The following is a 230,111-nucleotide window of genomic DNA, read 5'->3' on the forward strand; positions in this document are numbered from 1 at the left end:
GGCAAGATCATGCGCCGCATCCTCCGCAAGATCGCCGAGGGCGACGTCTCCTCATTGGGCGACACCTCGACCCTCGCCGATCCGGCGGTGGTGGACGATCTGGTTGCGAACCGGATCAAAAGCTGATTCTATCGGGGCATGGACGGCCGATCCGGCCATGCCCCGCATAGGATGACGCGATGACCGAGGCCCTGATCCACTACAACCGCGTCGCCCGCACGCTCCACTGGACGATCGGGACGCTGGTGATCGTCAACCTGGTCCTCGGCATCCTCCACGATCCGCTGGGCGAGCTGTTCCCGGCGATGCCGATCCACAAGTCGATCGGCTTCCTGGTGCTGGCGCTCAGCCTGGGCCGCCTCGCCTGGCGCCTCACCCACCCCGCCCCGCCGCTGCCGGACACGATGCCGGGCTGGGAGAAGGCGGCGGCGCACGGGCTGCACTGGATCTTCTACGCGCTGATGATCGCGATGCCGCTGACCGGGTGGATCTTCAGCTCGGCCGGCAAATATCCGCTGAGCTTCTTCTTCCTGTTCGACATCCCGAAGCTCGCGGTCGAGAAGGGATCGCCGATCGTCGCGGGGGCGCACAGCGCGCATGTCGTGCTCGGCTTCCTGTGGGCGGCGCTGCTGGTCGGCCATGTCGGCGCGGCGTTGCGCCACCACTTCATCCTCCGGGACGGGGTGCTGACGCGGATGTGGCGCTCGGCCCCGGAGGCCTAGCCTCTCCGGACTCGACAGCGCGGTCCCGATCCTGTAGGGGCGCGCCTTCATATTCCGAATCCGCTTGAAGCGGGCGCGGGATTGTACCGTCCGAGACAGCAGGTGCGGGGAATATGCCCCGCTTAATCTCCTGCCTAGACGGGGAAAAGTTTACCGGCCGCGCCTTCAAGGTTCAGGCCGGGTCTGCCGTGCTCCTTCCAGGGCCCCGGCCAGGCGACCGACCCCTCGGACGGGTCAACGGACGGCGTATCTGTCCTTTGACTCAACAGCCCCTGCGGATGTGCTGCAGGGGTGGTTCTAAGGAGTAAGGCATGGATCGAGCTCAAAAAGCCGAGCTGGTCGCCGAACTGAAGAGCACCTTCGAGGGCACGAGCGTGGTGATCGTCACCCGCAATCTCGGCCTCACCGTTGCGCAGTCCACTGCGCTCCGCACGAAGATGCGCGAAGCCGGTGCCAGCTACAAGGTATCGAAGAACAAGCTCGCCCGCATTGCCCTCGAGGGCACGACCTATCAGGCGATCAACGATCTCCTGGTCGGTCCGACCGCGCTCGCCACCTCCGCCGATCCCGTCGCCCCCGCAAAGGTGATCGTGGATTTCGCGAAGTCCAACGACAAGTTGGAAATCGTCGGCGGCGCGATGGGCGAGACCGTCCTCGACGTGGCCGGCGTGAAGGCGCTGGCCGAGCTGCCGTCGCTCGACGAGCTGCGCGCCAAGATCGTGGGCCTCATCCAGGCGCCCGCGACCAAGGTCGTCCAGATCGTCCAGGCCCCGGCCGGCCAGCTGGCCCGGGTGTTCGGCGCTTATGCGGCGAAAGAAGACGCCTGATCTTTCGATATCATCGACTGAAACATATTGGGCCGATGGCCCGCATGGAGACTTAAAATGGCAGACCTGCAGAAGCTTGTTGACGATCTTTCGGCCCTCACCGTCCTCGAGGCCGCTGAGCTTTCGAAGCTCCTCGAAGAGAAGTGGGGCGTTTCGGCCGCTGCGGCGGTCGCGGTTGCGGCTCCGGCCGCCGGCGGCGGCGCCGGTGGCGCCCCGGCCGCGGAAGCCAAGGACGAGTTCGACGTCATCCTGACCGGCGACGGCGGCAAGAAGATCAACGTGATCAAGGAAGTCCGCGCGATCACCGGCCTCGGCCTGACCGAAGCCAAGACCCTGGTCGAGTCGGCTCCGAAGGCCGTCAAGGAAGGCGTCAACAAGGACGAGGCCGAGAAGATCAAGAAGCAGCTCGAGGAAGCCGGCGCGACCGTCGAACTCAAGTAAGCTTCTCGCTTCTTGCGATTTCAGGAAGGGCGGTCTCCCCGACGGGAGGCCGCCCTTTCCTTTTGCGGTCGTGCGGGCGCGCCTCGTCCGATCGCCGGCGATCCGCAGGCCCCTGCGAAGCCGTCCACAGGGTTTCCCTTTCATTTTGCCGGTCGAGCGCCTATATCGAAGGGGCTGACGTCGCATGCGACGGATATCGGGCCGCTTTGGCTCCCCCTTTGTCCCTTTCTAGCCTCGAAGCCGGGTGCGCCGCTGTGGCGCAGCCCGTCCTGCATTGGGACAAGGATATCCCCATGATCACCGGTACCGTAAAATTCTTCAACGCCGACAAGGGCTATGGCTTCATCGCGGCCGAGGACGGAAGCGGCGACGCCTTCGTCCACATATCGGCCGTCGAGCGCGCCGGCCTGGGCACGCTCGATCGCGATCAGCGCGTCTCCTACGAACTGGAGATGAACAGCCGCGGCAAGTCGAGCGCGGTCAACCTCCAGCAGGCATGACGGCAGAGACGGACGGGCGCGAGCGTGCGCCCGACCTCTCCCGCCTTCCCATCATGAAGGAGAAATCATGTCGAGAGCCGTCAACATACAAGCCACGCCCGACCATATCGAGCAGACCTGCGAGAAGATCGGCGCCCGCATCACCGCACTCGAGGTGCTCGCCTCCGGCGGCTCCCGCGTCGTCCTCAGCAATTCCGTCGAGAGCGCCGCGATTGCACGCCACTATGGCACCAAGGTCATCCAGGGCACCATCGTGCGGCAGCCGCTCCGGTTGCGTCAGGGATAACCGCATCAAGGAAAAACCCATGGACCTCAACTATCTCCACTCCAGGCACCAGATTTCGCTGATCAATGCGGCGGCGGCCAAGTCGATCGAGGCGCGGATCGCGCACAGGCGCCTTGCGAATCTCTACGCGGACCGCATCAACCTGCAGCGCCGCGACCTCCCTGCGGGCAGCGCCGGAATGCTGTAACCCGCATGAAGCTCGGCATCCGCCACCGGACCCGGTATCGCTATCGCCGGCCGGTGACCGTGCATCCGCATCGACTGCTCGCGGTGCCGCGCGACGGAGCAGGGCTTCGGCTCCTGGAGTTCGTCCTCGACACCGGGCCGGATACCGCCATCGGCTGGAGCGACGATGTGTTCGGCAACCGCGTCGCCACGATCGGCTTCACCGGCGACCGGCGCGAGGTTGCGATCGACGCTTCGATGGTGGTGGAACTCGACGCTCCGGCCTGGCCGCTGTTCGCCATCGCCGTCCAGGCCCACCGATATCCCTTTTCCTACGAGGAGGACGATCGGACGGACCTCGGCGCACTGGCGATTCCGATAGCTGACGCGGCCGGCGACGTCACCGGCTTCGCACGCGGGTTCGTCGCCGCCGAGCCGACCGACACGCTCGCGCTGCTCAAGGATCTCAACGCCGGAATGCTGCCGCGCATCACCTATCGCCCGCGCGACGAGGAGGGCACGCAGTCGCCGGCCGAGACGCTCGCGCTTGGCAGCGGCTCCTGCCGGGACATCGCCGCATTGTTCATCGCCTGCGCCCGAAGCCTCCGCTTCGGCGCACGTGCCGTATCGGGCTATCTCCACGATCCAGGCCAGACGGCCGGGGGACATGGATCGACCCACGCATGGGCCGAGGTCTTCCTGCCCGGCGCCGGATGGATCGCGTTCGACCCGACGCATGGACGCGTCGGCGACGCCCATCTGATACCCGTCGCGGTCGCACGCGAGAACCGCCAGATCATGCCGCTGACCGGACGATATGCAGGTTCGGCCGACGACATGCTGGACATGGACGTCGACGTGATGGTGACGGCGATGGCTGCCCCCAGATGATTTTCCGCCAGCCCTTATAAATCCCGGCGTCACCCCCATATGGAATCCACTGCGCCCGCCTCCCGAGCATGGACGCGGCTGAGAGATGACCGCGCTCCCGCTCGCAAAGGAGCGAAGCCATGCCTCCCATCCCCGAATTCGCCACGCTCGCCGAAATGCGGGAGCAGGCATGGGCGAGCGCTCGCGCCGCCACCGATCCGCTGACGGCGCAGCAATATCGCGATCTCGCCAAATGTTACGACGCGGCGCTCATCGAACTCCGCGAAACCGGCATGACGATCGTGCCGACGCATGACGCAGCCACGATTCCGTGGCGATCGGTACAATTGCGGACCTCCAACGACGGCTGAGGCAACGGAGCCGACCTTGTTCGGCGCCCTTGCCGGCTTCGACATCTTCACAGGCGCGGTGGGCGGGATTCGAGTCCGTTGTTCATCGGCCCGACGCTCCCGCGCGGACCACCGCCTCGCCCGTTTGCTGACGAAGCCGCCTGAACGATCCTCCCCGTCCCCGCGCCGAAAACGGGGCAGCATCAGAGGCAGAGAAGCCGGACGGCCGCATCATGATCGCTCGGCCCCGGGGACATTGCTGCGCCGGACCAATGCGCGCAGGTCGGCCGACCTGATATGCTGTCCATCATCGGTCACGATGATGAAACGCCATATGTCCTCGGGATCCTCGGCGGCGATCTGACGGACCATCCGGACGAGCGGGCCGGCGGCGATCTGTTCAGGCTGCCGTGCGCCCTTCCAGATCGCGCCGCTGTAGTGCACGCGCATCAGCCGGGCGGGTTGTTCCCAAAAGGCGGCGCTCATCCGACATTCTCGACTTCGGCATAGTCGATCCGGATCGAAGATGCGGGCCGCGCCGCATATTCCCTGTCGATCAGTTCCATGATCCTCGCCGAAAAGCGCTCGAACAGCGCCCACGCCATGCCCGCCGACAGTTCGCAGCGATCCCGACCGACCAGTGCGGCGAGGCCCGCCCGCGTGATCAGGGCGATCAAAGGACCTTCGGCCGAGCGGCCGTGAAGGCGAATGCCGTCCTCATCCATCGCCCAGCTCGCGGTGGCCGGAAACATCTCGATCCTCCCCGCAGGCCTGTGATTCATTCGATGATGTTCCTTCGAAGGGAGGCGACACCGCGGCGTCGCCAAAGCGCTAAAGGGGAAGGAAGCCCGATCCGGCACCGAGACCCCTACGAACACCATTGATCTCGGTCGCATATAGTCTCGCCAGCCTCAAATGCATGGCACTCGACGCGGAACATTTTGCATTTCCAGCATTAATCAGTGAAATCTGATGGCGTGAATAGAGATAATTGAGATCCATGACACTCTCCCATGACATAAGCGGGAGCACGGCGGTCTCTCAGCCATCGGCGCTCGAAAATTCTTTCCGATGATGCAAATCTTCTATCAGGATAGAGGCCAAACCGATAGCCGAATTCGATATATATTTTTGAGGCGGGATGGATTTTGGTACTGCATTTGGCATATTTCCCGTAAAGGGCTTACATCGGCGCCACGAACGCCCATGCTCCCTGGGCCGGGAGACATTACGCTCCCTACCGAGGGAAAGGATGCCGCGCTGGATTTCCATCTTTCATGCTGGCTGGCCGGCCATGTGCCCGATCCCCGCTACACCCGTAGCGACAATGGCGAATTCATCAGCAATTGCGCCCGGTGCGCCACGCTGATCCTGAAGCCGCCGAGGCGACGCTGGATCAAATATCCCTCGCGATGATTCCGATCGGCGCCTGCCGCCGCAGGCCGGTCGGGAGAACAGACAGGTTCCCAACACCGATGGCCGCCGAAAGCGCATTGGAGGCCCTCACGAGCTGCCCAGGCGATGCCGGTCCCGGCCTCCGCGCCTGACGATCACGTCGCCCGCGCGCCATATGTGCATTAATCGACATAACCTGGATCAATATTCGGAACCTGGGCCGTCCTTCGCTGTTGGCCCCGACAGTCGAGAAGGCGAACTCGCGGACATCACGGCACACTGCGAGCGGGCGGACCATCAGGCAGGCAGATCGATCCGGCCAGCTCATCAATGAGAGGCCGGTCGATGCTCGCTTGGGCATCCGGTCCGTCCGCAGGGCGATCGGTTTGCACGCGGTAGGAGCTCGCAGCGTGGATATCGGCGCTGATCGGTTCAGGGAACGCGAATCATGGGGCCAACGATGCCGAATGCGACAGTGCTCCTCGTGGAAGACGAGCTCTTCATATCGATGCTGACGCAAGATGTTCTCGAGAGTGCGGGCCTCACGGTGATCGTCGCATATGACGGGCTGGAGGCGCTGGAGCTTCTACGAGCGCATCCGGAGATCGATCTCCTGTTCACCGACGTCAACCTGCCGAGCCTCGACGGCCGTGTGCTGGCCCAGCGCGCGATGGTGGAACGTCCCGAGCTGCAGCTGATTCTCACCTCGGGCCGGCACCGGCTCTCAGCCGAGGAAATTCCCGACGACGGCAAGTTCCTCCCAAAGCCCTACTCGCCTCGCGAGTTGATGGATCTGGTGCAATCGGAGCTCGATCAGCGTCCGGCATGACCGCTCCTCGTCTCCCTGCTTCCGACACCCCTTCCCTCCATGCTCCTCCCCATCTTCCCATCCCCCGCCCGCTCGATCCCTCCCGCGGGACCTGTGGTCGTTTCGCGCGTTGTCGACGGTGGCCTGGGCCTCGATCGACGGGAAGGCCGTGTCGCGTGGAGCCACAGGAACAGAAAGGGCGTGAGCCGACATGGCCGATCAGGATGAATTTGCGAGGCGCCAGCGCGTCCTTTCCGAATTCGGGGACTTCGTCCTCGACCATGACGATCTCGACGATATCCTCAACGAGGCCTGCCGGCTGATCGCGCTGGCGCTGGACGCCGACCTGGCGAAGGTCATCGAGATCGACCGCGACAGCGACACCGGCCTGGTCCGCGCCGGGGTGGGCTGGCGCGCCGACATCGTCGGCCGCGAGCGCGTCAGCCTGTCCGATCGGTCGTCGGAGGCGTTCGCGATCGAGCGGACCGAACCCGTCATCACCAACGACATCATGCACGAGGAGCGGTTCACCTTCCCCTCCTTCCTGCTCGATCACGGCGTCGTCGCGCTGGTGAACGTACCGATCCTGCTGCCCGGACGCATCCCCTATGGCATCCTGCAGGTGGATGCCCGCATACCCCGCGCATTCGACCAGGAGGACGTCGAGTTCCTCAAGACCTATGCGATGGTGCTGGGCCCGGTCATCGACCGGCTGAAGACCGCCGCCGCCCTCAAGGAGACCGACGAGCGCCTGCGCCTCATCGTGGAGAATGCGCGTGCCTATGTGATGGTGGTGAGCGACGCCGACGACCGGATCACGGACTGGCTCGCCGGTTCCGAGAAGATCCTCGGATGGTCCCCGGCGGAGGCGATCGGCAAGACCACCGACATGATCTTCACCAACGAAGACCGCAGCGAAGGCATACCCGCGCGCGAGCTTTCCGGCGCGCGCGAACGCGGGACGGCGCCGAACGTCCGCTGGCACCAGCGCCAGGACGGGACGCCGGTATTCCTCGACGGGCAGACCATCGCCCTGAAGGACCGGGCCGGGCGGCTGCGCGGCTATCTGAAGATCGGTCAGGACGTCACCGACCGGGTGCGTGCGGAGACCGCGCTGCGCGAAAGCGAGGAGCGGTTCCGCCAGTTCGGCGAGGCGTCGCGGGACATCCTCTGGATGCGCGATGCCGAAACGCTGCAATGGCAATATCTGACCCCCGCCTTCGAGACCGTCTATGGCCTGAGCCGGGACGAGGCGCTGAGCGGCGACAATTTCCGCGCCTGGCTCGACCTGATCGTGCCCGAGGATCGTGACCGCGCGATCGAGGCGATAGAGCAGGTCCGCGCGGGCAGCCATGTCGTCTTCGACTATCGCATCCGGCGGCCGCTGGACGGCGCGATCCGCTGGCTGCGGAACACCGACTTCCCGATCGCCGACGCCAGCGGCAAGGTCTCCGTCATCGGCGGGGTGGGCCACGACCTGACCGAACTGCGCGAGGCCGAGCAGCGCCTCCAGGTGCTGCTGGAGGGCATCCCCCAGCTCGTCTGGCGCGCGGTCGGCGCGGGCGAGTGGACCTGGTCGAGCCCGCAATGGACCGCCTATACGGGCCTCTCCTCCGGCGAAAGCGCGGGGCTGGGCTGGCTGGAGGCGTTTCATCCCCACGACCGCGACGCCGTGCGGCGCGCCTGGGAGGGCGCGCACCGGACGGGCGGCCTCGACGTCGAAGCGCGCATCTGCCATGCGGAAAACCGCGACTATCGCTGGTTCCAGACCCGCGCCTCGCCGGTCCGCGACGCCGGAGGCACGATCGTCGAGTGGCTCGGCACGTCGACCGACATCGACGACATCCGCGACCTGCAGGAGCGGCAGCGGATCCTGGTCGCCGAGCTGCAGCATCGCACCCGCAACCTGATGGGCGTGGTGCGGTCGATGGCCGACAAGACCGCGCGGGCCAGCGCCGACCTGCCCGACTTCCGGGCGCGCTTCCGCGACCGGCTGGAATCGCTGTCGCGCGTCCAGAGCCTGCTGTCGCGGCTGAACGAACATGATCGCGTGAGCTTCGACGAGCTGGTCGGCGCCGAACTGGCGGCGCTGGACGGTACCGCCGACCGGGTCAGCCTGGAGGGGCCAGGCGGCGTGCGCCTGCGGTCCTCGACGGTGCAGACGCTGGCGATGGCCCTCCACGAGCTCGCGACCAATGCCGTCAAATATGGCGCCCTCGGCCAGCCCCAGGGCCAGCTGCGAATCCGCTGGTCGCTGGAGCCGAACGGGCCGGGCGATCGCCCCTGGCTGCACATCGACTGGCGCGAGCGCGGCGTCGTCATGCCGCCCGCCGGTTCGGCGCCGGCGGGCGGCGGGCAGGGGCGCGAGCTGATCGAGCGTGCGCTGCCCTACCAGCTCAAGGCCAGGACCAGCTTTGAGCTCGGCGCCGACGGCGTCCATTGCACCATCGGGCTTCCCGTGTCCGCGACCCGGAATGCGAAGGAGACCGAGCATGGCTGAGTGCGCGCTAAGCGGCTGCCGGATACTCGTCGTCGAGGACGAGTATCTGCTCGCGGACGAGCTCCAGGCCGAGCTCGAGGATGCGGGGGCGGTGGTGATCGGGCCGGTCGGCGACCTGGCCGGCGCGACCGCGCTGATCCGGGCCGAGCGGCGCATCGACGGCGCGATCCTCGACGCCAACCTGACGGGCGAGATGGTCTTCCCGGCCGCCGACCTCCTGATCGAGCGGGGCATCCCGATCGTCTTCACGACCGGCTATGACGCATCGATCCTGCCCAGCCGCTTCGAGGGCGCGTCGCTGTGCGAGAAGCCGATCAACATGAAGCGGATCATCGACGCCATCGGCCAGGCGCTGCACCGCTAGAAGCGGTCCACGATCGCGCCGCATCGCTCCCAGGGGCAGGCGGATGCTTCCATCGCCTCCAAATCGCGCGGCACCCGTCGCGCCCTCACCGGCATGGGAACAACGCCGCGATGGAGCGTTATGCCGGAGATGGCCGAAGGATCACGACGTCCGGCGCAAGAGGCGCAACGCGAGCTCGCCGACAGCGCGGAGAAGCTCGAGGAAAGCGCCGATCGTCAGACCGACAGCGCCGACCGCCGCACCGAGCTCGCCGCCGACCGCACCATCCTTGCCGCCGAGCGCACCTATGCCGCCTGGGTGCGGACCGGGCTGGCCGCGCTCGCCTCCGGCGTCGGCGCCCGCGCGCTGCTGACCGACGTCGTGCCCGATGCGCTGATGTGGGCGACCGGCAGCGTCCTCGTCCTGTTCAGCGCCTTCTGCTTCGTCGCGGCAGTGTGGCGGCAGATGCTGCGCGTGGCGCCGCCGCGGCCGGACACGCCGCGGCTGCCGCCCTGGCTGCTGATCCTGGTCAACGCCCTGCTGCTGGTCACCGCCGTCGCCGCCCTGATCGGGATCTGGCTGTCGCGATGACCTCCCCCGCACCACAGGAGCGCGCGTGACCACGCCGCAATGGCTCTCGATAGCCACCCTCGTCGGGATGATGGGCCTCTTCCTCTGGGGCCGGTTCCGCTACGACGTGACCGCGATCATCGCGCTGCTGGCGGCGCTGGCGCTGGGCATCGTCAGCCCCAAGCAGGCGTTCAGCGGCTTTTCCGACGACATCGTCATCATCGTCGGATCGGCGCTGGTGCTGTCGGCGGCGATGCAGCGATCGGGCCTGATCGAGCGCGCGCTGGGCTTGGTCGGCGGGCATGTGAAGCGGGTGCGCAGCCAGCTCCTGGTGCTGACCGCCTCGGTCGGCCTCGTCTCCGCGCTGGTCAAGAATGTCGGCGCGCTGGCGATGCTGATGCCCGCCGCCTTCCAGATGGCGAAGAAGAACGACGCCAGCCCGTCGGTCTTCCTGATGCCGATGGCGTTCGCGTCGCTGCTCGGCGGGCTGATGACGCTGGTCGGCACGTCGCCCAACATCATCGTCAGCCGGGTGCGCGAGGAGATGACGGGCGAGCCGTTCGGCATGTTCGACTATCTGCCGACCGGCCTCGGCCTGCTGGTGGTCGGGCTGCTCTTCCTGCGCTTCGGCTATCGCCTGCTCCCGCGCGAGCGCCGGGCGACGGCGACGCTGGGGGAGGCGCTCGACATCTCCAGCTACGTCACCGAGGCGACGATCGCCCCGGGATCACCGGCCGAGGGCGAGACCGTCCGCGAATTCGTCGAGCGGCACGATCGCGAGATCGGCATCGCCCGCGTGCTGCGCGCCGGCATCCGCACCGTGCCGTCGGCCGGGCTGGTCCTGCACGAGGACGACACGCTGATCCTGACCGGCGCGCCCGACGCGCTGGAGCGCGCGATTGCGGGCGACGGGCTGGCGCTGGTCGGCGACGATCGCGAGCGGCCGAAGGGCAGCGAGGGCGACGAGATCGGCGTGATCGAGGGAGTGATCGGCGCCTCGTCGGTGCTGATCGACCAGACGGCGGGGCGGATGCGGATGCAGGAGCGCTACGGCGTCAACCTGATCGCGGTGTCGCGCGCGGCCGAGCGGCTGACGCGCCAGCTGGGCGAGACCAAGCTGAGCGCCGGCGACGTGATCGTCCTGCAGGGCCCGCTCCCGCTGCTGCCCGACCGGCTCCGCGACCTCGGCGTGCTGCCGCTGGCGCAGCGCCCACTGCGGCTGGGCGCGTCGGGGCGGAGCTGGCTGCCGCTGATCGTGCTGGCGGTGGCGATGGCGGCGACGGCGGCGGGGCTGGTGCCGGTGGCGGTCGCCTTCTTCGCGGCGGCGGGGATCGTGATGGCGACGGGGGCGCTGCCGCTGCGCGAGGCCTATGACGCGGTCGAATGGCCGATCCTGATCATGCTCGGCGCGCTGATCCCGGTGAGCGATTCGCTGCGCACGACGGGCGCGTCGGACCTGATCGCGACCCGGCTGGCCGACATCGCGGCGACGCTGCCGCCGTGGGGCGCGGTCGCGCTGATCCTGGTGGCGGCGATGGCGGTGACGCCGTTCCTCAACAATGCGGCGACGGTGCTGGTGATGGCCCCGATCGCCGCGGTCTTCGCGCACGACCTCGGCTACCGCCCCGAAGCCTTCCTGATCGCCACCGCGATCGGCGCCGGCTGCGACTTCCTCACGCCGATCGGCCACCAGTGCAACACGCTGGTGCTGGGCCCGGGCGGCTACCGGTTCGGCGATTACGCCCGGCTGGGCGCGCCGCTGTCGCTGCTCGTCGTGCTGGTGGGGACGCCGCTGGTGATGTGGGCGTGGCCGTTGCGGTGAGGGGGTGTATGCGCCTCATCTCGACCGTTCGGACGCTCGGGGGGTGGTCCTGAAAGCGGTGATTCGTTAGGGAGGCGTTCTCCGCTGCCCCCGTGCCGGCGGCAGGTGGCTTGCATACCAACGTCATAGCCCGTTGCAATGGACATCAGGCGTCCGTGAGGCCGATGGTTTGGCTGGCTCGCGCTCCATTGGCCGTTTCGTGGAACGCGCGATGATCACTTAGGGAGATCTGAAATATGCGTATTGCCCGCTTTCGCATTGCTGACGGACGCATTCTGCACGGACTGGTCGAAGGCGATGTCGTCAAGCTACTGGCCGACCCACCTGCGGGAGGGATCGAGACCTGGCTGCAAGCGGGAGCATTCGACGAGGCGATAAGCCGGACCGAGGGGGAAATTCCCCTATCGGCCATTCGGCTGCTGGCCCCGATAGCGGAGCCTCCCAAATTCCTGGGGCTTGGCGGGAACTATCGTTCGCATCTCGACGAGATCGCACATCTCGGTATCGCCGAGCCCACGACGCAGATATGGTTCAATAAACAGCGCACATGCGTCGCCGGCCCGTTCGACGAGGTCGTCATCCCGCGCCTTTCCAAGGCTGTCGACTATGAAGTCGAGCTGGCCGTCGTGATCGGTCGGCGCTGCCGAAACGTGCCGGCATCCCATGCCCATGACGTCATCGCCGGTTATATGGTGTGCAACGACGTCAGCGCACGGGATATCCAGATGCGGGCGCAGACGATGACATTGGGCAAATCTTTCGACACGCATGGGCCGATCGGCCCATGGCTGGTAACCGCCGACGAGATTGCCGATTGCCAAAGCCTGCGTCTTCGGACCTGGGTGAATGGCGAGTTGCGCCAGGATGGCAACACCAGCGAGATGAAATATACGGTTGCCCAGCAAATCGAAGAGCTGAGCGCCGTTTTTACGCTCGAACCGGGGGACATCCTGGCGACCGGAACCCCGGCCGGCGTGGGAGCGGCGTTTCAGCCGCCGAAGTTCCTCCGGCATGGCGATGTGGTCCGCCTCGAGATCGACCAGATCGGCGTCATCGAGAATATATTCGTCGATGGCACCTGAACCGCCGGGCCGGTCGACGGCCCCACCCTCCTGCCTTGAAGCGTCCGCCTGCCGGTTTTATCGTGCCGCCATCCGGTGGCGGAGAGGCAGCTATTCCGCCGATCCTCATCGGCTCACCCTAGTAGCAACTGAGCGACGGCATGGATGCGATCTCCGCTTATATGGATGGGATGCGGATCACGCATTTCGAGGCTGGAGATGCGGAAAGCCGTACGCCGTGGAGCGTCTATTGCCCGAAGGGAAGGTGGCAGGTGACCTTCTACCTGCTGGACGGCGAGCCCTGTCGCCTGTCCGTGCCGGAGATCGGCTACAGCGCGGTGATCGAGCCTCCGTCGATGTGCATCCTGTTGGGTGCCTTGGCCCACCAGGTGGAGGACCTCAGCGGCACCGGCGAGCTGGTGCTCGCCGAAATGCGGGTGCCGACCAGCATGGCCACCTTCCGGACGCTCAGGCTCGGTGCGGAGAGCGGCCAGCCCACCACCACCTTTTACATGGGTTTCGACATCGACAATTGCCTGGACAATCCCCTGCTCGAGGCCCTGCCTCCCGTCCTCGTGCAGCATTTCGACCGGGTGCCCGCATGGCTGGAGGTGACGTCGCGTTGGTTGCGCGAGGAACTCCTCCAGCAGAAGTCCGGGCGGCGTTCGATGGCGGTCCGCCTCGGCGAATTGCTGATGATCGAGGGCATAAGGAGCGTCGTCGCCGAGCATCCCGAACGCCTGCCCAAATGGCTGCGGGAGCCGGGTGATCGCCGTCTCGAACGCGCGCTGACCGCGATCCACCGTGATATCACCCGCAACTGGACGCTCGACGATCTCGCCGCGCACGTCGCTACATCCCGCGCCCGGCTATGCGCCCTGGCAAACGCCGAACTTGGCGAGGGACTGGGCAAGTATATCCAGCGTCTCAGAATGTTCGAAGCGCGCCGACTGCTCGCCGATTCCGAAAGCGACCTGACGGCGATTGCGCGCAAGACCGGTTACCAGGGGGCGGCAAGCTTCATAACCGCCTTCCGCCGGCATTTCGGCGAGACGCCCAACGCATTCCGCAAGGTGGCCCGGCGCCCCGCATAGGGGACAAAACGAGACGATCGATAAACTTTCCGAGAACCCAACGAAGCACCATCCCTCTACCCATGACCCCAACGCAAGCCGTGCGACGGCAAGGGAGGGGACATTGCTCAAAGAGGTACGCAACCATCATCTGTTCGTGACGGCATCGGCGGCAGCGATCCTGATCGCATGCTTCCAGTCGGGCGCAGCACAAGCGACCGCAACGCCGCCGCCAGCCGACGAGCAGACGGCCGACCGGATCGAGGAGATCGTGGTGACCGCGCAGAAGCGGTCCGAGAATCTGCAGCGCGTGCCAATCTCGGCACAAGTCATGACCGGCGCCTCGCTGAACCGGTCGAACATCGCGTCCCTTACCGACATCGCGGAGATCGCGCCGTCGGTGCATGTCGCCACGGGCGGCCGTTCCAACAACATCTATGTCCGGGGTACCGGATCGGCGGAGAGCCAGTCGCTCGATCAGTCCGTCGCGATCTTCATCGACGATGTCTACCATGGCCGATCGCGCGGCTCGAGCGCGACCTTCCTGGACCTGGAGCGCGTCGAGGTCCTGAAGGGACCACAAAGCACCTATTTCGGCAACAACGCCATCGCCGGCGCGTTCAACATCGTCACCCACAGGCCGGACCAGAGCTTCAACGGCTGGATCCGCGGCCTGATCTCGCCCCGCGGCGGCACCAACGGCGGCCAATATGCGCTGGAGGGGGCGGTGAACGTTCCGCTCACGGATGCGCTTGCCCTGCGCGTGGCCGGCACGTTCAACGGCCAGAGAGGCTGGCTGAAGAACGTCAACACCGGCAAGCGCGCGCCCGATGAGGAAAACACGGCGTTCCGCGCCACGCTTCGCTACCAACCATCGGACGATCTCGACATCGCGCTCAAGGGTGAAATCGGCCGCAACCTGAACAAGAGCGGACTGCTCACGCAGAATGCGAGCTGCCCGCCACCGGCGCCCTTCGTGGCCGCGGGCTTCTGCGCCCTGAACCTGTCGCTCGGATTGCCCATCGGCCTCAAGCGCAACACGCTCGTCCTGAGCGATGGCCAGCAGATCCGGCTGAACACCAAGGAGACGGTCCTCTCGATCCGGAAGGACCTCGGCGCCTCGACGCTGTCGAGCGTGACCGCCTACAACCAGTATCGCTATCGCTACAATCTGGACGCGGACGGCACGCCGCTGACCCTGCTGAACGTCCAGGCACCCGAGAAATATCGCCAGTTCAGCCAGGAGCTGCGGCTCGCTTCGCCCACCGGTCAGCCGATCGAGTGGCTCGCGGGCCTCTATTTCCAATATGACAAGCTCGACATCGAGCAGTCGACATCCTTCAACTTCCTGTCGCCGGTGATCGCGGCGACACCACCCTTCGCGCCGCTGGTCGCCCGTCTGCCGCTCGGCCAGTTCGTCGCCGCAACGCAGAAGGAGCGGGTCTATTCGGCGTTCGGCGCCATCACATGGAACGCCAGCGACCGGCTCAAGCTCACGGCCGGATTGCGCGGGTCGATCACGACCAAGGACTTCGACTGGAGCCTGCTCTTCGGAACCGCCACGCGGGATTATGGTGGGATCGTCGCCCTGCCGTCGGCGCTCCAGCCATTGCCGGGGCTGCTCGGCCTCGGGACGTCGGGGCAGGTCGCCTTGTCCCGCAACGACAAGGCGCTGATGCCGTCCGCCCGTGCGCAATATCAGATCACGCCGGAGGCGATGGTCTACGCATCCTATTCGCGCGGCTTCAAGGCGGGCGGCTTCAGCGTGGCCGACACCACCGCGCTTCCCGCGAACTTCCCCTTCGCCCCGGAACGGGTGGACGCCTATGAAATCGGGCTCAAGAGCGAGCTCTTCGACCGGCATGTGCTGCTCAACGTCGCGCTGTTTCGCAACGACTTCAACAAGCTCCAGGTTTCCATCACCACCGCCGCCGCGTCCGGCGCCTTCCTGAACTTCATCCGCAACGCCGGTTCGGCGCGATCGCAGGGCGTGGAGGTCGAAACCCAATGGCTCGTCAGCCGGGCCTTCAGGATCGCCGCCTCGGGCAGCTATCTCGACTCGAAATATCTCCGCTATCGCAATGCCGGCCCGACCTCGGCCCAGCAGCTCGCTGGAATCGCGTCGCAGGATCTGTCGGGTCGGAGGACGCCCTTCGCGCCCCGCTGGAGCGGCACGACCAGCGCGACGCTGACCCTCCCGCTCGGCAGCCAATGGCGGTTCGTGGCGGAGGCGACCGGGATATTCTCCTCGTCCTACCAGACCTATTCGACCCTCGATCCCCTGACGCTGCAGCCAAGCTATGCCCGTCTTGACGGCCGGCTCTCGCTCGAATCGGACGACGGGCGGTGGGCGGTCGACCTGATCGGCAAGAATTTGGGAAATGCCACGGTGCGCGCCTTCTCGGTGGCGCAGCCGCTCTCGCTGGGAAGTCTGGCGCAAACCAAGGAGCAGTTGAGGAACCTCGCGCTCCAGCTTCGGTACAAATTCTAAGCAAGGTCGCCATGACACAGATTTTGAGTCCGAACGCCAACGAACGCTGGAACGTCTATGGCGACTGGCGCCGCGCGGCATCGGCGGTTCCCGTCGTCCTCGATGGCGAGACGAACCATATCGTCACGCGCTATCGGGACGTCGCCAAGCTCCTCAACGCGACCATTTCGACCGTGCAACCCCGGGCCGGCGAGTTTCCGGCCCATATCGGGTCGGGGCCGGCTTCGATATTCTATCGGGAATCCCTGCCCCATATGGACCGGCCCGAACATTCGCGCCTCCGGTCCGTGGTCATGAAGGCGCTCAATCCCCGCACCGTCGCCGGCATGGCGAGCTGGGTCGCAGACATCATCTCGCGGGCGCTGGACCAGATCGATGCGACGGGCGAGGTCGATGTCGCGAGGGTCCTGTCCGCCGGCATTCCCGCCGAGGTCGCATGCCGGATGCTGCACATAAGCGGGGCCGATACGGCGTTGTTGTTCAGCAAGGTCGACGATCTCAGCGCGATCGTGAGCCATGAACCGCTGACGCCCGAAAAGCTGCAAAAGGCCGACGAGGCTGCCCGCTTCTACGCCGACTTCTTCGCCCGGCACATAGCCGCGCTCGACCTTGGCGGCGACGACCTCGTCAGTTCGCTGGTGCAGGCGAGCCGGGCAGGCGCCATGTCGGAAAGCGAACTGCACACGACGCTGATGGGCCTGTTCATCGCGAGCTATCATACGACGCGGGTGAGCATCTCGAATGCCATCTTCGCCATCGGCACGCATGGCGACCAGCGCGACCTGCTCATCGCCAGGCCCGACCTGTCCGAAAAGGCGTGGGACGAGACGCTTCGTTTCATGAGCCCGGTGCATTTCGTGCATCGTTATGTCAGCGAGCGGCTGAATCTGGACGGCGTGACGATCGAACCGGGCCAGCGGCTGTTGCTCGGTCTGGCATCCGCGAACCGCGATCCAGAGGAATTCGATCAGCCCGACAGATTCCTGGTTGAGCGCGGCGCGAACCGCCATCTCGCCTTCGCGCTCGGCGCCCACTTCTGTCTCGGCGCCGGGCTGTCGCGGCTTGAGGGCCGCGTCCTGATCCACGACCTCGTCACGCGTTTTCCGCAGTTCGAGATCGCCGCGGACCCCGTCTGGACCGGGGATCTCAGCTTCCCGTTCATCCGGGAGCTGCACGTCAGGGCGCGGCCATGACGCCGATCGATGACGGCCGGCACGATCCGCCGAGAGCGACGATCTGCCTGACGTTCGACAATCTCGGCGAAGCCGCGGACGTGGAAATGGGCCGCTGGCCGGAGGGCCGACCTTTCGGGCAGCATTATACGGCAACGAAGACGGTTCCTCGGCTGATCGAGGAACTCGATGGCCTTCCCGCCACCTTCTTCGTCGAAGGGTGGAATGCCGAAGTCTATCCCGATCTGTTGAGAACGATGGCGGCCACGGGCCATGAGATCGCCTGCCATGGCTGGCGGCATGAGCTATGGTCGACGCTGGACGATACGACGCGTCGCCGGTGCCTGCGTCAGGCGATCGATGCCTTCGCACGGATCGGCGTCGCGGTTCAGGGGTTGCGTCCGCCTGGCGGGTTCCTCCCCGACGGAGTGCTCGCGCTAGTCGGGGAAGCGGACCTCGCTTATGTCAGTGCCGCCGGTGATACGCCCTCCATCGAAAGCGGAGTCGTTTCCCTACCGTTCCGTTGGATCGATCTCGACGGCTTCTATCTGGACCCAGCCGCCGCAAAGACGGTCGGCCTCGAAGTCCCGTCGGGCGTGGAACCGACCCTGCACGGATTCTTCTCCCATCTCGATGACGTCATCGCCGACCTCACGATGCGCGGTGGTCAGGCGGTTGTCGTCATGCACCCTTATATTATCGAGACGACGGAAGGATATTGGGCAGCGTTGCAATCCTTCCTGGGCCGGCTCAGGGCCAATCAGGATATCGCGCTTTCGACGTGCGGACGATCGGTTCGGAGGGTGAGGGAGGCAAGATAAGGATCGCCGCTTATCGCCGGCCCGGAAATGGACAGCCGGCTTTTTCCCCACGATCGCCTTTCAGTTGACGTACCGCCCCCTCACTTCCCCGCCGTCATCACCGTCATCTTCTTGCCGGCGCCGCCGGTCTGGAGGGTGTCGGGGGTGACCACCACGGTCGTGCCCGGCGCGACGACGGCGGCCATCGCCACGCGAATGTCCTCCGGCACGGTCAGGCGGGCGCGTTCGTCGGGGGTGACCTCGACCGGGGCGTTGAGCGCCTCGCCCGGCATCGGCAGCTTCATCCACCTGTAATTGTCGCCCTCGATCGCGCCGAGCGTGTAGGCGGTGGTGCCGGTCACCTCGCCCGCGATCTTGACCGGGGCCGAGCCGATCGGAACGCCGTTGCGCAGCACCAGCATCCGCTTGTCGGCGCTGCTGATCACGATCGAGACCGGCCCGGTCGTCGATCGCTCCGGCTGCCACAACGAACCGCCGAACAGATCGCTCTCGGCCTTCGACGCGGTGTTGCTGAGCACGGCGGGGCTCGGCGCGAAGCGCGGCACATCGGCGCCCGCCGTGACGATCACCGTCAGCCCGAGCTTGGTCACCCCGTAGAGCAGCTTGGCGAAGCCCATCGGCAGGCGGACGCAGCCGTGCGAGGCGGGATAGCCCGGCAGGTTGCCCGCGTGCAGCGCGATCCCGTCCCAGGTCAGCCGCTGCATATAGGGCATCGGCGCGTTGTTGTAGAGGTTCGACTTGTGGTCGACATTCTTCTGGAGGAGCGTGAACACGCCGGTCGGCGTCTCATGCCCCTTCTTGCCGGTCGACACGGTCGAGATGCCGATCGGCACGCCGTTGCGATAGGCATAGGCGCGCTGCTGCGCGATCGACACGACGATCACCACCGGCCCCTCCGGCGCGACCTGCGGCGCCCAGAGGAAGTCGCCCGGCTTCATCGCCGCCACCGTCTCCCCGACCGTCGCGCCCTGGAGCGAGGGGGCGGTCGCGGCGAACGCCGGAGCGGCGAGAAGGGCGGCGATACCAAGGAAGGTGCGGATCATCGGTGACCTCATTGCCTGTCGTCCTGTCGACCTTGTTTCAGCATCGACCCGGCCGCAAGGGCTGTAATGGGGATCACAGGCGATCGACGAAATATCCGGGAGGCGCGGAACCCGCCTCCCGGCGATGCCGAAACGAGGCCGGGATGCCGGCGGCGGGGGATGCCCCCTTCCCAAAGCCCATGGCCGGGACTATATAGCGCGTCCTACTTACATCGGCAGATGCCCGACGCGCAGAGCGCGGGTGCCGCCCTTGGCCCTCCGGGACACGGACCGTCCAGCGAACGGTCCGCGACGAATTGGAGAAGGATTTCAAGGGTTTCCAGAACGCTGGCAGTGCGGTTCCGATCAGCCCGGACCCGCACTTTTTGTCGTGGGGTCTCCCCTGCGAATCGGGCTGCGATCCGCTGCGAGGCGGAAAAAATTTTGACGCGAGGGAAGATACGCATGGCCACCCAGGCAGTTCCGGCGACCGCCAAGAAGCGCATCCGCAAGGTCTTCGGGAACATCCACGAAGTCGTCCAGATGCCGAACCTGATCGAGGTTCAGCGCGAATCCTACGAGCAGTTCCTGCGCTCCCGCCCGGCCGACGGCTATGTCTCGGGCCTGGAGAAGACGCTCCGCTCGGTCTTCCCGATCCGCGACTTCGCCGGCACCGCCGAGCTCGACTTCGTCCAGTACGAGCTGGAGGACCCGAAGTACGACACCGACGAGTGCCGCCAGCGCGGCATGACCTATGCGGCGCCGATGCGCGTCACGCTGCGCCTGATCGTGTTCGAGGTCGATCCCGACACGGAGACCCGCTCGGTCCTCGATATCAAGGAGCAGGACGTCTACATGGGCGACATGCCGCTCATGACCGAGAACGGCACCTTCCTGATCAACGGCACCGAACGCGTCATCGTGTCGCAGATGCACCGCTCGCCGGGCGTGCTGTTCGACCATGACCGCGGCAAGACCCACGCCTCGGGCAAATATCTGTTCGCCGCGCGCGTCATCCCCTATCGCGGCTCGTGGCTCGACTTCGAGTTCGACGCCAAGGACATCGTCAACGTCCGCATCGACCGCAAGCGCAAGCTGCCGGTCACCTCGCTGCTGCGCGCGCTGGGCGACGCCGTCATCGAGATCAACCCCGACAAGGGCACGTTCGAGGCGGGCGACCTGGTCGCCATCTCGGGCGTCAACCGTCCGTGCCGGGTCAAGGCGGTCGCCGGCAACCTCGTCACCGTCGAGGACCCGACCGGCGCGATCATCCCGGGCGGCCTGATCCAGACCGCCGAGGGCGAGAAGGTCGGCCATGTCGCGCGCATCCGCATGCAGGGCATGACCGGCGAGGACATCCTCAACTATTTCTACCGCACGCAGCGCTTCGTGCGCGGCGAGAACGGCTGGAAGGTCCCCTTCGTCGCCGAGAACTGGCGCGGCCAGAAGCCGGCGTTCGACGTCGTCAACGCCGACACCGGCGAGGTCGTCTTCCCGGCCGGCACCAAGATCAGCCCGCGCGCCGCCAACAAGGCCGGCAAGGACGGGCTGGAGACGCTGCTGATCCCGACCGACCAGATCTTCGGCCGCTACTCGGCCTATGACCTGATCGACGAGTCGACCGGCCGCATCTACATCGAGGCCGGCGACGAGGTGACGCCGGAGAATCTGGAAGCGCTCGACAAGGCCGGGTTCGACCATGTCGACCTGCTCGACATCGACCATGTCTCGACCGGTCCCTGGATCCGCAACACGCTGAAGGCCGACAAGGTCGAGGATCGCGACCATGCGCTGAGCGAGATCTATCGCGTCATGCGCCCCGGCGAGCCGCCGACGAAGGAGACCGCCGAGGCGCTGTTCGCCGGGCTGTTCTTCGACGCCGAGCGCTACGACCTGTCGGCCGTCGGCCGCGTCAAGCTCAACATGCGCCTCGAACTCGACGCCGAGGACACCGTCACGACGCTCCGCTCGGAGGACATCCTGGCGGTGGTCAAGACGCTGGTCGACCTGAAGGACGGCAAGGGCGAGATCGACGACATCGACAATCTCGGCAACCGCCGCGTCCGTTCGGTCGGCGAACTGCTGGAGAACCAGTATCGCGTCGGCCTGCTCCGCATGGAGCGCGCGGTGAAGGAGCGGATGTCGTCGGTCGACGTGTCGACGGCGATGCCGAACGACCTGATCAACGCCAAGCCGGCGGTCGCCGCGGTGCGCGAATTCTTCGGCTCGTCGCAGCTGTCGCAGTTCATGGACCAGACCAACCCGCTGTCGGAAGTCACCCACAAGCGCCGCGTCTCGGCGCTCGGGCCGGGCGGCCTCACCCGCGAGCGCGCGGGCTTCGAGGTCCGCGACGTCCACCCGACGCATTATGGCCGCATCTGCCCGATCGAGACGCCGGAAGGCCCGAACATCGGCCTGATCAACTCGCTGGCGAGCTTCAGCCGGGTCAACAAGTACGGCTTCATCGAGACGCCGTACCGCAAGATCGTCGACGGCAAGGTGACCAACGAGGTCGTCTACCTGTCGGCGATGGAAGAGGCCAAGCACACCATCGCGCAGGCGAACGCCGAGCTCGATAGCGAAGGCCGCTTCGTCGAGGACCTGATCTCCGCCCGCGAGGCCGGCGAGTTCCTGATGGCGCCGCGCGACCATGTGACGCTGATGGACGTCAGCCCGAAGCAGCTCGTCTCGGTCGCCGCGTCGCTGATCCCGTTCCTGGAGAACGACGACGCGAACCGCGCGCTGATGGGGTCGAACATGCAGCGCCAGGCGGTGCCGCTGGTCCGTGCCGAGGCGCCGTTCGTCGGCACCGGCATGGAAGAGACGGTCGCCCGCGATTCGGGCGCCGCGATCGCGGCCAAGCGTTCCGGCATCGTCGACCAGGTCGACGCGACCCGCATCGTGATCCGCGCCACCGGCGCGGTCGACGCGGGCAAGTCGGGCGTCGACATCTACACGCTGATGAAGTTCCAGCGCTCGAACCAGTCGACCTGCATCAACCAGCGCCCGCTGGTGAAGGTGGGCGACGTGGTCAACGCCGGCGACATCATCGCCGACGGCCCGTCGACCGAGTTCGGCGAGCTGGCGCTGGGCCGCAACGTCCTCGTCGCGTTCATGCCGTGGAACGGCTACAACTATGAGGACTCGATCCTGATCTCCGAGCGGATCGTGAAGGACGACGTCTTCACCTCGATCCACATCGACGAGTTCGAGGTGATGGCCCGCGACACCAAGCTCGGGCCGGAGGACATCACCCGCGACATCCCGAACGTCGGCGAGGAAGCGCTGCGCAACCTCGACGAGGCGGGCATCGTCTACATCGGCGCCGAGGTCGAGCCGGGCGACATCCTGTGCGGCAAGATCACGCCGAAGGGCGAGAGCCCGATGACGCCGGAGGAGAAGCTCCTCCGCGCCATCTTCGGCGAGAAGGCCTCCGACGTCCGCGACACCTCGCTCCGCCTGCCGCCGGGCGTGTCGGGCACCGTCGTCGACGTGCGCGTGTTCAACCGCCACGGCATCGACAAGGACGAGCGCGCGATGGCGATCGAGCGCGAGGAGATCGACCGTCTGACCAAGGACCGCGAGGACGAGCGCGCCATCCTGAACCGCGCCAATTACGCGCGACTCAAGGAGATGCTGCTCGGCCAGGTCGCGACCGCGGCGCCGAAGGGCATCAAGAAGGGCTCGGAGATCACCGAGGAGCTGCTCGACGAGGTCGAGAAGCGCGAATGGTGGAAGTTCGCCGTGCAGGACGATGCCCGCCAGGCGGACCTCGAGGCGGTCAAGGCCCAGTATGACGATGCCGTCGGCCTGATCGTCAAGAAGTTCGAGGACCGGGTCGAGAAGCTGCAGCGCGGCGACGAGCTGCCCCCGGGCGTGCTCAAGATGGTCAAGGTGTTCGTCGCGGTGAAGCGCAAGCTGCAGCCGGGCGACAAGATGGCCGGCCGCCACGGCAACAAGGGTGTGATCAGCCGCATCCTGCCGCAGGAGGACATGCCGTTCCTGGAGGACGGCACCCCCGTCGACATCGTGCTCAACCCGCTCGGCGTGCCGAGCCGCATGAACGTCGGCCAGATCTTCGAGACGCACCTCGGCTGGGCCGCCCGCGGCCTGGGCAAGCAGGTGACCAACGCACTCGAAGCCTGGCGCGAGGCCAATCCCGACGCGCAGGGCGCGACGCCGCCGGCGGCGGTCGTCGACCGGCTCAAGGAGGTGTACGGCAAGGAATATCATGCCGACATCGAGAGCCGCTCGACCGACCAGATCGTCGAGATGGCGGGCCTGCTGAAGAACGGCGTGCCGATGGCGACGCCGGTGTTCGACGGCGCCCGCGAAGCGGACGTGGCGGAGATGCTGCGCCGCGCCGGGCTCGACGAGAGCGGCCAGGTGGAACTGTTCGACGGCCGCACCGGCGACCAGTTCGACCGCAAGGTGACCGTGGGCTACATCTACATGCTGAAGCTCCACCACCTCGTCGACGACAAGATCCACGCACGCTCGATCGGCCCGTACAGCCTGGTCACCCAGCAGCCGCTGGGCGGCAAGGCGCAGTTCGGCGGCCAGCGCTTCGGCGAGATGGAGGTGTGGGCGCTCCAGGCCTATGGCGCCGCCTACACGCTGCAGGAGATGCTGACGGTGAAGTCGGACGACGTGGTCGGCCGCACCAAGGTCTACGAGGCGATCGTCAAGGGCGACGACACCTTCGAGGCCGGCATTCCGGAGAGCTTCAACGTGCTCGTCAAGGAAATGCGGTCGCTCGGCCTCAACGTCGAGCTGTCCTCGATCGAGGACCAGCAGGACGGCGACGGCCTGGCCGAAGCAGCGGAGTGAGACCAGCGACCCCTGTGTTCACACCGCAGGGGTCGCCCGCTCCGCCCGAGAGATCGACCCTTCAGAGGGACTGAGAAATGAACGAACTGACCAATTTCGCCAATCCGATCGCGAAGCCCGAGACCTTCGACCAGATCCAGATCGGCATCGCCAGCCCGGAGCGCATCCGCAGCTGGTCCTTCGGCGAGATCAAGAAGCCGGAGACGATCAACTACCGCACGTTCAAGCCCGAGCGTGACGGCCTGTTCTGCGCGCGCATCTTCGGTCCGATCAAGGATTACGAGTGCCTGTGCGGCAAGTACAAGCGCATGAAGTACAAGGGCATCGTCTGCGAGAAGTGCGGCGTCGAGGTCACCGTCTCGAAGGTCCGCCGCGAGCGGATGGGCCATATCGAGCTGGCCGCCCCGGTCGCGCACATCTGGTTCCTCAAGTCGCTGCCGTCGCGCATCGGCCTGCTGCTCGACATGCAGCTCAAGCAGCTCGAGCGCGTGCTCTACTTCGAGAGCTACATCGTCATCGAGCCGGGCCTGACCCCGCTGGAGAAGTATCAGCTCCTCACCGAGGACGAGCTGCTCGAGGCGCAGGACGAATATGGCGAGGACGCCTTCTCGGCCGGGATCGGCGCCGAGGCGGTCCGCCGCATGCTGGAGGAGCTCGACCTCGAAGGCGAGAAGGAGGACCTCCTCAAGGAGCTCGCCGAGACCAAGTCCGAGCTCAAGCCCAAGAAGATCATCAAGCGGCTCAAGGTCGTCGAGAGCTTCCTGGAGTCGGGCAACCGTCCTGAATGGATGATCCTGGAAGTGATCCCGGTCATCCCGCCGGATCTCCGCCCGCTCGTCCCCCTCGACGGCGGCCGCTTCGCGACGTCGGACCTCAACGACCTCTATCGTCGCGTGATCAACCGCAACAACCGCCTCAAGCGGCTGATGGAGCTGCGTGCGCCGGACATCATCGTCCGCAACGAGAAGCGCATGCTGCAGGAGTCGGTCGACGCGCTGTTCGACAACGGCCGCCGCGGCCGCACCATCACGGGCGCCAACAAGCGCCCGCTGAAGTCGCTCAGCGACATGCTGAAGGGCAAGCAGGGCCGCTTCCGCCAGAACCTGCTCGGCAAGCGCGTCGACTATTCGGGCCGTTCGGTCATCGTCACCGGCCCGGAGCTGAAGCTCCACCAGTGCGGCCTGCCGAAGAAGATGGCGCTCGAGCTGTTCAAGCCGTTCATCTACGCCCGGCTCGACGCCAAGGGCCTGTCGATGACGCTCAAGCAGGCCAAGAAGTGGGTCGAGAAGGAGCGCAAGGAGGTCTGGGACATCCTCGACGAGGTGATCCGCGAGCATCCGGTGCTGCTCAACCGCGCGCCGACGCTCCACCGCCTCGGCATCCAGGCGTTCGAGCCGGTGCTGATCGAGGGCAAGGCGATCCAGCTCCACCCGCTGGTCTGCTCGGCCTTCAACGCCGACTTCGACGGTGACCAGATGGCGGTCCACGTGCCGCTGTCGCTGGAGGCGCAGCTCGAAGCGCGCGTGCTGATGATGTCGACCAACAACATCCTGTCGCCCGCGAACGGCAAGCCGATCATCGTGCCGTCGCAGGACATGGTGCTGGGCCTTTATTATCTGTCGATGATGAAGGAAGGCGAGCCGGGCGAAGGGTCGCTGATCGCCGACATGCAGGAGGTGCACCAGGCGCTCGCCGCCAAGGCGGTGACGCTGCACACCAAGATCATCAGCCGCGTTCCGCAGACCGACGAGGACGGCAAGCAGTACATGAAGCGCGTCGAGACGACGCCGGGCCGCATGCTGCTGGGCGAGACGCTGCCGAAGAGCCACAAGGTGCCGTTCGAGACGGTCAACCGCCTGCTGACCAAGAAGGAGATCGGCGACGTCATCGACATCGTCTATCGCCACACCGGCCAGAAGGAGACGGTGCTGTTCGCCGACGCGATCATGGCGCTGGGCTTCCGCCACGCCTTCCAGGCCGGCATCTCGTTCGGCAAGGACGACATGATCATCCCCGAAGCCAAGGAGAAGGAGGTCGAGGAGACCCGTCTTCTGGTGAAGGACTTCGAGCAGCAGTATCAGGACGGCCTGATCACGCAGCAGGAGAAGTACAACAAGGTGATCGACGCCTGGTCGCGTTGCGGCGACCGCGTGGCGGCCGAGATGATGAAGGAGATCTCGGCGGTCAAGAAGGGCGACGACGGCCGCGAGAAGCCGATCAACGCGATCTACATGATGGCGCACTCCGGTGCCCGTGGTAGCGCCGCGCAGATCAAGCAGCTCGCCGGCATGCGCGGCCTGATGGCCAAGCCGTCGGGCGAGATCATCGAGACGCCGATCATCTCGAACTTCAAGGAAGGCCTGACCGTCCTCGAGTACTTCAACTCGACCCACGGCGCCCGCAAGGGCCTGGCCGACACCGCGCTCAAGACGGCGAACTCGGGCTACCTGACCCGCCGTCTGGTCGACGTGTCGCAGGACTGCGTCGTCGTCGAGGTCGATTGCGGCACCGATCGCGCGCTCGACATGAAGGCGATCGTCCAGGGCGGCGCCACCATCGCGTCGCTCGGTGAGCGCATCCTGGGCCGCACCGCGGCCGAGGACATCGTCGACTCGAAGACCAACGAGGTCCTGATCGCCGAGGGCACGCTGCTCGACGAGGCGATGGTCGCTGCGGTCGAGGCGATCGGCATCCAGTCGGTCAAGATCCGCAGCCCGCTGGTCTGCGAATCCAAGGGCGGCGTCTGCGCGGCCTGCTACGGCCGTGACCTCGCCCGCGGTACGCCGGTGAACATCGGCGAAGCGGTCGGCGTCATCGCGGCGCAGTCGATCGGCGAGCCGGGCACCCAGCTGACGATGCGGACCTTCCACATCGGCGGCGCGGCGCAGCTCAACGAGCAGTCGAACCTGGAATCGGTCGCCGACGGCACCATCGAGTATCGCGAGCTCCGCACGATCACCGATCCGCGCGGACGCCGCGTCTCGCTGAGCCGCAGCGGCGAGGTGGCGATCATCGACAGCGAGGGCCGCGAGCGCGCGACCCATCGCCTGCCCTATGGCGCGCACCTGCTGCTCGACGACGGCGCGACCGTCGCCAAGGGCGACCGCATCGCCGAATGGGACCCCTTCACCATGCCGGTGATCACCGAGACCGGCGGCGTCGTGAAGTATCAGGACCTGATCGACAACCAGACGCTCACCGAGCAGACCGACGAAGCCACCGGCATCAGCCAGAAGGTCGTCATCGAGTATCGCGCCACCAGCCGGAAGGAGGACCTCCGCCCGCGCCTGACGCTGCTCGACGACAGCTCGGGCGAGACCGCGCGCTACATGCTGGCGCCGGGCGCGATGCTCTCGGTCGAGGACGGCCAGGAGGTGAAGGCCGGCGAGGTGCTCGCCCGCGTCAGCCGCGAGTCCGCCAAGACCCGCGACATCACCGGCGGTCTGCCGCGCGTCGCCGAGCTGTTCGAGGCGCGCAAGCCCAAGGAGAACGCGATCATCGCCAAGGTCTCGGGCCGCGTCGAATTCGGCAAGGACTACAAGGCCAAGCGCAAGATCATCATCCGTCCGGATGACGGTTCGGAGCCGGTCGAGTATCTGGTGCCGAAGTCGAAGGTCATCGACGTGCAGGAAGGCGACTATGTCAAGCGCGGCGACAACCTGATCGGCGGCTCGCCCGATCCGCACGACATTCTCGAGGTGCTCGGCATCGAGCCGCTCGCGGAATATCTCGTGTCGGAAATCCAGGAGGTCTATCGCCTCCAGGGCGTGAAGATCAACGACAAGCACATCGAGACGATCGTCCGTCAGATGCTGCAGAAGGTCGAGATCACCGACGGCGGCGACACCACCCTGCTCCCCGGCGAGCAGGTGGACCGCGAGGAGATGGACGAGATCAACGCCAAGGCGGAAGCCGAGGGTCGTGCGATCGCGCAGGGCAAGCCCGTCCTGCTCGGCATCACCAAGGCCTCGCTCCAGACGCGCTCGTTCATCTCGGCGGCCTCGTTCCAGGAAACCACCCGCGTCCTCACCGACGCCTCGGTCCAGGGCAAGGTCGACACGCTGAACGGCCTCAAGGAGAATGTCATCGTCGGCCGCCTGATCCCGGCGGGCACCGGCGCCGGCATGAGCCGCCTGCGCGTCACCGCCAGCAGCCGCGACGCCGCGCTCCGCGCCGCGCAGCGCAACTGGCAGGAGTCGCTGATCGCGCCGCAGACCGCCGCCGAGGAGCATGCCGCAGAGCTGCGCCAGCCGGTCCAGGCCGACACCGGCGACGATCCGCTCGGCACGGTCGTCGGTGAATCGCACGGCACCGACGCCGATGCGGGCGATTACCTGACCGAGGAGTGATCGCCGGCCTGACGGCCCGATCGTCCAGGAGAAAGGCCCCGCCGGAGCGATCCGGCGGGGTTTTTCCTTGGGGGCGGACGAGAGCCGGCGATCCGTAGCATCGAGCGCTTCACCTGACCCGCTCGTCCTGAGGAGGGACTGAGCCTTGGCGAAGGCCCGTCTCGAAGGATCCTTCGAGACGCCATTTCGCCTGCGCTCAATGGCTCCTCAGGATGAGCGGAGACGGGAGCGGGGCGTAGGTCGACGGTTTTCACCGCGATGAAATGCCGACACTCTGGGCCAGTAGAACGACCGTCGTAGACCGCCTCTACTGACACTGTTCATTGATCGATCTCGATTCTCAAGAAGAGCGTTCCAATCGATTTTATCCTTCGAAAGCGTCATAAAAGTGTAACAACAAAATTCTTCCGAATTCCGCCGATTCTGTCATCATGATGCAACAAACAGCGATTTCGAATCGGAGGGATGCCATGAAGTTCAATTGCGTTCTCGTCGGTGCGGCCCTAGCCATTGCGGCTCCGGCTCTTGCCCAGCCGACCGAGGTCGCCGATCCCTATGGCGCGGGATCGATCTCGAAAGGCCATTACAGCACGATCGAGCGCAAGCTCGAGGCCGCCTACCAGAAGGGCGACCGTTCGCCGGAAGTGCTGCTCAACCTCGCGGCGATCCGGCTGGGCGAGAAGCGCGGCGCCGAGGCGCGCGACCTGTACAAGGCCGTGCTCGACCAGCCCAATGTCGACATGGCGACGCTGAGCGGCAACGCGACCTCGCACGAGGTCGCCCAACGCGGCATGGCCGGCGCCCTGGCGATGATCGACTGATCCCTTCGCCGACGCTTTCGGAGCCCGCAGGAGCGATCCTGCGGGCTTTATTCATGGGCTCTCCGCCGTCATCCCGGCGGCAGAGGAGGAGGGGTCAGCCCGCGCCGGGCTCGCGACCCCAGCGGGTGCCGTCATAGGCGGCGACGCCGGTCGCGGCGCGCTTGCTGCCCGCAAGAGCCCGCTCGGCGCCGTGCAGCAGCCGTTCGAGGTCGGCGCCGTGCTGCAGGTCGATGGCATAGCCGATATTGGCGGTGATGATGATATCCTCGCCGGCCACCGCATAGCTCTTGTCGAGCGTGGCGACGATCTGGTGGGCAAGCCCCTCCGCCTCGGCCGCGTCGGTCATGCCAGGCTGGATCACGACGAAATCGTCGCCGTTGAGGTGGATGACCAGGTTGTCGCCCTTCACGACGCGGCGCAGGCGCTGCGAGACCGCCTTGAGCAGCGCGTCGCCGGCCATGTGGCCATACATCTCGTTGACCGGTTCGAGCTGATTGATGTCGAGGCAGTGGACGGCGATCAGCTCCGATTCGTCGGCGCGGGCGATCAGCCGCTCGAACCGCTCGCGCAGGACGAGGCGATTGGGCAGACCGGTCAGGTCGTCCTGCCGGGCGAGCGTCTCCATCAATCGGCGCATCGATATCTGCGCCGCTGTCTCGTGATAGCGCTGGATCATCGACATGACACCGCCGACCAGGAACAGCGTGGTGAGCAGCGCGGCGCCCCAATGCGCCTCCCCCGGCATCAGCAGCGCGGCGAAGATCATCGGCGTGGTCGCGATCACCACCGCCGGGACGCTGACCCACAGGCGCAGCGCGACGGTCGCCGCGACGCCGGCGCCATAGCCATAGACGAGCGCGACCAGCGGCACGTGCAGGTCCGGATCAATCACCACATAGGCACGCCCCGCGAAGGCGCCGAAGGCCGCCGCGAAGCCGACATAGGCGAAGCCGAAGCTGCGCTCGATCGCGCGGGCGACGTGGATGCCGATCCCCGGCGCCATCACCCGGCGGCGCATGCCGAACAGGACGAACAGCCGAATCGCCGAGGCGATCAGCCCGAGGCCGTAGAACAGCAGCATCAACGCATCGTCGGTGCGCGCCGTCAGATAGGCGCCGGTGCCCGCAAAGCACAGCGTCATGATCATCGCCGGGAAGGTGTAGCCGAACAGCGACTGGACGAGTTCGATATAGGTGCCTTCGGGCAGGCGTTCCCTGCCGGGCCGGATCACGCGACGGCGACCGCGGATAAGGGCACGCAAAAGCTTCAAACCAGGGCTCCTTCCAGGCCGCGCCCCGCGGCCGATCCCAGCCAGGCTGATAGCAGAAAACGGCCGACAAGGGTACAAGGCATCGCCGCCATTTCTCGGCAATTGGTTTAAGAAAGGCTGAAGTCCGCGGTGAAGCACCAGCGGCGGCGCGGGGAATGGCGCAGGATATCGACCGGGGATCCTTCTCGCGTCACCGGCGCAAACCGCGCGGGACGGGCGGACGACGCGCCGTCCGCTCGGTCGCAAAGCCACTTTATCAGGAGAAGTGGCGCGAGTGACGGGGCTCGAACCCGCGACCTCCGGCGTGACAGGCCGGCGCTCTAACCAACTGAGCTACACCCGCGAACTGTGTCGGTGGAGGGGGCACCTAGTGGAGCCCCGCCCCCCTGTCAACATGGCTCGGCATCATTTTCTGAACTCGGGCGGGAAAGCCGCTTCCTCGTCCTGATGCGCGTTGGTGAAGGTGCCGTCCGCGAACAGGAAACCGGCGATGTCGGGCCAGCCCGCGGCATCGAGGATCGTCTTGAGGATGATCAGCAGCGGAACCGCGAGCAGCGCCCCCGCCGTCCCCCACACCCAGCTCCAGAAGCTGAGCGCCACGAGGATCAGCAGCGGGTTGATCGTCAGCCGCCGGCCGACCAGCATCGGCGTCAGCACATTGGCCTCGACCAGGTGGACCGCGACGAACAGCAGCGCCGGCACCAGCGCATAGCCGAGGTCGGAAAAGGTCATCAGCCCGCCGACCCCGAGCAGCCCCGCGGCCACGATCGGTCCGAAATAGGGGACGTAGTTGAGGATCGCGACGAGACCGCCCCACATGATCGGGCTGGGCATGCCGGCGAACCACAGCATCAGCGAGACAAGGATGCCCATGCCGATGTTCACCGCGGTGATCGTCGCCAGATAGGCCGAGGTGCGGTCGACCATGTCCTGGATCACCCGCGCGGTCGTCATCGCGCTGGAGAAGCTGCCCCGGCTGGTGATCGTGCGGCGGCGCATCCGCGTCCAGCTCGACAGGAAGAAATAGACCACCAGCGTCGCGAAGACGAGCTGGACCAGCGCGTGCGGCGCCGAGCTGGCGACATAGTCGAACAGCGAGTTGGGCGACTGGACGGTCACCGTCCGCCCGTGCGCGGAGTTTCGCAGCAGCGATCCCATCGTCTCGTCGACGAAGCGTTCGAACGACGAATAGATGTCGATCAGCGGCGACAGGTTCTTGCGGATCAGCCGGATGCGCGACGGCAGCCGCGCGAACCATTCGGTCGCCGGGATGATCACCGAGGCGATCGCGGCATTGGCGAGGCCGAGGAAGATGATGACGCACAGCAGCGCCGCGAGCGGCGACGGCAGGCCGCGCCGCTCCAGCCATTCGAGCAGCGGCACCATCGCCACCGCGATCACCAGCGCGATCGTCACCGGCAGGAAGAATTCCGAGCCCGAACGCAGCGCGAAGGGGATGGCGAGGATGATGCCGGCGCCGGCGGTGAGCGCCAGCCAAGCGAGCAGACGGTCGCGGCGATACGCCATCTCCGCCTGACCGGCCATCGATTCGCGCAGCGCGTCGACCACCGGGCGCGAGCTTGCCACCACCGGCTGCTCCTGCCTGTCGCCGACCTCCTCCTGCATCGATTCGCTCCGCCGTTTCCCTCCCGATTCCGACTACCGTCCTCCTCGGCCGCTGTCGCCAGCGGATTGTTTTCGGGCCGCGAAGCGCTGCTTGCGGATTATTGCGACAACACAACAGCTTCATGGCAAAGATATGGCCGGTTGCGTTAGCAACTGCACAAAAACACCATATGTTGGGGTTCCTCGGTCCATCTTGGCGACGAAACGATTCGTCGTGCCTTTCTTGACTCCGTGGGGGCCCTGCCGCATTGCGCGGCGAAATCAGGTCGCCTGGGGCACGACGTACTTACCGCCCCCTGCCGACAAGACGTGAAAGAGCACCTCGCCCTCATGTTTGAGGTTCTGGGCGAGCGTGGGCTTTTGCGCATGATGTGGAGTACTGAATGCCCGCCAAACTGGCTCAACACCCGCTCATGCTGGCTGCGATGTTCGTCGTCGCCGCCACGGGCGCGATGGGCTTAGCGGCCATTCCGGCGTCGCAGCCGACGCTGGCATATGAAGTTACCCCCCAACTCGTCGCGGACGATGTCGTCGCCGACGATGGGATCGACCAGGTCCTCTTCAAGGAGGCGGTCGCCACCACCAAGATCGACAAGCAGCTCGAATGCATGGCCAAGGTCGTCCTGCACGAAGCCGCCAACCAGTCGCGCAGCGGCCAGCTCGCCGTCGCGCAGCTCATCATGAACCGCGTCGGCCAGGACCGCTTCGGCGAGACCGTGTGCGAGGTGGTCAACCAGCCGGGCCAGTTCTTCCGCACCGCCTCCTACAATCCGCGCCGCGACACCGATCGCTGGGCCACCGCGGTCGAGGTTTCGCGGCAGGCGATGGCCGGCAATGGCGACCAGGTCGTCCCCGGCGCCGTCTTCTACCATTCGGCGCACCAGTCGCCGAACCGCTTCTTCCGGACGCGCGAGCGCCTGACCATGGTCGGCGACCACGTCTTCTACCGTTAACCGACACCAGATCGGAGAGGGTGCGGAGGGCCCGGCGGAAGCGCCGGGCCCTTTGCTTATACGCAACCTGCGGTTAAGCGGGCGCCATGTCCCGTTCCACCCGCGCCACCCAGTTCCTGACCCAGGCCAAGGTCGCCCACGACGTCCGCAGCTACGACTATGATCCCGGCGGCGAACGGGTCGGCCTGCAGGCGGCCGAGGCACTGGGCGAGGATCCGTGCCGGGTGCTCAAGACGCTGATGATCGAGATCGACGGCCGCCCCGCCTGCGCGGTGATCCCGTCCGACCGCGAACTGTCGATGAAGAAGGCCGCGGCCGCGCTCGGCGCCAAGGCCGCGCAGATGATGAAGCCGGCCGATGCCGAGCGGATCACCGGCTATCATGTCGGCGGGATCAGCCCGTTCGGCCAGAAGAAGCGCGTCCCCGTCGCGATCGAGCGAGCCGCGATGGCCGAGGCGCTGGTCTACATCAACGGCGGCCAACGGGGATTGCAGGTGCGGCTCGCGCCCGGCGATGCGGCGAAGGCGCTGGGGGCCGTGGTGGCGGAGCTGGTGGCGGAATAGGGGCCGGGCGGCCGCGCCTACTGCGTTCCGCCGGGGGCCTCGTCGCCGAAGCGGGCGGCCTGGAGTTGCTTCCAACGGGCGTGGAGCGCCTCGCGCGGGGCGGTGAGGCCGGCGGCGGCCATCATGTCCTTCCAGCCGGCGGCCAGCCCCGAGGCCTGCTGCTGCGCCTGGGTCACCGGCTTCTCGTCGACCCAGGCCGACAGCGTGCCGGCATTGGCGAACAGCAGGACAAGCGCCGCGACGATGATCGTCACCGCCGTCCAGGCGAGCGGATCGCCACGCTCGACCGGCTCGCCCGGCAGGTCGACCGGGGAAGCCAGCTCATGATCCTTCATCTCGCGCGCCATCGGACCGGTCCCTCTAGAACTGATAGTAGATGAAGGGCGCGACCCCTTCATAGCGCATCGCGTCGATCAGGATGATCGCGGCGGCGACGAGCAGGCCGAGCAGCGGCGCGGGCAGCAGCCGCAGGCGCAGCGCGATCCCCTGCGCGAGCAGCGGCGGGGTGAAGTGGAAGCCCATGCCGAGCAGCATCAGCCCGGCGAGCAGCGGCGTCGTCAGCCCGTTGCTCCAGTCACCACCGGCCAGGCCGCCGAGGAAGGCGATCGCCGCGTCGAAGCTCTCCGCGCGGAAGAATATCCAGCCGAGCGTCACGACATGGAAGGTGACGAGGATGGCGAGCACCCGCGGCAGGCCCGGCAGCCCTGCCTTGCGCCACAGCGTCTCGATCACCTGCACGCCGCCATGGAGGCCGCCCCAGATCAGGAAGGTCCATTTCGCGCCGTGCCAGAAGCCGCCGAGCAGCATGGTGAGCATGATGTTGCGGCACTGCATGGCGAGGCCGCCACGGTTGCCGCCCAGCCCGATATAGAGATAGTCGCGCAGCCAGCTCGACAGGCTGATGTGCCAGCGCCGCCAGAAATCCTGAAGCGAGGCGGCGCGATAGGGCTGGTTGAAGTTGCGCGGGAAGCGATAGCCGAACAGCGCTGCGATGCCGATCGCCATGTCGCTATAGGCCGAGAAGTCGCAATAGATCTGCACCGCATAGCCATAGGCGGCGAGCAGCAGATCGAGGCTCGAATGCGCCGAGGGGTCGAAGAACACCGGGTCTACCAGGTTGACCGAGAGCTCGGACGCGACGACCGCCTTCTTGAACAGGCCCCAGACGATCAGCAGCAGCCCCATCGCCACCATCTCGCGGTTGAGGCGGGGCGTCCTCTCGAACTGCGGCAGCAGGTCGGCGCCGCGCACGATCGGCCCGGCGACGAGATGCGGGAAGAAGGACATCAGCAGGGTGATGTCGAGCAGCGACGCCGCGCGCAGCCGGCCGCGATAGACGTCGATCAGGTAGGACATGCCCTGGAAGGTGAAGAAGGACACGCCGACCGGCAGCACGATCTGCATCAGCGGCAGATCGCGCGCCATGCCCCAGCCGGCGAGCAGCGCGCCGAGCTGTTCCAGGAAGAAGTCGTAATATTTGAAGAAGCCGAGGATACCGAGATTGGCGACCACGCCGACGGTGACGATCGCCTTCTGCGCGGACCGCGAGCGCGCCTCGTAGATCAGCCGCGCCGATCCCCAGTTGAGGAAGGCCGAGGCGATCAGCAGCGCGACGAAGCGCCAGTCCCACGCACCGTAGAACACCCAGCTCGCGACGAGCAGAAGTATCTTGCGCCACTCATTGCTCGCCGACACCGCCCAGACGAGCACGAAGGCGACGAGGAAGAAGAGACCGAAGTCGAGGGTGGGGAACAGCATCTAGCGGATCATCCCCACCTCCGCCGTCATTCCCGCGAAAGCGGGAATCCATGGACGGCGGAACACAAGAGACGAAATGCTCCGTGACCGTGGATTCCCGCTTTCGCGGGAATGACGGTCGTGGGTCGAACCCCTCACCAGCGGCCCCCGGCATTGGCGGCGGCGTCGAGGTCGGCCTGGAGGCGGGTGGCGATCTCCTGGCCGCCGGCGGTGTTGAAATGGACATAGTCGGGCCGCATCCGGGTCGGCTGCAGCTTGACCCAGCTCACCGCGGTGCAGCGGCCGCCCATCCGCGCCTCCCAGTCCCAGAAGCCGAGGCGGAGCTGGCGCGCGACCTTGCGCTGGACCTCGCGGACAACCTTCAGCCCCGCCGGCGGGAAGAGCGGGCGGGCGGTGATCGCCCAGCCGGTCCGCGGCTGGCTCGCGACGGCGGCGGGAGCCGGCAGCAGGGGCGGGGTCGGCTTCGCGACGGCCGCCTGCTCGCCCAGCGCCTCCAGCACGTCGTCGATCGCGTCGGCCGCACGCGGCTGTTCGGGCGGGCGCCCCTGCGCGCCCGGCTCGGCGGCGAGCGGCGGCAGCGTCACCGGCTCGATGCACGGCGCCGGCGTCGCCGTCGGCGCATTGTTGAGCATCTCGCTGCGCCGGCTGAGCGCATCGGGCGCGCCGAGCAGCAGGATCGGCACCCGGCCGGCGAGACGGCGGAGGCGGCCGATCTGGCTGCGCAGCGCGATCTCATATTCCTGCGGGTTGACGCGCGGTGCGAAGCCTTCGTTGGTGCCGAAGGCGACGACGATCAGGTCGGGGTCGTAGCTCCGCAGCTCCTCCGCGACGACGGCGTCGTCGTTGCGGCTGAAATGGATGAACTGCGACCCGACCACGCCGACGTTGGAGAGGGCGACCCCGCCCGCGTCGCGGAAGGTGGCCCAGCTGGTGATCGTCACCGGTCCGCCCTCGGTCACCACCGAGACCGCAGGCTGCAACCGATCGAAGCGCATCTCCTTGCATTCGGGCCGGGTGATCAGCGAGCCGAGTTCCATCCGCTCGATCTCCCCGCCGACGCTGATCGCCAGGGTACCGGCGCCCGGCTCGGCGATCGCGCAGATCACGAAGCGGTTGAAGGTCTCCAGCGCCGAGGCGGTTAGTCCGATCCGCGCGCCCGCGGCGGTCGAGGTAATGCTGAACCCCGACAGGCCGCGCGCGCCGCGCGGGTTCTGCGATCCGGGGCCGAAGATCGAGGAGATGGTCCAGCCGCCGGACATGTCGACGCTGACGCCGCGCGGATTATAGCCCTGGAAGGGTTTGCCCGGCGGCATCACGCCGCGCCCGCCGCTGCCGTAGCGGGCCTGGAGCATGTCGCGCCAGGCGCCGGTGATCGCGTCGCCGGCGGTGTGGCTGTCGCCGATCTGGAGGATGTGGACCGGCTTGCCACCGCTGCCGCGTGCCGCCGCCAGCTTGTCGAAATAGGGCCGGAGCACCGCATAGTTGCACAGGCCGCCGGCGCAATCGGCAGTGACGGCGGGCGCCGCAGCGGCCGCAGCGGCCAGGGCGAACAGGCCGATCATCGGCGATCGGCGTCGGGGCGGGTCGCCTCGTCGCGCATCTCGGGGGGCAGCAGGTCGGCCGGCGCGCCCTTGGCGGGTGCCATCGCCGGTTCGGGCGGCGGCGCCTTGGCAGCCTTGGGAGGCTCGGGGAGGTTGGCCAGCGGGTCCTCCATCCGGGGCGGCCTGGGCGCGGGCGCAGGCTTGACCGGCGGCGGGACGACCAGTGGCGCGGGCGCCACCGTCGGCGGCGGCGGTGCGCCCTCCCCAGCCTGGCCGCGCGCCTTGTCGACATAGGAACGGATGCGTCCGGCCAGCCCGCGGGTGATGCGGATATAGCCGTTCATCGACATGTGGATGCCGTCATTGGCGCGCATCAGCTGCGGCTTGCCGGTCGCCGGATCAGGCAGATAGGCGGCGTAGCGCCCCTCGGCGTCGACCGAATAGGGGGCCGTCTCGATGAAGGCGACGCCGAGCTTGCCCATCAGGTCGCGATAGAAGGCGTTCATGCGGACGACGTCGGCGTCATAGGCCGCCTCGCGCATCTTCGGCAGGCCGACCCAGTAGACGATCGCACCCTGCGACCGGAGCATGGCGACATAGGAGGTCACCCGCCGCGCGATCGCCGCCTTCCAGTTAGGGGTGAGCAGCGCATAGACATGGCCGCCGTCGGCGACGCCCATCATGTCGTTGGCGCCGAACGAGATCACCGCGATGTCGACCGGCGCGTCGGCGAGGCGGGCGCGGTCGTGCTGTTCGAGGTTGAGCGTCTTGTAGCGGGTGAAGCCGGTCGCCTGCTGGCTGTACTTGATCACCTGGTAGCCCGCCTTGCGGCTGAGCTGGTTGTAGAGCGCCGACCAGATGCCGTCGCCGAAGCTGTCGCCGAACACGCCGACACGGACCGGGCGGCCGGCCGCGATCGCGTTGACGATGCCGGGCTGGATCGGCCGGGTCTCGGCGACCACCGGCGGCTGGGGAAGCTGGCCGGGCACCACGGGCGCGGGTTTCCCATCCGGCACGGTCGCGGGCGTGGCGCCAGGGGCGACACCTTCCGGCCCGACCGCCGCCAGCTCGGACGGGGCTGCGACGGGCGCCTCGACCTGCTGCCGGACGCCGAAGGCGTAACCGATCGCGGCGCCCGCCGCGACACCCAGGAACAATACCGCCGTCCGATCGAACAGAAACAGCGCCGACTTCATCGACCCACCCGCACACACTCCCGAAACGAACCGACGCGGCTGGAGGAACTCAGCGGAACGCGATCGCCGCCCCGTCCTTAATATGGCGCGCGCGGACCTGTCGAGCCGCTTCGGGCGGCTCGGCGCGGCAGGGTCACGGCTGGGCAGGTATGGCGAACGCGGACCGCCGCCCCTTCTTCGTCATGCTGCACTTGTTTCAGCATCCACCGCGCCACAAGCCTGGACAGTGCGGATGATGGGTGGATGCTGAAACAAGTTCAGCATGACGGGGGTAAGGCGTCAGGCGTTCGCCGGCTGGGTTCCGAACAGGTTGCGGCGGCGTTCCTCCTCGCTCGGTTCCGGGAGGTCGCGGAAGCGATCGGGGATGGCGTAGGCGCGGATCGTCGCCGGCCGCGCGGCGATCGCGTCGAACCAGCGCTTGAGGTTGGGGAAGGCGTTCAGGTCCTGACCCTGGCGCTCATAGGGCACGATCCAGGGATAGCTGGCCATGTCGGCGATCGAATAATCGTCGCCGGCCACGAAGGCGCGATCGACGAGCCGCTTGTCGAGCACGCCGTAGAGCCGGGCGGTCTCCTTCACATAGCGGTCGATCGCATAGGGTATCTTTTCGGGCGCGTAGACGTTGAAGTGATGGTTCTGCCCCGCCATCGGGCCGAGTCCGCCCATCTGCCAGAACAGCCATTGCAGCACCTCGGCCCGGCCGCGCAGGTCGGCGGGGATGAAGCGGCCGGTCTTTTCCGCGAGATAGAGCAGGATCGCGCCCGATTCGAACAGCGACACCGGCGCCCCGCCGCCCGCCGGATCGGTGTCGACGATCGCGGGGATGCGGTTGTTGGGGGCGATCTTCAGGAAGTCGGGGGCGAACTGGTCGCCCTTGCCGATGTTGACCGGGTGGACCCGGTAGTCGAGCCCGGCTTCCTCGAGGAACAGCGTGACCTTGTGGCCGTTCGGCGTGCCCCAATAATAGACGTCGATCATCGCAAGCTCCTCATGGCGTCGAGGATGTTACAGATCGGTACGCCGGAGGCGGGAGTCAAGAAAAATCCCTCTCCCCCTGGGGAGAGGGAGGGGCCCGCGGCCGCAGGCCGTGGGAGGGAGAGGGGCCGCTGGAGCCCTGGCGGATCACTTGCGAGAGGGGCGGGACGCTCGGGCTTTGCCCTCGCGCCCCCTCTCCCTCGATCCCTCTCCCCGAGGGGAGAGGGAGGTTAGGCCCTCGCCCGTGCCTCGGTGACCTGTTCGAGGATGGTCAGCGGCAGCGCGCCTTCGAGCAGCACCTCATGGAACTGGCGCAGGTCGAAGGCGGCGCCCTTGATCGCCTTCGCCTTCTCGCGCGCCTTGACCCAGCTCATATGGCCGACCTTGTAGCTGCACGCCTGGCCCGGCCAGATGCAGTAGCGGTCGATCTCGCGCTGGGTGCGCGGGCGGGCGAAGCCGCTCGCCTCGACCATATAGTCGGTCGCCTGCTCGCGGCTCCAGCGCTTGAAGTGGATGCCGGTGTCGGTGACCAGCCGGACCGCACGGAACAGGAAGCTCTGCAGGAAGCCAGCGCGGCCGATCGGGTCCGTCGCATAGACGCCCATCTCGTCGGCAAGCTGCTCCGCATAGAGCGCCCAGCCCTCGACATAGGCGCCGAACGGCGCGACCTTGCGCAGCATCGGCAGGTCCTTCGCCTCCTGGGCGAGGCTGATCTGCAGGTGATGGCCCGGCGTGCCCTCATGATAGGTCAGGCTCGGCAGCCCGTAGCGCGGCCAGTCGGCCGTGTCCTTCAGGTTGATGTAGTAGATCGCCCCGCGCGAGCCATCGAGCGCGGCCGAGTTGTAATAGCCGTTGGGCGCGCCATCCTGGATGAAGGGCGGCACCCGCTTCACCTCGAGCGGCGCCTTGGGCAGGGTCGCGAAGGCTTCGGGCAGCTTCGCCTCCATCGCCTTCACCAGCCCGTTGATATAGTCGATCAGCTCGGCCCGGCCGGCGTCGGTGTTGGCGAAGAGCTGCTTCGGGTCGTTGTTGAGCGCGGTCAGGCGCTCGCCGACGGTGCCCTTGGTCATGCCCTCCTTCTTGAGGATCGCATCGATCTGGCCGCTGATCTCGGCGACCTGCTCGCGGCCCATCTGGTGGACCTCCTCGGGCGACAGCGTCGTCGTCGTCGCGTTCATCAGCGCATCGGCATAATATTCGTCGCCCTTGGGCAGGCGCCAGCAGCCCGCATCATGGCTGGCCGCCCTGCGCAAGCCGGTGACGAGCGCGATCTGCCGGTCGAGCGCGGGGAATATCTCGGCGGTGACGATCTTCTCGGCGCGGGCGCCCCAGTCGCCGGCGATCTTCTTCTCAGCCGTCCGGCGGACGACCGAGTCGACGAGGACGGTCTTGGCGGCCGGCTGGTCGCGCAACGCGCGGAGCTGCCCGAGCGCGAGATCGAGGCAGAAGTCAGGGGCGAAGGCGCCGTAGCGGACGTCGTCCTGCTGGAAGCGCGTGCTCTCGTCGAGGACGCGGGCGAATTCGCGGAGGCGCGCGACATAGGCGTCGGCGTCGTCCTTCGTCTCGATCACATGCTGCGAATCGAGGAAGTCCGGGACCGAAGAATAGGGCCCGCTCAGCTGGCTGATCGCATAGGGGACATAATAGCCGCTGGTGCTGCCATAGGGATATTTGGAGCCGCCCTTGGTGGTCTGCTCGACCATGTAGACGACGATGTCGTAGTTGAGCTGCGCGGCAGGCGACAGCGCGGCGCGATCGAGCTTGCGGAGCGCGGCGAGCGAGGCCTTGTCCTCGGCGAGGGTCCTGGCCTGACCGGCCTTGGTATAATCGTCGAGCTTGCTCTTCTGGCCGGCCCGCGCGCCCTTGTCGAGGCCGAGGCTGGTCGCGGTCTCGGGACTGTCGTCGAGCTGCTTCTCGAACATCGCCTCGACCATCGCCGCAAGCTGCTTGTCGGCCGCATTGCCGGCCGCCGCCGCCTCGGCCAGGCGCGGCATCATGCCGGCGAGAAGGGCGAGACCGGCCGAGCCGATGAATTGACGTCTATCCATGAAATGCTTCTCCCAGAGCGGGTTATGGCGCGGGAGACTATCGGCGGAATCACCCGAGGCAAGAGTGTATTACCGTATAAAGACAGTATCTGTTTGGCCTCAGGCGCCGGCGTGCGCATCCGCGCACTTGGCTATCCTCGCAGTAGCTCGGGCGCGCGTTCGCGCTTGCGGAGCCCTGTCGGGCTCCGATGATCATCTCATGCGATGAAACGGGACGCCTCAGCGTCCCGCAAGGCCGAACGGCCGCCCGAGCTACGGCGAGGATAGCCAAGGTCGCGGATGCGACCGCCGGCGCCTGAGGCCACTCGAAAGAGTGGGGAGCTTCTGTTGCCCGGTGCTCCCCGAACCGCTGGATTCCGCTTCTGTTGCCCGGTGCGGACCGAACCGCGCTTAAGCCTTGTAACGTCGTCCGTTAGGACTCAGTTACGCGGCAATCGCGAGCGCCTCGTTATCGTTGGCACTTGTAGGTTCGAACGGTTTAACGGCGCATTCAGGCCGGGCAAAAACATCGTCTTTGAATACACGTCGATCCTGGTTCGGCCCCGTCACGAGTCCCGGGAGACCGGGATTTGTGGTGGAGCCGCCGGGTACTGCCCCCGGGTCCGCTGCATCTATTCCACGACATCATTTATCGCCATAGCCGGGCGAACCCGGCACCCCCGATATAGGAGGGCGCGCAGCGGATTTGAAGGGCCTTGTCGCCTGTCAGCCCTTCTTCTTGAGCTCGGCCAGGATCTCGCGGAGCAGGACGACGTCCTCGGCGGGCTCGGCCGGCTTGGCTTCCTCGGCCTTGTTGAAGCGCTGGACCGCGCGGACGAGGAGGAACACCACGAAGGCGACGAGCAGGAAGTTGACGGCGACGGTGATGAACTGGCCGAAGCCGATCAGCGGGACGCCGGCATTCTTCAGGTCGGCATAGCTGGTGACAGAGCCGGTGAAGTTGGCGGGGATTTCCCCGAGCCGGATGAAGTGGCTCGAAAAGTCGAGCCCACCCGTCAGATAGCCGATCAACGGCATGATCAGGTCGTCGGTCAGCGACGAGACGATCTTGCCGAAGGCCGCGCCGATGATCACCGCGACGGCGAGATCGACGACATTACCCTTGTTGATGAAGGCCTTGAAATCCTGAAGCATGTTTTCGATCCCCATTTGCTTGGCCGTGGCGCGATCATCACCGCCATGCCATAAAGGTCAAGCAGGCCATTGAAGTTCGTTACGCTGCGCCTACCTAGCCGGCTAATACAGTCGATATCAGGGAAGATCCGCATATGACCATCGACCGCCGTTTTTCCGCCGCCCTGCTCGCCCCCGTCGCCGCGATCGCGGTCAGCGGCTGCGGCATCAACAGCGTGCCGACCGCGCAGGAGGAGGCGAAGGCGAAATGGGCCGACGTCCAGGCGCAATATCAGCGCCGCGCGGACCTGATCCCCAACCTGGTCAACACGGTGAAGGGCTATGCCGCCCAGGAGAAGACCGTGCTGACCGACGTCACCAACGCCCGCGCCCGCGCGACCGGCATCCAGCTTTCGGGCGCCGACCTGCAGGACCCGGCCAAGGTCAAGGCCTTCGCCGACGCGCAGGCGCAGCTCAGCGGATCGCTGGGCCGGCTGCTGGCGGTCTCCGAAAACTATCCCGAGCTCAAGTCGAGCGACCAGTTCCTGGCGCTGCAGAGCCAGATCGAGGGCACCGAGAACCGCATCGCCGTCGCCCGGCGCGACTATAACGAGTCGGTGCGCGCCTATAACACGCTGATCCGCACCTTCCCGACCGCGATCGGCGCCAAGGTCTTCCATGGCGCGCAGCCGATGCAGCCGTTCGAGGCGAGCGCCGGTTCGGACAAGGCGCCGACGGTGCAGTTCTGAGGGTAGGTGAATGCCCTCCTATAATATCCCCCTCCCTTTCAAGGGAGGGGCTAGGGGTGGGTTGCGGAGCCGGAGGCTCGATGCCTCCGGCGCAGCCTTGCGCCACGATGGAGGAGGGCTCGCTACGCTCGCCACCCACCCCCTGACCCCTCCCTTGAAAGGGAGGGGGGTTTTGTTTTTCCTCCTCCTCGCCCTCCTCTTCCTCGCCGTCCCCGCTTTCGCGCAGACATTCCCGCCGTTGACCGGGCGGGTCGTCGATGCGGCCAAGCTGCTCTCGCCCGAGCAGGAGGCCGGGCTGACCGCCAAGCTCGAGCAGCTCGAAAAGCAGAGCGGGCGGCAGATGGTGGTGGCGACGGTCCCCAGCCTCGAGGATCAGCCGATCGAGGATTATGGCTATCGGCTCGGCCGCGCCTGGGGGATCGGCGACAAGAAGGCCAATGACGGGCTGCTGCTGCTCATCGCCCCCAATGAGCGCAAGGTGCGGATCGAGGTCGGCTACGGGCTGGAGCCGATCGTCACCGACGCGCTGTCGAGCGTGATCATCCAGCGCCAGATCCTGCCGCGCTTCCGCGACGGCGACATGGCGGGCGGCATCGCCGCCGGCGCCGACGCGCTGGTCGAGCTCCTCCAGCTTCCCCCCGACCAGGCCGAGGCGCGCGCGCAGAAGATCGTCGCCGACGACCGCAAGCAGCAGGAGGGCGGCGTGCCCGTCGCGCTGATCTTCTGGATCGTCGTGCTGCTGTTCATCGTCGGGTCGAGCATCGCCAGCCGCTTCGGCGGCGGCCGGCGCTATCGCGGCGGCAGCGGGCCGATCGTGCTGTGGGGCCCCGGCTGGGGCGGCGGCGGCGACGATCATTGGGGCGGCGGTTCCGGCGGCGGCTGGGGCGGTGGCGGCGGCGGCTTCTCGGGCGGCGGCGGGTCGTTCGGCGGCGGCGGATCCTCGGGGAGCTGGTGATGGCGCAGACCGTGCGTATCGACGAGGCCGATATCCGGCGCGTGACCGACGCCGTGACCGCGGCCGAGGCGCGCTCCGACGCGGAGATCGCGACGATCGTCTCGGAACGATCGGACAGCTACAACGACGTGCCGCTGATCTGGGCGGCGCTGGTCGCGCTGCTCGCGCTCGCCGTCTACGCGGCCTTTCCGGGATTCTACATCGGCCTGCTCGATCGCGTCACCGGCGGCTGGCACGTCTGGACGATGCGCGAGTGGATGACCGTGCTGGTGTTCGCGACGACGATCAAGTTCCTTGCCACCCGCTATATCGTCGGCTGGTGGCCGCTGCGCATGGCGTTCACGCCGGGCCGGACCAAGACCCGGCGGGTGCGCGCCCGCGCGGTCGCGCTGTTCAAGGCCTCGACCGAGCAGCGCACGCTGAGCCGCACCGGGGTGCTGCTCTACCTGTCGCTGGCCGAACATCGCGCCGAGATCGTCGCCGACGAGGCGATCGTCGCGAAGGTGTCGCCCGACGCCTGGGGCGCGGCAATGGCGCTGCTGATCGACGGCTGCAAGGCGGGCCGCCCGGCCGACGGCATGGTCGCGGCGGTGGGCGCGATCGGCGAGGTGCTGGCCGTGCATTTCCCCCGCACCGGCACCGACCCCGACGAGATTCCCAACCGGATGATCTATCTGTGACCGCCGACCCCGTGGAGATCATGTGGCAGGGCCGCTTCATCACGGCCAAGCGCGAAGGCAAATGGGAATATGTCGGGCGCGCGCGCAACATCCGCGCGGCGGTGATCCTGGCGATCGACGACGGCCATGTCCTGCTGGTGGAGCAATATCGCGTGCCGCTGAAGCGCGCCTGCATCGAGCTTCCGGCCGGACTGATCGGCGACGAGACCGAGGGCGAGGCGGTCGAGATCGCCGCCGCCCGCGAGCTGGAGGAGGAGACCGGCTATCGCGCCGCGCGGATCGACGAGATCGGCGAATTCTCCTCCTCGCCCGGCATGGTGTCGGAGACCTTCACGCTGGTCCGGGCGACCGGGCTGGACCGGGTGCATGACGGCGGCGGGGTCGAGGGCGAGGACATCATCGTCCATCGCGTACCGCTCGACGGCGTCACGGAGTTCGTCGCGGCGCAGCGGGCGCTGGGCAAGATGGTCGACGTCAAGCTGCTGCTGCTGCTCGGCGGCGGGATCGTGGCGGACGGACGATAGACGTCATTCCGGCGAAAGCCGGAATCTCACCTCTTCAGCGCGGAAAAGGCAGGGAGATCCCGGCTTTCGCCGGGATGACGCGAGGTATTCAGAGGTTGATCGGGCCGACCATGAAATTGTCGGCATAGGCCTGGAGCTTGAGCTTCTTCTCCGGCCCCGCGACGACATGAGCGGTGAGGCCCTCGCGCTCGGCATAGGCCTTCGCGGCCTCCAGCGACGGGAAGGACAGGCGGACCTGGCCGCGGGTGTCGCCCGATCCGGCCCAGCCGGTCAGCGGGTCGGGGCGCTTCGGCTCGGTCGGCTCATATTCGAGCACCCAGCTATTGGTGCGCGCGCGGCCCGACTGCATCGCGTTCTTGATCCGCTGATAGATACGTGCGTGCGCCATGTGACCGTTTCCGAGAGTCCGTGTTGACCGCGCCATGCCGCAGCCCGGCGGGGCCCGTCAAGGACGCTGCGCCGCTTTCTTGGTCCGCAGGGTCGGATCGGCGGCAGCGGGATCGTCGGGCCAGGGATGGCGGGGGTAGCGGCCGCGCATCTCCTTGGCGACCGCGGCCCAGCTTCCCGCCCAGAAACCGGGCAGGTCCTTCGTCGTCTGGATCGGCCGGCCGGCCGGCGAGGTCAGCCGCAGGGTGAGCGGCACGCGCCCGCCGGCGACCATCGGATGCGCCGACAGCCCGAACAGCGCCTGCGGCCGCACCTCGACCGCCGGACCGCCGTCGGCCGCATAGTCAATCGGGTGGCGGCTGCCCGCCGGCGACTGGAGATGCTCGGGCGCGAGCCGGTCGAGCGCCTGCCGCCCGTCCCAGCCGAGCAGGCCGTGGAGCGCGTTGGACAGCTCGGCCGCCGATATGTCCGACAGCCGCCGCTTGCCCTCGACCAGCGGCGCGAACCAGTCGTCGAGGGTAAGCATCAGCGTCGCGTCGGACAGGTCGGGCAGCTCGCCGCCCTGCTCGGCCGCGAAGGCGGCGCGGGCGCGCAATGCCGCCACCCCGTCGGGCCAGTCGATCAGGTCGAGCCCGCGGGTGCGAACCGCATCGATCAGCGCGGCGCTGATCATCGCCGGCGAGGCGGTCTCGTCGCGCCCGGCAGCGAGCAGGATCGCGCCCAACCGGCGCTCGCGCCGCGCCTCGACCGCGCCGGTCGCCGGATCGAAGCGGGCGGTGCGGCGGACCTCGATATGATCGGCGAACAATCGCTCGACCTCGTCGGGGTCGATCGCCGCCGCCGACAGGATGCGCGCGCCCGAGGCGGCGCCCTGGATCTCGGCCACCGCAAGCCATTCGTTCCGCGCCAGCGGCGAGGCGGGATCGAGCCGGAAGCCGCGCCCGCCGCGCGAGATCCAGTCCTCGCCCGAGGCCGAGCGCCGCCGCGCGACCCGGTCGGGATAGGCGAGCGCGACGCAATCGGCGATCATCGCGTCGTCGCGGCCGCCCTTCCCCGCCAGCCGCGCCCAGCGCCCCGCGAGCTGGCGCCCGGCCTCGGCCCGCTTGCCCCGCTCGCCGCGCCAGCGCCGCAACCGCAGTTCGAGGTCGGCGTCCGAGCCGCCGAGGCCGCGTTCGGACAGGAGCACCGCGACCTCGGCGGCGGTTTCGGCGAAGCCGCCCTCGGCGGCGCGGATCAGCATATGGCCGAGGCGCGGCGGCAGCGGCAGCGCGGCGATCGCCCGGCCATGCGCGGTCGGGCGGCCGTCCTCGTCGATCGCCTCGAGCCGCGCGAGCCGCTGGCGCGCCTCGCCGATCGCGGCCTCGGGCGGCGGGTCGAGCCAGCGCAGCGTGCCCGGATCGGCGACGCCCCACAGCGCGCAATCGAGCGTCAGCGCCGACAGGTCAGTCTCCAATATCTCGGGTGGATCATATCTGGGCAGGCCGGCGGTCGCCGCCGCCTCCCACAGGCGATAGACGACACCCGGCTGCTGGCGACCGGCGCGGCCGGCGCGCTGGGCGACCGCCGCCTGGCTGGCCCGTTCGGTGACGAGCCGGGTCATCCCCGCCGCGCGGTCGTAGCGCGGACGGCGAGCGAGCCCCGAATCGACGACGATGCGCAGCCCGTCGATGGTGATGCTGGTCTCCGCGATCGAGGTGGCGAGCACCAGCTTGCGCCTTCCCGGCGGCGCGGGCGCGATCGCCGCGCGCTGGTCGGCGGGTTCGAGCGCGCCGTGCAGGCGATGGAGCACGACATCACCGGGCAGCCCGGCTTCGAGGCGCTCGGCGGTGCGCTCGATCTCGGCGACGCCGGGGAGGAAGGCGAGCAGGCTGCCCGTCTCCTCGGCCAGCGCGCGGCGGATCGCCGCGGCCATGTCGTCCTCGATCCGCTTCTCCGCCGAGCGCGGGGCATGGCGGATCTCGATCGGATGGCTGCGCCCCTCGCTCTCGACCAGCGGCGCGCGCACATCCGGCGTCGTGGCCATCAGCGCGGCGAAGCGTTCGCCGTCGAGCGTCGCCGACATCGCGACGAGACGCAGATCGGGCCGCAGCGCCGCCTGCGTGTCGAGCGCGAGGGCCAAGCCGAAATCGCTGTCGAGGCTGCGTTCATGGACCTCGTCGAACAGCACCGCCGAGACGCCGGGCAGGTCGGGGTCGGCCTGGATGCGGTTGACGAAGATGCCCTCTGTGACGACGAGGATGCGGGTGGCGGCCGACTGCTTCGCGTCGAGCCGGGTCGCATAGCCGATCGTCCGGCCGACCGGCTCGCCCGCCAGCTCGGCCATCCGCTCGGCCGCGGCGCGCGCGGCGAGGCGGCGGGGGGAGAGCAGCAATATCTGCCCTTCGCACCAGGGCTGCCCGAGCAGCGCCGGCGCGACAGCCGTCGTCTTGCCCGCGCCTGGCGGCGCGACGAGCACGGCGTTCGGCCCGTCGCGAAGCGCGGCGATCAGATCGGGCAGGACGGCGTCGATCGGCAGCATGGGGAGGGGTTTGCCCTTATCTCCCCCTCCCTTTCAAGGGAGGGGCGTAGGGGGTGGGTAACGGAGCCAAGGGGCTCGACGCCCCTTGGCGGAGTTCTACGCGACGATCAGCGCAAGCTCGCTACGCTCGCGCCCACCCCCGGCCCTTCCCTTGAAAGGGAGGGGGAAGGCGGTCAATAGGCCCGCGCGACCGCGAACTGGGCGGCTTCGATCAGGGCGGACTTGGCCTGGCCGCTGGGAAAGCCGGCGAGCGCGTCGATCGCGCGCTGGGCGTAGAGACGGGCGCGGGCGGCGGTGTCGGCGAGGGCGCCGGTGCCGCGCAGGATGCCAGTCGCGCGGACGAGATCCTCGTCCTCGTTGCGCAGCCCCTCGATCGCCTCGCGCAGGAAATCGCGGTCGGCAGCCTCGGCGCGGGCATAAGCGAGGATCACCGGCAGGGTGACCTTGCCGTCGCGGAAGTCGTCTCCCGCGTCCTTGCCCATCGTCGCGCCGTCCGAGACATAGTCGATCACGTCGTCGACCAGCTGGAAGGCGATGCCGAGATAGCGGCCATATTGATCGAGCGCATCCTCGACCGCCGCCTCGCGCTCGGCGACGACCGCGGCGATGCGGCAGGCGGCGGCGAACAGCACCGCCGTCTTGGCGGTGATGATCTCCAGATAGCGTTCCTCGCTGGTCTCGATACGCCGCTGCGCGGTGAGCTGGTTGACCTCGCCCTCCGCGATCACCGCCGAGGCGTTCGACAGGATGCGCAGCACGCGCAGCGAGCCGTCCTCGACCATCAGCTCGAACGAGCGGCTGAACAGGAAATCGCCGACCAGCACGCTGGCGGCGTTGCCCCAGATCATGTTGGCGGTGCTGCGGCCGCGGCGCAGGCCCGACTGGTCGACGACATCGTCGTGGAGCAGCGTCGCGGTGTGGATGAACTCGACCGTGGCGGCGAGCTTGTGGTGCCGTTCCCCGGCATAGTCGAGCAGCTTGGCGCAGGCGAGCGTCAGCATCGGCCGCATCCGCTTGCCGCCGCCGGCGATCAGATGGCCGGCCAGCTCGGGAATCAGCGGCACGTCCGACTGCATCCGCGCCAGGATCACGCTATTGACCGCGTTCATGTCGGCGGCGACGAGCGCCATGATCGGATCGAGCGAAGGCTGCGCCTCGCGGCGGATCGGGGTGACGGTCGCGGTCATGGGCGTGCCCATGGGCCGCACCGCCGCGAAACGCAAGACCGGAAACGGCCGCATTCCGGCACGATCGGCGAACTCGGCGCTTGCCAAGCGCGGAGTCGATCCCCGATAGGCCCCATAGAAGATGCCGCCAAGGAAAAGGGAACGCCGCCGCATGGCCGATGAGATCCTGAATCGCTACCGCGAGAGCATCGACAATATCGATGCCGCGCTGATCTTCATGCTGGCCGAGCGATTCAAGATCACCAAGGCGGTGGGCGAGCACAAGGCCGCCACCGGCCTGCCCCCCGCCGATCCGGGCCGCGAGCAGATCCAGATCGACCGTCTCCGCGCGCTGGCGAAGAGCGCCAATCTCGATCCCGACTTCTCGGAGAAATTCCTGCGCTTCGTGATCGATGAAGTCATCCACCACCATCGCCGTGCCGGCGCTGATGGTTGATTTGGTTTAGCCTCAGGCGCCGGCGCGGGCATCCGCCCGCTTGGCTATCCTCGCATGAGCTCGGGCGCGCGTGCGCGCTTGCGGAGCCCTGACGGGCTCCGGCGATCAGCTCGGCGTCGGGATGCGCCACTTCATTCCCCCATGCCCAGCATGGGGAGGAATGATCAGGAGAGGCTCTCGGCCATTTCGGCGAGTTCGAGCCAGCGCAGCTCGGCTTCCTCCTTCTTCGCCTTCGCGGCGTCGATCGCCTTCATCAGCGCGTCGAACCTCTTCGGGTCCTTCGCGTAGAGGTCGGGGTCGGCCAGTGCCGCCTCGTCGCGCGCGATCGCGGCTTCGAGCTTCTCGATCTCGGCCGGCAGCAGGTCCAGGTCGCGCTGGTCCTTGTAGCTGAGCTTGGTCCTGGCCTTCGGCGCGGCGGCCGGTTCGACCTTGGGCGCGGCAGGCTTCTTCGCCTCGACGCGGACGGTGCGCTGCCTTTCCCAATCCTCATAGCCGCCCGCGACGATGTCGACCTTGCCCGACCCGTCGAGGCCGAGCGTCACCGTCACGGTGCGGTCGAGGAAGTCGCGGTCGTGGCTGACGATCAGGACGGTGCCCTCATAGTCGGCGATCACCTCCTGCAGCAGGTCGAGCGTCTCGAGGTCGAGGTCGTTGGTCGGCTCGTCGAGCACCAGCAGGTTCGACGGCCGCGCGAACTCGCGTGCGAGCAGCACGCGGGATCGTTCGCCGCCCGACAGCGTTCCGATTCGGGCGTCGGCGATCGCCGGCTCGAACAGGAACTCCTTGAGATAGCCATGGACATGCTTCTTGACGCCCTGCACCTCGATCCAGTCGCCGCCGTCGGCGAGCACGTCGCGCACCCGCTTCTCGGGCGCCATCAGCTTGCGCTGCTGGTCGATGACGATGCCGTCGAGGGTCCTGGCCAGCTTCACCGTGCCCGAATCGGGCGCGATCTCGCCGGTCAGCAGCTTGAGCAGGGTCGACTTGCCCGCGCCATTCGCGCCGACCACGCCGATCCGGTCCCCGCGCGTCACCCGGAAGGTGAAGTCCTTGATGATGACGCGATCCCCGAACGCCTTGGTGACATGCTCGGCGTCGATCACCACCTTGGTCTTGACGTCGTCGGCGGCGACGGCGAGCCGGGCGGTGCCCTGCGGACCGAGCATCGCCTTGCGCTGCGCCCGCATCTCGTGGAGCTTGGCGAGACGGCCCTGGTTGCGCCGCCGCCGCGCGGTGACGCCGCGCAGCATCCAATGCTCCTCGATCTTCAGCCGGGCGTCGAGCTTCTCGGCGGCACGCGCCTCCTCCTCATAGACCTTCTCGGTCCACGCCTCGAACCCGCCGAAGCCGACCTCGGCGCGGCGGATGCCGCCACGGTCGAGCCACAGCGTCTGGCGGGTGAGCCGGGTCAGGAAGGTGCGATCGTGGCTGATCACGACGAAGGCGCCGGTGTAACGGCCGAGCCAGGATTCGAGCCATTCGATCGCCGCGAGGTCGAGATGGTTGGTCGGCTCGTCGAGCAGCAGCACCTCGGGCTCCATCGCCAGCGCGCGGGCGATCGCGGCGCGGCGCCGCTCGCCACCGCTGGCGCTCGCCGCATCGCGCGACAGGTCGATGCCGATCTGGCTGGCGATCGCCTCCACCTCATGCGCGGGCGGGGCGTCCGCCCCGGCCAGCGCGAAGTCGAGCAGGGTGGCGTGGCCCGCCATCGACGGCTCCTGCTCCAGCAGCACGACGCGGGTGCCGGGGACGATGGTGCGCAGCCCTTCGTCGGAATCGATCCGGCCGGCGAGCAACTTGAGCAACGTGGTCTTGCCGGCGCCGTTGCGGCCGATCAGCGCCAGCCGGTCGCGCGGGGCGATGTTGATGTCGAGGCCGCGGAACAGCCAACCGCTGCCCTGGACGAGACCGAGGTTCTGATAGCTTAGGATCGGGGCGGACATGTGTCTTAGCGCTGCAACATCTGTGGAGATTCTGTGGAGACACGAACATTCATGCCCTATTCAAGCCCCTGACCCTATGCCAATAGCCCATGTCAATGCGTAAACCTCTTGCCGCCCTGTCGCTGGCGTTGCTCGTCGTTGCCGCCTCCCCCGCCTCGGCGGACCGGAATCGCGTGCCGGAGCAGGACGCGCTGCGCGCCGGCGTCCGGTCCGGACAATATCTTCCCTATCAGGAAATGCGCGCCCGCGCGCAGGGCCGGGTCGACGGCCAGATGATCGGGTCCGAATTCGATCCCGGAACCGGCCGCTATCGATTCAAGTTTCAGCGTGGCGGTTCGGTGATATGGATGGACATGGACGGCCGCACCGGGCGTGAGCTGGGCCGCGTCGGACAATAAGCGCCCCGCCAGGGGACCGAAGAAGGGAAATGCATGCGCGTCCTGATCGTCGAGGATGAACCTAATCTTGGCCGCCAGCTCCGCGCCACGCTCGAAGGCGCCGGCTATGCGGTCGACCTGGCCACCGACGGGGAGGACGGGCATTTCCTCGGATCGACCGAGAGCTACGACGCGATCATCCTCGACCTGGGCCTGCCCGAGGTCGACGGGCTCACCGTGCTCGACCGCTGGCGGCGCGAGGGCAAGGACACGCCCGTGCTGGTGCTGACCGCGCGCGACAGCTGGTCGGACAAGGTCGCCGGGCTCGATGCCGGCGCCGACGACTATCTCGCCAAACCGTTCCAGACCGAGGAACTGATCGCCCGGCTGCGCGCACTGATCCGCCGCGCCTCGGGCAACGCCTCGTCCGAGTTGACCGCCGGCGACGTTCGGCTCGACACGCGCAGCGGCAAGGTGACGCTGGCCGGCGAGCCGGTGAAGCTGACCGCGCAGGAATATAAGCTGCTCAGCTACCTGCTCCACCACAAGGGCAAGGTGGTCAGCCGCACCGAACTGATCGAGCATATCTACGACCAGGATTTCGATCGCGATTCGAACACGATCGAAGTGTTCGTGACCCGCATCCGCAAGAAGCTGGGCCAGGATGTCATCACCACGATCCGCGGGCTGGGCTATTCGCTGGATGATCCGTCTTAAGCGGAGCCTCACGGCAGCGCGCGCCTGGGTCCTCGGCGGCAGGGCATCCACCGGGTCGCTGACCCGGCGGATGATCTCGATCGCGGCGCTGTGGATCGGCGTGCTGCTGGTCGGCGGCGGCTTCGCGCTCGATCGGGTGCTGAGCGAGGCGATCACCCGCAATTTCGACGCGCAGCTCGAATATGTGCTCAACGCGATGATCGCCTCGGCGGAGATCGGCCCCGACGGCGAGGTCCGCTTCAACCGGCCGCTCGGCGACCAGCGCTTCCTGGAACCCTATTCGGGACTCTACTGGCAGGTGTCGGGCCGCGCGCACGAGCCGTTCCGGTCGCGCTCGCTGTGGGACCGGGCGCTGCGCCAGGGCGATCCGCACCATGGCCGCACCCTCCATGTCGCCGACAGCGACGAGTTCGACGGCGAGCCGCTGCGCGTGCTGGACCGCGAGGTGCGGCTGCCGGGCTCCGCGACCGAATGGCGCTTCCAGGTCGCAGCCAGCCGCGCCGGGCTCAATGACCAGATCGCGGTGCTGCGGCGGACGCTGGTGCGCTCCTTCGCGATCCTCGGCCTCGGCCTGCTGATTCTCGCCGCGCTCCAGGCGACCTACGGGCTGTGGCCACTCCGGACGCTGCGCCGGGCGGTGGCGGCGGTCAGCTCGGGGGTCAGCGCGCGGATCGACGCCAAATTCCCCAACGAGGTCCGCCCGCTGGTCGAGGAGCTCAACGAGCTGCTCGCCCATAACGAACGCCAGGCCGAGGAGGCGCGGCGCCATGCCGGCAACCTCGCCCATGCGCTCAAGACGCCGCTGACCGTGCTGATGAACGAGGCGACCGCGAACAATCCCGGCCTGGCCGACACGGTGGTGCGGACGACGGTGACGATGCGCCGCCAGGTCGACCACCACCTCGCCCGCGCCCGCGCGGTCGGCCGCCGCGCCAATGCCCAGGCGCGCGCCGAGATCTGGCCGTCGCTCAAGGCGGTCGAGCGGGCGATGGCGCGGATGCACCGCCACGTCACGGTCGACCTGGCCGGCGACCAGAAGGCGGTCGCCCATGTCGAGCGACAGGACCTCGACGAGATCCTCGGCAACCTGATCGAGAATGCCGCCAAATATGGCCAGGGCCGCGTCTTCGTCACCGTCGCGCGGGTCGCGACCGACCTTCCCAACGGCCGCAAGGCGGACTGGGTCGAGCTGCTGATCGAGGACGATGGCCCCGGCATCCCCGAGACCGAGCGCGGCAAGCTGTTCGAGCGCGGCGCGCGTCTCGACACCGGCAAGCCCGGTACCGGCCTCGGCCTCGCCATCGTCCGCGACGTGATCGGCATCTATGGCGGCACGATCGCCTTGGAGGAGAGCGAGGATCTCGGCGGGTTGCAGATCAGGGTGCGGTTGCCGGCGGCTGTTTAGTTTTTTGCCCTCAGACGCCGGGCGCCGGGCCTCCGCCCGGCCCACGGCTCGCTATGCGAGCCGATCTCCGCCTACGGACTGCCCCGGCAGTCCGCGGACCGGCTTCGATCCTCGCATAAGCTCGGGCGGCCGTTCGGCCTTGCGGACCCTGCGGGTCCGTTAAATCCCCTTACCGGCCCGCCCCGCCAGCTCGACGACATATTGCCAGGCGACGCGGCCGGAGCGGCTGCCGCGCTGGGTGGCCCAGGCGATCGCGTCGAGGGGCTCGAAGGCGAGGCCATAGCGATCGGCATAGCCCTTCACCATCGCGACATAGGTGTCCTGGTCGCAGACGTGGAAGCCGAGCGACAGGCCGAAGCGGTCGGCGAGCGCGAGCTTGTCGTCGACCACGTCGCGCGGGTTGATCGGGCTGTCCTGCTCGCGCAGGTCGCGCGAGACGATGTGGCGGCGGTTGGCGGTGACGTGGAGCCGGGCGTTGGCCGGCCGCGCCTCGGCGCCGCCCTCGAGCATCGAACGCAGCAGGCGCGGGCCCTGCCCGCCGGCTGCGTCGTCGAAGCCCAAGTCATCAAGGAACAGGACGAAGGCGCGCGGCACGTCGGCGATCAGCGCGAACAGGCGCGGCAGCTCCTCGATCCGCTCGCCGGCGATCTCGATCAGCGCGACGTCGTGGCCCTGCCCGCGCAACTCGCCGACAGTCGCCTTGACCAGCGCCGACTTGCCCGCGCCGCGCGCGCCCCACAGCAGCACGTCGTGCGCGGCCGCGCCGGTCGCCAGCCGTCGCGCGTTGTCGAGTAGCGCCGCCTTCTGGGAGTCGACCCCGGTCAGCAGGTCGAGCGGCAGCGGCGAAAAGACGCGGGCCGCGGCAAGACCATGGTCGCGCCAGACATAAGCGGGATGCGCCGCCGGATCGGCATGCGGCGCGGGCGGCGGCGCGATCCGTTCGAGGGCGTCGGCGATGCGGGCGAGGATGGCGGCGTCGGTCATGGTCGGGCCGATACCTCCCGCGTCATTCCGGCGAAAGCCGGAATCTCATTTCTTCAGCGCGGAGAAGGCAGGGAGATCCCGGCTTTCGCCGGGATGACGAGGTTGCCTCACGCCTCGATCCCGTACTGACGCAGCAGGTCGTACAAGGTCGGCCGGCTGATGCCGAGCATCTTGGCGGCGCTGGAGATATTGCCTTCGCTGCGGGCGAGGGCGCGGGTGATGGCGGCGCGGTCGGCGGTTTCGCGGACGGCCTTCAGGTTGAGATAGCCACCATCCTCCCGGTCCGGGGTCAGGTCGAGATCGTCGGCGGTCACCAGCTTGCCGTCGGCCATGATCACCGCGCGCTTGAGCTTGTTCTCCAGCTCCCGGACGTTGCCGGGCCAGCGCCAGCCGTCGATCGCGGCGAGCGCGTCGGGGGCGAAGCCCTTGACCGGCGAGTCCATCTCGCGCGCCAGCTTCCTGAGCAGCGCCCGGGCGATCAGCAGCGCGTCGCCGGGCCGCTGCGCAAGCGGCGGGATGCGGACCACGATCTCGGCAAGGCGGTAATAGAGGTCCTCGCGGAAGCGCGTCTCGGCGATCATCGCGTCGAGGTCCTGGTGGGTCGCGCAGACGATCCGCGTATCGACCGCGATCGCCTTGCGGCTGCCGATCCGTTCGATCACCCGTTCCTGGAGGAAGCGCAGCAGCTTGACCTGGAGCGGCAGCGGGATGTCGCCGACCTCGTCGAGGAACAGCGTACCGCCCTGCGCCTGCTCGATCTTGCCCTCGGTGGTCTTGATCGCGCCGGTGAAGGCGCCCTTCTCATAGCCGAACAGTTCGGCCTCGAGCAGATTCTCGGGAATGGCGGCGCAGTTGATCGCGACGAACGCGCCGCCGCTGCGCTTGCTCGTCTTGTGAAGCAGCCGGGCGAGCACCTCCTTGCCGGTGCCGCTCGCCCCCAGCAGCATCACCGAGACGTCGGTGTTGGCGACCCGCTCGATCGTGCGGACGACCTTGAGCATCGCAGGATCGTTGGTGAGCAGGTCGTCCTCGGCATCGCCGCCGCCCTGCGCCTGGAGCCGGGCATTCTCCTGCTCCAGCCCGTGGAGATGGAAGGCGCGGGCGACGATCAGCCCCAGCTCGTCGATGTCGATGGGCTTGTGGTAATAGTCATAGGCGCCGGCGGCCACGGCCCGGAGAGCCCCCTCATGCGCGCCATGGCCCGAGGCGACGATCACCTTGGTATCGGGCTTGAGCGACAGGATCGCGTCGAGCGTGGCGAAGCCCTCGGTCGTGCCGTCAGGATCGGGCGGCAGGCCGAGATCGAGGGTGACGACCGCCGGCTCATAATGGCGCAGCGCGTCGATCGCGGCCTGGCGGTTGGTGGCGGAGATCACCTCATAATCCTCATAGGCCCAGCGGAGCTGCTTCTGCAGCCCTTCGTCATCCTCGACGATCAGGAGGCGGGGCTTGGCGGTGCTCATGCGGTTCCCTTCGACAGGTCTCCGCCGAGCAGCGCGGTCAGCGGCAGGACGATGGTGAAACGGCTTCCCTCCCCGGGACGGCTCTGCACTTCCAGCCGGCCGCCCATGCCGGTGACGAGCGCGCGCGCTTCATAGGCGCCGATGCCGAAGCCGCCATCCTTGGTCGAGGAGAAGGGATGGAACAGGCGGGTGCGGACGAACTCGGCGGACATGCCGCAGCCGCGATCGACGACCTCGACCACCGCCTCCAGCCCACGGCGGCCGATCACGATCTCGACCGGCGCGGCCGGGTCGCTCGCGTCGATCGCGTTCTGGACGAGGTGGCCGAGCGCCTGTTCGAATCGGTCGGGATCGACCGTCGCCATCACGTCGTCGCGGCCGACGATGCGGAGGCCATGGCCGCCCGAGCGATCGCGGACCACCTCCTCCACCAGCGTGCGCAGCGAATGCGGGGCGGGTTCGTCGGGTCGGGCGCGGTGGTGCTGCGACAGGCGCGCGAGCAGGTCGTTCATCTTGCCGACCGAATTCTGCAGCGTGTCGATCATGTCCGCGCGGAACTCGGGCTTGTCGGCATGGCGCTCGGCGTTGCGGGCGAGCAGGCTGAGCTGGCTCACCAGATTCTTGATGTCGTGCATGATGAAGGCGAAGCGCCGGTTGAACTCGTCGAAGCGGCGCGCGTCCGACAACGCCTCCTGCCCCCGCGCCTCGGCGAGGTAGCTGGCGACCTGCCGCCCGGCCACGCGGAGCAGGTCGTGATCCTCGTCGTCGAGCAGACGCGGCTCGCGCGGGCGTTCGAGCAGCACCGCGCCGACCAGCCGGTCGAAATGGATCAGCGGCACCAGCGCCCAGGCCTCCTCCTCCTCGACCATCCAGGCGGGAACCAGCGCCGCCGCCTCGGGTTCCTCGCCCCGGCGCAGCCGCTCGACCTCGACGACGCCATCGGCCTGGAGGTGCTGCGCAAGGCCGGTGCCCGCGGCGGCAAGCGGCGGATCGAGCGACGGCCAGTTCCATCGCGCCGAGGCCTCCAGCCCGCCATCCGGGCCGCACAGCATCAGCAGGCCGCCGGGGCAATCGAAGATGTCGGCGATCGCCTTCACCGTCCGCTCGGCGAGCGGCGGCGCGTCCTCGCCGGGCTGACCGACCGTCTCGGTGAAGCGGCGCCATTCGAGCCGATAGTCGTAGCGATGCTGGAAGAGCTGGCGGCCGAGCGTCTTCTTGAGCCGCTGGCGGTAGCGGCTCGACGGAAAGAGCGACAGGGCGAAGGCGACGAAGACCGCAGCCACCGTGAGCTGCGGCAGCAGCGCGAGCTTGCCGACCACGGCGAGCAGCCGGGCGGCAAGCACCATTGCCGCGAGATAGGCGCCGCTCAGCACCAGCGTCAGCGTCTGGAAGCCGGTGGCGCGCGATACCCGCATCCTATCGAGCGTGGCGAGACGGCTGACCGTCACCAGCAGCGGCGCGATCAGCACCATCACGATCCCGCGCAGCCCGAACAGCCCGGTCGGCCAGCCGTTGATCAGATAGGCGACCGTCGCGAGGTTGAGATCGAAGGTCCACATCACCGCCAGCGCCAGCATCGGCGAGCCGAGCCCGAAGCGCGCCTCCGGCGAGGCGGCGGTGTAGAGATTATGGAGCAGGCAGAGGCCGCCGATCGCACTGGCGACGCGTAGCGACTGGCCGGTCAGGAACAGTCCGGCCTGGATGCGCGGGCTCCCGGCGAAGCCGAGCGGCAGCAGCTTGATCACGATCGCCGCGACGAGCAGCACCCCGAGCAAGCCGTAGATGGCGAGGATCGCCGGCCGCCGCCGTCCCGCCGCGAGCGGCGGCTGGAGGGCGAAGAGGAAGCCAAGCCAGGCGATGTCGGCGAGGCTCTTCGCCACGCTCGACGATATGCCGCCCGCGCCGTAGCGCGCGACGAGCACGCACCACAGCGCGGTGAGCGCACAGGCGAGGGTCAGCGCCACGCGGCGCGGCCCGCCGCTGCGCACCGTCGCCTGCCAGCAGACCAGCGCCGCGAACATGAAGGCGGCAAGGCCATGGCCCCATTGGGTCGCGGCGAGGATCACCGGTTCGGGCAGGCTGGCGGCGTAGACGGGCGGAAGCTCCGTCTGCTGCGCCAGCATCGCGGCTTCCAGCCCCCGCGCCATGGGAGCTACCGGGCGCCTTCGGCCCAGAGCAGGACGCGCATCGTCTGGAGGATGATCAGCAGGTCGAGGAAGGGGCTGTAGTTCTTGGTGTAGTAGAGGTCATATTCGAGCTTGTGCCGCGCATCGTCGAGGCTGGCGCCATAGGGATAGTTGATCTGCGCCCAGCCGGTGATGCCGGGCTTCACCATGTGGCGCTCGGCATAGAAGGGAATCTGCCGTTCGAGCTCGGCGACGAATTCGGGGCGCTCGGGGCGCGGCCCGACGAAGCTCATCTGCCCCTTCAGCACGGTCCAGAGCTGGGGCAGCTCGTCGACGCGGATCAGGCGGATGATCCGGCCGATACGGGTGACGCGGGGGTCGCCCTGCTGCGCCCAGATCGCGGCGCCGCCGGCCTCCGCGTCCTGCCGCATCGAGCGGAGCTTGAGGATTTCGAAGGTCTCGCCGAAGCGGCCGACACGGACCTGACGGTAGAAAGCCGGGCCGGGGCTGTCGAGCTTCACGAGCATCGCGGTGACGAGGATGATCGGCGCGGCGAGGATCAGCAGGAAGGCACTGAGCAGCAGATCGAAGCCGCGCTTGAGCACCATCGACAGCTCGCGACCCGAGGAGAAGCCATCGGAGAAGATCAGCGAGGAGGGCCGCACCGTGTCGAGGTCGATCCGCCCGGTCTCGCGTTCGAGGAAGTCGGAGATGTCGGTGACGTGGACGCCGGTGGTCTTGAGCCGCAGCAGCGCATCGACCGGCACGGTGTTGCGGCGTTCGTCGAGGGCGAGGACGACCTCGTTCGCCTGGGTCTTCTCGACCAGGCCGGCGAGGCTGTCGACGTCGGTGCGGGAGATCGCCGTCTCGATCTGCGGCGGCGCGTCCTTCATGTCGACGCAGCCGGCGATCAGGAAGCTCGAGCCAGCACGATTCTCGAGGTTCGCGACCCGCTTGGCGCGGTGCCCGGCGCCGAGCAGCAGGATACGACGCTTGAACCTGTCGCCGCTGACGAAGCCGCCGAGCAGGACGCGCACCATCAGCAGCAGCACGACGGCGAGCACCATCGAGTAGAGCGAGTTGGACCGCCACAGGGTGATGCCGGGCGAGATGAAGTGGAGCACCGAGATGAGGATGACGCCGAGCGAGATCGCGACCAGCAGCCGCGCCGCGGCGAAGCGGAAGGTCTGCATCGACTCCGCGGCATAGACGCCGACCCCGATCATCGGCGCCTGGATCGCGAGCGCGAAGGTCAGCAGCTGGGGCAGCCGGTTCCACACCGGTCCCGGATCGGCACCGATCTGCCGCAGGCGCAACACCCAGCCCGCCTCGGCGACCAGCAGCAGCACCGCGAAATCGACCACGCAGAGAAGCAGCACTGGATAGGCGATATAATGTTTGAAGACCCTCAGCATTGCCCAGGCGTCTGTCCGGAAGGGCGCGGAAGGGCGCGTTGCGAAGCGGCGCCGGCCCGGCGCGTCGACAGGCGCGTCCCCAAACAGCCCTTCATTCGCGCAGCCATGAAACCCCCTTGCCGCTCGACCATTTGCTATCTGATAACGACCTGCCCCTTCTGGACCATGGAGCCCGCCATTTCCACCACCTTGATAACCCCCGTCATCCTGTCGGGTGGGTCCGGAACCCGATTGTGGCCGCTGTCGCGGTCACGCAAACCCAAGCAGCTCCTGGCGCTGACCGGCGAGCGGACGATGCTGCAGATGACCGCCGAACGCTGCGCCGACCGGGCGCGCTTCGGGCCATCGATCATCGTCACCAACGCGCTCCACGCCGCCGAGATCGCGGCCCAGCTCCGGCACGACCGGCCGGCCGCGATCATCCTGGAGCCGGCGGGTCGCAACACCGCGCCCGCGATCGCGCTGGCCGCGCTGGAATCGGCGCCCGATGCGCCGCTGCTGGTGATGCCGAGCGACCATGTGATCGAGGACGTCGCCGCCTTCCACGCGGCGATCGCCGCGGCGATGCCGCTGGTCCGCGACGGCTGGCTCGTCACCTTCGGCATCACCCCCGACACGCCCGAGACGGGCTATGGCTATATCCGCCGCGGCGCGGCGATCGCGCCGGGCGTCCAGAAGGTCGACGCCTTCGTCGAGAAGCCCGACCTGGACCGCGCCCGCGCCTATCTGGCCGAGGGGAATTACAGCTGGAACGGCGGCATCTTCCTGTTCCGCGCCGATGCCTATCTCGCCGCGCTCGACCGGTTCGAGCCCGAGATGCTGGCGGCGGTGCGCGCGTCGCTGGCGGAGGCCGCGCGCGACGGCAGCATGGTCATTCCGGCCGCCGAGGCCTTCCTGTCGGCGCGGTCGGAATCGATCGACTATGCGGTGATGGAGAAGGCCGACCGGGTCGCCGTGGTGCCGGTCGAGATGGGCTGGTCCGACGTCGGCAGCTGGGACGCGCTGCACCTGCTCGGCCTTCCCGACGAGCAGGGCAACGTCGTGCAGGGCGACGTCGTGTCGATCGACACGAGCGGCTGCCTGATCCGCAGCGAGGGGCCGGTGGTCACTACCGCCGGCATCAGCGACCTGATCGTGGTGGCGACGCGCGACGCGGTGATGATCCTGCCGCGCGGCAGCAGCCAGGAGGTCAAGAAGATCGTCGAAGCGCTCAAGGCCAGGGGGCACGAGACGCTCGACACCCCCTTCTGACCCGCAATCGAGGAGAAGCACCCCATGTTCGAGAAACGCGCGCTGGGCGCCACCGGCCTGTCGGTGTCGCCGCTGGTCGTCGGCGGCAACGTGTTCGGCTGGACCGCCGACGAGGCGACGAGCTTCGCGATCCTCGACGCCTTCGCGGCGGCGGGCATCACCACGATCGACACCGCCGACGTCTATTCGGCCTTCGCCGGCAAGGCGGGCGGCGAGTCCGAGACGGTGATCGGCGCCTGGATGAAGGCGCGCGGCAACCGCGACCGCATCCAGGTCGCGACCAAGGTCGGCCTGCTGCCGATCGACGGGCGGACCGGACTCGATCCGACGGTGATCGCGGCGGGGGTCGAGGCGTCGCTGCGCCGGCTGCAGACCGATTATATCGACCTCGAATATGCGCATGTCGACGATGAGACGGTGCCGCAGGAAGCGGTCGCCGAGGCATTCGACAGGCTGGTGAGGGCAGGCAAGGTCCGTGCGATCGGCGCATCGAACTTCCCGCAGGAGCGGCTGGCTTCCGCACTCGACATCGCCGCGCGCGAGGGCTTCGTCGGCTATGGCGCGATCCAGCCCAATTTCAACCTGATGACCGCGGACCGCTTCCCCGCCGCCTATCGGCAATTCTGCCTGGATCGCGGAATCGGCGTGCTGTCCTATTATGCGCTGGCCGGGGGCTTCCTGACCGGCAAATATCGCAGGCCCGAGGACATCAGGGGCGGCGCCCGCGCGCAATGGCTGGGCGATTATTTCAACCCGCGCGGCGACGCCGTGCTTGCGGCGCTCGACCAGGTGGCGGCCGAGACCGGCGCCACCATGGCGCAGATCGCGATCGCCTGGATCCTCGCCACCCCCGGCATCACCGCACCGATCGCCAGCGCCACCAGCGTCGCGCAGGTCGAGAGCCTGCTGCCGGCGCTGACGCTCAAGCTGTCGCCCGACCAGAAGGCCGCGCTCGACGCGGCGGCGACGCCGGCCTGACGGGAAAGATGCCCCTCAATCCCCCACGAAGGAGAAGGGGGCGAGGCCCCGTTCGCGCTCGTTGATGGTGAGCGCGCGGCCGAGCGGTGGCGCGGCGCGCTGGACGCAGTCGGCGCGCTGGCAATGGGTGCAGCCGAGGCCGATCGGATCGGCCGGGCCGCCGAGGTCGATCCCACGCGCGATCGCCAGCGCCGCGGCATGTTCGGCGGCGAGGCCGAGCGCGACAACATGCTCGGCCGCCGGCACGCCCGCGGCGCCACCATGGTGGCGGACGCTGCGCGCGACGGTGAACCAGCGCGATCCGTCCTCGAGTTCGGCGAGCTGACGGATCAGCCGGCCGGGCTGGTCGAAGGCGTGGTGGATCGCCCAGAGCGGGCAACGGTGCACCGCGTCGATCAGCGCCGAACCGCTGGCGCCGGCATAGCCTTTCGACAATTGCCCGGCACGGTCGATCCGCAGCATGAAGAAGGGCAGCCCCCGCGCGCCGACCCGTTGCAAGGTGGTCAGACGATGGGCGACCTGCTCGAACCCCGCGCCGAAGCGGCGCTGGAGGAGCTGGATGTCGTAGCCGGTCGTCTCGCAGGCGCGCAGGAAGCGGCCATAAGGCATCATCAGCGCGGCGGCGAAATAGGAGGTGACGTGGCGGCGGTAGAGCCGCTCGGCCGGGCGATCGCCGAACGCCGCTCCGGCGACCAGCGCGTCGATCCCCGCCCGCGCCTCGATCTGGGCGAGCTGGAACGCCGCCTGGAAAGTGCGCGCGGCGGGATCGAGCAGCTCGGAGAGCTGGAGCTGGCGGGCGTGGAGATCGAGCCTGCGCAACCGGTCGGGCATCACGTCGAACGGCAGGATGCGGATGGTGAGCTGGTGCTTGACCCGCAGCCGTTCGGCGATCGCGCCGTAGAGGTCGCCCGCACCGATCCGCAGCTCGTCGGCCAGCTCCTCGGCCTGGGCGTCGAGATCGGCGAAATGGTTGCGCCACCGCTCGATCTCGCGCCGCGCCGCCATCACCGGATTGGGCCCCTCGCCCGCCATGCCGGCGCCGCCGCCCTCGCGCCAGCGGTCGAACAGCCGGGCGAAGGCCTCGATCCCGCCGGGCGCGTTGTCGATCCACGCCTCGAGCTCGGCGCGGTCGATCGACAGGTCGGCGAACAGCGGATCGGACAATCGCCGCCGCATCGCCGCCGATCCGCCGCCGGGCTCCTCCTGGCTGAGGCTGCGGATATCGAAGTCGAACAGCTCGGCCAGCTTGAGAATCAGTCCGGCGGTCAACGGCCGGCGATTGCCCTCGATCAGCGCGAGATAGCTGTCGGAGATACCAAGCATCTCGGCCATCGCCTGCTGGGTGTGGCCATGGTCGCGCCGCAGCCGCTTGATCCGCGGCCCTGCCAATATGCCCTGCTTGGCCATGCCGATCGTCCCTCCGGGAAGAAGTAAGGTTCTTACAAGATTACATATAAACTAGCAGTTCGGGCGACATCCGGACATCAAAATCGTCATCGCCGCGATGGCAGCCGGCCGATCGATCGGGCAGGAGAATGGAGGAGATTCGAACAGCGCCGCGCCTTGCAAGGCCTCCAGCTTGTAAGCGCGGCACCCCGCTCTTTTCCTGGGGAGGAAGAGAAACGCCCGCCGGACCCAGCGTCCGGCGGGCGTCATCCATCATCGGCGACGCCCATTATACCCGTAATTGTATCCGTAAAGTCACGGCATCGGCGAACGACAATTGCGTCTTACGCAAATATCCGCCATCAAGGCCATCCTGGGGCGTTGACGAGGATATGTGATTGTGAGCCAGCCCCCCGTGGGGACGAGGGTCCTGATCGTCGAAGACGATACGATCATCGCGATGACCGCCGAAGACATGCTCGACGAATGCGGCTGCAAGACGGCCGCGATCGCCGTCTCCGTCGCCGAGGCGCTGGCCCGCGCGGCCGACACCGATTTCGACATCGCGCTGCTCGACCTCAACCTGAAGGACGAGAACAGCCTGCCGGTCGCGCAGCACCTGCGCGACGCCGGCAAGCGCTTTGTCTTCGCGACGGGCTATGACGGGCTGCCCCCCGACAGCGGCTTCGCCGACGCGCCGGTGATCTCCAAGCCCTATCGGATCGAACAGCTCGCGACGGTGATCGCGCAGACGCTGTCGGACTGAGATCCGGAAACCATCATCCTGGCGAAAGCCAGGATCTCCCTTCTCCTGGTTTCTCCCGCCGCAGCGCCGAAAGGCAGGGAGATCCCGGCTTTCGCCGGAATGACGGAGAAGTGGGATCGAACCTATTTCTTCAGCACGGTCAGCGCCGCGGTGGTCATCGCCTCGACCGCGGTCGAGATGACCGCGTCGGCGTCCGGGGCCCAGAAGGGGCTGTGGATCGACGGCAGCTTGGTGATGTCGCCTCCCGCGGCATCCCACTTGTCCTTGCGGACGCCGCCGACCCAGAGCAGCAGCGCCTGGATCGAGGTGTCGGCCAGATAATATTCGCTGAAATCCTCGCCGCCCATCTGCGCGCGCGCAGGCACGACCCGATCCTTGCCGAAGCGCGCGGTGAAGACATCGGTCATCCGCGCGGTGATCTCATGGGTGTTGAAGGTCGCGGGAGTGCGCTGGTCGGCGAGGGTGACCACCGGCAGCTTGTCGTCGGGCATGCCGCCCGCGATCGCCTCCCCCTTCGCGATCCGCGCGATGCCGTCGAGCAGGTGCTGGCGCACCTCCGGCTTGTAGGAGCGCACGGTGATCTGGAGGTGCGCCTCGGGCGGGATGATGTTGTGCTTGGTCCCGGCCTGGAAGCTGCCGACCGTGACCACCCCCGATTCGAGCGGATCGATCTCCCGCGAGATCAGCGTCTGCAACGTCGAGACGATCCGCGAGGCGATGACGATCGGGTCCTTGGCGAGGTGCGGGTAGGCGCCGTGGCCGCCCTCCCCCTTTACGACGATGTCGACCGAATCGACATTGGCCATCGCATAGCCGTCGACGATGCCGATCGTCCCGGCGGGAAGCGCCGCCGAATCGTGGAAGGCGATCACCGTCGAGGGCTTGGGGAAGCGGGTGTAGAGACCATCCTTCAGCATCGCCCGCGCGCCTGATCCGATCTCCTCGGCGGGCTGGCCGATCATCACCAGCGTGCCCGACCAGTCGGCCTTCATCGCCGCCATGCGCCGCGCGGTGCCGATCCAGCTCGCCATGTGCGTGTCGTGGCCGCAGGCGTGCATCACGCCCGGCGTCTTGCTGGCATAGGGCAGCCCCGTCTGCTCGGTGACGGGCAGCGCGTCCATGTCGGCGCGCAGCAGCAGCACCGGGCCAGGCCCGTTCCGGAGCACCGCGACGACGCCGGTGCCGCCGACCCCGGTCGTCACCTCGAACCCCGCCTTCTTCGCTTCGGCCGCCATGATCCCGGCGCTCCGCCCTTCCTTGAAGCTGAGCTCCGGATTGGCGTGGAGGTCGCGATAGATGGCGGTGAGGCTGGGCAGGTCGGCCTTGACCGCCTGTTCGAGCGGGTCGGCCTGCGACGGCGTGGCGATGCAGGCCGCGGAAAGGGCCAGGAGGGACGTCAGCTTTTTCATTCTTACCCCTTCGGTATCAGTTCGAAGATGTCGATCGTGGATTCCCAGCGCGGATAGGGAAAGGCGATCCGCCAGCGCTGCGACGCGACGCGCTCGACGATGCCGACCATGTCGCGCTCGCCGTCGCGGCCATAGGGCAGCGGCCGCGTCTCGTCGCCGAGCATCATCGCGCCGAGGAAGATCATCCGCCGCCCCTCGTCGGGGAAGATGTCCCCGACCGGGCGCTGCGACCCGTTGAGCTTGGCGAGGTGCAGCCGCCCGTCGAGCATCGATATCCGGCAGTTGAAATAGGGATAGGCGACATAGTCCATCAGGCCCTTGGTCTGGGCGCCCATCTTGATCACCCGGCAACTATAGTCGCCCTGCGGCGGCAGCGGTCCGTCGAGCGCCGCGTCGGGCTTGAGCAGCGCCCCCTGCGCCGCGACCTGCGCGGCGTTGCCCGCCGCCGTCGCCTTGTCGAGCCCGGCGATCCAGGCGGCACGCCAGCGCGCCAGCCGGTCGCGATCGGGCGCGGTGACGATCTGCCGCCAGTCGCTCGGGCGCGGCCTGGGCGCCTCGCGATCGATCGACTTCGATCCGCAGGCCGCCACCGTCAGCAGCAGGGCACCGGCGAGGCCGATTCGGACATGCGGCAAAGCGATCGTCTCCTCTCGCCCTTCGAAAGCGCCAGCCTGCCCGGCCCGTCCGCGCTTGGCAAGCGCGCGATCTCAATCGCTTATTGCGCGGTCCAGCCGCCGTCGACCGACAGGTTGGCGCCAGTGATCGCGGAGGCCTCGTCGCGGCAGAGATAGAGCGCCATCGCCGCGACCTGCTCGACCGTGACGAACTGCTTGGTCGGCTGGCCGGCGAGCAGCACGTCGTTCATCACCTGCTCGCGGGTCATGCCCCGCGCCTTCATCGTGTCGGGGATCTGGTTCTCGACCAGCGGGGTCCAGACATAGCCGGGGCTGATGCAATTGGCGGTGACGCCGAAGGTCGCCGCTTCGAGCGCGACCGTCTTGGTGAAGCCGGCAAGGCCGTGCTTGGCGGTCACATAGGCCGACTTGAACGGCGAGGCGACGAGCGAGTGGGCCGAGGCGGTCTGGATGATCCGGCCCCAGCGCTTCGCCTTCATGCCCGGCAGCGCCAGCCGGGTGGTGTGGAAGGCGCTGGTGAGGTTGAGCGCGATGATCAGGTTCCACTTGTCGACCGGGAATTCCTCGACCGGGGCGACATGCTGGACGCCGGCATTGTTGATCAGGATGTCGACCGCGCCGAACGCGGCGGCGGCCTCGGCCATCATCGCCTCGATCGCGTCGACCTTCGTCAGGTCGTGGCCGCTGTAGAGAGCGCGCGCGCCGCTCGCCGCCTCCAGCGCCTTGCGCTCGGCCTCGATCGCGTCGGCATCGCCGAAGCCGTTGATCACGACATTGGCGCCCTCGGCGGCGAGCGCCTTGGCATAGGCGAGGCCGATGCCGGAGGTGGAGCCGGTGATCAGCGCGGTCTTGCCCTTCAGGAACATGGGGGAAATCTCCTAGCGGTGGGTCAGGTCGAAGGCGGCGGTGCGGCCGTCATAGATGTTGCGGGCGATCAGCTCGGACCGGGTCATCGTCTCGGCGATCGCGGCGCGGCCGGCGGCGATGTGGTCGCGCATCGACCGCTGCGAGAATTCGTAGTCGCGCGACCCGCCTTCCCACGCGTTGGCGCGGTAGATGAGCTGGACGAGGCTGAGGCTGGATGCGCGCGTGCGGGCGCGCAGCGCCTGGACGTCGGGATCGTCGGCCATGCCCGGCGGCAGCTTGTCGAGCAGCCGCGCGACCTGTTCCTGGTCGCGGCGCATGCGGACGAGCTGGTCGGAGATCTGGCGGGTGCGGCTCGAATAGCGGATCTCCTTTTCCCGCGCGAGGACGTCGAGCATCGTCCGCGGCCGTTCCGCCGACGAGGGGAAGAGATCGACCTGGAACACCAGCAGGTCGCCGTCCTGATGCTCGACGACATGGCTGAGCGGGGTGTTCGAAACGAGGCCGCCGTCCCACCACAGCCTGCCGTCGATCTCGATCGGCGGCAGGCCGGGCGGCAGCGCGCCCGACGCCATGACGTGGCGCGCGTCGATCCGGTCGGTGCGGTTGTCGAAGAAGCGGAAATTGCCGCTCTCCAGCTCGACCGCGCCGACCGACAGCCGCATCGGCCCGTCGTTGAGCAGATCCCAGTCGATCAGCTCGTCCAGCGTCTCGGCGAGCGGGGCGCTGTCGTAGAAGCTGAGCGCCGAGGCGCTGCCCGGCGGCGCGACGAACGGCGGGAGCAGGCGGGGCCGGAAGAAGCCCGGCACCCCGAAGGTCGCGACCAGCGCCGCCGCACCCTGGTGCAGCGCCTCGCGGCCGTAATCGCCGTCGAACAGGGCGAGCGCGGGAAGCGCCTCGGTGACCTTGTCCCAGAAGGCGTGGAGCCGTTCGAGACGCCGCTCGCAGGGGTTGCCCGCGATGATCGCCGCGTTGATCGCGCCGATCGATATACCCGCCACCCAGTCGATCTCGATCCGCGCCGCGTCGAGCGCCTCGAACACGCCGAGCTGATAGGCGCCGAGCGCGCCGCCGCCCTGCAGCACCAGGGCGACCTGATCCGGCAACGGCAGACCCCCCGGGCGTCGCCGGGCGGCCGCGCGCTTGCTGGGTTCGGCGTCTGCCATGCGCCCATATTGGGCGCCATGCTGCACCGCATCAAGAGCGCGACTCCGCCGACGCAAGAAAAAGGGCCGGTCTCCCACGAAGGAGACCGGCCCTTCCTCCAGCGAGGAGACGGATCAGTAGGTGCCGGCGAAGGCCCGGTCGAGATAATGCGGGCCCTCGCTGCGCTCCTCGTCCTTCCACGCCGCCTGGGCCTGGGCGGCGGTGCGGTTGAGCGTCACCTTGTCGCTGACCTCGGCGATCCATGCGCAGGGTACCGAATGATGGTGCCCGCCGGCGTCGCGATCGCCCTTGGTCAGCAGGATGCGATCGCCGCGGACATGATCGACGGTGCCGATATGGGTTCCGTCCGAACCGACCACCTCCTGATGCTCCTGGACGTGGCGGAGGGATTCGCGCTGCGACTGGCGGTTGCTGCGCCAGCTGCCGAAGTCGTTGTGGAAACGGGCCTCGTTCTCGCGGCGATAATCCTCATAGTCGCGATCGAGCTCGGCAAGCTGACGGCGACGCCAGGCGCGATAATTGGGATCGAGGCCCCAGCCGTCATGTGCGCGCCCGGCGCCAAGGCCCCAGGTGCTGGTCGCCCCGGCGCCGCGGCCGACGCCATAGTCCGCTTCCGGCGAATCGTAGAAGCCCGCGCCGCCATAGGAGCCGCCGGCGCCGCCCACGCGGGCGCCGGTATAGCGGCCGCCTTCATAGCCGCCGCCATCACCTTCGCCATAGCGGCGGTCATATTCGCGCTGGCGGACTCGTTCGTCCCAGCGGCGGCGGCGCTCGGCCTCCTCGTCACCGAACCAGGACCGCACCTCGTCACCGGCGCGGTCGAAGAAGCCGCGATCGTCGTCATAGTCGCGCGGCCGGTCATAGTCCCACGAACGCGCCCGATAATCGCGATAATCCCGCTCGCGATAATCGTCGCGGTCACGCGGGCCGTATCGCCGGTCGCCATAGTCGCGATAATAGCGACCGGTGCTGCGTTCATAACCCATGGCATCCTCCTGCTCAGGAACAAGAAAGACCGAATCCGTCAGTTGGCGGCACCCGGTGCGGAAGGTTGCGGAAACGCGCTGCCAAGGGGAGCCGTTCCCCTTTCGCGGGGCCAATGGGCGGGGTTTGGCGACGGACGGTTCGTCGCAGCCGAAACGCTTCGCGACACTTTCGGCAGCCGCATGATTTTGGGCTGTTGCATCGTGGGCGACGTGCCGCTAGAGGGAGCGCCCGGCGTGCGGGGCTGTAGCTCAGATGGGAGAGCGCTGCAATCGCACTGCAGAGGTCAGGGGTTCGATTCCCCTCAGCTCCACCACGCCGCTCCCTCGATATCCCGAAGCCTCATCCTGCTGATGGCGCCGTACCCGGCCGCAGATGGGCGAGCATATGGGCGACATAGTCGGCCTTGCCCAGCTCGATCCCCTGGGCGCGCAGGATCGCGTAGGCCGCCATGACGTGGAAATAGAATTGCGGCAGCGCCCAATCGCGGACGTATTGCTCGGCCGTCAGGTCGAAGATCATGCCCTGCGGCAGGGCGTGGGCGATCGGGGTCGCCGGGTCGACGTCGGGCATGCCGCCGGCGGCGGCCTCGACGATCGCCAGCGTCTCGGCAATCCGCCTGCGCGCGTCCGCGATGGAACCGGGGTGCTCGGCCGCGTTCCGCCCTTCGTCGAGCAACTCCGCTATCGACGGCGGGAGCGCATCGCCGCGCAGCCGGGCGATGCCTTCCTGCGCCTGCACGCAGGCGAACCGGACCTGGGTGGACAGCGGGAACATGTCCGGAGCGAGACGCGCGAGGAGAAGCGCTTCGGCCTTGCCGGACGGCCCCTGCTCTTCGGCCTTGGCGAGCCACGCCGATAGCGCCCCGAGCATCTGCAGGTAGGTCGGAACCAGCATATCGGGCAGCGTCATCGTCATTTTCCTTCGGCACGTTCGACCCGCGGCGCGCGCCCAGGGTCGCGCTTCCGGTGGCCACGCCCCGAAACTAGCCGTCCGGATCATCAAGGCACAAGCCGTCGACGCGCCACATGCGAGACAGCGCGTGACATTCCACGCATCGCATGGGTATTCGCCGGCAGGGGATTGGTCCGTGCGGACCGGAATGCGGGGGCAATGCGACTTCAGGGTAACCGCCACGGATCACGCCCGGCGACACGGCGCCGGCCCATGGCGGCCGGCCTGGCCGCCATGGCGACGGCGCTGCTTCCGGGCGGCGCCGAGGCCGCGGGGGGCGCGGCCTCGAACGGCCTTTCCGAAATCGTCGTCTCGGCCCAGAAGCGCAACGAAAACGCCCAGCGGGTGCCGATCTCGATCCAAAGCTTCGACAGCGAGACGCTTGCCATGCTGGGCGCCGACCAGCTGACGGACCTCGATGCGGTGGCGCCCTCGCTCTCCTTCGGCGACGGCGGCGAGCAGGCCAGGACCGGCATCCGCGGCATCATCGATTATTCGCGCAACGCGGGCTATGATTCGCGCGTCGGCCTCTATGTCGACGGCGTCTATTACAGCCGTTCCTGGATGAACCCGCTCACGCTGCTAGGCATCGACCAGATCGACGTGCTGCGCGGGCCGCAGGGCACCTTGTTCGGCAAGAACACCGACGCCGGCGTGATTTCCATAACCACGATCCAGCCCTCCGCGCAGGCGAACGGCGAGGTCAGCGCGGACGTCGGCAATTTCGGCCATTGGCGCATCGCCGGGCGCGGCAACGCGCCGCTCGGACGCACCGTCAGCCTGCAACTGGCCGGCAGCCATACGCAAAGCACCGGCTATTACCGCAACCTCCTGCTGGGAAGGCACAACAGCGGCGTGAACGCCGACATGGTCCGCGCGCAGCTCCGCTTTCAGCCGGACGACGACCTCGACGTGACGCTGGCCGCCGACTATGCCGCCGACGACAATTCGACCCTCCACTACAGCTATGTTCCGCCCGCCGGGACCAATCCGTTCGCCTTCGCCTCCTATTGGGACGACAGCGCGACGCGGCGGACGGGCGGGGCTTCGCTGACGGTGCGCAAGGACACCGCCGGCGGCTTCCAGATCATGTCGATCACGGCCTATCGGTCGGGCCACCAGTTCCTGTACTTCAACAACGAGACGGGACCGATCCCCTATCTGACGACCGGCCTGAGCCAATATGCGGACCAGTTTTCCCAGGAGGTGCGGATCGCCTCGCCGCGCACCGGAAACCATGATTTCGTCGCGGGCCTCTATTATTTCTGGGGCAACAACAAGGATCGGCAGTCGCTGAGCGCAGGCTCGGGGCTGGCGGCGCTCGGTCTCGGCGGCCTGGTCGGCAAGACCTCCCTGACCCGTAGCTCGGTCAGCACCGATTCGGTGGCCGGCTTCTTCCAGGCCAGCTTCCGTCCGGTCCCGATGGTCGAGCTCTTCGTCGGCGCGCGCCTGACCTATGAGCGGAAAAGGCTCAATGACATCACGACCAACGATCCCACGGGCTTCATCGCCATCCCGATCACCGGCTATCGCGACCGGTTTTCCGACAGCTTCCTGACGCCCAGAGGGGGCATCAACCTGCATCTCGGCCCCGACCTCGTGCTGTTCGGCACGATCGGGCGCGGGGTGAAGAGCGGCGGGTGGAACGTCGAGGGGACGAGCGCGTCGACCTTCGCCGCCGGCATCCGGTTCCGGCCCGAGACGGTGACCAGCTATGAAGCCGGGCTGAAGAGCGAGTTCCTCGATCGCCGCGCGCGGCTCAACATCACCGGCTTCCACCAGCGGTTCGACGACTTCCAGGTGTTCACCTTCGTCAACACGGTGGTGGCCGGCCGCACCGTGCAGGCGACCAGCCTGTCGAACGTCGGCACGGTTTCGTCGAAGGGCGTCGAAGTCGACCTGACGCTGGTGCCGTTCAGAGGGCTCACCCTTTCCGGCAGCTACACCTACAACAAGAGCGCCTATGACCATTATCCGGGCGGCGCAGGCACGGTCGGCACGACGGTGCTCGACGCCGACGGCGTCCAGACGCCCTATGCGCCCACCCACAAGGCCTATCTCGCCGCGAACTATGCGATGCCGCTCGCCGAGGGCGGGCCGCTGTTCTTCGCGCATGTCGGCTACGGCGTTCAGTCATCCGAGAATTTCGACCCGAAGGTGGCGAACCCCGTCGGCGGGTCCGCCTATTTCATCAAGGGCTATGGAGTCGCGGACGCGCGGCTGGGCATCGGCTCCGCCGGCCAAGGGTGGCGGGTCTCGCTCTGGAGCAGGAACCTGTTCGGCAAGCGCTACATCCGTTTCGCCACCCGGACCGTGCTGCTCCGCGCACCCGCCATTCTCTACGGCGAGCCGCGCGCCTATGGCATGACGCTCAGCTCCCGCTTCTGACGTGACGACGATCGCCAGACCAAACCGGCGGAGAGGTCCGGCTGCGTCGGCCGGCAACGCCGTGGCCGGAACGATCGGGTGAGGATGCGCCGCATCTTCCCCGGCTGGCTGCTGGTCGGCGCTGTGATGGTCGCGCTGATGCTGTGCGGGACGACGATCGTCGTCAGCACCTTCGGCATCTTCACCGCCCATTGGATGCGGTCGTTCGGCTGGAGCCAGGGCGCGATGGCGGGCAGCCTGTCGATCTTCCTGCTGTCGACCACGCTCGCCGTCCCGGTGGCGGGTGTGGCCGTGGACCGCTTCGGATCGCGCCGCACCGCCATCTTCGGCGTGACCGCCTTCGCGGCTCTGCTCGCCGCCGTCGCTCCGTCGGTCGGCTCGCTGCCCTCGCTGTTCCTCTTCTACGCGCTGCTCGGGCTGCTCGGTGCCTTCACCAATCCGATCGTCTATATCAGGGCGCTCTCGGCCTGGTTCGATCGCCGGCGCGGCATCGCGCTCGGTATCGCGGTCGCGGGCCAGGGGCTCGGAGCCGCGGTGCTTCCGCCCCTCGTGCAATATGTAAGCGAGAGCGCGGGGTGGCGCAGCGCCTTCCACCTGCTGTCCGCGGGCCTCGTCCTGATCGTCCTGCCGCTGGTGCTGTTGTTCGTGCGCGACGATCCCGCCGCGCTGGGCGTCCGCCCCGACGGCGGCGTTCGCGCGCGTCCGGCGGACGGGGACGCCGCGGGCCTGACCCTGGCGGAGGCGCGGCGGACCGGCGCCTTCTGGATCATCCTGATCGTCTTCGCGCTGTTCGGCCTCGTCAACTACGCCCTGAGCGGCCATTTCGTCTATCTGATGCTCCAGCGCGGCGTCGGCACCCTGCCGCAGATCGCGATGCTGCTGTCGATCGCCGGGGCTTCGATGATCGGCGGGCGGGTGCTGTTCGGCTGGCTGTTCGATCGCTATCCGCTGCCGCTCGTCGGCGCGGCGGGCGTCCTGTGCGGCGGCGTCGCCCTGGCCCTGTTGCTCGGCATCGCCGCTATCGGCCCGGCGGCCTTTGCGATGAGCGTGCTGATGGGCGTCGCGATGGGGGCCGAAACCGACCTTCTCTCGCTACTCGTCAGCCGCTATTTCGGCCAGCGCGCGATCTCGCGCATCTACAGCTGGCAGAATGTCAGCTTCCTGGCCGGCGCCGCCGGCGGTCCTCCCCTGTTCGCGCTACTGCTCGAACGATTTTCCGATCCGACCGTGCCGATCCTCGTGCTCATCGCCCTGTGCGCGCTGTCGGTGCTGCTGCTGCTCCTGCTGAAGGCGCCCGCGCACGCCGCGGCGGCATGCCCATGAAGCTCTTGAACGATTGGCGCCGGTCGATGACGATGGATAGAATGCATGTCGAAGGGGGCGATGACCGGGTGCATCAAGACGCGCAGACCACGGCGTGATCTCATCGGAGACGACAGCGCGATGACCGCCGCACGCAAGAACGCCCCTTCCGCGAGGCGGGACGGGGAGGTCGCCGCGCGGTACCGCGAACTGGTCGAGATGTCGCCGGACGCGATCCTCCTCGCGGAGGACGGCGTGATGCGCTTCGCCAATCCCGTCGGGCTCGCGCTGCTGCGCGCGTCGTGCGCCGAGGAGGTCGCTGGCCGACCGATCGAGGCGCTCCTGCGGCACGAGGACGGGACCAGGCCACCGGCATGGCTTGCCGGTCTGCTGCGCGAGGCCGGATCGGCGTCGGGCGAGGCCATCCTGCATCCGCTCGACGGCGGCGAAGTGCCCGTCGAGGTGCGGGCCCGCTCCTATCTCGACCATGGCAGGATGGTCGTGCTGGCCTTTTGCCGCGAGACGCCCGCCGGCGCACAAGCCGGGGAGACCGACCCGGAATTGCGCGAGAGCCTGGCGCGCTTCCATGCGATCGCCCGCGCCACCGGCGACGTGGTGTGGGATTGGGACCTCGCCACGGACAGCCTCTGGTGGAACGACAATTTCCAGTTCCTGTTCGGATACGCCGCCAGGGAGATCGAGCCGACCATCGAATCCTGGACCAACCGGATCCACCCCGACGACCATGACCGCGTGATCGCGAAGATCCACGCCGCGATCGATGGCGGGCGAAGGACGTGGAGCGACGAATATCGCTTCCGCCGCAAGAACGGCAGCTATGCCGAGATATTCGACAGGGGTCAGGTGCTGCGCGATCCGTCGGGGCGCGGCGCGCGCATGGTCGGCATGATGCAGGACATCACCGGGCGCAAGCAGACCGAAGACGCGCTTCGGGAGAAATCGGCGCTGCTGGAGGCGGTGGTCGAAAGCGCGGGCACCGGTATATTGGTGGTCAATCCCGACGGCCAGAAGCTGGTCCACAACCAGCGGCTGTACGAGCTGTTCCGGATACCATCGGAGATCGCCGACGACCCGCGGGTGGCACCCCAGTTCGAATTCGCGACCACCCAGGCCAAGGACCCGGCCGCCTGGATCGGCATGGCGGCGTCGCTCGCCTCACGCCCCGAGGCGATCGAGCGCTTCGAGATCGAGCTGATCGATGGACGGATATTGGACAGCTATACCGCGCCCGTGCACGACAAGGAGGGGCGTCGCTACGGACGGGCCTGGATCTTCGAGGACATCACCGAGCGGCGCCGCGACATCCACCGGCTGCGCCAGGCCGAGCGGGTGGAGGCTGTCGGCAGCTTCGCCGCCGGCATTGCGCATGACCTGGGCAACATGCTCGTGCCGATCATGGTCACGGCCGAACGGATTTCCGGCGGGGTCGCCGATCCGGAAGGCAAGGCCCGGATCATCCTGAGCGCGGCCGACCAGGCCAAGACGCTGGTCGAGCAGATATTGGAGTTCACCGGCCAGCGGCGCGCCGTCCGGGAACCGATCGACCTGCGCACGCCGGTATCGCGGGCGATCGAGCTGCTGGGCTCCACCCTGCCCGAAGGAGTCGTCGTCGAGCGGCAGCTTCCGGACCGGCCTGCGACGGTGTCCGGTGATGCGACGCAGCTCCTGCGGCTGACGCTCAACCTGTGCAGGAACGCGATCCAGGCGATGGGCGACACCCCGTCGGACCGACCGGCGCGGCTGATCGTCCGCGTCGAGGAGGGACATGCCGACGCGGCCTTCGCCCACGCGCATCCGCCGCTGCCGGCAGGACCCGCCATGATCCTCAGCGTCGAGGACAACGGTCCCGGCATGGACGCCGCCACGCTGGAACGGATATTCGAACCCTTCTTCTCCACCAAGGGTTCGAGAGGAACCGGGCTGGGCCTCGCGCTCGTCCAGAGCATCGCGGCGCAGCATGAGGGCGCCGTCACCGTCGATACGATACCGGGGAAGGGCGCGACCTTCCGCATATGGCTGCCGAAGGCGCAACCGGCGGTCGCGGCGGAGCCGACCTCGCCACCGCCGCGGACCGGCGCGGCCAGGAATATCCTGGTCGTCGACGACCGCCCCGAGATCGCCAAGACGCTCGTAGAGCTGCTCGAGGCAGACGGACACAGCGCCGAGGCGATCGAGGACCCGTTCGCGGCGCGCGACCGGATCGCCATGCTGCCAGGCCGTTTCGACCTGGTCATCACCGATTATCATATGCCGGGCATGACCGGCGCCGAGCTGGTCGCCGGCGTCCGCTTCGCCTGTCCGGACCTGCCCTTCATCCTGACCAGCGGCCAGATGCCGCCGATCGACCCCGAGCTGGCCGCGAGCTTCGTCGCCTTCCTTCCCAAGCCGTTCACGGCGAAAACGGTGCAAGAGGCCTGCGCGGCCGCGATCGACGGTCAGGCCTCGATCGCGGCCGCGAAGGCGGCGGGGGCGTCGATCATCACGAAATGCCCGCATCCCCCGAGCTCTTCGTAACGGGCGTCGGGCTGGATCGCCTTCCATCGGTCTAGCTCCTGCACGGTCGGGCCGGCCGCGCCCATCACGATGGTGAGGGGGACATGGAGCGCCGCGAGCGCGGCCTGGGCGTCGAAGTCCCGGACCGACCAGGCGATGCTGACGACGGTCCAGCTCCCCGCCTTGTTGCGGTCGATGTTCCAGCGCTGGTGCTGCGCCGGGGTCAGCGCACGGAAGCGTCGGGCGGCGTCGTCGAAGCTGGTGGTGGGGATGGCGCACATCGCCTCGAAGGCGGGCCAGTTCTCCGCATACCAGGCCGGCGACCGCAGCGGCGACTCCGCGAGGACCGCACGCGCGACCCGCTCGGGCCAGCGCCGCGCGAAATCCATCGCGATATAGCCGCCGATCGAGACGCCGACGAGGATCGCCCGTTCGATGCCCAGCGCGTCGAGGAAGGCGCGCAGGTCGTCGGCATATCGCTCGATGCTCCGCTGTCGCCACAGCGGATCGGAATCGCCGTGGCCCGGCATGTCCCAGGCGATCACGCGGTGGCGATCGGCGAGCAGCGGCACGACGTCCTCGAACTCATGTGCCGAGGCGCCGCCGGTGTGAAGCAGCACCAGCGGTGCCCCCTCCCCGGCCCCGGCCTCGAGATAATGGAGACGCTCCCCGTCGAGCTGGACGAAGCGATCGGCGGCGGCGGTCATGCGAACATCTCCTCGATCGCGCGAGCCACGGCCTCGGGATCGTCGCTATGGGGGAAGTGGCCGCTGTCGGCGACCAGCCGCAGGACGGCAGCGGGGTTTAGCGAGGGCAGCAGGGTCGCCGCCTCCGGCGCGACCCCGCCATCGCCGTTGACGAAGAGCGCGGGCACGGCAAGCGCGCGGATGCGTGGCTGGACGCGATCGGCATCGTCGCGGCCGGCCCAGAGCAGGTCCATCATCGCATGGCCGCCGGCCTTGTGCCGGTCGATCGCCAGCCGCGCCGCCAGCTCGGGCGTCCAGGTGCGGAAGCGCGCGCGGGCGCGCTCCTCGGGCTCCTCGGGGCAGCCGAACATGGTCTCGATCATGCCCCAGTTGCGCGCCCACCACGTCCCGTCGCGCGTCAGCGGCAGCTCGATCGGGACGATCCCGCCGAGCTCGGCCGCGCGGGGGCTCCCGGTGGCGGCGAGCGCGATCGCCGCGCCGACCGACCCGCCGCCCAATATCGGCCGTTCGCCGAGCGAACAGGCGAGCTCGACCGCCAGATCGGCGAATTGCGGCAGGGTCACATGGCCCTGCGGGCGATCCGAATCGCCATGACCAGGCATGTCCCAGGACAGGACGCGGAACCGGCCGGCCAACCGCTGCGCCAGCGCGTCGAACTCATGGGCCGATCGCCCGGCGCTGTGCATCAGGAACAGCAGCCGCCCCTCGCCGGTCGCGCGGCAATGGACCCGGCCGAAGGGGCCTTGCAGGAAAATATCGTCCATCCTCTCCTCCTGCCCCCGATAGTAGGGATTCCCCGCCGCTCCGGTTTCACATGCGCATGGGACAGGAGCGTCGCACCCGACCGCCTAGAATGGAGGCAGCGAGGACAGGCGGGAGAGAATGATGAGCCTATTGCACAAGCCCGACGGGCGCGGCGTCTATGTCTACGACATGCTGGATGCGCCCTGGACCGAGACGGGCAAGCCGGGCGTCCGGCAGCGCGCGGTGCGGGCCGATCGGGAGAGCGGCCATTTCCTGGGCCTCATCCAGTTCGATCCGATGATCTCGGCCGGCGTCCACCAGCATCTGGGACCGGCGACGAGCCTGATGCTCGGCGGGTCGCTCGCCGACTATCAGGACAATTACGGCCGCGACACGGTGACGATCAACCCGACCGGCACGACCCATGACGCGATCTCCTGGGAAGGCTGCTTCTTCGTCGCCAGGCTCGAAGGGGCGACGGCCTATCTGCCCGACAGCGGCGGCGGCAAGGGCCATGTCGGGGCGGGCATAGCGACCTTCACCAATCCGGCGCCAGAGGTGTTGCCCGCGCTCGACTTCCCGCTGCGCGAGTCGCGGCAATATGCGACCTCCATCCCGCGCCTGTCGCGGCGGATGCTGTTCGACTACCGGATCGAGAAGGAGGACCACCGCTTCGTCGAGCTGACGCTGTGGCCCGACATGCGGATCCCCACCCACCGCGTGTCGGCGCTGACCGAGTGGATGGTGCTGGCCGGCAGCGCGACGGTGAACAACATGACGGTGCCGATCGGCGGCATCGTCGTCATCGAGCCGGGCACCGAGGTGACGATCGAGAGCGCCTTCGGCTGCCGCCTTCTCGCCTGGGCCGACGGACCGATCCTGTGGTCGGGGGGCGAGACGCTTCCCGACATCTACGGCTTCTGATCAGACGGTCACGCGGCGGCGACGGCCGCCGCGTCGACGTCGACGAAGCGGGGCATGATCTCCCGCGCGAAAATCTCCAGCGACTGCGGCGATCCGGTGACGTCGGCCAGCAGCACATAGTCGACACCCTGCCGGCGCAGCGCCTCGATCTTCTCGGCGACCTCGTGCGGATAGCCGATCAGCGCCGCCTCATCGACGGTGAAGGAGGTGTCGGAGAAGGTCGCGAGCTTCTCGTGCGCGAAGGAGGAGGCGCCCGCGCCGGCCTGCGCCTTGAGCTGCGCGACGAGCTTCTGCCGCAGCTCGTGCGCCGCGCGCCATTCCGCATCGTTGCCCACCAGATGCAGCGCGCGGGTGACGCCGACATGAGCCGGATCGAACGTCCTGCCGCATTGCTCCACGGCCTGCCGATAGGTCGCGATCCGCCGGCCGACGATGTCGGGGGTGCCGATCTGGTCAAGCAGCAGGTTGAAGCCGTCGGCACCCGCCCGGCGGATCGAATCGTCGCTGGCCGCGCCCACCCACATCGGCGGGTGCGGGCGCTGGCGGACCGGCGGATCGATGACGACATCGTCGAACTGCCAGAACGCGCCGCGATGGTCGAAGCGATCGCCCCCGGCCCAGCAGCGGCGGAGGAAGGCAAGCGTCTCGGCATAGCGTCGCGTCGCTTCCTCGGGTGTCATCCGGAAGCCGGCGAATTCGTTCGGACGATAGCCGCGCCCCACGCCGAAATCGAAGCGGCCGCCGGAAAGCTGGTCGATCGTCGCGACCTGCTCGGCCAGCAGCACGGGATTGTGCCAGGGCAGCACGACGACGCCGGTGCCGAGCCGGATCCGCTGCGTCCGGGCAGCGAGATAGGCGAGCAGCGAGAGCGCGGACGATATCTGCCCGGTGCCCATGAAGTGATGCTCGACCAGGAAGATGCCGTGATAGCCGAGGCGATCGGCGAGGCATACATAGTCGACATAGGCGTCGAGCCCCTGCATGCTGTCGCTGACCGCACCCGAAGCCGCGACGGACGCGCCGCCGAACAATCCGAATTTCATAGCCGTCTCCTCGCGGGCGGCGCGGGCCTGCTGCCCGCGTCCATGGCTCCGCTTAGGAGGTCGGCCGGCGGTCAGTTATCCCAATTGCTTGCGACAATCGGCATCTTCGAGCGGTTGAAGAAGGCCTGCGCGAATTCGAGATCGGCGGCGAGCGGCCGCCCCTTGAGCCGCGCGCGCGACGCGTTGATCTCCAGCCCGCCGCCGGCGGCCGGCAGGTCCTTGGCGTCCCAGTTGAGCCGCATCAGCGAGTCGATGATGCGGACGAACAGCTCGTTCTGCGAGCTGATCTCTAGCTTCTCGTAGAGCCGCTTGCGGTAGGTCAGAACGCTGTTGACCGAGATGGAGAGGTTCCGCGCGATGCTTTCGGAGGTGTGGCCGGTGAGGATGCCGATGCACACCAGCCGCTCGCGCGGCGTGATCGACTGGAAGGGGGCGGCTTCGGTCAGCACCCGGCCGATCAGGAACTGGTTGGGCCCGCGCAGCGTGTGCATGTAGGAGAAATGCTTGCGGATGTTGGCGGCGATCAGCTCGCCTACCTGGGTCAGCAGCCAGCGCTGCGCACGGGCGAAATGATGGCCGTAGAGCCGGTGCATCTGGACCAGGTAGACGACCTTTTCCTGCATCACCGCGAACAGCACCATGTCGCTGATCCCGGTCGGCGCCAGGAAGCCGCGGTGCAGCCGCTCGTCCCAGTTCCGCCCGCCCTCGAACTCGAACCAGCCGGCCCGGCCCTCGGGCTGCGACCGTATCTGCGGCAGGTTGGGGTCGAGCGCGTAGAGTTCGTCCACATAGGCGGCGGCGGCCTCCGCCGCGGCCTCCGCGCCGATCAGGCCGGTGTTGATGACGACGCGCGGCGCCTCCTGCTCGGCGAAGGCGAACACCATGACATGGTCGACGTCGCCGACCATCTTGGTGGTGTGGAATAGGGCGTCGCCGAAATCGTCCTCGCCGATCGACAGGATCAGCCTGTCGATCTGCGCCATGGTGGCAAGGTTGTCCAAGGCCATCGCCCTCTCCTCTCGGCTGGCCATGCGGCCGCCGTCATGTGACAGGATCATGGATTTTTGTCCCCTCCGAGGCAATGGCGGAAGGGGCTTTTCGCGTGATTTGTCCCATGTTGCTGTGACAGTCCAGGAGCGACCGGCGGGCACCATACGCCCTGCCGCGATCGTCCGTAGATCGCCGCTCCGGGCCTGTCGCATAGCCATGTGATAAAAGCGGCGGCGGCGCACGCCGATAGAATCCGTCCGACCGAAAAGCGAGAGGATTGCGGCGTGAAGCGACCTGCCCTGTGCATATTCGACCATCTCGACGCGCGCGGCGATCCGCTCGCGGCGCTCTACGAGGATCGGTTGGATTTCGCGCATGCGGCCGAGCGGTTCGGCTTCGCCGCCTATTATGTGGCGGAACATCATTCGACGCCGCTGGGCCATGCGTCGTCGCCCAGCCTGTTCCTCGCCGCGCTTTCCCAGCGCACCAGCCGGATGCGGATCGGATCGATGGTCCATGTGCTGCCCGCCTATGAGCCGCTGCGGCTGGCGGAGGAGATCTGCATGCTCGACCATCTGAGCAACGGCAGGCTCGACATCGGCTTCGGCCGGGGCGCCTCCCCCTATGAGGTCGGGCTGTTCGGGGTCGGGCCGCGCGACGCCAGGGCGATGTTCGAGGAAGGGCTGGAAGTCGTCCGCCAGTTCCTGCGCGGCGGGACGCTGACCCACCGCGGCGAATTCTACACCTATCGCGACGTGCCGGTGACGATGCGGCCGTTGCAGCCGGACGGACCGCCGATGTGGTACGGCGCCTTTTCCGAACGGAACCTCCGCTTCGCGGCCGAGTATGATCTGAACATCACCCTCAACGGGCCGCCGCAGCGGCTGCGCGAGCTGTCTCGCCGATACCGCGAGATCTGGCGCGAGCGCCGGCCCGAGGCGGCGGCCCCCGGCATCGCCAGCATGTACCAGATGTTCGTCGCCCGGGACGACGCGGAGGCCGCGCGGATCGTCGGGCCGGCCTATGCGAAATGGTATGAGAGCATGACCCACCTCTGGCGGTACAACAATGCGATGCCGCGCGAGTCGCTGCCCGCGACGGCCGAGGAGGCGCAGCGGGCCGGCTCGCTGATCGCGGGAAGCGCGGAGACGGTACGCGGGAAGATGCAGCAGATCCTCGACGCGAGCGGGCTCGACCGGCTGCTGCTGCAATGCAACCTCGGGACGATGCCGCATGCGGCCGCCGTCGAATCGCTCCAGCGCTTCCACGAGGAGGTGGTCCCGCATCTGCAGGTCGCGCCGGGATCGGACAGCCTTCGCGCCGATGCGGCCTGACGCGGTGCTGCCGGCGCGCGCGGACGTGATCATCGTCGGCGGGGGCACCGCCGGCTGCGTGCTGGCGAGCCGGCTCTCCGAGGACCCGCGCGTTTCGGTGCTGCTGGTCGAGGCTGGCCGGGACCATCTGCCGGGGCATGAGCCGGACGACATCATGGACAGTTTCCCACGCGCCGCGACACCCGGCCATCTGTGGCCGGGACTGACCGCCGAGCGGCGTCCCGGCCAGCCGCCGCGCCCGTTCGAGCAGGCCCGCGTCGTCGGCGGCGGATCGAGCGTGATGGGGATGCTGGCGATGCGCGGCCTGCCCGCCGACTATGACGGCTGGGCCGCGGCGGGGGCCGAGGGCTGGGGCTGGGCGGACGTGCTGCCCTATTTCCGCCGGCTGGAACGCGACCTCGATTTCGGCGGCCCCGCGCATGGACGCGAGGGGCCGCTACCGGTCCGCCGCCATCCGCCGGAAAGCTGGCCGCCCTTCTGCCGCGCGGTGACGGCGGCGGCGGCGCGGCAGGGCCTGCCCCTCGCGGGCGACCTGAACGACGACGCGTCGGACGGCATCTACCCGGTGCCGATGAACAACAGCGCGCGGCACCGCGTCTCGGCCGCGACCGCCTATCTCGACGCGGCGGTCCGCACCCGGCCCAACCTGATCATCGCGGCGCGCTGCTCGGTGACGGCGATCCGGCTCCGCGAGCGGCGGGCGGTGGGCGTCGACGTCGTTCGGGACGGCGCGGCTCGCGCGGTCGAGGCGGGCGAGGTGATCCTGTCGGCGGGCGCCATCCATTCGCCCGCGCTGCTGCTCCGCTCGGGCATCGGGCCCGGTCTGGCGATCGACCGTCCCGGCGTCGGCGCCGACCTGCAGAACCATCCCCTGCTGCCGCTGTCGGTGGTGCTGCGCCGCGACGCGGTGCAGCCGCCCGACGTGCGGCCCGCCTTCCAGAACTGCCTGCGCTATTCGTCGGGCCATCCCGGCACGCCGGCGGCGGACATGTTCGTCACCATACTCAACAAGACCGGCCTGCATCCGCTGGGGCGGCGGATCGGCGGGCTGATGCTGGCGGTCTATGGCAGCTTCAGCCGGGGCAGCGTCTCGCTCGACCCGGCCACCGGCACGCCGCGGATCGGCTTCGACCTGCTCGGAGACGAAAGGGACGAGGCCCGGCTCGCGGGCGCGGTGCGTTTCGCCGCCGCGCTGCTGGCGGACGAGGAGGTGCGCCGGACGGCCGACCAGCCCTTCTTCCCGATCAACGGCGCGCTGGTCCAGCGCCTGTCGCGACCGGAGCCGGCGAGCCGGATCGTCAATCGCCTGGCGACGGCGATGCTCGACGCGCCGGCCCTGCTGCGCGGCTGGGCGGTCGGCGTCGCGGGTCCGCCGCTGCGGACGCTGCTGGACGACGAGGAGCGGCTGCACCGCTTCGTGCGCGAAAACGCCGTTCCGACCGGGCATGTCTGCGGGACGTGCCGGATGGGATCGGACGAGGCCGCCGTCGTCGACGGCCGGCTCAGGGTGCGCGGAGTCGCGGGACTGCGCGTCGTCGATGCGTCGGTGATGCCGGCGATCGTCCGGGCGAACACCAATATTCCGGTCGTAATGATCGCCGAGAAGGCGGCCGACATCATCAAGGGCGAGAGGACGTGAAGCGGATGGCCGAAGCAGGGCGGGACGGGGGCGCGCCGCCGACCGTCGAGACGGCGATCGACACGGCGCCGCTCGGCAGGATGCAGATCGGCGTCTTCGTCCTGTGCATCGTCGCGTCGGTTCTCGATGGCTTCGATACGCAGTCGATCGCCTTCGTCGCCCCGGCGATCTCGGCGGACTGGTCGGTCTCGCAGCTCGCCTTCGGCTTCGTCTTCTCCGCGACGTTGCTGGGATCGGTGGTCGGCAGCGCGGCGTTCGGCCTGTTGGCGGACCGGATCGGGCGCCGGCGGCTGATCATCGCCACCACCGCGATGTTCGGCCTGTTCAGCGCGGCCTGCGCGTTGGCGGCGAGCTTCGAGCAATTGCTGCTGTTCCGTTTCCTCGGCGGCCTCGGCATGGGGGGGCTGATCCCGAACATGCTGGCGCTGGCCGCCGAATATGCGCCGCGCCGGATACGGTCGAGGATCGTGACCTTCGTGCTGTGGGGCTTTCCCCTGGGCGCGGTGTTCGGCGGCATGCTCTCGGCGCCGCTGCTCGAACATGCCGGCTGGCGTGCGGTCTTCTGGCTGGGCGCTGTGGCGCCGCTGCTGCTGGCGCTGGCGATGATCCCGCTGATGCCGGAATCGCTGCGCTACCTGAGCCTCGATCCGCGGCGGCGGGACGAGGTCGTCCGGCTGCTCGGCCGCATCGCCCCCGACCAGGCGGACGAGGTGGTGATCGAACGGCCGCGCGCCGAGGCGGGCAAGCCGGGGCTCGCGCAGATCTTCGCCGCCGGACTGGCGCTACCGACCCTAATCCTCGCCATCAGCCTGTTCCTCAGCCTGTTCCTGACCTATGCGCTGATCAACTGGACGCCGACGCTGCTGACCAAGAGCGGGCTGTCGGTCTCGGACGGCATCTTCGGCGCGGTGGCGCTCAACCTCGGCGGCATCGTCGGCAGCTATTTCTTCTCGCAGGGGCTCGACCGCGTGGCGCGGCCGCCGCTGCTGCTCGCCGCCGGCTATGGCGCGGCGGCGGCCGCGATCGCGCTGACCTCGCTCGGCGGCGGCAGCCCGGCGATCGCGCTCAGCCTGCTGCTCCTCTGCGGCCTGTTCCAGATCGGCGCGCAGCTGTCGCTGACCGCCTACACCACCGCGACCTTCCCGGTCCGTCTGCGCGGCACCGGCATCGGCTTCGTCCAGGCGGTCGGGCGGACGGGATCGCTGATCGGCCCGGTCGTCGGCGGGCTGCTGCTATCGCGCGGGGTGGAGCCGGGCGCCTTGCTCCGCCTGTCGGCGATCCCGGCGCTGCTCTGCGCGATCGCGCTGCTGATCCTGGGCTTCGCCCGCCCGCGCCCATCATCGAGGGAGAACCACCAATGACGAAGATCGGCGCGGGCGGCATCGCCCTGACCGGCGAGGAGATCGCCGTCGAGACCGGCGACGGCATCCGCCTGAACGCCATGCTCTATCGCCCGTCGATGGCGGCGAGCGGACCGCGCCCCGCCGTCATCCTCTGCCCCGGCGGCGTCGGCACCGGCATGTTCGAGATCGTCGAATGGCTGGCGGGTCCGCTGCGCGATGCCGGCTTCGTCGCGCTGACGATGAACTGGCGATCGGGCCTGCCCGACCATGATCCCGACGACGTCTCGGCGGGAATCGACTGGCTGCGCGCTCAGCCGGGAGTCGACGGATCGCGGATCGGGGTGATGGGCATGTCGCGCGGCGGCAACGCGGCGCTCCGCGCGACCGCGCGCGACCAGCGGCTCAAGGCCTGCGTGACCTTCGGCGCGGTCACCGACCTGCTCCAGCAGGCGCAGGGCGTGAAGGACTATGCGCCCGGCCGCTACCGGATGTTCCTCGACTGGCTCGGATCGCCGGAGGAGAATGCCGACCGCTATCGCGCCGTCTCCGCCATCACGGAGGCGGCGAAGATCCGCCAGCCGCTGCTGCTGGTCCACGGCCAGCACGACATGCATTCGCCGCCCGAACAGTCGCTATGGATGAACGAGGCGGTGAGGGCCGGCGGCAACGGGGAGAGCCGGGTCGAGATCGTGCCGATGATGTGCCATTATGGCGACGTCATACCGAACCATTTCGGCTTCGACCGGCTGCGGTCGATCATCATCCCCTTCCTGATCGAGCGGCTGTGAGCGCCCCTGCTCGCCTGTCGCTGGACGGCCGGGTCGCGGTGGTGACCGGCGCGGCGCGCGGCATCGGCCGGGCGATCGCGACGCTGTTCCTGGAGCAGGGGGCGACGGTGATCGCGGGCGACGTCGCGCCGGTCGCGATCGACCATCCCAACGTCGTCACATGCCCCTGCGACGTGCGGCGGGAGGAGGATATGGCGGCGCTGATGGCGCGCGCGATCGACGGCCATGGCCGGATCGACTGCCTGGTCAACAACGCCGCGGCGCCGGGCGCGATCGACGGCGTCGCGACGCTGGCGCCGGAACGCTTCGACGAAACCGTCTCGACCGTGCTGCGCAGCGTCTATCTGGGCATGCACTTCGCGCTGCCCGGGTTGCGCCGTTCGGCAGGCGGATCGATCGTCAACCTCGGATCGACCTCCGCACTCGTCGCGGCGCCGGTGCTGCAGGCCTATGGCGCGGCCAAGGCGGCCGTGGCGATGCTGACCCGCAATGCCGCGCTCGAACTCGCGCCGCTCGGCATCAGGGTCAACTGCCTCTGCCCCGGCGGCATCGCGACCGCGATGTACGGCATCGCCGCCGGGCTCGATCCCGAGGCGGCCGAGGCCGCGCGCGACGAGATCGCCGCGAACCTCGCCGCCCTCCAGCCGCTCGGCCGCGCGGGCCGGCCCGAGGAGGTGGCGAGCGCCGCACTGTTCCTGGCGAGCGAGGGGGCAAGCTACGTCACCGGCCAGGTCATCGCCGTCGACGGCGGGATGAGCGTCGGCCGGGCGATGCCGGCCGGCACCGAGCCGCGCGACTTCTTCCGCCGCGTGGCGGGCATCTCCTGAACGATCGAAAGGCAGAAGGCATGGACGCCATTCCCGACATCGTCGACGAAGCCGGCGCGCGCTTCCACCTGGCCGCGCTCTACCGGCTCGTCGACCACCATTTCCCGTCGACGGACGGCATCTACAACCATATCAGCCTGCGGGTGCCGGGCCGCCCCGAGCTGATGCTGATCAAGCGGCACCACCATCTCTACGAGGAGGTGACCGCATCCAATCTGGTCGTAGCGGACATGACCGGGGACCTGGACGAGGGCAGCGACGTCAACCGGCCGGGCTTCGTGCTGCATGGCGCGATCCTGCGCGCGCGGCCGGACCTGAACTGCGTGGTGCACATCCATTCGACCCCCGGCCTGGCGATGAGCGCGCATGGCGGCGGGCTCAGGATGCTGTCGCAGAACGCGCTGCGCTTCTACCGGCGGATCGGCTATCATCCCTATGAGGGGATCACCGACGGCCCGGCCGAGGGTCCGCGCATAGCGGCGGCGCTCGGGGACGACAACATCGCGGTCATCCTGCGCAACCATGGCCTCGCCATCGGCGGGCGCACCCCGCGCGAGGCCTTCGAACGAACCCGCGACCTGATCATCGCCTGCGAGACGCAGCTGATGCTGGAAGCGACGAACGCGGCGATCGTCGAGATACCGGAAGCGGTGTGCGAACGGGTCGCGCGCCAATATGTCGCCCATGACGCCGGGCGCGGAGCGGCCGACTGGCCGGCCTGGATCCGCAGGCTCGACCGGCTGGACCCGGGCTATCGCGACTAGGCGATTGTCATGATTTCGGGGGACGGGCGCCGAGGGGGACAGGGTGTATGCCCCGGACCGGGGCGACCGATCGCCCCCGCACAGGCACAGACCAGAGGCAGGGGATCGATGCGGCTCGTTACATTTGCATATCAGGGCGGAACCGGCTTCGGCTGCGTCGAGGGCGATCGGGTGCTCGATTTCGCGCCGCATGGCGAGGCGCGGAGCCTGCGCGAATGCCTGCCGCTGGGGCTGGACGGATGGCGGCGGCTCGCCGATGCGGCGCGCGGGTCGAGCGACCATGCGCTCGCCGCGGTGCGGCTGATGGCGCCGATCCCGGACGCGCGGAAATTCCTCGCGCTCGGCGGCAATTACGCGTCGCACGCCGCCGAGGCGGAAAAGGCGGGCTTCCGCCGCGGCACCGCGCAGATCTGGTTCAACAAACAGGTGTCGTGCATCAACGGACCCTATGATCCGGTGATCCGGCCGAAGGTCTCGCACCAGCTCGACTATGAGGGCGAGCTGGGCCTGATCATCGGCAAGGACTGCCGCTACAAGGCCGGCGACGCGGTGTGGGATCATATCGCCGGCTATGTCGTCTGCTGCGACTATTCGGTGCGCGACTGGCAGCTGCGGGCGCCGACGCACACGCTCGGCAAGTCGTTCGATACCCATGGTCCGCTGGGTCCGTGGATCGTGACGCGCGACGAGATCGCCGACGTCCATGCGCTCGACCTGCGGCTGACCGTCAACGGCGAGCTGCGGCAGAGCGCGAGCACCGCCGACATGATCCACAAGATCCCGGCGCTGATCGAGGAGTTGTCGACGGCATTCACCCTGCAGGCCGGCGACATCCTGTCAACGGGCACGCCGGCCGGGGTCGGCGGGCTGTTCGATCCGCCCCGCTACCTCGTCCCCGGCGACGTGGTGCGCGTCGAGATCGGATCGATCGGCCATATCGAGAATGTCATCGCCGACGAAGCGGACGCCTGACGACCGATGATCAGGATCGCCGCCAACCTCTCGACCCTGTTCGCCGATCTCCCGATCGAGGCCCGCTTCGAGGCGGCCGCGCGGGCCGGCTTCGCCGCGGTGGAGATGCAGTTCCCCTATGCATGGCCGGCCAGGCACATCGCCGCGCTGCTCGCCGCGAACGGCTTGACGCTCGCGTTGATCAATGCGCCGGCGGGCGACTTCGCCAGGGGCGACCGCGGGCTGGTGCTGGGCGACGAGGACGCCTTCCGCCGCTCGATAGACCAGGCGATCGCCTATGCGCAGGCGACCGATTGCCGGCGGGTCCATGTCCTGATCGGCAATGGCCCGCCCGACGCCGTCGCCGTCCGGCGCCTCCGCGAGGCCGCCCGGCGCTTCTCCGGCCATGGGGTCGCGCTGATGCTCGAGGCACTCAACCCGCTGGACCAGCCCGGCTATGCGTTGCCCGATCTCGCCGCCGCCGACGCGCTGCGGATCGCGATCGGCGAGGCCAATGTCCGGCTCCAGCTCGACGCCTATCACCTGCTGCGCAGCGGCGGCGATCCGCTCGCGGCCTTCGATCGCCTTGGCGGGCATGTCGGCCATATCCAGATCGCCGATCCGAGCGACCGGGGCGAGCCGTCGGAGCCCGTCCTGTTCGACGTCCTCGATACCGTCGCGGCGTCGGGCTGGGACGGCTTCGTCGGCGCCGAATACAACCCGCGCGGCAAGACGGCGGCGGGGCTCGGCTGGGCGCGGCGCTACGGCGTCGTTCCGGGGGAACGGACCGATGGCTGACGTCCGCCATTGCATCACTATTGCCGACCTGCGCGCGATGGCGCGGCGGCGGCTTCCCGAATTCGCCTTCGTGCCGATGGAGACGGGGAGCGGCGACGGATCGGGGCCCGTCCGCAACGTCGAGGCATTCGGGCGCTTCCCGCTGACCGCGCGGGCGCTGGTCGACGTCAGCGCGATCCGGCAGGCGGTGGATATCTTCGGCCAGACCTATGCTTGCCCCTTCGGCATCTCGGCGGTCGGCTACGCCAATAATCTGCGGCCGCATGCCGATCAGATGCTGGCGGAGGCGGCGGCCGAGGCCGGGCTGCCCTTCATGCTGTCGGGCGGCAGCTCGGCCGCGGTCGAGGAGATCGCGCGGATCGCGCCGGGCCATGTCTGGCAGCAGCTCTACAGCGCCCGCGACCCGGCGATCACCGACAGCATCGTCGGCCGCGCCGCGGATGCCGGCGTCGAGGTACTGGTCTACACCGCCGACAGCCCGGTGCCGCCGCGCAACGACTGGCTCGCCCGGACGGGCATCGCGCTGCCGGCGAAGGTGCGATGGAACGCCTGGCCCTATGTGCTGTGGCAGGCGGCGACGCATCCGCGATGGTCGCTGGCGCATGCGGCGCGGGGCGGTCTGCCGCGGATGGAGAGCTGGGCCCGCTATGCGCCGCCGGGCGCGGGCGCGGCGGAGATCGCCCGGACCTTCCAGCGCCACGTCCCCAGCATCCAGACCTGGGACGAGGTCGACCGCATCCGCCGGCTGTGGCGCGGACGGCTCGTCGTCAAGGGGATCGTCCATGGCGATGACGTCCGCCGCGCGCGCGATTGCGGCGCCGACGCGGTCGGCGTCTCCAACCATGGCGGCAACAAGCTGGACGCGATGCCGGCGGCGATCGATTCGCTGTGCGCTCTGGGCGACTCCGGCGGCCAAGGGCTGCCGCTGTTCTTCGACGGCGGCATCCGCAAGGGCGCCCATGTCGTCGTCGCGCTGGCGCTGGGCGCGCGCTTCGCCTTCGCCGGGCGGGCGACGCTCTACGGCGTCGTCGCGGGCGGGACCGCGGGAGCGCTGCGCGCCATCGACATCCTCAAGGAGGAGGTCGCCCGCACCCTGGCGCTGATCGGCTGTCCCGACGTCGCCGAGCTCGGCCGCGGCAATCTTCACCCCGGAGCCCCCGGGCTCCCCCAGCAGGAGAATGCAGGATGATGGGCGTCATAGCGCGCGTGCGAATCCACCGCGACCGGCAGGCCGACTGGGAGCGCATCTTCGCCGAGCGGCGCGAGCGGGTGCTGGCGACCGAAAAGGGCACGCTGGCCTACGACCTCCTCCGCTCGCAGGACGACCCGCTCGTCTACATGGCCGTCGAACGCTTCACCGACCGCGACGCCTATCTCGCCCATCGCGCGGGCAGCGTGGGGCATGAGGAGATGCTGTCCTGCATCGATGGCGATCCCGACATCACCTATCTCGATCCGGTGCCGAACTGCTGGTGAGGAGGCGGGCATGTTGCTCTACCAGGTTGCGAGGGGCGCCAATGTCCGGCGGCTGATCATCTACATGGCGGAGAAGGGCATCGACATTCCGCGCCATGAGGTCGACGTCGCGACGGGGGAGCACAAGAGCCCCGCCTTCCTGGCGATGAATCCCGCCGGCCGCGTACCGGTTCTGGAGACCGACGACGGACGCTTCATCAGCGAGTCCGCAGCCATCATGGAGTATCTCGAGGAGCTCCATCCCGATCCGCCGATGATCGGCACGACGCCCGGGGAGCGCGCGCACGTCCGGGCGGTCGAACGGATCGCCAACGACCTGATCGTGCGCTGCAACCTCTGGTTCCTGCACAGCCACCCGCGCTTCGCGGGCCGGGGCGAGCAGAATCCGGTGGTGGCCGAGGCGGCCCGGCTCTGGGCGGACGAGCTGCTCGTCGCGCTCGATCGCCATGCCGCCGCCCATGCCTTCCTGGCGGCCGACCGGCCGACCATCGCCGACTGCTCGCTGTTCGCGCTGGTCCAGAATTGCCGCCAGCTCTTCGGCATCGCGATCGGCGAGGACCTGGCCGGCATCAACGGCTGGTATGCGCGGTTTCGCGAGCGGCCGAGCGCCGCCTTCTAGGGAGAGTCGGCCATGGACGCGCCGTATCACGTCGACGACTATGAGCGGACCGCGGTCGAGCGGATGAGCCCCGCCGCCCGCGACCTGGCCAATCTCGGCGCCGGCGAAAGCAAGGCGGTCGCCCGGAACCGGGCCGCCTGGGGGCGCTGGGCGCTGCGCCAGCGCGTCCTGCGCGACGTCGGCGGGTGCGACATGGCGATCGACGTCCTCGGCACGCCGGTGTCGATGCCGCTGCTGATCGCGCCGTCGGGGCTGCACGGGCTGGTTCATCCCGATGCCGAGCGGGCGACCGCGCGGGCGGCCGAGGCGGCCGGCACGCTGATGGTGTTGAGCATGAACAGCAGCCTCCCGGTCGAGGAGGTGGCGCGCCATTGCAGCCGGCTCTGGTTCCAGCTCTACTGGGGCGCCGACCGGGGTTTCCTGCGGGAACTCATGGCGCGCGCCGCCGGGGCGGGAGCCCGGGCTCTCTGCCTGACCCTCGACATGCCGGTGCGGCCGTGGCTGCTCGGCCCGATGCGCCGGGCGCTCGCCGAGATCGGCGATGTCGAGCCCGCCCATGGCCTGCCGCGCAGCGGCCATCTGCGCGGCGACGACCGCTGGGACCATGACGCGCGGCTGACATGGGGCGAGCTGTCCTGGCTGCGCGCGGCGAGCCCGCTGCCGATCGTCCTCAAGGGGATCATGACCGCCGAGGACGCGTGCCTGGCATGCGAGCATGGCGCCGACGCGATCATCGTCTCCAACCATGGCGGCCGGGTGCTCGACGAAGGGCTCGCGACGGCCGAGGTACTGCCCGAGATCGTCGCGGCCGTCGCCGGCCGGATCGAGGTCCATGTCGACGGCGGCATCCGCAGCGGGGGCGACATCGCCAAGGCGCTGGCGCTGGGAGCGAGGACCGCGCTGATCGGCCGTCCCGCGCTGTGGGGCATCGCCACGGACGGCGATCGCGGTCTCGGCGCGATGCTCGACCTGCTGCGCGGCGAGCTGCGGTCGGTGATGGGGATGATCGGGGCCGGGTCGATCGCCGGGATCGATCGTTCGTCGATCGCGGAGCGGCCGGTCTTTCCCTGAGAGATCAGGCCGGCTTGCGCCGGTGGGCGTACACGCGCGCCAGATAGTCGATGATATATTGCTCGTAGGTCACCGGCTCGAACATCGCCGGGCGATCGACCGAGACGCAGCTCGGCACCGGCGCCACCACCGCATCGAAATTGGGATTGAAGAAGAGCGGGATCGAGTAGCGCGGTCGCGGCCGGCCGGCGAGGACGCGATGAGGCGTCGACAGGAAGCGCCCGTTGCTGAAGCGCACCAGGCAATTGCCGCCGTTGACGAGGATGTCGCCGCGCCGCACCGGCGCCGGAATCCACTTCTTCGACTGGGTCAGCACTTCCAGGCCGTCTTCCTCGGGTTGCGGCAGCAAGGTCAGGAAGCCCGCATCGTTATGCGGCGCAGCCCCGAACTGGTTCCTGTCGCCGACCAGATCGGCCGGATAATGGCCCAGCCGCACCGGTATGTCAGCCTTGTCGAACAGCGGATCGAAATAGGCGTCGGGCAGGTCGAGCGCGCGCGCGTAGAGCGGCAGCATCCGCCGCCCCAGCGCCTCCATCGCCTGCTGATAGGCGCGGATCGTCTCGCGGAAACCGGGCAGCCCCTCCGGCCATTTGTTGCGCCGGAACGGACGGCCCGCCACCAGCTCGGGATCGTCGTCGGGAAGATCGCGCCGAATCCAGATCGCCTCGCTCAGGTCGGGCTTGTGCGGCGATTTCTCGACCGCGACGTCGCCGTCCTCGATCTGGCTCGACTTCATGGGAGCATAGCCGGTCTGCTGGTCGTCGATCAGCAGCTTCATCCGTTCCTCGGCCGGCAGGGCGTGGAAGCGCGCGGTCTCCGCGAATACGCGGTCGACCAGCTCCTGCGCGATGCCGTGGTTGGTGATGTAGAAGAAGCCGATATGCCGCTGAGCGTGGCTGAGTTCGGCGGCGAGCCGCTCGATCTCGCCGTCGTCGCCGCCCAGATAGCGGCCCAGGTCGAGCACCGGTATCTCCTCGACCGCCGAGCGCTCCCAGCGCCTGGACCGTATGGGGGATACCGGTGTCGCCTGGTCGTTCATCTCAGCGGCCTCCGAAGCGATAGGTGAAGTCGACGCCCGCATTGAACGGCACATTGGCCAGCCGCGCGCTCGCCGTGCGATAGGCCAGCGCCGAGAAGAAGGTCGGCGCGCGTTCGTTGGTCAGGTTGTTACCGAACACGGAGAAGGACCAGGCATCGGTCTCGATGCCGATGCGGGCGTTGACGAAGGTCACTGGCTTGTAGGTGAAGTTCTCCGACAGGTCGTAGGAGATCCGCCCGCGCCGCGACACGTCGATGCGGAACAGGCCGCGATAGGTGTCGTTGAAATCGGGACGATATTCGAGCGCGACCTGCTCATTGTCCTTGTAGACGTTGGGCGCCTGGTTGCCGTCATAGGCCGGCGTCGGGGTGAACTGGCGTATCTTCGAATCGGTGATCGACAGCGATCCGGTCAGCACCAGGTCGCGCGTGATCGACAGGCTCAGGTCCGCCTCGGCCCCCTTCACCCGCGTCTTGTCGATCGAGGTGATGAAGCGCGCCGGGACCGGGACGACGATCGTCTGCTGGAACTGGGCATTGTCGAAATCGGTCCGGAACAGCGCGGCGTTGAAGGTCAGCCGGCGGTCGAGGAACTGGCTCTTGAAGCCGACTTCGTAATTGGTCGACATCTCCTTCGGATAGATGCGCTGCGCGCCAATCGCGGGCACCGTCAGATTGGCGGCGTTGAAGCCGCCCGAGCGGAAGCCCCGGCCGAAGGTCGCATAGGTCATCAGCCGCGGATTGACCTGATATTTGACGGTCGCCGAGGGCTGCCACGCCTTGAACCTGTGCTTCACGAAGCTCGTCGGATCCTGTTCGAGCGAGTCTTCGCGCTTGTCGACGTCGTAGCGCAATGCGCCGAGGAAGCTGAGGCCGTTGTCGAAGTCGAGGCTGACCTGGCCATAGGCGGCATAGGCCTCGCTCTTATAGTCCTGATAGGAGATCAGGCGCGGCGGCAGCGCCGGGACGGCGGCGGGATCGGTCAGGACGTTGACGTCGTTGTCGCCGGTGCGCTTCTGGTAGAAGGCGCCGACGATGAAGTTGAACGCGCCGTCCAGGTCCGAGGTGAAGCGCAGGTCCTGATTGAACGCCTTGTCGACGATCGGGTTGTAATTCACATATTGCGGGACGGGCGTATAGTCGAAGTCGTTGATGTTGTTGCTCTTGCCATAAGCATATTGCGACACCGACGTGATCGTGCCGATGCCGAGCTTCTGGTCGATCTTGAGCGCGGTGTTCCACAGCTTGCGCTTGGTGACGCCGAGATAGTTGAGGTTCGCCTGGTACGTATGGAAGTCCTCGATCGCGCCGGGGACGCCGACGGGGATCTGGGCGAGCATGCCCCAGCCCGAATTACCCTTGATGTAGGTGCCGAACAGGTCGATCGTCGTGTTCGGGCCGGGGGTGAAGCGGAGCTGCCCCTTGAAGGTGCCCTGATCGACATAATCGCCGGGCCGATCGAGCGTGCGGATGTGGATCAGGCCGCGGCGGTTCTGATAGGCGGCGGTGATCTTCGCGGCGAGCACGTCCTGAACGATCGGCCCCGAGACGGTGGCCGAGGCGCGATAGTCGCGCCCCTCCGCCGCCGAGAGACGGAGCGATCCGCGAAACTCGTTGTCGGGCGCGCGGGTGTTGATCAGCAGCGCGCCGGCGATCGCGCCGCGGCCGTAGAGAGCGCCCTGCGGCCCCTTGAGCAGCTCGATCGTCGAGATGTCGAGGAGGTCCTGGTTGAACAGTTCGAGGAACGGCACCTGGACGCCGTCGACCAGCAGCGAGAAAGGCGCGTCGCCGCCCTGAACCGCCGAGATGCCGCGCAGCGAGATGCTGGGGACGCCGGCGCGCAGGCCCGCCTCGAAGCGGAGGCTGGGCACCAGCTTGCTGACGTCGTCGAGATTGTTGACGCCGGCCGCCTGGATCGTCGCGGCGGTCAGCACCGACATTGCGGCCGGCGCCTCCTGCAAGCGCTGGTCGCGGCGCAGCGCGGTCACGACGATGTCGCCGGCCGCTACCGGCTCGGCATCGGCCGCCGGCATATCGCCCTGCACGGCAGCATCGGACGCGGGCGCCTGCGCCGACGCGGCCCCCGCCGGGCCCAGCACGAACGCCAGGGCCAGCCAGCCGCAGCTATGGGTCAGTCGCTTCATTCGTCCCCTCCCGAAATGGGCGCCAATCTCCGTGGCGCCTTATTGAGCTACATCGCGTCGCCGGCCGCCGGGCCTCGTCCCAAGGATGCGGCGGCCTTCCCTATCGTTGAGGTAGCAGCGTGCCCTGCCGAATGCTGACGCCTGATCCTGTGACAGTGATCGGCCCGGTGGGAAACCGGTTTCGGGCGGCGATGGCGGGAGAGCGCGACGGGCCGGCCGCGGCCGCGGCCATGGGTCACACGACTATGTCAGTCCGCCATCCGGGCGTCCACGACGAAGCAGACGGGGTACGGCCCCGCGTCGAGCAGGATCGCGCCGATCCGCAAGTGCCGCCGCAGCTGCCGACTGGAGAGGCGCGAGCGGCGGCGCCACCGCCGCCGCATGCGTCTCTCTTTTCCGATCGCCGCCACGTTGAACGGTGTGTGGCCCGCGCCGGTGCTGGGCGGCAGCGACAAAATCGAAGCACTTTCGGTGCTCTATGCCAACATCCCGGAAAATTGCGGGCCTGGATCACCCTATCGCGCGTTCGATGGCATCCAATGTTGCGAGAATATCAGCTCTACTGTGGCCCGTCCGCTCCATCAGTGCATTTTCGAACATCTCCAGCGCGGGCGCTATCTCGCGGAAGGCCTGCTTGCCACGTGCCGTCAGCCATAGAAACTCCTCACGCCGATTGGCCATGTTGGTTTCACGGCGCAGCCAGCGGCGCTGCTCGAGTGCGCGGACGGCACGGCTGACCTTGGTTTTGTGCATCGCTGAATAGAGGCCGATTTCGCGCGCGCCCTACGCTGCCCGCCGATGGCTCGCCTGCACCGCCGAAACCGCAGCCTTTCAGAAATTTCCCATCGTTCTCGCCGCTTCGCGCAAGGCAAATTTCTGGACCTTGCCGGTAGCGGTTTTCGGAATGGTTCCGAAAACGAAATGCTTGGGGACCTTGTAACCGGCAAGGTGCTCACGACAGAAGGCCTGCAGGAGGTCAGCCTCCGCCGTCTGGCCCGCGCGTATTTCGATGAAGGCGCAGGGCACCTCTCCCCAGCGTTCGTTCGGTGCCGCGACCACTGCCGCCAAGCTCACGGCCGGATGCCGATGCAAAACCTCCTCGACCTCGACCGACGATATATTCTCGCCGCCGGAGATGATCACATCCTTGGATCGGTCGGTAATGCGGGCATATCCGTCGGGCTCGACGACGGCGAGGTCGCCGGTGTGAAACCAGCCACCGGCGAAAGCGGCTTCCGTCGCCCCCGGGTTCTTCAGATAACCGCTCATCGTAATGTTGCCGCGGAACATGATCTCGCCCACCGTCTCGCCGTCGGCGGGCACGGGCTCCATCGTCTCGGGATCGAGCACGCTCATCGCGTCCTGCAACATGCTCGCGACGCCCTGTCGCGCGTTCATCCGTGCACGGCCTTCAAGCGGCAGAGCTTCCCATTCGGGTTGCTTGACGCAGATCGACGCCGGGCCATAGACCTCTGTCAGGCCGTAGACGTGCGTAATATCGAAGCCCGCGCGCTCCGCCCCCTCGATCATCGCCGTCGGCGGGGCGGCGCCCGCCACCAGTCCTTGCACGCGCTCCTTTAGCCGCCTCTCCTGCCGCGCGGCCTCGTCTATCAGCATCGAATAGACGATCGGGGCACCACACATATGCGTGACTCCATTCCGGGCAATCAGATCCAGCACCAGCGGGGGATCCACCCTACGCAGGCAGACGTTGACGCCCGCATTGGCGGCGACCGCCCAGGGGAAACACCAGCCGTTGCAGTGGAACATCGGCAAGGTCCACAGATAGACCGGATGCGGCGGCATGCTCCATGTCACGATCTGCGACAGCGAATTGAGATAGGCGCCGCGGTGGCTGGTAACGACGCCCTTCGGATCACCGGTGGTGCCGGAGGTATAGCTGAGCGAGATCGGATCCCATTCGTTCATCGGCAATGACCAAGGCTCGGCCGGATCGCCTTCCGAGAGGAAGTTTTCATATTCGATATCACCGATGCGCTCGCCGGGCCCTGCATAGAGCGGATCGTCGATATCGACGAGCAGGGGCTTCTTGCTCAACCGGTCCACCGCGCGGGCAGTCGTCTCGCTAAATTCGCGGTCGACCAGCACGACCTGCGCTTCGCCATGGGCAAGCTGGAAGGCGATCGCCTCGGCATCGAGCCGAGTGTTGAGCGTGTTGAGCACCCCTCCGATCATCGGCACCGCGAAGTGCGCTTCGTACATTGCCGGGATATTCGGCGCGATGATCGCGACCGTGTCCCCCCGCCCTATTCCGCACCGCCGCAGCGCCGATGCGAGGCGACGGCAGCGTTCATGGGTCTCAGCCCATGTCCATTGCCTGTTCCCGTGGATGACGGCGGTGCGCTTCGCATGCACCGCAGCAGCCTTGCCCAGGAAACTCGTCGGCGACAGCGGCGCGTAATTGGCCGCGCATAGTTGCAGACCCGAATGAAAAGGCGACCCCGCCCCGAACGAAATTGGCGCGCCAGTCATCGATGATACCTCTCTCCCGAAGCCGTCCGCATCAGGGCCTTCCCCCTCGCGGTGAAAGGCCGCTCGACGTGGGCAGCGATGCCTTGGACGGCAGTTCCAGCCACCATCGCCCTGTTCGCCTCTTATAAAATGAAACGTTTCATTGCAAGATCGGGGAAGGACTGGTAGCGCGAACTCACAACGCTGCGGTCCGCAATTTTTGTCCAGTATCGTTCGACGATGGGCGGCCCGGACGTTTCCCAATAGGGTGAGGCCAAGAGGAGATGCAGATGTATCTGGACAAGTTCAACTTGGCGGGCCGCAAGGCGCTTGTGACCGGCGGTGCCCGTGGCATCGGGGCGGAAATAGCCCACGCGCTCGCCGAGGCAGGGGCCGAAGTCGTCATCGTCGATATCGACGGGGCCGGTGCAGCCTCGGCGGCGGCGGCGCTGGAGGCGGGCGGGCACGCTATTCACCATCGCAGTGCCGACCTGTCGAACGCGGACACCGTGGAAGCCCTGGCGGAGGAGATCTGTCGGACGATCGGCGTGATCGACATCCTCGTCAACAATGCCGGCATCGTCATCGTCACCGATCCGCTCGAAACATCGGAGGACGACTGGAAGCGGACGATGTCGGTCAACACCGATGCGGTCTATTACTGTGCCAAGGCGTTCGGCCGCCGCATGAAGGAAAAGGGCTCGGGGTCGATCGTCAATATCGGATCGCTCGCCGGCATGGTCGCGACCCGCCCGCAGAACCCTGTCGCCTATGCGACGAGCAAGGGCGCCGTGCACATGCTCACCAAGTCGCTGGCGGCCGCCTTTGCGCCACATGGCGTCCGGGTGAACGCTGTCGCGCCCAGCTATATCGCCTCGGCCATGATCGACCCGGAACAGGCGAGCGGCGAGTTCGCCGAATGGTATCGGGTCTGGATGGACATGACGCCGATGGCACGGCTGGGAAAACCGGAAGAAGTTGCCTCCGCGGTGCTGTTCCTCGCTAGCGACGCCGCCAGTTTCTGTACCGGTGCGATCCTGCCGGTCGACGGCGGCTATGGATCAATCTGAGCCGACGACCCGCTATTTCGCGGACGTCCTGCCCTTGGATCGTACGGGCGATGCGGATGGCGGCGCCCCGATCGAGGCTCGTTCGATGAAATGGGTCGGGACGATCACGTGCCGCGCCGCCGCCATGCTGTCCCCGCCGATCCGATCCAGCAGCAGGTTGGCGGCGATCCGGCCGACATTCGCGTAGTCCCAGTCGATCATCGCGATCGGCGGCGAATAGAGCTCGGCCAGTTCCGAATTGCCCGATCCGATCACCGATACGTCGCGGGGCACTTCCAGCCCGCTGGCCCGGATGGCGCGCAACACGCCCGACAGCATGTCCATGCCGCCCGCGACGATGGCCGATGGCGGATCGGGCCGCTGCATCATCTCGGTCACGATGTCGTAGGCCGCGTCGGACAGGAAGCTCCTGGCGATCACCAGGTCCTCCTCCGGCATGAGGCCGCGATCCGCATGGGCCTCCTGGAAGCCGCGCAGGCGCTCACGCGCCGGATAGAGCCGCTGATCGCCGGTGATCAGCGCGATCCGCCGATGCCCCAGGTCCAGCAGGCGCTTCACCGCCTGATACATGCCGTCGCGATGGTCGATCATCACGGCGTCGAGCCATGACGCCTCGTTACGATCGAGCAGGACCACCGGCACGTTCAGGCCCGACAGGAACTCCCGGAACTCGCCCGAAATCGGCGAATAGGGGCCCATGATCACCCCGTCGACGCGGCGGCGCGACAGGTTGGCGAGCAGCGCGCGCTCGCGATCCTCCCTGCCCTCGCTGTTCGAGATCAGCAGCGAGATGCCTGCGGTTGCGAGCGTATCATGCGCCGCCCTGACGAAATCGGTCAGCAAGGGGATCGTCATGTCGCGCAGGATACAGCCGATGGTGTTGGTCGACCCCATCCGCATGCTCTGGGCGATCGCATCGGGTGCATAGCCGATCTGCGCTATCGCCTGCTGCACCTTCTCGCGGGTCGCGGCCCGGACGGATGCATCATTGTTGACGACTTTGGACGCGGTACCGACGGACACGTTGGCGAGGGCTGCGACATCCCGGATGGTCGGTCTGGACTGCCTCTTTGGCACCGCGTCGTCGCCCCCAATGCCCTACCGAGGCGCGCCGCCCCCCATGTCCAGAAGCTCCGGCCGCTGCACGAGCGAATATCCGTCTCCGTTCCGGGCAATATGGCCAAATCCGGGGAAATGCAAATGCGCGCCCGCAACGACAAGCCCCTCCGCGATCACCTTCTCGATGATGATGCGGCGCGACGCAGCGGCATCCTCGGGGGTCCAGTCGAACAGGACCGTGACATCCGGAAAGGGCAGTTGCACCTCCTGCACATGGACGGTGTCGCCCCAGGCGAGGACGGCGCCCGGGCCCGATCCGATCTGATAGGCGGTGTGGCCCGGCGTGTGGCCGTGGCACGGGACGGCGACGATGCCGGGCAGGATCTCCCCATCGGTGAAGGTGCGGACGCGGCCAGCCTCGATATAGGGCGTAAGTTGACGTCGCCCCATCTCGAAATAGCGGCGCCGCGCCCGTTCGTCCGCGACCGACATCTCGGCGTCGTCGAACCAGTGGCTCAGCTCCTTTTCGTGGAGCAGTATCTCCGCGTTGGGGAAGAGACGCGCATTCGTCTGGAGGTCGATCAGACCGTTACTATGGTCAGGATGGACATGGGTCAGCATGATCGCCTCGACGTCGGCCGGGTCGATACCGGCCGAGGCGAGGCTCTCGAACAGGCGGCCACAGGTCGGCCCCATCGTGTCGCCCGATCCGGTGTCGATGAGGAACAGCCTGCCGCCGCTCCGGATCGCATAGGCGTTTACCGAGGCGCGCGGCGGTCCGTCGCGGTGGCCGAGCTTCAGCAGCAGGTCGATATTCTCATCCGAGATATCCCGCAGGAATTTGAAGTCCGGATCGAGATAGCCGTCGGTCAGCGGCGTCACGACGATATCGCCGACCCTGAGGTCGAAGCTGAACGTCAGGGGCTGTATCGGGATCATGCTCGATCCTCCTCTCCATCGGGTCGCATAGCGCATCTCCAAGCGAAATGGCGCTTCTCGTCTCCTATCGCCGGGGCAGGCCCGCCACGCCCACCCCTCTCGCAAATTGTTCGCCCGGAAGCCACCGTTCGACCTCCTGCCGCAGCGCCATCAACGCCTCCAGGTCGATGCCGGTGTCGAGGCCGAGACGCTCCAGCAGGAACGCCGTCCCTTCGGTGTCGACATTGCCCGAAGCCGACGGCGCGAAGGGACAGCCGCCGATGCCCGCCAGCGACGCATCGAAGGAGCGCACGCCGACATCGACGGCGGCAAGGATATTGGCGAGGCCCAGACCCCGCGTGTCGTGGAAATGGCAGGCGACGGGCAGCGGCGCCACCTCGTCCATCACCGCCTTCACCAGCCGGCGGACCTGCGCCGGATCGCCATAGCCCACCGTGTCGGCGACATTGATCCCGTCCGCGCCCGCCTCCGCCAGCCGCGCCGCGATCTCCACCACGCGCCGCTCGGGCACCTCGCCCTGGATGGTGCAACCAAATGCGGTCGCAATGCCCGATCCGATCCAGGCCTTCTTTCCGGGCATAGTATCGCGATGCTCGATGATCCGCCGGAACTCGTCGAGCGACTCCTCGGTCGTCCGCCGGACATTGGCGCGATTGTGCGCCTCGCTCGCCGACATCACGAAATAGAGCGACGTCAGCCCGGCCTCCAGCGCGAGCTGCGCGCCTTTGAGATTGGGAACCAGCGCCGCCGGGCGGCATCCCTCGATCAGGATCGCGCGCCGCGCCACATCGGCCGCATCGGCAAATTGCGGGGCGAGCTTCGGCGACACGAACGAGGTCACCTCGATGTCGACCAGGCCGGCGGCCACCTCCCGCCGGCACCATTCCAGCTTCTGCTCTGTCGACAGGATCGTCGCGGTCATCTGCAGCCCGTCGCGGGGGCCGACCTCACGGAGCTGGACGGTTTCGCTCATCCCACAGACTCCATCTCACAGGCCCCGAAAGGCCGGCCGGCGCTTCTCGTTGAAGGCCAGCACGCCCTCGCGTCGATCTTCGGTCGGGACGCAGCGATTATAGGCTTCGATCTCGAAGGCGAGACCATCCCAGATCGACATCTGGATGCCTCGCCCCACGGCCTGCTTCGCCTGGCGTACCGCAATCGGCGCGTTGCCGGCGATCCGCCGCCCGGTCTCCATCGCCAGCGTAAGCAGTTCGCCCGCCTCGGCGATGCGGTTAACGAAGCCCCAGGCCTGCGCCTCTTCGGCCGAGAAGGGCTGGCCCGTCAGGATCACTTCCTTCGCGCGACGTTCGCCGATTGCGCGGGCGAGGTTCTGGGTTCCCCCGGCACCGGGGATCAGGCCCAGCGTCACTTCGGTCAGCGCGAAGCGGGCATGGCGCGCCGCATAGATGAAGTCCGCAGCCGCCGCGATCTCGCAGCCGCCGGCAAAGGCCGCCCCGTTCACCGCCGCGATCACCGGCACCGGGCAGGCCAGGATGGCGCGGATCAGCCGTTCGAAGACGAGGTGCTGCGCCTGCCACTGGGCATCGCTCATGCCCTTGCGTTCCTTGAGGTCGCCGCCCGCGCAGAAGGCCTTCTCGCCCCGGCCCGTCAGGACGATGCAGCGCGCCGCCCCGGGGATGAGCGAGAAGCGCTCGAAGACCTCGAGCAGTTCGCGGCCCATTACCGTATTGGTGGCGTTAGCGGCTTCGGGACGATCGAGCGTGACGAGCAGCAGCCCGTCATCATGCTCTTCGACGGCAATCGCCTCATAGGTCATCCGACTGCTCCCCCGTCGGTCGAAAGGAGCCGGTCATGCTCCCCCAGCCCTGGCGCGGGGGCAGTCGCGCGGGGGCGCACGCCATCGAAACTGATCGGTATCCCCGCCAGGTCGAGCGTGTCGCCATCGCACGTGCCGAGCATGCCCAGCGCCAGCGTCTGCGGATGCCCGGCGACCTGGTCCACGGTCAGGAGCGGCGCGTTCGGCACCCCGGCCGCGTCCAGCAAGGTTCCGAGCTGCTGACCGCTATAACCTCTGATCGCCTCGGCGATGACGGGAACCAGCCGGTCGCGGTTGACCACCCGGCCGGCGTTTGTCGCATAGTCCGGATCGCGGGCTTCCGCCGGCAGATCGAGCGCGACCATCAGCTTCCGGAACAGATTGTCGTTGCCCGCGGCCACCATGATCCAGCTGTCGGACGTCTCGAACGCCTCGTAGGGCACGATCTCGGCGGTTCCGGAGCCGTGCGGCCGCCGCGTCTCGCCCGAAGCCGCGAAGCCGGCGAGCGGCACCGTCATCCAGGCGAGGCCCGTCTCGTAGAGCGAGGTCGAGACGCGCCGCCCCTCGCCCGACCGCTGGCGTTCGATGAGCGCGGCGAGCGTGCCGATGACGGTCCACATGCCCGAGCCCATGTCGACCAGCGAAACGCCGACCCGCACCGGCGGCCTGTCGCCGCCTTCGCCGGTCACGCTCATGATGCCGGTGCTCGCCTGGACGAGCGGGTCATATCCTGGCTTGTTACGCAGCGGGCCCGTCGCACCGAAGGCGCCGATGTCGCACCAGATCAGCGAAGGCTTCTCCTTGCGCAGGCGCTCACAGGTGAGGTCGAAGCGCTCGAGGATGCCCGGCCGCAGATTCTGGATGACCACATCCGCTTCAGCGAGGATGAAGTCGGTCAGGCGCGCGACGTCCTGCTGGTCGGTGAAATCGATGCCGATCCCTTCCTTGCCGCGGTTCAGCGAATGGAAGGAACTCGACGTATCGCCCCAGAAGGGCGGGCCCCATCCGCGTGCATAATCCCCGCCCTTCGGGTTCTCCACCTTGACGACGCGCGCGCCGAGGTCGGCGAGGATGAGTCCCGCATAAGGCGCCGCCACGCTGTGGCCGAGCTCGACCACGGTCACGTCCCGAAGCGGCTTCGTACCGTCCGTCATGCCGCGATCACCATCATGCCCGAAAGCGGCCGGCGCCGACCGACGGCGTCGGGCGTCCGGATGATCCCGGCTAGTGTAACCGTAAGGTCGCGTGGCGCCCCGATCATGACGACTCCTGTAATTTCCGTGCAGGCGCGGATCGCGCCATCATGTTGAAACGTTTCATATTTTGGGCAAGAATCGGAGTGCGGCCATACCGCGCTACGCCTCGGCCCGGATAACGTTGCGGAGCGTCCCGATGGCTTCGATTTCCACCTCGCAGACATCGCCATCCTTCATCCACAAAGGAGGCTTGCGGGCGAGGCCGACACCCGACGGGGTGCCGGTCGCGATGACGTCGCCGGGCTGTAGTTCCACCGCTTCGCTGAGCGTCGCGATCAGCCGCGGCACACCGAAGATCAGTTCGGCGGTCGACGAGGACTGGACCTCCTCGCCATTCAGGCGCGTGCGGATCGCCAGACCCGACGCCCCCGCCGGAAGCGCGTCCGCCGTCACCAGTGCCGGACCGAGCGATCCGGAGCGATCGAAATTCTTGCCGATCGTCCATTGCGGGGTGCGCAGCTGATAGTCGCGGATGCTGCCGTCGTTGAAACAACTATAGCCCGCGACGTGGTCCAGCGCGTCGCCGATGGCGATGTGCCGCCCGGGCTTGCCGATGACGACCGCCAGCTCGGCTTCGAAGTCGAGATGGGATGAGACCCTGGGAAGGATGATCGGCGCCTCCGGGCCGACGATCGACGACCCGAAGCGCGAGAATATCGTCGGCTGCTCGGGGATCGCCTGTCCGGTTTCCCTGGCATGATCGGCATAGTTGAGGCCGATGCAGAAGATCCTGCCCGGATTGAACGGCAACAGCCATTCCACCGCCGACGGGTCGATCCGGGCGCCCTGCTTGCGCAGCACTTCCCCGGCATCGCGCAGCGCCGCTTCCCCGCCCCGGAGCAGCCGGTCGATCGCGCCGGGAAAAGCGGCATCGCCCTCGGCCAGGCCGAGATACTCGCCCTGCACGTCCAGCGCGACACCGACACCGCCCGCCGCCCGATAGGAAAGGAACTTCATGACCTGCTATTCCTCTTGGCCTGACAGTGACCGGCCCTTGCCATCGGCACGGTCAAGTCGCCCCTGTCACGAACCGTCACGGTCGACCCGCGCACCGATATCAGCGCCGTCAGGCGGCCCTTTCACTCATATTCGGGACGGCGCCTCATGTCGGTGCCGAACAGAGCGACTTCGAGTTGGACCGTGTCGAGATACTCGATGATCTCGGCATAGCCGTCGCCTTCGACGCGGAAATAATAGCCGTAATAGGGCTGCTCATAGACGCCGTAGATGCCCTCGCCCTTGCCCGCCGCGCGCAGGAAGGCCTGATCGCCGTCGACCAGGACATGCGAGAACTCGATCGTCGGCCGCTCCTTGTAATTCGCCAACAGCGGCGCGAGGCGGTTGAACACATCCTCGCGGTTGAAGAACACGCCCGATGCCGGGGTCTTGCCGATCATGATGAAACGGCCGTCCGGGTTGAGCTTGCCGTAGACGTTCTCGTAGGTTTGCGCCTTCACATTATCGATGAAGAACTGGACCAGTTCTCGCGTCTTCTCTTCCGACATCAGCCTGCTTCCTCTCTTCTCTCTCTCGCGGGGCGATCCTGTGTTTAAAGCCTTCATATCCATGGATATCGAGCTTGAAATCCCGTGTCAATGAAACGTTTCATTTTTAGAACTGAGCACGGCCGCCGTCGACGAACAACTCGGTGCCGTTGATGTAGCTGGCGTCGTCGGAGGCGAGGAACAGCGCCGCTTTCGCGACCTCCTCGGGCTCACCGACGCGGCCCAGCGGCACCACGCTCGCCATATGGTCGAGCAGGGCCTGGCGTTGTGCCTCGTCCGGCCCCGCCAGCCCGAGCAGCGCATCGGTGCGGATCGGTCCGGGGCTCAGCACGTTGACACGGATATGGCGTTCCCTCAGGTCCAATATCCAGCTTCGCGCGAAGTTGCGGACCGCGGCCTTGCTCGCGCCGTAGACGCTGAAGGCGGCATTGCCCATGCTGCCCGCTGTCGAGCCGACCAGGATGATCGAAGCGCCGTCCGCCAGGACGGGCAGCGCCGCCTGAACCGTGAAGAACACACCCTTCACATTGGCGTCGAACAGGTCGTCGAACTGCGCTTCGGTGACGTGCGGAAAAGGTATCAGTTCGCCGCCGCCGGCATTGACGAACAGGATGTCGATCGCTTCCCTCTCCGCCTTCACGGTGGCGAAAAGCCGCGCCAGATCGCCGACCTTCGCCGAGTCCGCCCGGACGGCGGTGACGCCCTTGCCGATCCGCGCGACGGCGGCATCCAGCGGGCCTTGGCGGCGTCCCGTTATGAAGACATGCGCGCCTTCGTCGACGAAGCTCCTGGCCGTCGCGAACCCGATGCCGGCGCTGCCGCCGGTGACGACCGCGACCTTGCCTTGCAACCGTCCCATGCGCCTAGCTTTCCAGACCCAGAATCCGGCCCATGTCGGCCATGTCGTGGATCTCGATCACCGCCGGGGTGGTACCGTCCCATGCCGCGTTGAGCGCCTCGATCCGCTCGAAAGCCGGCATCAGAGCAGGATGCCGGACCTCGCTGATCTCGAACTGCGGAAAGCCGCCGCCAGGTGCGGAGAAATAGGCGAAGCGGAACGGCGTTCCCTTCATCCGGCCTTCATGGACCAGCTTGAGCCCGTTACCAGTCAGATGCGCATAGGCAGCGTCATACTCCTCGGGCGAGGCGAATTGGGGGGAGACATGCTGCATGCCCTCCTGCCCCGCCGCAAGATAGTCGAGATAACCGCTCGGCGCGTCGTTGAGCTGCTGGATCAGTTCGAACTGCAGCGCCCCCGAATAGCCGAGCGCCAGGTCGACGACCGGCGGCTTCGCGATCGAGCCGCCATAACGGTAATCGTCCTCCAACTCGACATTCCGAAACACCACGAACGGACCGATCCCGGTCAGTTCAGTCCAATGGCGCATTGCCGCGTCGATGTCGCGAACGATCACCCCGATCTGCCGTATCGGGCTGGCGAGCTTGTTGAGCCCCCTGACACCGTTCGGCCATGCCGGCGCGCTGCTCTCGGTCATCGATTGATCCTTCCTTTGTTGCTTTGGTCGATGCTGCCCATCATCAGAAACGCGCTCCCCCGGACAACGGCTTGCGCACAGCACCATCACGGATCGCGGCGCGTGCGCCATCCCGGATATACATATGCAGCGCCGCGATCTGTGCGTCGCTCAGTTCGGAGAAGCGCGGCATGCCGTTCGGCGCCAGCACGCCCTCGCGCAGGATCGCGGCCAGCGCATCCCGGTCGAGCGCGGCCCGCGACTCCCGCAGATCGGGTCCGGGCGCCCCCGCCGACTTCAGTCCCCCGCCATGGCAGGTGACGCATTCATTGCCGTAGATCGCGGCCCCCTCGGCCGCTGCGGCGGGGTCGATCACCAGCGCGGGATCGTCGACGGCATGGAGAGTCCGGTCGGGCGGGGGCGTCGATGGCAGCTCCGCCCGTCCGTCGAGTGTGAAGGTCAGCAGTCGCCGCGGTTGCCGGCCGTATTTCCAGCCGCGGTCGACGAGGTCGGGCCACAGGGTGGTCGCACCGCCGTAGCCGACCAGGATCGAGATATATTGGCGCCCCGCGACGGCATAGCTCATCGGTGCGGCGACAATGCCCAGCCCGGTGGCGAAGCTCCACAGCCTGCGCCCGTCGCGCGCATCATAGGCCGCGAAACGGCCATCGGCATCGCCTTGGAACACCAGTCCGCCGGCGGTCGCCATCGTGCCGCCGTTCCAGAGCGAGGGATGCTGCACCTTCCAGCGCATCTTCCCCGCCTGCGGGTCCCATGCCACGAGCGCGCCCTTGCCGTCTTCGGGGTCTTTCATCAGCGGGCTGATGGTGACGCCGCCCAGCGGCAGCTCCTTGCCATCGGTCCCCTTCACGCGCTGCGCCGAATAGCGGGCGCCCAGCTGCATATAGGGGATGTAAACGAGGCCCGTCTTGGGACTGTAGGACATCGCTTGCCAGTTATGCGCGCCGTAGGGGCTCGGCCACAGATCGGACGGTCCCTTCTCATAGCGTATGCCTGGACGTTCGACCGGCCGTCCCGTCTTCAGGTCGATATGCGATGCCCAGGTCACCTTGCCGAGTTTCCCGGCCGACAGCAACTTTCCGCTTTCCCGGTCCAGCACGTAGAAGAAGCCGTTGGTCGGCGCCTGCATCAGTACCTTGCGCCGCCGGCCGTCGATCCTCAGCTCGGTTGCGATCATGTTCGCGGTGGCCTTGTAATCCCACGCCTCGCGCGGATTGGCCTGATAATGCCAGACATAGCGGCCGCTGTCGGCATCGAGCGCGACGATCGACGCCAGGAACAAATTGTCGCCGCCGCCCGGACTGCGCACCGCCGGATCATATGGGCCGGCATTCCCGACGCCGATATAGAGACGGTTCAACTCGGGATCATAGGTCATGCTGTCCCAGACCGTCCCGCCGCCGCCGCTGGTCTTCCAGTGGTCCGCGCTCCACGTCCGCGCCGCCATCCTCATCGCGGGGTCGTCGCCATCCTCGGCCGGATCGCCCGGAACGGTGTGGAAGCGCCAGAGCCGCCTGCCGGTTTCGGCATCATAAGCAGAGACATAGCCCCGCGCATTGCGGTCGGCCCCGCCATTGCCGATGACGATCTTGCCGCCGAACGCGCGCGGGGCGCCGGTGATCGTCTGCCGCGATCCTGCGGTCACCGTCGCGACGCTCCAGACCAGGCGTCCCGTCCTGCCGTCGAGCGCGATCAGCCGGCCGTCGATCGTGCCGACATAGACCTTCCCCGCCCACCAGGCGACGCCGCGATTGACGGGGAAGATGAGCCGCTGGTGATCGGGCATGTGCCGGTGGATCTCGGGATCATGGGACCACAGAAGTTTTCCCGAAGCGCCGTCGACCGCATAGACCTTCGACGTGCTGCCGGTGAAATAGAGAATTCCGTCGACCGCGAGCGGCGTCGCCTCCAGCGTCTGCTCACCGGGAAGGTCAAGCGACCAGGCCAGCCCCAGCCGCGCGACGGTCGCGGTATCGATCCGGTCGAGCGTCGAATAGGCGCCCTCGTCATAGCCGCCATGATGGCTGGCCCAGTCGGCTCCGGGATAGCCCCCCGACGCCTCCCGACATCCGGCAAGAAGCAGCAGCGACAGGAGCAGACCGGCGCTCGCGGACTCTCGTGCCTTCAGGGGTCGGCATCGTGCCATCGTCACCGTCCGACCCCGTGCTCACATGCTCAGTGGTGATAGGACAGGGTGATGCCGAAGGTCCTCGGCGGCGCCTGTATCTGGGTGTCGCCGATCGGCGCGCGGTTCGGCGACTGCAGGATGAAATAGCGGTCGTCGAACAGGTTCCGGCCCCACAGCTTCACCTCGACCGACTTGTCGTTGGATAGCCAGGACAGGCTGGAATTGACCAGCGTGTAGGACGGCTGCTCCAGCCGGTTGTCCGGCGCGGCGAAGAAGCCGCCATTATGCTGGACACCCACATTCGCAGCGAAATCGCCTACCTCGGTCGGCACCGTATACTGCGCCGAGACATTGCCAACGAACTCTGGCGTCTGGACGGTGTCCTTGCCCTTCAGATTGATCGGGCCGCCCACCGGGTTGCCGTTGGTGTCATAGGACTGGAAACCCGGATAGTCGGTGTAATGGCCCTCCATCAGCGATAGGCCGCCGCTGATCTTCAGCCGGCTGGTCGCCTTATAGTCGAGGCTCGCCTCGAAGCCCTTGATCCGGGCGCCGGCAGCATTGGCGATGATGTCGCCGCCGATGCTCGGGATCGACACCTGCTGGTCCTTGTAGTGGTAGAAGAAACCACCAAGGTTGAGGCGGACCGAGCGGTCGAACAGCTCGGTCTTCAAGCCGAATTCGAGGGCGTTGAGCTCTTCCGGACGGAAGGAGTTGCCGGGCGCGAGCAGATTGAACCCGCCGCTCTTGAAACCGGTATTGTATGAGACATAGCCCAGAATGTCGGGCGAGAATTTATAGTCCAGCGCGACGCGGTAGGTCGCCTTCTTCGCGTCCTGGCTATCGCGCAGCGCGAAACTCGGCAAGCGGAAGACCTGCTTGTCGGTGGTGTACCGGATACCGCCGGTCAGGTTGAGGTTATCGACCAGCTCGAGCGTCGCTTGACCGAAGGCCGCGTAGGATTCACTCTTCTGCTCATCATAGTCGATGAGCGTCGCGCCGCCCGCCAGCAGGTCTTTGAAGCCGCCGGTGGCGTTGTAATAGAAGGCGCCGACGATCCAGTTGAACTTGCCGCTCGACCGGTTCTGCAGGCGTAGCTCCTGCGAGAAGCTATGGAAGCGAGTCTGCCAGGTCAGGTCGATCGCGGCGACCGACGACTGGTCCTGATCGAGCGCATTCCTGTTCCGAAGCTCGCGGTAGGCGGTGATGCTGGTCAGTGCCAGCGACCCGATCTCCTGATCGATCTTCATGGAGACGCCGCCTGTCTTCAGACGGGTGAAATTGGGCAGGCCGACATTGCTGTTATATTCGCCGGGATAGCCGATCGGCGCGGCCGCGCCGGGCAGCGGCGAGACCGATCCCTGCGGCCGCTGATAGCTGTTGGTGTTGCCGAGCCGGGCATAGTCGGCGGACAGGCGGATGACCGTGTTGGTCGGTAGTTCGATCAGCCACTTGTTGCGCAGCGAGATATTGTGCCGGGCCTGCTGGTTGACATAGTCGCCCGTGCACAGGTTGCGACCATAGCCCTTGCCCTGATTTTCGTAGAGCGCCGACAACGAGGCGGAGACGTTCTCGCCAAGACCGCCGCTGACATAGCCCGATGCCCCGACGAAATCATAATTGCCGTAGGTGCCCGAAAGATCGAGCTTCAGATCCTTGCCGGGGTCGAGCGTCTGGATCTGGATGACGCCGCCCGTCGCATTGCGGCCGAACAAGGTACCCTGCGGGCCGTTGAGCACGTCGATCTGCTTGGTCCCCGCCAGCGAGAACACATTGCCCTGCGGATTGGCGATGTAGACGTCGTCGACATAGACGGCCACCGGAGATTCGGAGGTGGGACCGAACAGCTGTGAACCGACCCCGCGGATATAGGCGTTGGCCGCGCTCAGCTGACTGGTGAAGACCAGCCCCGGAACCGCCTGTGACAGGTCGGAGGTGCTCGACACGCCCTGCTGGTTGAGCGCGGAAGCGGACAGTGAGGTGACCGCGACCGGCACGTCCTGCAGCCGCTGGCTGCGGTGTTGCGCGGTGACTACGATCTCCTCGAGCTGGCCTTCGGCGGCGTTGCCGTCCGCATCGCCGGCGGAGGACGAGGTAGCGACCTGAGCCTGGACGGCTCCCGCCATCAGCGCGACCATGCACGCCAGCACCGAGCCGCGAACCAGCATAGCAACCGCTCGAGGAGCCCGGCAGGTCATCGTCTGTTCATCGGCGATCGGCGGCTCCCGGTCGGCCTTGTCATATGCACGCATGGTCATCCTCCCCTTTTTCCCGAATAGCCGTCTTTGACGAGCCGACCATCGATCTCGTCCGTCTCGACTGCGCGGCCTCTCAAAATGAAACGTTTCATAATTTCTCTGCCAATATGGTTTCGGCTTGTAAAGTGGCTTATTCCCGCCGGTGTGAAGCCGACGCATTCCCCGCAGGAAAATCCTGCGAAAACATCGGGGCGACCTCGCGCCGGAGGACCTTGCCCGACGCATTGTGGGGGAGTTCGCGGACGATCCGGATCTTGTCGGGCACCTTGAACGCCGGCAGCCGTGCCGCGCAATGCGCCGTCACATCGGCTTCGTCCAGTGCGGTGCCCGGCGCCACGACGATGGCCGCTGCCACCCGCTGCCCCCGATTTGGATCGGGGAGGCCGACGACCGCCACCTGAGCGACCTGTTCGAGCTCGCTCAAAACCTGTTCGACCTCGGCAGGGTATACCGCATTGCCGTCGGACCGGATCAGGTCGCCAATTCGGCCGAGCACATGAACATAGCCGTCAGCGTCGATGCGGGCATAGTCGCCGGTGCGGTACCAGCCGTCCGGCGTGATCGCCTTCGCAGTCAGCTCCGGCTCCTTCCAGTAGGACATCATCATGCACGGGGCGAGCCCCTGCACCTCGCCGGCCTCGCCGCGCGGCACCACCCGTCCCTCCGGATCGAGCAGGCGGATCTGCGCGCCCTCGACCAGCTTGCCCGCCGAACCAGGCGGCGGCAGGGTCGGAAGGCCCGGATCATGCGTGACGAACGGCCAGCATTCGCTCGCCCCGTAGGAATCGAGCACCGGCGTGCCGGTGATCCTCCGCCACTCATCGAACACCGCCTCGTTGCGCGCTTCACCGCCGGAGATGCAGCAGCGCAACCGGAAGCCACCCACAAGTCGCCGCTGGCGCCAGGCATTGACGATCTTCACATACATGGTCGTCGCGCCGAAGAAGAAGCTCACCCCCTGCCCGACCATCGCGTCGAGCGCATCGTGGGCGGAGAAGCGGCGCAGCAGGTGGATGCGGGCACCGCGCGTGGTTGCCGTCACCGACAGGATGATGAGGCCCGCCAGCCACGACAGCGGCATCGCCACCAGTATCACGTCGCTGGACGTTACCCGCCATATCGCCGCGCAGGCGTCGGTGCCGCGCGCGATCGTCCCGTGCGAATGCGCGACCGGCTTCGGCCGGCCGGTCGTCCCCGACGTATAGCCGATGACGCCGAGCGCATCGGGATCGACCAGCGGAAGATCACCGGTGGAGGGCTGGATGTCGGCCAGCGACTCGATACCCGGCGTGAGATCGAAGATCAGCGTCGGCGCGGCACTGCGTTCGACCGCAGCGACGGCGCCCGCCCGATAAGCTCTCTCCGCGAACAGGAAGATCGGCTCGGCATTGCCGAGCGCATAGTCGAGTTCGTCCGGGCCGAAGGAGGCATGCGCCACCGCCATGACGCCGCCCGCGCGCCAGACCGCAAAGCAGAGGATCAGGAACTCCGCCGAATTCTCACCGAGGATCATGACGCTGCGGCCCGGCGCCAGCCCCGCCGCGATCAGCCTCCGGGCGAGACGGTCGGTCCTTCGATCGACCTCGGACCAGCGCAGTTCGCGGCCGCCGTCCACGATCGCCACCTCGTCGGGAAGGGACGCTGCTGCGCGCCGCAGATAATCGCTCGTCAGCTCAACCACGCCCGGCCCCCTTCATCGCCGCCAACGCCCGTTCGTCCTTCGTCGCCTCGGCCGCCTGCACGCGCCGGCCTGCCAGCCATAGCGACAGGCAGGCGATCGGAACCGCCAGCAGGCCGGCCATCACCCCCGTCGCCAGGCTGCCGGTGGCCGAGGAGACCTTGCCGACCAGATAGGGGCCGAGCGCCGCGCCCAGCAGGGTGCTGACCAGGAAATAGGTCACCGAAGCCGTGCCCCGCATCCGTGGCTGGACGAGCTCCTGGATCGTCGCAGCACCGGCCGCCATCCACATGATCCCTACGAACACGACCGGGACGTTGAGCAGGAAGAACAGCCAGGGGCTCCCAGTCATGCACATGCCGATCACAAAGGGTACCGGGATCACCGCCGATGCCAGGCCGACGTAGGTCCGCCCGGCGGGAAAGCGGCGGAGCATCAGATCCGACAGCCGTCCGCCGAGGAACACCCCAGCCATCCCGCAGACGGCCGCGGTGATGCCCAGCACCATGCCGACCGTCGCCTTGTCGACCGGCAGCGAGCGCAGCGCCAGCGGCGCGGTCCAAAAACCCATGTTCAGGGTAAGCATTGAAGCGAAACCGAAGCCGATCATCGTATGGACGAAGGCCGGCGTCCGCCAGGTCAGCGCGAAGGTCGCCGGATCGCGCCGCCGCAGCATCTGCGCTGACGAGAAGGCCGCATAGCAACCGATGCCGAGCGCGATCCACTGCAACCGATCGCCGGTCGCACCGATCAGCCACCCGGCACACAATGCCGTGAGCATCGCCGCCGCGACATTTGCCACCAGCATCGCCTTGCCGCTGCGCGCCGCCTGATAGAAGGTGAAGGGCGGCAGGACGCTCGCAACATCGTCGAGGAAGCGCGGCCAGATGTTGCGCTCCTCCGCTGGCTGGGTTCCGTCCGACAGCCCCCGGCGCGGCTCACGCAACGAGGATACCAGGGCCGCGACGGCCAGACCGGGAAGGCCGACAATGAAGAAAGCGACCTGCCATCCCTGAAGGCCGAAGGGGCCATCATCGCCAAAGGATGCCGCCCAATGGAAAAGCACCAGCCCGCCGATCGCGAAGGCCAATCCCTGGCCGAGGTAGAAGCCCGCACTGTAGATGCCCAGCGCGGTGCCGCGGCGCCCGCGCGAGAACCAGTCGGACAGCAGCGAATAGGCGGAGGGATTTACCGCCGCTTCACCGATGCCGACGCCGATGCGCGCGGTAATCAACTGGCCGACATTCGCCACCACCCCGCACGCCATGGTCATCACCGACCAGATGCCGATGCAGATCGACAGAAGGCGAATGCGCTTCCAGCGATCGGCGAGGCGACCGAGCGGATAGCCGAACAATGCGTAGAATACGCCGAAGGCGGTGCCGTGCAGGAAGCCGAGTTCGGCATCAGTCAGCGCGAAGCGCGCCTTGAGGTCCTCGGCCAGGATCGACAGGATCGTCCGATCCATCCAGCTCAGCGTATAGACCCCCATGAGGACCACGAGGACGTACCAAGCATAGGGGCTGTCGACCGCCGGGGTTTCCGCGACGCCCTCCGCTGCGTGCGGCCGCTCCGCAATGGGAAGCGCGCCGGCCGTCCTTGATCCCGTCATCCCGCTTCCTTTCCGGTCGCCGGCCCGTCGGCGACTGGCGGCGGCATGGTGCCGCAACCGCCAGTCCCCTTCCGCCTACATGTTGAAGCTCAGCTTCACGCCGAGCTGCCGGCCGCGCGAGTAGGAACCGGTGACGGCGGTCCCGCTCCCCGGCACCACCGAACCATATTCCAGCAGCCGCTGGTCGGTCAGGTTGCGGCCGAACAGCGACAGGTTCCAGCGACCGTCGACCGCGCCGAAATCGACATGCGCGCCCAAATCGGCATAGGCGTGCTGCACCATGCGCGGATCGTTGTAGAGGCTGGAGTCATATTTGGTGCGGGCGAAGATCGTCACGCCGACCCCGACCTGATGCTCGCCCGACCCGACCGGCGTTAGATAGTCCGCGCTGAAGGAGCCCGTCCATTTCGATGCATATTGGGTGGGCACGCCCGAGAAATCCTGTGCCCTCGGCGTCCCGGCGCAGCCGGGCGCGAGGTTGGCGTTCTGCAGCGAATTGCACGGCCCCCCGGGGAAGTTGATGTATTTGGCGTCGAGATAGGAACCGCTGAAGCCGAAGGTCCAGTGCTCGTCCGGGCGGAAATGCCATTCCAGCTCGATGCCCTGCGATCGCGCCTTGCCGACATTGGTGACGATGAAGGTCAGGCCCGACACCGCCGACTGCTGCAGATCGGAGAAGGTCTCGCGGAAGGCGGCGATCGAGTAATCGAGCTTGCCGCCGAACAACAGCCCCTTCAGGCCCGCCTCGACCATCCAGGCGCTTTCCGGCCTGAACCCTGCCAGCGCGGGGTCGGCGCCGGTGAAGGCGTAGTCGAAACCGCCGACCTTGTCCCCCTTCACATATTTCACATAGGCCTTGTTGCGCGGCGCGACCTCATATTGGACGATCGCCTGCGGCTGCCAATGATCCTCGGACAGACGCAGCGAGCCCGGTGCGAAATTGTGCTGGGTCCCGCCCAAGACTGCGGCATAGATCGGATCGAGCGCGGGATTGCGCGCGGCGAGCAGCCGGGCGCGCCGGGTGTCGAAGGTGGTGTTCGGGATGATGTCCGCCGCGAAGGCCGATTGCCCCGCCGACTTCTTCTGGTTCGTGTAACGGACGCCGCCGGACAGGCTAAGCCGGTCGGTCAGATGATAGGTGAGGTCGACGAAGCCCGACCAGGCCCGGTTCTTCTGGTCATAGGTGAAGACCCGCGCGAAGGGCGTCGCCGCCGCGCCGGTGAAGCCCAGGCCCGCCAGCGTGAACTCCTGCGCGACGTCGATCGCCAGCGTGTCGCGCTGATAATAGGCGCCGACCGTCGCATCGAGATCGCCGAAGGTGCCGCCGAAGCGCAGCTCCTGGCTGAACTGGCGGAAATGGGTCCACTGCGGGTTGAAATAGGTCGTCGCGTGATTGACGCCGTCCAGGCCCCACTGGACCAGCGAGTCCGAATTCCGCCACGCCGTGGTCGAGGTGAACGTCCCGCCCAGCACGTCATAGTTGATGTCGGCCTGGTAGAGTTCGGCGTCGAGCTGCTGGATCTCGTCCGAGAAGAAGGGCGCGACATTATAGTCGATGTAGCGGTTCTTGTCGTCGCCCGCGACCGGATAGGGCGGCCGCGCCCCGACCAGCGGCTGGCCGACGGGAACCAGCGTACCGCCGATATCCTTGACCCGTGCGACCTCGGCCTTCAGCACGATGTCGAGTCCGTCGGCAGGGGTCAGACGCAGGGTCGGCCGGACGGCATAGTTGCGGGTCTGCGGCTCGCGCTTGCCTTTGATCGGGTTGCGATAGCGCCCTCGATCGAGGTCCTGGAACAGCCCGGCCAGGCGGAAGCTCGCGCCGTCCATCAGCGGAACAGTGACGCCCATCTGCCCTTGCAGCTCCTGCCCGTAGAATTCGTATCCAATCGAGCCGTCGGCCTGGAAAGTGTCGCCCGGCTTCTTGGTCGCGATGTTGATGACGCCGGCCGTCGCGCTATTGCCGAAGGTCAGCACCTGTGGCCCCTTCAGCACCTCGACCCGCTCGACGTCGAAGATCGGGATGCGCGCCTCCTGGTCGCGGCCGTAGGACACATTGTCCACGAACTTGCCGACCGACTGCTCGAAGCCGGCGCTGCTGCCCGATCCGAAGCCGCGGATATAGGCATAGGTGTTGGCGGCGCCGTAGCTGTAGGTGAAGTTCGGCGTCGTCTTCGACAGGTCGATCACCTGGGTGATATTCTGCCGCACCAGCATGTCGCCGGTGATCGCGGTGATCGCCACCGGCACGTCACGCAGATTCTCCGCCCGCTTGCGCGCGGTGACGATGATGTCGGCGGGGCCCGCCGCCTCGGCATCGTCCGCACCGGCCGCCACCTCTGCGACGGGAACGTCCTGCGCATAGGCCCCCGCGCTCAGGGCCGTCGTCGCCAGCACGACAGCCTTCACATATGCCATGTTCATCTTGCCTCTCCCATCTGCCGGATTATCTTTTCGAGCAGCTAATAGACCGTCCGATCGACCGGCCGGCATCGTTCGCGGCACCCCTCGACACGTCTCCAGGATGCCCAAGTTAATGAAACGTTTCATTTTTCAGATCGCAACTGTTCCAAGGAGGATTGTCGCCCTTGCTGAAGTCAAAATCTGCGAAGAGCCCCGTCAGGCGGGCTCGGGCACCTTGTCGAGCAACGGGATCAACAGCTCGTTGCATTCCTCAATGGTGATCACTTCCTCGGGGGGGCACCGGCGGAACGTACCCCCGCCGACCCAGATATTCTCGCCCTTGAGGCGGCAATCCTCCGAATAATCCCAAACCATGATCCGGTCGGTCGTCTGAATGAAGATGTCGTCGAGCTGGTCACCCGCCACCGGGGCGCCGAAATGAAGGGCCACCGCTCCGGGCATGAAAATCTGGAAGGTCGCACGGCTCGAGAAGCCGTTGTCGTCGACGCGGAGCACCTCATTCTCGAACATCATGACGCAAGCATTGAGCTTGACCATCGAGGCGTAGAGCGCCTCGACCCGCTCCCGTCCCGTATAAGCGACGGGGAAGCCGCCGACATACATCAGATACTCGGGATCGGGCACCGTCAGCTCTTCGGCGAGGATGTCGTCGTAACGGCCGCAGACTTCGAAGATCGCGTGGCGGCGGTAGTTAATCAGGATCTTGCGGTGCCGAGGATTGGTCACCGTCCGCAGCAGATCATCGGCCGCCTTGGTCAGCAGGCGAATATCATATTTCATGGCACTGTCTCTCCCGGCGATCGCCGCTCATCCATTGATTGCTTCGATGATTATCGGTGAAGGACGACATTCTCCTCGATCGGCGCCCGCCCGATCCGGTAGCGGCCGCCCACGCTGTCCGTATCCGGATAGCCGAAGGAAATGCCGAACAACATCTTCAGCTTCGGATCGATTCCGAGTTCCTCGCGGATCGTTCCGGCGAAGAAGCCGAGCAACGTCTGCGGGCAGCCCTGGAGGCCATGGGCCGTCAGCGACAGCAGGAAGGTCTGCGCATACATGCCGACATCTCCGGCGATCCGCACGCCGTCGTAGAAGGACGGCATGAACAGGAAACAGGCATGCGGCGCGCCGAAGAATTCGAGGTTGCGGAGCAACGCGAGGCGCCGATCGTCCTTCGCCTCGCGTGCCACGCCGATCGATCGATAATATTCTTCCGCCTGCTGCACCTGGCGTTCGCTGTAGGCACCGTAAAGCTCATCATAGCCGAAGGGATAATCGGGCGTCATCCGGCCCGCCGCCTCGGCCGCCAGCAAGGCCCGGCTCACCCGGTCGCGCGCCTCGCCCGACACGATATGAACCTGCCAGGGCTGGATATTGGCGTTGGACGGCGCACGCTGGGCATCCTCCAGCACCGACCGGATCACGGCCTCGGGCGCTGGCTCGGGCAGATAGGTCCGCGCGGAGTAGCGCTCACGGACGACGTCGCGGAATGACTTAGCCGCAATCCTATCGCGGTCTCCGGTTTCGGCGCGAGCATTCAACATCAGAAACCCTTCAAAGATGATGTGAGCACACGCCTAATCCTCTCTGGAGCCGCCTGCAACCAAAAATTGAAACGTTTCATATTTTGCAAACAGCACGGCAGGGGGTTCGGGCCTAAAGGCGGCTCTTGTGTACGGCGCGGTTGATGTCGCCGTCCGGACCCGGGACATAATCGGGCCCCAGCGCATCGACGAACATGACCTGCGACTCTGCCGTCTCCATCCGCAGCTGCTTGAGCGGCGCATAGTCCTTGCTGTTGTAGAAGCGCTCGGCAGCCTTCCGCGAGTCGAACTCGAGGAGGATGATCCTCTGGACGCCGAGGTTCCCTTCCAGCGGATGCACAGTTCCGCCGCGAACGACATAGCGTCCGCCATGACGCGCGATCACCGCGGGCACCTTCTCCAGATATTCGGCGAAGCGCTCGCGATCGGCGACGACGATATTGCCCAGCAGATAGCACTTCACAGCATTCCCCTTGGACGTCCGAGCCGCCGGCTCCATCCTGTGAGTGGCCGCCATCCCTATAGGACAGCGTCACGAGATGCCATCTCGCCTAATCGGAATCGCGGAGAGAGCGGCATTAAAAATGAAACGTTTCAATAAATTGTCAAGCCGATAGAAACCTCCGCGGCATTGCGCCGACCTGGTCCGTGTTGTGGCCGATACGGGATGCTATTCCCCGTCCTGCGCGCGTCGTCGACGCTCCGGCCCCAGCCGGAGCGGCATGCTCATCACCATGACGATCTGCTCCATCGTGTCTTCGAGGGCCACCTCGAAGCTCTCACCGAAATCGGCATGATCGGTCCCGTGATGCCTCACGAGGATGTTCAGGAACATGAGGCTGATGCTGATCAACCTGCGCTGCGCGACATAAGGCGGCAGATAGTCGACGCGCTCCCGCAACAGCCGAAGCGCGCGCGTGAGATTGGGCGGCTCGGAGCCGCCGAAGTCACCGAATTCGGGGGAGCGGCTTTGGAGCAGATACTGGCTTAGGAAGCTTGCATAGGAATGATGGCCGTCGGCGTCATGAAGATCGAGCTGCGGGAGCAGGATGATCTCCAATATCGTCCGCGCGTCCTTCAGCCGTCCTTCCTTTTCCGCGCGCGCCAACATCATGCCGCGCGCCTCTTCCATCTGCTCCATGCGGTAATCGAAAATGGCCCGCACGAGCCCTTCGCGAGAGCCGAAATGATACTGTACGGCAGCATGGTTGCCCTGGCCGGCGCGGGTGGCGATCTCTCGCATCGATGCGCCGTGGATCCCCCCTTTTGCGAACAACTGCTCGCCAGCCAAAATCAGCCGCGATTTTGCGTCCATGATCTCTCCGGACGGAACGTCGCTCAACACATCCTTCTCTTCGGCCATCCCTGCCATCCTAAAACATTTGTAATATGATTCTCTTGCAGAACCCGCAAAATTCCGCTCCGCCATACATAGGCCAGGGGCGGAGCCGCTGCCACAGCAAAAACCATACCTCGCTCCAAAGTCCATATTTTTCAGGTTCATATTTAGAAATTGCCAATCCAATCCCCCCTTTCGGCGCCACGACGAGGGCGGCATCAGCCAATTTACACTTGACTTAAAAATGCTCCAAGGCTTACTCCCTAATCGTTGTTAGTCGAGGTCGACAGCCCGCCGCCATGGCCGCGGGCATGCTGCCCACGTCGAGGGAGAGAAGTTCATGGCGATGGAAACGGGTCTTATTTTCCACCCCTATATGCGCCCGGGCCGGACGGCTCGGCAAACGTTCGAATGGGGCGTCCAGAACTCCGTCGCTTGCGACAGGGTGGGATTCACCTCGATGATGATCTCCGAACATGCCTCGCAGATCTGGGAGAACATTCCCAATCCCGAACTGATCATGGCAGCCGCGGCGCTACAGACGAGCCAGATCAAGTTCGCGCCGATGGCCCATATCCTGCCGCATCAGCATCCCGCGAAGCTTGCCATCATGGTGGGCTGGCTGTCGCAGATACTGGAAGGCCGCTATTTCATGGGGATCGGCGCTGGCGCCTACCCGCAAGCTTCCTACATCCATGGCATCAAGGATGCAGAGCCGCAGATGCTGAATGACATGGTCCGCGAGTCGCTGACCATCATGGAAAAGATCTGGAAGCGCGAACCCTTCTTCTACGAAGGCAAATATTGGGATGCGGGCTTTCCTGAGGAGACGCCTGCGGAAACCGAGGAGGACGAGCAGCATATGCTTGCCGACTTCTCTCCCTGGAACGGGGCTTTCCCCGAATTCGCCGTCACCGGCTTCAGCCAGAATTCGCCGTCGATGAAGCTCGCGGGCGAAAGGAATTTCAAGCCTGTCTCGATCTTCTCGGGTCTCGACGCGCTCAAGCGGCACTGGGAAATCTATTCGGAAGCCAACATCAAGGCCGGCTTCACCCCCGATCGTCAGCGCCACGCCGTCTCGCAGACCGTCTTCTGCGCGGATACCGACGCGGAAGCGAAGCGCCTCGTCATGGAGGGGCCGATCGGTTATTGCTTCAGCAAATATCTGATCCCGATCTGGCATCGCTTCGGCATGATGGACGGCTTCGCCAAGGATGCGGGCATCGATCCCAAGGACGCCGATCTCGAATTCCTGGTCGACAATGTCTTTGTCGTGGGTTCACCCGACACGGTCGTCGACAAGCTCAATACGCTGTTCGAACAATGCGGCGGCTGGGGCACGCTGCAGGTCGAGGCGCACGACTATTATGACGATCCGTCGCCCTGGTTCTATTCGCTGGAACTGCTTGCGAAGGAAGTCGCGCCCCGCATCACGCTGCCTGGTGCCCGCGAAGTGACGAGCGAGGCCGTCACCGCCTGACCCGTACATTCGCTGAAATCGAGCAAGGGGACGGAGGATCGTCGATCCTCCGTCCCTTTTCGCCATATGTGCAGCCAGCCGCCTGCGCCGGTTGTCAGGGCCGCTCTGCCGCGAAGCCGAACAACAGCAGATCAGCGGCCTGTTCCGCGATCTGCGCAGGACTGAGCTTGCCCGGCCGATACCAGGACGAGCAGGAATCGAGCATCGCTATCAGAAATTTGCGCACGACCGTCGCGTCCAAGGCTTTCGATCCCGTGCCATCGGCCTGCGCAGCGACGATCAGATCGCGCCAATAATTATCGAAGCTGGAATAGGCCGCGAGCACGCGCTTGCGCATCTCTTCCGGCAAGTCGTCGAAGATCCGCGCGACGGCGGAGGAATAATCGTCGCCCGTCAAAAGGAAGTCGACATGCGCGACGATCGCGGTGCGCAGGCGCACCATCGGCGACGTGCCGGGCCCCATCCCTTCGACCCGCGACATGATGTGGCGGTTGTTGCGATAGATGCCTTCCATCATCACTTCCTCGACCAGATGGTCCTTCGACGGAAAGTGATGATAGATGCTGGGCGCCAGCATGCCCGCGCCCTTCGCGATCTCACTCAGCTTGGCGCCCGCCAAACCTTTCTGCCGCAACACCGCGGCAGCGGAATCCAGAATGCGCGTTCGGCCATTGTCTGCGTGTGCCATGCGCTCTCTTAGCTGGAATATGAGGGAAGGAAAGCCCCGCTCGCCATCCGCGTCTAACCGGCGAAAGGCACCGTCGGCACGCCCGCGGCCGGAGGATCGAGGATTTCGAACAATCCGCCTGCCAGCGGCTCCCTCGCAAAGGCGTCCTCACCATAGCCCTGCGACCCGGTGATCAGGAACAGCCGGCCATGATCAGTGCCGCCGAATGCCGGACGCAAGCCCCGACGTACCGGCAGCCGCCGCTCCTCCAGCAAGGTCGCATCGGGCGCATAACGACGCAGCATCCAACTCTCGTAGAACGCCATCCAGATGCAGCCTTCGACGTCGACCGCCATGCCATCGGGATAGCCGTCTTCCGGCTTGAAGGTCAGGAAATCGCGTCGGTTGGAAAGCTGGCCGTCCCCGGACACATCATAGGCCCAGCTCACGAGCGGCATGGAATCGTTCACATAGGCGACCCGGCCGTCCGGGCTGAAGGCCGGGCCGTTGGCGGTCACGATGTTTCGCTCCTGGGTGCTGACCGTACCGTCGGCGTCCAGCCGGTACAGCTCGCCCGTGCTGCGCTTGTCCAGATTGCCCAGCGTGCTTTCCTTGTCCTCCGCCGTGGTGCTTTCGTCCCACTGGCTGGAATCGCACGAACCGGACCAGTAGCGGCCCTGACGGTCGGTAACGCCGTCGTTCAGGCGGGCCACCTTCGGATTGGGAATAGGGTGGATGATGGGCTGGTAGACCTGCCGTTTCGGATCGACATGGGCAAAGCCTTCCGCACAGGATGCGATGAAGCCCCCCGACGCACGCGGCGCGATGGCGCTGACCCAGACGGGCGCGGACCAACGGCCCTTGGCCCCGCTTTCCAGATGATACCAATTGATGCTGGGCGCTTCGATATCGACCCAATAGATGCAGCCGTCGCGATCGTCCCATATGGTGCTTTCGCCCAGGATCGCCTTCGCGTCCCAAAGACAGCGCCAGCCTTCGCCTTCCATCATATGCCGATCCCTCGATCCTATAATTTGACGACCGGATCACCGAATGGTTCATCCCTCTGACGCACCGCTTCCTTGAGCCCTTCCATCCGCACGGTTTCGTTGAATCGAGTGCGGCTGGCCGCCAAATGCCCGCGAGCGTCCATCTCCGCCGCCATGCGCTGGAGGGTGCGGGCGCCCATCAATTCCAGCCCCAGATTGACGATCCGCTTGTTGGCGCTCAGCAGGTCGGCGTCGATCAACGCGAGCCGCGCCGCCAAAGTCTCAACCTCGGCATCGAGCCGGTCGGCGGGTACCGCCTTCATCGCCAACCCGATCTTCACGGCATCGTCGCCCCGGATCGAATCTCCGGTCAGAAGCAGTCGCTTCGCCCATTGCGGCCCGACGAGGTACAGCCACATGTGGCTGGGCAGCGACCCTTGGGACCGCGCGGACGGAAAGCCGAACATCGCGTCGTCGGCGCAGATGACCATATCGCACATCAGGGCAAGGTCCGTGCCGCCGGCCAGGCAGCGGCCATGCACCTGCGCGATCACCGGCTTGTGCATGTCGAACAGCGCCATCCGCAGGCGCAGCGCTCGCTCCTGATGCCATGCGTCGTCGTCGAACTTAGCGCGTCCGCGCCGATGATCGACCTGTCCTGGTATCGGCTGGTCATATTTCTGAAGGTCATATCCCGAACAAAAGTCCGGTCCGGCGGCACGGAGGACCACCGCATGGACGCGATTGTCCTCGTCCGCCTCCCACAGCAGCGCGTTGAGCTTTTCCTGCAACGGCTCGCTGAGCGCGTTGCGCTTCTCGGGACGGTTCAGGGTGATCCACGCCGTACCGTCCCGAACCTCGTAAAGAAGCAAAGGCGCCTCGTCCGTCATCCGCTCCCTCCTCATCCTTCCACGCCCGCCCCTCTGGAACTGGCCTAGAGCGATTTCTAGGCAGATGGAAACATCTGCCGGCTCGGAAATCGCGGTAAAACAATGGTCTAGGGCGGCCGATCCGATGCAATCGGATCGTGAACCGCTCTAGGATCCTCAGGCGACCGATTGCGCCCCGACGGGCGGCGCTACCGGCGCCGACACGTCGATGTCCTTCAGATGCGGCAGCACCTTGCGCGCGAACAACTCGTAATTTTCGCGGCCCACGTCGAACGGCATATCGCCGAACTGGGTGTAGATGATGAAGCTGCCGATATCGAATCGCTCGACCATCTCCTTCAGCTTCTCCAGCACCTCTTCAGGACGGCCCCAGATCTGCAGATCGGCGAGGAAATTATTGAACTTCTCGATGCCGTTCTTTTCAACGCTGGCGGCAAGAGCGCCATAATATTCATAGCCTTCGATCGAAGCGAATTCCTTGTTGCCGAATTGGTAGAAGGCGGAGGTCGATCGGGCATATTCGACCAGATATTTGTCGCGCATCTCCCTTGCCTTGGCAGCGTCCTCGTTGACGGCGCAGAACGCCACGACCACCGGCTTGGGTGCCGGGCGCCCTTGCATCGCGAAGAAGCGCTCTCGATAGGAGACGATGTCCTCCTCGACCCGGTTCCAGGGCTTTTGCGCGATGATCATCAGCCCGACGTCGAGATTGGCCATGAGCTTGACCGATTCCGGCGACACGGCGGAGGCGAAGACGCGGCCGCGATAGCTGGCATAGGGGCGGGGCCGCAATTCGACGCGCGGCTGCTTCAGATATTCGCCGTCATATTCCATGACGCCGGTTTCCAGGGCCTCGAGCAGCGCTTCGGCATATTCGCGAAAGCGCTTGCGCGCCTCGCCCATCGGCACGCCGAAGCCGTCGAACTCCTCCTTGCCCAATCCGCGACCGATGCCCAGGATCGCGCGCCCCTCGGAGAACTGGTCGAGAAGCAGGAAGCTCTCGGCGATCCGCACCGGGTTCTGCCAGGGCAGAACGGTAACCGTGGTGCCCAGCTTGATCCGCTTCGTCTGCCCCGCGACCCAGGACAGGAACTGCGGCACGTTCGGCGTCATCATGTAGCCGGTGAAATGATGCTCGGGCGTCCATACCGAATCGAAGCCCTGATCTTCCGCGCGGGCGGCAAGCGAGAGCTCGTGCCGGAACACGTCGATGTCGCTCACCCGATCCTTAAGATTCTGGAACGTCAGTCCCAACCCCACTTCCATCACAGCCTCCGCTCAGCATCACTTGGATTTAGACTAATTGTAATTAGGCTAATTTGGCAACCCCTTCATTGCCGCGAGGGAGAGATTCATCATTTTTCCCGATGACGCCCGAGTGCCCAGAGCGACTCGCTCCCATCAATTTTCCCATATTTTCCTATGATTTATTTGGAATTTTAGCAGCCATGGAGACAAATGTGACGCCGCTGCGGCTGGATCGATTTTCTCGAAAAGCTTGACGCCACACGCTCGGGTTTGCATCATAATAAAAATTAGGGATCGGAGATTCAGGACGGTGAAGGAGACCATCGCAGCGCGGCGCCAGGCCATGGCCGACCGGCACCCCATATGGCGGGAAATGACGCTCGACGCCTATCTGAGACAGATTCAGGGCGATTACGGAACGCGCCCGCTGGTCATCACAGACACTCAGACGCTTAGCTATGCTGCCGTGGCAGCAGAGTCGGAGCAGATTGCGGCCGGCATCGCGGCTATGGGCATTGCGCGCGGGGATCGTGTCGGACTGCTGATGGCCAACTATCCCATCACGGTGCCGTTGCTGTTCGCGATCTGGCGCACGGGCGCCGTCGCCGTGGCGATCAACACGCTCTACGGCCCGAAGGAACTCGAATATGTGCTGCGCGAGTCCGGTTGCTCGCTGCTGATCACCATGGCCGGCTTCGGTTCCCGGAGGTTCGATCGCGAACTGGATGAACGACTTCCCGGCTGGCGCGATGGCCGATGCGAGGCACTGCCCGAACTGAAGGCGGGCCTGGTCTACGACGACACGGCATCATCGGACTTCGCCGACCTGCTGCCGCAGGGGCTCGCCCCGGCCAATATGGCCGAGCCGCACGATCCAGCGGTCATCATGTTCACGTCGGGCACTACCGGCGCGCCCAAGGGGGTGATGCAGACCCACGACAATCTGCTGCGGGCCGCCTATGCCGGCGCCTATCATCAGGCGTTCGAGGACGGGCGCCGCGCCGTTTTCTCGCTTCCGCTCTATCATGGTTTCGGCCTGGTCGTCGGATTGCTCTCGGGCATGGTTGTGGGCGGTTCGATCGTGCCGCTGCTGCGGTTCGCCCCGGCTGCGCTGCTCGCCGCGACCGAACGGCATCGCGCTACCTATCTCATGGGCGTGCCGACCATGACGATCGCAATGATGGAGGAGGCCAAGTCCCGCTCCTATGACCTATCTTCCCTCTCCGCCGTGCACAGTGCAGCGGCGCCGACGCCGAGCTGGGTCTGGCGCGAGATTCAAGAGACGTTCGGCTGCGAGGAGATCTTCACCAGTTATGGCCAGACGGAGGTGACGGCAACGATTGTCTGCACCCAGCCCGGCGATCCGATCGAGGTGGTCGCCGAGACGCAGGGCCGTATCGTCCAGGCTGGTGTCGCGGGCATTCCCGAGCAGGATGGCCGCATCTGCGAATTCAAGACGATCGACCCGGAAACCGGAGCCGATTTGCCGGATGGCTCGCCCGGCGAACTATGCACCCGGGGCCCGATGAACAGCCTCGGCTATTTTCGGCGACCCGAGGAGACCTCCAGGCTGTTCCTGCCCGGCGGCTGGATCCGGACCGGTGACCTCGGCCAGTTTCGCCCGGACGGTAACCTGTTCCTGACCGGCCGGTCCAAGGAACTCTACAAGAGCCGCGGCGAGCTTGTTTCTCCCAAAGAACTCGAGCAGCTCGTCACCACCCATCCGGCGGTTGCGCAGGCCTTTTTCATCGGCATGCCGGACGATCGCTGGGGTGAGACGGGTTGCGCGTGGATCGTGAGGACCGAGGGTGACGCCATCGGCGAAGAAGCGCTGCGCAACTGGCTGGCTTCACGCGTCGCCCCCTACAAGATGCCGCGCGACATCTGGTTCATCACCGAAGCGGAACTGCCCAAGACCGGCACGGGCAAGGTGCAGAAGAATATCCTTAAGGAAATGGCGCTCGCAATGATCGCGGCGCCGGCGGGCGCCGGCTGAACAGCCGGGCCGCCCTCAGCGAAAGACCCGAATGATGACGACCTACGGCATTTCCTCGACAGAGGCCATCATCCAGGACGCGATCGACGGCCTGCCCTATATCCTGGTCGATGCGGACGACCGCGAGAATGAGGGCGATGTCATCATCCCCGCCCAGTTCGCGACGCCGCGCCAGATCAATTTCATGGCGAAGCATGCGCGCGGCCTCATCTGCCTCGCCATGACCCAGGCACGCGCCGAACAGCTCAAGCTGCCGCCGATGACGGTCAACAACCAGTCGGGCCACGGCACCGCCTTCACCGTGTCGATCGAAGCCCGGGAAGGCGTCACCACCGGCATCTCCGCACAGGATCGCGCGCATACCATCGCCGTCGCCGTCGACCCGTCCAAGACGGCTGCCGATATCGTCTCCCCCGGCCACGTCTTTCCGCTCACCGCCAGGGACGGCGGCGTGCTGGTCCGCGCCGGCCACACCGAGGCCGCCGTCGACATCAGCCGGATCGCAGGCCTGACGCCCGCCGGCGTCATCTGCGAGGTGATGAACGATGACGGCACCATGGCTCGCCTGCCCGAACTTCTGCTCTTCGCGCAGGAGCATGGCTTGAAGGTCGGCACCATCGCCGACCTGATCGCCTATCGCCGGCGATCGGAAAAGCTGATCACGCGCGTCGCGTCCGCGCCCTTCCACAGCCGCTATGGCGGCGATCTCACCATCCACGTCTATCGCAACATGATCGACGGCGGCGAGCATGTCGCGCTGGTGAAGGGAGAGGTCCGTCCCGACAGGGACACGCTGGTCCGCGTGCACCAGGTGGACATGACCGCGGACATGCTGGGCTGGTCGCAGGCGCATCCCGAATATGTGCCGCAAGCGCTGCAGGCCATCGCCGCCCATGAAGGACAGGCTGTGGCCGTCTTCGTGCGCGATCCCAGCCCCGATTCCATCTCGAAACGGATCGAGGGGGGCCGCAAGACCTATCATGAGACCAACGCGACCCGCGATTATGGCATCGGCGCGCAGATCCTGCTGGACCTGGGGGTGCGGAATATGACGCTGCTGACCTCCAGCACGGCAAAGCTCGCTGCGCTGGAGGGTTTCGGTCTTTCGGTGACGGCCCGCAGGCCGTTGCGCGTGCTCACCGAATAGCCTGGAAGATTCCCGTCATCTGCTTCCGTACGCCCCCCCCGCTCAGAGTCTGACTCAAAAGTCCCCGCTCGCCCTGAGGAAGCATCGAGCCTAGTCGAAATGCTGTCTCGAAGGGGTGTTCGAGGCTAGAAATATCCTTCGATATGGGCCTTCGTCAAAGCTCAGCCCCTCCTCAGGATGAGCGGTAAGGCACTTTCCGGCCAGCCTCTCAGGAGCCGTCAGGCTCCCAGACCAGCGGAACATTCTCGACAGCGGCGACGATGCCCGAATGGTAGATGGGAGTGGCGCCTTGCTCCATCGCGAAGGTGGGAATGCGCTTCAGCCATTCCTGAAGGGTGACTATCACTTCCAGTCTGGCCAGATGCATGCCGGCACACCGATGCGGCCCTTGGGCGAAGGTCGAATGATCGGCCACATTGCGCCGCGAGAGATCGACCTTCATCGGGTCGACATGCTGGCTGTCGTCCAGCCCGTGCAGCGCGGTCGGGAGCAGGATCAGGTCGCCGGCTTTCAGCCGCGCCCCATGAAACTCCATGTCGGCGACGACATAGCGCGCATCCGATACCACCGCGAAGCGGCGGAACATCTCCTCCACGCCACGCTGTAGCTTCATCGGATCGGACCGCATTTCCGCCACTGTTTCCGGGTGGCGTGCGAGATAGATCATCATGAAGCTGAGCATGTTGACGACCGTGTCCAGCCCACCCAGCAGCAGCAGCGATACGAGGCCCAGCATCTTGTCCGGCGACATGGCCTTGCCGTCGATCTCGCTGTTGACCATCATCGTGATCAGATCGGTGCCGTCACCGCCCCGCCGGGCCGCGATGATCGGCGCGACATAGTCGAAAAAGCCCTTGTTAGCGGCCTGGAGGCTGCGGCCCTGTTCTTCGGGCGTGTCGCCGGACGGTCGCGTCATCTCCTTGGCGAGCGCGTTCAGCATGGGAGCGTCGTCCATCGGCAGGCCGGCCAGCGCCAGAAACACCTTGACCGGAAAGATGCCGGCATAGTCGCGCGCGAAATCGCACCCGCCGTTCCTGGCGAAACCGTCGATCAGTTCGATCGCAACGGCGCGGATGTCGCCCTCGATCTTGCGGACCTGGGCCAGGTTCAGCCCCTTGTCGATCGCCTTGCGATAGGGGGTGTGTTCGGGCGGATCCATCTTGGTCGGAACCATCTCATAGGCCTCGCCCGCCTCGCGCGGGACCCAGATCACCCGGCTGGAGAAGCGGTCGGGATGGCGGTAGACCTCATCGATCACCGCACCGCGCGTCGCGACCCAATGGCCCCCGGTCAGCGGCGTCCACACCAGCGGTGGCGTATCGGGTGTCTGGACGCGCTTCCAGGCCTCGTGAAACCCTTCCTCGATGCCGTCGAGGGCGTAGATGTCGATGTCGCGCACCTGCTCCGGCCGGACATGGTCCGGCAGGGCAGCGCGGGGCCGGACGGGCTGCGGGGTCAGTATATCCGTGTTCATGAACCTGATCCTCTTCAGCGGATTGTGGGGTCGATCACCGCCTTGGTGGCGGTGCCGGTCCTGGTGACGTGCAGCGCCTCGGCCGCCTGATGGATGCCGAAACGATGGCTGACGAGTTCGGCCAGCGGCACCTCATCCTGGACACGCGCGGCGAACTGCATGGCATGGTAGTAGTTCTTCGGCGCGGGGAAGGACGCCCCCCCGATCGTGAGGTTCTTGAGCGTCAGATCGCGCGGCGAAATGGGCTGGGTGCCGATCGCGCCCCACAGACCGAGGATGATGTAGCGGCTGTGTATGCCGCTGAGATCGACGCCTTCGGGAAAGGCCGGCAGCGCGCCCGCCGCCTCGATGACGATGTCCGGCCCCTGCCGACCGACCCTGTCATAGATTGCCCGCCTGCGTTCGTCGGCGGACAGGGCGAGCGACACCGTCGCGGTCGCGCCCAGCTTCACCGCCGCCTCCAGTCGCGCCGGCGCGCCGTCGATCACGATCACGTCCCGAGCGCCGGCCTGGGCGGCGACCAGCACGGCCGAAAGCCCGACCGGGCCCGCGCCCTGCACCACCACCGTATCGCCAAACCGCACCGGGCCGCAGCGATCAAAGCCGCGCAGCACCGTCGGTAGCGCACAGCCCAGCGCCGCGACGGCCTCCGGCCGGGCGTGATCGGGCAGGCGATAGAAGGGCATGTTGTTGGGCAGCCAGGCGAAATCGGCATAGCTGCCCCAGTTCGGCTTGCCCGCATCCTCGAAATACTGGCTGTTCTCGCACGGGGTCTGCTCCAGGATGGTGCAGGAATAGCAGCGATGGCACAGCGCAATCGGCGACCACACGACCAGGTCGCCCGGCTTCACCGGAACCCCCGCATAGTCGGTCGACACGCCTGCGCCGAGCTGTTCGATCTGCCCGACGCCTTCATGGCCGAGGATGATCGGAAAGGGCATCTCGCCGGCCTCGCCGGTCATGATGTGGACGTCGCTGCCGCATACGCCGCCCAGGATGGTGCGCACCAGCGCCCCGCCCGGTTCCGGCGCATGGATATCGACATCCCAGGTTTCGAGCCGGTTCTTCTCCACCAGCACAGTCGCTCTGCCCTGCATCTCTCATCCCTCAATCGATCGCGCGGCGGACCCGCCATCCGGGCGGCGCGCGCACAGGCCCTGCCGCTCCCGTCATTAAACTAATCAAAATTAGCCTTATGATGCAAGAGATACATCATGACATTGATACCACTGAGGCTGATGGATCAGCACAGCATTAGGCACAATTTATTGATTTTGTGAAATTTATTTCAAAATTTCCGCAAGGAACGCGCCCATGCGCAACCACTCTCCCCGCAATGGCATTGACAGAAAGGCCGGACTTATATTCTATAATCATTATTAGGCTAAAGCAGGAATTCCCGAGAGGAGTATATATGGGCCGCCTCGCAGGCAAAGTCGCCATCATCACCGGTGCCGCGCGCGGCATGGGAGAATCCCACGCCCGCACCTTCGCGCGCGAAGGCGCCCGGCTGATCCTGACCGATCTCAATGTCGAGAAGGGCCAGGCGCTGGCCCGTGAGATCGGCGAAGCGGCCATCTTCGTCGACCACGACGTGACGAAGCCCGATCAGTGGGCGGCCGTGATCGACGCCGCCGTCTCCAGGTTCGGCACGATCGACATCCTCGTCAACAATGCCGGAATCCTGGGACCGATGGCGAACACGGTCGACCTGACCGATGCCGGATATCAGCAGGTATGTGCGATCAACCAGCATTCGGTGTTCTACGGTATGCAGGCGGTGCTGCCGACGATGGTGAAGGCCAATCGAGGCTCGATCGTCAATATCTCGTCGATCGCCGGCATGGCCGCCAACTATGGCTTCCCCAGCCTCGCTTATGTCGCCAGCAAATTCGCTGTGCGCGGCATGACCAAGGCGACCGCGATGGAATATGGCCGGTACAATATCCGCGTGAACTCGGTGCATCCCGGCTTCATCCAGACGCCGATGATGGTCGAGGCCACCGACGAGGTCGGCGGCGAGGCGCTGGCGCAGATTCCGCTCGGCCGCATCGCGGACCCGGTCGAGGTGTCCAACCTCGTGCTCTTCCTCGCCTCCGATGAATCCTCCTACATCACCGCGTCGGAGCATCTGGTGGATGCTGGCATGCTGGCGCACTGATCCGAACCGCCGATGGCCCCGGTCCAATTTCAACGCCGTGGCCATGTCGCGGATGTCCGGCTGAACCGCCCTGCGGCGCTCAATGCCATCGACGACGCGATGGACCGGGCGCTGGCGGACGCCTGGGATCGGATAGACGAGGATCCCGACATATGGGTCGCCGTCCTGTCGGGGAACGGCGATCGCGCCTTCTGCGCGGGCGGCGACATGAACGCGCCGCCCACCGGCCATGGCGGCCTTTCCTTCGGCGGCGGCCTGACCGGTATCGGCGGCCGCCTCAGGCGGTTGCGCAAGCCGTTGCTCTGCGCCGTCCATGGGCATGTCCTGGGCCTGGGCTTCGAACTGGCCATGTGCGCCGACATCATCATCGCCGCCGACGATGCCGTCTTTCGCCTGCCGGAGGCGAAGGTCGGCGTCATCGATCACTGCGGCGTCGTCCATCGAGCGATCCGCCAGCTTCCCCATCATGTCGCCATGGCGATGATCGTCGCCGGCGTCCCACTGACGGCGGCGGACGCGCTCCGCTTCGGGCTTGTCAACGCCTGCCTCCCCCGCGCCGAATGGGCGGACGGCGTCCAGCAGTGGATCGACAAGCTGCTGGCCTGCGCGCCGCTGGTGTCGCAGGCGGCCCGCCAGGCCGCGCTCGAGGGGCTGGAGCATCCGCTAGGCGAAGCGCTGGCGCGCTCCTACCCGCTCATTGCCGCCTATCGGCAGTCCGACGATCGGCTGGAGGCCGAACGGGCCTGGGCCGAGCGTCGACCGCCGCGCTGGTCCGGACGCTGACGACACCCTGATCGAAAGCCCGCAGGCGGTCCGTTCGACGCCGCGTCCTTTCCGCTACCGTCCATGAAGAAAGCCGCCCCACCCTGGGGAGGATGGAGCGGCGAAGATCTTCCGTATAGTCTCCGTCGATGGGATCGCGAAGCCGCCGCCCGCGATCCCCCTCGCGGAAACCTCAGAACCTGTAGGTGATCTCCGCACCGAAGGTCTGCGGCTCGCCCCAGATCGCGGTGTTGAAGCCGCCGCTGGCACCTTCGACATAGCCCGAATTATAGTAGAGCTTGTCGAACAGGTTCTTCACATAGGCCGCGATGCTGATGTTGCTGCCGCTGATGTTGTCCCAGCTCAGCCGCATGTCGACGGTCATATATTTGCGAAGTTGGGTGCGCGGCGTGATCGAGCCCTCATTGTTCGAGAAGTAGGTCTTGGTCTGGCCGAACACGTCGGTGCGAAGCTTCACCTGGCCCAGCTCCTCGGGAATGGGGAGTCCGATCACCGTATAGACCGACCCCGCCCACTTGGGCGCATCGGTATAGGTGTCGAACGGGATCTTCAGGCCCGCCACGCCGGTCGCCGACGACAGGTCGACGACGTTCTTGGTGAACTTCGCATCCGTATAGGCGCCCGAGAAGCCGAACTCGAACCAGTTTGCCGGCTGGAAATTGGCATCGAACTCGACACCCTGGATCCGCTTCTCCGGAACGTTGACCGTGAACGCCGCCGGATTGCCGTTGACCAGCGCGTAGATCGAATGCTGGGCATCCTTCACGATCTGGCGGTAGGCCGCGATGTTGATCCGGGAGCGGACGTCACCGATGCGCCCGGCGAACTTGTATCCCAGTTCGAAGTCATAGGTGGTTTCGTTATCGAAGAAGTTGGTGTCGTTGAACGGCACCACGGCGCCGTTGAAGCCACCCGCACGGAAGCTGCCGCGCTGCGCGAAATAGACCATGTTCGACGGATCGATCTGATACTGCAGATTGAGCGTCCAGCTCGGATCATGCAGCTTCGCCTTCTGCTTGAGCGGCGTGTTGCCGGTCAGGTTGAAAAGGCTGCCGCGGATCTGGTCCAGCTTCGCCGTCTCCCAGGTGTAGCGGCCGCCGGCAGCCAGCTTCAGGCGATCGGTGAGATCATAGCTGAGCTGGGCGAACACCGCCTTCGATTCCGATCGCTGATGGTAGAAATAGGCGATGTCGGCGAGCGGCGTGGCGAGCTCCGATCCGACGATGACCGGAATATATTCCTTCTTCTTCGACTTCGAATAGAAAGCGCCCACGATATATTCCAGCGCGCCCGATTTGCCCTGGATCTGTACCTCGTTCGAAATCGCCTTGGTCGAGAATTCCTCGCCACCCGGAGGGCCATTGCCCAGGCCGGTGCGGTTGTAGAGGTTGAGCGAGCCGAAGGGCGAGCCGGACAGGATGCCCGGCGTCCGAGCGAAGGCGTCCGCATAGTTGAAGATATTCTTCAGCGTGAGATCGTCGCCCAGTTCCACCTCGGTGGTGTTGGTGACGAAGGCGGAGTGCGCCTTGTGCGGCAAATCGTAGCTCAGCCACACCTCATAGGGGTGCGCCTTCTGCCATGCGAGATAGCCGGCGACGGCGCCCGGCCAGGTGCCGTCGCCCATCGGGCCGTCACCGATCGTCGGCGCGAAGGGGCTGTTGGCGCCATAGACGCAGTCGAGCGTCGCGGTCAGGGTGTAACCGTTGTTGGTTTCACCGCACGCATGGTACGAATACAGGCCGCCGGCGCCCTCGGAGCCGCCAAAGTCGCTATATTGCGCCACGGTGGTGTTCTTGATTCCGGTCGACGGATCGATGACGAGCGTGATCCGCCCGGAAAGCGCATCGGTGTCGCCAAGGGTGTTGCCGGTCTTGGCGTTGCGGATATAGCCGTCCTGCTTGTTGTAGTCGCCGGCAACGCGGATCTTCACCGCTTCCGAGATCGGGATGTCCAGCGCGCCCTGGACCTGGATATAGTTTCGCTCTCCGCCCTTGAGCGTCGCATAGCCGCCGAAACTGTCACCCGGCTTTGTCGTCTCGTAGAGGATGGCGCCGCCCGTGGCGTTGCGCCCGAACAGCGTCCCCTGCGGCCCCTTCAGGACCTGCACCGAACTGAAGTCGAAGAAGGCCGTCGCGGTGTTGCCGGCGCTCTGCGGCGCTTCGTTGATATAGGTCAGCACCGCCGGGCTGGAGCCCGAGAAGGGATCAAGCGTCTGTCCACGCAGCGTGAAGCTGATCTGGTTGGAATTCTGCCCGCTCTTCACGATCAGGCCGGGCACCAGCGCCGCGAGGTCCTGCTCGCTCGACACGTTGCGCGCCTGCAGGGTGTCCGCGGTGAAGGCCGACACCGACACCGGCACCTTCGAAAGGGATTCGGACCGCCGCTGGGCCGTGACGATGATGTCGTCGATGGCGGTGACGTCGTCCGTCGAATTTTCACCCGCCGGCTTGGCCACCTCTTGGGCGAACGCCGGCACTCCGGCGGCAAGCGCCAAGATACCAACGCCGAACGCCAACTGCCGCTTCAGATACATCTCCACCTCCCATATCTGCCCATCACTCATCGATGACTGGCACATATAGGCTAACGACGATTAGGCAGATGTCAAGCTGGTCTAACGAGCCTTCGCTCGATCCGATCGCCTTCCTCATTTCGCGGTCATTACGAACATAAGCATAAGAAAATATTCAATTATATTTGACTCCCCACTCATGCACCGGCCGCATCAACGCCGCCAGGAGCGGCGGGGCCATGCGCCCCAGTCGGCCAACGTAGCCAGAAAATAGAATTTATATTAGGCTATAATTTCGTTCGCCCCCGGACAAGTCACGGCCTTCCGATCACAACATCATATCGGATGGCGACCACTATGCCCGCGCCCGAACGATGAGCTCGACTTGGCCACATGCATACAAAGCGACCGTAGCCGATGGCATGCGGCGATCCACTTCTCGGAAGCCGAATGAGGATGCCGACTTCGACGAGGTTACATCACTTCCTCGTCGGCAACGATTACTCCGCTGTTGGCAATCGAATCAGCTTCAGCCGACCACTTCTCCTGATCGGCATCGCTGCGAATCTTTCGAGGCCGACCGAAAATCGGGCAGCACGCCGGAACGGGACCATTGGGCCTGCACGCGAGACGGGCGGTGAAATCCCGCATGGCTGGAGGAGGTGCCGCCGGGCACTGGCCCTATCCCGAAGGCGAGGTGCCATATGCTGAAACGGCGGCAATGACTTCAACCTATTTGTCGATCGTGAAATCGAGCCGGTTGAGCTTGCCCCGAAAGCGGCTCGTCGCGATCCTATAGTCCGCGTTGACGGGAGACAGCGTGTCCTGCCCGACATCAAAACCTTCGTAGAGCGACACGCGCGCGAACAGCGTATGCTCGATGCGCCCCGACGCAATGGCCTGGCCGTCGGCCGTCATCGTCAGCATGCCGCCCGAACCGGGGCGGGATTCGTCCGCTTCGAACCGCGCCGTCAGGACATGATGGCCCGGCGACAGTCGCTGCGCAGCACGTACCTGATATTGCCGCGTGCCGATGGCGTTGTAGTGAAAGACGGGAACGCCCTGGTCGAGATAGAAGGCGTAGCCGCCGAACTTGCCGCCATGGGTTACCAGCACGCCTTGTGCATCGTCGGTGCCAATCTCGATGTCCGCGCTGATCGTATAGGAATGGCCGATTGTCTCTGGCGCGACGCGCGGGGGTACACGGCTTAGTCCGGGCTGGAAGCTGAAGCTGGTGCGATCGCCACGTGGCGATGGCGCGCCCTTTGCCCCCTCGCTCGCGCTGTGGATTGGCAGAAGCTTGTTCCGCGCCGCCTCCGCCCAGAAGAGCTGCTGCATCTCCAGCAGCTTCTTCGGGTTGGATTTTGCCTTGTCGTCGGCCTGGGAATAGTCCTGCGCCACATTGTACAGTTCCCACTTGCGATCGTTGGGATCGCTGGTTCCAACCACCTTGAAGAAATCCCATGGCGCATTGGTCGGCGTCGTCCCGGCCCACCAGCCATCATGATAGATGCCCAGATTCTGCATCATCTCGAACACCTGGGTCCGTCGCCGCGATGGCGCATCGGGCTGATCGAAGCTGTAGGCCATGCTGATGCCGTCGATCGGCATCTGCTGCACGCCGTTCAATATCGCCGGGGCCTGTACGCCCGCCGCGTCGAAGATGGTGGGGGCGATATCCGTGACATAGTGGAACTGCGGACGCACGCCGCCCATGTCCTTGATCCGCGAAGGCCAGCTGATGATCATGCCATCGCGCAGGCCGCCAAAATGAGATGCCGTCTGTTTGTAATATTGGAACGGCGCGTTCATCGCCCAGCCCCAGCCCGTCGGGTAATTATTATAGGCGTCGGGCCCGCCGATCTTGTCGATGTTGTCCACCAGATCGTTGAAGGGCTCGTCGTAGCGATTGATGAAAGCCTGTTCGTAGAGCGAACCCTGCTGGGCGCCTTCCCCGCTGGCGCCATTGTCGCCCTGGACGAAGACGATCATGGTGTTGTCAAGCTGACCGCTTGCGCGAAGGCTGTCGATGACGCGGCCGATCTCGTAATCGGCATAAGCCAGCTGGGCCGCATAGGCTTCCATCAGCCGCGCGAAGACGCGCCGTTTCTCCGGGCTCAATGACGACCAGGCCGGGATGAAATCGGGGCGCTTCGTCAGCTTGGCCGTGGCCGGGATGATCCCGAGTTGCTTCTGCCGCTCGAAGGTCTCGCTCCGTGCGACGTCCCAGCCCCGATCGAACTTGCCGCGGAACTTCGCGAGCCATTCCGGAGGCGCCTGGTGCGGCGCGTGGGTGCTACCTGTCGCATAATAGAGGAAGAACGGCTTGTCGGGAGCAAGTTGCCGCTGCTGGCCGATCCACCGGATGGCATGATCGGCAAGGTCTCGGTCGAGAATATAGGTGGGGTCGTCATGCGGCGGCTCGACCGGCGAGGTGCCTTCGGTCAATGCAGGCGTGAACTGATCGGTATCGGCGCCGATGAAGCCGTAATAATATTGGAAGCCCATCTGCGTCGGCCAATGATCGAACGGCCCGGCCTGGCTTTCCTCCCATTCCGGCACCAGGTGCCACTTGCCAATGGCGGCGGTCTGATAGCCGTTCTGACGAAGGACCTCGGCGACGGTTCCGGCCGATTTCGGGATCGAACTGGTATAGCCCTCATAGCCCGTCGGCGCATTGGTGACGGTGCCCATTCCGACGGCATGCTCGTTTCGCCCGGTGAGCAGCGCCGCGCGCGTCGCCGAACAGATCGCGGCGTTGTTGTACTGCGTATATCGGAGGCCGCGCTGCCCCAGCGCATCGAAGTTCGGCGTCGGGATCGGCCCGCCATAGCTGCTGGCCGCGCCGAAACCGACATCATCGGTCAGGATCAGGATCACATTGGGGGCATTGGCCGGCGCCTCGACCGGCTTCGGCCAACTGGAGGCCATGTCGGCCGCGACCCGGCCGACGGGCGTCGCCGAAGCGGTCGTCGGAACGGGCAGCACGGCCGGGCTCGCCATCACGGCACCGTTGGCGAACAGGATCAGACCGGTGGTGATGGCACGACCTGCGCGCGTGGCGTCTACGAGGTTCGTGAAACAGCTGGTGAGCAACCTGGCCTTGAAACGCATCTGGAACTCCAAGGGAAGGCGGGACCGCGCGGTGCGCGGCCCCGTCGAGATCAATATTTCACGCTGAGCTGGAGGGTGACCGTCCTCGGCAGCGCGGCCAGGCCAACCTGATCGCCGAGACGGCCAGCCGCCGTTCCGGTGCCGCCCCCGGTCAACGTGGCATCCGTGCTGCCCGTGACGTAGAAGCTATTGGTCAGGTTCTTGCCGATGAGCGCGATGCCCCAGCGATCATCCTCGCTGTGGAGGCGTACGCCCGCGTCCAGCGTCACATAGTCGCGCTGGCGGGAGAACGGATTGCCGAACACGTTCGTCAGATAGGAGGCACTGTAGCGCCCATCGGCCGACAGGCTCAGCTCCATCCCGCCGCCGACGGGGATATCGTAATTGGTGCCGAAGGTGCCGGTCCACTTCGGCGCCATCGCCGTTGGCGTGCCGCTCAGATCCTGACGCGGGATTCCGGCGACGATCGTGCACCCGCCACCGATCGTCTGCCCGGTATAGCAGGGCGCGCCGGGGAAATTCTTGTAGCGCGCCTTGTTGTAGTTCAACGATCCCCGCAGCGTCAGCCCCGGCATAGCGCGCGGCGCGAACTCGAAATCGCTCTCGACGCCCTGCGTCCGGGCCGCGCCAGCATTGTAGGTCGTGAACGCGATGATCGCCGCATTGTAGAAGTCGACCTGGAGATTGGTGAAGGTATAGCGATAGATGCCCAGGTTCCAACGCAACTGGCGATCCAGCAGCGTCGTCTTGATACCGCCTTCGAAGCCCTTCGCCTTTTCCTGCTCGAAGGTGAAATCGCGGACGGTCGAAGCGCGGCTGAGGATGCCGGAGTTCGAGAAACCGCCCGACTTGTAAGCGGTCTTATAGGCGACATAGAGCGTGATGTCGCGGTTGGGCTTGTAGGTCGCGGTGGCCTCAGGCGACCAGTTGGTGAAGGTCTGGTCGGCCGTGACCCGCACGTTGGGAAGCACCGATCCAGCCGCGACCGGGCCGGGATGGGCGTAAGGCTGGATGAAATAACTGTCCTTGGTCTCATGGGTATAGCGCACGCCGGCGGTCAGCTCGACCTTGGGAATGAGCTTCATGATCGCCTGTCCGAAGCCGGCGATCGTCTCGCCGTCGGTGGCGGAGTCCTTGACGATCGTGGCGTAGCGATACTGCGCGGGGGCCGCACTGTTCTCATGGCCCAGGCGAATGCCCGACGATCCATATTCGCGGCGGGTCTTCTGATAATAAGCGCCCAACATGACGTTGAGCGGCCCGTCGAAGCTCGTCAGCATCCGGAATTCGTCGGAAAAGGCTCGGAACGTGGTCCGCTCAGTACCCCACGATTCTATGGCAGGGCTCGAATACCATTTGCCATCGATCTGATAGCTGCTGCGATTGCTGTTGAAATTGGCGACATTGGTGAAAGTGATGTCGTCGAGTTCGTAGTTGACCGAGCCGGTCACCGAGAAGGACCGATATTGCGATCCCACATCGCCATCGTCGTTGAGGAAGGGCACCTTGCCCGCGAACTCATCTGGAAAAGCATTCTGGTAGATATTGAAGGCGCGGCGGCAGGGCTGTGAAGCGTTGAACTGTGCCGTGCCGTTCAAGCACCGGAACGTCACGAAATTCCACGAGCCATTGTTGTTGCTCGTCCGCGTGACACTGGATTTCAGTGTCGCGGTCAGCGCGTCGGTCGGTTCCCATTTCAGCGTGACGCGGCCGACGAACTCCTTCTCCTGCGGTGTGTTGCGATCAACCGCAGGCGCGACGTGCTGGGTCACGACACCCGTCGCCACGTCCGTGGTGTTATAGGGCTGGTCGACCGACCGATTCTTGAAATATCCGCCAAACATCTTCGTTCCACGGATCGCCACCCGGCCCGACAGGGTGTCGGTCAGCGGGCCCGATGCGATCACTTCGCCGATCAGGTTGCGCGAACGGAATTCATAGCCCAGCTTGCCGGCAATCTCCCGATTGGCGGTCGGTTCCGCCGTCGTGATCGACACCACGCCCGCGGTCGCATTCTTGCCGAAGAAGAGCGCCTGCGGCCCCTTCAGCAGCTCGACGCGCGAAAGATCGAAGAAGCCTTCGTTGATGACGCGGCCCTGGCCATAATAAACGCCGTCGACCACCACCGCGACGGACTGCTCGAGGCCGATAGAGCTGAACGAGGAACCGATGCCGCGGATGGTGAGCTGCGCCCCCGATCCGATGGCCGCGCGTCCCACGGTGAACTGTGGGGACTGGGTTGCCAGCTTCTCCAGATTGGTCAGATCCTTCGCGGCGAGGGTCTTCGCATCGAACGCACTGATCGAAACCGGCACGTCCTGCGTCGTCTCGGCGCGCTTGCGCGCGGTGACGACGATATCGGTCAGGCCGGTCTCCTGGACAGCGGCCCCCTGCTCGATCGCAGCCTGGGCCAGCGCCGCCGAGCTCGCCAGCGCGGTCGAACCAAGCAGCACGACACCAAGCAGCCGACGGTAATTCATATTCATAGACATCATTGCGACGCTCCTCCCCTGACTCGAGCGGCGAGGCTCGATTTTATATCACCTGCCTTACCTTCCTTGCTCTCACACGCGGCCGACAGCCGTTGATCGCGCGATATTGCGAGAAAGGCGACAGGAATTTACCTAATTTGAATTTGAATTTAAGGCAAGTGATACGAAAATAAAATTGAAGAGGGGGCGAAAATGGACGCAGAACCTCCGATCCGGCCGATCGACCGGGATAGAGATTTCCCTAAATTTGGTTAGCTTATGCTGCCGGAAACGCCTCTCGACGAGGCAGGCTCAGCGATGCCACCATCTGATCGATCGTATCGTCCAACGCCTGATCGAGCCCCTCACCCTCGGCCACATCGACGCCGATCGCCTCATGGTTGATGAGGACCGACAGGTACATGATGGTCGCCGTAACCAGCCTGCGAGCAACGATCGGCGCCGGAAGATAGAAAAGACGCTCACGCAGCAGCTCCTGGACGCGGCGCAGATTTTCCGGAGGATCGGGAACAGCCGTTCCGGGCACCCAGCCGATTGCGGGCGGGCGATGGCGCAGCAGATACTGACAGAGGAACCGCGCATAGGGATGGCGCCCGTTTTCATCCACCAGGCCCAGATGCGGCAGACAGATGATCTGCAGGAGCGTCTTGACGTCCCCTAGCAGCCCCCGGGAAGCGGCGGCCACCAGAAGCTCACCGCGCTCCCCCTCCATCTGGTTCATGCGGTAGCGGAAGACCGCATCGAGCAGGCCGCCCTTGGAACCGAAATGATATTGCACGGCCGAGTTGTTGGCGAAGCCGGCGGCCGCCGCAATCTGGCGAAGCGAAGCGCCATCGATCCCGTTTTCGGCAAACAGCCTCTCCGCCGCTACGATCAAACGCTGCCGGATCTCGCTTGCCCGCGCCACGAGGCCTCCCAGTTAGACGATACCGTCTCCTATGATAGCAGGCATAGGAAAATCCAGCCCGCTCTTTTGGCTAATTTCTATTAGACAAATTCCCTTATTCCAGAGATTATACCCGCTAAAATCGCCGAATTTCATGCATTGCCATCGCATCCAAAAAGCCAAATATTTGGCTAATTCATATTAGGATATAAGCATGACGTCGCATGTCCGCAGCGCATATCAGCCAGGCTGGGTGGAGAAGCTGATAGCCATTCTCCTTGCCCTCATCGGCCTGCCGATGGCGGGCGGTGGAGCGATGCTGATCTGGTTCGGCGGATCGGCCTATTATCTGCTGGGCGGTGCCGCACTCCTGTTGAATGCCGTGCTCGCCTGGCGCGGCGATCGAAGATTGCTGCCGGCCTATGCCCTGTTCCTGGCCTTCACAATCGGCTGGGCGATATGGGAAAGCGGGAGCAATGGGTGGGCCCTCGCGCCCCGTATCGGCCTTCCCCTCGCGCTTGGCCTGCTGATCGGAGGCGTCTGGGCGGCGCGGCGCTTCGGCAAGCGCATGGTCGGCGGAGTTACGGTTGCCCTGCTGCTGTGCGGCGTCACGCTGGTGATCGCGAACCGCGAACGGACGGAAACGGCGACGGCGGCCGTCGAACTGTCCGGCGGTTCGCCGGCCATGCAGCCATGGTCGCGCTTTGGAGGAGATGACTTTGGCCGGAAGCACAGCGGGGCTGCGCAGATCACTACCGCCAATGTCGGTGGGCTCGCGCGGGCCTGGACCTTCCGGATCGGTGAGGTGAACCTGGTCGGCAAGGCCGGCCTCCAGGCGACACCCGTCCAGGTCGGCAACGCCCTCTACATCTGCTCCAGCTTCAACGACATCATAGCTCTGGACGGTGACACGGGCAGCGAAATCTGGCGCTATCATGCGCGTACCGAGCGCAAGGGCGTGCTGAGCGCGGGATGCCGCGGCGTCGCCTTCTACAAGGCTCCTGGCGCGAGTGGCCCCTGCGCCGAAAGGATCATCACCAATAGCGTCGATGCGAGACTGATCGCCGTCGATCGGCTGACGGGCCGGCCCTGCGAGGATTTCGGAAAGGGTGGCGTGGTATCGCTGCTCAAGGGGATGGGACAGAAATATCCCGGCTATTATTACACGACATCGCCGCCGACCATCGTCCGCGGACGGATCATTCTCGGCGGCTGGGTCACCGACAATCAATATTGGGAGGAGCCGTCAGGCGTCATCCGCGCGTTCGACGCACGCACCGGCGCCTTTGCATGGGCGATGGATATCGGGCGCCCCGACGATCATGGCGAACCAGCTCCGGGCAAGACTTATACCCTCTCCACCCCCAATAGCTGGGGGCCGATGAGCGCCGACGAAGAACTGGGCCTGGTCTACGCTCCCATCGGCAACCCGACGCCCGATTATTACGGGAAGCAGCGCCGTCCTTTCGATGAGAAAATCGGAAGCTCGATAGCCGCGATCGACGTCGAAACCGGCGCGTTGCGCTGGGCATTCCAGACCGTCCATCACGATCTGTGGGATTATGACGTCCCCGCGCAGCCCGTGCTGCTCGACCTTCCGGTCGAAGGGAAGCTGCGCAAGGCGCTGGTGCAGTCCACCAAGCGAGGGGAGCTGTTCCTTCTCGACCGCGTCACCGGCAGCCCCATCGCGCCGGTCGAGGAGCGCCCCGTCCCCCAGGGCGGCACCGCCCCCGGAGAATGGCTGTCGCCCACACAGCCCTTCTCGTCGCTGCCGTCCCTGAGGGGCGCCGATCTCAGCGAAAAAGCGATGTGGGGCCTCACTCCGCTCGATCAGCTCTGGTGTCGAATCAAGTTCCGGCAGGCGCGCTACGAGGGCATCTTCACACCGCCCGGCCTCAAGCCGAGCGTGACCTATCCCGGCTATCTGGGGGGAACCAATTGGGGCGGCCTGACGGTCGATCCGAGGACGATGCGGCTGGTGATCAACGTCAGCCACGTCGCCAACTACACAAGGATCGTCCCGCGCGCGGAGGCCGATGCTGCTGGTGTGAAGGCCTTCGCTCCCGGGGTGGAAGGAACCTTTGGATATCTCCCGCAAGAACGCACGCCCTTTGCGGCGAAGACCGGCCCCTTCCTCTCCCCCCTTGGGGTGCCGTGCAACCAGCCGCCCTATGGCGAGATCGTCTCGATCGACCTGCGAAGCCGCGACATAGGGTGGATCCGGCCGTTCGGAACCGCGCAGGACAGCGGCCCCCTCGACATCCCGACACGGTTGCCGCTCACCATCGGCACCCCCAACACCGGTGGCCCGATCTCCACGGCAGGCGGCTTGACGTTCATCGGCGCGACGCAGGACAGCGCGATACGCGCCTATGAGACGGCCAGCGGACGGATGTTGTGGCGTGCTCCGCTCCCGGCCGGCGGACAGGCAACCCCGATGACCTTCGTCTCCCCGAAGAGCGGCCGCCAGTTCGTGGTTATCGCGGCTGGCGGCAACCGCTGGCTGGGTAGCAAGCTAGGCGATTATGTCGTGGCGTTCGCGTTACCCCGACATCGATGACGGCGCAGGGTTGCACCAGTGCAGCCCGCCAGATAGCCGCATCGCCCCATCGGCGCAGATGGGCCCGCCAGAGCTTTGTGACGCGCCGAGATCCGCTCGCTACCTCGCAGTCCAAAAGGAAGGGAGATGGCGCCCCATCATCACCCTGATCGCCGAGGCTGCGATGCGCAGCGGTCATCCGCGGCTTTGATCACCTTTCAATCCCCCACCGCCACCCTTCCAACCGAATGGATAGCGTGTCGACTGTGTGCTTGATGATCTTTCCGGCTGCCATACAGGCCTCCCTGCCGTGCTTGAACGAGGCAAAATTGTAATCACCGTGTAAGCACCATAGCGGAAGTCGGCTCGATCAGCAGCTGCCCTAGCGTAGTTAAGCCATTAAAAATGCTACGATTATACACGCCAGACTACGCCCTATTTTCGCATGTACCTAAAGTACCATAGCTCGTGAACGATTTCACCTATAAATAATTATAATATAAAGCAATTTATCTGTAAAAGCCTTGCAACCTAGGCGATATAGTAAGCACGAAGTAAGCACGACGCGGTAGGAAGTCGGGGCAATGCAGAGGGCCTGACGCCAACGATCTAAGCGTCAGGCCCTGCGACGGATTACCCTAAGCCACCTTGAACGCCTTGAACAATTGGCTCCCATTCTCTGCACGGGCTAACCGCCAGAATTCCCGCATAGGCAGGAAAGGCGTTTCGCGGTCGATCCGCTGACGAAATTCCTGCCACTCTGCAACGCGGCATTCCCAAGTGTCCCGAACAGCCTGCCCTTCTCCGATACCCATAACTATATCAGGCAGGCGAAGGTATGAGAGAGCCTCGAAAAGGCGTAGGGCGAACTCGGGCCGGTAGCCCGCCATCGTCTCGTAGAGCTTGCTCTTGAACAGGTTCTTGGCCTCCACCGGCAACTTGTCGATGTAGTGAGCAACGACGACGAGATCAGCCAAGCCATCCTTCATCTCGCGGCAAAGTATGGGCTTAACGCCAAAATGATTCGTCCACACGCTAGAGCGGTTAAGCTCGCCCACCTTGCGACTTATCGTCCGCGGTGAGACATCACCCCACGCAATTGCGTGGGAGTTCGTGAGCAACAGGCGACCATGCCCTTTTTGGGGGTAGTTCATCAGTCCCTGTATCTCGGTCTGAACGACCGCCGACAATCCGAGCCCCTTCAGCGCGCCGGCCACCTTCTGCTGAAGCGAGGAACATCGCAGATTAGGCGTCCGATCGGACGTGATACCGCGATCATCGGCGAATGTTAGAAAGAACATACTCCGCGCCTTGCTGATCACAGGCAGCCAGTAATCCACTAGCGTTTGAACCATGGCATCCTGCGACACGACCCTGAGTCTCGTATCGCAGGCCAGCATGTCATTCATCGCCGCATCTTGGCCGATCATGCATCTTAGTTGATGCCTAAGCCTAACTGGCAAGTCCCACGACCTTACCGCCTTCTCCAGCAGCTGGACGAAATCAAGACTGCGCGCCTCGGTCTCCCACGCGCGGGCCCTGATATAGACCTCCATCAATTCCATCATAATGCCTCGCAATAATTGCAGGCATGAACTCCTTTATCCAGGAATGCATAGCATTAACCAGTATATCCCATAATAAGATAAAGTGAGTTATCATGCCCGTGATGTATATTACATAGCCCGACAGTCGATATACGCCCCCTCGCAGCGAGGTTTGCACGCGTGCAATCTCATTGCATGGGAATCTATCGGACTTTATGCTATGATTTCTTCGGAGATGGCCGGCATTTCCCGACTGCTCTTCTCAAACGCTACAATGTCGCGTAGGCGATACCTAACGGCGGTCCCGAAGCGCGTAACCTGGGGACCTGTGGCATCGTAACGCATTTTCTGAATCAGCTTTTCGCTGACGTTCCATCGATCCGCGAGCCAAACCTCGTCGAAATAGACTTGCTTGCTCGGCTCGCCGTTTCCGCCCTTCGTTAGCCTGGCCAAGACCTTCGTGAGCTCTTTACATGCCCGCTCATAATCGACCGGACCGGCGACGCTTGGCGCTGCCTTTCGCTTCCTAGACATAGTTCGTCCTCATGCAATCGTGAGGGTCAATCCCCACGTCGCATCGTTTACGGATCGACCAAATCCACCTCTGTCGACCCAAATTGCCGCTGCATTTCACCACTTTTCACAATATTGCGTCCGCAATTTGCGGACGCTAAGAATCGCATCGGGGGAGTCGATCTCGAACCTACGAAGGCTGGAACCAGTTGGATGGTGGCAAACAGTTCAACTCGGCGTGGCAGCCCGACGCGGCTTGGACGAATAAGCCGCGGCTCGCTCAAGCTGAGCGTCGATGCTCAAGCCTTCGAAAGATTGGCACTTCGCTTTAGAAAGGAGTGGGGAACCGCCCAGTCTGGAGTGATGGTCGGCGCACGTAGCCGAGTCACTTTAGAATCTCTGCGAGAGAGGGCCTACAAACTGATTAGCGATATCGTTACGGCCGAGAGGCAAGACATCTTCGATGAGTTGATTGATTACTATGGTTGTCGCGGGAATAGCTCCGGCCTAGGAGAGCAATATCTAAAGAAAGGCCTTCGTGCGCTTTTTCCTGGCCGGGAAATTGATCGACGTCGTCGGCTCGAATGGGGCAACGAGTTCGAATATGCGTACGGGCACTCTGTCTCGCCCGAAATGCTGAGCGCCTTTATTCGAGGTGCGGGATCAAGATTGGTTATCCAAAAAAAGCTCGTCGAAGGCTACGTCGAACCTGGTTTTCAGTCTCGGTATCACCTAACCATCACACAAGCCGGACGAGTGTGGAAGCGGATCTACCGGTAGCAAGGATACAAACCTGCCGCTCACATCCAATCCCCGGCAGCCTAGATCGAAGCCCAATTTCAGGCAATGGCTTCGCTGGTTGCCTGATGGTGAGCGTCCAGTCGATCACGTATCGCGACGGCCGCAACACACTGCTTTTCCGATGGCACCTTCGCCGGCACCTGTGCGCAAGTTGACAGGATGCCAATGTCGCGGGGGCTGAGTTTGCCGACTGATTGTCCATAATCGAGCCAACCCTGCCAATATTCCCCGCCAGCGGCGAGTACCTCGGCTTGGGCATCCACTCCGTCCAGAAGCTTCTGTTCCTGCTGCGCCTCTCGACGAACGGCCTTTGCTTGCGCTGGGTCGATCAGAGCTTCGAAGAAATCCTTTTCGTAGGGAACTGACGTTGCGGCCAGTCGCGACCAACAACCTTCCTTCTTGGCCCATTCGGTGACATTCCGCATGCCGGCGATCGGATTTGAGATCACCTCGTTGGCTGCTTCTGCCGCCCGGAGACACGCCCGCTCCAGCACCACATGGACGCGCTGCATTCGCCAGACCTGATCGAGATCGAGGACTTTCTCGCGTTGCTCTGCGTCATGAACGATCTTGGCCAGCGCGTAAGTGACGATGTTCGCGCGATACCCGCTCGTGTACCATGGCTGATGCGGCACCAGCCGCTCGAGATTGCGGAAAATGATGGCCTTGGCGATCAGACGCTTGAACCAGAGTTCATCGAAGCGGCTGTCACTATCTGACCATTCCTTGCCAACGGCTCGCGCGACGTCACCAAAGTTCTTCTGTGCGCCCAAGCTCACGATATGCGGCCTGCAACGGTACGAATTTTCGTACTTGGCGAGATCGGTCTTGGTAAAGAACTGCGCCTTCGGGAACTCGTTGTCGAACTTCTTGCGCTCACCAACGCTCCGCCTGCCACGCTCGTCCGCGAACTGACCACGAGCGCGCTCATAGAACCACTTCGTCTCTCGGTAATTACCGTCGCCAGACGGGGCGAGAACGCGGCGAGAGAATTCCTGCATCCGAACGTGAAACGGATGATTGGCGAAAAAGTCGGCCGCGTTGACCTTGTTCTGGCTGTTGGCAAACTCGGAGATTCGAGGAACGACCTCTTCGGCCTGATCCGAGGAAACGACGGTCAGTTTCATCTGGACGAGCACATTCCTGAGCTGATCCAGCTTCCTCGCAGCGTGGATCGAAGCGGTGGTCTGCCCCCCATTCACGATCTGAAGATTATCGGCGGACATCAGGTAGAATCCGTCACCCATCTCCATCACTTCGACGGCCTCGGCCGTAGCAGTCAGGCCATTGTTGTAGGAAAAGAACATCTCGGGCTGATCCCGGATGGTATCCCGGATTCCCTTGTTGACCTTGTTCCTGGCCTGCAGAAAGCTTCGGACGTTGGCTTCAAGGAGCCGGGCTCCCCACTTGTCGTAAATTTCCGCGAGCTGAGCGCCGGGAATGAGGGCGATGTAGCTTTCGAAAGGCGAACCGTCCGACGATGCCTTCAGCACCGGGACGGCTCCGCCAAACTGCTCAGCGAAATCGATAACGAGATCCTCGCGAGTCTGACCGGAATTCACGAAGCGGAGCAGGCGGGACAAATCCCATACATTTGATGTCACGGGGACATCGCCGATGTTGCCAACGGGCTGGGCGTCGGCGTTGGCCTTGTTGATCCGGTTCGTCACCAAGATCAGCTTGATCTTCTTCACCTTCTTCCACGAGCGCGCGATCAGGTCAGACAGGACGAACGCGCTGCTGGTCTCCTCGATGCTATCACGAAAGTCCTTGGAATGTGCTGCCATGACGAAATTGACGAGCTGCTGGAGAAGGGGCTTGATGCCAGCCTTCACGATTGCCTGCGGCTCTTCCGAAACAACGAAGTCGCATATCACCAAGCTGAGAACGCCTTCCTCATCGGTTGCGTCCCATCCGTAACCGTCAATCTGAAGTGGCTTCCTCTCGTGCGTCCCGCGGTAATAGCAGATGTCCATGCCTGACACCTCGCCTGCCTCATCGAGGACGTCTTTCATCATCTCGAGAAACGCTTCCGCCGTGATCAGCCCCATGGCGTCTGCATCGCCCTGTATGCTCGCGATCAGCTCTCGATGGTATTCGGCCAGCTCATCCATGAGCCATTCCTTCACTGATAAGATCGTTCAGGATGCGTGGGTCGATCGAGAACGGCGCGCAGGCTTCGAGGCTCACACTGTAGCGGACCGAGGATACGCCGATTGCGATTGGCATCGCTATGCGCGGGAATCCGTCCAGCACCTCGAACTCGGTGGACTTGCCCACCGTCCACCGCCGTTCTGAGTAATCATCATCGAAGGAAAAGCCGGACGCCTCAATCGCCTCTTCCCAGAGCGAATATGCTTCCGGGTCAGCCATGCTGAAAAGCTTTTCCACATCTAGTGCATGGTCTGTCAGCGTCTTGCCGTTGGGCTTTATAGCGGCATCAATCGCACTCACGACCAGAAACAGTCGGCAATCGGCGACATCAGCCAACTGGTCTTCGGAGGATATCTGGACGTAAGGCTTCGCAGCACCTCGTCGCGCCTTGATCTCGATCAGGCAGCCATCAAGTTCGAAATCCTTGGATGAGCCCGATGGCCCTTTCCATGCTTCGATTGCGGCCCGGGGGCCGATAAGCTCAACGAGCCGCGATAGAAACTGCAACTCGCCCAGCAGGCCCCGTTGTTCCTCGATCGATAGCAGGCTCGTCTTTCCGCCTCGCAGGAGATGATGCCAGCGCAAAGTGCGACGGACCGATCGCGTCAGAGCATCCTGATTATCCGCAGCATTTTCTCCAGCCCGGACGATGTCCTGGCAAAGGCTGGCAAAAAGCTCCTTCTGCTCCAAGTCTTTCAGAACAACCACGAGAGCCTTCCGGGAGCCGACATCCCGATAGCCAAGATCAATGCTGCGCATCCTCGGGAGCGGCCTCTGCTCCTCGACGCCTTCGCCCAGCTGCAGCATCAAACCCGGCTCAAGGTTGCCGGAGACGATCCAGAAATAATCGTGGCGGCCATTCTGGTCGACACGACGCGCGTCCTTTCCGCCCGTCGTCAGTCCTTCCCAAGGATCGTCACTCGCGGTCATCGAGATAGTCCTCGTCTTCATCCTCGTCGCCGAACATCTCGCGCAGCTTCGTCGTGTTGAGGATGTATTCGACCTTCTGGTCGGGCCTGTTCGACACGGGGAAGCTTATCGCCCAGCCGACCACAGGCTGGGTAGGCAACTTGCCTATGAAAGCCTGGTCGACCTTGTCTTCCTTGATGCTGAGATTGAAGAGAATGAGCAACGGCCGTTCTCTTCGGGCACGGTAGATTCTGTCGGGGAAGTTGACGTTAGAGTCAGCTCCGAGCCCATTTTCCTTGCGATAGGCATCTTCGGCTGCGTGCGCGACGGGATCCGACAGACCGGCACGTTCCATTCCTCTGGATGCGACGCGAGCGCGTTTGCCACTGATCGAGAGGACGTTACGAGCCAGGTCGTCGCCGCCCACCGCTCGCCTGAGTGGCACGATTGACCAGCCGCCGAGAGATACGCGTTCATTGTCCGGGTCCCGACTTCGGGAAGCAATCATGATGTCCCAGCGAGCTAGCTCGTTCTCGCGCCGATCGCTGATGTAGGCGCGCACCGGTCGCGTGTCGGTCAACACCGACTCGCGCTCATTGTCGAAGTCGCGCAGGAAATCTTCCACAACGGAGACCGGCACAGCGCTCAGCACAAAACCGCCGGGGCCTTCGATCGCAGTTTCAGGCGTATGACCGGCTTGGATCAACGCATCGAGCAGGCGGTCCCTTGCGCCACGATTCTTATCCAGCGAGATGCCAGAGGCGTTGAGCTTGGTAGTTTCGATGAAGTTGTTGGAAAGGCCAACTAGGACGTGTTTCGTTCCTGATCCCATCTTGTTGCGCGCAGTGACCATCAACGCGCTGGGATGACTCCGCACAGCCAAGCCGAACTGCTCTGGTGTCGCATTGGCTTGCTCCATCTTCTTCAGTTCGGCCTGCAATTCCTCGACTGCTTCCGCAATATGTGCGTACCAAGAAGCCGCTTCCTCCGGCATCCAGATGCGGCAGAGGTCTTCGTAATCGCCGCGATAGCCGAACCAGCGGCCCATCTGCATCAGGGTGTCGTACATCAGGCTATTTCGGAGGAAATAGGAAACGGTGAGGCCTTCGAGCGTGAGGCCGCGAGAAAGTGAGAAGCCGCCGACGGCGATGACCGTCAGGCCATTTTCGCGCTTCGCGGAATAATCCAGCCCTTCCGGCGATGCACTGTTGACGGCTACTACAAACGCGGATGAGACAACCGAAAGCAGGCCCTCCTGAATCTGTTGCCATTCGACTCCCGCATCTGAATATTCGTCCTGCCAGCATTCCTTGAGAGCGGCGATTTCCAGATTACGTTCGGCGGCGTCATCTTTGGCGGCGTCAACGCGCACTGCATCCTCGATGATTTTCAGATGCTCGTGCAGGCGATTGCGCAGCATGTTCTGGATGCCAGTGAAGCGGGACGCATTCACCAGCATCGACGCATGCTGCGACTTCTGCCCTCGTAGATTGCGGATCACTCGCGCCACGATGAACGATCGCAATGCGTCCAGCATACTGCACGGTAATTCCGTGACCGGATGATCAATCTTGTGCTTGACCGGCAGAACATCGCCATTGTCGGTTATGAAGCGGAGATAATCCGGGCGCGCGCCCTCCTCCTCCGGGATGCCATCGACGAACACCTTCCGGGGACCGAAATAATTCGTCGGCGCATCCAGACCGATGATGAAATGCCGGGGGAAGAGATCCTGCCTGTACACATCATCGTCCGAGTCAGGATCGATGAATATGTTTGCAAAAGGCGTGGCGGTGTAGCCCACATAGCAACTGCGCCTGAAAAGACCCAGAAGGCTACGTATCTGACCGTTGATCCTGGAAACCTCGTCCTTGCCGTACTTGATGTCGATCGATGCGTTATCTGCCTCGTCATCGATCAGAAGCATGGGCTGATCGACCATCTCCGAAGCGCGGCCAGCGCTATGCTCCTTCAGCCAGTCGATGAGATTAGCCAGCGTGCTGGAATTCTTCTTGATGACCAAAACGACCGGCACTGCATAGGAGGCGATCTGACTGGTGTTGGTAGTGGCGGTCGCCTTGTTGAAGTCGCGAAGTGTGGTCGTGAGGCTGACGGGAGCCTTCCTGTCGTCGAAATTTCCAACGCCGACCGTTCGCGGCTTCTCACGCGTGTCCTTCTTCTCAAGTCTGCCGGTATCACGACCGACGAAGCCCTCGTCGATACGTTCCTGCGTCTGGTTCCTGAGGTTGTTGTGGATGCCAGCAATGACGATGATCAACCGATAGCCTGCATCGGCAGCCTTGCACACGAGACCAGTATAGTTCGCCGTCTTTCCACTCTGGACATGGCCGACGACCATGCCCTTGCGCTCCCAAGTGCCAGCCTCCGACGGGTTGCCCATGCGATCGAGAATACGGTCGGTAACGAAATCGGTGGATGTGACGACCTCGCTGGGCAGCCGCTTTGCCTGCAACAGCTTCTTGTATCGACTCCAGTAATAGGGATCGATCAACCCATTCGCTTTGGCATCGCTCAGCCACGGTTTGAAATCGGTGTCCGTAACGGCCGCACCGAGCCCCATGCTGATCCCGATCCGCTCCTCAAGTCGGCGAGCGAGTTTCTCCGCATCTTCATCGGACACCTCGCTGAACATCGGCGAAACCCGCATTGCGGAGATCAGCGCTCTTACGCTCTCGGCTGTTGGCGCGTCTTGATCGGCGACGAGTTGGGAAACCACTCCGTCAAGACTGGCGAGCACGTCAGCCATCCATTTTTTCCTTTGCGATGATGTCGCTGATGATCGGTTCAGAGATCGGCCAGTTGGTGTTGAACGGATCGATCTGCTTAAGAATGGTAGGAATCAGATCATCCGTGATTCCCTGATCGAGCAGTCGCGGTATCATCGCCTCTGCCAACTGGCGCAGAGCAGGTTCGTCAACGTCATCAACGAGCACCTCCTCAGGTATTCCCGCAAAATCGGCATGGAGCGCCGCGACCGGCATTGACGATCCAACGAGGCCGATCAGATTGGCGAAGTCGGCCTGCAGCTCGTCTGGAAGCCGGGCGGAAAAATCCGCGAATACGGGATGCGCAGGATCGGGCCTGTAGATCACCGCGCCGTCCTTCTGGATGCGCTGCCAGAGGGGCATGATCGACTCGTCCACGAGGCGCTGCCCGCGCCGCTGATATGTCCGTTTCGATGTGGAGGACAGCTTCTCTACCAGCAGGCGCATCCGCTCCCGGACTGGCGGCGGCAACTGTGCCGACGCCTTCTTGACGTCGATCTTCCAGTCGGCGTCCATCGTGTTGGGGATGTCGACCTTGATCCGGCAGAGCTTGGTAAGCTCGGTCTGTCTGGCCAGACCGAGCCAGCTACCCGCAATGATCAAGCGGCCGCCTCGATAGACATAGAACCCTTGAGATCGCAGATGGCCCTCTGGGCCGCCCAGATCATCCCATTCGGCCTTGGTGATCGACTTGTGATGGGGAAGCGTGAAGCACTGGAAGGTCACGGTGCCACGGCCCAGCTCAAGGCTGTCCTCCCGATCTTCTTGATGACTCGCGAATTTGGTCCCGAAAGGGTCGAGCGGTTCCAGCTTTCGTTCGTTCAGGCGAATTGCGAGAGGCGGCTTACCTTCCGACATGAACCTGTGGAACACGAGGCGGATATGTCGCTCCGCGCCGGAGATCGCCCGATTGATGTACTCAGCTCGCTTTCGTTGATCCGTTTCGATGCCTCCAGCTAGGCGATCCATCTTCTCCCACAGCACGAGCGTCCCCCTCGGCCCAAGACGGTCAATCCAGGGGATGTCAGCGAACTCCTCTAAAAGCTGAATTTCCCATCGGTTGGTATTTGCGACCTCGTCGAGATCCCAGACTGCTCCGCACAGCGCACCTTCCTGGCGGCTGATGACCGTGAGGCGTTTGCACTGCGAAAAACTCGCGCTCTTCAATCCAAGACCGAAGCGGCCAAGATCGCCGGATGCGCGTTCCGAAAGCGGATTGTGGCTGCCCGGCCGCATTGCTTCGACCAGCTCGTCGACCGACATGCCGAGGCCGTTATCGATGATCGCTAACGCCGGGTGGGCAGCACCCGCATCCGACATGATCTCGATCGTTTGCGCTTCAGCCGTGATCGCATTGTCGATGATGTCAGCGAGGGCCGTCTCGCAAGAATATCCAATGTCGCGCAGGCTCTGGATCAGCGATGCTGCATGCGGCGTAGCATCGGCATATCGCTTCGACATCGATGGGTGCGAGGCCGTGTTCACGACTGCGCGCGCTTTTCGGATTCGTGCCTAGAGCACAGGTGTGTGTGCCGCACGATCACGGCTGCCAACCCACACGACGCCATTCGATCCCCCGTTCCCACCAAGGAGTCTGCACGCCGGGAGGCCGCGTGCAAGGGTAAAGTCTACCCAGATTGGACCGGATTTCGCTACGTCTGCCTAGTCGGACAGGATGTTCGAAACTGCCTTGCCGATCTGAAATGCGAGCAGCGGGGGAACTGCGTTTCCGACCTGAGTGAATTGCTGCGTCCTGTTCCCTTCAAACAGATAGTTGTCGGGAAAGGTCTGCAGGCGAGCCGCCTCTCGCACGGTCAGGCTGCGGCACTGCCTGGGGTCAGGATGAATGAAATAATGCCCATCCTTTGCGATATGACTTGTTACCGTGGTTGACGGCTGATCCGCGCACTGAACCCGGAACCGATCGTTGAACTTGCCTGATGTCCAGTTCTTGTGCGCCGGAGCCAGGCCGACCGGAAATTCCGAAGCCTTGGGTGATCTGTCGAAGAGTTCGGCGAAGGTGGCCGCAAAGGCGTAGCGAGCCAAGTCGCTCGCCATATGTCCGCGGCTCTCGTTGTTTGGTAGCGCGTGCAGCCTGCGGTCTACCAGCCAGGCGGCCAGCTCATTGTCTCGAACGCCAGCCAATGCGGCTGAGCCGGTCGGCGACACTTCCGTCATGGCGGAGATCGCATCAGCATGCTCGATGAGTCGCCGCGCGACCTCATCAAGCTTTTCGTCTTCCTCTGTAAAGGCGGCGCTGGCAGCGGCACGGAAGGCGCTCAGGACTTCATTGCGCCAGGCTTCGGGACTGTCCGCTGTACGGCTTAGCGTGCTGCGCAGACGAGGCATGTCGCCAATTGCGTCGGAAACGGATGGTGATCTCGACTGGACTTCAAGGATGTGCTCGGCGATCGCCGAGGCGCGTTGTGATCCAGTCAGATCGTTTCTTATACCAAACAGGATAACGCGATGCCGGCGCTGCGGAACGCCGTGTTCCTCGGATCGGAGGATATATTTCGCTCCGCCTCGGCCCGCGCCTGCTGAAAGGGGCACGATCGTATAGGCATTGTCGCCACCCGCATTGCGCAGATCGGCGACAACCATCTTGAAGATATTATCGCCATCAACGCTGGCCGAAAGGAAACCTTTGACATTCTCCATGACGAACGCCGCAGGCTTCAGGCGGGCAAGGATGCGGATATATTCTCGATAGAGAAAATGGCGGTGGTCATCACTCGCCACATAATCTGCAATTCCCTTGTTTCGTGCTCTCCCTACGAGTGAATAGGCTTGGCAGGGTGGGCCGCCGACAAGAATTGTTCTGCCGTCGCTGGCTTGCTTGATTGCATCCAGAAGCGGGTTGATCCGTTCGATGCCTTCAGGTGTACCTAGTTCGAGCTGGAGCGTCTCGCGACAGGCGGCGGCCCATTGCTCGGGATATTTCGAAAGAAGCTGATCGCGAGTGAGTATTCCTGCGAGATAATCGTAATATGCAGCAGGCAACTCATCTTCGAACTGTCGAACGAAACTACGAAGGCGGAGTGTCGCGAACGCCGAACTTTCCTTCTCGACCGACAAGGCTAGGTCGAAGACGCGCTTGCCGCTCTCGTCGCGCACAGCGGAAAAGCCTTCTGCCAGCCCGCCCGGCCCGGCAAAGAGGTCCACAACCTTGAACATTGCCACCCTGCTAACGACCTCTCGGTCGAGCCTTTACCAGGTCTGTCAATATCATCCAGGGGAAAACGCATGGCCGATGTAGTCGACACAGCGACCCGATCGCGGATGATGAGTGGAATTCGAGGGAAGGACACTCAACCTGAGATGCGTCTGCGGCGCGCCCTCCATGCTCGCGGTTTTCGCTTTCGCCTCCACGATCGATCCTTGCCCGGCTCTCCCGACCTCGTGTTGCCAAGATGGCAGGCGATCATTCAGGTTCACGGATGTTTTTGGCATCGCCATGCCGGCTGTCGCTATGCAACATCGCCAGCATCGCGGCCTGAATTCTGGCAAACGAAATTTGACGCGAATGTCGCCCGCGACCGTGCAAGCATATCTGCTCTTCAACGCGGCGGGTGGCGAACTGCCATAATATGGGAGTGCGGCTTGCGATCCGCTGATCAGACCGAACTCTTTGACACCCTGGAGCAGTGGCTGAGGGGGAAGAATAAAAGCCTTGAGCTTCCTGTCCTCTAACCGCGAGGAGGGATTTGTTAGTCGTCGCCGTACTCAATATTCAACCAGCTCGACCAAGCTGGCTCAAATTTCGCATGTAATGCATCGATTTTCGCCTTCGCTGGCAGAAGCGTAGCCAAGCTTATTCCCAGGAAACGGTACCCGACCGACAACCTAAGCAGCATGAAATTTAGCAGATCGCTGATCACGCGCGCCTCGTGCGTTTGATGTATCGCTTCTCGGCGCTCGGCGGATCGCCTATCGCGATCAAGCGGGAGCGAGGCTCCAACCATATCCATGTGATGAACGTGGCTGGCGATAGAGTAGGTATGGGCAACGGCCCCCAAGCCGCGAAATAATCGATCACCAGACCGGGATAATTCACTGACTAGACCTGTGAAGCCCCATCGATTTTCAAGCTCGCGCCGATGAACCCGGTCGTAAGTTGCCCGCAACTCGACCAGTTCATCATCGTCGAGCAGGCGGTCTTTGATGGGCCTCCATTGCAGGCTGTCCGGATCAGAAACTGCGGCCAGCAACTCCGCGCATTTCAGATGATCCTTCATCAGCGCAATGTGAAAAAGATTGATGGCATATTCAGTATGCCGCTGCGTGAACGTGTCGGGGCTCTGCAAGAGATAAGCGAACTTCAGGGTTCCTTCGAGTGCCGATCTCGCAAGCACCTCAGCATCCCAGAGCTGGCCGTAGGCACAGAGAAGCAATGCGCTTTCCGATGCTCTAGCTGTGGCAGACAACAGAAAGCCGAGAGTCTCCCGCTCAATCGCTTCCCAACCTTCATACGAACCGACGGGCGACATGAGCGGGAGCAGCTCCCTTGCGGCCATCAGGCCTTCCTCCGCCCAAGCACGTTGGGATGAGATAAGATCCTCAGTGTACATTCAGACCTCACAACATTCACCATAGATCGCGAGATCTATGACCTATTCCTTGTCTGCGTTCCAAAATATCTCTCGCGGATCACGGGATTTCTCGCGAGTGTCCGCTCAAGCTCGAGCACTGACAGCGTGAGCTTCTCAACGCCTCGCCGGTCGCAAACGGCATCAAGCTTATCGTATAGCGTCGCATCAATCGGTGCTGAGGTCATCACACCGAAGCCACCGACATCATAGTGATCGAGCATATCGCCGATATCGAGCACCTTGCTCGCCGACAGCGACCCAGATCCACTGACAAGCTTACATTGGAATATCCATTTTCGCCTCGCACCACCGGCACGATGAGGCATATCGAAGACCTCTATATCCCTGCCCCCATCACGCGAACGAGATTTGCCGTGTTTTCTTATCGTGTCGCGATCAAACCGCGGATGAGTGAGAATGACGTCGTAACAGAGCTGTTCAAAGTCTTCGTCGGTCAAACTGGACCAATCGCACGCCAAGTCTGGAGAGCCATCGATTCCTGTCGCGATGATTTCGGAGGTTGAGGTGATGATTGAGTGCAGTTGTTTGACATCTGTTGGTTGGAGTGACTTCGTATCGTATAAAATATGCCTGAACTGTCCGTCGTTGATGATGACGAGAGACCCGTTGGGATCGACAAGGCATGCAGCTTCGCGTGGAGATGGCGCGCGAGCATCTTCTGGCATTTGTGCCAGCAGCATCTCTCGATACGGCGAACAGGTGAATGAAGCGTCTGACCAGTCAAATGCCTCAGATGGCCAGCTATCATCCTCTTCGAGCACCGCAAAACTCGCGCAGACACGCGATTTGAAATACTGGCTCATTGGAAAATGCATGACTAAGCCATCGGCAATGACATATGAGGCGTTTGCGATCGTCAGAATTTGACCCGCAATGAAATTGCCTATCCGATATTGCTGGTCTGTAGCCAAAAACACCGAATCAGGATCGACTGCGGCCGGGATTAGCCAGCTATCGCACGACGTGTAGCACTGTGCTCCTATGCGAGCGCTGAAGGCACTCTTCCAGAATTCAACTCGGCGTTCGGGAAATTTTGCGACATCATCAGCGTAGCGCTCAGGGGCTTCGTACCGCAGCTCATTGTAGGCACCACCTACAAGATTGGCGTAATAGGATTCGAGAATCTCCGGGGCCGCACAGCCGCGTTCCGACAAGGAATCTTCATAGTCTAGGACCTCATTTCGGACATCCGCATACCGAGTTTGAAAATCGTCGCCGTCATCGTCGTCTCTGTTAAACAGAATTGCAGATTTCCGGATGGCCGCACCAAAGCCGGGGCCGGGCCGATCTACTGTAAGAAGATAGCTCGTCCTATATCGGCTCCCGTCATAATCCTCACGCGCAGTCACCGAACCGGATACGGATGCTATAAGTTCAGCGAACCATGATATCTCGATCAAATCGTCACAGATATCGATATGCGAATTGCTCGAGCCAATGCTTGGAACGGGTAATAAGATGACGACCGTGTCATCAGTTATGGAAATGAGGCGCTCAAGCTCCTCCTCCTCGATGTCTGCGAGGTTGAAGGGGCGGGAGGCAAGTTCATCGGACGCGTTTTCAGCCATATCGCCTATTAGCATCGAACGCAGATCAAAGTCTCCGACGCATCAGCGGCGCATACGCCCGCGTTCTGGCTGTCAGGGCTCGATATGGCGAAAGTCGATTCCGAAGAAGGCCGGGCCGTCTTGGTAAGCGCTACCTGCCGGGTCGAGGTGCGCCACCCAGAACTCGGATGCCGGCTCGGCTCGGACCCGACGTTCAATGGCTCCCATGTCGCTCAGGCACGACGGTCGTTCGAACGGCGTGAGCAGCGACATTTCGCGCCGCACGCCAAGTGCCTGCTTCAGGAGGGCCTTGCTAAAAGCGCCTGACTTGCACTCGACTCCAAGGACGATCTCGTCGTGAGAAGGATAGGCCGGAGCACCTTTGACGAGCACGATATCCAGTTCGTGCCGATCGCTATTGTCGGTTACCCCAAGCGCTGCTCGGCTCATCGTCAGAAATTCGATGTCTACGAACAGATAGAGTGTGCGGCCGTCCGGCGTCTCAACCTCAAAATGCGGATCCGCCGTTTTTATCATGCCTGGCCCCGCCTTGAATTTGAGCGTGGTGCCACTGAAGTTGATAATGCACCCCCGACTATAAAGGTCGTCGATCAATTTCGCGAGAACGAACAATTCATAAAGTTTGCCGTCCTTCATGGTGGCAAGTTCTGACGGGTCGGCTGGAATACTCGCCGCGTACGCCGCAAACATCGCCTCAACGTCTTGCTCGGCTTGGTCGAGGTCCATCATGCGCCCTCTCGCGTATCGTGCAGCCGTGCGATCAGGCTGTTGAGCTCGCTGCGGACAGCTTGGCGGTTTGGTAGTTCCGAAAGAAAGTAGGAGCGGCGAATTGTCTCGCCATCCGCAGGTTCTACCTCGACCCGCTCGACATACCCGCGCCGGAGCCGATTATTGATAATTCCAAGCGCTTTGGCGTAAGTTTCCGCGTCTGTGATCTTGAGCTGACGCTCAAACGCCTTAAGCATTTGAAGCAGCCGCTGGTACGGTGCTGCCAACCGGAATCGCCCATCATCGTCCGTCGTTCCGTAGAGATTCTCATCAGCAATTTCCGGAAAGCCGTTCTGGACGAGCCGCGCGGTCACGAGCTTGATCAGTTCAAGATAGTCATTGTCGTCCACGCGACGCTCCACCCAAAAACCTGAGCTCAAGCCTAACCACGATCCGCAACTTGCCGCAATTAGCCTCTGACGGGCCGAAAAATTGTACGGGCTCGGCATCTTGCGCTGATCCATCCTCAATAGTTGTAAGTAACGATACTCCCGCATTGCGATCTGGATCACGGTATCAAAAGATATTAAATGGACTTGTGCGCCTATTTCAGAATGGCTGAGTAGGTTTTGATAGGGAGCGCACATGTCCCGGATAGCTTATTACCGTGTTTCATCTCGCGACCAGAGCATTGACGCTCAACGCGTCGAGCTTGGTGGCAACTTCGACAAGGAATTCGATGACAGCGATGTTAGCGGCCTGATCCCTGCTGCTGATCGCCCCGGCTTCGCCCAGCTCCTGAAATATGTGCGCGAGGGCGATACCTTCCACGTCGCGGCTATCGATCGCCTCGGCCGCGATGCCCTCGACATCCAGGCCACCGTCCGCCGGCTCATCGAGATGGGCATCACCGTCCATGTCCACGGCCTCGGGGCGATCGGTCGGGGCGTTGGCGAGATTGTAGTCGCCGTCCTGGCTCAGGTGGCAGACATGGAGCGGCGTCGGATCGTCGAGCGCTGCGATAATGGCAGGGCCGCAGCCCGTGCGGCTTTAGCGGCGACCGGCAAAACTCATCAGGGCAAGCTCAGCCTGGGGCGCCCGAAGGCTGCTGACCCAATCCAAGTGGCCCAATGGCGGCGAGATAACAATGCTAGTCTCAGCCAGACCGTTACTCAGTTCGGGCTGTCCCGGGCAACCGTCGCCCGGTACTGCGCGAGTATCTGAGAATATAAAATCCCACCTACTCGAAGCATGTCCACCAATATCGGCTTATCGCTAGCGCTGAACATGTCTTATTCCGATTAGCTCAGTGAACCCTTTGCAGATAAAGTCAGGATCGACTGCATTTGAATGGGGGTGTGGGCTTGAGCGACGAAATCAGAATTTCGGACAGACCTGTGCGATTCGCTCGGGCTACCTGTGCGCCAGGTTTCCGCGAAAAGAGGATCATATCATCAACACCTTGGGAATATGTATCGCTGTGGTTGCGGAAGCAGCACCTTGTGAATGCGGAGATATATTGGAACCAAGCCCGCAATTTTTTTGATGCTGCAAGGGATCTTCCAACAGAATCGGCCCCCCTTCCGCTGTACTACGCCTTCCTCAATGCAACGAAGACGCTGCTTGAAGCCAAAGGTGTGGCCTACAATCCGTATCACGGTGTTGCGGGTTTCGACATGCGAACCGCCGCCAACGGACGCATCCGCCTCGACAACGAAGGCATCAAGATTAAAGGTTCCGGAGTACTCCCTTCGCTCATCTCATATTTCGGCGAAATGGAGGCGGCGCGGACCTATGCTCTTGGCGATGTCCTTTCGAACCTCGCATTCATTCATCGAGCTTATTCAGTTAGCTATTCAAGGAACGAGTTATTTCTCAGCATTGCTAATCCACGCTATGTCAGATCGGGTGTGGGGCAGGCACGCTTCGAAGCCGATCTGCCTATCGAGCACTGCCACGGGCAGACGGTTCGAACATTCCCCGCAGGCTATCGTAAACGAGAGCTGACCGAAGCTGAGTGGGAAGCGGCGTCCTTCGACAGCAGCCGGCACGTTATTGAGACGATAAATACGTTCGCTTGGTCTGGAGCGCGGAGGCCGACCGATGCCGATATCACATCTCTCTGTGCCTTCCATCGAGAGCTGCGCCTAGAGATCAACTACATCAGCGGGGAAAGACCAAACTGGTATCTCAAGCGCTATCTAGCCAATACGACCCGGATCCAGCGTAACAATCTGACACTCATGTTCATGGCAATGCACCGCTTCAGCGAGATTGCGAGATACAAACCAGTTGAATTGAACCGCCTGCTAGAAGGCGGGAAAAACTGGTTAATCTATGAATTCGTCGAGGTCGCCCGCAATCAGTTCATCGACGAGATTGCAGCGGAGATCACCGGACACGAGATATCTCCGGCAGGCGTCCGCCAAAGCAGCTTCTAGCGCAAATAGGTCTGCCCCTGATCGTCGAACGAATTGGATCGGGTCGGACGCGGATATGGCACACGTGGACCGCAAAGGCAGCACTTAGAACTACCTGACCCGATCTGCTGTGCCGTCAAATCCACAGCTCATACCGTGATGATTCATACATACTTCTTCTTCCTTGATCGATATCCTCTCTCCTTGCTTCCGCAGGCTCAGACGGCAGGCGCTCTCCTGATATGCCCCGTCTTCATGAGGTGCCTTCGCGATGATGATCGTGTTACCCTCTGGTGGGCTGACGACGGCATCTACGCTGCCGGCGCAGCGTTCACCTTCCATGCCAATCGAAATCGAGAGCCTGCCTTCGTCCGTGCGAACAATGTCGATCCTGCCGGTCGCACCATCGAAAGTGCCGTCATAACGCCCTGACCAATCGTTCGCCGGGGCTACCACCGCCGCCGTTGAGGTCTTCCTTGTGGGCAGTTCAGCGGTTTGGGCGTCGGGTTGGCCGGTATGCTCGATGACGATCTCCCGGTCGGGGGCAGCCTCTTGCGGATATGGCGACGGTCCACCGGTTACGAGGATAATCGGGATCGCAAAGATGATCGTGGTGACGCTGATGCGAGGCGCACGTCTGATCCAATGGGCAAGACGCGGGCCGTTAGCGAGCGGAATTATGCGGGCGATGGGCGAGACCAACGCGACGACAAGCGCAATGAAAAGGACGAGCGAGATAAACCGAAAGCTGACGCCGGGCAGCTCTATGAGATCGAACCCTTCGAGCCGCTGCCCTAGTCCGGTCGCGCCAACGAACAGCGAGAGTGCGATCGAATAACCCGTCATCTTGAGTAGAAATCTGAGATGCCGTCCCCAAGCGCTCCAGTCCGGCTCGTGGCTAAGCGTCGCATCAACATCTTGATCAGCCGCCGCCCCTGGCAGGCGCGAACTGGATGCATCTATCAACACGTGTTCATGCCTGCTGCCATCCCCCTCTGCGGAACTGGATGGGATCGCTCGGTCGGATCGTTCTCGGGCATGTTGTGAGGCAAGCACCGCTAGAGAGGGCAGATTGATCGACGACTGGATAGCATCGCAGATGCGCTGAAACGCCACCTGCTGCGAACTGCGGAAGCCAACGACGTTGGGATGTATCAGCTTGTCCCAGCCTGGGTCCGCCTCTCCCAGAATACCGAACTTGATGAAGCCGGGCGAAAACATGCCCGCCCTCCTGAACTGCACCGAGGTGATGCTCGATAACGGGACCGACTTATCACCGCCCAGCCTAGAGCCAGCGGCAAAAAGCCCGGTCCGCTTGATGACGATATGGTGGTCGAACAGTTCGACCTCGCAGTTGATGCCACGCGCCTTCACCGATCACCCCCTTTATCGACGCGCCGCCCACGCGCACCATTACATACTATAGTTGATAACGAGCTTTCCGATGAGCCGGCAAGTGTCGGCACATGGACATGCGCAAACTGGTCGGGGAAAACTTCGCCAGAATCCGGCAGCAGCAAGGGCTGACTCAGGAGCAGGTGTCCGAGCGATCCGGCTTCAGCCAGCAGTACATCAGCGGCTTGGAGCAGGGTAAACGCAATCCCACGATCGTCACGCTCTATGAGCTGGCTCAGGCATTGGGCGTCACGCACTTGGATTTGGTCAGCCCGCAATCGTAGTGGATGAGCCACGGTCGGCGTCACGCTGGCCTCCATGCGACAATGTCGAAATCACTCTCGCCCCCCGGCCACGACTTCCAACGCCAGTTTGATGCTGGGAATGGACCGGATTCCTGGCCGTTGCGGAACCTGATCATAACCTGAGCTGCTGGCTCGACGGGGCACGGCCCGCCATCATGCTCGTGCCACATCTCAGTATTCCACCGAGAGCATGATCGTTAGCACGCGGCAGGTGACAGTTGGATCGGATGGATCGGGCGACCCGGTGTCCCAATCCACGCCGTAGTAGTCGATCTTCCAGAACGCCTCGTGATCGTCGATCAGAACGCGGCCGAAGTCGTGCTCACGGAACGGATCGTTGCGATGATCAAAGGAGCCGAAGTCTCGGACGGCAATGAGGATGCGAGCAACCGTTCCGACGGATAGCGACCGAATGCCCTCGGTGAGCATTACCCTGCCGCCCTCGTGGCGCTTACGCAGGCGATCATTCAGCTCGCGGATGCGCGCTGTTTTGCAGGCGTGACTCTTCGTCCCTGGAATCTCCATGGTCTTTGTTCCTTCGCGTTGTGTGGATGGCGCTGGAGCGCCGGCTATCCGCGTCGGCTCACAGCGATACGAGCAAGGGCCTTTGGCGGGATGCGGTAGAAACTCTCAGACCCCCGGCAGGACGTCTGTTTCAGGAAGCTCTGACCAGTGGAATCAAATAGGAAGACGCGAGTTGCCGTGATGCCTGCCGCGACGGTGAAATGGTCCACCCCTTTCGCCAGCCGGAGCAACACCGGCTTCCCCGCTGCCAAGCTCAATTCGATCCAAGCGAAAACCTGCTCAACAGTCGGAACGGCATCGAATGTCGGTCGCTCGACTTCAATGGTCATGGATGAACCGGACGCCCGCTCAGCCATGCATTTAGCGATCTGATGCCAGCGCCGCGTACCCATTCCCGCATAGACAGCTTCTGGACCACCGCTCTTGCCATGGAGAAACCGGACGCCTGCCTCGAACAGCCTCTTACTACCCGCTCTGCTGAGTGGTGCAGTGGCATGGAGCGCCAACCTGATGGCATTCAGGGGACTCAGAATCCCGCAGAGCAAGTCTAGCTCACCTTGCCGCAACGGCTCGATCTGATGGCGAGCGCCGATTTCCACTGCAGGAGGGCGAAGGGATGTCGAGGGTATCGTTGAGGTGATGCGACGTTTGCCGCTCACCCCCATCGCCTAAAAGCGCCCCAGTGGCTCAAAACCCAACCTTTTCATATGGTTATACTAGCGGAACGAACTGAAAAATCAAGCGGATCGCTATTTCTTCGGCATTTCGGCCGCTTTCGTAGCTTTTTCGAACACAGCTTCTAGATGGGCTGCCCAAGCCGTGAACGCGTCAATTTTCTCATCCAGCCAGTCGTGCCGCTGATAGACTGCGGCAACCCCTACCCGTGAGACGCCAACGTGGTTCAGGGCAGACTCTGTCACTTCAAATCGAATACCGAGCCGTTGAAAGTTGGTAGCCATCGTGCGTCGGAGATCGTGCAGGCGCCACGGGGCGAGAGGCTTCTTTGCGAGAACCTCTGCCCGCTTGTCGATCCGCTTCTTCCCGCGGGCATGAGCGGTGAATGGCCCTTTGCCGTTGGTCATGAACACTGCACCCGATCGAGGCCATTTTTCCCCTCGCGCCACGCGGTCTAGGACTTGGATCGCCAACTCGTTGAGCGGCACCACGTGCGCTACATTGTTCTTTGCTCGCTCCTTCGGCAGTCGCCACAGAGCCTCAGAGCGCTTGACCTCGGCCCAATCCATCTGGGTGACCTCCTCTCGGCGCTGACCAGTTGCCAGGAGCAGCCGAACGATCGGTCCGAAGAGCGAACCCGCATCGGCTGCTGCTGACCAGATGATGGCAATCTCCTCGTCGGTGAGCACGCGATCCCGTGCGGGTACGGGCGGAGGAACCTCCATCCCTTCGAACGGCGAGCGCTCTATATCGCCCCTGCCGACAGCCCAGCTGAAAAGGCGGCGAAGCACGGCGAACGCGTTACGCTTCAAGGCTGCCTGCTTTGGCGGAAGCCGGTCGAGGACATCGGTGATGTCACCTTTCCGAATCTGAGGCAGCGACTTCTTTTTGAGGTGGGGGACGACGTGATTTTTCAATGTCCCGCTCACGAGTTTCCGCCAGCCTTCGCCTTCGCAGCTATCGATGAATTTCTCTGCATAGGCAGGGAAGGCTAGATCCACCGCGATACGCCGCGCATCCGCAGCGGCCGCGACAGGATCAATTCCTTGTGCAACCACGCGCGCATACTGCTCGGCTCTCTCCCTGGCGTCGTTCGCATCCCAAGGGTTGCGATGTTCACCAATCGTGATGCGCCGCGTGGAGCCCTTTCGGCCGCCTAGCCTGAACTGATAAACGTAGGAGCGCTTACCTCCAGCAGACACCTTGACGCCGAACCCGCTGAGCTTCGTATCCCACAGGAACTCGTCTCGACCGGATGACGAAAGGCCGTCAACGACCGTTTGGGTGATCTTCCTAGCTTCCACCACGCCTCTCCAGCAAGCACGTAGTAAGCACATTACGTAGGAACGTGGGTGATCGCAAGGTGATGAGGAGGACGAAAACCCTATAAAATATGGGCGTATCTGGTGAAGATGCCGACTCTATCGACGCCTGTAACGAAAATACCATACCTCGTGCCCCTTGGCGCGGGCTTTGGCTTCGTAGCGGGTTTCGGGCCAGTCGTCGGGGCGGACGAGGAAGTCGGACGGGTGCTCGCCCAGCCATTCGAAGTCGGGCGACCGGCCCATCACCATCATCGCCCAGCGGACGTAGACCGGGTGATCGGTACCGAAGCGGAACTCGCCGCCCGGCTTCATCTTGCGCGCGATCAGGCCGATCGGACCGGCGTTCATGAAGCGGCGCTTGGCGTGGCGCGCCTTGGGCCAGGGATCGGGGTGCAGCAGCCAGGCGCGGTCGAGCGAAGCATCGGGCAGCCGTTCGAGCACCTCGATCGCGTCGCCCATGTGGATGCGGACATTGGCGAGGCCGAGCTCGTCGATCTTCATCAGCGCGCCGACCACGCCGTCGAGAAAGGGCTCGCAGCCGATGAAGCCGTGGCCCTGCCGCTGGCTCGCCTGCCACGCCATATGCTCGCCCTTGCCGAAGCCGATCTCCAGCTCGAGCGGACGCCCCTGCCCCTCGGCGTCGCCGAACAGTGTGGACGCGGTCAGCTCGCCCGCCTCGGGCACGGAGATTTCGGGCAACAGCCGCTCAACCAGCTCGGCCTGGCCCTGGCGCAGCTTGTGGCCCTGGCGCCGGCCATAGAGGCGGCGGATCGTCAAAGGATCGTTCATCGGGAAACCATCACTCGTCGACGCGGCTGATCTCGTAGACAGCGGCGGGCGGAAGGTTGCGGAGCGTGCTCGACAGGCGGCGGGCCTTCAGGCCGAGTCGGTCGAGCACCGGACGGCGGACCGGGCAGACCGGGCTGTAGCTGAACTGGTAGAAGCGGCCGCCGGGGCGCATCAGTCCGAAGCAGCCCGCCATGATCTTCATCTGCTGCCCGGCGTTCATGCTGAGAATCGGCAGGCCCGAGATCGTCGCTCCGGCGAGGTCGCCGTCGAACAGCGCACGGTGCCGCCGCACCCGCGCCGCATCGCCGCGCAGGATGCGGGCCTGGGGGAAACGGGTTTCGAGCAGCCGGGCGAAATCGGCTTCGTTCTCGACGAGGACGAGGTCAGACTGCTGGAGGCCGCGTTCGAGCAGCGCCTTGGTGAAGACGCCGGTGCCGGGGCCCAGCTCGATCACGGGGGCCATGTCGGGGGTGATCTCCGCAGTGATCAGCCGGGCGAGCGACGGACCCGACGGCGCCACCGCCGCGATGCCGAGCGGATCCTTCGCCCAGGCACGCAGGAAGGCCGCGAGATCAGACATGGGCGCTCCGCTCGACGTCACGCCGATGCCCCTAGGCCCATTTGCCGCCGGGTGGAAGCACCTGACCGTCGGGACATCACGAAAAGCAGTCCTGGCGCCCCGCACGGATTCGTCCGCGGAGCCCGTTCCCGGATCAGGCCAGAGCGGTCTTGAGCTTGTCGACCAGGTCGGTGCGCTCCCAGGGGAAATGATCGCCTTCGGCCTTGCGGCCGAAATGGCCATAGGCTGCGGTCTTGCGATAGATCGGCTTGTTGAGGCCGAGATGGGTGCGGATGCCGCGCGGCGTGAGGCCGCCCAGTTCCTTGATGCCCTGGATCGCCGCCTCGATCCTGTCGTCGGCGACGGTGCCGGTGCCATGGGTATCGACATAGAGCGACAGCGGCTCGGACACGCCGATCGCATAGGCGAGCTGGATCGTGCAGCGGCGGGCGAGGCCGGCCGCGACGATGTTCTTCGCCAGGTAGCGGGTGACATAGGCCGCCGAACGGTCGACTTTGGTCGGGTCCTTGCCCGAGAAAGCGCCGCCGCCATGCGGCGCCGCGCCGCCATAGGTGTCGACGATGATCTTGCGTCCGGTCAGGCCGGCGTCGCCGTCGGGCCCGCCGATCTCGAAGCTGCCGGTCGGGTTGATATGATAGACGGTCTGGTCGGAGAGGAGATGGGCCGGCAGCACGTCGGCCACCACCTTCTTCACATAGGCCTTGAGCTCGGCCTCCTTCGCGCCCTCGTCATAGCCCTTGCCGTGCTGGGTCGAGACGACGATCGCGGTGCAGGCGACCGGCTTGCCATTCTCGAAGCGCAGCGTGACCTGGCTCTTGGTGTCGGGCTCGAGGAAGGGGGCCGCGCCCGAATGCCGGTCGGCAGCCATCGTCTCGAGAATCTTGTGGCTATAATAGAGCGTCGCCGGCATCAGGTCGGGCGTCTCGTCGCAGGCGAAGCCGAACATGATGCCCTGGTCGCCGGCACCCTCGTCCTTGTTGCCGCTCGCGTCCACGCCCTGGGCGATGTGCGCCGACTGACCGTGCAGGTTGTTCTCGAAGCGGAAGGTCTGCCAGTGGAAGCCGTCCTGCTCATAGCCGATCGCCTTGACGGTCTCGCGCACCGTCCGCTCGATCTCCTCCTCCGCGCCCGGCGCCCAGGCGCCGTTCTCATACACGCCCTTGCAGCGGATCTCCCCCGCCAGCACGACGAGCTGGGTCGTCGTCAGCGTCTCGCACGCGATCCGCGCCTCCGGATCCTTCGACAGGAACAGGTCGACGATCGCATCGGAGATCTGGTCCGCAACCTTGTCCGGATGGCCTTCGGACACGCTTTCCGACGTGAAGAGATAATTGCTGCGCATGGGTATCGGTGAGCCTTCTTGAATGACCGCCGCCTGTTAGCCAACAAACGGACATAAGGATATAAAGACTTCGTTATATGTCCCTTAGCGGCGCTTGAAGGCGATGGCAATTCCGCCCGCGATCAGCAGCGCCGCGAACAGCAGCGGCAGCAGGTTGCCGAAGCGTGCGAACGGCGTCGCCGGGCGCGGCGGCGGCAGCGTCGCGTCGATCGCGCCGGCCGTGTGCCAGGCGAGGCTGTGGAGCAGCCGCCCGTCGGCATCGACCACCGCCGAGATGCCGGTCGGCGTCGATCGGATCACCGGAAGCCCCTCCTCCACCGCGCGCAGCCGCGCCTGGGCGAGGTGCTGCGGCGGGCCCCAGCGGCCGAACCAGGCGTCGTTGGAGGGGTTGAACAGGAAGTCGGGACGGTTGGCGGCATCGACGACCTGGCCCGAGAAGATGATCTCGTAGCAGATCTGGATGCCGGCCTTGCCGAAGCCCGGGACGGCGATCGTCGCCGGGCCGGGCCCCGACCAGAAATCGACGTCGCCGGGCACCAGCCGCGACAGGCCGATCGCCGACAGGATCGTGCGCGCCGGCAGATATTCGCCATAGGGAACGAGGTGCGCCTTGTCGTAGCGGCCGAGAATGTCGCCCCGCGCATCGAGCGCGAACAGGCTGTTGTGCGCGCCGACCAACTCGCCCGCCTTGTCGAAGAGCAGCGCGTCGCCGCCTAGCAGGACCTTGTCCTTCGGCCCCAGCAGGCCGGCGATCCGCGATCGCGCCGGAGGATCGAGCTCGAGGAAGTCGGCGGTCGCCGCCTCGGGCCAGAGGATCAGCCGCGGCTGCGGTCCGGGCTTGCCGCTCAGCTCGCTCAACCGGCGGAAATTGGCGAGCTGGAGCTTGGGGTCCCACTTCTCGTTCTGGTTGATGTTAGGCTGGACGACCACGATGCGCGGCCCGGCGCGCGGCGGCAGCGGGCGCAGCAACCAGGCCGACAGGATCTGCGCGAGCATGGCGACAAGGAGCGCCCAGCCGACCCGCTGCCAGCGCCGGCGCTTGGTGCCCGGCAGGAAAGCGAACAGCCAGATGCCCGACAGCAGCACGATCCAACCCGACAAGCCGTAGGTGCCGACCAGCCGGGTGAGGCCGATCCAGGCCGGCTCGGCGCTGGTCGGCGCGACCATCACGGCGCCGAGCGGGTTCCACGCGAAACCGGTGAAGGCGATGCTGCGCAGATATTCGGCGACGATCCAGCAGCCGGCGAATAGCGGGACGAAGGCGAAGGGGCTGGGCGCCGCGACCGGCGGTGCCGCCGCCTGGGGCTCCATCCCTGCGGGGATCAGCCCCTTGAGCTTGCTGAGCCGTTGGTCGCGCTCGATCCGGCTGCGCCGCGCCTCCGCCAGCCCCGGCAACCGGTTGAGCGCCCAGGCGCCGAGCCCGGCGAGCATCGGGAACAGCGCGAGGTAGAGCGCAAGCAGGAACACGGCGATGCCGCCCAGCCAGTGCGGCATCGCGTCCTGGAAGGTGAAGGCGGTGGCGATCCAGTTGTTCCCGAAGGTGAAGTGGCCGACGCCGAAGCACCAGCCACGCCACGCCGCGTCTCGCGCGCGTGTTGCGGCGAGCAACAGCCCCATCAGCCCCGCCATGCACAGCAGCGTGACGAACCACCAGTTGAGCGGCGCGAAACCAAGCGCCGAGACGAGTCCCAGGCCGAATGCGATCGCCGGGTATTTGAACGGGATAAGTCTGCGCATCACCCAGCTTGAACCATAGGGACGGTCCCCCATATCGCGACCGCCGCACCGCCGGGAAGAGGCGCGTTCGCCGATCGGCGAAAAAATGCCTGAGGGGCCCGCTTGACAGCCCATGGGGCGCTGCACATATGCCTGCTGGCACTCGCCTTCAGTGAGTGCTAAAAGTTTCCAACCTGAGGGATTCGGCGGGCCGGCCCGGCCCTTGCCGAAAGATTGCTAGGAAAGGGTGAAGCGCATGAGTTTCCGTCCGCTGCACGATCGCGTGCTCGTCCGCCGCGTCGAGGCCGAGGAGAAGACCGCCGGTGGGATCATCATCCCCGACAGCGCCAAGGAAAAGCCGCAGGAAGGCGAAGTCGTCGCCGTCGGTGGCGGCGCCAAGGCCGAGGACGGCAAGGTCACGCCGCTCGACGTCAAGGCCGGCGACAAGATCCTGTTCGGCAAATGGTCGGGCACCGAGGTCAAGATCAACGGTGAAGACCTGCTGATCATGAAGGAATCCGACATCCTGGGCATTGTTGGCTGACACCAACGGCTCGGATCATCGACCAAGCCACCAAGCATGTTCCGATCCCGGCGACCGCCGGGATAACGCGATAGAGAGAAGGAATTACGAACATGGCAGCGAAAGACGTCAAGTTTTCGCGCGACGCCCGTGAGCGCATCCTGCGCGGCGTCGACATCCTCGCCGACGCGGTGAAGGTCACGCTGGGCCCGAAGGGCCGCAACGTCGTCATCGACAAGTCGTTCGGCGCCCCGCGCATCACCAAGGACGGCGTCACCGTCGCCAAGGAAATCGAACTGAAGGACAAGTTCGAGAATATCGGCGCGCAGCTCGTCCGCGAAGTCGCCTCGAAGACCAACGACCTGGCCGGCGACGGCACCACCACCGCCACCGTGCTCGCCCAGGCGATCGTCCGCGAGGGCCTCAAGTCGGTCGCGGCCGGCATGAACCCGATGGACCTGAAGCGCGGCATCGACCTCGCGGTCGGCAAGGTCGTCGAGAACCTCAAGGCCCGCTCGAAGCCGGTCGCCGGTTCGAACGAGGTCGCCCAGGTCGGCATCATCTCGGCCAATGGCGACAAGGAAGTCGGCGAGAAGATCGCGGAAGCGATGGACAAGGTCGGCAAGGAAGGCGTGATCACCGTCGAGGAGGCCAAGGGCCTCGAGTTCGAGCTCGACGTCGTCGAGGGCATGCAGTTCGACCGCGGCTACCTCTCGCCCTACTTCATCACCAACCCGGAGAAGATGCAGGTCGAGCTGACCGACCCGTACATCCTCATCCATGAGAAGAAGCTGTCGAACCTGCAGTCGATCCTGCCGATCCTCGAGGCGGTCGTGCAGTCGGGCCGTCCGCTGCTGATCATCGCCGAGGACATCGAGGGCGAGGCTCTGGCCACCCTGGTCGTCAACAAGCTGCGTGGCGGCCTGAAGGTCGCGGCCGTCAAGGCGCCGGGCTTCGGCGATCGCCGCAAGGCGATGCTCGAGGACATCGCGATCCTGACCAACGGCGAGCTGATCTCCGAGGACCTCGGCATCAAGCTCGAGAACGTCACCATCGGCATGCTCGGCACCGCCAAGCGCGTCACGATCGACAAGGACAACACCACCATCGTCGATGGCGCCGGTGCGGCCGATGCGATCAAGGGCCGCGTCGAGGCGATCCGCAAGCAGATCGAGATCACCACGTCCGACTATGACCGCGAGAAGCTCCAGGAGCGCCTGGCCAAGCTCGCCGGCGGCGTCGCCGTCATCAAGGTCGGCGGTGCGACCGAGGTCGAGGTGAAGGAGCGCAAGGACCGCGTCGACGACGCGCTGCACGCGACCCGCGCGGCCGTCGAGGAGGGCATCGTCCCCGGTGGCGGTACCGCCCTCCTCTATGCGACCAAGGCGCTCGACGGCCTCAAGGGCGCGAACGACGACCAGACCCGCGGCATCGACATCATCCGTCGCGCCATCTCGGCTCCGGTCAAGCAGATCGCCCAGAACGCCGGTCAGGACGGCGCGGTCGTCGCCGGCAACCTGCTGCGCGAGAATGACGAGACCAAGGGCTTCAACGCCGCGACCGACACCTATGAGAACCTCGTCGCCGCCGGCGTGATCGACCCGACCAAGGTCGTCCGCACCGCGCTGCAGGACGCGGCCTCGGTCGCCGGTCTGCTCATCACCACCGAGGCGACGATCGCCGAGCTGCCCGAGGACAAGGCCCCGGCCATGCCCGGCGGCGGCATGGGTGGTATGGGCGGCATGGGCGGCATGGACTTCTAAGCGAGCGATCGCAGAAGTCCGGTCGACCATCCGGTCATCGGAAATGGGAAGGGCCCGGGGAGCGATCCCCGGGCCCTTTCGCTTTGCGCCTACCCCTTGGCGCGCACCGGCGGCAGCGCGTTGCAGATGTCGATTGCTCCGGCGGGGCGGATGAAGAAGTCGTCCTTGCGATTGGCGCGCGCGGTCAGCCAGTCGGCGAAACTCTGCGAATCGGCGCGCATCAGTTCGAACGCCGGGCGTTCGGCAGCGGGCATATCCGATGCGAGGCGCGCGGCGACGATCGCCGGGCGCGGCGTTCCCTCCCGGTAGAAGCCGAGCGCCTCGGTGCCGCGCGGCAGCGCGCTCAGAGCCTCCATCCCCGACAGCACCCGCCCGACCAGCGCGATGTTGCGATCGAGATGGCGCGGGCCATGGCCGATCACCGCGTAAAGCTCCGCTCCGGTGCCGGTATCGGGGGCGAGGTTGCGCCCCGCCCCGACCATGCCATAGCAGTGCGGCAGCCAGGCGAACGTCCCGTCGCTCGCCACCGGCCAGCCGCCGGCATGCCCCACCCGTTCGGCATAGGCGTCGCGATAGGGCATTGTCCGGAAGCCGAGCCCTTTCAGGTCGCGCGCATATTCGGCGGGCGGGCTGGCGACGATGCCGTCGGGCAGCGGCTTCTTCTCGGTCGCGTCGCCCCATTGGACGACATAATTGTCCTGCACGCGGTTGACGGTGATGCCGGCGAACCAGCCGCTGCGCACCAGCCGCCGGATATTGGCGACATGGACCGGCGCGAAGCCGGGCGCGAGCGCGATGACGACGCGCTGGCCGCCCTCGAGATCGACGACGAGCAGATCTTCGGGCGGGACCGCCACCCAGGCGTCGGCGGGCGCCGCCGCGACGATGTCGGTCGAGGAGAGCGGCCGGGCCGGCGGGCTCGATGCGCCGAGCGGCGCCCCGGCGAACAGCAGGGCGGCGAGCGGCGGGAGGGCGAAGCGGAGAGGGTTGTCCATGCACGCATGATACATGCTCCCGCGCCTTGCGGAACCCGTCGCCACCCGCTAGGGAACCGGCCTTCCAGCGCATGCGGAGCGGTGGCCGAGTGGTCGAAGGCGCTCGCCTGGAAAGTGAGTATACGGCAAAACCGTATCGAGGGTTCGAATCCCTCCCGCTCCGCCACGGACCATTCCACAGGGGTCCGCAAACCACCACTGGTTTCGACTTTTCTCTCCTGATTGTTCGCCCATGTGCTTGGGGACAAGGTGGAGAGCGCCTGCGACCACGCGGCCTATGTGTCGCGCCGAAGAGAACGCGCGAAGGTCTGGGCCGATAGCTCAGCCTGATCCTTTGTTCTGGTCGATCGGCCGGTGAAGGAAATCGGTCTGCGCTCGCGACGAAGACCGCCGTCGCGCACCGAGCCAGGCTTGCGTTCCCGGTTCAGCCGCCTTGGAACCGCACGAACCCCTTGCGGACCAAGCCGGTGCGGTGTCGTCGCATACGCGCCGTCCAGGGCGTATTGGCGGCCTCCTTCCAGGTTTCGCCCGCAACGACCGCCAATTCGCTGAGATGATAGCTTGCGAGATAGCGCGGCGAATCCGTTTCGCTGCGGAACCGCCGCGCCATCATCACCCCGTCGACCGCCGCCATGCGCGGCAGATGTTCGGTGTCGTACCAATCGTTGAACTCATCCTCATGCGCAGCATCGATGTCCATGAGGTTGAGCAGCAGACCGCCCGCCCCCGTGGGAGCGACCGCCCCACCCGGCCCGATCTCCACGCCCGTCCATAGCCAGCCGGAGCCGTCGTCCGGCAACCGCAGCGGCGAAACGGCATCGCAGAGCAGCAGGCGCCCCGCAGAGGTGGAGACGGGATTGGTCAGATCCTTCTCGATCCACCCCACCGCGCTCAACAGGGCTGCGTCGTCGGGAGGGGCCGGCGGCCCCCGCCTCTCCTCCTCCGCCATCCGCAGCGTGAAGGCGAGCCATCGGAGGCCTGCCTCCTTCATGCGGGGAAAGCGCGGGTATAGAGCTTGCGGCAATTGCCTTCGTAAATCTTGGCGCGATCCTCGTCGTTCAGCCATTCGATGCCGTCGATGACCCGCTTGAGGTCGTCGAGTTCGTGCCCCCACTCCGGATTGAATACGGACGCGGTGCCGGGCCGCTCGGTGCCGAACAGGCAGTTCTCGGGGCCACAGATCCGGAACAGCAGCTCGAGCCCTTCGACCGAATAGACACAGGTGTCGAAATAGAGCTGCTTCAGCTTCGCGTCGAAATCCTGGTTGCGTCGGATATGGCCCGCCCGGAAACGACCGATCTGGTAGGGGATCGCGCCGCCGCCGTGCGAGATGATCATCTTCAGCTTGGGAAAGTCCTGGAACACGCGGGAGCTCAACAGCGACATGATCGCGATGCTGCCCTCGTTGATGAATTTCAACGTATAGGATTCACGCGGATGACAGCAGCCGGCCGAATGGACCAGCACCGGAATGTCGAGTTCGCAGATCTTCTCGTAGAGCGGATACCAGAATTCGTCGCCCAGCCCCGGCGGCGGCGGGCCGTCGCCTTCCATCGGATCGGGGTTGAGAAGACAGCCGACGAAGCCGAGTTCGGTAACTGCGCGCTCGAGCTCCTCGATGCAGGCGGCGGGGCTGCTGTCGCGGAACTGCGGCAGTCCGGCGATCCCGCGGAAACGGTCGGGCGCCGTGCGGACATGGGCATGGATGAGGTCGTTGTTGTAGCGAGCCCAGGTGAGCGGCACGCTCGCCGGGGCGAGCGAGTGCATCTGCAGATAGGGACGCGGCGACAGGAACTGCATGTCGGTGCCCACCTCATCCATCTGCTTCAGCAGGCCCCGTACCGTCTTATGGATCACCTCATCGGGGGGAAGCTTCGCCAGCGACCTGGGATTGTTCCGGCTGCCCGTGAGGGTCGCCATGTGCCGGTAGGAGATATCGTCGAGGACGACATGGGCGTGGGAATCGATGATCATGATGCCTCCTTGGCGACGGCGAGCACTTCGAGCTGGACGAGGACGGCGCCGCGCAGGTCCATCACCTGCACGTGACGGGCGGGCCGTCGGGCCGGATCGGGATAATGGGCGAGCCAGACCGGGTTGATCGCGTTCCGGTCCTCCTCGCGCTTGACGTAGATGGTGAAGCGGACGACGTCGCCGAGGTCCATGTCCGCTTCGGCGAGGACGAGGCCGAGATTGCGGAAGCAGTTCGCCACCTGTCCTGCGGCATCCTCCGGCATCCTGCCGGTATCGGCATCGCGGCCCATGATGCCCGAGGTCGCCAGGATCGGCCCGACGCGGCACGCGAGCGGGATCGGCGCGCTATGACCGATCTTGTCGACATGGATGCTCTTCTGACGCAAGACGCCCTCCCTCAATGCCACTCGGCGAAGGCGACGCCGGTCCCGGTGCCTGCCGCGGTACGGTAGCAGGGCAGATATTCGTGCCACTGCATCTGCAGATGCTCGACCGCACCCGCAGCGCAGATCCAGTTGCGGATTTCCGAGCTTCCCGAATTGATTCTCGTGCGGTCGATCCCGCACAAGGCGTCGGGGTCCTTCCGGCGCATCGCCTCGATCAGGCCCCGGTCGAGATCCTCGTCGACGACGAAATGGCTGAGCCCGCCCGACGCGATGATGCCGACCCGCTTGTCCTCCGGATAGCTCTCCACCGCCGTACGGATCGCCCTGCCCAGCGCATAGCAGCGGCGCGGCGTCGGCTGGTTGGGCGGATAATAGGTGTTCAGCGCGACCGGCACGATCGGGATGTCGGCCCCCGAGACCTGCTTGTGGATGAAGCCGAAGGCATGCCCCTCGCCTTCGCCATCGGGCAGGCGATCCGATGTCGAGATGTCGAATTCCTGTTCGACCAGGGCGGCAATCAGATGGCGGGCGAGCCCCGCGTCGACGGGATAGTCGCGCATCCCCTCGGCCTCATAATAGCCGCCGCGGGCGCGCTGGAACCAGGCCACCCTGTTCGGCTTGACGAGGTGCCGCGGCACATTACGGATCGTGCTGCCGTAGTAGACGAGGATGCTGGGCAGATTGTCCTCATGATAGAGTTCCTTCTGGTCGTCGCCGACGACGATCAGCGCATCGAGCTGCGCATCCCTGATCGCCGCGCGGACGCGATCGAGCCCAGCCTGCGAGGCGACGAACCGCCGGTCGAGAGCATCCGGGGCGATCAGCTCCGCGACGCCGGCCGGGGCCGAACGGAGCAGTTCGTCGAAGGTTGCCGGTCTGCCGCTCGTGTCGAGGAAACTGCCCATTGCGTCGCGCTCGACGAACTTGCCCCAGTCCTCGATCTCCATGTTGAGCATGGGCGTGTGCGAAACGCCGAAGCCGTGCGTCAGTCGTGCCATCCGAGATCCTCATCCTGTCGCCGCGAGGCGAGTGCGCCCTTCATTTCGCAGCCAGCGCGTCCGGCATCGGACCATCCAAGGACGGCCGGGCGCGCAGCGTCAACAGCATCATGAACGGGATCGACGCGAAAGCGGCGAAGACCAGATAGGATGCCGAGAGCGGCAGGCCGGCGCCGATCATCAGCCCCCCGAGCATCGGCCCGAACGCCGCGCCGAACCGCCCGAACCCCACGACCGCCCCGACACCCGTGCTGCGGACGAGCGCCGGATATTGGCGCGAGGTGACGATCATCAGGCCGCTGAACCCGCCGAGCGTGAAGAAGCTGATCAACGTCGCCGCCGCGAACATGCCAAACGCATTGGGCGCGATCAGTCCGAAACCGGCCAGCGAGATTGCCGCCCCCAGGAAATAGAAGGCGGTGAGCCGAACGGTGTCGGTGCGGCTCGAAAGGACCCCCATGCTGAGATTGCCGGCGATCGCCCCCGTGCCGGTGAACACCCCGCTGGAGATCGCCAGATGCGCGGCCACGCCCGCATCGGCAAGAACATGCGGCGTCCAGTTCAGATGATAATAGCTGACCACCGTATAGCCCATCGAGGCCGCCCAGAGCAGCAGCGAGGGCCGCCGCAAGGGCGGCCTCAGCAGGCTCGGCAAGCCGCCGCCCCGCTTCACCTTCTCGCTAGGCGACGGCAGCACCGACAGCGGCGCACGGCCGATCCTGGCGAAAATGCGGTTGATGCGCGCCAGTGCGTTGCGCGGGTGCGATTCCATCAGGAATTCGACCGACTCGGGCAAGAGGAACAAGCTGACCGCGAAGATCAGCAGGTTCACCGATCCGCCGACGATGAAGAAGGAGCGCCACCCATAATCGTCAGCGAGCGAAGCCGCGACGATTCCCATCAGGCTGGCCCCCAGCGCGAAACCGATATGAAAGACCGCTATGAAGAAATTGCCCCATCGGCGGTTGGTATATTCGACGATGATCACGGTCAGGCTCGCCAGCAGCGTACCCAGGCCTATTCCGGTCAGTAGACGGACCGCGGCCAGCATCGGCACCGTGTCAGCGACACCGGTGAGCAGCATGCAGATGGTGATGCCGCCGAAGGCGGAAAGAATGATCACCCGCCGGCCGACCCTGTCGGCGAGGGGAGCCAGACCGAATGCGCCGATCGCCATGCCGACCGGCGCCGCGGCGAAGACCATCCCGAGGACCTCCGGGGTGATCTGCCACTGCCGCGCGATCAACGGGGCGGCATAAGCCATCACGATGACGTCGGCGCCATCCGCCATGTTGATCACGCAACACAGCAGGACGACCGCGAACTGGAACGGCGTCATCGGAGCGTCCGCCATCGCCTTGGGAGCATCCTGATCCACGCGCGCCGCCTTTCGCCTCTTTATAAAAATACGTAATTATGACTTATTAGTTTTTACTAGCAGTGCGATCTGCGCTGTGCAACCCGCCCCAGGGCTAGATTTTTCCCCAGCAAGTCCTTGGCAAACCCTTCGCCAGGCGGCAGGATAGCTGCTACCAAAAATCTAGCTGATTGATTGATTCATCACGAGAGAGGGCGGATGCAGGACCATGGCGAGCGATCGAATCCATCACGGCGAGACCTTCTCCTGGGCGGCGCGGCGCTGATGGCCGGAACGCTCGCATCGAGCGACGCCGTCGCACGGGCTGCCGGTCCGCGCATCATCAAGACGCTCACCTTCATGGCCCGCAAACCGGGCACGACCCATGCCGAGTTCATGCGCTACTGGCTGGACGTCCATGCCCCGATGGCGCTGCGCGTGCCGGGCATGCGAGGGATGATCTGCAACGAGGTGACGCTGGTCTCCACCGCTTCGGCGCACCTGCCGGGCGGGCCGCGGATCGAGATCGACGGCATTGCCGAATCCTGGAAGGAGGAGACAAGCTCGCTCCAGAATCCGGCCGCTCCCGAGGCCGCCAAGGCATGGTATGCCGACGGCCCATTGTTCGTCGGGCAGATCAAGGGCTTCCGCGTCAGCGAGAATGTCTTCGTACCTCCGAAGCGGGGCGGCGATGGATTGATCGCGCTGCTCAAGCGCAAGCCCGGACAGAGCCACGCCCAGTTTGCCAAGCATTGGCTCGAGGTGCATGGACCGATGGCGCGGGACGTGCCGGAAGTGTCGGGCCTCATCCTCAACGAGGTAATCGCGGAAGCGCGGCGCGGCGACATAGCACCACTGGCCGGGTTCGGCGAGATCGACGGCATCGCGCAGTCCTTTCGCGAGGATATGGACGCACCACCCTCTCCGCAGCGCGAGCGCTGGTACGCCGACGGCAAGGCCAGCATCGGCGAAGCGATCGGCTACCGCACCCGCGAACATGTGATCATCCAACCAAGCTGAAACGCTGCCAGTCAGGACGCACGATGACCCAAACCCTTCTCGACCGCCTGGGCAGGCTCGATGCCTGCTGCATATCCGACGCCGCCGACCAACTCGGGCTTCCTCCCGCCGTCACCGGGATCGGCTGGCAATCCGTCCGACGCCGCATTGCCGGGCGCGTGACGACGGTAACGTTGGCGCCGGGCACCCCACCCAATGGATCGCATCGCCATCTCTGCACCTCCGCCATCGAGCGCGCGGGGCCAGGCGACATCGTCGTCGTCGAACAGCGCACGGGCGTCGACGCCGCCGGCTGGGGCGGGATTCTTTCCAACGCGGCGCAGATGCGCGGGCTGGCCGGCGTGATCGTGGAAGGGCCGGCCCGCGACATCGACGAAGCCGCGGAACTCGGCTTTCCGGTCTACAGCCGATCGACCACCTGTCGGACGGCGCGCGGCCGCATCTTCGAGATCGCATCGGGCGAGCCGGTGACGGTCGGCGACACCCTGGTCAGCGACGGCGACTATGTGGTCGCCGACAGCAGCGGCGTCGTCTTCGTACCCACTGCGCGAATCGAGGAGCTGCTTGCCGCCGCCGAAAGGATATCAGCCCGCGAGGCGGCGATGACCGAGGCGGTGCGCGCGGGCGAGCCGGTCGGCCAGGTGATGGGCGCGCGCTACGAGAACATGCTCAGCGAGACGGAGGCGGCGCAATGAGCGACGACAATCTCGATCGCGCCGGCCGGCTCGACACCGCGACGCTGAGCGACGCGATGGACAAGCTCGGCATCGGCGGCCAATGCCTCGGCATCAAGCCGCTCGACCCCGCCTTCCGCCTGCTGGGCCGCGCCGTCACCTTCCAATATGCGGCCGCCGCCAGTCCGGCCGGCAGTGTCGGCGACTATATCGACGACGTCCCGCCCGGCAGCGTCGTGGTGCTCGACAATGGCGGGCGGGAGGATGCGACCGTCTGGGGCGATATCCTCACCTCGGTAGCGCACCGTCGCGGCATAGCCGGTACATTGATCGACGGGGCCTGCCGCGACACCGACCTCGCCCGCTCGCTCGGCTATCCGGTGTTCAGCCGGAGCTATTCGATGCGGACCGGCAAGGATCGCGTGCAGTTGGAAACCAGCGACACGGTGGTGACGATCGGCGACGCCCGCGTCGCCCCCGGCGACATCGTCCGCGGTGATGCCGACGGCGCCGTCGTGCTGCCCCGTTCCCATGAGGATGCGATCCTCGCCGCCGCCGAGGAGATCGAACGGGCCGAAGCCTCGATCAGGACCGCGCTCGATCAGGGCATGCGGCTCGACGAGGCACGCAAGCAGTTGAACTATCACCAGCTACAGCGCCGGAACGCGGACTAGGCGGTCCGCGATCCGATTGCATCGGATCGATCGCTCCGGCTATTTGCCTTGCCTTGATTTCCGAGCCCGCCTGGTTCGTTCGTCAGGCGCGGCCCGCCTCGCGGCGAATCTCCTCGTCATGCTCGCCCAGCAGCGGCGGCGCGCGATCATAGACGATCCGCGCATTGTCGAAACGCAGCGGGCTGGCGACCATCGGCAGGCTGCCGGCCACCGGATGATCGAGCCGCACCAGCATCTCGCGATGGACGACCTGGGGGTCGGCGAAGGCGTCGGCCGCCGTGTTGATGGGGGCGCAGGGGACCCCGGCGGCCTCCAGACGTGCGACCCACACCGCCATCTCCTCGCAGGCGAGCGCGGCGATGATCTGGGGCAGGAGCCGCGCCTGGTTGCGCACCCGGCCACCATTGGTGGCGAAGTCGGGATCCGCCGCCAGATCCGGGCGACCGATGGCTCCGCAGAATTTGGCATATTGACCGTCGTTGCCGACCACCACCACGACATGGCCATCCCGGCAGGGGAACACGTCCTGCGGCTGGATGTTCGGATGCTTGTTGCCGGCGCGACGCGGGACGTTGCCCGACACCAGAAAGTTCATCGCCTGGTTCGCCAGCGAACCCACCATCACGTCGAGCATGGCCAGGTCGATATACTCGCCCTCCCCCGTCTCCGCCCGGCGTGCGAGCGCGGCGAGCACCCCGATCGCCGCATACATGCCCGTCATCAGATCGACGACGGGAACGCCGACCTTCTGCGGCCCCGCGCCGGGATGACCATCGGCCTCGCCGGTGACGCTCATCAACCCGCCCATCGCCTGGATCATGAAATCATAGGCGGCCTGCCCGGCGCGCGGGCCACTCTGCCCGAAGCCGGTGATCGAGCAATAGATGATGTCGGGCCGGATGGCCGCCAGATCCGCATAGCCCAGGCCCCACTTGGCAAGACTGCCCGTCTTGTAGTTCTCGAGCACGATGTCCGAATTCCGGGCCAACGACCGCACCAGCGCCTGCCCATCGGGATCGGCCAGATCCGCCTGCACCGACCGCTTGCCGCGATTGGCTGCCAGGAAATAGCCAGCGTCGCCGCGCTCCCCGTCCTCGCCCGTCAGGAAAGGAGGCCCCCATTGCCGGGTATCGTCGCCGACGCCGGGCCTCTCGACCTTGATCACGTCGGCACCGAGATCGGCCAAGATCTGCCCGGCGAAAGGGCCGGCCAGCACCCGGCTGAGGTCGAGGACACGGATATGGCTGAGAGGTCCGGGCACGGTCTTGATCCTGGCTGGAGGAAAGGTTTCAATCGAGCGTGAGGCGCGTCGCCCGGGCCGAGGGGTGATCCTCGAACCTCCGGTACCACGCGGCGAGGCCGTTTCGTCCGTGCCGCCACTCCATGTCCGGGAAACGAAGGTCGAGATAGGCGAGCGCCGACCCGGTGGCGATGTGGCCCAGGTCGAACGCGCCCGCGAAGGTGCGCGCATCGACGTCCAGCCGGTCGAGCGCGGCGGATGCCTTGATCGCATAGGCCGCGTGGATCTCCGCGCTCTGCTCGGCCGCCGGGCGTATCCGCTCCTGGCGCCACAGGAGGATGGCATCGAGCATGGCATCGGCAAAGGCCTGCCGGCGCAGCACATCGAATCGTTGGCGCCCTGCGGACGGCAGCAGGTCCGGCCGCGGCCGGAGGGTAAGCAGATAATCGCAAATCAGGGGAGAATCGAACAGCAGCGTCTCGTCCGAGAGACGCAGGGCAGGTATCGTGCCGAGTGGGTTCTGCTGCATATAGGCGACGTTCGGCCTTCGCCGGTCGACCGGGGTGCGTATCTTTTCGACCTGCCCGGCAAGTCCACATTCGATCAGCACGATCATCACCTTCCGGACGAAGGGCGACTTCGGCGACCAGTGCAATGCGACCGGCAGGGCGAGCGAATCGCCGGCAAGGCTGCGACCTGCGCTCGACGCGTCGGGAAAATATGATGCGGAGGACAAGCGAGGCCCCATCGTACGGGAAGATCAACAATATGGAAACTAGACCAGCTTAAGCTAATGTTCCATAGGAATAAACTAAGATGTAATATCTTCGACCAGCCCGCCTGCCCGACAAGTGGAGGCCGCCAGTGGGAGCGACTTGGAATGGAACCCACTTTGCCTTACGTCAGGATCATGAGCTCGCAGCCACTCACTGAATCGCGTCCCCTGGACGATGACGCCACCGGGATGCCCCGCTATCTTCAGCTGAGCACATTGTTTCGGCGGATGATCGAGTCCGGGCAATGGCAGACCGACAGCCAGATTCCGACGGTCGAGGAACTGGCTGCGGAATATGGCGTGGCGCGCGCAACCGTCCGACAGGCACTGGGCCGGCTCGACAATGAGGGGCTGATCGCGCGCTACCGCGCAAAGGGCACTTTCGTGACCTATAGGCCCCAGGAACAGCTATGGTGCGAGGTGGAGACCGACTGGTCGGGCCTGCTTCGATCGCGCCCCGGCGCCACGATCGAGCTGCTGTCGGAGGAGAGCGGACTGCAGCCGCCCGTCTTCCTCAATGCAACCGGCGAGCGGGCGCGCAGCTATCGCCGGTTCAAGCGCCGGCATTCGCGCGACGGCAAGCCCTTTCTCGTCGCCTACACCTATCTCGACGAAGCGCTGTACAAGCGCGTCAAGCGCGAGGACCTGGAGACGAAGACCGCGCTGAGCCTGCTGAGCGGTATCCGCGGCGTCAAGCTCGAGGACGTGCGCCAGACGCTGACGATCGGCGCCGCCGACGTAGTGACGGCCAAGGAACTGGGGGTCCCGCTCAACGCTCCCGTCGCCTACGTCCACCGGTCGGCGGTCGACGGCAGCGGCAAGCTCGTCATGGTCTCCGACGGGACCTATCGCGGCGACATCGTCCGCCTCGACATCAAGCTGAAGTAAAGCAGGTCCGTCACTCCGGAATCGAATGGCCTCGACAAAGGTCATAAAGATGCCCTATATGTCTTTTGCCGATCGGGGCGAAGCCTCGATCATGGCGCGAGACAGCCGCGCACCGCAGGGATGTGCGAAGGGTGGAGAGCTGGGTGCCACGAATTCCGTTTCCCGAAGTCGAAACCATGACGCCTGCCCAGTTCCAGGTCTACCAGGATGTCGTCAACGGTCCCCGCGGCCTGATGGTCGGACCGTTGCGCGCCGCGCTTCACAATGCCGAGCTCGCCGACAAATGGCAGCAGTTCGGACAGTTGCTGCGCTACCGGACTTCGCTTCCTCCGCGGCACAGCGAACTGGCGATCCTCGTCACCGCGCGCGCCTGGGATTGTCCTTTCGAATGGATTCAGCATGAACCGGTCGCCCGATCCAACGGCCTTTCCGACGGGATCATCGAAGCGATCCGGTGCAATCTTCGCCCCTCTTTCGAAAGGCGGGACGACGAGATCATCTACACCTATGCCAAGGAGCTGCACGACCGGCATGGTGTCAGCGACGCCGTTTACGATGATGCCTTGTCGCTGATCGGTACCGTCGGCGTCGTCGAGCTGACCGCCCTGATCGGCTATTATACGCTGGTCGCGATGACACTGAACGCCCATGCGTTCGATCTTCCGGCGGGATCGGCCCATCCGTTTCGAGAGGCTGCGGAATGACCAGTATCAGGATAGAGCGATCGGGCGCCGTCGCCCGGGTCACCATGGATCGCCCGCCGGTGAATGCGCTGACGCTGGCCGACTATGAGGCGCTCACCGAAGCCTTCGAGGAAATCGGCGGCGATCCGACGATCAACTGCGTGGTGTTCACCGGGGCGGGAAGCAAGGCCTTCTGCGCCGGCAAGGACCTGCATGAATTCGTGTCGGCCAGGCTCGAGGACGACGAGGCGAATGCTGTCATCATCCGCCGCACCTTTGCCACGATCCGTCACTGCCCAGTTCCCGTGATCGCCGCCATCAACGGCCCGGCGCTTGGCGCCGGCTGCGTCCTTGCAGCCGTGTCGGATATCCGGCTGTCGGTGCCGACGGCCACCTTCGGCCTGCCCGAGATCAACATCGGCCGCTGCGGCGGCACCGCGCATGTCGGCCGGCTGGTCAAGCAGGGGATGCTGCGACGGATGGTCTTCACGGGACGGCCCATAAAGGCGCCGATGGCGCTGGTGACGGGGCTCGTCGACGAGCTGGTCGATCCGGCCAAGCTTCTCGACACCGCCCATGCCCTCGCAGACGATATCGCGCAGAAAGCGCCTCTGGGCCTGCGCCTGGGCAAGGAGTCGATGAACGCGGCGGAATTCCTGCCGGTCGACGAGGGCTATGCCCTCGAACAGACCTACAGCACCAAGCTTATGGCGACGGAGGACGCTCGCGAAGCCGTCCGTGCCGTCGTCGAAAAACGGGCACCTGTCTTCCGGGGACGCTGATGCTTACGCACGAACAGAACGAACTGCTCACCCGGGTAGGCCCGGGAACGCCGATGGGAACGCTCCTGCGCCAATACTGGCTGCCGATCGCGGCCGAGAGCGAGCTGGACGACCGGGCCGTCAAGCCCGTCCGCCTGCTCGGCGAGAATCTGGTGTTGTACAAGGACCTGGGCGGCCATATCGGCCTGATCGACCGGCACTGCCCGCACCGCCGCGCCGACATGTCCTTCGGTTTCGTGGAGGATTGCGGCCTGCGCTGCAACTATCACGGTTGGCTGTTCGATGCCGACGGCCGCACCGTCGAACAGCCCTATGAAGATGTCGCGCTGGGCAACGCGCAGGTTCGCGACAAGGTTCGCACGAAGGCCTATCCGGTCCGCGCGACGGGAGGCCTGCTCTGGGCTTTCCTGGGAACCGGCGAGCCGCCGATCCTGCCGCAATATGAGGCCTTCTCCTGGCCCAACGGCTTCAAGCAGATCATCATCTCGGAGGTGCCGTGCAACTGGGCTCAGTGCCAGGAGAATTCGATCGATCCGGTGCATTTCGAATGGATGCACTCGAACTGGAGCATAAGGCTCAAGGGTCAGCGCGGCCCCTATGCTCCCCGCCACGTCAAGATCGACTTCGAGGAATTCGAGCATGGCTTCCTCTACAAGCGTATCCGGGAGGATACCGACGAGAAGCATGACCTGTGGACCGTCGGCCGGGTGACGCTCTGGCCGATCGGCGTCTTCCTCGGGGATCATTTCGAATGGCGCGTGCCGATCGACGATGAGAACACGCTGAGCATAGCCTGGTCATTCCAGCGCGTGCCGCTGGAGAGCGAGCCCTATGTCCAGGAACGCATCCCCTATTGGTATGGCCCGACCCGCGACGCCGATGGCGAGTGGATCTCCAGCCATGTCATGAACCAGGATTTCGTCGCCTGGATCGGCCAGGGCACGATTGCCGACCGTACCAAGGAACATCTCGGGCGGAGCGATCTGGGCGTCGGGCTGATGCGACGCCAATTGTTCGCCGACGTCAAGGCGGTGGCCGAAGGCCGCGACCCCAAGGGCGTGCTGCGCACCCCGCCCGAGGGCGGCGTGATCCACCTGCCGATCTCTCATTATGATCGCTATACGCGCGGCCTGCCGCGGGCCGAGCTGCTCGCGCATCCGGTCCTCGGCCGGCATCTTCGCGGCTACCCCTATCAGGCGGGGCAGCCACGCGAAGTACAGGAGGCGCTATGGGCGGCAATGGGCGTGACGCCGGAGGAGATGGCCCAGCCGTCCGCCCGGCAGGCGCCCCAGGCCGCCTGATCCGCGCCCCGCTTCGCCCGCTCAGCGCGGGGCCGGGGGTGCGGAAGGGTCAGGCGGCGGGATGAACACATGCTCGACCATCGCGTAGCGCACGAACCGACCGAAATGCGCGGCGCCGTCGGCGAGCCACGCACGTCGTCCGGGGCTATCGGCTGTCCCGCGGCCCGGCTCGGCGGGCAACCAGCTCGTCCCGATGATGTCGATCTCGCCGAGCCCGGGAACGGGCGGGATTCCGGGCATCCCTGCGCTACGGACGATCTCGGACAGGACATAGCCGCCGAGCCCCGGCACGTCGCGCGACAGGGGGCCATGCACCTCCAGCACATGGCGCACGAAATCCTCGTGCGAGGCACCGGGCTTGCGCGAAATGAGCGTCATCACCTTGAGTCCGCCGCGCACCGGCGGGACGAAGACATGCTCCCGCGTCGCATAGATGGTGATCGCACCGATATAAGTGGGGGCTGCTGCCAACCAGTCGCGCACGAGCGGATTATCGCGCGCCTGGACGGCCCGATCGATGCCGGCCGACTGCCAGGACTCGGTGATGCCGTCGAGCGCGGGCCCCGCCGGCGCATCGGGGCGGCTGCCGGGATCCGCCACCACTTCGCCGAGCACGAAACCCCGCAGCCCCGGCACCTTGCGCGAACCCGGTCCGTGCTCGCCGAGCCAGCGGCCGTTGAACTGCTCGACCGTCAGCGGCGGTTTCCGCACGATCAACGAGATCGACTTCCGCAACCCGTCCACCGACGGGGGAGCAGCGACAGCCGCTTTCGCGGGACTCCGCGTTGCGAGCGCGGACACGAGGCCCATCCCGCCCATGGCCAGCAGATGCCGGCGCGCATATCGGCCAGGCCGGTCCTCGTTCATCGCCGCCTCTCCCGTTCAATATATCTGCGACGGCTCATGCACGGCCCGTCACGTGACAATAAAAGGTCTAAAGTATGATCTATAGGTCGTCAATCATGCGGCTGGCCCATGCCTGACGGCCTCGCCATCGACCTCGAACCGTTTCGCAAGCGGACCGAGTTCATCCGTCGCGCCGACGGCCTAACCCCCGAGGCATTCCTCGACCACTGGCATCGTTGCCACGCCCCTCTCCTGCGGCCGCTGGCCGGCCTCAGAGGTCTGGTGCTCAACCTTGTCGACCGCGCACGCAGTCCGGGCGCACCCTATGACGCCGTGATCGAACTCTGGTTCGACCCGGCGGCGCGGGACGATACCGATCCCGCGCTGGCCGCGGCAATCGCCGCCGATCGCGCCTTGTTCATGCGGAACGAGGTCATGCGCTTCCATACGCGCGAGGTCGTCATACGGCCGGTGATCGCGCAGGCGGGACGGCGCCGGGTGAAACGCATCGGGCTGGTCGGCAGGGCTCCGCAGACGAGCCGGGAGAGTTTCTTCGAGGACTGGGTCCACCAACATGCGCCGCAGGCGAACGAGCAGCCGGGTCTCGAAGGCTATGTGCTCAACCTGCTCGACCATGAGCAGGGTCCCTGGGACGGCTATGCCGAGCTGTGGTGGACCGACGCGCAGGCCTTCGAGGCGGCCAGTCTCGCGATCAGGAGCACGGTCGGTGCACGGCTGGGCTTCTTCCATAGCCATGTGCTGCTCTATGTCGACGAACATTAAGCGATTTCCCCGCCGGCACGGCTCGATGGCTGACCGGCTCAGGCTGACGCGGCCGCGCTTTTCCGCCCCCGGAAGGCGAGCAGGACAGCCGCCGCGCCTATCAGGCATGCCGCTGCATAGACGGGATAGACGATCGCCCGGCCGAGGTTCATCGCCAGCAGCGCGCCGCCCAGATAGGGGCCGGCGATCGCGCCGAACCGACCGACGCCGATCGCATAGCCTACGCCCGTGCTCCTGAGTTCGACGGGATAGAAACGCGTCGCGGCGATGACCACGCCGGTGAAGGTCGCCTCGATCGCGAACAGGGCGACCGCGGCGACGGTGAGCAGCAGCACGGGCTCGGCCTGGATGAAGCCGAAGATGACGAGACTGGCCGCGCACAGCACGAAGCTGGCACAGGTCGCGCGCGGCGCGCCAATGGCCGAGGCGAAGGTGCCCATCAGCAACGCACCCATGATCGCCGCGCCGCCGGTGACGACCCCGCTCGCGATCGCGAGCGCCGGCGACACTCCTGCCAGAACGAGGATCTGCGGCTTCCACTGCGTAAGGAAATAGCTGACGAAATAGCGTGCGAACGCGGCCAGCCAAAGCAGAAGCGTCCTCTTCCGATGCTCTGCGGCGAAAAGCATGCGCACCGTTCCCCGCCCGGTTCCGCGCGTGGGCGGACGCGACGGAAGCGTCTTGAGCTGCGGCTCGTCCAGGCGAACAAGCAGTGCATTCGCCCGCGCCAGGGCATTGCGAGGCTGCCTGGTCAGCAGGAAATGCAGCGATTCCGGCAGCAAAAGCACGGAGAGGGCGGCGAGAACCAGGCTCACCATGCCGGCAAAGACGAAGATCGATCGCCAGCCGAAAGACTCGATGAGCACGGCCCCCACCGCCGCGCCGAGCATCGCGCCCAAGGCAAAGCCGACATGAACCAGCGCGAGGAAGATATTGCCGCGCCGCTCGGTCGAGAACTCGATCACCATCACGCTCAGCGACGGTACGAGCGCACCGATCCCCAGGCCGGTGACGAAGCGCAGGGCGAGCAACGCCTCGACGGAGTCGACGGCTGCGATCGCCAGCATCGACACGCCGTTGAGCGCCACCGCCCCTATGATGATGTTGCGCCGGCCTATCCGGTCGGCGAGCGGCGCTATGAAGATGGCACCGCAGACCAGCCCCGCCGCGCCGAGGCTGAAGATCAGCCCCATGGTGTCCGGCCCCAGCCGCCAGTCGTGGAGGATCGACGGCGCCGCATAGGCGATTGCCGACGTATCCAGTCCATCCGAGATGTTGATCAGGATACAGAGGATGATCGTGACGAGTTGCCACGGCTTCAGCGGCCCCGATCGCACGATCTGTGCGACGCCCGAATGTCCCGCATCCGCCACCGCCCGCTCCTTCTCCTGGCCGCTTCGCCGCCCGGGCGAGGGCATGATCGCATCCATGGCTGCCCTCCGGCGGCCGGAAGTTCATTCCATTTCGTAGAAGCTCAGCGGCCGCTTATTCGCCTCGACCAGCCGGGTGAGGGCGAGCGATGGGCGCTGTGCCATCGCGCTTTCCCATGCAGCAAGCCTGGGATGTCCGTCGCGCCAGCCGATCTCCGGCATGCGGAAGTCAAGATAGGAGAGCGCGCAGGCGACGGCGACATGACCGATGTCGGGCCGCTCGGCGGCGAGATCGTCCGCCTCCAGCGTGGCAAGGCAGGCAGCGACCTTCGCCCGATAGGCGAGCAGATGCGCGGTCGAGCGATGACCGTCGCCACGCCAATGCTCGTCACGGAGAAGCACCGCTGTCTCGGTCATCCCGTCCCCCAGCGCCTGCCGCCGCAGCGCAGGCCATCGCCTTGCCGGATCGCGGGGGAACATCAGCGCCCTGCCGTCGAGATTGTCGAGATATTCGCAGATCACGCGCGAATCGAACAGGACCAGCGACTCCCCCGCCACGAGCGTGGGAATCTTGTTGAGTGGATTGTCGTCCATCAGGTCGCGATTGAGCCGGGCCGGACCGACCACGGCCCGCTCGCAGGCGATCCGATCGAGCAGGTCAAGCTCGCGTGCGACGACCAGCACCTTGCGCACGAAGGGCGAGCTGGGCGACCAATGCAGCTTCATCGGCGGAAAAGGTGCGGCCACGCCGTCCGGAGCGGGTGCGCTCATGGTGCCGACCGATCGGACCGGGGCGGCTCGAAGGTCGGCACGGCACCGATCGCCCGCAGCACGGCAAGGAGGTTGCGCACGCCCCAATGCTCGACCACCAGCCCGTCGACCACCCGGTCGATGCAGATCGAGTCCATCTTGATCCGTCGGCCCGACGCCGGATAATCCATCAACCGGCCGCTATGGACCGCCTCGAGGGTCCAATGCGTGGTGACGAGATCACCTTCGGCTATCTGGCGATGGACGGTCGTCGTGATCTCGCTCATCGCCGCGCGGAAGCGGCGTTCGCGATCCTTCCACATCTGCAGGGTCGTGGGTGCGCCGGGGCGGTTGTGATAGACCACATCCTCGGCGATCGCGCGCATCGACTGCTCCATCGGCGCCGCATGTTCCGCATAGTAGATCGCGGCGACCGCCTTGATCGCGTCGATCGAGCCGGCGGCGCTCATGCCGCGCCTCCCCCGATCTCCGCCGCCGTCTCGACGATACGGAAATGCCGCTTCTCCACCCTTGCCATCGTCGCGCCTCTCCTAGGCCTGCCTCCACTGACGTGCCGTCGCCCTATAAGGTCAAAAATATAGCTTTTCAAGTTATCTGGCTTTGCCTATTTCCATCCCGCCGGCGGAATGAGCCTCCGGCAAGTCATGCGCAGGCAGCCCCATGGTTTCCCTTGGCGACGATAACGCGCGGTCCTTCTGATGTCCGGGACCCGTTCGAATCCACCCCCGCTTCCATCACGGCCGCTGGTCGCGCCTCCCGCCGGGGCATGCGATGCACATGCCCATATCTTCGGCCCATTCGCGCGCTTCCCGCTTGCCGCCGACCGCAGCTACACCCCGCCCGAAGCGACTCCCGAAGCGCATCGGACCATGCTCGATGCGCTCGGCTTCGATCGTGGCGTCGTCGTCCAGGGTTCAGCGCATGGCGTGGACAATCGCGCCATCGCCGCGGCGCTCGCGGCGGCGCCGGATCGGCTGCGGGGCATCGCCGTCGTTGACGAGAGCGTGACGGATATGGCGCTCGACGAACTGCGGCGGAGGGGCTTCACCGGGGTTCGCTTCACCCAGGTCAAATCCAGCCGCTATCCCAACGGGATGGCCGGAGCGAGCGACCTGCGTGCGCTTGCGGCGCTGGCCCCGCGACTGCGGGAACATGGGCTGCACGCCCAGCTGTTCGCCAACGCCGACACCGTGGTCGAGGCTGGTGAAAACCTGCTGGCACTCGGCCTGCCCATCGTGGTGGACCATATGGGCCGGACCGGCCGGACGGAGTGGGGCGCGACCTCCCCGCTGTACCGGGAATTTCTCGCCATGGTCCGCGAAGGGCGCCTGTGGGTGAAGCTGACGATGGTGCGCAGTTCGGCCGCCTATCCGAGCTATGACGACGCGCGCCCCTTTCACGAGGCGCTGATCGAAGCCAATGCGGACAGGCTGGTCTTCGGATCGGATTGGCCATTGCTCAATCTTGGTGAGCGGACCCCGGACATCGGCCGGCTGGTCGACCTGTTCCGCCAGTGGACCGGCGACGATGCCGTGGCCAATCGCATCCTGGTCGACAATCCGGCCGCCCTCTACGGTTTCTGAGGCGGCATCGGTGGCCTGGGAACCGATGGGGTGGCTTCGAGACGGCGACGGCGACGCCATCACCATAGCCATGACGGAGATCGCGACCGGGGAAAAGCTCCGCGGCTGGTGCGGCGGCCGGAGCCGGCTCACCGGCGATCCGACCCTTCCGCGACCGACGTGCAGGCTGTCGGTCGGTCCCTCCGTCATGGCGCGAGACGGCGGGTTTTCGTGGCGCGGCCGCCGGGTTTCCACACATCGCGTGGAGCCGGGAGACGGGCGCGGCCTGGTGTTCGCTTTCATGGATATCTGCGACGACGCCGCCGACGAATTCGAGGATTGGTACGAAAGCGAGCACATGCCCCGCCTCGCCGCGTTGCCTGGCATCCTGCGGGCGGGGCGCTACCGCGCATCGCCAGGCAGCGGGCCCGCCCATCTGGCCTATTATCTGATGGACGATCTCGCGTTGAGCCAATCCCCCCAGTGGATGGCGGCCGCCCGCACGCCCTGGTCGGCGCGCATGCGTCGCTTCACCTCGCTCTATGCGCGCTATTCCTTCTGGCGGGAGTCCTAGCGCGATGCTCCGCCGTCGCGAGATGCTCGGCCTGACGGCCTCCGTCACATTGGTGCCGAGCCGGCTCTCCGCCTGCCGAACGGCGGAGGAGCGGGGCCCGATCCCGGCGCAGATCCGGTGGAACGATCCCCCCCTCCAGGCCGCGGCCGACGCGCGCCTGCGCCAACTGAGCCAGGTCCGCCTCTTCGCATGGGATACGGGCGGAGCGGGAGACGCCGTCATTCTGCTCCATCCCATGACGGGCAGCCACGCCATCTGGCCCTATCAGCAACCGGTGCTCGCCGCCGCCGGCTACAGAGTGGTCGGCTATTCCCGGCGCAACTTCTTCCAGTCGGACCCGCATCCGGCAAGCACGCCCGCCGCCGATGCGGAGGATTTGCGCGAACTGCTCGATCATCTGGAGATCGAGCGCGCGCACCTTGTCGCACCGGCGGCCGGCGCCTTCGTGGCGCTCGACTTCGTCGCCCTCCATCCTCGCCGTGTCCTTTCCCTGATGCTCGCGTCGAGCCTCGCGCTCGCCCGGACAGCGGGGGACCATCTGGAGCCGACACCGCTGCTACCGGCGGGATGGGACGAACTGCCCGCCGAATTCCGCGAGCTCGGCCCCTCCTATCGGGCGGCCAATCCCGTCGGCACGCGGCGATGGATCGCACTGGAGAAGCAGGCCCGACATGGCTGGCCGCAGGCACGCGGCCAGGCCCGGCCCTCCGCAGCACTCGATCTCGCCGAGCTTCCCCCCGTGCTGGTGATGACCGGCGACGCGGACCTCTATGCCCCTCCGCCGCTGATACGCGCGTTCGCGCGCCGTCTTCCCGATGCCGAGTTGGCCGTCTTTGCCGAAGCCGGACATGCGCTGTTCTGGGAGCAGCCGGAGGGTTTCAACGCCCGCATCCTGTCCTTTCTCCAGCAGGCCCGATCAAGGAACAGATGATGACCGACACACTCCACCCCTCGCCGCCTGCCGTTCCGCTTCCCGATCTGGCATGCGACGCCCATGCGCATGTCCTCGGCCCCTACGACCGCTTCCCGCTCGCCGAGGACCGGAGCTACACGCCGCCGGAGGCGACCGCCGCGATGCACGCGAACATGCTGGACGCGGTCGGGTTCGCACGCGGAGTATTCGTCCAGCCGACCGCCTATGGTGACGACAATGGCTGCCTGATCGACGCGATCGCGCAGGCGCCACGGGCCCGGGCCGGGATCGGCGTGGCCGAGCCAGAAGCGGACATCGGCCACCTCGCCGGGCTCGCCGCCGCCGGCGTGCGGGGCCTGCGCTTCGTGGAGATGCTGTCGCAACGCTACGGCGGACGCCCGAAGGGCTCCTGCGGCTTCGCCGAACTTTACGCGATGGCGCCGCGCCTGCGCGAGGCCGGGCTGCACGCCCAGCTCTTCTCCAAGACCGAGACCTTCGCCGAACATATGCCGCGCCTTCTCGACACGGGGCTGCCCCTGGTGCTCGATCACATGGCAACCGTGGGAAAATCGGCTGGCGGCGTGGACGACCCTTCCTTCCAGACCCTGCTGGCGCTGCTGCGCGAAGGCCGCATATGGGTGAAACTCACCGTCGTCCGCAGGTCGACCGAGGCCCCCGATTATCCCGACGCGCGCGCCTTCCACGACGCGCTGGTCGATGCCAATCCCGACAGGCTGCTGTGGGGAACCGACTGGCCCTTCGTGAACATGCCGCATAAGCCCGACATAGGCCGCCTCATCGACCTGCTCGACAGCTGGACCGCCGACGAAACGATCCGCAGAAAGATATTCGTCGACAATCCTGCTGCACTCTACCGCTTCGGCTGAGCCATGGCGGCCCCCGTCCTACTCCATCGCGTAGAAGGCGAACTTGGTCCCGACCTCGTCGCCGAACGGGGCCGCCACCATCGCGGGCTGCTCCGCAAAGGCGGACTCCCAGGCGGCGAGGCGAGGTCGCCCCTGCCGCCATTCGAGCGCGGGGGCGCGAAAATCGAGATAGGCGAGCGCCACGCCGGTCGCGATGCTGCCGATATCCAGGCCCGCGGTCGCCAGGGCGTCCGCCTCCTTTTCCATCGCGTCGAGACAGGCCCGTATCTTGGCCGCATAGGCGGCGAGATGGGCGGTCGATCGATGCCCGTCCCCTCGAAAATGTTCGTCGCGCAGCAATATGGTGACGTCGAGCATCCCGTCGGCGAGGCACTGCCAGCGTAGCACCCGCCAGCGGGCCACGGGCTCGACCGGCACCAGCCCGCCGCCTGCCAGCGCGTCCAGATAGTCGCAGATCACGCGCGAGTCGTAGAGCGAGGTCCCGTCCGGCAGCACCAGCGTCGGCACCTTGTTCAACGGATTGTCCACCATCAGTTCCGCATTGAGCCGCGTCGGCCCCACGCGGCTCCGGACGCACTCGATCCGGTCGGCGAGGCCCAGCGCGTGCGCCGCCACCATCACCTTGCGGACAAAGGGCGCGCTGGGCGACCAGTGCAGCTTCATTCCGCCGCCCGATCGGTGGCGATCAGCGCGTCGAGGATGAGCACGCCTTCCTTGCCGGGATAGACCAGCAGCGGGTTGATCTCGATCTCTCTTATCCAGGGCGACGCGATCAGCAGCGCCCCCAGCCGGGCCGCGAGAGCCGCCGCCGCCGCCACGTCGCTGGCGGCCTCGCCTCTCCACCCCTCCAGCAGCCTGGCACCGCGCAGCGCCCCGATCTCGGCCTGGATTGCCCCTTCGCCAAGGTCGGCCGGAAAGGTGCGGACATCGTTCAGGGCCTCGACCCAGACCCCGCCCAGCCCGATCGTCAGCATCGGCCCCCAGGCCGGATCGCGCCGGGCCGAAACGAATAGCTCGGCGCCGCGCTTTGCCATGGGTTCCACGAGCAGACCGTCCAGCCGGATCGTGATCGAGCCCGTCATCTTGGCAAAGGCATCGCGGAGCGCAGCCTCGTCGGCGAGGCCGAGGGCTACGCCGCCCACATCGCTCTTGTGCGGCAGGGCCGGGCTCTGCGCCTTCAGCGCCACCGGATAGCCGATCTCGAAGGCGGCAGCGACCGCAGCCTCGACGTCGGTGGCGAGTCTTCCGTCCGGCACGGGAAGCCCGGCAGCGCCCAACCATCGCTTGGCCTGCCATTCGGGCATTGCCGCCCGCGCTCCGGCCGGCATCGCGGGTGCCCCCCGCGACGCGGGGGCGCGCGGCTGGCCAGCGGATGCGGCATGGCGCATATAATGGCCGATCGCGGCCATCGCACGCTCCGGGACGCGGTAGAAGGGGATGCCGGCGTTGCGCAGCAGGGGCGTGAGTTCGGGCGAGATCGGGCTGTCGCCGCCGAACAGCGCGTAGAGGACCGGCTTGCCGTTGTCCGGCAGCAGCGCCAGCGTCTCCCGCGCCGCCTTCAGGCCGAATTCGGGCGACGACGGCATGATCGCGATCAACAAGGCGCCGACGCCGGGCTCCTCCAGCAGCAGCCTGCCGCAGCGGCCGTATATGTCCGGCTGCTGGAGGGCCTGTGCGCTCACGTCGAGCGGGTTTTCGGGCGTAATGAACGCGGGAAGCTCACCGGCCAGCGCCTCCCTCATCCGTTCGATCGGCGGCAGGGCGACGCCGGCCGCCTCGCAGAAGTCCGACGACAGGCTCTTGAAAGCGCCCGAGTCGGTCAGGATAGCCAGTCCGCCCTGTGGCGGCCTCGGGCAGCGAAGCACCAGTTCCGCCACGTCGACCAGTTCCTCGACCGTATCGACGCGGATGATCCCGGCATGATCGACCGCGGCCCGCATCGCGGCATGATCGCCGACGATCGCACCGGTATGCGACGCCGCAGAGCGCTGCCCGGCGGCGCTTCTCCCCGGATGCAGGAGGAGCAGCGCCTTGCCCGCGCGATGCGCCTTCGCCGCCGCCTCGAGGAAATGTCCGGGCCGCCGTATCTGCTCGGCGAAGACGAGGATCACGCGCGTCGTCTCGTCGCGGATCAACTCGTCCAGGAAGTCCTCGACCCCCAGCACGCCCTCGTTGCCGGTGGCGATCGTGCAGGAGATATCCAGCTGACGGGCCTCCAGGGCCATGCGGATGGCGCCGACCATCCCCCCGCTCTGCCCTACGATCGCGATCGCCGGCTCCTTGACCGCGCGAGGTCTGGAGTTCCCGAACGTGAGAGGGACGTTGTCGACGAAATTGGTCAACCCGGTGCAATTGGGCCCGAGCAGGGCGATGCCGGCGTCGATCGCGTGGCGGGCCAGCACGTCCTGAGCCCTGCGCCCCTCTACGCCGGTTTCCGCGAAGCCGGAGCCGTAGACGATCGCCGACCGGACGCCCCGCAGCCCGCACTGGCGCACCGCCTCCGGCACGTCCGCGCGTCCGATCGCGATTACGGCAAGGTCGACACCCTCCGGCAGCGCATCGATGCTGGGCAGGCAGGGCCGGCCCTCGATCGAATCGGCCCGGCCGACCAGGTGGATGTCCCCGCCAAAGGCGAAGCGCTCCAGATTGGCCAGCAGCCTGCGACCGAAGGCAGAGGGGTTGGACGAGGCGCCGACGATCGCGATCGAGCGCGGCCGCAACAGCGCGCCGATGTTCGCCCGGCACCGGTCGAGCGCGTCAGTCATCCTTGGAATAGCCTTCGAGGCCCGGACGGAAGCTCTTCTGGTCGAGGAACTGGGACAAGCCCTGGCTGCGACCGTTGCTCCTGTCCTGCTGCCGCACCTGCGCGGCCTTGGCGGTCAGATAGTCCTCGGAGGCATCCCAGCTCATCGATCGGACCTGCTTGAACGCGATCTTCGCGCCGTTCATCACCGTCAGATTCTTGCCCATCAGTTCCGTTGCGAGCGCACGGACATGCGCACGCAACTCGACCAGGGGCACCGCTTCATTGACGAGGCCCATCTCAGCGGCCTTGCGCCCGTCGAAGGTACGCCCGGTCATGATGTACAGCAGCGCGTCGGAGGGCCTCAGCTTGTCGGCCACGGCCTTCGTGACGTTGCCGCCCGGAATGATGCCCCAATTGATCTCCGAAAGGCCGAACACCGCCTCGTTCGCGGCAACGGACAGGTCGCACGCGACCAGCGGCGTGAAGGCGCCGCCGAAGCACCAGCCATTCACCATCGCTATGGTCGGCTTTCCATAATGCATGAGCTTGCGCCACTGCCAGGCATAGGCGGTCTGGCGCACCCGCCGGACCTCGCTCGGCGACAGCTTGTCGGTCTCGCGGAAATATTCCTTGAGATCCATGCCCGCGGAAAAGGATTCCCCCGCTCCCGTCAGAACCAGGATTCGGCAACGATCGTCGAGTTCCAGGTCGTCGAGGAGATCGAGCATCTCCCGGTTCAGCGTGGGGCTCATCGCGTTCCGCTTTTCGGGCCGCGACAGCGTCACCCAGGCGATGCCCTCGTCGAAATCGACGGTGACGCAGCTTCGTTCGATCCTATCCATTGCCTCTCGCCTTCCTTTCAGTGCGGCATGGAAGCCGCCGCCGTTTCAAACTAACAGCTATATTTATGACTTTTATGGAACGCGAACACCGGCTGCGGCATCGCGATCACCATCCGTCTTGTAGTTAGGTTGGTTACCTAATAACATGACGGCATGCCAAAACAAGCCCGTCACGTCCCGCCCGCGCAATTGGCCGATCGGTTGCGCCCGCTGCTGCTGCAACTGAGCCGGCAGCTCCGGCGCGAGGCCCAGAAATCCGGCCTCTCCCCGATCGATTCGCAAATCCTCATGGCGATCAGGCAGAATCCGGGGGCAGGCGTCTCGGAACTGGCGCAAATCGAGCAGATGAGCCGGCCGACGATGAGCGTCCACGTCAAGCGGCTCGAGGCGTCCGGCTGGATCGAACGCGCGGGCAATGGCCATGCCGGCGACAAACGGCGGGTCGCCCTCGCGCTGAGCGATGCGGGCAGCCAGGCGCTGGCGGCCGTCCGCCGCTCCCGTACCGACTGGCTGGTGAACAGGCTGACCCTGTTGACGCCGGACGAGATCGCCGCCCTCAATGCCGCAGTCGCCCCGCTCGACCGCCTCGTCCGGCTGAACCCTTGATGTCAGGGGAGGCCGCCGGCTCGAAGGAGGCCCAGCTGCCCGCCCGAACGGGGGCGCTGCTGCCGATGATCATCGGCGCTGCGTTGTTCATGCAGACGCTCGACAGCAATGTGATCGCCATCGCGCTGCCGACCATGGCGCGATCGCTCCGCAGCGATCCGGTAACGCTCAACGTCGCGATCACGGCCTATCTGCTGGCGGCCGCGATATTCCTGCCGATCTCCACCTGGATAGCCGACCGTTTCGGTGCGAAGAACGTGTTTCGCATCGCCATCGCCGCTTTCGCACTGAGCTCCCTGTTGTGCGGCATCGCGCAGGAGCTTTGGCAACTCGTCGGCGCACGTATGCTGCAGGGCGCATCCGGTGCCATGATGCTTCCCGTCGGGCGGCTTGTCCTGCTGCGCAGCGTCCGCAAGTCGGAACTGGTGCAGGCCATGTCCTACCTGACCATCCCGGCGGTGATCGGCCCGATCGTCGGTCCTCCGCTGGGCGGTTTCCTCGTCACCCACGCGTCCTGGCGCTGGATCTTCCTGATCAACGTGCCGATCGCGGCGGTCGGCATCTTGCTCGCGACGCTGGTCATGCCAGCCGTCCGCGAGGAAAAGGTCGACAGGCTCGATCTGCGCGGTTTCGCATTGTCCGCCGTCGCGCTTTCATGCCTGGTCTATGGCTTCGAAAGCCTCGGCCAGGACATGCTGCCACGGCCGCTGGTGATGGCGATCCTTCTGGGTGGCGCGGGCTGCGGCTATCTCTATCTCCGGCACGCCCGCCGCACGCCGGAACCGATCATCGATCTTTCGCTGCTCCGCATCCAGACCTTCCGCGCATCGACGATCGGAGGCCTGTTCTCGCGCATGGTGCTGGGCGCAACGCCTTTCCTCCTGGCCCTGCTGCTTCAGCTCGGCTTTGGCATGTCCGCCTTCGAAGTCGGCCTGCTGACCTTCAACACCGCGCTCGGAGCGATCGTGGTCAAGGCGACTGCGCCGGTCATCATCCGCACGCTCGGTTTCCGCAACATTCTCGTCGGCAATGCCGTGCTGCTCGCAGCGGTCTCCGCAGCCTATGCCTTGTTCGAGGCGGCGACCCCGCATCGGATCCTGATCGGCGCCCTGTTCTTCGGCGGCTTCCTCCGATCGCTTCAGTTCACCACGCTCAACTCGATCGCCTATGCCGACGTCCCCGCAGCGCGCATGAGCCATGCGTCGAGCCTGTCGAGCATGTTCCAGCAGCTCGCCCAAAGCCTCGGCGTCGGCTTCGCGGCCGCAATCATAGACCTGCAGCGCGACTGGCACGGCCGGACCATGCTGGGGGCGGCGGAAATCGGCCTTGCCTTTCCGATTGTCGCGCTCGTTTCGCTGGCGGGGCTGATCTCCTTCGCCCGTCTGCCGCGCGATGCGGGCGCCGAAGTGTCCGGGCGCCGATAGCCAACTCAAAGAGCTTGCACACATAATATCTAAAAGATAGCTTTATGACCTATAAATATAGGGAGAGCATCTTTTGAGCCGCTTCACCGGCAAGGCGGGCCTCATCGGCATCGCGATCGGAGTCATCGTGCTGGCGGGGCAGATATCCGCCGGACAGGACATGGCGAAACGGGGCCACACGCAACGGCCGGCGGGGGATGTCGACGACGCCCGCATGCTCGCTGCCTCGAACGAACCCGAAAACTGGCTGCTCAACGGCGGCACCTTCGGCGGCGAGCGCTATTCGCTGCTCGACCAGATCAATACCGTCAATGTCGGCAGGCTCCAGCCCGCCTGGTATTTCGAATATGATACGACCCGGGGCCAGGAGGCCGAACCGATCGTGGTGGACGGCGTGATGTACGTCAGCACCTCCTGGAGCAAGGTCTATGCGCTCGACGCCGCCACAGGGCGGCAACTCTGGTTCTACGATCCGGAGGTTGCGGGAGCCGACGGTGCCAAGGCCTGCTGCGACGTCGTCAATCGCGGCGTCGCCGTTTATGAAGGGAAGGTGTTCGTCGGTGCACTCGACGGCCGGCTGATCGCGCTCGACGCCCGCACCGGGAAGGTCGTGTGGAGCACGATGACCATCGATCCGGAGAGCATGCAGACCATCACTGGCGCACCCAGGGTCGTCCGCGGCAAGGTGATCATCGGCAATGCAGGCGCGGACTTCGGTGTCCGGGGCCATGTCAGCGCCTATGATGCCGCTACCGGCAAGCTCGCCTGGCGCTTCTACCTGGTTCCCGGCGACCCCGAAAAGGGGCCTGACGGCGCCGCCTCGGACGAGATCATGGAAAAGCTGGTGCGCCCCACTTGGGCAGGGGATTATGCCAGCTATGGCGGCGGCGGGACGGCCTGGCAGACGATCATGTACGATCCGGATTTCAACCGGATCTACATCGGTACCGGCAACGGCTCGCCCTGGAACCCCAAATACCGCACCGCCGGCAAGGGCGACAATCTGTTCCTCTGCTCGGTGGTCGCGCTCGATGCCGATACCGGCAAATATATCTGGCACTATCAGGAGAACCCGCAGGAGGCGTGGGACTATAACTCGACCCAGCCGATGATCCTCGCCGAACTCGATATCGAGGGGCGCCGGCGCAAAGTGCTGATGCACGCCCCCAAGAACGGCTTTTTCTACGTCATCGACCGACAGACCGGCAGGCTCATCTCCGCCGCGCCGACGGTGCCCACGACATGGGCAAGCCGCATCGATATCGCCACCGGCCGGCCGGTGGAGCCGGCCAATGCGCGATACACCGAGGGACCGTTCCTCGCGAAGCCCGGCACGGCGGGATCGCACAACTGGCATGCCATGGCGTTCAGCCCGAAGACCGGCCTGGCCTATCTGCCGGTGGCTGAGAACCAATCGCTGCTGCAAACCAATCCGGATTTCCGGCCGGTTCCGATGGGACCGTTCAACCATGGCGTGATCAGCCGACACGGTGCCGGCGCCAGCTATCTTCTTGCCTGGGATCCCGTGAAGCAGCGCGAGGCGTGGCGCGTTCCCTATCGCGGCGGCGGGGTCCTCGCGACCGCGGGAGGCCTGCTGTTCCAGGGCCGCGGCACGGTGATCGGCGAGTTCGTAGCCTTGCGCGCGGACGACGGCCGCCAGCTGTGGAGCTGGCCGACGCCCAACGGCATCCAGGCGGCAGCGGTCACCTACATGGTCGGCGGGGTCCAATATGTCGCCATCTCCACCGGAGCAGGCGCGGGCGCGATGACCGGCGGCGCGGAAGCACGAATGCGGCAACCGGGACGGATGGCGGCCTTCCGCATCGGCGGCAAAGCCACCCTGCCGAGGGAGCCTGATCCGGCGCCGCCCGCCAATCCCGCTCCCGGGCCCTTCGCGCAGGAGGTGGTAGACCGCGGTGCGGCGGTCTATCGCAACTATTGCTACCGCTGCCACGGGCCCGACGCGATATCCTCGAACGTCATCCCCGATCTGAGACGGTCGGCCTATCTGCCCGACAAGGAAGCCTGGCGCGCCGTCGTCTGGGACGGAGCGCTCGAATCATCCGGCATGATCGGATGGTCCAGATATCTGGAGTCCGAGCAGATCGAGGAGCTTCGCGCCTATGTTTCCTGGGAAGCGACCCGGCTCAAAAATGGCCAGGCACCCGGAGCCAGGCAAACCGGCAGCCGTCGATCGAGCCAGGCGGTCGTGCAGGAGCAATGACCATGGTCGAACCTACGGAGCCTCCGGCCGAGATGAGCAGCATATCTCCCTTCGCATCCGACCTGCTCGAACGCGCGCAGCGATTGGGTGCAGCCACGCTCCACGAGGCGGCCGGCCGGATCGGCGCCCTCCCCTCGGCGATCAAGCCCGTGGACCCGAGAATGCGACTTGCGGGACCGGCGTTCACGGTCGTCGTCCCTGCCTTCGACAATCTCTGGATCCATCGCGCGATCTACCAGGCGCGGCCGGGCGACATCCTGATCGTCGGCACCAGCGACGGCATCGAGGCCGGCTATTGGGGCGACGTGATGAACGCGGCGGCGGAACAGCGCGGTCTCGGCGGCCTCGTGATCGATGGGGGCGTCCGGGACACGGCAGGGCTGGCCGAAGCTCGTTTCCCGGTCTTTTCCAACGGCGTCTGCATCCGGGGCACGATCAAGGGCTTCGACGTGCCCGCCAGGTTGCAGCAGCCGGTCGCCATCGGCAATGTGGTGATCAACCCCGGCGACCTCATCGTGGGTGACCGCGACGGGGTCGTGGTGCTGCCGGCTGCCCGTGCGGCGGAAGCGATCGCGGCAGGACAGCGCCGGGAAGAGGACGAGATGGTGAAGATCGCGCGGATCCGGGCAGGCGAACGGACGCTGGACCTCTATGGCTTCGGCGAGGATGCCCGATGAACGAGCCTCCCCTCGCAGGACCTGCGCGGATGAGGATGTTCTGGTCGTCGCGCTCGCCCTTTGCCCGCAAGGCGGCAATGGTGGCGCATGAATGCGACCTGTTCGGCAGGCTCGACCTGATCGACGTGCCCATACCCGGCCCCGGTCCGCACCCCGAACTCAATCGTGCGACCCCGATCGCCAAGCTGCCCACGCTCGTGACCGAAGGCGGGCTGGTGATCGCGGGTTCGCCGGTCATCTGCGACTATTTCGACACCCTCGGCCAGCGCGGCCTGATCCCCCGCGGGGGGCCGGAGCGCTGGCGCGCCCTCTCGCGCCAGGCGATGGTCGACGGCATGCTCGACATGCTGCTGTTGTGGCGCGCGGACCTGCGGCGACCCGATCCCTGCCAATCGGCCAGGCAGCAGGGCATCTATGAAAGCCGCCTCATCGCCACCCTCGACCGCTTCGAGGATGAGACAAGCGCGGGGGGCGGATTCGACATTGGCGACCTCGCTACCGGCATCCTGCTCGCCTATCTCGACTTTCGCTTCCCGGATATCGACTGGCGCACGGGGCGGGGCGGCCTGCAGCGCGCTTATGCGGCATTTTCCATCCGCCCCTCGGCGATCGACACCGCCTTCGCCGCAGGGGACTGAGCACGCTGCTCAGGCCCTGAGCAGCGCGATGTCGATCGGCAATGAGCGGATCCGCTTGCCCGTCGCGGCGTGGATCGCGTTGCATATGGCCGGAATCGCCGGCGGCAGCGCAGGCTCGCCAAGGCCCGTGGGCGGGAAGTCGGTCTTCAGGAACTCGACCTCGACGATCGGCGCCCGATCGATGCGGATCAGGTCATGATCGTTGAAATTGGCCTGCACCACGCCGCCCTTCTCGATCGTGATCTGCTGGAACAACGCCGAGCCGATGCCGTCGATGACGCTGCCCTGCACCTGATTGACCGCCATCGAGGGATTGATGATGTGGCGCCCGACATCGGCCGCCACCCAGACCTGTTCGACGCTGGGCGTGCCGTCCTTCGAGACCGCGACGAGCGCGACCTCGGCGAAATAGCCGAGATGGCTGAAATAGCAGGCGATCCCCATGCCCGTGCGTTTGGGAAGGCGGCGCTTGCCCCAGCCCGACATGCTCGCGGCCTTGCGCAGGACGTCGGCCATCCGCCTCGTGTCGAAGCTGACCTTCTCGGCGGATCCGGGACGGAGGCTGCGCCCGGTGGGAAGCAGGCGCGGCTCGGAGAGCATGTCGAGCTGGAACTGATAGGGATCCTTGCCTGCGGCATGCGCCAGTTCGTCCATGAAGGACTGGAAGACGAAGGCGATCGCGTTCGATCCCGGCGCACGCAACGGGCCGGTCGGTATGCCGCACTCGATCAGCGAACTCTCGTAGAGGCAGTGGGGAACGAGCTGGGCGGGAAACTCGGAGGCGGACAAGTCCGCCGACCGCGCGACCTTGCCATCCTTGCCGAAGGTCACGAAATGATCGTGAAGCGCGACCAGCCTGCCCGACGCATCGAGGCCGCCCTTCAGCCGGTGAAAGCCGGCCGGCCGATAGAAATCATGCTGCATGTCGTCCTTGCGCGACCATAGCAGCTTTACCGGACGGCTTGCCTTCTTCGCGATATAGGCGGCTTCCACCATCGGATCGGCGATCAGCCGCCGCCCGAAGCCGCCGCCGCAACGGATCAGGTGAACGGTGACATTGGCCTCGGGAATCCCGAGCGTCTCGGCGATGAGCGCAATGCCGCGTGCCGGCGCCTGGGTCGGCGCCCAGATTTCGACCTTGTCGCCGATGACGGAGGCCGTGCAATTCTGCGGCTCCAGCGTCGCATGGCCGATGAACGGGTAGAAATAGTCGGCTTCGACGGTCCGCGCCGCTCCGGCCAGGGCCTTCGCGACCTCCCCGTCCTTGCGGATGACGGCGGTCGCCGGCTGGCCGAACAGCCTTGCCGCCTCGGCGGCGAAATGAGCGCTGGAATGGGCCGCGATCGCGCCGCCGTCCCATTCGACCCTGAGCTTATCCCGTGCCTTTTCCGCACGCCACCAGCTGTCGGCGACGATTGCGACGCCGCTGACCAGGCCGCCGGCCGGAGCATCGGTGCTGCCGTCGACGACGAAAGTCGCGATCACGCCCTTCTCACGGGAAATCTCGTCCAGATTGGCCCTGACCGGCTTGCCGCCGGGGACCGGGCATTTGGCGAAGACGGCATAGGCCATGCCGGGCACTTCGACATCGATGCCGAACTGCATCTTTCCGGTGACGATCGCGTCGATATCGACCTGCGGCGTCGGCTTCCCGATGATGCGATAACCGGCTTCCGGCTTGAGAGGCACATTGTTCAGATCCGGCACGGGCATCGTCGCGGCGATCCCGGCCAGCGCCCCATAGCCCAGCTTCCGCCCACTCGCGGCGTGAACCACCATGCCGGGCTCGGTCGCACATTCGGCGGGATGGCATTGCCAGCGCTGGGCGGCGGCGGCGATCAGCATCTGGCGCGCTGCCGCGCCGACGCGGCGAAGAGGGTCCCAGTGCAGCGGCGTCGCATAGCTGCCGCCCGCGATCTGCTGGCCGAAGCGCCGGGCATCGGCATCGGCCTGCTCGATGCGGACGTCTTTCCAGGCGATGTCCAGTTCCTCCGCGATCAGCATTGGAAGCATCGTCTTGATGCCTTGGCCGATCTCCGGATTCTTGGCCATGATGGTCGCGATGCCGTCGGGCGCGATACGGACATAGCCGTTGAGTTCCGCCGCCGTCTCGGCGGTGGCTCCGGCCACGGCGACGCTCGGCCTCATCAGGCCCAGCATCAGGCCGCCACCGACCGCCGCACCGATCTTCAGGAAGGCACGCCGGTCCGCCTGCTCCAGCATATCGATCATCCTGCCCTCCGGTTTTCGGCGGCAAGGCCGCCGGCGCGTTTGATGGCCGCCCGGATGCGCGAATAGGTCGCGCAGCGGCAGGCATTGCCTGCCATGGCGCTATCGATATCGGCATCGGTCGGCACCGGCGTCGACGTCAGCAGAGCCGTGGCCGCCATGATCTGCCCCGCCTGACAATAGCCGCATTGCGGAACGTCGATCTCCTTCCAGGCCGCCTGGACGGTCCGGCCGACCGGGTCGGCGGCCACGCCCTCGATCGTGCGTACCTTGGAGCCGGCGACGGCGCCGACCGGCGTGATGCAGGAGCGGGTGGGCGCACCATCGACATGCACGGTGCACGCCCCGCACAACCCCGCCCCGCAACCGAATTTCGTGCCCCGCAGGCCCAGTTCATCCCGCAACACCCATAGGAGCGGCATATCCTCCTCAACCTCGAGATGGCTTACGAGCCCGTTGATCGAGAGAGTGACGGTTCCGGCCATGGCGCGCCCTATAAATCAATAAACCGGACTTAAGATATATCGCACCAAAGCGTCTGGCTAGATACCTCGTTGGTGCGCGGAAAGCCATTTCGCGAATGGGCTGCGTCCGGGATCTGTTACGACGATGGTGCGCGCTTTGCCGGGGCCAGGGTCATGTCGAATGTACGATCGACAAGGTCTCCCGCATCGGGTTCGCCGGGAGGGCGCATCCGGGGCCCGACGCACGCTTTCCACCTTTTGCCATCCCCGAGACAGACGACGTGGCTGGTTGGCCGGTTCGCCTGCCGGTTTGGCGCGCCATCAACCGACAAATGCCTTTTCGATCACATAATCAGCGGGACTCGAGTTGGCGCCTTCGCGGAAACCGAGCCGCTCCAACGCGGTGGTGCAGTCCGCGATCATCGACATGCTGCCGCACAACATGATCCGATCATGTGCCGGGTCGAGCGGAAGCAAGCCCTCGCCGGTCCAGGCGCCGGGATCCTCCAGCATCGCCGAGATGCGACGCGACCGCGGGAAGGGCTCGCGAGTCACGACAGGCAAATAGACGAAGCGGTCCCGCGCCTCCTCCCCCACCAGCGGATCGTCGGACAGATGCGTCTCAAGCAGGTCCCTATAGGCCAGGTCGCTCTCTCTACGGACGCTGTGCATCAGCACGACATGATCGAAACGCTCGTAGCTGTGGGGATCGCGGATCACCGAAAGGAAAGGAGCGAGGCCCGTGCCGGTGCCGAGCAGGACGAGCCGCCGGCCGGGCCGCAGGGCATCGACCACCAAGGTGCCCGTCGCCTTGCGGGACAGATGGACCTCGTCCCCCGGACGAATCTTCTGCAACCTGCCGGTCAGCGGCCCGTCAGGCACCTTGATCGACAGGAATTCGAGCTCGTCGGCATAGGCCGGACTGGCGATCGAATAGGCGCGAAGCAGCGGCCTTGCACCGTTCCGCAGCCCCAGCATCACGAACTCTCCCGAACGAAAGCGCAGCGACGCGGGACGCGACAGCGCGAAGCTGAACATATGATCGTTCCAGTGGCGAACCCACCGGACCTCTTCGATGTGAAAGGCCGCGCCCTGCCCGGCCGCCGACGGTCCGCCTACCATCTCCATCACCATGCCTCCTGTCGACCGTCGCCATGCCCATGGGCAGCGATCAGGAGATATATTGATATCGATATATATGGAAGCGCAAGCCTCCTTTGTGATGCCGTCGAGCCGCAAACGGCCGAAGCCGGTTGCCATCTGCCGGCGGCCAGATTCCATCTATCTAACAGAAATCACGGAATTTTCCTGACCGAACCCAATGGCTTCGCCGCCGCTTTCGGAGCAAAAGAAAATTATATTGATTTCGATGTAATGTGCTGACAGGATAGTTTTCACCAAGGAGAGGTGGATTTCGTGTCTCATCATGCCACGCCCTATCTGATCGAGAACGGGTCGCTGTTCCGGGCGGTGGACGGCACCGTCGAGGCCGCGCCGGTCGCCCTTTGCGGGCGGATCGTCGCGACCGGGGCCGAAGCGCTGAACTGGGCTGAGAGCCGCTCCGGTCTCGTCCGGATCGACGCGGCGGGGGCCACCGTCATGCCTGGGCTCATCGATGCCCATTGCCACATCAGCTTCGACGAACCCGCCTCCAACGACGAGCTGTTCTTCCACCGGCGCGAGGGGCTGGCCGCCATCGTCGCGGCCTATAACGTGCGCAAGGTGCTGCGCGCCGGCGTCACCACCATGTTCGACGCGGACACCATCTTCAACGTCTCCCTCGACCTGCGCGACGCGATCGAGGGCGGGGTGACCGAAGGGCCGCGCATGCGGTGCGGCGGCAATGCCCTGTTCACCAGCGTCGGCGGTACCGCCGGCCTGCTCGTGCCGGACGAAGGCGCGATCGGATATCTGAAGGTCACCCGCACCCGCGACGAGATCGTCACCGAAATCCGGCAGCAGGCGAAACGCGGCGTCGACTGGATCAAGATCCACGTCACCGGCCTGATCCCGCGCCAGCGTGCCGCCGGCGAGATCCAGGTGTGGACCATCGACGAGCTCCGCCTGGCGGCGGACACCGCGCACGAGCTGGGCCTGCCGATCGTCGGGCACTGCCGCAACGCATCGAGCACGCGCGACGCCGCACGCGCGGGTTTCGACATGATCCTCCACGCGACGAACATGGATGACGAGGCGTTGGCCGCGGTATGCCAGGCCCAGGTTCCGATCGTTCCCACGCTCACCTTCCAGGCGGTGCTCGCCGAGCATGGCGACAAGGTCGGGGTCAGCGCCTTCCTCCAGGACCTCTTCGCCCGCGAGATCGCGGACAGCAGCCGCCAGTTGCGCCAGGCGCACGATGCCGGCGTCCCGCTGCTCTGCGGCACGGAAAGCGGCTTTTCCATCACCCCTTATGGCGAGTGGCACTGGCGCGAATTGCAGGTGCTGGTCGAAGATATCGGCCTGTCGCCGGCGGAGGCGCTGCAATGCGCGACCCGCAAGGCGGCCGATGCGCTCCGTATACCGGAAGTGGGGACGATCGAGCCCGGCCAATGCGCCGACGTCATCGTGGTGGAGGGAGACGTCACCCGCGACGTGACCCTGCTCGGCCGCCCCGGCGGCATCCGGCACGTCTTCAAGGACGGCGTGCGGATCGACATCGAGACCCCGCTGCCCGAGCGCGGCCCGCTGCCGTCCTGGCGGGTCTCCGCCTATTCCACCATAGCCGCCACCCGCCGCGCGACCCTCGGCTGGCACGAAGAGGATCGTTGATGGCCGAGATCGAAGTCCAGTCCTTTGGCGGCTGCGTCCATGCGCTGCGCCAGGCCGACCTGCGCCAGTCGCTCTACGACGAGGCGGCGCTGATGATGGGGCGCGCCGTGGTCAACCTGCACGGCGCCGAACATCGCGCCCGGCGCGGCGTCGAAGCGGTTATGTTCCGCAAGGACATCTTCCTCCATTACGAGAAGAACGTCCTGCCGCAGACCCTGGCAGAGACGCTTGCGCCCTTCCTGGCAGAAGGCCGCGGCGATCTGGTGGAGATCGGCTACCGGATCATGATGAACCTGACGATCGACTTCACCGGGGTCGATCGGCCGTTGCGCAGCGCCGAGGAGACCGGCGAGCTCCTGCGCCTGCTGAAGGAGTTCAGCCTGGCGCCGGCGCTGGGCCAGGCGCGCGACCCGGCGGACGTGGCCGACAAGAAGCGGCGCATCGCGCTGGCGATGGAGGAGTTCCGGACCCGCTTTCTCGATCCCTCGCTCGCCCGCCGCCAGGCGCTGATCGACCGTTGCAAGGCCGGCGAGATCGATCGGGGCGAGCTGCCCAAGGACGTGCTGACGGCCCTGCTGCTGGGCCGGGACGAACTGGGGATGAGCGATGCCGAGTTCGTCCAGGAAGGCATATTCTTCGTCCTGGCGGGGGCCCATACCACTATCCATTCGCTGACCCATGCCGTCCACGAGATCTGGAACTGGCTCACCGCCCATCCGGAGGATGTGGAGAGGATCCGCTCCGATCCCTATTTCATCCAGCAGTGCGTCTATGAAAGCCTGCGGCTCCACCCGTCGAGCCCGGTCGCCCGGCGCCGCGCGCTCTGTCCGGTCACGCTGAAGGACGGGGAGATCGTCGAGGCCGGTCAGGAAGTCGCGGTGAACCTGCGCACCGCCAATCACGACGTCGAACTGTTCGGCGACGACGCGAACCGGTTCAATCCGCACCGCACGGTGCGCAGCAATTTCCGATACGGGCTATCGATGGGCGACGGCGTTCATGCCTGCCTTGGCCGGCACCTGGCGATCGGCGTCGATCCGAAGCCGGGCTCCGACCCCGACAAGCATCAATATGGCGTGGTGCCGCTGATCGTCGCCGGCCTGCTGCGCCAAGGCCTGCGGCCCGATCCGGACGACGCCCCGGAGAAGGACGAGACGATCACCCGGATCACCTGGGCCCGTTATCCTATCATCTTCAAACCTGAGGAAGCCTTGCTGTGAGCGAGAGCCCCGCCGACGTCGTCACGCTCCATCGCTTCTCCGACTGTGAGGCGGCGCTGCGGAACGGCGACCTGAAACAGGCGCTCTACGATGCCGGCAAAGTGGTGATGGAGGACGTTCTCCTCACCCTGCACGGGCCGGAGCATCTGAAGCGTCGCGGCGTCGAGGCGCGGGTCTTTCGACGCAATTTCTTCAACCATTATGAAAAAGTCGTCTTCCCCAGCACGCTGGAGCAGACGCTGACGCCCTATCTGGCAGCGGGCCGGGGCGACCTCGTCGAGTTCGGCTATCGGGCGACCGTAAACCTGACGGCGGACTTCGCCGGCATCGACCGCCCCGAGCGGTCTGCCGAGGAAAGCGAACGGCTGATCCGGCTGGTGAAGAAGCTGAGCGAGGGGGCCACGATGGTCCACTCCACGCGCGATCCGGTCGAACTGGAAGCCGAGGTGTGTGATGCGCTGGCCGAATTCGATCGCAGCTTCCTCCAGCCGTCGGTCGATCGGCGGACCCGCCTGCTGGAGGCGGTCGCCGGCGGCAGCCTGGACGCCCAGGAGCTGCCGCGGGACGTGCTCACCGTAATCCTGCAGGCGCGCGACGAACTCACCCTCGATGGGTCGTTATTGCTGCGCGAGATCGCCTTCTACATGCAGGCCGGCGCCCACTCGACCGCCAATTCGGTGATCCACGCCTTCCATGAGATCATCCATTGGGCGGGCGCTGACGAGGAGCGCTGGCAAAGGCTGTCCGACCCGCTGTTCGTCCAGCGCTGCGTGCACGAAAGCCTGCGCCTGCACCCGGCGAGCCCGGAAGCCTGGCGGACCAGCATGTGCCCGATGTCGATCGCCGGGGCCGGCGACCTGGACGCCGGCCGGCGGCTCGTCCTCGATCTGTTCAGGGCCAATCGCGACCCGTCGATATTCGGAGCCGGCGCCGACGGCTTCGATCCCGACCGGTCGACGCCGAGGGGAGTCCTTCCCACCGGGCTGGCGTTCGGCATCGGCGTCCATGCCTGCCTCGGCCGCGAGCTCGACGGGGGCCTGCCCGCCAAGCCGGGGGCCGACCCGGACAACCACCAATATGGCATCGTCGCGCTGATCGTGATCCGCCTCCTCGCGCTGGGCGGCAGGCCCGATCCCGCCGCCCCGGCACAGATCGACACCAAGACCATCCGTCCCAACTGGGGCAGCTATCCCGTTATCTTCACCAAGGGTTGAGAATGACCAGAACAGCTATCGTAACCGGTGCCGCCAACGGCATCGGCACGGCCATCGCGTCCGCACTCGTCCGGAAAGGCTATCGCGTCGGCCTGCTCGACCTGGACGCACAGGCCGTCGAGGCCCGGACCGCCGAAATCGGGGAGGGGGCGGTCGCCCTCGCGGCCGACGTGAGCGATCCGGCTGCGGTGACCCGGGCCTTCGACGGTTTCGGCGATGCTCCCGATCTGGTCGTCAACAACGCAGGCATCGTCCGCTTCGGCCCGCTCGCCGAGCAGGAGGTCACCGATTTCGAGGCTGTCCTGCGGATCAATCTCCTCGGCGCCTATATCGTGACGCGGGAAGCGGTGCGCCGGATGGTCGGCCGCGGTTCGGGCCACGTCATCTCGATCACCTCGACCAACGCCTATAATCCCGGCCCCGGATCGGGCGCCTATCCGGCCAGCAAGATCGCCCTGTTGCAGCTGATGAAGCAGTTCGCGCTCGAATATGGCGAGGCGGGGCTCCGCTTCAACAGCATCGCGCCGGGCTTCATCGACGGCGGCATGTCGACACCGATCTACGCCGATCCGAAGGTCCGTGCGGCGCGGTCCGGAGGTGTTCCGCTTAAGCGGCTCGGCGTGCCCGAGGACATCGCCCATGCCGTTCTGATGCTCGATGCCGAGGGATCGTCCTACATCACCGGGATCGACCTGCTGGTCGACGGCGGCGTCACCCACGCGGTGCTGAAGAACCTGCCGCGCGACTGAGCATGACTGGCCGGGCGATCATCTACAGCGACGGCTATGGTCATCCGTTCGCCGAAACCAGTCCGATCCTCGCGGATCTCGGGCGGAGCAGCGGCTGGAACGTCACGATCGAGCCATCCCTGGACGCGGTGCTCGCGCGGCTGGCCGGCGATGACCTGCTGATCGTCAACGCGCTGCGCTGGTCGATGACGCAGCACGAGAAATATGCGCCCGATCGCGCGCAATGGGCCGTCATGCTGCCGGATGCGCAGATGCAGCGGCTGGACGATCATGTACGGCTGGGCGGCAGGCTCCTCGTCATGCACACCGGCACGATCTGCTGGGACAATCAGCCAGGCTGGCCCGCGATCATGGGGGGCGGGTGGCAATGGGGCGTATCGTACCATCCGCCGCTCGGTGCCGTCCGGGTGGAACTGACGGAGGCGGGACGCGCGCGGAGCGACGGTCCCTCCCGGTTCGAGATCGTCGACGAGGCCTATCACCAGCTGTCGCCTACGGCCGATTGCGAGATCCTCGCCATGGCCGACGCGGGCGAAGGCGCCCAGCCGGTCGCCTGGCTGCGTCATCACGGAAGAGGCCGCGTCGGGGTCGACGCGCTCGGCCATGACGGCCGGTCGCTGCGCGACCCCGGCCATGCCGCGCTGATCGGCGCCATGCTGTCCTGGCTTGGCGAAGAGGGCTGAGGAAGACCCCCGCTTGAGTCTCTCCGGATCGCCTTCACCGCTCTTCCGTCCCCTGCCGCTGGGTGGGCTATCCTTGCGGAACCGGATCGCGATGGCGCCGATGACTCGCGAGCGGGCGCCAGGCGGCATGCCCACCGACGCCATGGCCGCCTATTACGCGCGCCGCGCCGCCGGCGGGACCGGCCTGATCGTCACCGAAGGGATAGCGACCGATGCGACCGGCTGCTTCGGCGATCATGTTCCTCGCCTGTTTGGACCGGACGTGGTGGACGGGTGGCGCAAGGTAGTCGACGGCGTCCATGCGGAAGGGGCCGCGATCATCGCCCAGCTATGGCATGTGGGGGCCTTCGCGCCGTCGATGATCGGCATGACGGACGGGGCCCGCCCGGTGGAGAGGATCAGTCCGTCCGGTCTGGCCGCACCGGGCCGTCCGTTCGGCCGCACGATGACCGAAAGCGACATCGCGGACAGCATCGCCGCCTTCGCCGGTGCGGCGGCGGCAGCGCAGGGCGCGGGTTTCGACGGGATCGAACTGCACGGCGCGCATGGCTATCTGATCGACCAGTTCCTCTGGCCGCAGACCAACAGACGGACCGACCGTTTCGGCCCGGCGGACAGGACGCGCTTCGCCGTCAAGCTGGTGCGCGCCGTGCGTCGGGCAACGCGTGACGGCTTCGCCCTTTCCTTCCGCCTGTCGCAATGGAAGCAGCTCGACTATGGCGCTCGCCTGGCGGAGACGCCCGGAGAGCTCGCCGCAATCGTCGGCCCACTGGCGGAGGCCGGGGTCGACCTGTTCCACTGCTCGACGCGCCGCTTCTGGGAGCCGGCCTTCCCGGGTGACGACCGCAACCTGGCGGGATGGACGCGGGCATTGTCGGGCAAACCCGCGATGACGGTGGGCTCGATCACCCTCGACGTCGATTTCAAGGCACCGGACGGAAAGGTCCATGCCTCCGGCGTGGGCGCGCATGTCGCGCTGCTCGAACGCGGGCTGGAGCTGGGATGGTTCGACCTCGTCGCCGTCGGCCGTGCGATGATCGCCAATCCTGACTGGGCCCGCCGGGTTCGCGACGGCGATGCCGGAGATTTGAGGCCGTTCACGGGCGCGATGCTCGAAACGCTGATCTAGAGGGGAAAAGAGGATGCGACCGATCGAGGGACTGAGCCTGTTGATCACGGGCGGTGCTTCCGGCCTGGGAGAGGCCACCGCCCGTCATTTCGTGGAGCGGGGAGCCCGGGTGACCATCACCGGCCGGCGCGCCGACCGCGTCGCCACAGCCGCCGCCGCGATTGGCTGCAACGGCATCGCCGGCGACGTCACCGATGCGGCAGACCGGCAGGCGATGATCGAGGCCGCGATAGCCCATGGCGGCGGGAAGCTGGACGCGCTGTTCAACAATGCCGGCAACATGTACCGGGCGACCATCGAGACCGTCGAGCAGGATAAGCTGTTCGATGTCTTCAACAGCAACGTCCTCTCGGCGATGCTGCTCACCGGCCTCGCCGTGCCGCACCTGGCCGCCACCCAGGGCAGCGTCCTGTTCGTCGGCTCCGTCCATACCCGCCGCAGCTTCCCAACCGCCTCCCCCTATGCCGCCACCAAGGGCGCATTGCAGACGCTGACCCAGGTCCTCGCGGCGGAGCTGGGCGATCGCGGCATCACGGTGAACTGCGTGATTCCCGGCAGCATCCCGACCGAGATCAACGTGCGGGCGGGCCTGCTCAGCGAAGAGGAGGTACGCGCCCGGGCCCGTGACCTGCTGTCGACGCAGGCGATCGCCGAGATCGGCCAGGGCGGCGACATCGCGGAGGCGGCCGACTATCTCCTCCGCGCCCGCTGGGTGACGGGCGCGATCCTCGACGTCGACGGAGGAATGGGCCTGGGCGTGACCCGCGCCTGAACGGCCGGAACGGCCGGCGGCCTCACCCTCTCAAGAGACGCCGGGCATTGTCCGCGAGCGGGGCGTCGACGTGCGGCGGCTCGAACCGGTCGGGAGCGTCCCAGCCCGCGAAGTTGGTGCCGTAGACCATCCGGCCGGTGCCGACGCGTTCGGCCAGCAGATCGAGCGCGCGATCGTCGTGCATATGGATGTCGTACCAGAGGCGGCCGAGCTGTTCCGCGAAGCTGCCCTCCCGTTTCAGATGTTCGGGGACCCAGCTTCGCTTGCGGGTGGCATGTTCCAGCCGGCCCCAGACCAGCGCCAGCGCGCCGCCGCCATGGCTGATGCAGATGTCGAGCCCGGGGTGGCGATGGAGCACGCCGCCGAACAGCAGGGTCGCGACCGCCGTGGTCTCCTGCATCGTGAAACCGACGAGGATGTCGAGCTCATACCGCTTCAGGGCTGGGCTTCCGGCGGGCCCGTCGATGCCGTCCGGTCCCGGATGGATGAAGAGCGGCACGTCCAGTTCGGCGACCGCTTCGTAGAAGGCATCCATCGCGGGATCGTCGAGCCCATGAGGCATCGAGGTGCCGATATAGACGGCCTTGTGGCCAAGGGTGCGAACCGCGCGGCGCGCCTCCTCGATCGCCGACGGGATGTGCTGGATCGGCACCGCCGCCGCCGCGCCCAACCGGTCGGGGTGGCGCGCGACGAGACCGGCGACCGCATCGTTCACCGTCCGGCAGAACCGGGCGGCATCGTCGGCCGGGATGAAGTGGAAATAGGTCAGCGGATTGGGCGACAGCAGCTGCCAGTCGATCCCCGACCGGTCCATCGCCGCGATCCTCACGTCGACGTCCATGAAGGGGCTGCCGCGATAGCGGACCCCGCGCAGCCGATAATCGCCTATTCTGAAGACCGGCGTTCCGTCCGCCTCGGCGTGGAGGTCCGGACCGAAGGCGCCGGCGGTTCCGAAGCTTTCCTCGCACACCGCATGCGCGTGGATGTCGATGACCTTGGCGTCATGCAGGCTCATGCATATCCCTTCACGATGCCGCCATCGACCTGGATGGCGGTGCCGGTGATGTAGCTGGCCGCCTCCGATCCCAGGAAGACGGCGAGGTTGGCGATCTCCTCCGGCTCGCCGAGCCGGCGCAGGGGAATCTGGGCGACCAGCCCGCGCGCCAGCTCGTCCGCCGCGACGCCGCTGTCGCGGGCCTGGTTGTCGAGCAGCGAAGTGACCCGCGCCGTCCTGGTCCAGCCCGGGCATATGGTATTGACCGTCACATTGTCGGGACCGACCTGATCGGCGAGCGTCTTCGCCCAGCCGAGCACCGCCATGCGGATGGAGTTGGAAAGGGTGAGGTCGGGAACCGGCTGCTTGACGCCATAGGAGCTGATGTTGACGATCCGCCCCCACCGCTGCGCGCGCATGTGCGGCAGCACGGCACGGGTCGCGCGGATCGCCGACATCAGGGTCAGCTCGACCGCGGCGGTCCATTCCTCGTCCGCGACGTCCTCGAAGCGGCCCGCCCGCGGGCCGCCGGCATTGTTGACCAGGACGTCGACGGGCCCGGCCGTCTCGATGATCCGCGCGATATCGCCACGGTCGGTGACGTCCCCCTGGATCGCGGTCGCGCCCGGCATGGCCGACACCGCCGCATCGAGCGCGGCAGCGCCCCGCGCCGCGATGCATACCCGCGCGCCCAGCGCATGAAAGCCACGAGCCGTCGCCAGCCCGATGCCCTGGCTGCCGGCCATGACCAGCACGGATCGGCCTTCCAGTCCGAATCTCATTGTTCTTCCCCTCCCTGTCCGGCCGGAGGCCATTGGCTGCGGTAGCTCGCCAGGTCGAAATAATCGCGCCACCGGCGGATCAGCCCGTCCTCGATCTCGAAAATCCCCATGATCGGCAGGGTAATCCACGTGCCTTCCACGCACATCCGGTCGACCCTTTCGGTGAGGACTCGGTTGCCGGTTGCGGCGATGGCGCGGACTTCCCAGGCGCAGGCATCGAACCGGGCCGCGGCGCCCCGCAGATAGGCCTCGACCGCCGCCTTTCCCGCCAGCGGCTCCATCGGGATGTTGTGATAGTCGACATCGCCGTGCAGCAGCGCCGCCACCGCGTCCATGTCCAGCCGTCCCCAGGCCGCGCAGAAGGCCGTCACGATCCCGATGGGCGAAGTCGACGATTCGTCGGTCATGCCCGGGACTTGACAGATTGACGGCCGGACGGGAAGTATCGATTTCGATATAAATGGAGATGGGATGCGGATTTCATATAGCAGGCCGGACCGCCAGCGGATCGTGCAGAACGCCTATGTCGTGCGGGATCTGGACGAAGCGATGGTCCGCTGGAACCGCACCCTCGGGATCGGCCCGTTCCTCGTCCGCCGCCATATCGCCTTGCGCGACGTGCTCTATCGCGGCCGACCGGCGTCGCTGGACATCAGCGCGGCGCACGCCCAGGCCGGAGACATCCAGATCGAGTTGGTGATGCAGCATTGCGACCAGCCATCGGCCTTCCGCGACATGTTCGACGGCACGGGGGAAGGGCTGCACCATGTCGCGATCTTTCCCGAGGACCATGATGCGATGGTGGCGCATTACCGCCAACAGGGCTTCGCCGCCGCGACTGACATCGTCACGGCGGAAGGACGCGGCGCGACCTATATCGATACGCGGCCGATGCTCGGCCACATGATGGAGATTTATCGGGTGAACGACAGCCTGGTCGCCTTCTACGAGGAGATCGCCGCGGCGGCCGAGGGCTGGGACGGGCGCAACCTGCGGATCGAACTGGGCGCCGGATCGTGACCCGCCGCGGTACGGGCGAGGGCGGAGCGCTCGCCGAATTGCGGAGCAACTGGCTGCTCCTGGTGGCCTGTGCGATCGGCGTCGGGTGCAGCGCGATCGCCCTGCCCTTCTATTCGATCGGTCCGCTGACCAAACCCGTCGAAGCCGCCACCGGCTGGGCCCGGTCCGACATCCAGTTCGCCATCCTCTTCAGCTCCGGGATCGGTGCGCTCACCTCTCCGGTCGTCGGCTGGCTGATCGAACGCTATGGCGCACGCCGCGTGGCGCTCCCCTCGCTGGTCGGCGTGTCCGCCGGACTGACCCTGGCTTCCTTCGCCAGCTCGCTCGGCCAGTTCTGGGCAGGATATGCGGCGGCGGCGATCCTGGGGGCCGGTTCCAATCCCGTGCTCTGGTCGCGCGTCGTCGCCGGCAGCTTCGACAAGGCGCGAGGCACGGCGCTGGGCCTCGCCCTCGTCGGTACGGCGTTCATCGCCATGCTGCTCCCCAACCTCGTCGCGATGGCCGAGCCGGCCCTGGGATGGCAGGGCGCGCTGCGGCTCATCGCGGCGTTGCCGATCCTTGTGGCCTTTCCGGTCGTCTACCTGTTCCTGCGGCCCGGCGAGGCGGATCCGAAACGCGCCGCAGCCCATGAGCTCGAGGGGCTGGACGTGCCGCAGGCGCTGAGCAACCATCGCTTCTGGATACTCACCGGCTCGATCCTGTGCGGATATCTCGCCATATCGGGGGCGGGCCCCAATCTGGTGCCGACCCTGTCCGATCGCGGCTTCGATGCGGTGTCGGCGGCGGGGATCGCCAGCTTCTACGCCATCAGCATGATCCCGGGACGCATCCTGTCCGGTTTCCTGATGGACAGGTTCTGGGCCCCGGCGGTGGCGTGCGTCGTCCTGATCCTGCCGGCGATCGCGTGCGTGCTGATCAGCGGATCGAGCGACAGCGTCGTGCTGGCCTTTTCCTGTGCGCTGCTCGGCCTGGCGGCGGGCGCCGAACTCGACGTGCTGGCGTTCCTCACCGCGCGCTATTTCGGCTTGCGTCACTATCCCCAGATATATGCGCTGAGCTATGTCGCGCTGGCGGCGGGCAGCGCCGTCGCGCCGACCATCTTCTCGCGAATCTACGAGGCGACGCAGAGCTACCAGGCGAGTTTCCACATCGCCGCCGCCCTGTTCATGCTGGGCGGCTTGCTTGTCCTGATGCTGGGACGCTATCCGGATTTGCGCAAGGGGACGGGAGGCAAGCGCTGATGGACGAGACGACCGACATGGGCACGCCGCCGCTGCGCGATCGCATCTCCTTCCTCGTCCATCGCATCAATGCGCATCTGTTGCGCATCACCAATCCCAAGCTGAAGATCTGGGGAATCGACCTCACCGAGTCGCGGCTGCTGGTGTCGCTGCTGGAGAATGGGCCGCTGGCAGCCGGCGATATCGTGCGGATCATGGCGCTGCCGCAATCGACCATCTCCCACCAGCTCAAGCGGCTGGAGAAGCGCGGCTATGTGCGGCGGACACCCGGTATCCACGATTCGCGCGTCATCACCGCCGAGCTGACGGACAGCGGGCGGCAGGTCGCCATCGAGGGCAACGCGCTCAGCCAGGAAGTGACCGATCGCCTGGTCAGCGCGATCGGCCGCGAAGAGCTGGAACAGCTCCGCGCCGCGATGAAGCGCATCGACGACGCGCTCGCCCCTGGCGCCCGCTAGAGCGGTTTCCGATCCGATCGCATCGGACCGGCCGCTCCAGTCACCTGTCTATCGCGATTTCCGTCCGCCGGGCGTCGCTGCAACCACCAGCTCTCCGCATCCGGGATCGTCCTCGCGAGAGAAATTTCTTGCGGCATCGATATATTTCGATATGAATGCATTTAATTCGATATCGATATTAATCGAATAATCGGCACAGGGAGAGGTCGCATGAAGACATCCGTTCGAGGATCATTGGCGATGGCGAGTGCTGCGGCACTGGGCATGGCGCTGGTTTCGCCGGCTTACGCGCAGGCTGCGGACCCAAATCCGGACGGCATCCAGGACATCGTCGTCTATGCCCAGAAGAAGGCGCGCGGCGAGCAGCTCCAGAAAGTGCCGATGGCGATCAGCGCGATCGATTCCAAGACGATCGAGGCCTCGCACGCGATCGACATCCGCGACATCGGACGCCTCGTCCCCAACGCCCAGCTCGACGGGGTCGGCACCTTCCCCGGCTTCGCCAACTTCTTCATGCGCGGCGTCGGCGTGAGTACCAGCGTCAGGTCGCTCGACCCGGCGGTCAACATCATCCAGGACGGGATGGTCATCGGCTACCAGGCAGGCGCCGTGCTGGACACGTTCGACACCGAGGGGGTGGAGGTGCTGCGTGGTCCGCAGGGCGTGCTGTTCGGCCGCAACGCATCGGGCGGTGCCGTCAGCCTGCGCAGCAAGCGCCCCACCGGCAAGAGCGAAGCGACGTTCAAGGTCACCCTGGGCAATGCGAACACGGTCGAGACCCGGACCGGGCTGGAGACCGCCATCGTCGAGGACAAGGTCTTCGCGCGCCTCGCGGTGCTGACCCGCAACAATGACGGCTTCTTCCACAACCGGAACAGCGGCACCTTCGTGACCGTCCCGGCCGCGACCAACGCCAACCCCACCGGGGCCGCCGCGGCGCAGCACAAGGAAGGCCGGGTCGGTGGCGCCGACGAGGTGGTCGTCAAGTCGACCTGGGTCTTCAATGTCGCCGAAGCCACGCGGTTCACGCTGCTCGGCCAGTATATCAATTTCAAGGACGGCGGCGGCGCGACCCGTTCCTTCTTCGTTCCCGGCAGCCCTCAGCGGCAGCAGCAGACCCTGTGGGGCTATACGCCTGCCGACAAGAAGTGGGGCGTCAATCTGGGCACGCCCGGCTATACCGACATCAAGGGCTTCCATATCATCGGGGAGCTGTCGCAGGACATCGGCGCCGGCACGCTCACCGCGATCGGCGCCTACCGCAAGGTCAGCTATGACTCGACGCTCAACGTCGGCGGCGATCCCTTCGACGTGCTGCTGTTCCCCGACGGGGAGGAGGATGCCAAGCAAAGCAGCTTCGAGGCACGCTACAACATCACCATCGCGGACCGGTTCGACCTGCTGGTCGGCGGCTTCTACTTCAACCTGAAGGAGGATGTGTTCGAGAAGCGCCTGACCCGGCTCCCGACGACCACGCTCGACCGCTACACCGTCAACGTGTGGGACCAGGACATCAAGTCCTATGCGGCCTTCGCCAATCTCGATTTCCACATCACCCCCGAACTGACCGCATCGGCCGGCGTCCGCTACAGCAAGGACACCAAGCGGATGCACGTCCAGCCGCTGGTCAACTGCCCGGGCCAGAGCTTCGAATCCTGCGTGCTCAACTTCCTCGACGCGAAGAAGTCGTGGGACGACGTCTCACCGCGGTTCGTGGTGAACTACAAGGTGCAGCCCAATATCATGCTCTATGCGAGCTATTCGCGCGGCTACCGCGCGGGCAACTTCAATGCCCGCGCGCCATCGGCCGGCGGTGCCGTCACCCCGGCCAATCCGGAGACGGTCGCGTCGTACGAAGTGGGCGTGAAGTCCGACCTGCTGAACAATCGCCTGCGCATCAACCTGGGCTATTATCGTCAGAAATATGACGACATCCAGCGGCTCGTCCAGTTCGCCGTTGCCGGCGAATCTCCGGCCCAGCAGCTGTTCAACGCCGCCAAGGCGACGATCCAGGGCATCGAGCTGGAAACCGCATTTGCTCCGGTCCGTGGCCTGCGCTTCGACGGATCGCTGGGCTATACCGACGCGAAATATGACTCGTTCAACAACCTGACCGGGCTGCCGGCCGGCGTCAGCGCGACGAGCCTACGCTTCGACCGGGTGCCGAAATGGACCGCCTATATCGGCGGCAGCTACGAAACCGATCTCGGCGACGACAGCTCGCTATCGTTCCGCACCGGCTACACCTGGCGCTCGCATGTCTACACCGACGTGCTGAACACGCCTCTGCTCGAACAGAAGGCCTATGGCCTTTGGGACGCGAACGTCACCTACGAGCGGGGCCGCTGGTCGGTGTCGTTGTTCGGCCGCAATCTGGCCAATACCGAATATGCCGAGATCAAGTCGCCGAACATCGGATACAACGCCTTTGGCGGCATGCCGCGCTATTATGGCGTCGAGTTCGGCGTCCGCTTCTGATCGCCGCCGCCGAGCACTGGCGAACGACATCCGGAAGGCTGGCGGGAGGATATCCCGCCAGCCCGTCCACCCTGACGAAAGCGAGGCCCGATTGAGGCAGTTCGGCGCAGGGGCCGGCTATCCGACGACCTTCGACATCGCCTCTCGCATCAGATCGATGCAGAGCGTCGCCGCCGGCGACAGGCTGCAGCGGGCCGGGCAGGTGGCGGAGATCGGCAAGGCGATCGGGCAGGTCCCTCGCCTCAACCGCGATTTCCCGCCGGTCGTCCATCCCGTCACGTTCGTGCAGCCGGACACGGGCCGCAGCGCACGACGATCATGGGACTATGGCCTGGGCCGTCGCCTCCATGATCGCCGGGCAGCCTGACCGCCCTCGCTCCACCGGCCGCCGTTCATCCCACCATATAACCGCCGTCGACGGCCATGACGTGGCCGGTCATGTAGCTCGACGCGGGACTGGCAAGGAACAGGATCGCGCTCGCGAGCTGGATCGGCTGGGCGGAACCGAGCAGCAGGCGGCCGGGCATCATGATCGGCCCCTTGGGGTCGAAGCCCATGCCGCCCTCGCGCATGCGGCGCGACCCTTCGGTATCGACGCCGCCCGGCATGATTGCGTTGATGCGGATGCCGTCCGCCGCGAATTCGGCCGCCGAGGTGCGGGTGATGCCGTTCACCGCCGACTTCGATGAATCATAATGGGTGTTGTTGAAGATGGTCGGGTGCGCAGCACCGATCGTCGAGATGTTGACGATCGCGCCGCCGCGCTCCTTCCCCTGCCGCCGCATGACCCTGATCGCCTCGCGCATGCACAGGAAGGTGCCGCGCGTGTTGACCGCGTGCATCCTATCCCAGGTCTCGACGCTCATCTCCATGAAGTCGGCCTTGGGACGGTAAGCGGCATTGTTGACGAGGATGTCGACGCCGCCCAGCGCCTCGGCCGCGCGCGTTGTCATCGCCTTGACCCGGGCCTCGTCCGAGATGTCGGCCTCCAGCCCGATCGCTTGGCCGCCCGCCGCGACGATCTCGGCGGCGACCGCCTCGGCTCCGGCCAGGTCGAGGTCGACCACCGCGACCCTGGCGCCGGCGTCGGCCATCAGCTTCGCGGTCGCCTTGCCGATGCCGGAGGCCGCGCCGGTGACGATGGCGACCTTGCCCGGCACCGCGAACAGGCTGCGAAGGGTGCTGTCGGAAATGGGCATCTGGGAATCTCCGGGATTTCAGGAAATCAGGAAGCCGCCGTCGACGGCGATCATCTGGCCGCTGATGTAGCGGCCGGCGGGGCCGGCCAGCAGCAGCACCGCGCCAGCCACGTCCTCGGGCGTGCCATAGCCATGCAGCATGCGCGCCCGATCGGTGCCGGGGCCGCTGCGCGGCACGTTGGCGGCCACCGTCTCGGTGATGATCGCGCCGGGCAGGATCGCGTTGGCGGTGATGTTGTCGGCGGCGAAGTCGAGTGCGCAGTTGAGCGTGAACTGGTTGAGCCCCGCTCGGGACGCCGAATAGGCGCCGTTGCCGTGCAGCACCGGGTGGCGGCTGCCGATCGTCGTCATGTTGACGATCCGCCCGCCGCCGGCCCGGCGCATCAGCCGCACCGCCCCCTTGGTGGCGAGGAAGGCGCTGCGCAGGTTGACGGCCTGGACATGGTCCCATTCGGCGGCGTCGATCTCGAGCGTCGACCGGTTGTGGTTGAGCACCACGGCGTTGACGAGGATGTCGAGCCGGCCGTGGCGATCGCCGATATCGGAGAACAGTGCCGCGACCGAAGCCTCGGACGTCACGTCTACCGCGATCGCCTCGGCCCCCAGCTCCGCGGCGATCTCCCGCCCGCGCGGGAGGCGCTCCTCCTCGTCGGCGAGGATCACCGTCGCCCCGGCGGCGGCGAGCGCTACAGCGCTGGCCCGGCCCATTCCCACCGCGCCACCGGTGACCAGCGCCACCCGGCCGACGAGGCCGAACATCGCGGCGAGCGCCGCGGCATCAGTGGCGCGGGACATCGTCGTAGAGCCTTTCGGCCGGCCCGGTCAGGCAGACATATTCGGTGTAGATGCCCAGGTCGGCGCGGGTGTCGACATAGGCGTAGCGCAGATGACCATCCATGACCGCGCCCTTCATCGGCGCGGCGAGACCGCTCGCGGAGATCGCTTCTTCCAAGGCTTCCCAGCCCGCCGCACCGGCGATCCGGTAGCCGAGGTGGTGGAGACGCGCGATGCCGTCATCGGGGAGATGATCGCGGTACAGTGCCGGCGCCGCCTCGCCGACCGCGATGATCTCTATCATCGACGGGCCGGCATAGGCATGCGCCGTTTCCATCCAGGGATTGGCCTGCCTGCGGCGGAAGTGCGCGATCCCGTAGCGGGCGCCGAGCCGCGCGGTCGCGGCGTCGAGATCGCGGGTGACGAAGCCGAATTGGTAGAAGCCGGTCAGGGGCAGCGCCGCACTCATATGTCCCATTCCAGATGGAGGCTCGACACGCCGTTGACCGACCCCGAATGGCTGTGCGGCCGATGCGCGGGATCGAGCCGGACCGCAGGCATGCGCTTCGTCCATTCCTCCAGGAAGATGCTCAGCTCGGAGCGGGCGAGCGGCGCGCCGACGCATTTGTGCGGTCCGTTGCCGAAGGTATCGTGCGCCGGCGTCTCCCGGTCGAAATCGACGGTCAGCGGATCGGCGTGGAGACGATCGTCCATGCTCGACATCGAGATCGGCACCATGACCATCTCGTCGGCCTTGAAGGTCACGCCCTTGTAGGTGACGTCATGCTTCACCAGCCGGCCGGTATTGGAAAGGCCGTGGCGGCGGATATATTCCTCGGCGGCGCGTGCCGCGATCGAGGGATCGTCGCGCAGGCGGCGATGCAGTTCGGGATGCTCCGCCAGGTGCCAGGCGGTGAAGGACAGCATGTTCGCCACCGTGTCGAGCCCGCCGAAGAAGACCAGCATCGCCATGCCGATCACCTCATGCTCGCCGCCGAAGCGAGGATTGCCGCGCCAGCCGGCGATGCGGCTCAGCAGGTCGTCGCCGGGCTCCGCGGCACGCGCGTCGAGCACCTCGCGCAGATAGGCCACGACCTTGCCGAGATAATGGTCCTTGGTCGGCTGGTCGCTGGCGTCGATATAGCCGACCGCCCACTCGACGAACTCGTCGCGCCGGTCGAGCGGCAGGTCGACGATGCCGAGGAAGATGGTGACCGGCATGATCCGCGCGAACTGCCCGACGAACTCGCATCGGCCGAGCGGGCGCAGCTTCTCGATCAATTCGATAGTGAGCGCGCGGACCTGCTCGCCCAGCGCCTGTACCCGCTTGGGAGTGAAGGAGGGGTTGAGCACCGCCCGGTAGCGCGCATGGAGCGGCGGATCGACCGTCAGCGGCGGCATCCGCACCGGGCTCGCGCCGCGCGGGATGGTGAACACCTCATGGCTGAACGTCTGATAGGTTTCCTGGACCCAGCGGATGTCCTCGGCGCGGGTCAGTATCCAGTGACCGCCATTATGCGGCGTCCAGACGATGTCGGGACCGTCGTGGAGCCGGCGCCAGGCGGTATAGACAGTGCCCTCGTCGATGCCGGGCGGATGGAAATAGTCGAAGTCGACGACCAGTTCGTCAGGGACATGGGCGGGCTTTGCGACCCGGTCATAATTGGGGACATCGGCGTTCATGCGGGTTCCTCGCGAAGCCTGTCGGAAGGGGGGTAGGGGCCAAGCAGCAGATAGGTGACCAGCGACAGCCCGAGTGCGGCGATGGCGGCCAGCAGCCCGGCGCGATAGTCGCCGAAACGATCGTGCAGCATGCCGATGCCGACCTGACCGACCACCGACATCAGCACCATCACCATCACCGTGCTGCCGTAGATCGTCGAATAATGGCGGAGGCCGAAATAGCGCGCGCAGAGATAGGCGACGATGTCGATCTCCGCACCCTGAGCCATGCCGATCAGCACCGCCGCGACCAGCGCGGTTGTGAGCGAGGGGGAGGACCCTATCAGCATCAGGCAGCCGAGCATCGGCCCCAGGCTGAACAGGCAGGCGACCAGCGGCGCCCAGACCCTGTCGACAAGCGTGCCCGAAACGAGCGTGCCGATCAGCACCGAGCCGGCGAGCACCCCGGTCAGCGTCGCGGCCATGCCGGCGGCGATGCCCTTCTCGGTCAGCAGCGGCTGGAACTGGCTGAGGATCGCCGAGAGCGGCGCATAGCCGAGCCCGGCGCACAGGCAGAGCAGCGCGACCCGATAGTCGCGGCGCGCGAGATTGAGGAAGGAGGTTTTGGTGGCCGGGACAGCCGATTTTCGGTCGGCGCTGTCCAGATCATGGATACCGAACCAGCAGACCGGCAGGCCGACCAGCAGCACGATCCCGGCGAGCAGCAGGAAACCGGCCTGCCAGCCTTCGTTCGTGATCAGCCGCTGAAGGATCGCGGGCAGCACGAGGCCAAGCAGCGATATGCCGATCCGGGTACAGGCCAGGGCGAGACCGCGCGAGGCGTTGAACCGCGCCGCGACCACGCGGGTGAAGGCCAGCCCCGTGGTCAGGATGCCGACGAGCTGTAGGAAGAAATAGGTGGCGTAGAACTGGACCAGCGAGCCGCTGAGCATGGTCATCGCCAGATAGGCGATGCCGGTCAGCGACATCGCCGCCAGCAGCGGCCGCCGCACCCCGAAGCGATCGAGCAGGGCACCGGCGAAGGGCGACAGCACCGCCGTCACGAGCATGCCATTATGGGCGAGCGCGATCTCCCCGCGGGTCCAGCCGAATGCCGTCTCCCAGGGCTGGATGAACAGGCTCGCGCTGAATTGAAGCATCGAGAAGCCCGTCGCCACGCCCACCGAGGCGGTAGCGACGCTGCGCCAATGGGTGCGCCATTCCTGGCTTGCGCGATGGATCGGCGGATCGGTCATCTATCGCCTTATCAAGGAAAAAAGACGGTGCCGGCATGCGCTCCGGCACCGTCAGTCACCGTCAGAAGCTTGCGCTGAGCTCGAGCCCGTAGGTGCGCGGCGGCGAGAGGATCGCGTTGGCGCCCGGCGCGGTGAACACCGGATAAGCGGTATCGAACAGGTTCTTGACGAACGCCGAGACGCGCAGCCTGGTCGGCCCGACCGAAATATTCTGGAGGCTGAATCGTGCGTTCGCGACGTCGCGATCGATATCGAACGCATAGGCGCCGAAGGCGACGCGGCCAGTGCCCGGCGTCTTGCTCGCCATCGCATAGTCGACGTGCAGGACAAACTGGCCGAAATCCGCTTCCGGGAAGGCCCAGTCGAGCGCCGCGGTCACCGAATGCTTGGGCAGGCTCTGGATGCGGACCTCGGCATTGGGATCGAGCGTGCGGTAGCTCGGCGGTCGGCGACCCTTGAGATAGCCGTAGCTCAGCGAGGTCTGGAGGCCGTTGGTCGGCACCGCCACGATTTCGAGTTCTCCGCCGCGGATACGGGTGACGCCAGGCGCATTGAGCGTGTCGGTAACCGCAGGGTTGCCGGTCGGATCGAGCTGGACCGTGATCTGGCGGTTGTGGATGCGATTCTCGAACAACGCCGCGTTGACCCGCAGCCGCCGATCGAGCAGGTCGCTCTTCACGCCGATCTCGTAGGCCTTGTTGACCTCCGCGCCGAAGGGCTTGAAGCCCGGCGAGCGAACCGACACGCCGCCGGCGCGATATGCCTGGGCGTAGCGGGCATAGCTGTGGATATTGTCCGCCAGATCATAGGCGATAGTGAAGGCGGGATCGAAGCGCTTTTCGCGGAAGGGCTGCCCGACAAGGTTGACGGCTGCACCGCCGTTCATGGTGCGCAGGAAGGTCTTCTTATCGTTGGTGTAGCGCAGGCCGGCGGTCAGGTGCAGCCGGTCCTCCGCGAAGGCGGGCGACCAGGTCGCCTGGGCAAAGGCGGCATAGGACGTGGATTCCGCGCGCTGCGAGCTCAGCCCCGACGTGGCGCTGCCGACCGTGAACGGATTGGTTGCGATCGCATTGCTGAAGGCCGGGTCGGTGTAGATGATGCTCAGAAAGCTCTGGCGGGTGTCACGGACCTTCTCGTTGAAATAATAGAGACCCATGACATATTCGAGCTGGTCGGTCGATCCGATGAGCTGGAATTCCTGGCTCTTCTGCTTCTGGTCGACATCGTTGAAGGCCACCACGCCCGAGATGCCATAGACGCGGGTGACCGAGGCCGGCAGGCCGAGCGTGCCGGTGCCCAACCCGGGGATGAGCGCCTGGATCGGCTGGCCCGCCGGGCCGAGTGAGGAGAGGGTGAAGGCGCCGCCGAGCTGCCCCCCGCCGCTCTCCCGCGTCTCGCGATAGGCGCTGATCGAGCGGAGCTTGAGGCTGTCGCTGATCTCCCATTCGGCCTGCAGGCTATGGCCGAGCGTCTTCACGTCGAACGGCGCGTTGTACATCGGGATCCAGCTGTGGTCGGTGCGGCGGCGGATGCTGTCGGTCAGCGGCCGGGCGCCCCCGAAGGTCGCCAGCGGCGTCAGCGGGCCGTCTGGCCGGAACCCGAAAGGCGGCTGGGCCAGGATGTTGTAGTCGCGGGTGTCCCTGGTCTTGCTATGGTCATAGGCATAATCGATCGTGACCGTATCGACCGGCTGCCAGCGCACGCTGGCGCGATAGCCTTCGGCGTCATAGGCGGCGAAATCCGCCTGGCGCGCCAGCTTGGGATCGCGCGGGCCGTTCTTCGTATAGCCGTCATGCCGGCTATTCAGATAGTCGAGCTTGATCGCGAAGCCGGCGATCGCCGGCAGGTTGAGGTGCGCCTCGTAGCGGCGCTGGTCGTAGTTGCCGACAGTCACCTTAGCGGTGCCGCCAAACTCGCCGGTCGGCTTCTTGGTGACGATGCGGATCGCTCCGCCCTCTGCGTTGCGGCCGAACAGCGTACCCTGCGGACCACGCAACACCTCGATCCGCTCGGGGTCGGCCAACTCGACGCCGAGCCCCTGCCCGCGCCCCAGATAGACGTCGTCGACATAGACGGCCGTGCCAAGTTCGGTGGTGCCCTGGCCGGGGTCGGCATTGGTGATGCCGCGCATGTCGACGATCAGCAGCGACTGGCTGCCCGCGAAGGGCTGCATCACGACGCCAGGCGGCGGGGTCTGGAACAATGCGCCGAGGTTGGTCGCGCCCTTCTGTTCGAGCGCCGCGCTCGAATAGGCGCTGACCGCGATCGGCACGTTCTGGAGATTCTCGGCCCGCTTCTGCGCGGTGACGACGATCTCCTCCACCCCGGTGAAGCCTCCCTCGTCCGCGGCGGCCGGCGTCACCTGGGCGATCGCCATGGTCGGCACGCTGCAAACCGTCAGAAACAGCGCCTTGTTCAGTACACGCATAGTTCCTCCCCTAGCCAGCTAAGGCAATTTTCTTTTGAATGAGGAACATTACTTAGATCAAGGACGACCGCCCTGTCAGGATGCGACGGTGCACGGCAGGAAAGGCATCACATGCTTGATCGGACGCCAGCGCCTGAACGGG

At 65.8% G+C, this 230,111-nt stretch carries 203 protein-coding genes, 3 tRNA genes and 1 other RNA gene (1 of these 207 running past the window's edge); 95 read left to right on the top strand and 112 right to left on the bottom strand.

Going from position 1 to position 230,111, the window contains the following annotated elements; all coding sequences use genetic code 11:
- Nucleotides 1-179: 179 nt before the first annotated feature.
- The 8 genes from B5X82_RS19320 to B5X82_RS19350 all read left to right on the top strand — a co-directional run bounded on the left by B5X82_RS19320 (nt 180) and on the right by B5X82_RS19350 (nt 4,182).
- Nucleotides 180-722, top strand: a complete 543-nt coding sequence (locus tag B5X82_RS19320) for a cytochrome b (RefSeq protein WP_079649816.1) — start codon at nt 180-182, stop codon at nt 720-722.
- A 311-nt stretch (nt 723-1,033) separates the two neighbouring features.
- The gene (gene rplJ, locus B5X82_RS19325) at nt 1,034-1,549 is read left to right on the top strand and encodes a 50S ribosomal protein L10 (RefSeq protein ID WP_079649817.1); all 516 of its coding nucleotides are present in this window, start codon (nt 1,034-1,036) and stop codon (nt 1,547-1,549) included.
- Between the two features lie 57 nt (nt 1,550-1,606).
- Nucleotides 1,607-1,990, top strand: coding sequence for a 50S ribosomal protein L7/L12 (rplL, locus tag B5X82_RS19330; protein ID WP_047168972.1), 384 nt, complete (start codon nt 1,607-1,609; stop codon nt 1,988-1,990).
- A 293-nt stretch (nt 1,991-2,283) separates the two neighbouring features.
- Nucleotides 2,284-2,490 carry a cold-shock protein gene (locus B5X82_RS19335; protein WP_079649818.1) on the top strand — a complete coding sequence of 69 codons (207 nt, stop codon included), beginning with the start codon at nt 2,284-2,286 and terminating at the stop codon, nt 2,488-2,490.
- 67 nt (nt 2,491-2,557) lie between these two features.
- Nucleotides 2,558-2,776: a hypothetical protein gene (locus B5X82_RS19340; RefSeq protein ID WP_079649819.1), complete on the top strand. Its 219-nt coding sequence runs from the start codon at nt 2,558-2,560 to the stop codon at nt 2,774-2,776.
- A 19-nt stretch (nt 2,777-2,795) separates the two neighbouring features.
- Complete coding sequence (locus B5X82_RS26825; RefSeq protein ID WP_176152627.1) at nt 2,796-2,963, top strand: hypothetical protein; 168 nt, start codon at nt 2,796-2,798, stop codon at nt 2,961-2,963.
- Between the two features lie 5 nt (nt 2,964-2,968).
- The gene (locus B5X82_RS19345) at nt 2,969-3,832 is read left to right on the top strand and encodes a transglutaminase family protein (protein WP_079649820.1); all 864 of its coding nucleotides are present in this window, start codon (nt 2,969-2,971) and stop codon (nt 3,830-3,832) included.
- 119 nt (nt 3,833-3,951) lie between these two features.
- Nucleotides 3,952-4,182, top strand: coding sequence for a hypothetical protein (locus B5X82_RS19350; RefSeq protein ID WP_079649821.1), 231 nt, complete (start codon nt 3,952-3,954; stop codon nt 4,180-4,182).
- A 210-nt stretch (nt 4,183-4,392) separates the two neighbouring features.
- Here the strand turns inward: B5X82_RS19350 and B5X82_RS19355 are convergent, their stop codons facing one another.
- Together B5X82_RS19355 and B5X82_RS19360 are read right to left on the bottom strand one after the other, a co-directional pair.
- Nucleotides 4,393-4,647, bottom strand: a complete 255-nt coding sequence (locus B5X82_RS19355; protein ID WP_079649822.1) for a hypothetical protein — start codon at nt 4,645-4,647, stop codon at nt 4,393-4,395.
- Nucleotides 4,644-4,913 carry a hypothetical protein gene (locus tag B5X82_RS19360; RefSeq protein WP_223811049.1) on the bottom strand — a complete coding sequence of 90 codons (270 nt, stop codon included), beginning with the start codon at nt 4,911-4,913 and terminating at the stop codon, nt 4,644-4,646. Before B5X82_RS19360 ends, B5X82_RS19355 begins: the two co-directional genes overlap by 4 nt.
- 1,091 nt (nt 4,914-6,004) lie before the next feature.
- Here B5X82_RS19360 and B5X82_RS19370 point away from each other — a divergent pair.
- The 10 genes from B5X82_RS19370 to B5X82_RS19415 all read left to right on the top strand — a co-directional run bounded on the left by B5X82_RS19370 (nt 6,005) and on the right by B5X82_RS19415 (nt 18,217).
- Entirely contained in the window at nt 6,005-6,385 is a 381-nt protein-coding gene (locus B5X82_RS19370; RefSeq protein WP_079649825.1) for a response regulator, read from the top strand.
- Between the two features lie 190 nt (nt 6,386-6,575).
- Nucleotides 6,576-8,864 (top strand): PAS domain S-box protein, encoded by a 2,289-nt coding sequence (locus tag B5X82_RS19375; protein WP_079649826.1) that lies wholly within the window; start codon nt 6,576-6,578, stop codon nt 8,862-8,864.
- Nucleotides 8,857-9,228: a response regulator gene (locus B5X82_RS19380; protein ID WP_079649827.1), complete on the top strand. Its 372-nt coding sequence runs from the start codon at nt 8,857-8,859 to the stop codon at nt 9,226-9,228. The genes B5X82_RS19375 and B5X82_RS19380 overlap by 8 nt, the downstream gene beginning before the upstream one ends.
- Before the next feature lie 120 nt (nt 9,229-9,348).
- Nucleotides 9,349-9,798, top strand: a complete 450-nt coding sequence (locus B5X82_RS19385; protein ID WP_209047381.1) for a YidH family protein — start codon at nt 9,349-9,351, stop codon at nt 9,796-9,798.
- 25 nt (nt 9,799-9,823) lie between these two features.
- Entirely contained in the window at nt 9,824-11,599 is a 1,776-nt protein-coding gene (locus B5X82_RS19390; RefSeq protein WP_079649829.1) for an SLC13 family permease, read from the top strand.
- 236 nt (nt 11,600-11,835) lie between these two features.
- The gene (locus tag B5X82_RS19395; RefSeq protein WP_079649830.1) at nt 11,836-12,681 is read left to right on the top strand and encodes a fumarylacetoacetate hydrolase family protein; all 846 of its coding nucleotides are present in this window, start codon (nt 11,836-11,838) and stop codon (nt 12,679-12,681) included.
- 140 nt (nt 12,682-12,821) lie between these two features.
- The gene (locus B5X82_RS19400) at nt 12,822-13,754 is read left to right on the top strand and encodes an AraC family transcriptional regulator (RefSeq protein ID WP_079649831.1); all 933 of its coding nucleotides are present in this window, start codon (nt 12,822-12,824) and stop codon (nt 13,752-13,754) included.
- Between the two features lie 103 nt (nt 13,755-13,857).
- Entirely contained in the window at nt 13,858-16,224 is a 2,367-nt protein-coding gene (locus B5X82_RS19405) for a TonB-dependent receptor (protein ID WP_079649832.1), read from the top strand.
- An 11-nt stretch (nt 16,225-16,235) separates the two neighbouring features.
- Nucleotides 16,236-17,417, top strand: a complete 1,182-nt coding sequence (locus tag B5X82_RS19410) for a cytochrome P450 (RefSeq protein ID WP_079649833.1) — start codon at nt 16,236-16,238, stop codon at nt 17,415-17,417.
- A complete protein-coding gene (locus B5X82_RS19415) occupies nt 17,414-18,217 on the top strand; it encodes a polysaccharide deacetylase family protein (protein WP_079649834.1) in 804 nt (267 codons plus the stop codon). Before B5X82_RS19410 ends, B5X82_RS19415 begins: the two co-directional genes overlap by 4 nt.
- 80 nt (nt 18,218-18,297) lie before the next feature.
- On the opposite strand, the gene B5X82_RS19420 is transcribed toward B5X82_RS19415, so the two are convergent.
- Entirely contained in the window at nt 18,298-19,260 is a 963-nt protein-coding gene (locus B5X82_RS19420; RefSeq protein ID WP_079649835.1) for a L,D-transpeptidase, read from the bottom strand.
- 444 nt (nt 19,261-19,704) lie between these two features.
- Here B5X82_RS19420 and rpoB point away from each other — a divergent pair, with 444 nt between their 5' ends.
- The 3 genes from rpoB (at nt 19,705) to B5X82_RS19435 (ending at nt 29,239) form a co-directional block, all read left to right on the top strand.
- Nucleotides 19,705-24,069, top strand: a complete 4,365-nt coding sequence (gene rpoB, locus B5X82_RS19425; RefSeq protein ID WP_079649836.1) for a DNA-directed RNA polymerase subunit beta — start codon at nt 19,705-19,707, stop codon at nt 24,067-24,069.
- Nucleotides 24,070-24,146: 77 nt separating this feature from the next.
- Nucleotides 24,147-28,418 (top strand): DNA-directed RNA polymerase subunit beta', encoded by a 4,272-nt coding sequence (gene rpoC / locus B5X82_RS19430; RefSeq protein WP_079649837.1) that lies wholly within the window; start codon nt 24,147-24,149, stop codon nt 28,416-28,418.
- 470 nt (nt 28,419-28,888) lie between these two features.
- On the top strand, nt 28,889-29,239 hold the full coding sequence (locus B5X82_RS19435) for a hypothetical protein (protein WP_079649838.1): 351 nt from the start codon (nt 28,889-28,891) through the stop codon (nt 29,237-29,239).
- A 94-nt stretch (nt 29,240-29,333) separates the two neighbouring features.
- Here B5X82_RS19435 and B5X82_RS19440 read toward each other — a convergent pair whose 3' ends face one another.
- The 3 genes from B5X82_RS19440 to B5X82_RS19450 form a co-directional block, all read right to left on the bottom strand.
- Nucleotides 29,334-30,509 carry a GGDEF domain-containing protein gene (locus tag B5X82_RS19440; RefSeq protein ID WP_139385136.1) on the bottom strand — a complete coding sequence of 392 codons (1,176 nt, stop codon included), beginning with the start codon at nt 30,507-30,509 and terminating at the stop codon, nt 29,334-29,336.
- Nucleotides 30,510-30,775: 266 nt separating this feature from the next.
- Nucleotides 30,776-30,852, bottom strand: a tRNA-Asp gene (locus tag B5X82_RS19445).
- Nucleotides 30,853-30,914: 62 nt separating this feature from the next.
- Entirely contained in the window at nt 30,915-32,135 is a 1,221-nt protein-coding gene (locus B5X82_RS19450; protein ID WP_079649840.1) for an AI-2E family transporter, read from the bottom strand.
- Nucleotides 32,136-32,518: 383 nt separating this feature from the next.
- Between B5X82_RS19450 and B5X82_RS19455 the strand changes: the two genes are divergently transcribed.
- Together B5X82_RS19455 and ybaK are read left to right on the top strand one after the other, a co-directional pair.
- Nucleotides 32,519-33,088, top strand: a complete 570-nt coding sequence (locus tag B5X82_RS19455) for a cell wall hydrolase (RefSeq protein ID WP_079649841.1) — start codon at nt 32,519-32,521, stop codon at nt 33,086-33,088.
- Nucleotides 33,089-33,174: 86 nt separating this feature from the next.
- Nucleotides 33,175-33,651: a Cys-tRNA(Pro) deacylase gene (ybaK, locus tag B5X82_RS19460; RefSeq protein WP_079649842.1), complete on the top strand. Its 477-nt coding sequence runs from the start codon at nt 33,175-33,177 to the stop codon at nt 33,649-33,651.
- Nucleotides 33,652-33,668: 17 nt separating this feature from the next.
- On the opposite strand, the gene B5X82_RS19465 is transcribed toward ybaK, so the two are convergent.
- The 8 genes from B5X82_RS19465 to mscL all read right to left on the bottom strand — a co-directional run bounded on the left by B5X82_RS19465 (nt 33,669) and on the right by mscL (nt 42,303).
- The gene (locus B5X82_RS19465; RefSeq protein ID WP_079649843.1) at nt 33,669-33,998 is read right to left on the bottom strand and encodes a hypothetical protein; all 330 of its coding nucleotides are present in this window, start codon (nt 33,996-33,998) and stop codon (nt 33,669-33,671) included.
- A gap of 13 nt (nt 33,999-34,011) precedes the next feature.
- Nucleotides 34,012-35,409: an MBOAT family O-acyltransferase gene (locus B5X82_RS19470; RefSeq protein ID WP_079649844.1), complete on the bottom strand. Its 1,398-nt coding sequence runs from the start codon at nt 35,407-35,409 to the stop codon at nt 34,012-34,014.
- Nucleotides 35,410-35,543: 134 nt separating this feature from the next.
- Nucleotides 35,544-36,971 (bottom strand): SGNH/GDSL hydrolase family protein, encoded by a 1,428-nt coding sequence (locus tag B5X82_RS19475; protein ID WP_079649845.1) that lies wholly within the window; start codon nt 36,969-36,971, stop codon nt 35,544-35,546.
- Nucleotides 36,968-38,146: an SGNH/GDSL hydrolase family protein gene (locus B5X82_RS19480; protein WP_079649846.1), complete on the bottom strand. Its 1,179-nt coding sequence runs from the start codon at nt 38,144-38,146 to the stop codon at nt 36,968-36,970. The genes B5X82_RS19475 and B5X82_RS19480 overlap by 4 nt, the downstream gene beginning before the upstream one ends.
- A gap of 279 nt (nt 38,147-38,425) precedes the next feature.
- On the bottom strand, nt 38,426-39,124 hold the full coding sequence (locus B5X82_RS19485) for a glutathione binding-like protein (RefSeq protein WP_079649847.1): 699 nt from the start codon (nt 39,122-39,124) through the stop codon (nt 38,426-38,428).
- A gap of 227 nt (nt 39,125-39,351) precedes the next feature.
- Nucleotides 39,352-41,169, bottom strand: a complete 1,818-nt coding sequence (locus B5X82_RS19490) for a DUF885 domain-containing protein (protein ID WP_079649848.1) — start codon at nt 41,167-41,169, stop codon at nt 39,352-39,354.
- A 351-nt stretch (nt 41,170-41,520) separates the two neighbouring features.
- Nucleotides 41,521-41,863, bottom strand: a transfer-messenger RNA (tmRNA) gene (gene ssrA / locus B5X82_RS19495).
- Nucleotides 41,864-41,874: 11 nt separating this feature from the next.
- Entirely contained in the window at nt 41,875-42,303 is a 429-nt protein-coding gene (gene mscL, locus B5X82_RS19500) for a large conductance mechanosensitive channel protein MscL (protein WP_079650006.1), read from the bottom strand.
- 134 nt (nt 42,304-42,437) lie between these two features.
- Here mscL and B5X82_RS19505 point away from each other — a divergent pair, with 134 nt between their 5' ends.
- From B5X82_RS19505 to B5X82_RS19520, 4 genes are all read left to right on the top strand, one after another.
- Entirely contained in the window at nt 42,438-43,031 is a 594-nt protein-coding gene (locus B5X82_RS19505; RefSeq protein ID WP_012049641.1) for a LemA family protein, read from the top strand.
- 172 nt (nt 43,032-43,203) lie between these two features.
- On the top strand, nt 43,204-43,986 hold the full coding sequence (locus B5X82_RS19510) for a TPM domain-containing protein (protein WP_223811050.1): 783 nt from the start codon (nt 43,204-43,206) through the stop codon (nt 43,984-43,986).
- Nucleotides 43,986-44,666, top strand: a complete 681-nt coding sequence (locus B5X82_RS19515) for a TPM domain-containing protein (RefSeq protein ID WP_079649850.1) — start codon at nt 43,986-43,988, stop codon at nt 44,664-44,666. Before B5X82_RS19510 ends, B5X82_RS19515 begins: the two co-directional genes overlap by 1 nt.
- Nucleotides 44,663-45,190, top strand: coding sequence for an NUDIX hydrolase (locus B5X82_RS19520; protein WP_079649851.1), 528 nt, complete (start codon nt 44,663-44,665; stop codon nt 45,188-45,190). The genes B5X82_RS19515 and B5X82_RS19520 overlap by 4 nt, the downstream gene beginning before the upstream one ends.
- A gap of 88 nt (nt 45,191-45,278) precedes the next feature.
- On the opposite strand, the gene B5X82_RS19525 is transcribed toward B5X82_RS19520, so the two are convergent.
- From B5X82_RS19525 to B5X82_RS19535, 3 genes are all read right to left on the bottom strand, one after another.
- Nucleotides 45,279-45,578 carry an ETC complex I subunit gene (locus B5X82_RS19525; RefSeq protein ID WP_079649852.1) on the bottom strand — a complete coding sequence of 100 codons (300 nt, stop codon included), beginning with the start codon at nt 45,576-45,578 and terminating at the stop codon, nt 45,279-45,281.
- Nucleotides 45,579-45,635: 57 nt separating this feature from the next.
- Nucleotides 45,636-48,095: an ATP-dependent helicase HrpB gene (hrpB, locus tag B5X82_RS19530; RefSeq protein ID WP_079649853.1), complete on the bottom strand. Its 2,460-nt coding sequence runs from the start codon at nt 48,093-48,095 to the stop codon at nt 45,636-45,638.
- Between the two features lie 173 nt (nt 48,096-48,268).
- The gene (locus B5X82_RS19535) at nt 48,269-49,294 is read right to left on the bottom strand and encodes a polyprenyl synthetase family protein (RefSeq protein ID WP_079650007.1); all 1,026 of its coding nucleotides are present in this window, start codon (nt 49,292-49,294) and stop codon (nt 48,269-48,271) included.
- A gap of 139 nt (nt 49,295-49,433) precedes the next feature.
- Here B5X82_RS19535 and B5X82_RS19540 point away from each other — a divergent pair, with 139 nt between their 5' ends.
- A complete protein-coding gene (locus B5X82_RS19540; protein ID WP_079649854.1) occupies nt 49,434-49,718 on the top strand; it encodes a chorismate mutase in 285 nt (94 codons plus the stop codon).
- A 164-nt stretch (nt 49,719-49,882) separates the two neighbouring features.
- Here the strand turns inward: B5X82_RS19540 and B5X82_RS19545 are convergent, their stop codons facing one another.
- Complete coding sequence (locus B5X82_RS19545; protein ID WP_079649855.1) at nt 49,883-51,661, bottom strand: ABC-F family ATP-binding cassette domain-containing protein; 1,779 nt, start codon at nt 51,659-51,661, stop codon at nt 49,883-49,885.
- A gap of 95 nt (nt 51,662-51,756) precedes the next feature.
- On the opposite strand from B5X82_RS19545, the gene B5X82_RS19550 reads away from it, so the two are divergent.
- The 3 genes from B5X82_RS19550 to B5X82_RS19560 are packed head-to-tail and all read left to right on the top strand — an operon-like array spanning nt 51,757 to nt 54,160.
- Nucleotides 51,757-52,059, top strand: coding sequence for a PepSY domain-containing protein (locus B5X82_RS19550; RefSeq protein ID WP_223811051.1), 303 nt, complete (start codon nt 51,757-51,759; stop codon nt 52,057-52,059).
- A 33-nt stretch (nt 52,060-52,092) separates the two neighbouring features.
- Nucleotides 52,093-52,755: a response regulator transcription factor gene (locus B5X82_RS19555; protein WP_079649856.1), complete on the top strand. Its 663-nt coding sequence runs from the start codon at nt 52,093-52,095 to the stop codon at nt 52,753-52,755.
- Entirely contained in the window at nt 52,742-54,160 is a 1,419-nt protein-coding gene (locus B5X82_RS19560; RefSeq protein ID WP_079649857.1) for a sensor histidine kinase, read from the top strand. The genes B5X82_RS19555 and B5X82_RS19560 overlap by 14 nt, the downstream gene beginning before the upstream one ends.
- Before the next feature lie 159 nt (nt 54,161-54,319).
- Here B5X82_RS19560 and B5X82_RS19565 read toward each other — a convergent pair whose 3' ends face one another.
- The 4 genes from B5X82_RS19565 to B5X82_RS19580 form a co-directional block, all read right to left on the bottom strand.
- Nucleotides 54,320-55,144 carry an ATP-binding protein gene (locus tag B5X82_RS19565; RefSeq protein WP_079649858.1) on the bottom strand — a complete coding sequence of 275 codons (825 nt, stop codon included), beginning with the start codon at nt 55,142-55,144 and terminating at the stop codon, nt 54,320-54,322.
- 107 nt (nt 55,145-55,251) lie between these two features.
- Nucleotides 55,252-56,607, bottom strand: a complete 1,356-nt coding sequence (gene prsR, locus B5X82_RS19570; protein ID WP_079649859.1) for a PEP-CTERM-box response regulator transcription factor — start codon at nt 56,605-56,607, stop codon at nt 55,252-55,254.
- The gene (gene prsK, locus B5X82_RS19575; protein ID WP_223811052.1) at nt 56,604-58,754 is read right to left on the bottom strand and encodes an XrtA/PEP-CTERM system histidine kinase PrsK; all 2,151 of its coding nucleotides are present in this window, start codon (nt 58,752-58,754) and stop codon (nt 56,604-56,606) included. Before prsK ends, prsR begins: the two co-directional genes overlap by 4 nt.
- A 5-nt stretch (nt 58,755-58,759) precedes the next feature.
- Nucleotides 58,760-60,148: a TIGR03013 family XrtA/PEP-CTERM system glycosyltransferase gene (locus B5X82_RS19580; RefSeq protein WP_079649860.1), complete on the bottom strand. Its 1,389-nt coding sequence runs from the start codon at nt 60,146-60,148 to the stop codon at nt 58,760-58,762.
- A gap of 165 nt (nt 60,149-60,313) precedes the next feature.
- Between B5X82_RS19580 and B5X82_RS19585 the strand changes: the two genes are divergently transcribed.
- Both B5X82_RS19585 and B5X82_RS19590 read left to right on the top strand, forming a co-directional pair.
- The gene (locus B5X82_RS19585; protein ID WP_079649861.1) at nt 60,314-61,399 is read left to right on the top strand and encodes a mannose-1-phosphate guanylyltransferase/mannose-6-phosphate isomerase; all 1,086 of its coding nucleotides are present in this window, start codon (nt 60,314-60,316) and stop codon (nt 61,397-61,399) included.
- A gap of 24 nt (nt 61,400-61,423) precedes the next feature.
- Nucleotides 61,424-62,377, top strand: a complete 954-nt coding sequence (locus tag B5X82_RS19590) for an aldo/keto reductase (protein WP_079649862.1) — start codon at nt 61,424-61,426, stop codon at nt 62,375-62,377.
- 15 nt (nt 62,378-62,392) lie between these two features.
- On the opposite strand, the gene B5X82_RS19595 is transcribed toward B5X82_RS19590, so the two are convergent.
- Together B5X82_RS19595 and B5X82_RS26450 are read right to left on the bottom strand one after the other, a co-directional pair.
- A complete protein-coding gene (locus B5X82_RS19595; RefSeq protein ID WP_079649863.1) occupies nt 62,393-63,784 on the bottom strand; it encodes a helix-turn-helix domain-containing protein in 1,392 nt (463 codons plus the stop codon).
- Nucleotides 63,785-63,824: 40 nt separating this feature from the next.
- Entirely contained in the window at nt 63,825-64,040 is a 216-nt protein-coding gene (locus B5X82_RS26450) for a hypothetical protein (RefSeq protein ID WP_125725322.1), read from the bottom strand.
- 123 nt (nt 64,041-64,163) lie between these two features.
- On the opposite strand from B5X82_RS26450, the gene B5X82_RS19600 reads away from it, so the two are divergent.
- Nucleotides 64,164-64,529, top strand: coding sequence for a response regulator (locus B5X82_RS19600; RefSeq protein WP_079649864.1), 366 nt, complete (start codon nt 64,164-64,166; stop codon nt 64,527-64,529).
- Nucleotides 64,530-64,651: 122 nt separating this feature from the next.
- Here B5X82_RS19600 and B5X82_RS19605 read toward each other — a convergent pair whose 3' ends face one another.
- The 5 genes from B5X82_RS19605 to B5X82_RS19625 form a co-directional block, all read right to left on the bottom strand.
- Entirely contained in the window at nt 64,652-65,938 is a 1,287-nt protein-coding gene (locus B5X82_RS19605) for a M20 metallopeptidase family protein (RefSeq protein ID WP_079649865.1), read from the bottom strand.
- 2 nt (nt 65,939-65,940) lie between these two features.
- Nucleotides 65,941-66,573, bottom strand: coding sequence for a DUF4893 domain-containing protein (locus B5X82_RS19610; protein WP_079649866.1), 633 nt, complete (start codon nt 66,571-66,573; stop codon nt 65,941-65,943).
- A gap of 80 nt (nt 66,574-66,653) precedes the next feature.
- Nucleotides 66,654-67,439 (bottom strand): 3-hydroxybutyrate dehydrogenase, encoded by a 786-nt coding sequence (locus B5X82_RS19615; protein WP_079649867.1) that lies wholly within the window; start codon nt 67,437-67,439, stop codon nt 66,654-66,656.
- 12 nt (nt 67,440-67,451) lie between these two features.
- On the bottom strand, nt 67,452-68,603 hold the full coding sequence (locus B5X82_RS19620; RefSeq protein WP_079649868.1) for a patatin-like phospholipase family protein: 1,152 nt from the start codon (nt 68,601-68,603) through the stop codon (nt 67,452-67,454).
- 114 nt (nt 68,604-68,717) lie between these two features.
- Entirely contained in the window at nt 68,718-69,590 is an 873-nt protein-coding gene (locus B5X82_RS19625) for an SWFGD domain-containing protein (protein ID WP_079649869.1), read from the bottom strand.
- 238 nt (nt 69,591-69,828) lie between these two features.
- Between B5X82_RS19625 and B5X82_RS19630 the strand changes: the two genes are divergently transcribed.
- Nucleotides 69,829-69,904, top strand: a tRNA-Ala gene (locus B5X82_RS19630).
- A 26-nt stretch (nt 69,905-69,930) separates the two neighbouring features.
- Here B5X82_RS19630 and B5X82_RS19635 read toward each other — a convergent pair.
- Complete coding sequence (locus B5X82_RS19635) at nt 69,931-70,500, bottom strand: DUF1993 domain-containing protein (RefSeq protein ID WP_079649870.1); 570 nt, start codon at nt 70,498-70,500, stop codon at nt 69,931-69,933.
- Nucleotides 70,501-70,755: 255 nt separating this feature from the next.
- Between B5X82_RS19635 and B5X82_RS19640 the strand changes: the two genes are divergently transcribed.
- The 3 genes from B5X82_RS19640 (at nt 70,756) to B5X82_RS19650 (ending at nt 76,767) form a co-directional block, all read left to right on the top strand.
- Nucleotides 70,756-72,930 carry a TonB-dependent receptor gene (locus tag B5X82_RS19640; RefSeq protein ID WP_235862729.1) on the top strand — a complete coding sequence of 725 codons (2,175 nt, stop codon included), beginning with the start codon at nt 70,756-70,758 and terminating at the stop codon, nt 72,928-72,930.
- 84 nt (nt 72,931-73,014) lie between these two features.
- On the top strand, nt 73,015-74,253 hold the full coding sequence (locus B5X82_RS19645; RefSeq protein ID WP_079649872.1) for an MFS transporter: 1,239 nt from the start codon (nt 73,015-73,017) through the stop codon (nt 74,251-74,253).
- A gap of 120 nt (nt 74,254-74,373) precedes the next feature.
- Entirely contained in the window at nt 74,374-76,767 is a 2,394-nt protein-coding gene (locus B5X82_RS19650) for a PAS domain S-box protein (RefSeq protein ID WP_176152629.1), read from the top strand.
- On the opposite strand, the gene B5X82_RS19655 is transcribed toward B5X82_RS19650, so the two are convergent.
- Complete coding sequence (locus B5X82_RS19655; protein WP_079649874.1) at nt 76,689-77,453, bottom strand: alpha/beta fold hydrolase; 765 nt, start codon at nt 77,451-77,453, stop codon at nt 76,689-76,691. The two genes, B5X82_RS19650 and B5X82_RS19655, sit on opposite strands and share 79 nt — an antisense overlap.
- Nucleotides 77,450-78,217, bottom strand: a complete 768-nt coding sequence (locus B5X82_RS19660; protein WP_079649875.1) for an alpha/beta fold hydrolase — start codon at nt 78,215-78,217, stop codon at nt 77,450-77,452. The genes B5X82_RS19655 and B5X82_RS19660 overlap by 4 nt, the downstream gene beginning before the upstream one ends.
- Nucleotides 78,218-78,338: 121 nt before the next feature.
- On the opposite strand from B5X82_RS19660, the gene B5X82_RS19665 reads away from it, so the two are divergent.
- Entirely contained in the window at nt 78,339-79,121 is a 783-nt protein-coding gene (locus B5X82_RS19665) for a cupin domain-containing protein (RefSeq protein WP_235862730.1), read from the top strand.
- An 8-nt stretch (nt 79,122-79,129) separates the two neighbouring features.
- Here the strand turns inward: B5X82_RS19665 and B5X82_RS19670 are convergent, their stop codons facing one another.
- Together B5X82_RS19670 and B5X82_RS19675 are read right to left on the bottom strand one after the other, a co-directional pair.
- Entirely contained in the window at nt 79,130-80,164 is a 1,035-nt protein-coding gene (locus B5X82_RS19670; RefSeq protein ID WP_079649877.1) for an LLM class flavin-dependent oxidoreductase, read from the bottom strand.
- A 71-nt stretch (nt 80,165-80,235) separates the two neighbouring features.
- Entirely contained in the window at nt 80,236-81,171 is a 936-nt protein-coding gene (locus B5X82_RS19675) for a helix-turn-helix transcriptional regulator (protein ID WP_079649878.1), read from the bottom strand.
- A gap of 267 nt (nt 81,172-81,438) precedes the next feature.
- Here B5X82_RS19675 and B5X82_RS19680 point away from each other — a divergent pair, with 267 nt between their 5' ends.
- The 12 genes from B5X82_RS19680 (at nt 81,439) to B5X82_RS19735 (ending at nt 92,764) form a co-directional block, all read left to right on the top strand.
- Nucleotides 81,439-82,488 (top strand): LLM class flavin-dependent oxidoreductase, encoded by a 1,050-nt coding sequence (locus tag B5X82_RS19680; protein WP_235862731.1) that lies wholly within the window; start codon nt 81,439-81,441, stop codon nt 82,486-82,488.
- Nucleotides 82,478-84,127 (top strand): GMC family oxidoreductase, encoded by a 1,650-nt coding sequence (locus tag B5X82_RS19685; protein WP_079649879.1) that lies wholly within the window; start codon nt 82,478-82,480, stop codon nt 84,125-84,127. Before B5X82_RS19680 ends, B5X82_RS19685 begins: the two co-directional genes overlap by 11 nt.
- Nucleotides 84,128-84,132: 5 nt before the next feature.
- On the top strand, nt 84,133-85,488 hold the full coding sequence (locus B5X82_RS19690; RefSeq protein WP_079649880.1) for an MFS transporter: 1,356 nt from the start codon (nt 84,133-84,135) through the stop codon (nt 85,486-85,488).
- Nucleotides 85,485-86,258: an alpha/beta hydrolase family protein gene (locus tag B5X82_RS19695; protein WP_079649881.1), complete on the top strand. Its 774-nt coding sequence runs from the start codon at nt 85,485-85,487 to the stop codon at nt 86,256-86,258. Before B5X82_RS19690 ends, B5X82_RS19695 begins: the two co-directional genes overlap by 4 nt.
- Entirely contained in the window at nt 86,255-87,085 is an 831-nt protein-coding gene (locus tag B5X82_RS19700; protein WP_079649882.1) for an SDR family NAD(P)-dependent oxidoreductase, read from the top strand. The genes B5X82_RS19695 and B5X82_RS19700 overlap by 4 nt, the downstream gene beginning before the upstream one ends.
- A 20-nt stretch (nt 87,086-87,105) precedes the next feature.
- Nucleotides 87,106-87,849 (top strand): class II aldolase/adducin family protein, encoded by a 744-nt coding sequence (locus B5X82_RS19705; protein WP_079649883.1) that lies wholly within the window; start codon nt 87,106-87,108, stop codon nt 87,847-87,849.
- A gap of 108 nt (nt 87,850-87,957) precedes the next feature.
- The gene (locus B5X82_RS19710; protein WP_079649884.1) at nt 87,958-88,821 is read left to right on the top strand and encodes a fumarylacetoacetate hydrolase family protein; all 864 of its coding nucleotides are present in this window, start codon (nt 87,958-87,960) and stop codon (nt 88,819-88,821) included.
- A gap of 6 nt (nt 88,822-88,827) precedes the next feature.
- Entirely contained in the window at nt 88,828-89,598 is a 771-nt protein-coding gene (locus tag B5X82_RS19715) for a hydroxypyruvate isomerase family protein (RefSeq protein ID WP_079649885.1), read from the top strand.
- Nucleotides 89,591-90,787, top strand: a complete 1,197-nt coding sequence (locus tag B5X82_RS19720) for an alpha-hydroxy acid oxidase (RefSeq protein WP_079649886.1) — start codon at nt 89,591-89,593, stop codon at nt 90,785-90,787. The genes B5X82_RS19715 and B5X82_RS19720 overlap by 8 nt, the downstream gene beginning before the upstream one ends.
- A complete protein-coding gene (locus B5X82_RS19725) occupies nt 90,784-91,074 on the top strand; it encodes a putative quinol monooxygenase (RefSeq protein WP_079649887.1) in 291 nt (96 codons plus the stop codon). The genes B5X82_RS19720 and B5X82_RS19725 overlap by 4 nt, the downstream gene beginning before the upstream one ends.
- A gap of 10 nt (nt 91,075-91,084) precedes the next feature.
- Nucleotides 91,085-91,693 carry a glutathione S-transferase family protein gene (locus tag B5X82_RS19730; protein ID WP_079649888.1) on the top strand — a complete coding sequence of 203 codons (609 nt, stop codon included), beginning with the start codon at nt 91,085-91,087 and terminating at the stop codon, nt 91,691-91,693.
- Nucleotides 91,694-91,705: 12 nt separating this feature from the next.
- Nucleotides 91,706-92,764, top strand: coding sequence for an alpha-hydroxy acid oxidase (locus tag B5X82_RS19735; protein WP_079649889.1), 1,059 nt, complete (start codon nt 91,706-91,708; stop codon nt 92,762-92,764).
- A 4-nt stretch (nt 92,765-92,768) separates the two neighbouring features.
- Here B5X82_RS19735 and B5X82_RS19740 read toward each other — a convergent pair whose 3' ends face one another.
- The 4 genes from B5X82_RS19740 to B5X82_RS19755 form a co-directional block, all read right to left on the bottom strand.
- Nucleotides 92,769-93,803: an isopenicillin N synthase family dioxygenase gene (locus B5X82_RS19740; RefSeq protein ID WP_079649890.1), complete on the bottom strand. Its 1,035-nt coding sequence runs from the start codon at nt 93,801-93,803 to the stop codon at nt 92,769-92,771.
- 1 nt (nt 93,804) lies between these two features.
- Complete coding sequence (locus tag B5X82_RS19745) at nt 93,805-95,946, bottom strand: TonB-dependent receptor (RefSeq protein ID WP_079649891.1); 2,142 nt, start codon at nt 95,944-95,946, stop codon at nt 93,805-93,807.
- Nucleotides 95,947-96,456: 510 nt separating this feature from the next.
- A complete protein-coding gene (locus B5X82_RS19750; RefSeq protein WP_268878254.1) occupies nt 96,457-96,717 on the bottom strand; it encodes a helix-turn-helix domain-containing protein in 261 nt (86 codons plus the stop codon).
- Between the two features lie 60 nt (nt 96,718-96,777).
- Nucleotides 96,778-98,439, bottom strand: coding sequence for an acyl-CoA synthetase (locus tag B5X82_RS19755; RefSeq protein WP_079649892.1), 1,662 nt, complete (start codon nt 98,437-98,439; stop codon nt 96,778-96,780).
- Nucleotides 98,440-98,708: 269 nt separating this feature from the next.
- Between B5X82_RS19755 and B5X82_RS19760 the strand changes: the two genes are divergently transcribed.
- Nucleotides 98,709-99,488: an SDR family NAD(P)-dependent oxidoreductase gene (locus tag B5X82_RS19760; protein ID WP_079649893.1), complete on the top strand. Its 780-nt coding sequence runs from the start codon at nt 98,709-98,711 to the stop codon at nt 99,486-99,488.
- A 12-nt stretch (nt 99,489-99,500) separates the two neighbouring features.
- Here the strand turns inward: B5X82_RS19760 and B5X82_RS19765 are convergent, their stop codons facing one another.
- From B5X82_RS19765 to B5X82_RS19850, 18 genes are all read right to left on the bottom strand, one after another.
- Nucleotides 99,501-100,565, bottom strand: a complete 1,065-nt coding sequence (locus B5X82_RS19765) for a LacI family DNA-binding transcriptional regulator (RefSeq protein ID WP_079649894.1) — start codon at nt 100,563-100,565, stop codon at nt 99,501-99,503.
- Between the two features lie 21 nt (nt 100,566-100,586).
- The gene (locus tag B5X82_RS19770; RefSeq protein ID WP_079649895.1) at nt 100,587-101,486 is read right to left on the bottom strand and encodes an MBL fold metallo-hydrolase; all 900 of its coding nucleotides are present in this window, start codon (nt 101,484-101,486) and stop codon (nt 100,587-100,589) included.
- 64 nt (nt 101,487-101,550) lie between these two features.
- Nucleotides 101,551-102,459: a hydroxymethylglutaryl-CoA lyase gene (locus B5X82_RS19775; protein ID WP_079649896.1), complete on the bottom strand. Its 909-nt coding sequence runs from the start codon at nt 102,457-102,459 to the stop codon at nt 101,551-101,553.
- A gap of 15 nt (nt 102,460-102,474) precedes the next feature.
- A complete protein-coding gene (locus B5X82_RS19780) occupies nt 102,475-103,263 on the bottom strand; it encodes an enoyl-CoA hydratase-related protein (protein ID WP_079649897.1) in 789 nt (262 codons plus the stop codon).
- Nucleotides 103,260-104,417, bottom strand: coding sequence for a CaiB/BaiF CoA transferase family protein (locus B5X82_RS19785; protein WP_079649898.1), 1,158 nt, complete (start codon nt 104,415-104,417; stop codon nt 103,260-103,262). Before B5X82_RS19785 ends, B5X82_RS19780 begins: the two co-directional genes overlap by 4 nt.
- 201 nt (nt 104,418-104,618) lie before the next feature.
- Nucleotides 104,619-105,476: a fumarylacetoacetate hydrolase family protein gene (locus B5X82_RS19790; protein WP_079649899.1), complete on the bottom strand. Its 858-nt coding sequence runs from the start codon at nt 105,474-105,476 to the stop codon at nt 104,619-104,621.
- Between the two features lie 122 nt (nt 105,477-105,598).
- Entirely contained in the window at nt 105,599-106,024 is a 426-nt protein-coding gene (locus tag B5X82_RS19795) for a hypothetical protein (protein ID WP_079649900.1), read from the bottom strand.
- A gap of 106 nt (nt 106,025-106,130) precedes the next feature.
- Entirely contained in the window at nt 106,131-106,883 is a 753-nt protein-coding gene (locus tag B5X82_RS19800; protein WP_079649901.1) for an SDR family oxidoreductase, read from the bottom strand.
- Nucleotides 106,884-106,887: 4 nt separating this feature from the next.
- The gene (locus B5X82_RS19805) at nt 106,888-107,520 is read right to left on the bottom strand and encodes a VOC family protein (protein WP_176152631.1); all 633 of its coding nucleotides are present in this window, start codon (nt 107,518-107,520) and stop codon (nt 106,888-106,890) included.
- A gap of 43 nt (nt 107,521-107,563) precedes the next feature.
- Nucleotides 107,564-109,666, bottom strand: a complete 2,103-nt coding sequence (locus B5X82_RS19810) for a PQQ-dependent dehydrogenase, methanol/ethanol family (protein WP_079649903.1) — start codon at nt 109,664-109,666, stop codon at nt 107,564-107,566.
- Between the two features lie 29 nt (nt 109,667-109,695).
- The gene (locus B5X82_RS19815; RefSeq protein WP_176152632.1) at nt 109,696-111,906 is read right to left on the bottom strand and encodes a TonB-dependent receptor; all 2,211 of its coding nucleotides are present in this window, start codon (nt 111,904-111,906) and stop codon (nt 109,696-109,698) included.
- 130 nt (nt 111,907-112,036) lie between these two features.
- Nucleotides 112,037-113,587: a class I adenylate-forming enzyme family protein gene (locus B5X82_RS19820; protein WP_079649905.1), complete on the bottom strand. Its 1,551-nt coding sequence runs from the start codon at nt 113,585-113,587 to the stop codon at nt 112,037-112,039.
- Complete coding sequence (locus tag B5X82_RS19825) at nt 113,580-115,196, bottom strand: spinster family MFS transporter (RefSeq protein ID WP_079649906.1); 1,617 nt, start codon at nt 115,194-115,196, stop codon at nt 113,580-113,582. The genes B5X82_RS19820 and B5X82_RS19825 overlap by 8 nt, the downstream gene beginning before the upstream one ends.
- A gap of 75 nt (nt 115,197-115,271) precedes the next feature.
- On the bottom strand, nt 115,272-117,620 hold the full coding sequence (locus B5X82_RS19830; RefSeq protein WP_176152633.1) for a TonB-dependent receptor: 2,349 nt from the start codon (nt 117,618-117,620) through the stop codon (nt 115,272-115,274).
- A gap of 195 nt (nt 117,621-117,815) precedes the next feature.
- Nucleotides 117,816-118,400 (bottom strand): hypothetical protein, encoded by a 585-nt coding sequence (locus B5X82_RS19835; protein WP_079649908.1) that lies wholly within the window; start codon nt 118,398-118,400, stop codon nt 117,816-117,818.
- A gap of 50 nt (nt 118,401-118,450) precedes the next feature.
- Nucleotides 118,451-119,164, bottom strand: a complete 714-nt coding sequence (locus tag B5X82_RS19840) for a nitroreductase (protein WP_176152634.1) — start codon at nt 119,162-119,164, stop codon at nt 118,451-118,453.
- Between the two features lie 112 nt (nt 119,165-119,276).
- Nucleotides 119,277-119,627, bottom strand: a complete 351-nt coding sequence (locus B5X82_RS19845; RefSeq protein ID WP_176152635.1) for a DUF1330 domain-containing protein — start codon at nt 119,625-119,627, stop codon at nt 119,277-119,279.
- 207 nt (nt 119,628-119,834) lie between these two features.
- On the bottom strand, nt 119,835-120,527 hold the full coding sequence (locus B5X82_RS19850) for a TetR/AcrR family transcriptional regulator (RefSeq protein WP_079649910.1): 693 nt from the start codon (nt 120,525-120,527) through the stop codon (nt 119,835-119,837).
- A 352-nt stretch (nt 120,528-120,879) separates the two neighbouring features.
- Between B5X82_RS19850 and B5X82_RS19855 the strand changes: the two genes are divergently transcribed.
- Nucleotides 120,880-121,983, top strand: coding sequence for an LLM class flavin-dependent oxidoreductase (locus B5X82_RS19855; RefSeq protein ID WP_268878255.1), 1,104 nt, complete (start codon nt 120,880-120,882; stop codon nt 121,981-121,983).
- Nucleotides 121,984-122,077: 94 nt separating this feature from the next.
- Here B5X82_RS19855 and B5X82_RS19860 read toward each other — a convergent pair whose 3' ends face one another.
- The 4 genes from B5X82_RS19860 to B5X82_RS19875 all read right to left on the bottom strand — a co-directional run bounded on the left by B5X82_RS19860 (nt 122,078) and on the right by B5X82_RS19875 (nt 125,795).
- Nucleotides 122,078-122,671, bottom strand: a complete 594-nt coding sequence (locus B5X82_RS19860) for a TetR/AcrR family transcriptional regulator (protein WP_079649912.1) — start codon at nt 122,669-122,671, stop codon at nt 122,078-122,080.
- Between the two features lie 53 nt (nt 122,672-122,724).
- Nucleotides 122,725-123,660 carry an SMP-30/gluconolactonase/LRE family protein gene (locus B5X82_RS19865; protein ID WP_079649913.1) on the bottom strand — a complete coding sequence of 312 codons (936 nt, stop codon included), beginning with the start codon at nt 123,658-123,660 and terminating at the stop codon, nt 122,725-122,727.
- A gap of 17 nt (nt 123,661-123,677) precedes the next feature.
- Complete coding sequence (locus tag B5X82_RS19870) at nt 123,678-124,529, bottom strand: crotonase/enoyl-CoA hydratase family protein (protein ID WP_079649914.1); 852 nt, start codon at nt 124,527-124,529, stop codon at nt 123,678-123,680.
- A 156-nt stretch (nt 124,530-124,685) separates the two neighbouring features.
- Nucleotides 124,686-125,795, bottom strand: a complete 1,110-nt coding sequence (locus B5X82_RS19875; protein ID WP_079649915.1) for an LLM class flavin-dependent oxidoreductase — start codon at nt 125,793-125,795, stop codon at nt 124,686-124,688.
- 292 nt (nt 125,796-126,087) lie between these two features.
- Between B5X82_RS19875 and B5X82_RS19880 the strand changes: the two genes are divergently transcribed.
- Complete coding sequence (locus tag B5X82_RS19880; RefSeq protein ID WP_079649916.1) at nt 126,088-127,773, top strand: class I adenylate-forming enzyme family protein; 1,686 nt, start codon at nt 126,088-126,090, stop codon at nt 127,771-127,773.
- A gap of 34 nt (nt 127,774-127,807) precedes the next feature.
- Nucleotides 127,808-128,920: a 3,4-dihydroxy-2-butanone-4-phosphate synthase gene (gene ribB, locus B5X82_RS19885; protein ID WP_079650011.1), complete on the top strand. Its 1,113-nt coding sequence runs from the start codon at nt 127,808-127,810 to the stop codon at nt 128,918-128,920.
- 208 nt (nt 128,921-129,128) lie between these two features.
- Here the strand turns inward: ribB and B5X82_RS19890 are convergent, their stop codons facing one another.
- Entirely contained in the window at nt 129,129-130,394 is a 1,266-nt protein-coding gene (locus B5X82_RS19890; RefSeq protein ID WP_079649917.1) for a cytochrome P450, read from the bottom strand.
- Between the two features lie 14 nt (nt 130,395-130,408).
- The gene (locus tag B5X82_RS19895; RefSeq protein WP_079649918.1) at nt 130,409-131,491 is read right to left on the bottom strand and encodes a zinc-binding dehydrogenase; all 1,083 of its coding nucleotides are present in this window, start codon (nt 131,489-131,491) and stop codon (nt 130,409-130,411) included.
- A gap of 317 nt (nt 131,492-131,808) precedes the next feature.
- On the opposite strand from B5X82_RS19895, the gene B5X82_RS19900 reads away from it, so the two are divergent.
- The gene (locus B5X82_RS19900) at nt 131,809-132,555 is read left to right on the top strand and encodes an SDR family NAD(P)-dependent oxidoreductase (RefSeq protein WP_079649919.1); all 747 of its coding nucleotides are present in this window, start codon (nt 131,809-131,811) and stop codon (nt 132,553-132,555) included.
- 12 nt (nt 132,556-132,567) lie between these two features.
- On the top strand, nt 132,568-133,338 hold the full coding sequence (locus B5X82_RS19905) for an enoyl-CoA hydratase-related protein (protein ID WP_079649920.1): 771 nt from the start codon (nt 132,568-132,570) through the stop codon (nt 133,336-133,338).
- A gap of 172 nt (nt 133,339-133,510) precedes the next feature.
- Here the strand turns inward: B5X82_RS19905 and B5X82_RS19910 are convergent, their stop codons facing one another.
- From B5X82_RS19910 to B5X82_RS19925, 4 genes are all read right to left on the bottom strand, one after another.
- On the bottom strand, nt 133,511-135,871 hold the full coding sequence (locus B5X82_RS19910) for a TonB-dependent receptor (protein WP_079649921.1): 2,361 nt from the start codon (nt 135,869-135,871) through the stop codon (nt 133,511-133,513).
- A gap of 711 nt (nt 135,872-136,582) precedes the next feature.
- Nucleotides 136,583-138,964, bottom strand: a complete 2,382-nt coding sequence (locus B5X82_RS19915) for an arylsulfatase (protein WP_079649922.1) — start codon at nt 138,962-138,964, stop codon at nt 136,583-136,585.
- A 50-nt stretch (nt 138,965-139,014) separates the two neighbouring features.
- Nucleotides 139,015-141,459, bottom strand: a complete 2,445-nt coding sequence (locus B5X82_RS19920; protein WP_235862734.1) for a TonB-dependent receptor — start codon at nt 141,457-141,459, stop codon at nt 139,015-139,017.
- A 253-nt stretch (nt 141,460-141,712) separates the two neighbouring features.
- Nucleotides 141,713-142,363, bottom strand: coding sequence for a TetR/AcrR family transcriptional regulator (locus B5X82_RS19925; protein WP_235862735.1), 651 nt, complete (start codon nt 142,361-142,363; stop codon nt 141,713-141,715).
- 193 nt (nt 142,364-142,556) lie between these two features.
- Here B5X82_RS19925 and B5X82_RS19930 point away from each other — a divergent pair, with 193 nt between their 5' ends.
- Complete coding sequence (locus B5X82_RS19930; protein WP_079649925.1) at nt 142,557-144,902, top strand: membrane-bound PQQ-dependent dehydrogenase, glucose/quinate/shikimate family; 2,346 nt, start codon at nt 142,557-142,559, stop codon at nt 144,900-144,902.
- 617 nt (nt 144,903-145,519) lie between these two features.
- Here the strand turns inward: B5X82_RS19930 and B5X82_RS19935 are convergent.
- On the bottom strand, nt 145,520-146,437 hold the full coding sequence (locus B5X82_RS19935) for a hypothetical protein (protein ID WP_139385137.1): 918 nt from the start codon (nt 146,435-146,437) through the stop codon (nt 145,520-145,522).
- Nucleotides 146,438-147,154: 717 nt separating this feature from the next.
- Here B5X82_RS19935 and B5X82_RS26455 point away from each other — a divergent pair.
- Nucleotides 147,155-147,721 (top strand): hypothetical protein, encoded by a 567-nt coding sequence (locus tag B5X82_RS26455; RefSeq protein ID WP_139385138.1) that lies wholly within the window; start codon nt 147,155-147,157, stop codon nt 147,719-147,721.
- A gap of 59 nt (nt 147,722-147,780) precedes the next feature.
- Here the strand turns inward: B5X82_RS26455 and B5X82_RS19945 are convergent, their stop codons facing one another.
- The 5 genes from B5X82_RS19945 to B5X82_RS19965 all read right to left on the bottom strand — a co-directional run bounded on the left by B5X82_RS19945 (nt 147,781) and on the right by B5X82_RS19965 (nt 156,768).
- Nucleotides 147,781-149,856: an AIPR family protein gene (locus tag B5X82_RS19945; protein ID WP_079649928.1), complete on the bottom strand. Its 2,076-nt coding sequence runs from the start codon at nt 149,854-149,856 to the stop codon at nt 147,781-147,783.
- The gene (locus B5X82_RS19950) at nt 149,849-150,826 is read right to left on the bottom strand and encodes a PD-(D/E)XK motif protein (RefSeq protein ID WP_079649929.1); all 978 of its coding nucleotides are present in this window, start codon (nt 150,824-150,826) and stop codon (nt 149,849-149,851) included. The genes B5X82_RS19945 and B5X82_RS19950 overlap by 8 nt, the downstream gene beginning before the upstream one ends.
- Nucleotides 150,813-153,572: a Z1 domain-containing protein gene (locus B5X82_RS19955; RefSeq protein ID WP_079649930.1), complete on the bottom strand. Its 2,760-nt coding sequence runs from the start codon at nt 153,570-153,572 to the stop codon at nt 150,813-150,815. Before B5X82_RS19955 ends, B5X82_RS19950 begins: the two co-directional genes overlap by 14 nt.
- Nucleotides 153,565-155,076: an ATP-binding protein gene (locus tag B5X82_RS19960; protein WP_235862736.1), complete on the bottom strand. Its 1,512-nt coding sequence runs from the start codon at nt 155,074-155,076 to the stop codon at nt 153,565-153,567. Before B5X82_RS19960 ends, B5X82_RS19955 begins: the two co-directional genes overlap by 8 nt.
- A gap of 177 nt (nt 155,077-155,253) precedes the next feature.
- Nucleotides 155,254-156,768 (bottom strand): DNA cytosine methyltransferase, encoded by a 1,515-nt coding sequence (locus tag B5X82_RS19965; protein WP_079649932.1) that lies wholly within the window; start codon nt 156,766-156,768, stop codon nt 155,254-155,256.
- Between the two features lie 69 nt (nt 156,769-156,837).
- Between B5X82_RS19965 and B5X82_RS19970 the strand changes: the two genes are divergently transcribed.
- Entirely contained in the window at nt 156,838-157,284 is a 447-nt protein-coding gene (locus B5X82_RS19970) for a very short patch repair endonuclease (RefSeq protein WP_079649933.1), read from the top strand.
- Nucleotides 157,285-157,301: 17 nt separating this feature from the next.
- On the opposite strand, the gene B5X82_RS19975 is transcribed toward B5X82_RS19970, so the two are convergent.
- The 4 genes from B5X82_RS19975 to B5X82_RS19985 form a co-directional block, all read right to left on the bottom strand.
- Nucleotides 157,302-158,108, bottom strand: coding sequence for a DUF5677 domain-containing protein (locus B5X82_RS19975; protein ID WP_079649934.1), 807 nt, complete (start codon nt 158,106-158,108; stop codon nt 157,302-157,304).
- Nucleotides 158,109-158,197: 89 nt separating this feature from the next.
- Nucleotides 158,198-159,772: a hypothetical protein gene (locus tag B5X82_RS26460; RefSeq protein ID WP_139385140.1), complete on the bottom strand. Its 1,575-nt coding sequence runs from the start codon at nt 159,770-159,772 to the stop codon at nt 158,198-158,200.
- A 72-nt stretch (nt 159,773-159,844) separates the two neighbouring features.
- Nucleotides 159,845-160,501 carry a hypothetical protein gene (locus tag B5X82_RS19980; protein WP_079649935.1) on the bottom strand — a complete coding sequence of 219 codons (657 nt, stop codon included), beginning with the start codon at nt 160,499-160,501 and terminating at the stop codon, nt 159,845-159,847.
- Complete coding sequence (locus B5X82_RS19985) at nt 160,498-160,890, bottom strand: hypothetical protein (RefSeq protein ID WP_139385141.1); 393 nt, start codon at nt 160,888-160,890, stop codon at nt 160,498-160,500. The genes B5X82_RS19980 and B5X82_RS19985 overlap by 4 nt, the downstream gene beginning before the upstream one ends.
- A 235-nt stretch (nt 160,891-161,125) precedes the next feature.
- On the opposite strand from B5X82_RS19985, the gene B5X82_RS19990 reads away from it, so the two are divergent.
- Together B5X82_RS19990 and B5X82_RS19995 are read left to right on the top strand one after the other, a co-directional pair.
- Nucleotides 161,126-161,704 carry a recombinase family protein gene (locus B5X82_RS19990; RefSeq protein WP_079649937.1) on the top strand — a complete coding sequence of 193 codons (579 nt, stop codon included), beginning with the start codon at nt 161,126-161,128 and terminating at the stop codon, nt 161,702-161,704.
- Between the two features lie 140 nt (nt 161,705-161,844).
- Entirely contained in the window at nt 161,845-162,921 is a 1,077-nt protein-coding gene (locus B5X82_RS19995) for a YaaC family protein (RefSeq protein WP_176152636.1), read from the top strand.
- A 90-nt stretch (nt 162,922-163,011) separates the two neighbouring features.
- Here the strand turns inward: B5X82_RS19995 and B5X82_RS20000 are convergent, their stop codons facing one another.
- On the bottom strand, nt 163,012-164,274 hold the full coding sequence (locus B5X82_RS20000) for a hypothetical protein (protein WP_079649939.1): 1,263 nt from the start codon (nt 164,272-164,274) through the stop codon (nt 163,012-163,014).
- A 92-nt stretch (nt 164,275-164,366) separates the two neighbouring features.
- Between B5X82_RS20000 and B5X82_RS20005 the strand changes: the two genes are divergently transcribed.
- Nucleotides 164,367-164,579 carry a helix-turn-helix domain-containing protein gene (locus B5X82_RS20005; protein WP_079649940.1) on the top strand — a complete coding sequence of 71 codons (213 nt, stop codon included), beginning with the start codon at nt 164,367-164,369 and terminating at the stop codon, nt 164,577-164,579.
- A gap of 192 nt (nt 164,580-164,771) precedes the next feature.
- On the opposite strand, the gene B5X82_RS20010 is transcribed toward B5X82_RS20005, so the two are convergent.
- The 7 genes from B5X82_RS20010 to lnt all read right to left on the bottom strand — a co-directional run bounded on the left by B5X82_RS20010 (nt 164,772) and on the right by lnt (nt 171,687).
- On the bottom strand, nt 164,772-165,125 hold the full coding sequence (locus B5X82_RS20010; protein ID WP_079649941.1) for a DUF3768 domain-containing protein: 354 nt from the start codon (nt 165,123-165,125) through the stop codon (nt 164,772-164,774).
- A 44-nt stretch (nt 165,126-165,169) separates the two neighbouring features.
- The gene (locus B5X82_RS20015) at nt 165,170-165,784 is read right to left on the bottom strand and encodes a hypothetical protein (protein WP_139385142.1); all 615 of its coding nucleotides are present in this window, start codon (nt 165,782-165,784) and stop codon (nt 165,170-165,172) included.
- A 90-nt stretch (nt 165,785-165,874) separates the two neighbouring features.
- Nucleotides 165,875-167,104, bottom strand: a complete 1,230-nt coding sequence (locus B5X82_RS20020; protein ID WP_235862737.1) for a tyrosine-type recombinase/integrase — start codon at nt 167,102-167,104, stop codon at nt 165,875-165,877.
- A gap of 117 nt (nt 167,105-167,221) precedes the next feature.
- A complete protein-coding gene (trmB, locus tag B5X82_RS20025) occupies nt 167,222-167,914 on the bottom strand; it encodes a tRNA (guanine(46)-N(7))-methyltransferase TrmB (RefSeq protein WP_079649944.1) in 693 nt (230 codons plus the stop codon).
- A gap of 10 nt (nt 167,915-167,924) precedes the next feature.
- A complete protein-coding gene (locus tag B5X82_RS20030; protein ID WP_079649945.1) occupies nt 167,925-168,494 on the bottom strand; it encodes a class I SAM-dependent methyltransferase in 570 nt (189 codons plus the stop codon).
- A gap of 133 nt (nt 168,495-168,627) precedes the next feature.
- Nucleotides 168,628-169,836 (bottom strand): methionine adenosyltransferase, encoded by a 1,209-nt coding sequence (gene metK / locus B5X82_RS20035; protein ID WP_079649946.1) that lies wholly within the window; start codon nt 169,834-169,836, stop codon nt 168,628-168,630.
- Between the two features lie 84 nt (nt 169,837-169,920).
- Nucleotides 169,921-171,687, bottom strand: a complete 1,767-nt coding sequence (gene lnt, locus B5X82_RS20040) for an apolipoprotein N-acyltransferase (protein WP_079649947.1) — start codon at nt 171,685-171,687, stop codon at nt 169,921-169,923.
- A gap of 121 nt (nt 171,688-171,808) precedes the next feature.
- On the opposite strand from lnt, the gene groES reads away from it, so the two are divergent.
- A complete protein-coding gene (groES, locus tag B5X82_RS20045) occupies nt 171,809-172,096 on the top strand; it encodes a co-chaperone GroES (RefSeq protein WP_047166865.1) in 288 nt (95 codons plus the stop codon).
- A gap of 92 nt (nt 172,097-172,188) precedes the next feature.
- Nucleotides 172,189-173,838, top strand: a complete 1,650-nt coding sequence (gene groL, locus B5X82_RS20050; protein ID WP_079649948.1) for a chaperonin GroEL — start codon at nt 172,189-172,191, stop codon at nt 173,836-173,838.
- 89 nt (nt 173,839-173,927) lie between these two features.
- Here the strand turns inward: groL and B5X82_RS20055 are convergent, their stop codons facing one another.
- On the bottom strand, nt 173,928-174,833 hold the full coding sequence (locus B5X82_RS20055) for a peptidylprolyl isomerase (RefSeq protein ID WP_079649949.1): 906 nt from the start codon (nt 174,831-174,833) through the stop codon (nt 173,928-173,930).
- 75 nt (nt 174,834-174,908) lie between these two features.
- On the opposite strand from B5X82_RS20055, the gene B5X82_RS20060 reads away from it, so the two are divergent.
- Nucleotides 174,909-174,999, top strand: a tRNA-Ser gene (locus tag B5X82_RS20060).
- A 258-nt stretch (nt 175,000-175,257) separates the two neighbouring features.
- Here the strand turns inward: B5X82_RS20060 and B5X82_RS20065 are convergent.
- From B5X82_RS20065 to B5X82_RS20085, 5 genes are read right to left on the bottom strand one after another with little or no spacing between them, the layout of a single operon-like run.
- On the bottom strand, nt 175,258-175,824 hold the full coding sequence (locus B5X82_RS20065) for a DUF4286 family protein (RefSeq protein ID WP_079649950.1): 567 nt from the start codon (nt 175,822-175,824) through the stop codon (nt 175,258-175,260).
- A complete protein-coding gene (locus B5X82_RS20070) occupies nt 175,821-176,807 on the bottom strand; it encodes an amidohydrolase family protein (protein WP_079649951.1) in 987 nt (328 codons plus the stop codon). The genes B5X82_RS20065 and B5X82_RS20070 overlap by 4 nt, the downstream gene beginning before the upstream one ends.
- A complete protein-coding gene (locus B5X82_RS20075) occupies nt 176,804-177,193 on the bottom strand; it encodes a RidA family protein (RefSeq protein ID WP_079649952.1) in 390 nt (129 codons plus the stop codon). The genes B5X82_RS20070 and B5X82_RS20075 overlap by 4 nt, the downstream gene beginning before the upstream one ends.
- Nucleotides 177,194-177,204: 11 nt before the next feature.
- On the bottom strand, nt 177,205-178,191 hold the full coding sequence (locus tag B5X82_RS20080) for a DODA-type extradiol aromatic ring-opening family dioxygenase (RefSeq protein WP_235862738.1): 987 nt from the start codon (nt 178,189-178,191) through the stop codon (nt 177,205-177,207).
- A 40-nt stretch (nt 178,192-178,231) separates the two neighbouring features.
- A complete protein-coding gene (locus B5X82_RS20085; protein ID WP_139385143.1) occupies nt 178,232-179,569 on the bottom strand; it encodes an MFS transporter in 1,338 nt (445 codons plus the stop codon).
- A 264-nt stretch (nt 179,570-179,833) separates the two neighbouring features.
- Between B5X82_RS20085 and B5X82_RS20090 the strand changes: the two genes are divergently transcribed.
- Genes B5X82_RS20090 through B5X82_RS20100 form a run of 3 tightly spaced genes read left to right on the top strand, consistent with a single transcriptional unit; the run spans nt 179,834 to nt 181,916 of the window.
- Nucleotides 179,834-180,568 carry an EthD domain-containing protein gene (locus B5X82_RS20090; RefSeq protein WP_223811078.1) on the top strand — a complete coding sequence of 245 codons (735 nt, stop codon included), beginning with the start codon at nt 179,834-179,836 and terminating at the stop codon, nt 180,566-180,568.
- 23 nt (nt 180,569-180,591) lie between these two features.
- The gene (locus tag B5X82_RS20095; RefSeq protein WP_079649955.1) at nt 180,592-181,263 is read left to right on the top strand and encodes an RraA family protein; all 672 of its coding nucleotides are present in this window, start codon (nt 180,592-180,594) and stop codon (nt 181,261-181,263) included.
- Nucleotides 181,260-181,916 carry an RraA family protein gene (locus tag B5X82_RS20100; protein WP_079649956.1) on the top strand — a complete coding sequence of 219 codons (657 nt, stop codon included), beginning with the start codon at nt 181,260-181,262 and terminating at the stop codon, nt 181,914-181,916. Before B5X82_RS20095 ends, B5X82_RS20100 begins: the two co-directional genes overlap by 4 nt.
- 82 nt (nt 181,917-181,998) lie before the next feature.
- On the opposite strand, the gene B5X82_RS20105 is transcribed toward B5X82_RS20100, so the two are convergent.
- Both B5X82_RS20105 and B5X82_RS20110 read right to left on the bottom strand, forming a co-directional pair.
- Nucleotides 181,999-183,177, bottom strand: coding sequence for a CaiB/BaiF CoA transferase family protein (locus tag B5X82_RS20105; RefSeq protein ID WP_079649957.1), 1,179 nt, complete (start codon nt 183,175-183,177; stop codon nt 181,999-182,001).
- A gap of 28 nt (nt 183,178-183,205) precedes the next feature.
- On the bottom strand, nt 183,206-183,904 hold the full coding sequence (locus B5X82_RS20110; RefSeq protein WP_079649958.1) for a glutathione S-transferase family protein: 699 nt from the start codon (nt 183,902-183,904) through the stop codon (nt 183,206-183,208).
- A 216-nt stretch (nt 183,905-184,120) separates the two neighbouring features.
- Between B5X82_RS20110 and B5X82_RS20115 the strand changes: the two genes are divergently transcribed.
- The 4 genes from B5X82_RS20115 to B5X82_RS20130 all read left to right on the top strand — a co-directional run bounded on the left by B5X82_RS20115 (nt 184,121) and on the right by B5X82_RS20130 (nt 187,585).
- The gene (locus B5X82_RS20115; protein ID WP_223811079.1) at nt 184,121-184,819 is read left to right on the top strand and encodes a GntR family transcriptional regulator; all 699 of its coding nucleotides are present in this window, start codon (nt 184,121-184,123) and stop codon (nt 184,817-184,819) included.
- A gap of 176 nt (nt 184,820-184,995) precedes the next feature.
- The gene (locus B5X82_RS20120; protein WP_223811080.1) at nt 184,996-185,523 is read left to right on the top strand and encodes a carboxymuconolactone decarboxylase family protein; all 528 of its coding nucleotides are present in this window, start codon (nt 184,996-184,998) and stop codon (nt 185,521-185,523) included.
- Nucleotides 185,520-186,284, top strand: coding sequence for an enoyl-CoA hydratase/isomerase family protein (locus tag B5X82_RS20125; RefSeq protein WP_079649960.1), 765 nt, complete (start codon nt 185,520-185,522; stop codon nt 186,282-186,284). The genes B5X82_RS20120 and B5X82_RS20125 overlap by 4 nt, the downstream gene beginning before the upstream one ends.
- Nucleotides 186,284-187,585, top strand: a complete 1,302-nt coding sequence (locus B5X82_RS20130; RefSeq protein WP_079649961.1) for an aromatic ring-hydroxylating dioxygenase subunit alpha — start codon at nt 186,284-186,286, stop codon at nt 187,583-187,585. The genes B5X82_RS20125 and B5X82_RS20130 overlap by 1 nt, the downstream gene beginning before the upstream one ends.
- A gap of 21 nt (nt 187,586-187,606) precedes the next feature.
- On the opposite strand, the gene B5X82_RS20135 is transcribed toward B5X82_RS20130, so the two are convergent.
- Entirely contained in the window at nt 187,607-188,452 is an 846-nt protein-coding gene (locus B5X82_RS20135; protein ID WP_079649962.1) for an EthD domain-containing protein, read from the bottom strand.
- Between the two features lie 108 nt (nt 188,453-188,560).
- On the opposite strand from B5X82_RS20135, the gene B5X82_RS20140 reads away from it, so the two are divergent.
- A complete protein-coding gene (locus B5X82_RS20140; protein ID WP_079649963.1) occupies nt 188,561-189,214 on the top strand; it encodes an EthD family reductase in 654 nt (217 codons plus the stop codon).
- Between the two features lie 38 nt (nt 189,215-189,252).
- Here B5X82_RS20140 and B5X82_RS20145 read toward each other — a convergent pair whose 3' ends face one another.
- The 3 genes from B5X82_RS20145 to B5X82_RS20155 form a co-directional block, all read right to left on the bottom strand.
- Nucleotides 189,253-190,587, bottom strand: a complete 1,335-nt coding sequence (locus tag B5X82_RS20145) for an MFS transporter (RefSeq protein WP_079650014.1) — start codon at nt 190,585-190,587, stop codon at nt 189,253-189,255.
- An 81-nt stretch (nt 190,588-190,668) separates the two neighbouring features.
- Entirely contained in the window at nt 190,669-191,355 is a 687-nt protein-coding gene (locus tag B5X82_RS20150) for a glutathione S-transferase family protein (RefSeq protein WP_209045822.1), read from the bottom strand.
- On the bottom strand, nt 191,352-191,804 hold the full coding sequence (locus B5X82_RS20155) for an ester cyclase (RefSeq protein ID WP_079649965.1): 453 nt from the start codon (nt 191,802-191,804) through the stop codon (nt 191,352-191,354). The genes B5X82_RS20150 and B5X82_RS20155 overlap by 4 nt, the downstream gene beginning before the upstream one ends.
- 249 nt (nt 191,805-192,053) lie before the next feature.
- Between B5X82_RS20155 and B5X82_RS20160 the strand changes: the two genes are divergently transcribed.
- Genes B5X82_RS20160 through B5X82_RS20175 form a run of 4 tightly spaced genes read left to right on the top strand, consistent with a single transcriptional unit; the run spans nt 192,054 to nt 195,291 of the window.
- A complete protein-coding gene (locus tag B5X82_RS20160) occupies nt 192,054-192,938 on the top strand; it encodes an amidohydrolase family protein (protein ID WP_079649966.1) in 885 nt (294 codons plus the stop codon).
- 10 nt (nt 192,939-192,948) lie between these two features.
- Nucleotides 192,949-193,491, top strand: coding sequence for a DUF4286 family protein (locus B5X82_RS20165; RefSeq protein ID WP_139385145.1), 543 nt, complete (start codon nt 192,949-192,951; stop codon nt 193,489-193,491).
- Nucleotides 193,492-193,513: 22 nt separating this feature from the next.
- Nucleotides 193,514-194,422 carry an alpha/beta fold hydrolase gene (locus B5X82_RS20170; protein ID WP_176152638.1) on the top strand — a complete coding sequence of 303 codons (909 nt, stop codon included), beginning with the start codon at nt 193,514-193,516 and terminating at the stop codon, nt 194,420-194,422.
- Nucleotides 194,422-195,291 (top strand): amidohydrolase family protein, encoded by an 870-nt coding sequence (locus B5X82_RS20175; RefSeq protein ID WP_235862741.1) that lies wholly within the window; start codon nt 194,422-194,424, stop codon nt 195,289-195,291. Before B5X82_RS20170 ends, B5X82_RS20175 begins: the two co-directional genes overlap by 1 nt.
- 18 nt (nt 195,292-195,309) lie before the next feature.
- On the opposite strand, the gene B5X82_RS20180 is transcribed toward B5X82_RS20175, so the two are convergent.
- Genes B5X82_RS20180 through B5X82_RS20190 form a run of 3 tightly spaced genes read right to left on the bottom strand, consistent with a single transcriptional unit; the run spans nt 195,310 to nt 198,879 of the window.
- Nucleotides 195,310-195,954 (bottom strand): glutathione S-transferase family protein, encoded by a 645-nt coding sequence (locus B5X82_RS20180; protein ID WP_079649970.1) that lies wholly within the window; start codon nt 195,952-195,954, stop codon nt 195,310-195,312.
- Nucleotides 195,951-198,056 (bottom strand): acetate--CoA ligase family protein, encoded by a 2,106-nt coding sequence (locus B5X82_RS20185; RefSeq protein WP_079649971.1) that lies wholly within the window; start codon nt 198,054-198,056, stop codon nt 195,951-195,953. Before B5X82_RS20185 ends, B5X82_RS20180 begins: the two co-directional genes overlap by 4 nt.
- On the bottom strand, nt 198,049-198,879 hold the full coding sequence (locus B5X82_RS20190) for a p-hydroxycinnamoyl CoA hydratase/lyase (RefSeq protein WP_079649972.1): 831 nt from the start codon (nt 198,877-198,879) through the stop codon (nt 198,049-198,051). The genes B5X82_RS20185 and B5X82_RS20190 overlap by 8 nt, the downstream gene beginning before the upstream one ends.
- 201 nt (nt 198,880-199,080) lie before the next feature.
- Between B5X82_RS20190 and B5X82_RS20195 the strand changes: the two genes are divergently transcribed.
- From B5X82_RS20195 to B5X82_RS20215, 5 genes are all read left to right on the top strand, one after another.
- Nucleotides 199,081-199,485, top strand: coding sequence for a MarR family winged helix-turn-helix transcriptional regulator (locus B5X82_RS20195; protein ID WP_176152639.1), 405 nt, complete (start codon nt 199,081-199,083; stop codon nt 199,483-199,485).
- Nucleotides 199,485-200,909, top strand: coding sequence for an MFS transporter (locus tag B5X82_RS20200; protein WP_079649974.1), 1,425 nt, complete (start codon nt 199,485-199,487; stop codon nt 200,907-200,909). The genes B5X82_RS20195 and B5X82_RS20200 overlap by 1 nt, the downstream gene beginning before the upstream one ends.
- Before the next feature lie 73 nt (nt 200,910-200,982).
- Nucleotides 200,983-203,133 (top strand): PQQ-dependent dehydrogenase, methanol/ethanol family, encoded by a 2,151-nt coding sequence (locus tag B5X82_RS20205; RefSeq protein ID WP_235862742.1) that lies wholly within the window; start codon nt 200,983-200,985, stop codon nt 203,131-203,133.
- A gap of 2 nt (nt 203,134-203,135) precedes the next feature.
- A complete protein-coding gene (locus B5X82_RS20210) occupies nt 203,136-203,810 on the top strand; it encodes a 4-carboxy-4-hydroxy-2-oxoadipate aldolase/oxaloacetate decarboxylase (protein ID WP_235862743.1) in 675 nt (224 codons plus the stop codon).
- Entirely contained in the window at nt 203,807-204,448 is a 642-nt protein-coding gene (locus B5X82_RS20215; protein WP_223811083.1) for a glutathione S-transferase family protein, read from the top strand. Before B5X82_RS20210 ends, B5X82_RS20215 begins: the two co-directional genes overlap by 4 nt.
- A gap of 9 nt (nt 204,449-204,457) precedes the next feature.
- Here B5X82_RS20215 and B5X82_RS20220 read toward each other — a convergent pair whose 3' ends face one another.
- The 3 genes from B5X82_RS20220 to B5X82_RS20230 all read right to left on the bottom strand — a co-directional run bounded on the left by B5X82_RS20220 (nt 204,458) and on the right by B5X82_RS20230 (nt 208,269).
- Nucleotides 204,458-206,680 (bottom strand): xanthine dehydrogenase family protein molybdopterin-binding subunit, encoded by a 2,223-nt coding sequence (locus tag B5X82_RS20220; protein ID WP_079649976.1) that lies wholly within the window; start codon nt 206,678-206,680, stop codon nt 204,458-204,460.
- Nucleotides 206,677-207,162 (bottom strand): (2Fe-2S)-binding protein, encoded by a 486-nt coding sequence (locus B5X82_RS20225; protein WP_079649977.1) that lies wholly within the window; start codon nt 207,160-207,162, stop codon nt 206,677-206,679. Before B5X82_RS20225 ends, B5X82_RS20220 begins: the two co-directional genes overlap by 4 nt.
- A gap of 300 nt (nt 207,163-207,462) precedes the next feature.
- Nucleotides 207,463-208,269, bottom strand: a complete 807-nt coding sequence (locus B5X82_RS20230; protein ID WP_139385146.1) for a ferredoxin--NADP reductase — start codon at nt 208,267-208,269, stop codon at nt 207,463-207,465.
- A 288-nt stretch (nt 208,270-208,557) separates the two neighbouring features.
- Between B5X82_RS20230 and B5X82_RS20235 the strand changes: the two genes are divergently transcribed.
- Genes B5X82_RS20235 through B5X82_RS20265 form a run of 7 tightly spaced genes read left to right on the top strand, consistent with a single transcriptional unit; the run spans nt 208,558 to nt 215,677 of the window.
- Entirely contained in the window at nt 208,558-209,910 is a 1,353-nt protein-coding gene (locus B5X82_RS20235) for a metal-dependent hydrolase family protein (protein ID WP_139385147.1), read from the top strand.
- Nucleotides 209,910-211,130 carry a cytochrome P450 gene (locus B5X82_RS20240; protein WP_079649980.1) on the top strand — a complete coding sequence of 407 codons (1,221 nt, stop codon included), beginning with the start codon at nt 209,910-209,912 and terminating at the stop codon, nt 211,128-211,130. Before B5X82_RS20235 ends, B5X82_RS20240 begins: the two co-directional genes overlap by 1 nt.
- Nucleotides 211,127-212,344, top strand: coding sequence for a cytochrome P450 (locus B5X82_RS20245; RefSeq protein ID WP_217699585.1), 1,218 nt, complete (start codon nt 211,127-211,129; stop codon nt 212,342-212,344). The genes B5X82_RS20240 and B5X82_RS20245 overlap by 4 nt, the downstream gene beginning before the upstream one ends.
- A 2-nt stretch (nt 212,345-212,346) precedes the next feature.
- The gene (locus B5X82_RS20250) at nt 212,347-213,093 is read left to right on the top strand and encodes an SDR family NAD(P)-dependent oxidoreductase (protein ID WP_079649981.1); all 747 of its coding nucleotides are present in this window, start codon (nt 212,347-212,349) and stop codon (nt 213,091-213,093) included.
- Between the two features lie 2 nt (nt 213,094-213,095).
- Nucleotides 213,096-213,776, top strand: coding sequence for a ThuA domain-containing protein (locus tag B5X82_RS20255; protein ID WP_079649982.1), 681 nt, complete (start codon nt 213,096-213,098; stop codon nt 213,774-213,776).
- Between the two features lie 13 nt (nt 213,777-213,789).
- A complete protein-coding gene (locus tag B5X82_RS20260) occupies nt 213,790-214,905 on the top strand; it encodes an oxidoreductase (RefSeq protein ID WP_079649983.1) in 1,116 nt (371 codons plus the stop codon).
- Nucleotides 214,906-214,918: 13 nt separating this feature from the next.
- A complete protein-coding gene (locus B5X82_RS20265; RefSeq protein ID WP_079649984.1) occupies nt 214,919-215,677 on the top strand; it encodes an SDR family NAD(P)-dependent oxidoreductase in 759 nt (252 codons plus the stop codon).
- Nucleotides 215,678-215,699: 22 nt separating this feature from the next.
- On the opposite strand, the gene B5X82_RS20270 is transcribed toward B5X82_RS20265, so the two are convergent.
- Genes B5X82_RS20270 through B5X82_RS20280 form a run of 3 tightly spaced genes read right to left on the bottom strand, consistent with a single transcriptional unit; the run spans nt 215,700 to nt 217,860 of the window.
- A complete protein-coding gene (locus B5X82_RS20270) occupies nt 215,700-216,692 on the bottom strand; it encodes an amidohydrolase family protein (RefSeq protein ID WP_079649985.1) in 993 nt (330 codons plus the stop codon).
- Entirely contained in the window at nt 216,689-217,453 is a 765-nt protein-coding gene (locus B5X82_RS20275; protein WP_079649986.1) for an SDR family oxidoreductase, read from the bottom strand. The genes B5X82_RS20270 and B5X82_RS20275 overlap by 4 nt, the downstream gene beginning before the upstream one ends.
- Complete coding sequence (locus tag B5X82_RS20280; RefSeq protein WP_079649987.1) at nt 217,450-217,860, bottom strand: limonene-1,2-epoxide hydrolase family protein; 411 nt, start codon at nt 217,858-217,860, stop codon at nt 217,450-217,452. The genes B5X82_RS20275 and B5X82_RS20280 overlap by 4 nt, the downstream gene beginning before the upstream one ends.
- A gap of 64 nt (nt 217,861-217,924) precedes the next feature.
- On the opposite strand from B5X82_RS20280, the gene B5X82_RS20285 reads away from it, so the two are divergent.
- The 5 genes from B5X82_RS20285 to B5X82_RS20305 all read left to right on the top strand — a co-directional run bounded on the left by B5X82_RS20285 (nt 217,925) and on the right by B5X82_RS20305 (nt 223,017).
- Nucleotides 217,925-218,473 (top strand): VOC family protein, encoded by a 549-nt coding sequence (locus tag B5X82_RS20285; protein ID WP_223811084.1) that lies wholly within the window; start codon nt 217,925-217,927, stop codon nt 218,471-218,473.
- A complete protein-coding gene (locus B5X82_RS20290) occupies nt 218,470-219,714 on the top strand; it encodes an MFS transporter (RefSeq protein WP_176152640.1) in 1,245 nt (414 codons plus the stop codon). The genes B5X82_RS20285 and B5X82_RS20290 overlap by 4 nt, the downstream gene beginning before the upstream one ends.
- Nucleotides 219,714-220,172 carry a MarR family winged helix-turn-helix transcriptional regulator gene (locus B5X82_RS20295; RefSeq protein WP_079649989.1) on the top strand — a complete coding sequence of 153 codons (459 nt, stop codon included), beginning with the start codon at nt 219,714-219,716 and terminating at the stop codon, nt 220,170-220,172. Before B5X82_RS20290 ends, B5X82_RS20295 begins: the two co-directional genes overlap by 1 nt.
- A gap of 210 nt (nt 220,173-220,382) precedes the next feature.
- Nucleotides 220,383-222,650 (top strand): TonB-dependent receptor, encoded by a 2,268-nt coding sequence (locus B5X82_RS20300; protein WP_079649990.1) that lies wholly within the window; start codon nt 220,383-220,385, stop codon nt 222,648-222,650.
- 91 nt (nt 222,651-222,741) lie between these two features.
- Nucleotides 222,742-223,017 (top strand): hypothetical protein, encoded by a 276-nt coding sequence (locus tag B5X82_RS20305; protein ID WP_079649991.1) that lies wholly within the window; start codon nt 222,742-222,744, stop codon nt 223,015-223,017.
- 25 nt (nt 223,018-223,042) lie between these two features.
- Here the strand turns inward: B5X82_RS20305 and B5X82_RS20310 are convergent, their stop codons facing one another.
- The 7 genes from B5X82_RS20310 to B5X82_RS20340 form a co-directional block, all read right to left on the bottom strand.
- Nucleotides 223,043-223,849: an SDR family NAD(P)-dependent oxidoreductase gene (locus tag B5X82_RS20310; RefSeq protein WP_079649992.1), complete on the bottom strand. Its 807-nt coding sequence runs from the start codon at nt 223,847-223,849 to the stop codon at nt 223,043-223,045.
- 18 nt (nt 223,850-223,867) lie between these two features.
- Nucleotides 223,868-224,644, bottom strand: coding sequence for an SDR family NAD(P)-dependent oxidoreductase (locus tag B5X82_RS20315; protein WP_079649993.1), 777 nt, complete (start codon nt 224,642-224,644; stop codon nt 223,868-223,870).
- Nucleotides 224,628-225,092: a VOC family protein gene (locus B5X82_RS20320; protein ID WP_176152641.1), complete on the bottom strand. Its 465-nt coding sequence runs from the start codon at nt 225,090-225,092 to the stop codon at nt 224,628-224,630. The genes B5X82_RS20315 and B5X82_RS20320 overlap by 17 nt, the downstream gene beginning before the upstream one ends.
- Complete coding sequence (locus tag B5X82_RS20325; protein WP_079649995.1) at nt 225,089-226,306, bottom strand: cytochrome P450; 1,218 nt, start codon at nt 226,304-226,306, stop codon at nt 225,089-225,091. The genes B5X82_RS20320 and B5X82_RS20325 overlap by 4 nt, the downstream gene beginning before the upstream one ends.
- Nucleotides 226,303-227,541, bottom strand: a complete 1,239-nt coding sequence (locus B5X82_RS20330; RefSeq protein ID WP_079649996.1) for an MFS transporter — start codon at nt 227,539-227,541, stop codon at nt 226,303-226,305. Before B5X82_RS20330 ends, B5X82_RS20325 begins: the two co-directional genes overlap by 4 nt.
- A gap of 61 nt (nt 227,542-227,602) precedes the next feature.
- Nucleotides 227,603-229,969 carry a TonB-dependent receptor gene (locus B5X82_RS20335; RefSeq protein ID WP_079649997.1) on the bottom strand — a complete coding sequence of 789 codons (2,367 nt, stop codon included), beginning with the start codon at nt 229,967-229,969 and terminating at the stop codon, nt 227,603-227,605.
- Nucleotides 229,970-230,076: 107 nt separating this feature from the next.
- A protein-coding gene (locus B5X82_RS20340) for a TetR/AcrR family transcriptional regulator (protein WP_079650019.1) crosses the window boundary here: on the bottom strand, nt 230,077-230,111 show its 3' end. It continues 589 nt past the right edge of the window; 35 of the gene's 624 nt are visible here — the last part of the coding sequence; its start codon lies beyond the right edge, outside the window; the stop codon is at nt 230,077-230,079.

It is taken from the genome of Rhizorhabdus histidinilytica, from assembly GCF_900167915.1.
In the GTDB taxonomy this organism is placed as follows: Bacteria; Pseudomonadota; Alphaproteobacteria; order Sphingomonadales; family Sphingomonadaceae; genus Rhizorhabdus; species Rhizorhabdus histidinilytica.

Bases quoted from the DNA above. Each gene is read 5' to 3' on its own strand.
- B5X82_RS19580 (WP_079649860.1), bottom strand. From the start codon at position 60,148: ATGCTGAGGGTCTTCAAACATTATATCGCCTATCCAGTGCTGCTTCTC.
- B5X82_RS19695 (WP_079649881.1), top strand. From the start codon at position 85,485: ATGACGAAGATCGGCGCGGGCGGCATCGCCCTGACCGGCGAGGAGATC.
- B5X82_RS20320 (WP_176152641.1), bottom strand. From the start codon at position 225,092: ATGAGTGCGGCGCTGCCCCTGACCGGCTTCTACCAATTCGGCTTCGTC.
- B5X82_RS20080 (WP_235862738.1), bottom strand. From the start codon at position 178,191: ATGGCACGACTGACGCACGGCTTCGGCGTTTCGCACACGCCCATGCTC.
- B5X82_RS19555 (WP_079649856.1), top strand. From the start codon at position 52,093: ATGCGCGTCCTGATCGTCGAGGATGAACCTAATCTTGGCCGCCAGCTC.
- B5X82_RS19480 (WP_079649846.1), bottom strand. From the start codon at position 38,146: ATGAAGTCGGCGCTGTTTCTGTTCGATCGGACGGCGGTATTGTTCCTG.
- B5X82_RS19710 (WP_079649884.1), top strand. From the start codon at position 87,958: ATGCGGCTCGTTACATTTGCATATCAGGGCGGAACCGGCTTCGGCTGC.
- B5X82_RS19515 (WP_079649850.1), top strand. From the start codon at position 43,986: ATGGCGCAGACCGTGCGTATCGACGAGGCCGATATCCGGCGCGTGACC.
- B5X82_RS19865 (WP_079649913.1), bottom strand. From the start codon at position 123,660: ATGATGGAAGGCGAAGGCTGGCGCTGTCTTTGGGACGCGAAGGCGATC.
- B5X82_RS19360 (WP_223811049.1), bottom strand. From the start codon at position 4,913: ATGTTTCCGGCCACCGCGAGCTGGGCGATGGATGAGGACGGCATTCGC.
- B5X82_RS19810 (WP_079649903.1), bottom strand. From the start codon at position 109,666: ATGGCACGATGCCGACCCCTGAAGGCACGAGAGTCCGCGAGCGCCGGT.
- rplJ (WP_079649817.1), top strand. From the start codon at position 1,034: ATGGATCGAGCTCAAAAAGCCGAGCTGGTCGCCGAACTGAAGAGCACC.
- B5X82_RS19435 (WP_079649838.1), top strand. From the start codon at position 28,889: ATGAAGTTCAATTGCGTTCTCGTCGGTGCGGCCCTAGCCATTGCGGCT.
- trmB (WP_079649944.1), bottom strand. From the start codon at position 167,914: ATGAACGATCCTTTGACGATCCGCCGCCTCTATGGCCGGCGCCAGGGC.
- B5X82_RS19870 (WP_079649914.1), bottom strand. From the start codon at position 124,529: ATGACGGACGAGGCGCCTTTGCTTCTTTACGAGGTTCGGGACGGTACG.
- B5X82_RS20200 (WP_079649974.1), top strand. From the start codon at position 199,485: ATGTCAGGGGAGGCCGCCGGCTCGAAGGAGGCCCAGCTGCCCGCCCGA.
- B5X82_RS19740 (WP_079649890.1), bottom strand. From the start codon at position 93,803: ATGAACGACCAGGCGACACCGGTATCCCCCATACGGTCCAGGCGCTGG.
- B5X82_RS19950 (WP_079649929.1), bottom strand. From the start codon at position 150,826: ATGACCGCGAGTGACGATCCTTGGGAAGGACTGACGACGGGCGGAAAG.
- B5X82_RS20280 (WP_079649987.1), bottom strand. From the start codon at position 217,860: ATGACCGACGAATCGTCGACTTCGCCCATCGGGATCGTGACGGCCTTC.
- B5X82_RS19745 (WP_079649891.1), bottom strand. From the start codon at position 95,946: ATGAAGCGACTGACCCATAGCTGCGGCTGGCTGGCCCTGGCGTTCGTG.
- B5X82_RS19370 (WP_079649825.1), top strand. From the start codon at position 6,005: ATGGGGCCAACGATGCCGAATGCGACAGTGCTCCTCGTGGAAGACGAG.
- B5X82_RS19720 (WP_079649886.1), top strand. From the start codon at position 89,591: ATGGCTGACGTCCGCCATTGCATCACTATTGCCGACCTGCGCGCGATG.
- B5X82_RS19890 (WP_079649917.1), bottom strand. From the start codon at position 130,394: ATGAACACGGATATACTGACCCCGCAGCCCGTCCGGCCCCGCGCTGCC.
- B5X82_RS19815 (WP_176152632.1), bottom strand. From the start codon at position 111,906: ATGACCATGCGTGCATATGACAAGGCCGACCGGGAGCCGCCGATCGCC.
- B5X82_RS20055 (WP_079649949.1), bottom strand. From the start codon at position 174,833: ATGGACAACCCTCTCCGCTTCGCCCTCCCGCCGCTCGCCGCCCTGCTG.
- prsK (WP_223811052.1), bottom strand. From the start codon at position 58,754: ATGGCGCGGGGGCTGGAAGCCGCGATGCTGGCGCAGCAGACGGAGCTT.
- rplL (WP_047168972.1), top strand. From the start codon at position 1,607: ATGGCAGACCTGCAGAAGCTTGTTGACGATCTTTCGGCCCTCACCGTC.
- lnt (WP_079649947.1), bottom strand. From the start codon at position 171,687: ATGGGCTGTCAAGCGGGCCCCTCAGGCATTTTTTCGCCGATCGGCGAA.
- B5X82_RS20270 (WP_079649985.1), bottom strand. From the start codon at position 216,692: ATGAGCCTGCATGACGCCAAGGTCATCGACATCCACGCGCATGCGGTG.
- B5X82_RS19585 (WP_079649861.1), top strand. From the start codon at position 60,314: ATGGAGCCCGCCATTTCCACCACCTTGATAACCCCCGTCATCCTGTCG.
- B5X82_RS20330 (WP_079649996.1), bottom strand. From the start codon at position 227,541: ATGACCGATCCGCCGATCCATCGCGCAAGCCAGGAATGGCGCACCCAT.
- B5X82_RS20275 (WP_079649986.1), bottom strand. From the start codon at position 217,453: ATGAGATTCGGACTGGAAGGCCGATCCGTGCTGGTCATGGCCGGCAGC.
- B5X82_RS19730 (WP_079649888.1), top strand. From the start codon at position 91,085: ATGTTGCTCTACCAGGTTGCGAGGGGCGCCAATGTCCGGCGGCTGATC.
- B5X82_RS19320 (WP_079649816.1), top strand. From the start codon at position 180: ATGACCGAGGCCCTGATCCACTACAACCGCGTCGCCCGCACGCTCCAC.
- B5X82_RS20215 (WP_223811083.1), top strand. From the start codon at position 203,807: ATGAACGAGCCTCCCCTCGCAGGACCTGCGCGGATGAGGATGTTCTGG.
- B5X82_RS20125 (WP_079649960.1), top strand. From the start codon at position 185,520: ATGACCAGTATCAGGATAGAGCGATCGGGCGCCGTCGCCCGGGTCACC.
- B5X82_RS19470 (WP_079649844.1), bottom strand. From the start codon at position 35,409: ATGCTGTTCCCCACCCTCGACTTCGGTCTCTTCTTCCTCGTCGCCTTC.
- B5X82_RS20265 (WP_079649984.1), top strand. From the start codon at position 214,919: ATGCGACCGATCGAGGGACTGAGCCTGTTGATCACGGGCGGTGCTTCC.
- B5X82_RS19760 (WP_079649893.1), top strand. From the start codon at position 98,709: ATGTATCTGGACAAGTTCAACTTGGCGGGCCGCAAGGCGCTTGTGACC.
- B5X82_RS19725 (WP_079649887.1), top strand. From the start codon at position 90,784: ATGATGGGCGTCATAGCGCGCGTGCGAATCCACCGCGACCGGCAGGCC.
- B5X82_RS20315 (WP_079649993.1), bottom strand. From the start codon at position 224,644: ATGTCCCGCGCCACTGATGCCGCGGCGCTCGCCGCGATGTTCGGCCTC.
- rpoB (WP_079649836.1), top strand. From the start codon at position 19,705: ATGGCCACCCAGGCAGTTCCGGCGACCGCCAAGAAGCGCATCCGCAAG.
- B5X82_RS20130 (WP_079649961.1), top strand. From the start codon at position 186,284: ATGCTTACGCACGAACAGAACGAACTGCTCACCCGGGTAGGCCCGGGA.
- B5X82_RS20115 (WP_223811079.1), top strand. From the start codon at position 184,121: ATGCCCCGCTATCTTCAGCTGAGCACATTGTTTCGGCGGATGATCGAG.
- B5X82_RS20150 (WP_209045822.1), bottom strand. From the start codon at position 191,355: ATGAGCGCACCCGCTCCGGACGGCGTGGCCGCACCTTTTCCGCCGATG.
- B5X82_RS19545 (WP_079649855.1), bottom strand. From the start codon at position 51,661: ATGTCCGCCCCGATCCTAAGCTATCAGAACCTCGGTCTCGTCCAGGGC.
- B5X82_RS20160 (WP_079649966.1), top strand. From the start codon at position 192,054: ATGTCCGGGACCCGTTCGAATCCACCCCCGCTTCCATCACGGCCGCTG.
- B5X82_RS19465 (WP_079649843.1), bottom strand. From the start codon at position 33,998: ATGGCGCGCGAGATGAAGGATCATGAGCTGGCTTCCCCGGTCGACCTG.
- B5X82_RS19755 (WP_079649892.1), bottom strand. From the start codon at position 98,439: ATGACTGGCGCGCCAATTTCGTTCGGGGCGGGGTCGCCTTTTCATTCG.
- B5X82_RS20250 (WP_079649981.1), top strand. From the start codon at position 212,347: ATGACCAGAACAGCTATCGTAACCGGTGCCGCCAACGGCATCGGCACG.
- B5X82_RS19415 (WP_079649834.1), top strand. From the start codon at position 17,414: ATGACGCCGATCGATGACGGCCGGCACGATCCGCCGAGAGCGACGATC.
- B5X82_RS19395 (WP_079649830.1), top strand. From the start codon at position 11,836: ATGCGTATTGCCCGCTTTCGCATTGCTGACGGACGCATTCTGCACGGA.
- B5X82_RS26450 (WP_125725322.1), bottom strand. From the start codon at position 64,040: ATGATGGATGACGCCCGCCGGACGCTGGGTCCGGCGGGCGTTTCTCTT.
- B5X82_RS19560 (WP_079649857.1), top strand. From the start codon at position 52,742: ATGATCCGTCTTAAGCGGAGCCTCACGGCAGCGCGCGCCTGGGTCCTC.
- rpoC (WP_079649837.1), top strand. From the start codon at position 24,147: ATGAACGAACTGACCAATTTCGCCAATCCGATCGCGAAGCCCGAGACC.
- B5X82_RS20225 (WP_079649977.1), bottom strand. From the start codon at position 207,162: ATGGCCGGAACCGTCACTCTCTCGATCAACGGGCTCGTAAGCCATCTC.
- B5X82_RS19640 (WP_235862729.1), top strand. From the start codon at position 70,756: ATGGCGGCCGGCCTGGCCGCCATGGCGACGGCGCTGCTTCCGGGCGGC.
- B5X82_RS20240 (WP_079649980.1), top strand. From the start codon at position 209,910: ATGGCCGAGATCGAAGTCCAGTCCTTTGGCGGCTGCGTCCATGCGCTG.
- B5X82_RS20005 (WP_079649940.1), top strand. From the start codon at position 164,367: ATGGACATGCGCAAACTGGTCGGGGAAAACTTCGCCAGAATCCGGCAG.
- B5X82_RS19375 (WP_079649826.1), top strand. From the start codon at position 6,576: ATGGCCGATCAGGATGAATTTGCGAGGCGCCAGCGCGTCCTTTCCGAA.
- B5X82_RS19970 (WP_079649933.1), top strand. From the start codon at position 156,838: ATGGCCGATGTAGTCGACACAGCGACCCGATCGCGGATGATGAGTGGA.
- B5X82_RS19605 (WP_079649865.1), bottom strand. From the start codon at position 65,938: ATGAAAAAGCTGACGTCCCTCCTGGCCCTTTCCGCGGCCTGCATCGCC.
- B5X82_RS20285 (WP_223811084.1), top strand. From the start codon at position 217,925: ATGCGGATTTCATATAGCAGGCCGGACCGCCAGCGGATCGTGCAGAAC.
- B5X82_RS19660 (WP_079649875.1), bottom strand. From the start codon at position 78,217: ATGGACGATATTTTCCTGCAAGGCCCCTTCGGCCGGGTCCATTGCCGC.
- B5X82_RS19455 (WP_079649841.1), top strand. From the start codon at position 32,519: ATGCCCGCCAAACTGGCTCAACACCCGCTCATGCTGGCTGCGATGTTC.
- B5X82_RS19490 (WP_079649848.1), bottom strand. From the start codon at position 41,169: ATGGATAGACGTCAATTCATCGGCTCGGCCGGTCTCGCCCTTCTCGCC.
- groL (WP_079649948.1), top strand. From the start codon at position 172,189: ATGGCAGCGAAAGACGTCAAGTTTTCGCGCGACGCCCGTGAGCGCATC.
- B5X82_RS19780 (WP_079649897.1), bottom strand. From the start codon at position 103,263: ATGACCTATGAGGCGATTGCCGTCGAAGAGCATGATGACGGGCTGCTG.
- B5X82_RS19800 (WP_079649901.1), bottom strand. From the start codon at position 106,883: ATGGGACGGTTGCAAGGCAAGGTCGCGGTCGTCACCGGCGGCAGCGCC.
- B5X82_RS20300 (WP_079649990.1), top strand. From the start codon at position 220,383: ATGAAGACATCCGTTCGAGGATCATTGGCGATGGCGAGTGCTGCGGCA.
- B5X82_RS19625 (WP_079649869.1), bottom strand. From the start codon at position 69,590: ATGGGTTATGAACGCAGCACCGGTCGCTATTATCGCGACTATGGCGAC.
- B5X82_RS20255 (WP_079649982.1), top strand. From the start codon at position 213,096: ATGACTGGCCGGGCGATCATCTACAGCGACGGCTATGGTCATCCGTTC.
- B5X82_RS20010 (WP_079649941.1), bottom strand. From the start codon at position 165,125: ATGGAGATTCCAGGGACGAAGAGTCACGCCTGCAAAACAGCGCGCATC.
- B5X82_RS19665 (WP_235862730.1), top strand. From the start codon at position 78,339: ATGAGCCTATTGCACAAGCCCGACGGGCGCGGCGTCTATGTCTACGAC.
- B5X82_RS19910 (WP_079649921.1), bottom strand. From the start codon at position 135,871: ATGTATCTGAAGCGGCAGTTGGCGTTCGGCGTTGGTATCTTGGCGCTT.
- B5X82_RS19340 (WP_079649819.1), top strand. From the start codon at position 2,558: ATGTCGAGAGCCGTCAACATACAAGCCACGCCCGACCATATCGAGCAG.
- B5X82_RS26825 (WP_176152627.1), top strand. From the start codon at position 2,796: ATGGACCTCAACTATCTCCACTCCAGGCACCAGATTTCGCTGATCAAT.
- B5X82_RS20070 (WP_079649951.1), bottom strand. From the start codon at position 176,807: ATGATCATCGATTCCCACGCCCATGTCGTCCTCGACGATATCTCCTAC.
- B5X82_RS19805 (WP_176152631.1), bottom strand. From the start codon at position 107,520: ATGACCGAGAGCAGCGCGCCGGCATGGCCGAACGGTGTCAGGGGGCTC.
- B5X82_RS20140 (WP_079649963.1), top strand. From the start codon at position 188,561: ATGCCTGACGGCCTCGCCATCGACCTCGAACCGTTTCGCAAGCGGACC.
- B5X82_RS19915 (WP_079649922.1), bottom strand. From the start codon at position 138,964: ATGCGTTTCAAGGCCAGGTTGCTCACCAGCTGTTTCACGAACCTCGTA.
- B5X82_RS20110 (WP_079649958.1), bottom strand. From the start codon at position 183,904: ATGGGGCCTCGCTTGTCCTCCGCATCATATTTTCCCGACGCGTCGAGC.
- B5X82_RS19505 (WP_012049641.1), top strand. From the start codon at position 42,438: ATGACCATCGACCGCCGTTTTTCCGCCGCCCTGCTCGCCCCCGTCGCC.
- B5X82_RS19735 (WP_079649889.1), top strand. From the start codon at position 91,706: ATGGACGCGCCGTATCACGTCGACGACTATGAGCGGACCGCGGTCGAG.
- B5X82_RS19380 (WP_079649827.1), top strand. From the start codon at position 8,857: ATGGCTGAGTGCGCGCTAAGCGGCTGCCGGATACTCGTCGTCGAGGAC.
- groES (WP_047166865.1), top strand. From the start codon at position 171,809: ATGAGTTTCCGTCCGCTGCACGATCGCGTGCTCGTCCGCCGCGTCGAG.
- B5X82_RS19620 (WP_079649868.1), bottom strand. From the start codon at position 68,603: ATGGCAGACGCCGAACCCAGCAAGCGCGCGGCCGCCCGGCGACGCCCG.
- hrpB (WP_079649853.1), bottom strand. From the start codon at position 48,095: ATGCTGCCGATCGACGCCGTCCTGCCCGATCTGATCGCCGCGCTTCGC.
- B5X82_RS20185 (WP_079649971.1), bottom strand. From the start codon at position 198,056: ATGACTGACGCGCTCGACCGGTGCCGGGCGAACATCGGCGCGCTGTTG.
- B5X82_RS19795 (WP_079649900.1), bottom strand. From the start codon at position 106,024: ATGTCGGAAGAGAAGACGCGAGAACTGGTCCAGTTCTTCATCGATAAT.
- B5X82_RS19385 (WP_209047381.1), top strand. From the start codon at position 9,349: ATGCCGGAGATGGCCGAAGGATCACGACGTCCGGCGCAAGAGGCGCAA.
- B5X82_RS19830 (WP_176152633.1), bottom strand. From the start codon at position 117,620: ATGAACATGGCATATGTGAAGGCTGTCGTGCTGGCGACGACGGCCCTG.
- B5X82_RS20030 (WP_079649945.1), bottom strand. From the start codon at position 168,494: ATGTCTGATCTCGCGGCCTTCCTGCGTGCCTGGGCGAAGGATCCGCTC.
- B5X82_RS19565 (WP_079649858.1), bottom strand. From the start codon at position 55,144: ATGACCGACGCCGCCATCCTCGCCCGCATCGCCGACGCCCTCGAACGG.
- B5X82_RS19715 (WP_079649885.1), top strand. From the start codon at position 88,828: ATGATCAGGATCGCCGCCAACCTCTCGACCCTGTTCGCCGATCTCCCG.
- B5X82_RS19475 (WP_079649845.1), bottom strand. From the start codon at position 36,971: ATGATCGGCCTGTTCGCCCTGGCCGCTGCGGCCGCTGCGGCGCCCGCC.
- B5X82_RS20095 (WP_079649955.1), top strand. From the start codon at position 180,592: ATGACCCAAACCCTTCTCGACCGCCTGGGCAGGCTCGATGCCTGCTGC.
- B5X82_RS19400 (WP_079649831.1), top strand. From the start codon at position 12,822: ATGGATGCGATCTCCGCTTATATGGATGGGATGCGGATCACGCATTTC.
- B5X82_RS20325 (WP_079649995.1), bottom strand. From the start codon at position 226,306: ATGAACGCCGATGTCCCCAATTATGACCGGGTCGCAAAGCCCGCCCAT.
- B5X82_RS19905 (WP_079649920.1), top strand. From the start codon at position 132,568: ATGGCCCCGGTCCAATTTCAACGCCGTGGCCATGTCGCGGATGTCCGG.
- B5X82_RS19895 (WP_079649918.1), bottom strand. From the start codon at position 131,491: ATGCAGGGCAGAGCGACTGTGCTGGTGGAGAAGAACCGGCTCGAAACC.
- B5X82_RS20310 (WP_079649992.1), bottom strand. From the start codon at position 223,849: ATGCCCATTTCCGACAGCACCCTTCGCAGCCTGTTCGCGGTGCCGGGC.
- B5X82_RS20210 (WP_235862743.1), top strand. From the start codon at position 203,136: ATGGTCGAACCTACGGAGCCTCCGGCCGAGATGAGCAGCATATCTCCC.
- B5X82_RS19860 (WP_079649912.1), bottom strand. From the start codon at position 122,671: ATGGCACACGCAGACAATGGCCGAACGCGCATTCTGGATTCCGCTGCC.
- B5X82_RS20155 (WP_079649965.1), bottom strand. From the start codon at position 191,804: ATGAGCGCCGCCGGCTCGATCGACGCGATCAAGGCGGTCGCCGCGATC.
- B5X82_RS19420 (WP_079649835.1), bottom strand. From the start codon at position 19,260: ATGATCCGCACCTTCCTTGGTATCGCCGCCCTTCTCGCCGCTCCGGCG.
- B5X82_RS19920 (WP_235862734.1), bottom strand. From the start codon at position 141,459: ATGATGTCTATGAATATGAATTACCGTCGGCTGCTTGGTGTCGTGCTG.
- B5X82_RS19590 (WP_079649862.1), top strand. From the start codon at position 61,424: ATGTTCGAGAAACGCGCGCTGGGCGCCACCGGCCTGTCGGTGTCGCCG.
- B5X82_RS20180 (WP_079649970.1), bottom strand. From the start codon at position 195,954: ATGAAGCTGCACTGGTCGCCCAGCGCGCCCTTTGTCCGCAAGGTGATG.
- B5X82_RS19650 (WP_176152629.1), top strand. From the start codon at position 74,374: ATGACCGCCGCACGCAAGAACGCCCCTTCCGCGAGGCGGGACGGGGAG.
- B5X82_RS19670 (WP_079649877.1), bottom strand. From the start codon at position 80,164: ATGAAATTCGGATTGTTCGGCGGCGCGTCCGTCGCGGCTTCGGGTGCG.
- B5X82_RS19935 (WP_139385137.1), bottom strand. From the start codon at position 146,437: ATGGAGGTCTATATCAGGGCCCGCGCGTGGGAGACCGAGGCGCGCAGT.
- B5X82_RS20100 (WP_079649956.1), top strand. From the start codon at position 181,260: ATGAGCGACGACAATCTCGATCGCGCCGGCCGGCTCGACACCGCGACG.
- prsR (WP_079649859.1), bottom strand. From the start codon at position 56,607: ATGAGCACCGCCAAGCCCCGCCTCCTGATCGTCGAGGATGACGAAGGG.
- B5X82_RS19525 (WP_079649852.1), bottom strand. From the start codon at position 45,578: ATGGCGCACGCACGTATCTATCAGCGGATCAAGAACGCGATGCAGTCG.
- B5X82_RS19595 (WP_079649863.1), bottom strand. From the start codon at position 63,784: ATGGCCAAGCAGGGCATATTGGCAGGGCCGCGGATCAAGCGGCTGCGG.
- B5X82_RS19825 (WP_079649906.1), bottom strand. From the start codon at position 115,196: ATGACGGGATCAAGGACGGCCGGCGCGCTTCCCATTGCGGAGCGGCCG.
- B5X82_RS19930 (WP_079649925.1), top strand. From the start codon at position 142,557: ATGACGTCGCATGTCCGCAGCGCATATCAGCCAGGCTGGGTGGAGAAG.
- B5X82_RS19775 (WP_079649896.1), bottom strand. From the start codon at position 102,459: ATGAGCGAAACCGTCCAGCTCCGTGAGGTCGGCCCCCGCGACGGGCTG.
- B5X82_RS19790 (WP_079649899.1), bottom strand. From the start codon at position 105,476: ATGAAGTTCCTTTCCTATCGGGCGGCGGGCGGTGTCGGTGTCGCGCTG.
- B5X82_RS19975 (WP_079649934.1), bottom strand. From the start codon at position 158,108: ATGGCCGCAAGGGAGCTGCTCCCGCTCATGTCGCCCGTCGGTTCGTAT.
- B5X82_RS19855 (WP_268878255.1), top strand. From the start codon at position 120,880: ATGCGCCCGGGCCGGACGGCTCGGCAAACGTTCGAATGGGGCGTCCAG.
- B5X82_RS19535 (WP_079650007.1), bottom strand. From the start codon at position 49,294: ATGGGCACGCCCATGACCGCGACCGTCACCCCGATCCGCCGCGAGGCG.
- B5X82_RS19645 (WP_079649872.1), top strand. From the start codon at position 73,015: ATGCGCCGCATCTTCCCCGGCTGGCTGCTGGTCGGCGCTGTGATGGTC.
- B5X82_RS19635 (WP_079649870.1), bottom strand. From the start codon at position 70,500: ATGACGCTGCCCGATATGCTGGTTCCGACCTACCTGCAGATGCTCGGG.
- B5X82_RS19990 (WP_079649937.1), top strand. From the start codon at position 161,126: ATGTCCCGGATAGCTTATTACCGTGTTTCATCTCGCGACCAGAGCATT.
- B5X82_RS19675 (WP_079649878.1), bottom strand. From the start codon at position 81,171: ATGGCCTTGGACAACCTTGCCACCATGGCGCAGATCGACAGGCTGATC.
- B5X82_RS19945 (WP_079649928.1), bottom strand. From the start codon at position 149,856: ATGGATGAGCTGGCCGAATACCATCGAGAGCTGATCGCGAGCATACAG.
- B5X82_RS19685 (WP_079649879.1), top strand. From the start codon at position 82,478: ATGCGGCCTGACGCGGTGCTGCCGGCGCGCGCGGACGTGATCATCGTC.
- B5X82_RS20120 (WP_223811080.1), top strand. From the start codon at position 184,996: ATGACGCCTGCCCAGTTCCAGGTCTACCAGGATGTCGTCAACGGTCCC.
- B5X82_RS20090 (WP_223811078.1), top strand. From the start codon at position 179,834: ATGGCCGGAACGCTCGCATCGAGCGACGCCGTCGCACGGGCTGCCGGT.
- B5X82_RS19485 (WP_079649847.1), bottom strand. From the start codon at position 39,124: ATGATCGACGTCTATTATTGGGGCACGCCGAACGGCCACAAGGTCACG.
- B5X82_RS19980 (WP_079649935.1), bottom strand. From the start codon at position 160,501: ATGATGGACCTCGACCAAGCCGAGCAAGACGTTGAGGCGATGTTTGCG.
- B5X82_RS20175 (WP_235862741.1), top strand. From the start codon at position 194,422: ATGACCGACACACTCCACCCCTCGCCGCCTGCCGTTCCGCTTCCCGAT.
- B5X82_RS20065 (WP_079649950.1), bottom strand. From the start codon at position 175,824: ATGAAGGAGGCAGGCCTCCGATGGCTCGCCTTCACGCTGCGGATGGCG.
- B5X82_RS20295 (WP_079649989.1), top strand. From the start codon at position 219,714: ATGGACGAGACGACCGACATGGGCACGCCGCCGCTGCGCGATCGCATC.
- B5X82_RS19355 (WP_079649822.1), bottom strand. From the start codon at position 4,647: ATGAGCGCCGCCTTTTGGGAACAACCCGCCCGGCTGATGCGCGTGCAC.
- B5X82_RS19550 (WP_223811051.1), top strand. From the start codon at position 51,757: ATGCGTAAACCTCTTGCCGCCCTGTCGCTGGCGTTGCTCGTCGTTGCC.
- B5X82_RS20230 (WP_139385146.1), bottom strand. From the start codon at position 208,269: ATGGAGATGGTAGGCGGACCGTCGGCGGCCGGGCAGGGCGCGGCCTTT.
- B5X82_RS19965 (WP_079649932.1), bottom strand. From the start codon at position 156,768: ATGTTCAAGGTTGTGGACCTCTTTGCCGGGCCGGGCGGGCTGGCAGAA.
- B5X82_RS20190 (WP_079649972.1), bottom strand. From the start codon at position 198,879: ATGGATAGGATCGAACGAAGCTGCGTCACCGTCGATTTCGACGAGGGC.
- B5X82_RS19785 (WP_079649898.1), bottom strand. From the start codon at position 104,417: ATGACGGACGGTACGAAGCCGCTTCGGGACGTGACCGTGGTCGAGCTC.
- B5X82_RS19690 (WP_079649880.1), top strand. From the start codon at position 84,133: ATGGCCGAAGCAGGGCGGGACGGGGGCGCGCCGCCGACCGTCGAGACG.
- B5X82_RS19900 (WP_079649919.1), top strand. From the start codon at position 131,809: ATGGGCCGCCTCGCAGGCAAAGTCGCCATCATCACCGGTGCCGCGCGC.
- B5X82_RS20335 (WP_079649997.1), bottom strand. From the start codon at position 229,969: ATGCGTGTACTGAACAAGGCGCTGTTTCTGACGGTTTGCAGCGTGCCG.
- B5X82_RS19875 (WP_079649915.1), bottom strand. From the start codon at position 125,795: ATGGAAGTGGGGTTGGGACTGACGTTCCAGAATCTTAAGGATCGGGTG.
- B5X82_RS20135 (WP_079649962.1), bottom strand. From the start codon at position 188,452: ATGAACGAGGACCGGCCTGGCCGATATGCGCGCCGGCATCTGCTGGCC.
- B5X82_RS26460 (WP_139385140.1), bottom strand. From the start codon at position 159,772: ATGGCTGAAAACGCGTCCGATGAACTTGCCTCCCGCCCCTTCAACCTC.
- B5X82_RS19770 (WP_079649895.1), bottom strand. From the start codon at position 101,486: ATGATCCCGATACAGCCCCTGACGTTCAGCTTCGACCTCAGGGTCGGC.
- B5X82_RS19615 (WP_079649867.1), bottom strand. From the start codon at position 67,439: ATGTTCCTGAAGGGCAAGACCGCGCTGATCACCGGCTCCACCTCCGGC.
- B5X82_RS19655 (WP_079649874.1), bottom strand. From the start codon at position 77,453: ATGACCGCCGCCGCCGATCGCTTCGTCCAGCTCGACGGGGAGCGTCTC.
- ybaK (WP_079649842.1), top strand. From the start codon at position 33,175: ATGTCCCGTTCCACCCGCGCCACCCAGTTCCTGACCCAGGCCAAGGTC.
- B5X82_RS19705 (WP_079649883.1), top strand. From the start codon at position 87,106: ATGGACGCCATTCCCGACATCGTCGACGAAGCCGGCGCGCGCTTCCAC.
- ribB (WP_079650011.1), top strand. From the start codon at position 127,808: ATGACGACCTACGGCATTTCCTCGACAGAGGCCATCATCCAGGACGCG.
- B5X82_RS20170 (WP_176152638.1), top strand. From the start codon at position 193,514: ATGCTCGGCCTGACGGCCTCCGTCACATTGGTGCCGAGCCGGCTCTCC.
- B5X82_RS19335 (WP_079649818.1), top strand. From the start codon at position 2,284: ATGATCACCGGTACCGTAAAATTCTTCAACGCCGACAAGGGCTATGGC.
- B5X82_RS19840 (WP_176152634.1), bottom strand. From the start codon at position 119,164: ATGTTGAATGCTCGCGCCGAAACCGGAGACCGCGATAGGATTGCGGCT.
- mscL (WP_079650006.1), bottom strand. From the start codon at position 42,303: ATGCTTCAGGATTTCAAGGCCTTCATCAACAAGGGTAATGTCGTCGAT.
- B5X82_RS19350 (WP_079649821.1), top strand. From the start codon at position 3,952: ATGCCTCCCATCCCCGAATTCGCCACGCTCGCCGAAATGCGGGAGCAG.
- metK (WP_079649946.1), bottom strand. From the start codon at position 169,836: ATGCGCAGCAATTATCTCTTCACGTCGGAAAGCGTGTCCGAAGGCCAT.
- B5X82_RS19835 (WP_079649908.1), bottom strand. From the start codon at position 118,400: ATGAAATATGATATTCGCCTGCTGACCAAGGCGGCCGATGATCTGCTG.
- B5X82_RS20220 (WP_079649976.1), bottom strand. From the start codon at position 206,680: ATGATCGATATGCTGGAGCAGGCGGACCGGCGTGCCTTCCTGAAGATC.
- B5X82_RS19450 (WP_079649840.1), bottom strand. From the start codon at position 32,135: ATGCAGGAGGAGGTCGGCGACAGGCAGGAGCAGCCGGTGGTGGCAAGC.
- B5X82_RS26455 (WP_139385138.1), top strand. From the start codon at position 147,155: ATGGTGGCAAACAGTTCAACTCGGCGTGGCAGCCCGACGCGGCTTGGA.
- B5X82_RS19345 (WP_079649820.1), top strand. From the start codon at position 2,969: ATGAAGCTCGGCATCCGCCACCGGACCCGGTATCGCTATCGCCGGCCG.
- B5X82_RS19850 (WP_079649910.1), bottom strand. From the start codon at position 120,527: ATGGCCGAAGAGAAGGATGTGTTGAGCGACGTTCCGTCCGGAGAGATC.
- B5X82_RS19955 (WP_079649930.1), bottom strand. From the start codon at position 153,572: ATGGCTGACGTGCTCGCCAGTCTTGACGGAGTGGTTTCCCAACTCGTC.
- B5X82_RS19540 (WP_079649854.1), top strand. From the start codon at position 49,434: ATGGCCGATGAGATCCTGAATCGCTACCGCGAGAGCATCGACAATATC.
- B5X82_RS19410 (WP_079649833.1), top strand. From the start codon at position 16,236: ATGACACAGATTTTGAGTCCGAACGCCAACGAACGCTGGAACGTCTAT.